The organism is Mesorhizobium sp. L48C026A00 (assembly GCF_000502375.1).
Lineage (GTDB): Bacteria > Pseudomonadota > Alphaproteobacteria > Rhizobiales > Rhizobiaceae > Mesorhizobium > Mesorhizobium muleiense.
The window spans coordinates 1-230686 of record NZ_AYWU01000013.1 but is presented as its reverse complement, the minus strand read 5'-3'; the positions used below and the strand labels follow the sequence as shown (position 1 = coordinate 230686).

Genomic DNA, 230686 nt, shown 5'->3' with positions numbered 1-230686 from the left:
CGTCGTGCCGAAAGCCGATCTCGATCCTCGCTTCACCACCGAGCATGCGGTCGGCAGCTTCTACTACTCCTTCGTTCTTGCCTGGAACAAAGGGGCGGTGTCGGCCGAGCCAACCGGCTGGGCCGACATGTTCGACCTGACGAAATTTCCCGGCAAACGCACTTTCTACAAATGGTCGGCGCCGGGCGTCATCGAGATTGCGCTGTTGGCCGACGGCGTGCCGGCAGACAAGCTCTATCCGCTCGACCTCGACCGGGCGTTCAAGAAACTCGACACGATCAAATCGGAAATCGTCTGGTGGGACAGCGGCGCGCAGTCGCAGCAGCTGATCGCCTCCGGTGAGGCAGCCTTCGGGCAGCTCTGGAACGGACGGGTCTTCGCCCTCGAGCAGGACGGCGCCGATGTCGGCGTATCCTGGAACCAGAACATGACCGCCGCCGACGTGCTCGTCATTCCCAAGGGTTCGAAGAACAAGGCGAGCGCCATGAAATTCCTGGCCGCTGCGACAAGCCCGAAAAGCCAGGCCATGTTTGCTGAAGCAAGCGGCTACGCACCCATCAACACGGCAGCCAAGGCCGAAATGCCGGCCGATGTCGTCAAGTCGCTGCCGGACGCCTATGTCGACGGGCAGATCAACCTCGACATGAACTACTGGGCTGAAAACCGCGATAAGATCGCCGAGCGCTGGTACGCCTGGCAGGCCAAATAGCCGCCGACCTCACCCATGAACCGGCGGGGCGTCGCTAGGCGTCCCGCCTGAGCTGCCGGGATTATCGCCATGTCGGGCAATTTGCTTCATCGACAGCCAATCCTCCGAAGGCCCGACGGTATCGGCGGCGCCTTGCCGGCGCTGACCCTCATCACCCTGTTCTTCGTGGTGCCGGTTGTTGCGCTGCTGTTGCGCAGCTTGACCGAACCCGTGCCGGGCCTGCAGAACTACGCCACCCTGTTTGGCGACGGCACCTATGCGCGGGTCTTCTTCAACACCTTTCTGGTCGCCACCGTCGTCACCGCCGTAACCGTGATCGTGGCGTTTCCAGTCGCCTGGATGCTGGCGATCATGCCGCCTGCCCTCGGCTCGATCGTCTTCGNCCGCCGTAACCGTGATCGTGGCGTTTCCAGTCGCCTGGATGCTGGCGATCATGCCGCCTGCCCTCGGCTCGATCGTCTTCGGCATCATCATCCTGTCGATGTGGACCAATCTGCTCACCCGCACCTATGCCTGGATGGTGCTGCTCCAACGCACCGGCGTCATCAATCGGACGCTGATGGATATCGGCCTGATCAGCGAGCCGCTGCCGCTGATCAACAACCTGACCGGCGTCACCATCGGCATGGTCTACATCATGCTGCCCTTCATGATACTGCCACTGGTCGGAACGCTGCGCGCCATCGATCCGATGACGCTGCGCGCCGCCGCTCTGTGCGGTGCGAGCCCCTTCGACGCCTTCCGCCGCATTCTGCTGCCCTTATCGCTTCCCGGAATCGCTGCAGGCGGCCTGATGGTTTTCGTCATGTCGCTCGGCTATTTCGTGACACCGACGCTGCTCGGCGGCACCTCCAACATGATGCTCGCCGCAATGATTGCCCAGATGATCCAGTCCTTGCTCAACTGGGGGCTCGGAAGCGCGGCGGCTTTCATCCTACTTTTGGTGACCATGGCGCTCTACGCGCTGCAGCTGCGCCTCGTCGGCGCCAAGCGCATGACAGGAGGCATCTGAGATGCTGCTCGACTACGACCGGCTGGGCTGGCTGCGCGCAGCACTTCTGGGTTTCACCGGCCTGGTTGCCGCGTTTCTGCTGCTGCCGGTGGTTTTCATCGTGCTTTTGTCGTTCGGGTCGTCGCGGTGGCTGGCTTTTCCGCCACCAAGCTGGACGTTGAAATGGTATGAGGAGCTCTTCGCCGATCCGGCCTGGCTCGAAGCGGCGCTGACCAGCGCGCGCATTGCCACCATGGCCGCGATTCTTGCCGTCGTCATCGGGCTGCTGGCTTCTTTCGCGCTGGTCAGGGGACAGTTTCGCGGGCGCAATACGCTTCGCGGCCTGCTGCTGACGCCAATGGTGCTGCCGGTTGTCGTCTTCGCCATCGCCATCTATGCATTCTTCCTGCGGATCGGGCTCGGCGGCACCACGGTAGGCTTCGTCATCGCCCATACGGTCCTGGCACTGCCCTTCGCCATCATTCCGATCACTGCGGCACTCGAAGGTTTCGACAAATCCATCGAGGATGCGGCGATCGTCTGCGGCGCGAGCCCCTTCGAGGCAAAACTCCGGGTCACCTTGCCGGCGATCAAGATCGGGATTTTTTCGGCGGCGATCTTTGCCTTCCTCGCCTCATGGGACGAGGTGGTGGTCGCAATCTTCATGGCAAGCCCCACCTTGCAGACCTTGCCGGTCAAGATCTGGGGCAGCCTGCGCCAGGATCTCAGCCCGGTCATCGCTGCGGCCTCCAGCCTTCTCGTTCTTCTGACGCTGAGCCTGATGATCGTAACCGCACTCATTCGGCGGAAATTGTCGAAATGACCGAACCGTTCCTCTCCATTCGCGACCTGCGCAAGGCGTTCGGCAGCTTCGTCGCCGTACACGATGTCACCATCGACATACCCAAGGGCGAGTTCCTGACCTTTCTCGGCCCTTCCGGTTCTGGCAAATCGACGACACTTTATGCGATCGCCGGCTTTCAGCACCCGACATCCGGCGACGTTCTTCTCGAAGGCAGGTCGCTGCTGTCGGTGCCGTCGCACAAGCGCAATATCGGCATGGTGTTCCAGCGCTACACGCTGTTCCAGCATCTCACCGTCGCCGAGAACGTTGCCTTTCCGTTGCGCGTGCGCCGCCGTCCGGACGCAGAGGTGAACCGAAAAGTCGCCGAGATGCTGTCGCTGGTACGGCTCGAGAGTTTCGGCGGCCGATATCCTGGCGCGCTTTCCGGCGGACAGCAGCAGCGCGTGGCGCTTGCCAGGGCGCTGGCCTACGATCCGCCGATCCTTTTGATGGACGAGCCGCTTTCGGCGCTCGACAAGAAGCTGCGCGAGGAAATCCAGGCCGAGATACGGCGCATCCATCGCGAAACCGGCGTAACGATCCTTTACGTCACCCACGATCAGGACGAGGCGCTGCATCTTTCGGATCGCATCGCCCTGTTTCGTGACGGGCGCATCGAGCAGATCGGCAGCGGTGAGGACCTCTATCTGAGACCTGCGAGCGAATTCGTCGCCAGCTTCATCGGAAATTCCAATTTCCTGCCGGCCGAGCATCTTGAAACCGTCGACGGCGCCGCCACGATCCGCCTCGCCGATGGCTCGGTCGTCTCCGGCGTCAGGAACGATCGGGAGTTCAGCCAAGGCCAGAAGACCCGGCTGATGGTGCGGCCGGAAGCGTTTCGGCTGAGACCCGGCGCGGCCACGGCCGGGCTTGCGGTCGAATTCATCGACACCGCCTTCTTCGGCGAGCGGCGGCGCGTCATCGCACGCACCGCCGCCGGCCAGGAGATCGACGTCAGGCCGACATCCGACATGGCGCGAGCACAGGAGGGCATCGCCTCGAGCAGACAGATTTATTTCGATCCCGCCGCCGCATTTCTGTTTCCGGCCTGACAGACGATCGTTCGACCTCAGTGCGGCGGATCAGCCGGCGCCTCGATGGTGACGCCGTATTTGGCGGTGATGGCCACGACCTTTGCCATCTCCGGCGTGCCGGCGGCAGTCGCGGCGTCCAATTCCGCGAACATCTGATCAAGGCCGCAACTCGGTGCGCAGAAGACGAGCACGCGAGCTGGCTTGTCGCCGACATTGCGGATGGCATGGCGCCGGCCGCGTGCGCCGAAGAAGAAGCCGCCGGGCGCAACGCGATGGGGCGCGGATTGGCCCTCGAATTCGATGACGAGTTCGCCGCTCAGCACATAAAAGCCTTCATCCTCTCGGGCATGGATGTGCGGTGGCACTCCCGCGCCCGGCGGAACCACGGACTCCCAGAGCGAGAAGGACCCGGCGGTCTCGGCGCCGGTGGCCTTGTAGATATGGGCGATGCCCAAAACGTTGAGCGTCGAGCCGGCCGCCGGCTCGCGCACGAACGCTTCAGCCGCTGTAGCTTTGGCATCCATCGTCGATCTCCTTCGTGGTTCAGGTCGTCCACCAGGAGATAGGCCGTTCTCGTCCGTCGATTAGCCGGAATTGTATGGACATGCTGTCCGGATTTCAGGACAATCCGATGATGGACCCGCTCAATGGCATCGCGGCGTTCGCTCGCGTCGTGGACAGCGGCAGTTTCTCGGCTGCGGCTCACCGGCTCGGACTCTCCAAATCGGCAGTCAGCGCCCATGTCCAGCGGCTCGAACAGCGCCTGGGCATTCGCCTCCTCAACCGCACCACGCGTCGGCTCACGATGACCGAAGCGGGCGCAGCCTACTACCGCCACTGCGCCCGGATTCTCGCCGAAGCTGAAGCGGCGGAACAAGAGGCGAGCGCGTTGCAGCGCGAACCGCGCGGCACGCTTCGCATATCGGCGCCCGACAGCTTCGGCTGGATGCATGTGGCGCCGGCCGTCCCGGAATTCCTGAGGCGCTATCCGGACCTTTCCGTCGACATCGCCTTGAGCCCAACGCATGTGAGCCTGGTCGATGAGGGGCTGGATCTGGCGATCCGTATCGGCGCGCTCGAGGATTCGCCGCTTGTCGTGCGCAAGCTCGCGCCATCCCGGCTCGTTGCCTGTGCTGCGCCCGCCTATCTCACCAAGCATGAAGCGCCGCGCGAGCCGGGCGACCTCGCCAAGCACAACTGCCTCTGCACCAGCCTTTTGCCTTGGGGCGATGAATGGCGCCTTACCGGCAAAATTGGCGAGGTGCGGGTGACCGTGGGCGGCAGCTTTCGCAGCAACAATGCGGAGATGCTGCGCGTTGCCGCACTCGACGGCATCGGCATCGCCCTATTGCCCACATGGGCGGTGGCGGAGCCGCTGCGTACCGGCGCGCTGCGCCGCGTGCTGGATGCCTGGGAGCATCCAGCCAGCACGATTTATGCCGTCTATCCCAGCAACAGGCTCATGTCGATGAAGGTCCGTGCCTTCGTCGACCACCTTGCTCGATGCATAGGACGCGCACCCTATTGGGATGAGGGCCTTTGAGAAGAGCGCCCCGTTTTGGCCGCGCATCGTCCTCTCTGAATGCGCTCAAAAACGGTCTCCCACCGGTCGGAAAACTTGCGATCCTGCCTTCAACAGGGAAGTTGGGCGGCGGCTTGAAATCTCCTCGCTTTCGCCCACGTACTGGGTTACGCCGGCTGCGAGGCGATTTTTTGGCTGCAAAAGCGTCGCTTATGGGGCCGTCAAACCGGCAGCAGCGCTCAGTAGCGGAAACCGCTGGCGTTGCGCCGGTTCTCACTCGCGATACCTGGGAGCACCTGATGCCGACCCGCCCCTATGCCATCCTTGAAGCGCCGTCCTCGCTGGGTCTGGCGACCGACGGCGTTGAAGCCTTGCCCGGTCGGCTGCTGGAACTGGGCCTCGCCGAACGCATCCATGCGCGCCGCGCCGGGCGGCTGGCCGTCCCGCCGAAAGACCCGAAGCCCGACCCTGCCACCCTGACGCTGAAATGCCAAGGCGATCGCGGCGTGGTCACCCAAGCTCGCCGACGCCGTGGAGGAGGTGCTGCACGCCCGCGAATTCCCGGTGGTGCTGGGCGGCGACTGTACGATCCTGCTGGGTCCGATGCTCGCGCTGCGCCGGCGCGGCCGCTACGGCCTGTTCTTCATCGACGGCCACGCCGATTTCTTCCAGCCGGAAGCGGAGCCCAACAGCGAAGGCGCGTCGATGGAGCTGGCCTTCGTCACCGGCTACGGGCCGGCGCTGCTGACCGACCTGGAGGGCCGCCGCCCGTTGGTGCGCTCCGGGGACGTCGTCGCCTTCGCATTTCGCGACCACGAGGACCAGGCCGAATTCGGCAGCCAGCCTTTGCCAGCCGAGTTCATGGCCTACGATCTGCACGCCATCCGCCGCTTGGGCGTCGAAGCCGCCGCCCGGGCCGCCGTTGGCCACCTGACGCGGGCGGAACTCGACGGCATCTTCATCCATCTCGACGCCGATTGTCTCGACGATGCGATCATGCCGGCGGTCGATTTCCGCATACCGGGCGGGCTGTCTTGGGACGAACTGTCGGCGGCGCTCCGCATCATCCTGGCGAGCGGCAAGGCGGTCGGGATCGAGGTCACCATCTACAATCCGCGCCTCGACGAGGACGGCAGCGCCGGCCGTGGCCTCGCTGATGTCCTGGCCGCAGCTCTCGGCACAGCCGCGCCCGCTTGAGGGAGCAATCTAGACCGTTGTGCTTCGACTTCGCCGCCACACGCAACCGCGCCTTACCCGCCGCCCGGATGATGGCAAGCAACCAGGCGACCGTCGCCCGTGCTCTGCAGCAGCGGACGTTCGTTGCGGCACATGGAAGTGGCAGCCGGGCAGCGGGTGTGAAACCGGCAGCCGGAGGGTGGGTTCATCGGGCTCGGCAAGTCACCCTTCAGGACAAGCCGCTCGCGTCGTGCCCGATCGATACTGGGTATCGGCACCGCGGAACGGAGTGCCGTGGTGTAGTGGTGCCTGGGCGCCGCAAAGACCAGATCGGTCGGCCCGCTCTCCACGACCGATCCCAGATACATGACGGCCACGCGCGTCGAAATCTGGCGCACCACGGATAGATCATGGGCGATGAATACATAGGTCAGGTTGAACTCCTCGCGCAGATCGGCCAGCAGATTGACGATCTGGGCCTGGATCGAAACGTCGAGCGCCGAGACCGGCTCGTCGGCCACGATCAGCCTTGGCCTGAGCGCCAGCGCGCGAGCAATGCCGATCCGCTGCCGCTGGCCGCCCGAGAATTCGTGGGGATAGCGCGACGCGTGCTCGGGGGACAATTCGACCCGGCGCAGAAGCTCGGCGACGCGGTCCGTCATTTCCGATGCCGAGATGCGCTCATGGATGCGGAACGGATCGGCCAGCAGATCGCCCACCCGCCGACGTGGATTGAGCGAGGCGCTCGGATCCTGAAAGACCATCTGCATCTGTCGCCGCAACGGACGGAGCTGACGCTGGGACGCGTCGGTAATGTCGCGGCCCTCGAACTCCAGAGAACCGGAGGTGATATCGGTCAGACGCACCAGGCATCGGCCAAGAGTGGATTTACCGCAACCTGACTCCCCGACGATGCCAAGCGTTTCCCCGGGCCAGATGTCGAGCGATACCGTGTCGACCGCCTGGACCGTCCGGCGCTGCGCCGGGAAAATCGAGCGGCCGACGTGATAATGCTTCGAAAGATCTCCGGCGCGAAGTAGCGGGCGCTCGCGTGGCGCAGCACTCATCGTTGCATTTCCACGCCGACAGCCTTGTGGATGTTGAATTGCTTGCGTCTGGCTTCCGGTAATACGCAGGCGGCGCGATGGCCGTCGCCACCCATTGTCGGGAGCTGGACCAGGCAGGCATCGTGGCGAAAGGCACAGCGCGGACCGAAGGCGCAGCCTTTCGGCAGGTCGGAGAGGGAAGGCGGAGCTCCCGGAATCGCGGCGAGGCGTACCGGACGCTCACCATCCATCGGCGGGATCGAGCCGAACAGTCCCCATGTGTAGGGATGCAGCGGCGTTCGGAACACGCTGCTCTTGCGGCCCTCCTCGACGAAGCGTCCGCCATACATGACCAAGACCCGATCCGCGACCTGGGCGACGACGCCAAGATCGTGTGTGACCAGGATCACCGCCGAGCCGAACTGATCGCGCAGCCGTCCGATCAGTTCGAGGATCTGCGCCTGCACGGTCACGTCCAGGGCCGTGGTCGGTTCATCCGCGACAAGCAGCGCCGGGTTGCACGAGAGCGCCATCGCAATCACCGCACGCTGGCGCATGCCGCCGGAGAGCTGGTGCGGATAGCCGTCGACGACCCGATCAGGATTGGCAATGCCGACCGCATCCAGCAACTGCACCGCCCTCGCCCGCGCCGCCCGCGCCGACACTTTCTCATGCGCACGCACCTGCTCGCCGATCTGGTTGCCGATCGTATGCACCGGGGTGAGCGCCGACATCGGATCCTGGAAGATCATCGCGACCTGGCGGCCGCGAATGGCATCGAGCGCACGCCGGTTGAGCCCGACGAGCTCCTGCCCCATGAAGCGGATTGAACCGGAGACGACGGCATTGGGGCTGTCGATCAGCCCCATGATGGCCAGCAAGGTCTGGCTTTTGCCGGAACCGGACTCACCGACGACACCGACGATCTCCCGCTGCTCGACGGCAAACGAGACGCCTGCCACAGCCCGCACCAGCCCCGCGTCGCTGCGCAAGGATACGGTGAGACCCTCGACGACGAGAAGGGGAGCGTTAACGGACATCGCGAGCCCTCGGGTCGATAAAGACGAAGACGACGTCGACGACGAAGTTTGCCATCACCACGAAAAACGAGGCGTAGATCACCGTGGCAAGGATCATCGGCAGGTCGAGGGTCTGCAGTGCCTCATAGGTCAATTTCCCGACGCCCTGCAGCCCGAAGACCACTTCGGTCAACAGCGCGCCGCCGCCGACCAAGGCACCGAAATCGAGACCGAACATGGTGACGAATGCCACCAGTGACGTCCTGAGGCCGTGATGCAGCAAAACCCGCCGCTCGCCGATCCCCTTGGCCCGCGCGGTGCGGATAAAATCCTCCTGCATCATCTCGATCAGACTTGCCCTCAGCACCCGTCCGTAAAGGCCGACATAAAGCGTCGCCAGCGCGAACCACGGAATGACGAGCGCCTTGAACCAGCCCCAGGGGTCCTGTGTCAGGGGGATGTAGCCGAGCGGAGGAACCCAAGAAAACAGCCAAGTGTCATGCCAGCGGCTCTGTGTCAGCAGATTGGCGACCTCGCCGAGCCAGAAGACCGGAACGGACACTCCAATCAGGCTCAGGATCATCAGCGCCCGGTCGATGAATGTGCCGCGCGTCGCGCCGGCGATCACCCCGACGATCAGTCCGCCGAGCACCCACAGCACCGCCGCGCCGCCGACCAGCGACAGCGTAACCGGAATGGCGCCTGTCACCGCAGGAATCACGCGCTGCCCGCGATTGACGAAGGAGGTGAGGTCGCGGCTGACGAAAAGCCGATTCATCATTAGCCCGTATTGCACCGGCAATGGCCGATCGAGACCGAAATCGTGGCGGACCTGGACCAATGTCTCCTGGGACGCGTTGCGGCCGGCAATGCGCGCCGAGGGATCGGCACCGGGCGTGGCGAAGAAGATCAGGAAAGCGACGACGCTGATGCCGAACATGACCAGCACCATCTGGCCGAGCCGAAAACTCATGGCGGCAAGCACTAGATGCCCCTCGGCGAGGATTTCGGATCGAGCGCATCGCGCACGCCGTCGCCGAGAATGTTGAGAGCCAGCACAGTGATGACAATGGCAAGCCCGGGCGCCAGCGCCACGATCGGCCTGGAATAGAGCAGGCCCTGACCGTCCTGGATGATCGTGCCCCAGCTGGCGTCCGGCGGTTGCACGCCGATCGACAGAAACGACAGCGAGGATTCGGTCATCATGTTGAGTGCCAGGATCAACGGCACGAAAACGATGATGCGCGTCACCACATTTGGCATGATGTCGCGCAGCAGGATGCGCCAGGGCGACGCGCCAAGCCCGATCGCCGCGGTGACGAATTCGGCCTGCATCAAGGTCAGGACATGGCCACGGATCGGCCGTGCCACATAGGGCACATAGACGATGCCGATGATGAAGATCGGCAGCCACAGGCTGCCGGAGCGGATTTCGAACGGACCGATCTGGATGCTCTGCGCGATCAGCACGATCGACAGGGAAATCGCCAGCAGGAAAACCGGGAACGCCCAGAGCACGTCGAGAATGCGCGACAGGCCGACATCGACAATGCCGCCGAAGAACCCGGAAACAACCCCCAGAAAGGTCGCCAGGACGAGGCACAGCACAGCTGCAGCGCCCGAGATCAGCAGCGAATCCCGCCCGCCATAAAGCAGTCGCGCCGCGACGTCACGGCCCTGATTGTCGGCGCCGAGCAGATACGGCCCGATCCGCCAGGTCGGCCCAATCGGCGTCATGCCGAGGCCAAGGCCTTCGGTGAAAGCCTGCAGTACCGGCTGGGTCACCCCATCGATGACGATCTCGCCGTTGAGATTGGTTACGAAAGGATCCGTGTGGGCGATGTATTGCGCATAAAGCGGCGCCGCCAGCGAAGCGATGACGATGACGACGAGCACACCGAACGCCGCTATTGCCGAACGATCGGCTTTAAGCTTGCGCCATGCCGTGCGCCATGGGCCAGCGGCGGCCTGGCGGACCGGGGCGGCAGGCTGGTCCGCAATGACATTGACCATGAACGGGGGACCATAAACGGGATTGCCTGGCAAAAATCTCGACCTGGAAGATGCGCTGATCCGGCGGAAAAGGAAATGCGACGGAGCGCCGGTGGCACTCCGTCGCATTGGCTCGAGGGGATCATTCGACCCAGGACTGGCTGACGATCCAGTAGAATTGCGGGCTGAAGGTGAAGTTCTTCAGCCTGGAAGAGACGACATCGACCCGCTTGGGTGTGAACAAAACAGCGACCGGGGCCTTGTCCGTCACCGCCTTGTCGATGGCCGTCCAGAGTGTTGCGCCCTTGGCTGGGTCGGCGATGGTGGCTGTCTCTGCTTCGGCCATCGACGCGTCGATCGATTTGTCGCAGAACCCGGAAATGTTGACCGAGGCGTCCGAGCCCGGCGTGAATGAGGCACAGCTGAACAGCACTTCCAGAAAATTGGATGGCGCCGGGTAATCCTGGAACCATTGCGAGACCGAGATCTGCACCTTGTTGTTGGTGTTCTGGATGTAGGTGAACTGGATGTTCTGCGAGATCGGCTTGACCGATGTCTTGTAGCCGAGCTGGTTGAGCACGTCCTGCAGATAGACCCCGATCGACTTCGAGACGCTGCTGTCCTCGGTGATGATCGTCACCTCCTGACCAGCAGTTCCCGATTCAGCAACCAGTTGTTTGGCCTTGTCCATATCCGGCGCCGACCACTTTTCGCCCGGATTGGCGGTGAATGGGCAATAAGGCGCGAATGACGGGAAGCCCGGCGGCAGGATCTGGCAAGCCGGCTGCGCCAGATTGCTGCCGCCAAAGAGCTTGATGATCGCGGCGCGGTCGATGGCGAGGTTCACCGCCTGGCGAACACGGATGTCGTTGAACGGCGCCAGATTGTTGTTCATCGGCGCATACCACATCGCCATCAGCGGATGCACCGTGACCTGCTTGGCATATTTTGTGCCGAGTTCGCCGAGACGGTCCGCCGGCGGCGGATCGAACATCCAGTCCGCCTGCCCGTTCTCGACCGCCGTCACCGCCGCTTCGTCGGTGAGGCCGAATTCATAGTCGATCTCGTCGGGATACCCTGCCGGCTGGGCTTCCTTGCTCCATTCCTTGAAGTGAGGATTGCGCACCATTTTCATCAGCTTGTTCGGGTCATAGCTCGCGATCATGTAGGGCCCAGTGCCCGGGATCGGATCAGTGCCGGCATCCTTGAGCGGCGCGCCCGCCGGCAGGATCGCCGCGTGCGGAATGGCGATCTTCTGCAGGAACTCGGCATCCGGCTGGACCAGGTTGAAGGTGATCGTTCCGGCTGCGTCGTCAACCGACAGGCCGCCATCGAGGGTGCATGTCGCCGGGGTTTTCAAACACGCATCGGCGCCGACGATGCCGTTGTAGAAGGTCCCGGCCGTCGGCCCGCTGATCTTGAAGATGCGCTGGAACGAAGCCACCACATCCTTGCTGGTGACGTCCGAGCCGTCGGCGAACTTGATGCCTTTGCGCAGCTTGAAGACGTAGGTCTTGCCGCTGTTTTCGACCTTCGGCAGGGTTTCGGCGAGGTCCGCGACCACCTCGAAGCCGGTCTTGTCCCCGGCCTTTTTGTAGGTCACCAGACCATCGTAGAGAATATAGTTCATCTGGAAAAACTGCAGCGTGTAATTGATATGCGGATCGGCGGTGCCGGCAGCGGCGTTGGCCAGCAAGCGGAGCGTGCCGCCAAGCTTGCCTTCCGCGGCCAAGGCACTGCTCGGCGGCGACACGATCGTCATGCCGAGCAGAGCCAGGCCGGGTATCAACGCTGCAAGTGCCTTTTGGGGTCGCATGGCTGTGTTTCCTCGTGGAAAGCGTGTCGACTGGCCACGCTATACGCAATCCACGACTGCGGCGTGGCTGGAAATGATCTGGGTCGCGGGTGGTCTCCGCACCTTCGCCCAATCGCAAAAGACTACGACCAGCGAAGCCGAGCAGGATAGCTATTAAGATAGATAGGTCGGAGAGGCCAGCCTTAAGCCTATTTATTGGGCACGCGGGTGACATGGCTATTTGACAAGCAATGGCCAGCGGGTAAGCTTGTCGCATGCAGGGCTTTTCAGGCGATCTAGAGAGCCGGTTCCGAACGGGAATGAGCATCGACGCCGCCATGGCGGTGGCGACCGATGTGCTGGAGCCCGTCGGTTTCACCTCATTCATCTATGACTATACGCCCGTGCCGGTCAGCCATGAGGGCGACCTGATCACCCCGTCGCTGATGGCTCTGCACAACGTGCCGCGCGACATGCAGGATCTCTGGTGCAAAGGCGGCTATTATCAGCTTGACCCGGTGCAGGAAGCCGCGCTCGCCGTATCGAGGCCGTTCCTCTGGTCGCACAAGGGCGTTCAGAGCACCGTCATGCAGCATGTGCTTCGGTCCAGGCATGATCCGGTGATCAGCTATCTGCTCGATACCAGGATGACCTGCGGCGTCACCGTGCCCATCCGTCTTGCCGGTGGGGATCTGGCCACCTTCACCGCGACCCGCGCCGACCCAGAGCCAGGGTTCGAGGCCGAAGCAAGGCAGTTAATCGCCGAAATCGGCGATCTGGGCCATCTCTTGCACGACTCCGTCTACGCCGGTTTCGATGCCGGCATCCGCACCTGCCCATACGTCCACCTGACGTCGCGCGAGCGCCAGTGCCTGCGCCTCGCCGCCGCCGGACTGACGGCCAAGCAGGTCGCGCGCGAGATTGGCCGCGCGGTGCCGACAGCAACGCTGCATCTCAACGCGGCGACACGCAAGCTTGGCGCGCGCAACCGCTTCCACGCCATCGCGCTGGCTGCCCACTACCGGCTGCTCGAGCCGGAGCATTGAGGCTCTCCGCCTGAGGGCTCCTCCCGCCAGGGCAAACCTATAAATAGTGCTAGCTGTAAATGCGCCGGGCCGCTTAGTACCGTCGGCCGCAAACAAGGCTTGGGAGGGTCCGTCACTTTGGTTCCTGCCAGCCAGGACCCGGAGCTTGGAACTGTGACGGCACATGCGACCACCGAAGGATTCAGCGACTACAGGGGCTACCGCACCTGGTATCGCGTGATCGGAGATCTTAACTCGGGCAAGCTGCCATTGGTCGTCGCTCACGGCGGGCCGGGCTGCACCCACGACTACGTCGATTCATTCAGGGAGCTTGCCGATACCGGGCGGGCCGTCATCCACTACGATCAGATCGGCAACGGCAAGTCGACCCATCTGCCCGACAAGGGCGGCGACTTCTGGACCGTCGATTTCTTTTTGGGCGAACTCGATGCGCTGCTCGCTCACATTGGCATTGCCGAGCGTTACGCCCTGCTCGGCCAGTCCTGGGGCGGCATACTTTCGGCCGAACATGCCGTGCGACGCCCTGCCGGGCTCAAGGCGTTGATCCTGGCCAATTCGCTGGCCTCAATGGCGCTATGGATGGAAGGCGCGCTGCAATTGCGGGCCGGGCTGCCGGCCGATGTGCAACTCGCGCTTGACCGGCACGAGGCAGCCGGGACCACCGATCACCCGGATTATGTTGCGGCAACCAAAGCCTTCTATGACCGCCACGTCTGCCGTGTCCTTCCAACGCCGCGGGAGGTCGCCCGGACATTCGCGGCAATCGACGCGGATCCGACGGTTTATCACACCATGAACGGACCCAATGAATTCCACGTCATCGGCACGATGCGGAACTGGACCATCGTCGAGCGCCTGCATCTGATCGAGGCGCCGACGCTGGCGTTCCGCGGATTTTACGACGAAGCGACCGAAGCCTGCGTCCAGCCCTTTCTCGATCATATTCCCGACGTCGAAGGCATGGTCTTCCCAAATTCCAGCCACATGCCGCATGTCGAGGAGAAGGACGATTGCCTCGCCGCCGTTGGACGCTTTGTGGCCAAATACGATTGAGGCCTGCCCCACAGCAGCCTGTCTTTGCACAAGCTTATCGTGCCGGGCTTAGCCAATCGAGTTGCGCGACGGAGCACAAAACTGCGCCGAAGGTCGGCTGGAATGAATCTTGCGTAGTTAGACCGGCCGCATCGGATCTGGCTCGAACATATGAACCTCATCAGCGTCGACATAAGAATGCTCCGATCGCTGCAGTGCGTCGCGGAAACCGGCAGCATTACTGAGACGGCGCGGCGCCTCAGCCGCTCGCAGCCCGCCATTACCCTGCAGCTACAGCGGCTCGACGTGATCTGCGGCTGCAATCTGTTCCGTCACGATGGGCGCAAAATGGTGCTCACTTCCGATGGCAGACTGGTGCTTTCTTATGCAAATTCGATCCTGCGTCTGCACGACGAACTGCTCTCGCGCCTCTCATCGCCCGATATCGAAGGTCAGGTGATCCTCGGCACCCCCGACCTCTACGCGGCCTATTTGTTGCCGTCGATCCTTGCGGTATTCCAGCGTGCCTTCCCGCGCGTCCAGGTCCAGCTTCACTGCTCGCTGTCGACGCCGCTGGTCGGACAGGTCCATCGCGGCGAAATCGACATCGCGCTGGTCACGCGGATGAACGACTTCATCGGCGGGCGAGTGGTGCGTCAGGAACAGCTCGTCTGGATCACCGGAGAACACTCGACGGCGCATACCGAGACACCTCTGCCTCTGGCGCTGCTTCCGCCGGGCAACATCTATCGCGATCATGCGATAGAGCACCTCGAAGTGGCGGGCCGCTCATGGCGGATCGCCTGCGTGAGCGAGAGTGTCAGCGGGCTCCAGGCGGCGGTGTTTTCAGGCATGGCCGTAACCGTGCTCGGCCGCAGCGCACTCGTTTCGGGCATGCGCGAGATCGTGGCTAGCGGCGACTTTCCCACGCTGCCCAAAGTTGACCTGCTGCTTTACAAGGCGCAGGGCACGACCAAGCCGGCGGCCAAGGCCCTCTATGACTACCTGTCGCACTACCTCGATATTAACCGGGAGATCGGCGCTGTGGTGATGCCGGACATGCGCGAACCCGAATCCGAAAGGCCGCTCAACGAAGGTTGAGCGGCGGCCATTCCTCCGTCCAAGGTCGCACTTCCTCAAAGGCTCCCGCGAGAGCGATGATGGAAGTCTCGCGCATCCATGGTGCGATCATCTGAACGCCGATCGGCAGGCCCGAAGAATCACGTCCGCACGGGACCGTCGCGGCCGGCAGGCCGCACAGATTGACCGGCCACGTGAAAGGCGACCAGCCCAGATGCGCGTCGACCGGATGCCCGTCGATGCAGGACGTGCCGAGCGTGCCGGCCGCGAAGGCGGTAACCGCAACTGTCGGCGTAAGCATCACGTCGACGGTGCGGAACAGTTCGACGAATTGGTTCCGGAGCCGGGAGCGCAGATGCGTCGCCTCCATGTAATCAGCGCCGCTGTAGGTGAGGCCTTTGTCAAGAACGGCGCGGAACTCCTCGTCCGAGTCGAGAAATGCTTCCGCGCCGCGATCACCAACCGATGCCGCTTGTTCAGTGAAGGCGATCGGATTGAGCACCCTGTCGAGAATATCCGGGTCGAGGGCGAAGGGAACCTCGACGAGGTTGGCGCCGGCGGAGGCCAGAATGTCGAGTGCGGTGGCGAACGCCGCACGCACTTGCGGATCGACCGGCGCATACCCGAAATCGACCGAAAAAGCGACGCGCAGACCCATGACCGATGGCGGAATCCTGGAGTACTCCTGCGGCTTCAGGGCGAGCGAGGCGGCGTCGCGCACATCATAGCCCGCTATTGTCTCGAGCAGCAGAGCAGCGTCCGCAACCGTGCGCGCTATTGGACCGGTGTGCGCGAGCGATCCCCATGATGGCGGAAAGAAGCCGGGCGCGCGCGAAACGAGGCCGTAAGTCGGTTTAAGGCCGAAGACCCCGCAGAAGGAAGCAGGTACGCGGATCGAGCCGACGCCATCGGTTCCAATTGCCAGCGGACCGCAGCCGGCGGCGACGCCCGCAGCAGCACCTCCGCTGGAGCCGCCGCTGGTTCGCTCCAGCGACCAGGGATTGCGGGTTATGCCGCTGACGGGACTGTCGGCAGTGAGCTTGTAACCGGATTCGCAGGTGGTCGTTTTGCAGGTTACGATGGCGCCGGCGTCGCGTAGACGGCGCACGACATGGGCATCGACTGGCGGCACGAAGCCGGCAAATGAGGGCGCGCCCGCCTTCGCCGGCTTGCCGGCGACGAAGATGAGATCCTTGACGGTGACGGGAACCCCTGCCAGCGGGCGGGTTTCGGCGCTTTTTCGGTAACGCTGCGCGATCACCTTGGCTGCGGAAACAGCCTCTTCGTAGAGATCAGTCACAACGATATTGCAGACCGCATCCGTGCGGCGGAGCGCACACACCGTGTCTTCGATCACATCAACGGGGTCGAAACGGCCCGCCCTGTAGCCGGCGACCATGTCGACGGCAGAGAGACGCGCAAGATCGCCCGGCGCACTGGCTACGCCGACATTGACTGGAATCATGGTCATGAGCCCTCCCGGGCCGGACTCGCGCGGCCGAACCACGCCGGCCGACCGCTATTTTGTTGCACTTTCGTCGGCATTCCGGAGCGCTGCGGCGACCGCGCGTCGCGCCATGACCATTATGAGATTGGCGCGATATTCCCGATCCGCATGGATGTCCGAATTCAATCCCGACGGATCCAATGACACGCGGCTCAGCGCATCCGGATCGAACCGCTCCTGCAGCGCCGTTTCGATGTCGGTTGCCCTGAACACCGACGAGGCTGCACCGGTGACCGCGACGCGCACCTTTCCGGCCGTTCGTGCGACGAACACGCCGACAATCGCATAGCGCGATGCAGGACTGCGGAATTTCGCATACGCCGCCATGTCGGGAACCGGGACGCGGAAACCGGTGACGATTTCGCCAGCTTCGAGCGCAGTCTCGAACATATCGACGAAGAACGCGTCGGCGGGGATCGTCCGTTCGATCGTGATCACAGTTGCATCAAGAGCGAGGATCGCCGCAGGATAGTCGGCGGCTGGATCGTTGTTGGCGGCCGAGCCGCCGATCGTGCCACGATGGCGGACTTGCGGATCGCCGATGTGCGCGGCGAGCGAAGCCAGTCCAGGTATATGTGTCCGCACCAGCGCTGAGGAGGCGACGTCGCAATGGCGAGCCATCGCGCCGATGACCAGAACGCCTTCATCGAACGCTATCTCGCGAAGTGCTGCGACCGCCGAAAGATCGATGATCGCGACGGGCGCGGCTAGGCTTTGCTTCATGGTGGGCAGCAAGGTCATGCCGCCAGCTAGGATCTTGGCGTCGTCATGCTCGGCAAGCAGGGCAGCCGCTGCCACGGTCGTTGCAGGCTTCAGATAGTCGAAGGATTTCATCGAAGCCCCCTTATTCGGCTGCGAGCGCGGCGCGCGAATTGCGGATGATGTTCCAAATCTTGTTTGGCGTCGCAAGCATGTCGACATGGGTGACGCCCAGGGGCTGCAGGGCGTCGACCACGGCGTTGATAACGGCAGCCGGCGAACCGATAGTGCCGCATTCGCCACATCCCTTCACGCCCATCGGCGTGTGGGTGCATGTCGTTGAATGCGGGGCAACGACTATCGCCGGAAAATTGTCGGCACGCGGCATACAGTAGTCCATGAAGGACCCGGAGAGCAGTTGTCCGGAGCTTTCATCGTAGACACCGTGCTCGAACAGCGCCTGGCCGACACCCTGTACGATACCGCCCTGCAACTGGCCCTCGACGATCATCGGATTGATGATCGTGCCGACATCATCGACGGCGGTGTAGCGCTCCAGCGTCACCATGCCGGTATCGGGATCGATTTCGACCTCGGCGAAATGCGCGCCACCAGGATAGGTGAAGTTGACCGGGTCGTAGTAGGACTGCTCCTCGAGGCCGGGCTCAAGGGTTTCCAGCGGATAGTCGAAGGGCACATAGGCCGCGCCGGCGATCTCCGTGAACGTTTTCTTGCGATCGGTTCCGGCGACCGAAAACTCTCCCGCGTCGAACATGATATCCTCAAGATCGGCCTCGAGTTGGTGCGCGGCGATCTTGCGCCCCTTCAGGACCACCTTGTCGGCGGCTTTCGAGAGCGCCGCTCCGCCGACCACAAGCGAGCGCGAGCCGTAGGTGCCCATCCCGAACTGCACCTTGGCGGTGTCGCCGCAGACGATGTCGATGTCTTCGAACGGCACGCCGAGACGATCCGAGACGATCTGCGCGAACGTCGTTTCGTGGCCCTGGCCATGATTGTGGGTGCCGATCAGCACAGTGACCGCGCCGGTCGGGTGCACGCGCACCGTCGCGCTTTCGTAAAGCCCGCCACGTGCGCCGAGGCTACCGGCCAATCGCGATGGCGCCAATCCGCAAGCCTCGACATAGGTGGACAGGCCGAGGCCGCGATATTTGCCGCGGCCCGCCGATTCCAGCCGCCTCTGCTCGAAGCCATCCGCATCGGCGAGCTTCTCGGCCCTGTCGAGGCAGCCCAGCGGATCGCCGCTGTCATATTCGACGATGACCGGCGTCTGGTAGGGATAGGCCTCGGTCGGGATCATGTTGCGGCGGCGGATCGCGCGCTTGTCGATGCCCATCTCGATCGCCGCGACGTCGACCAGTCGTTCCAGCACGAAGGTCGCCTCTGGCCGTCCGGCGCCGCGATAGGCATCCACAGGAACGGTGTTGGTGAAGACCACCTTCACCGAGCAATGTATAGCCGGCATACGATAGACGCCCGATAGCAGCGGTGCGTAAAGGTTGGTCGGGATGTTTGGTCCGAAGGTCGAGAGATAGCCACCCATGTTGGCGAGTGTGCGCACCCTGAGTCCGAGAAACTTGCCACTCTCGTCGAGTGCCAGCTCGGCCTCGGTGAAATGATCGCGGCCTTGGGCGTCTGAGACGAAGCCTTCCGATCTCTCGCAAACCCACTTGACGGGTTGCCCGAGCTTTGCGGCGGCCCAGGTGACGACGGCTTCCTCGGCATAGTGGAACTGCTTGACACCGAAGCCGCCGCCGACATCGGGCGCCACGACACGCAATTTGTGCTGAGGAATGTGGAGCACCAATTCACCCATCAGGAAGCGGACCACGTGCGGAAATTGGCTCGTCGTCCACAGCGTGTGCTGGCCGGTCGCGAAATCATATTCCCCGATCGCCGCACGCGGCTCCATCGGATTGCCGATTAGGCGGTTGTTGACGAGTTCGATGCTGGCGACATGTGCCGCGTCGGCGAACGCGACCTCCACGGCAGCGGCATCGCCCAGCTCCCAGTCGCAGCACAGATTGTCGGGAATCTCGTCGTAGACGGCGGGCGCACCCGGCTGCAACGCGTCGACCACGCCGACCACGGCAGGCAGGATCTCGTACTCGACCTCGATCGCCTCGACCGCGGCGCGCGCCTGCTCCAGTGATTGCGCCACGACGAAGGCGACGGCATCGCCGACGTGCCGCACCTTGCCATGAGCGATCGGCGGGTGCGGCGGCTCCTTCATCGGCATGCCGTCCTTGCCGTGGATGCCCCAGCCGACCGGCAGCCCGCCGACATTGTCGGCTTTCAGGTCTTCGCCGGTATAGATCGCCGCCACGCCCGGCATGGCGCGGGCGGCAGTTGCATCGATCTCTCCAAGCCGGGCGTGCGCATGCGGCGAGCGCAGGAACGCGCCAAAAAGCATGCCCGGCCGCTTGATATCGGCGACATAGTTTCCGCGCCCGGTGACGAAGCGCAGATCCTCCTTGCGCTTCGGCGCCGCGCCGATGCCAACCACTTTTGACATGTTCATGAGCCCCTCACTTTGCCCGCGCGCATGGCGGCGGCGCCGGCGATCACCGATTTGACGATGTTGTGGTAGCCCGTGCAGCGGCAGAGATTGCCCTCCAGCCAATCGCGCACCTCCGTTTCGGTTGGGTCGGGATTGCGTCCGACAAGGTCAACCGCGCTCATCAACATCCCCGGCGTGCAGAAGCCGCATTGCAGCCCGTGGTTTTCATGGAAGGCCTGCTGCATCGGATGCAGCTTCGCCTGTCCGGCGCCCGCCAGGCCTTCAACCGTCGCTACTGAACCGCCATCTGCCGAGACTGCCAGCATGGTACAGCTTTTCACCGACTCGCCGTTGAGATGCACCACGCAGGCACCGCATTGGCTGGTGTCGCAGCCAATGTGAGTTCCGGTGAGCGAGAGCTGCTCGCGCAGGAGATCGACCAGCAGCATCGCCGGATCGATCGATACGCTGACCGGGCGTGCATTGAGCGTGAGATTGATTTCCATGGTGTGCTCCGGGCTAGGCAAGCAAATGCGCGCGGTCGATCAGCCATGCGGCAAGGACGCTATCGCCGACGTCGAATGGATTCTCGAAAAAGCGGCGTTCCGGCACATAGGCGACGAATTCCTCCTCGCCCGCAGCGTCCAGCATCACCTTGACGAAATTGCCCTGGTATTCGATGCCGAGGATCGTCGCCGGCACCGAAGCCATGTCCTGCTCGGAGAGCGTTGTGCCCGTGCGGAACAGTTCGACGTCGTCGCGCCGCACCGCGATGTCGATCGCCTGGCCGGCCTCCAGCCGGACGCCGGCGCGCATCGGAATCGTAATGCCGTTGATTTCTTCAGGGCTCGCGATCATAGCGCGCGTGCCATTAATCCTGCCGACCTTGCCACTGAGCACATTCTGCCCACCAAGGAATTCCGCGACGTAGCGATCCTTCGGCGCAGCATAGATTTCACGCGCCGGACCAGACTGCTTGATCTTGCCGTTTTCCATGACGACGACCATGTCGGCGAGCGCGATGGCCTCGAGCTGCGTATGCGTGACATGGACGAAGGTGATGCCGAGTTCGCGCTGCATGCGTCTCAGCTCGGCGCGCATCCTGATGCGGAGATGCTCGTCGAGCGCCGAAAGCGGCTCATCGAGCAGCAACACCCGTGGTTCGGTAATGGCAGCGCGGGCGAGCGCCACGCGCTGCTGCTGACCGCCGGAAAGCTGCGCCGGGAGACGGTTGGCAAACTCGGCCAGCCGTACCTTCTCGATCATGGCGTCAGTCCTGGCGTAGCGCTCGGTCTTCGAGAGCCCACGGACCCTGGGCGCGAAGGCTATGTTGTCGCGAACCGTCAGATGCGGAAACAGCGCGTAGGACTGGAACATCATCGCCGTACGGCGCTCGACCGGTGGCAGGCCGACGACACTTTCGCCGCCAATCAGGATCTCGCCAACGGTCGGATCCTCGTGGCCGGCGATCATACGCAGGATCGTGGTCTTGCCGCAGCCCGAAGGGCCGAGAATGCAGCAATAGGCGCCGTCCGGAATTTTCAGATTGACGCCGTCGACCGCATAGCTGAAGCCGTCATAGCTCTTGGCGACGCCGGCGATCTCAATATGACCCATGCCGACCGTCATGCGCCGGCTCCCACGAGAACGGGCGGGCGGCTCCTGCGCCGCTTCTGGATGAAGGCGATCGTGCCCAGACTTGCCCCGATGACGAGAAAAGAGACGATCGTGGTGACGGTGCCAAGCGCATAGAGTGCCGGCGAAGTGATGTTCAGCGTCATGCTCCAGATCTCCAGGGGCAGTGTATTGAGCGAGCCGGCGGTCTGCAGCGTCCGGGCAAATTCGTCATAGGAGAGCGTGAAGCCGAACAGCGCGACGGCGACAAGGCCGGGCGCCAGCACCGGGATCACGACGAGCCGGATCGCCTGCCAGGGCGAGGCGCCAAGGTCGCGCGCCGCTTCTTCCCAGGCATGGTCGAAGCGCGACATGACGGCGAACATGACGAGCACGCCAAAAGGCAACGTCCATGAAAGCTGCGCACCAAGCGCCGAGGTGAACAGGCTTGCCTCGATACCGACCGCGTTGAAGATGAGTCCGACGCCGATGCCGAGCACCAGGCCGGGAGCGACCAGGCTGCCGATCATCAAATAGAAGACGGTCGTGTCACCGGCGAAGCGTTTGCGAAAGCCAAGTCCGGCCAGGAAGGATACGACCACGGTCAGCACCGTGACCACGATCGCAAGCTCGAACGAGCGCTCGAAGGAGCCCTTGACGTCGCCGGTGCGGACCTGCGTGAACAGGTCGACGAACCAGTGCAGCGAGAGACCCTTGATCGGGAAGACCAGCCCGCCGCGCAGATCCTGGAAGGAAAGAATATAGATGCAGGCCATCGGACCGTAGAGCGCCACCAGGTAGAGCGTGAACAGGGTGGCAAGCACATAGAAGGTCCACGGCCGGCGTCCACTGGCCGGGGCAATCGCCCGGCTCCTGTGCGCCGGCACGCTTGCGGCGATGGTCGGGGCCATGCTCATCGCGTGATCTCCTTGCGGATGTCGACGAAGCGCAGGATCAAGCCGACAGTCAGCACGAGAACGACGGTGAGCAGCACTGCACTGGCCGCGGCGGTCGGATATTGCAGCACCGAGATGTCCTCATAAAAGGCGCCGGCGACAGAGGCAGAGCCGCCGCCCGACATTACCTTGACCACGAAGAAGTCGCCCATGACGATCGAAATCACGAAGATCGAACCGAGCGCGATACCGTTCTTGGACAGCGGCACGATGATCAGCCGCATGATATCAAAGCGGCTGGCGCCAGCGTCGAGCGCCGCCTCGACGACGCGCTTGTCGATCCGGCCCATGGCGTTGAAAATCGGCACGATCATGAAGATGGTGAGTTGGTGGACATAGGCGACGACCACCGCGAAGCTGGAAAACAGCAGGAATTCGAGCGGTTGGTCTATCAGACCGATCTTGAGCAAGGCCTCATTGACCAGCCCCTCCTTGCCCAGCAAGGGGATCCAGGAAATCATCCGGATAATGTTGGAGGTCCAGAACGGCACTGTGCAGAGCAGGAACAGCCCGAGCGCAAGCAGCGGGTTCCTGACATGGAAGACAAGGAAATAAGCGACGAGGAAGCCGATCACCAGGCTGAAAAACCACGTCAGCACGGTGAACTTGATGGTCTCGTAATAGAGATTGAACGTCAGTTCCGAGGTCAGTATCTGCGTGTAGTTTTCGAGATTGAACGCCGGGAACAATCCGCCGAAGCCATCGGTTTCGAAGAAGCTCGCTGCCACCACTGCAACCAGCGGTAGCACGAAGAACGGGATCAGCACGACGACCAGCGGGGCAACATAGGCCCACCCGGCCAGATTTCGCTTGAACGCAACGCTTTGTGTCATCGCCGGACTCCGAGGATTTTCGGATGAAGGTGTGATCGGGCAAGGCGCCCGATCCGGTTGCGGCGACGCCGGTCACGCAACCTTGAAGTCGTTCCAGCGCTTGTTCATGTAGGCCGCCTCGTCCATCAGCGTGTTCCAGCACGAGATGTTCTTGACCCGCTCGAGGAAGGAGCCGCCATCGCGCACCGTACCCGTCTTCTCCATCGGAGTGCCGTAGGGGTCCTTGACTTCATCCGGCGCCGGCTTGCCGTCGTACCAGTAGTCCCATTCGGCGGCGGTGAGGAACGGCTTGGCGGTGGACGGCACCGGGCTGTAGTAGCCGTAGCGGGCGACGAAAGCGCCCTGCCAGCCGGTGTAGTACCAATTCATATACTCGTAGGCCGCTTCAAGCTTCTTGCCGGTGAGGTGCTTCATCAAGCCCATCCCGTTGCACCAGCCGCGATAGCCTTCCTTGTCGCCCTTTTTGTTGACCGGCGCGTAGACGCAAGGGATCTCCTTGACGCGAACCGCGGCAACCGCTGGCGACCACATCGACTGGATGATCACCTCGCCGGCCGCCATGAGCTGCACGGATTGGTCGAATGTGGTCCAGGTGGCGCGGAAATGCCCCGACTTCTTCAGCTCGATCAGCTTGTCGATAGTGAAGTCGATCTCTTCCTTGGTCATGTTTCCCTTGTTGCCGTACTTGATCAGGTCGGCACTCTCGAAACACAGGGCGGCGTCCATGATCCCGATCGCCGGCACGTCGAGGATCGCCGCCTTGCCCTTGAACTTCGGGTCGATCAGTTCCTTCCACTCGGTAACCGGATGGCCGATCAGATCAGGACGGTAGCCGATCGAATCCGCATTGTAGACTTGCGGCAGGAATGTCGCCCATTCGGTGACGCCGTCGTGGAGATCGGTCGCGTCGGGCGTCTCGATATACATCGCTTCGTACGGCGAAATGCCCTGGCGCGACACCACTGCGCCGTCGATCTCACCCTTGGTGAAGATCGGCAGGATATTATCGAACTCCTTGATCTTGTTGATTTCGATGCCTTGGATCACGCCGCGTTTGGCGGCGAGCTTGGCCTGCCAGCCTTCGAGGTCGGCGATATCGACCGAATTCGGCTGGGTGATGAAGCGGTTGATGGCAGCGGAGGTGTCGAGATTCTGCATCGTCACTTTCAAGCCGAGATCCTTGGCCGCCTGGTCGCCGATCGCCTTGACGACCGAGTACGAAACGCCGACGTGGCGCAGTTCGATGTCCTTGATCTCCTGGGCCCAGATCGTCGGAAAACCGCCGATCGCTCCGGACCCTACGGCGGCCCCGGCAGCAGCCGCGCTGCCTTTGAGAAACTTTCTTCTTGTCAGTGTATTCGTCGGCTCTTTCACCTGTTTCATGGTCAAACCCTTCCCCTGCATGCCGAGCCTGTTGTCGGCAATCCACATTCTTCGATGTCCGGCTTTATGCTGGAGGGTAGGATATATTTTTTGCGCAGCCCGCCAAATTAGAAGTGAAAATTCCAATTATAAGCAGGGCAAATCTGCCGCCGATATGCGCACCGGCAAGCGCCGTTCTCCCAAAACATATGCAAAAGCGCAGATTCCCTACTCTTTCCTGCCAGAATATTCAGCAAGTTGGCAATTCCCGTAGCGCGCAGACTCGCAGCCACCGGGCGAAAAATAATTTCAAGGCACGTTCACCGTGATCTGGACGAACGGAGGGGACCGTGAGGGAGCCGCAATATCAAAGAGAGGATGTCCGCTCAAGCGAGCTCTGCCGAAAAGGAGCCGCCCGATTGTGCCCCCAATCTCTCCGCGATTAGCCTCGATGGCCGCGCTCTATCGAGAAAAACCGTGTTGCGCGCCACTTGCCGGCTACGGCCGAGCCCCGCCGGCGCACCGGTGTTCGGATTGACGTCGAACTTCGGAAAATTGCTCGAAGAGATGTCCAGCCGCAGCCGATGGCCGGCACGGAACAGATTGGCGGTCGCAAACAGCTCGATGTGAAGCCGCATGATCTCGCCAGGTTTCACGAGCTCGGCTCTTTCGAATGAATGCCGGAAACGACAGCGGAAAATCCCGTCTGACAGGTTCAAGGCAAAGCCCGTCGGATAGTCGGCGCTCGGTGGATGGACGTCGATCAGTTTCGCTGTGAAGTCGGTGTCTGGCGCATCGGTCGTCGCCCAGAGATCCACCGCCACCCTTCCGAGCACGGTCAAATCGTCGGCAAGCGGCTCGGTCTCGAAGGAGAGGACATCGAGACGGGCGGAAATCGGCAGTCCGAAATTGCGGCAGCCGAAGAACCTCTCGTCCTCTCTCTGGTCGAAGCCGCCCCCTGTGAAGATCGGCTGACCGCTGGTCAGCGCCCCGCCAATGGTCGGGACCGGGTCGGCGGGATCGAAATCATAGCTTAGCGCGGCGGCGTCGGGCGCGGGAAAGGCCTCCGAAAGCCTGCCGTTGGGGTGCAGGTAGTAGGTTTGCTCGGTCATGTCCGGCAGCGGCCACCGCTTGGCTTTGATCCAGCGCCCGCCGTGATCGAGACGGCCCGTTTCAGTTTTCGTGCCCTTTCCCCCGCCCATGACAAAAAGGCGGATCGGCTCCTCGTCGAGATTGTCCTCCGGCCCGCTCCTCAGCCAGCGATCGAACCAGCGGCGACGAAACTCCAGCCAGCTCGCCGCCACATTGCCGCCGAGCGGAGCGTTCGGTCCGAAATCGACGTCGCCGGCAAAGGTCAGATTGCGATCGCCGTGCAGACCCGGACCCATGATCAAGGCGAGCGGCCGTTTGCCATTGCGTGCAAGGCCGGCGAAATTCTCGAACGTCGTCGGGACATAGACGTCGAACCAGCTCGAGATCAGGGCGATCGGAATGTGGGGAATGGCGTCGTAGAAGCCCGCTGCATGAATGCCGACCTGCTTCCAGAAGCCGTCGAAAGTCTCGTGCCGCCACTGCTCCAGCAGGTAAGCCTCGTAGTCCGGAGCCCAGCGGAGCGGGGAACGGCCCTCAGACCAGGGCATTTTGCCGAACCAGCGATGCAGGTTTTCCGCTTCGAGCGCCTTTCGGGCCAACTCGTCGCCGGCGGCGACGGCGCTCTCGCGGGCTTCCCGGTAGGCCCAGGTCGCCTGTTTCAGCTCGAACGCGCCGCCTTGGCGGATGCCGCAGGTGAAGGCGTTAGAGAATCCGCCGGAATCGAGGATCATGGTTGCAAGAGCCGGCGGCGCAAGGCACGCCGCCGCCATTTGGGTATGCGCAGCATAGGAAAGGCCCATGGTGCCGATCCGGCCACTGCACCAGGGCTGGGCTGCGATCCATGCAAGCGTGTCGTAGCCGTCCGGACCTTCGGAGCGATATTTGACGAACTCGCCTTCCGAGCCGTAGCGGCCGCGGCAATCCTGGTAGACGACGATGTAGCCATGGCGCACGAAATGCTCGGCGACCGTCGCGCGATCCATCGGTTCGGTCATGCTGACCTCGAGTTCGGCGCGCGATGCCATCGCCTTGCCATAAGGCGTCCGCTCAACGATGACGGGAGCTGGCCGGTCCAGCGCGCGGCCTCCCCTTGCCGGTCGGTAGACGTCGGTCGCCAGTCTTACCCCATCGCGCATCGTCACCATAATATCGCGGCAGAGGACCATGTCATCGGTCACGGACTGGAACGCCTGGAGGTCGGTCATCTCAAAAAATTCCAAGGCGTTCAGGCGGCGGCGTCATTGAGGTGGCATGCGCTCTTGTGTCCGGCAGCAACCACCTTCAGTCGGGGCGCTTCGGTGCGGCAACGAGGCATCGCGTGCGGGCAGCGCGGGTGGAAATGACATCCGCTCGGCGGCGAGAGCGGGCTCGGCAATTCACCCTTGATCGCGGCAAAGCCGCGTTTGGTGGTTTCGATCCGCGGCACCTCGGCGAGAAGCGCCTGCGTGTAGGGATGGTTGGCCCGTGCAAAGATCTCCTCGGCCGGAGCCTCTTCGACAATGCGGCCGAGATACATGATCGCCACCCGATCGGAGATGTGCTCGACCACTCCGAGATCGTGGCTGATGAACAAGTAAGTGAGGTTCAGCCTCTCGCGCAGGTCCATGAAGAGATTGAGGATTTGCGCCTGGATCGAGACGTCCAAAGCGGCAACGGCCTCATCGCAGACGAGAAATTCCGGCTGCACGGCGAGCGCGCGCGCAATGCCGATCCGCTGGCGCTGGCCGCCGCTGAACTGATGCGGAAAGCGGTGTTTTAGCGCCGGATCGAGACCGGCACGCCGGAACTGTTGATCGACAAAGGTACCGAGATCGCCCTCAACCAGCCCGTGTACGCGCGGCGCCTCGCTGACGATATCGGCCGCTTTGCGGCGCGGATTGAGCGAGGCGTAGGGATTCTGGAATATCATCTGCACGCGCAGCTTGGCCTCACGCCGTTCGAGCGCCGGAAGCGCCTTCAAGTCCTTGCCGCGCCATGATACCGATCCCTTGCTGGGCGCCACGATGCCGGCGACGATCCGGCCCAGTGTGGACTTGCCGCATCCCGACTCGCCAACGAGGCCCAGAACCTCGCCCCTGCGAACGGCGAGGCTGACACCGTCGATCGCCTGCACGCTTGCCGTCGGTTTGGCGAGTTTGAACGAGATCGCCAAACGGGCCGCGAGATCCGGCCGCGTGCCGAAGCTGTGAGAAGTCTCGTTCAGCTCGATCAGCGGCGCCATCCTGCTAGAACCGGCTGAGGAGCTTTGAATGTCTGCCGCAACCGGAGTGGAGGGGATCATACGCGGAACTCCGGCAAGGGATGAACGCAGCGGTGCTCGCGCGGGCCAGCAGTGAGCAGAGGCACCGCCTGGGCACACGCCGCGTCGGCGCGCGCGCAGCGCGGGGCGAAAGCGCATCCGGCCGGCAGCCGCGCAACACTGGGCGCCATTCCCGGGATCTGCCGAAGCCGCTCGCCACGCCGGTTGCGGCTGGGAACGGAGTCGATCAGACCGGCGGTATAAGGGTGCAACGGACGGGCGAGAACGTCCGACACCGGGCCGGATTCGATGATGCGGCCCGCATACATCACGGCGATCCGGTCGGCGAGCCGCGAGACGACGGCGAGATCATGCGTGATCCAGATCAGCGACGTGTTGTTCTGCGCCACGAGCTTTTGCATCTCGGCGAGAATCTGTGCCTGGATCGTCACATCGAGCGCGGTGGTCGGCTCGTCGGCGATGATGAAGTCCGGCCGGTGCAGCAGCGCAATAGCGATAACGACGCGCTGGCGCATGCCGCCGGAAAACTGATGCGGATAGGCCTGCAGCCGCTCATCCGGACTCGGGATCCCGACCATGCCGAGCGCGTCGCGCGCCCGCGCCCTGGCGTCCATGCGCGAGACGTTTTCATGCGCCTGCACCGCCTCGATCATCTGCGTGTCGATGCGCAGGACCGGGTTCAGCGTCATCATCGGATCCTGGAAGATCATCGCCATGCGGCGCCCGCGCAGCGCTCGCATCTCCTCGCGGCTGGAGCGGGTGATGTCGCGGCCGTCGAAGACGATCTGGCCGCCGACGATCGTGCCTGGCGGATCGACAAGGCCGATGATGGAAAAGCCGGTGACCGATTTGCCGGACCCGCTTTCACCGACGAGACCCAGAACCTCGCCGCGCGCGACGCTGAACGAGACGCCGTCGACGGCTTTTGCTTGTCCGAAATGGGTCCTGAGATCGCGGACTTCGAGCACGGTCGCATTCATTCGCGCCCCCGCGGGTTGAGCACGTCGCGGAGCCGATCACCTACGAGGTTGATCGCAACCACGGTAATCAGCAGCGCCACGCCGGGATAGAAACTGATCCACGTCATGCCGGAGAGCATGTACTGATAGCCGTTGGCGACCAGCAGGCCGAGACTGGGCTCGGTGATCGGCACACCGAGGCCAAGGAAGGACAAGGTCGCCTCCAGCGAGATGGCGCGCGCCACCTGCACCGTCGCGATCACGATCAGCGGCGGCAGGCAGTTGGGCAGAAGATGGACGAACAGGATGCGCCATCGCGGAATGGCGAGCGACTCTGCCGCCTCCATGTATTCCTTGCGCCGCTCCACCAGCGCCGTGCCGCGCGCGGCACGTGCATAAGTCGCCCATTCGACGATCACCAGAGCGAGTACGACGTTGAGGATTCCCTTGCCGAGAAAGGCGAGGATCATCAGTGCAACGAGAATGGAGGGGAAGGAGAGTTGCAGATCGACGATGCGCATGATCGCCGTCTCGGTCCGACCGCCGACATAGGCGGCGAGCAGGCCTAAAGAGGCGCCGAACAGCGCGGCGAAAAGCGCCGAGCTGGCGCCGACGCCGAGCGATATGCGCAGGCCGTAGATGATGCCGGAAAGCATGTCACGACCCTGGTCGTCGGTGCCGAGCCAGAAAATCATGCCCGTCATCGATTGCGAGCCGGGCGGCAGGCGGCTGTCCATGATGTCGAGCTGGTTGAGGTCGTAGGGATTTTGCGGCGCTATAAGCGGCGCGAGCAGCGCCAGCCCGATGATCGCGGTCAGCAGCACGAAACCGGCAATGACGGCAGGCGAGCGGAAGAATGCCCGCACGAGCACTCGAAACGGCGCCTCTTCACCCTTCTCGGCCTCGGTAGGCATCGGTGGCGGCAAGGTGTCGACGCTCATGTCACGGTCCCTCGCCCTGGAGCCGCACCCGCGGGTCGAGTGCCGTATAGGTCAGGTCGACGACGAGATTGATGATGACGAAGAAGGCGACGATCGCCATCAGGTATGCGGTGATGATCGGACGGTCGAGCACGTTGATGCTGTCGATGATCAACTTGCCCATGCCAGGCCAGCTGAACACGCTTTCGGTGACGACCGAGAAGGCGACGATAGAGCCGAATTCCAGGCCGATGATGGTCACCACCGGGATCATGATGTTCTTCGAGACGTGGACGCCGATCACGCGCGTTTCCCTGAGGCCCTTGGCCCGCGCGAACTTGACGAAATCGAGCGGCAGGACTTCGGCGACGCCGGCGCGCGTCAGGCGCAGAATGAGGCAGGCGTCAAACAAGGCGAGGTTCACCGCCGGCAGGATCAGGTGGGCAAGGCCGTCTTTGGTCAGGAACGCCCATTGGACGCCGAACAGTTCGGCGGTCTGGCCGCGCCCGCCGCTCGGCAACCAGCCGAGCTGCACGCCGAAAAACATGATCAGCACTAGCCCGACCCAGAAGGTCGGCAACGAGAAGCCGAGGATGCTGACGGTCATGATGACGCGGCTCAAGATGCCATCCGGCCGCAGTCCGGCATAAAGCCCGAGCGGCACGCCGACGACGATGGCAATGAGGATGGCAGAGACGGCCAGTTCGAGTGTTGCCGGCAGTCGCTGCAGGATCACCCTGATCGCCGGCTCGTTGTAGACGTAGCTCTCGCCAAGGTCGCCATGCAGCGCTGCCCAGAGGAAGCGGAGGTACTGCTGCCAAAGCGGCAGGTCGAGCCCGAGTGCCTGGACGACGCGCGCGCGCTCGATCTGATCGGCGTCGGGCGAGATCAAAATGTCGACGGGGTCGCCGATGACGTTGATCGCGATGAAGACGATAACCATCATGGCGAACATGACCATCACAGCCTGGAGCAGCCGGCGCGCGACGGCTGCGGTCATGGCATCGCTCCGCAGCCTGATTGCCGGAAAGGGTCGCCGGTCGTCTGTGCGCGGCACATCACGCCGGCACCGCCATCGCCATGCCGTCGCGCTGCGGATCGGCGCCGCCGCGGCAAATTCCGTCTTCGATCTGGATGCCGTGGAGGGCGGCAAAAGCGTAACTTTGCCAGGAGCGCTTCACCTCGTAGCCCCGGCCCTCGATTTCTTCAGTGACATAGCGCGGAATGCGATTGGAGACGTCGATTGTGTTCGACACCGCCACGATCCTCGGGGCGGCCACCGCTTCCGACATGCTCATATCGAAATCAATGAGATTCATCAGCCCCTGCGCCATGGACGGCGCGATATAGCTGCCGCCGGGCGCTCCCATGACGATCACCGGCCGGTCGTCCTTGAATACGATTGTGGGAGCCGCAGAGCTGGCCCGCCGCTTGCCGGGAGCCAGCGATCCGGCCCGGCCCGGCCTTGGGTCGAAGCGGCTCATCGTTCCGTTGTACATGAATCCCAGGCCATCGGTGATCGCCCCCGAGGGACTGCCCAGCGTGTGGGTCAAGGCGACGGCATTGCCCTCACGGTCGACCACCGAAATATGGGTCGTGTCGCGCGGCGACCGGTCATCGACGCGCTCGATCCTGGCGCGCAGCCCGGCCTTGATCTCGGCGGCGAGCCCGCTGCAATAGTCGCGGGACAGCAGCCGCGCGACCGGCACGTCGACATAGGCAGGATCGCCGAGATGGCGGTCCTTGTCGATGGTCATGCGCTTCATCGCCTCCGCCAGCAGGACGATGTGCTCGGCACCGTCATGCTCCATGGCTCCGACATCAAAATGCTCGAGGATGTGGAGCAATTGCAGCATGGATATGCCGCTGGCGGGCGGCGGGCTGGTCGCGATATCGTAGCCACGATACTCGCCCCAGAGCGGTTGCGCGGTGGATAGCTCATAGCGCGCCAGATCATCCTTCCCGATAAGGCCGCCGTTGGCGGCCATGTCGGCGGCGATTTCTTCGGCGATCTCGCCCTTGTAGAAAATGTCCGGACCGGCGGCCGCGATGCGCTCGAGCGTTTGGGCGAGGTCGGTGTTGACGACGACGTCGCCTGGCAGCTTGACCGCGCCGTCCGGGCGAAAATAGATGGCGCGCCCCGTGTTGCTGAAGCGCAGCTTGTCAAGGGTCCGCACTTCGCCGGTATCTACGCCGTCCTGGGCCCAGTACCAATGGACATGCGGGCGGACCATAAAGCCGCGCCTCGCCTGCTTGGCGGCGGGTGCGACGACGTCGGCCCATTCAAAAGTGCCGTATCTCGCCAGCGCCTCGGCATAGCCCTTGACACTGCCCGGCGTGCAGACGGCGAGATAGCCGATCTCGCTGATGCCGCCTTCCAGCAGAAAGGCGAAGCCGTCGCGCGACTGGCCGACCAGAAGGTCGCTCCACATTTCAGGCGACGCTTTGAGCGGCGCCCTGGCGTAGAATTCTAGCACCTCGTGCACGCCGCGTCGCGGCATATAGACCTGCATCGAGCCAAAGCCCCCGATGCCGGCCATTTGAGGGTCGACGACGCCTTGCATGAAAGCGCAGGCGATCGCCGCATCGACGGCGTTGCCGCCGCGTTTGAGCACCAGAGCGCCCGCCTCGACCGCCTCCGGCTGCGGCGCAACGATCATTGCATTCATCTTGATGCGTTCCGTCGTTCCTTGAGCGCCTGGGCCAGGAAATCCTTGACCGGATCGAGAACCGCGTCGCGTTCGTGGGCTACCCCGGGCAGCAAATCAAAGCGTACGCGCACACCCGCTTCCTCGAACGATCGACACAACGTCCTGAGGCGCTCCGGCCTCGTTTGTCCTGCATCGTTGGCGCCTGGCATCCAATGGGTGCTGCCCTGGGCGTGCGTGATTTCCCAGGTCTCCAGGTCGGCATCGCCGACGATCATCTGGACAGGCACTTTTGCCAGCGCGGCGGCGTCGAAGGTGATGCCGAACTTCTCCGGCAGGTCGCGAATGCCCACCCACCAGTCCCGCGTGCGATCGAGCAGGGTCACCGATCCCGGTGCGCCGATCGACGCCGCCCATAGCCTGTCGGGATGAAGGATGGCGAAGCGATGGGTGAAATGCCCGCCGCCGGAAAATCCGAACATAGCGAAGCGGGTCCAGTCCTGACGGTATTTCGCGACGACTTCTTCGACTATCGCGAGCAGCACCTGATCGTAGCGGATGTCGCCCTCGATCATGTATTTGTATCCGCTGCGGGCATCGTCGCCGAGAACGCCCATTGGAAACACCGGGCACAAAATGGCGCAGTCGTTCCAGCGTCCGAACTCGGCGAACGCATCACGGAAACCCAGGAACGAGGTGCGGCCGGTACCATGGACGGCCACCAGCAGGTCGACTTGGGTGCCTTCCCCAACCGCGGGCGGTACATACAGGCAATAGTGGAAACGTGGGTCCGATTTGGAAGCAAAGATGGCGGTCGCGCCAAGATCGTATGTAGCGCGACCGCGATCCGCAACAGATCCCGTGGCGATGCTCGTCAAGTCTACACCTCCTCAGACAATCTTGGCGTTCATGGCCAGCGTATACTGGTCGGCCCGCGTCGTGAACTGAAGGTCCTTTCGGGCAGCCACGACGAGAACCTCATGGTGCAGCGGAATCAGGGCGACGTCGTTGAAGACGATGTCGCTGAGCTCCGAGAGCATCATTTCGCGTTTGGTGTCGTCCAGCGTCCGCTTCGCCACAGCCAGTTTGGCATCGAGATCGGGATTGGAGTAGCGGCCCGAATTGGCGATGCCCATACCGGCGTCCGGATTCTGCGTCGCGACCAGAGCTGTCATTGGGTTCGAGGTTTCGCCTGTGTTGACGCCCCAGGAGTCCAGATTGACGCTGAACTCATGGGCATCCGCCTTGTCGGCATAAACCGACCAGGGCATGACCTCGACGCTGACTTCCAGGCCGATGCGAGAGAACATCTGGGCCACGGCCTGCACGATCTTCGAATCGTTGACGATACGATCATTGGGCCCGTGGATCGTCAGGCGGAAGCCATCGGGGTAGCCGGCCTCGGCAAGCAGGGCCGTGGCTTTTGCAGCGTCGAATGGAACGGGTTTGATAGCAGCCGAGGTGCCCGGGGCGCCGGCGGGCAGAAACTGTGAAGCGACAATGGCATTGCCCTGCATCAAGCGCTCGACAATGGCGCTGCGGTCGATCGCCATGGACAGCGCCTGCCGCACACGCAGATCCTTCAGCGGGTTGCGGTCGAGCGGCTTGCCATCCTTGCCGCTGATGAAGGGCGTCACGTCCCTGAACGTGTCCAGCGAGAAGAAGACCACCCGGCTCGATACGCCGCGGATGATGTGAAAGCGCTCGTCTTGTTCGACGCGGGCAACACCCTCGTAGGGCACCTGTTCGACGAGATCGAGATCGCCGGCGAGCAGGTTGGCAAGTCGCGCGCCGGCATCGGTGACGATGCGGAGCTCGACGTCCGGCAAAGCAGGCCTCGGTCCCCAGTAGTTGGGATTGGCGGAAAGCGCGACACCGTTGCCGGAAACATATTCCTTCAGCACATAGGGGCCAGTTCCGATCGCCGCGGTGCCGTTGTTGAACTGATCGCTCGGGGTATCCTTGAACTTGGCGCGGATGATGCGAATGCGACTGAGCGAATTGGGCAGAAGCGGCTCCGGCTGCTTGGTTTCGATGAGAAGCTTGCCGGTTTGGGGCGAGGTGATCGACTTGATGTTGCGCGTGTAGGTCCGGAACGACGCCGTGCTGTCGATGGTGTTGGCCCGGTCGAATGAAACGACGATGTCGTCTACGGTGAGCGGCTCACCGTCGCTGAAGCGCACGTCTGGGCGCAGGTCGAACTCCCAATGGGTGTCGTCGACCGCGCGCCAGGCCGTCGCCAGCCCCGGTCTGGAGATCGACTTTTCGTCGTTGGTGACAAGCGTGTCGTAGATATGGGTGGCAAGCGCGTTGTTCGGCGCATTGCTCTTCAGATGCGGGTCTAGCGTCGTCGGCGGAGCAGCCATGCCGATCCGCAATTGGCCGGTTGCCGCTGCCTGGGCCAGCCCCGTCCAGCTAATGCCTTGCAAGACGGCGGCACCGCCGAGCGCCCATTGCATCAGCGCACGGCGCGATATTGTCCGGTTCATCATTGGTTTTCTCCGTGTCCACTCTGGATAGTTCCATCGGAGGAGTTCTTTTCCGCTGCCGCTTGCCATGATCGAGCCCAGCTTGGGATCCGCTGATGGTGCCGGCCTCCTTCCTGACAGCGAGTGAAACGAAAGCTTCACTATTTGTCAACACAGATAAACCATCGTTTCACTAGACGATACAAATTTTCTCTTTTAACCTCCTGCACGAGACGCTTTGCCGAGGAAGTGAGAAATGACCGATCAAGCAGATACCCGGTACACGGTCGATTCCGTCGATCGCGCGATCAGTTTGTTGCAGACAGTGGCCGGCGAGGCAGATCTTGGCGTTTCCGAAATCGCGCGGCGTTCCGGCGACAGCAAGGCGCGCGCTTTCCGGCTTTTGCAGACGCTGGTGCGGCGCGGCTTGCTGGCGCGATCATCGGATGGAAAAGGCTATCGCCTCGGCCTCGCTGCATTGATGCTGGGCCACGCCGCCAGCGAACAGATGGACCTGATCCGCATAGCAAACCCTGTTCTGGAAGAACTCGGTCAGAAGATCGGCGAAACCACCCAGTTGCGGATCCGCGATGACCAGGAAAGCCTTTGCGTCGCCAAATGGGAGCCGAAGCGGGACCTTCGCGTCAATGCGATTGTCGGCCGGCGGCGTCCGCTACATGCCGGTTCGAGCAAGGCGTTCCTGGCCCATATGGGTGATGAGGAGCGCGAGGCCATTCTTTCCGGCTCGTTGAAGCGCTTCACCAAGAAAACGGTGACCGATCCTCGGCTTCTTAGGGGCGGGCTCGAGCAAATCCGCAAGGCGAAGTTTTTCGTCAGTCGCGGCGAGATCAACGACGATCTGATTTCGATCACCGCACCGGTGTTCGTGGCGCCGGGTAAGATAATCGCGGCGCTGAACATCGCTGCCCCGGAAAACCGGGTGCCGGAAGAGCGTATAAGCGAACTGGGCGACATGGTGGCCCGGGCCGCCCATCGTATTTCCGCCGCCCTTGGCTTCCGCTCGCCGGCTGCCAATGACATAGCGAGTTGAACTGGTGCCAAGCATCACACTGCCTCGGCAGATTGCGACGAGGGGTGTATCTCCGGAACGGTGAAAACCGACACCTCGCCCTTGAAGCCTTGCAGTTCAAACACGCCCGCCTGGACAACCGGCATCGACGCTCCCTCCGCAAATCCGGGACCAAGCACCAGAGGGATGCTCAGCTTTTTGGTCGTTGACTCGAGCCGTGCCGCCCGGTTCACCGGCGAGCCAATCGCGGTGTAATCGAAGCGCCGTTCGGAGCCGAAATTCCCTACGGAGCAGACGCCAGTCTCGATGGCGACGCCGATTTCGATGGAGGGATGCCCGCGCGCGACGAAACCGGCATTTTCGCGCTTCACCCGTTCGATCAGGGCAAGCCCCGCCTCGAGCGCGCGCTCGCGATGATCTGGCTGATCAAGCGGCGCGTTCCAGAAGGCTAGCACGGCATCGCCCATGAACTTGTCGATCGTCCCGTCGCGCTTGAGTATCTCATCGGTCGCAAGGCCGAGAAAGTGATTGACCACCTTTCCGATTTCCTGGGCACCGAGTTGTTCGCTCATCGTCGTGAAGCCGCGTATGTCACTCAGCAGGATTGTGATCTCGCGCTTCTCGCCGGACAGGATCGCTTCGGTGTCCGAATTTGCGAGGCGCTGCACCACGGAGGGCGACAGATATTGGGAAAACTGCCGTGCCAGGGTGGACCGGCGCTGCTCGCTGCGCCTGTAGAGGGCATAGCCTTCGAAGCCAGCTACGAGGATCGTCGCAAGCGCCGGCTGCAGTGGGTCATAGAGCTTACCCTGCAGGCTGTATTCGAGAGCGCCGAACGCGAAGGGCGTGGCAGCCAGGAGCGCCAGAGCGAGGGCGCCAAGCATGACACGCTGGGCGAGCACTCCGGAAAGCCCGATGAAAACGATGCCACTGAGGACCAACCACAGCCGCTCCAGCGTACGCGCTTGCGTTGGCTCTACAAGATGGCGCCCGGCAAGGATCTGGCCGATTGCATCAGCGTGGATGTCCACGCCTGGTCGCGCCGGACGCGCCGGGGTGGGCAGATACTGCGTCAATCCCACGGCTGACAGATCAACAATGGCGATCGCGTTCCGCAGCAGCGGATCGCCGCGACCCGAAAGGATATTACTGGCAGATATGCGCGGCGTATTGGTGTCGGTTTCCCAGAGGCGGATGCTGCCCTGCGGCTCAAGTGGCACAATGGTCCCGGCGATCCTGAGCGCGTCAAACCCGGCGACATTCATCCGGGCTACGTAGCCGTTCTCTCCGGCGTAGAGGCGCAGGAGTTCGAGCGCGAACGACGGCCAGAGCTGCACGCCTTGAGCCGTATTTCGGAGCCAGAGCAGCGGCACATGGCGTAGTACGCCGTCGGGATCGGGCAAAGTGCGAATTACGCCGAGGCCTGCAGCGGCGCTCGAGAAATCAGGAAGGGAGCCTGTCAGACCGGTGAAGCCAGGAAGCGTCTCGGGTACCTGCCCGACGATCGACCAGCCGGCTTTGGGCTCTGCGTCTGAAACCGTCACCTCGTTGCCCAGGCTGACGGCGAGCGCCGTTCGATTTTTCGCCAGTGCGCTGGCGAGGCGCTTGTCTCCGGCGATGCCATCAGGAGAGATATCAGCCTCGGGCAGCACCAGCGCAAGCCCGATCACCGCGGCACCGGACTCGGCGACACCATCGACCAGATCGGCCAAAAGGCCACGGTTCCAAGGCCATCGCCCGTATGCCTTAAGGCTCGCGTCGTCTATCGAGACTATGACAATAGGATTGCTCGTCGCCTCGCGCGGGGCGAGGAACTGGTAGAAGTCATACGTACGCTCGCGCAGGCGCGATAGCGGCCCGTCGAAAGCAAAATGGCAAGCGAGCAGCAAGAGTACGACCGCAAGACCCGGAATCTTGCGCCGGGCAGCCCGCCGCCAATCAGCCAAGGGGCTCATGCCGGTCGGCCGGGCCTACCGGCAGTCGGGAAAGCAGTCATCATGCTCATCATCCACCCCGCTGCCCGCTGGTGGCGTTGGGCTGTCAGGGAACTCCATGGCCACACCGGGCAATGCGCCGTCGGTGGACTTGCAGGCTTTGAGCGAATTGCCGAGTGCTGACGCACAAATCGCGCTTACGTCCAGCCCCGGACCCGGTTCGCCTGGCAGGCCGGTGCCGGCTATCCGCTCGATGCTGTCCAATATCGGGAAGGCGTCGATACCGCCGTAGCCGGTCAGCAGTTTGTCATTGTCCGACGTGCAGGCGTGGCCCGGGTTTGTGATCACGAGCTTGCGACCATTCATCATGCAGGTCATGCGGCCGGCGCGCAGTATGCCGACGGTCTGACCAGCTATCACAAGCACTTCAATGATGCCGCCTCTGGCTCCGAGCACCATGTGTGGCGTCGCAACTTGCATGTCGCCGCCCTTCGAAACCTGACCGCCGTAGAAACGGGCCAGGCCGCTGTTCATCCTGATGTCGATCTTTCCTGATCGGGACCCCGGATTGTAGACGAATTCATCGATCGTCAGGCTGGTGTTCGGACCAATCTTGGCGCTCGACTCGTCCCGAAACACGAGCATTCCGAGACCTGTGATATTGCTGCGCAGCTGGTCGCCGAGTTCGACGCCAGCGCCGACGTTCATCGCCTCGCCGTCATTGCGGATGATGTCGGTCTGGTAGGCCGTCATGGACCCGACCGTTTCAGCGACAGATGGTGCCGCAAAGGCAAGGCAGGCGATACAAGTGGCTATCTGACGATACAGGGTCCTCATCGCGGCCTCTTTCAGTTGAGCGTCAACGTGTAGCTCACGAGCAATTCGAATGAATTTCGGTCGCCGCTGGCGATCTCGAAGTCGGTTTCGCGATAGGCGAGGTCGACACTGACCTTCTGCCATTCAGTGAGCTGAAAATCGCTTTCCGAGGCAACGCGCCAGAAGTCGCTCTCTATGTTCGTGCCGATGCCGAAGGACAAGTCGGGAGTGTCGCTGTGGCCGGCCGAGACGGCGACCTGATGAGACCATACGAACAGGTCCGGTACTTCCATCAGCACGCCGCCGTAGCGGACCTCTCCCATATAGCTGCGGCCGATTTCGCCAGCTCCGGAGGCGAAATCAGTCGAGCCGACCAGGCGCAGTCCGAGCGCCTGGCCATTGCGGAAGCGGTAGCTGCCGCCTGCCTCATAGAAGACCCGGCTATCGGCGAAGATGCCTTTCGAGCCGCTTAGATCGATGTAGCCTGCACCTGCAAAAAGCGTCGTCTCGACGGTGGGGCGCACGAGGAAGCGCCCACTTAGACCGACGCCGGTCTCGTGGATATCGCTGTCGAAGCGATCTGTAACAGCGAACGCGGAAAGCAGCAGCCGTAGCGAATCGATCCCGCTGTTGGGCAGTCCCTTGTCCAAGGTAATCGCCGCGTCGCCGTGGATAAAAGTCTCCTCATCTCCGGGAACCGAGAGGTCTTCTGTGAAAAAGCGCTCTGTCGCTGCCAGCGAGCCCGAGAGGACAAGCGCGTCAGAACTTGGCGTGCCGAGGTCCCATCGGACAAAACCTTCCGCCCGCCCATAGGGCGAGACCAAGGTGCGGTCGTCTTCGGCCCCGCCCGGCTCAAAAACGGTGGATGCGCTGAACATGCCGCCAGTCAGAGCGATTTCCCAGGTGACGCCACGTAACGCGCGCTCGATGCGGGCGAGCAGGCGAACGGCTTCCTGCTGCTCATCCGCGGACAGGTCCCCGACCTCGAGGCCGTACTGCGCCTGCCGCCGGGCCAATTCATAGGAGCCGACATGATAATACAACCGGCTGGCCGAGAGCCGGGCGCGCGCATCGCGAGGATGTTTGATGAGATACTGCTCGATCGACGAGATCGCCTGATCGTACTGCCCTGCGTTGACGGCAACTGTGACGAATTGAGCTAGCGCTCCGTTGTCGGTCGGATTGGCAATGCGGGCCGAAAACGCATCGTCATAGGCCGGATAGAGACCTTGTGCGCCGGCCGGCAATATGCCGGTACAAAGCAGCGCCGCGGCGAAGCCGAGGATCATTGAAAACGAGGAATGCATGCCGAGAACCCACCCCAACCCGACTAGTGCAGCGGATCTAGCACGCCTGCACGAAAAAAAGCGACAGAACTGTCAGGAAACCTCCGAGTCTTCAGCAGCTGTTGCAGCGGCGCAACAAACTATCGCGTTCATTCGCATTTCGCCTACGCTGGTCGGTCAAACATCTTCTCAGCGTTGCTTGGCTTCCAGCAAGTATTCTCTACAAACGGCAACTAATCCAAATCATACTCAGCGGTGGATTGCGCAGCCGACAAGATCAATATTGTTTGCGCGATTCTCCACGTATCTGGTCGCCGCACGACGCATCAGCGTCACATGGAGCTCATCCGAAGGTCTTCCGCCGCGTTGCGCAAGCGCTCGGAGAGCTGGCGGGCGATGCTTCTCAGGACGGCCTGCGCGATGTGCGGCTTAGCCTTTGTTATCTTGTTGAACGCCGACGAGGTCACTTCATAGGCAACAACGTCCTCGTCCGCGATCACGTCCGTCGAGCGCGCCTACAGCACGAGCATGGTGGCCAGTCCCAGCATCAGGCCCATGCCTACAATATCGGTCACCGTCGTGAGGAAGATCGCGGAAGCCACGGCCGGATCGGCGCCGACCCGCCGCAGGCCCAACGGGATCAGCACGCCGGAGATCCCGGACATGAGGCACGATCCGGACATGGCAAGCAGGATCACAAGCGCCAGCATGGGGGCCTGGGATGCCGACTCCGGCTGCCGTGAAGCGTAGAACCACATGGCCGCAGCCGCCACCAGACCGACGAGCAAGCCGTTGGCGATCCCGAGCGCTCCCTCCCTCAGCACCAAGTGCAGCTTCGGTCGTTTGTCCACATCCCCTAAGGCGAGGCCACGCAGCGTAATAGCCAGCGCCTGACAGCCGGTGTTTCCGCTCTGTCCGGCCAACACCGGGAGGAACGCCGCCAACGCGACGATCTTCTCGATCGTGCCTGTGAACGAGCCGACCACGAAAGCGGCTATGAAGGCCGTCAGCAGGTTGAGCTGCAGCCACGGATGACGTTTCAAGAAGGCTGAAAACAGCGGAGTGAAAGAACGCTCCTCCTTCTGGACACCCACCATCTGGCCAGGCTGGGCAGAAATCTCGATGATTTGCTGCTCGAACAGCCGCCAGCCGCGAACCTGCCCGAGCAGCCGGTTCTCCGCGTCCACCACGGGATAGACAGGGTAGTGACGGCGTACCGCCGCCTTGCAGGCTTCGCTCAAAGGCATATCGACGTGAAGGGCGAACGGACTTGCCAGCATAATTTGATCCACCGTCGCGTCGGCCTCGCTCAGCATCAGATCGCGCAAGACCACTAGGCCAACCAGTCTATCGCCCTCGTCCGTGATATAGAGGTAAGTCAACTCGGTCGGCACCTGCGCGCGCCTGACGGCCTCGACCGCGGCGGCTACCGTGGTCCCGACAGCAACGCTGGCGGGGATCGGATCCATCAGCTCAACGATGGCCTCGGGGATCGCGAGATCCTTGCCGTCGGTATGAGATTTGATGGGCCTCCTTTGCGAGGGAAAATGCTCCGCCACCTTCCGGGCGTGCTTATCCGGTAACAACTTTAGTGCGTCGCGGATGAACTCGGGAGACTCTCGGGCTAGCAATTCAGCCGCGTCGTCAGGGGCTCGAGCACGCAGCGTGCGCACCAACTTCTGAATGTCGTTCTCTTCCCTCATCTGTTCCCCCAAACTCTAATGTTGCGCCTCTGAGCTTATAGACGGAACCGGTTCGCTCTGCCCAGGCGCACGGTGGCCTAAGCGCCTCGATCCGGAATCTTCGCCTTCGCAGGGCGCCGAGTAGACCGACCCAGACAAATCCGAGCCATTGCGTGGGTGCATATAGGCGGGCTGTAACGTCACCGTGTCGCCAAGAGAATTGACGTGTTGCCGAAACGTCACCGTCGATTTCCCGAGCTCTGCGAGCACGTCGCAACTCATCAACGAAGTAAGGTCGGCAAATGGGCCGTCGCGGCCCTGCTCATTGGGGTGCGCTCAGCTCGACAGTTCGCGTGCCGGCCGCGATTCAACCTGGGAAGATGGTGAAGCCGCCATCGACGCGAATGACCTGCCCGTTGATGAAACGCGCGCGCGGACCGGCGAGGAAGGCCACCGCTTCGGCGATCTCTTCAGGCTCGGCATAGCGGTTCAGCGATTTCTTGCTCGAATCCATGCGCTCCGGATCGACGACGCGGCTCGCCTGGAAGCGTGCCGTCTTGGTGGCGCCGGGGCTCACCGCATTGATGCGCACGCCATCGTCGATCAGTTCCTTGGCGAGGCAACGCGTATAATGCACGACGGCCGCCTTAAGCGTGGAGTAGACCACCTCCGGCGAGCATCCGATATGCGCTGCCGCCGAGGCAATGTTGATCACCGAGCCTGAGCCGCGCTTGACCATAGGCGGAATGAACGCCTGGCAGACCAGCATCGTGCCGATGAGATTGTTCTCGGTCAGCACCTTGATGTCTTCATAGTCGATGTCGAGCGCGTTGTTGGGACTGGGCTTTACCCCCTTGGCGCCGATGTCGCCGCCGGCGCAGTTGACCAGAACATGCACATCGCCGAGTTCCGCCTCGATCTTCCTCTTCATTTCGGCAACGGCTTGCCTGTCACCGATGTTGCCCGTAACCGCGGTTACCCGTGTCCCATGCTTTTCCAGACCCCTGGCGGATTCGCCGAGGTCTGCGAATTCGCCATATTGCGACGGCCGGGTCCAGTCGAGATCGTGGATGGCGACGTTTGCGCCAAGTTCGGCCAGGCGGTCGGCCATGACGCGACCAAGGCCGCGTCCCGAGCCGGTCACGAAGGCGGTCAGGCCGCTGAGTTCTCGGGCAGTCATGCTGGTTTCTCCATTGCAATGAAATCGAACTTCTTCATGTTGGCGGCGCTGCGCCGGATCATGTCGAGCTCATACGAAACCAGCGCGCCGTCATCGTCGCGCTCCCATGGCGTCCGGTAGTCGGCGTCGTCAGCAAGGCGGTTTACGCGCGCGGCACTCAGGCAGGCCGCGAACTCGCGCGCGGATTTCGGTGCATACTCGTTCCACCAGTCGTCGGTGAGACAGCGAACGTGGCGGGCTTCCAGCGCGCCTGGCTCAAGCACGGCCGTCAGCGTGTCGTGGTGCTTGGCGAGGATGGCTGCCAGTTCGGCGAAAGGCACGGCGCCGTCGCCGATCGCGCAGCGGACCAGACGATAGCCCTCATCGGTGAACTGCACGCGATAGTCCTTGAGGTGGACATGGCGGACGTGCGGTGCGATGCGCCGCGTGAAGGCAAGCGGCGCCTCGCCGACAGGGAAGGTGTTGCCGGTGTCGTAGGTGATGCCGACGCCCGGCCCACCGAGTTCGCAGAACGCGACCAGTTCGTCGCTGCCGAAGTCCTGATGGTTTTCGATGCCGAGCACCCGGCCCTCAGCCGCCGCACGCGGCCCCCATTCCGTCAAGGCAGCGCGGATCGTCGCGTCGAACTCGCTCCATTTCGGGCCCCACAGGTTGCGGTCGCCGCACAGGACGGGGGTCAGTGCGATACGGATCGTTGTCGCCTCGAGCAGGCGCGCCGCCCGAAACGCACTGTCCAACGGACCGGCCACCAGAAGTCCGCCACTGACCACCGGGACGATGTCGAGCGCGATCAGACGCTTGCGTAGGTCGACGATTTCGGGGTCCGGCAAGTCGGTCAACCACGGTTCGTAGATCTCGAGCGTGCGTGCGCCCAGTTCCTGCGCAAGCGCCATGAAGCCTTCCAGCCCGGTCCCGTCCGGATTGTGCCGCGGCGTACCGCGTCCCTGCAGGCCGAGAGTGTAGGTCAGTCCGTATGGGTTGAGGCCGAGACGAAACATCAGCTTGGCAGTTCCGTTGAAGGATTTGGAAGCGATCGCATCAGCGCAGACCGGCATCGACTGCGATGGACTGCTTGGTGATCATGCGGCTGTCATCGGCGGCAAGGAAGAGCACGGTCCGCGCGATCTCCTCGCCCAGCAGGACGCGGCGGATGAGTTGCCGCTGCACCGTTTGGTCGATTGCGTCCTGGGTCTTGAACCACAGCTGGCGCTGCCGCTCGGTGATGACGGCGCCGGGTTCGACTGCATTGACGCGGATGTTGTCGGATCCAAACGACCGCGCCAGTGCGCGCGTCAGCGCCACAACGGCACCCTTGGCGGTGGCATAGGCCACCATCTGGTCCGCGCCGAAACGCCAGGCGATGGAAGAGAAGTTTATGATCGAGCCGAAGCCGAGTTCCTTCATATGCGGATGCACCGCCTGCGCGGCGAAGAAGTGATGCCGGAGATTGACGTCGAAGCTGCGGTCCCAATATTCGGCTGTCACCGCGTCAACGGGATGGCGCTGATCATCGGCAGCGTTGTTTACCAGAACGGCGACCGGACCGAGCTTAGCGCGCACGTCTTCTACCGATGCCTGCAGCGCATCAACGTCGGTCACATCGCAATGGAGGTACAGGGGAGTTCGCCTGCCGGCACCGCTGAGTTCACGGACCAGCGCCTCTGCGGGCCCATCCTGCACATCGAGAAAGCATACGCGGGCGCCATTCGCCACGAAAGCGCGAACCATATCGGCCCCGATCCCGGAGGCGCCGCCGGAGATCAGCACGACGCGATCGGTCAAGCTCGGGTAAGTCGCGAATTGCATGGACATCAGATCACAGAAGCGCCCTGGTTGCTGGATCGAACAGACAGGCGCGCGACATGTCGATGCCGAGCGTTATCGTCTCGCCCATGACCGGAGCGTCATCCGGCTCGAAACGGCCGGTGATCTCCAGGTCGCCCAGCCTGAGGACGGCAAGCGTCTCGGCACCGGTCGGCTCGACCAGTTCGACCGGCGCCCGCAAGGACACGACAGCAGGTTTGCGCGACTTCAGGTCCGTCGTGAAGCGGTAGATGTGTTCGGGCCGAACACCGAGCACCACGTCCTTTGGCGCACCGGCGGACAGCGGCGCGGCAAGGGCAAGAGCAGCGTCGCTGCCGTCAGCGGCGCGCACCGCGATGCTGGTTGAGCCGGTAAGCCGGGCGGGGATGAAATTCATCGCCGGCGATCCCATGAAACCGGCCACGAACATGTTGGTCGGCCGGTCATAGATCCGCTTCGGCGTGTCGAACTGCTGCACCGAGCCCTGGTTCATCACCGCAATGCGGGACGCGAGCGTCATCGCCTCGACCTGATCGTGAGTGACGTACACCGTCGTCTTGCCGACGCGATGGTGCAGCTTCTTGATTTCGGTGCGCATGTCGACGCGCAGCTTGGCGTCGAGATTGGACAGCGGCTCGTCGAACAAAAACAATTTTGGGTCGCGTACCAGGGCGCGCCCCATCGCAACGCGCTGTCGCTGCCCACCCGACAATTGCCCGAGCTTGCGGTTGAGCAGCTGCTCGATCTGCAGCAGTGCGGCAACCCGCTTTACGGCTTCCGCCTGCTCCGCTTTGGGCACGCCTCGGCTCTCCATGCCGAAGGTGATGTTCTGGCGCACCGTCATGGTCGGATAGAGGGCATAGGACTGGAACACCATCGCTATGTCGCGGTCCTTGGGCTGCACGGAGTTCACCAGCCGATCGCCAATCCAGATCTCGCCCGACGTGACGGTTTCCAGGCCGGCGATCATGGCGAGCAAGGTTGACTTGCCGCATCCCGACGGGCCGACGAGGGCGACAAACTCCCCGGTTCGCGCCTCGAGATTGATGCCGGCCAGAATCTCGAGCCCGCCATAGCTCTTGTGAAGGTCGCGGATCATCAGCGCAGACATGGACGATGCCTCATTTGATGGCGCCTCACTTGATGGCGCCTTGTGTCAGGCCGCGCACGAAGTATTTTCCACCGAACAGGTAGATCAGCAGCGGCGGCAGCGCGCCGATCAGCACGGCTGCGCTCATCACATCGTAAGCACGGGCGGTCGTGCCGCCGGCAGTAAGCGCGACCAAAGCCGCCGTAATCGGCTGCTGCTGGCCCGAGGTGAAGACGACGCCGAACAGATACTCGTTCCAGATGCCGGTGAATTGCCAGATGACGGTGACGATCAAAATCGGCGGCGACAGCGGCAGGATGATTTTGCGGAAAATCCGCCAGAAGCCGGCGCCGTCGATGCGTGCCGCCTTGATAAGATCGTCGGGTATGCTGACGTAGAAGTTGCGGCAGAACAGGGTGGTGAACGAGATGCCCTGGACGACATGAATCAACACCAGCCCGTAGGTCGAATTGGTCAGGCCGAGTTTGCCGAGCAGGAACGCCCACGGCATCAGCGAGATCTGGCCGGGCATGAAGACGCCGAGCAGCATCAGATTGAACAGAATTTCCGAGCCCTTGAAACGCCATTTCGACAGCACATAGCCGTTCATGGCGCCGAGGAGCGTGGAAATGAGCGTTGCGGGGATCGTCATCCAGAGCGAATTGAAGAAATTGCGCTTCATGCCTTCGCAGGTGCCGCTGACGCAATAAGTGCCCCAAGCCTGTGCCCACGCGTCGAGGCGGAAGCTGCGCGGCAGCGAGATGAGGCCGTTGCGGGCAATGTCGGACTGCTCCCGCAACGAGTTGAAGACGACGACCAGCAGCGGTGCAAGGTAGATGACGGCGAAAAGCATCAGCGCCGCATAGACAAGGAAGCGACCCCAGAAATATCGCCGCGTAGCCGCGGCCGCTTCGGGATCATGCCGGGCGTTGGTGACAATTTCAGCCATTGCGGCCCTCCGCCCGCCTGCGCCAAACGATCCACAAGGAATAGGGCACCAGCACAACCGCGAGGGCCGCGAGCATCATCATCGCCGCGGCGGCACCCTCGCCGATCTGCCCACGCTGGAACATCAGGTCGTAGACATAGATCGCCGGGAAGGTAGTCGACACACCTGGCCCACCCCGCGTCAACGCCGCCACCAGGTCGAAGGTCTTGATGGCGAACTGGATCTGGATGACGGCCACCGCCAGAAAAATCGGGGCGATCGTCGGCAGGATGACCTTCCGATAGGTTCGGGAAACCGACGCACCGTCGATCTGCGCTGCTTTGATGAGATCCGGATCGACCGATCGCAGGCCAGCCAGGAAAAGCGCCATTGCGAAGCCGGACGACTGCCAGATACCGGTTATGATCACCGCATAGATTGCGGTGTTGCGGTTGGCCGTCAGGGCGAAGCTGAAGTCGGTCCAGCCGAGCCCCCGCACGAAGGCCTGGATGCCGTCGACGGGATTATAGAGCCAACTCCACACCGTGCCGGTGACGATGAAGGAGACTGCCAGCGGATAGAGGAAGATGGTGCGCCAGACCGCCTCGCCGCGAACGCGCTGGTCGATCAGGATCGCCAGAAGCAGTCCGATGGCCATCGAGCCGACGATATGGAAGCCGCTGAACAGAAAGAGGTTGGTGTACGCGATGTTCCAGCGCCGGTTCGCCCAGAGCGAAGCGTAATTGTCCAGACCGACGAACCCATAGGTCGGCATCAGCGACGAACTGGAGAGCGAGAGATAGAGCGTCCAGAGCGTGAAGACGAAGACGTAGATGAAACTCGCCGCAAGCGACGGCGCCAGCACCAGAATGGGCACCATCGTGCCCAGGCGCTGCCGCCACGGGGTTGCGGTAGCCGCAACCGGTACGGTCAGGTCACGCGTTGACATCTTCTGCTCCGGCGAAGTCGGGGCCGGGCGACGCGCGACAAGCCATCATCGGCAGCGTCTTCACATCTGCGCTTCGGCCGCATCGGCCATCGCGCTGGCTGCGTCCTGAGCGGTCATGTCCGGCGTCGCCACGAATTCGGTGACGGTATCCATGATCGCGCCGCGCACCTTCTGCGGGATCGTCATGTTGTGCGCCATCGAACGGACAAGCGTGCCGCCATCGATCGACGCCTGCAGGTCCTTCTGGGAAAGCTGCTGGCAGGGATTGAAGCCGTTCGAAAGGTCGACGTCGAGACGGGCCGGGATCGAGCCCTTGGTCTGATTGAAAATCGTCTGGAACTCGGGCGACAGGATGGTGCTGGCGAGCAGTTTCTGCCCCTCGACGTAGTCCGGATCCTTCTGTTGGAAGAACACCACCGAGTCGGAATTCAGGATGAAGCCCGGCTTGCCCCAATCAGTCGGCGCCTGGGCGCAGACATAGTCGGTGCCCTGCTTGAAGCCGCCGGCCGTGAGCAGGCCGAGCGTCCAGTCGCCCATGATGTGGAAGGCGGCCTCGCCGCGGCCGACCAGATGCGACATGCTATCCCAGTCGCGCCCGTTCATGCCGGGGTCCATATATTTCGTCGTCATGGTGCGGAACTGTTCGAAGGCCTTGACCATGCCGTCGCTGCGCATCGCCTCGACGTCACCCTCGACGAAGGCCTTCTTGAAGAGATCGAGATCCATGCCGTAGACCACCACCTCGAAGACCGTCGAATCGGTCCAGTCGGCGGTCGAGTGCGAGATGCAGATTTTGCCCGATGCCACGACCTTGTCGCAGGCGGCGTTGAAGTCTGCCCACGTCTTCGGCACCTCGGCCACGCCTGCTTCCTGCATGACCTTCGGCGATGCCCACAGCCAGTTGATGCGATGGATATTCATCGGCGCCGCCACCCAGCTGCCGGTCGGCTTCATCACCGGCAGCAATTCGGGAGCGACGACCTTCTCCCAATTTTCCGCTGTCGCCAGTTCGTCGAGATTGGCGGTCATGCCGGTCTCGTTCCATTCGGCGATCTCGGGTCCCTTGAGCTGCACCGCTGGCGGTGCATTGCCGGCGATCACGTCGGCGCGCAGTTTCGCCAGCGTGTTGGCCGTGTGGCCTGCGATGGAGGTCTGCTGCCAGGTGCCACCCTTGGCGGTGAACATCTCGCCGAGCTTGGCAATGGCCTGGGCGTCCGATCCGGTCGCCCATTGATGCAACAGGTTGGTCTTGGGCTCTGCGAGCGCAGCTCCCGCAACAAGGGTGTACGCCGTAGCGGCCGCAACGGCCGTCCTCAGGTATTCCATCGTTTCACTCCCATAAGTGATTTGCGGTTCGTATCGACCGCTTGTGGACGCAATTCGAGTTCGTCGCAGAGGGAGATGCAGTATCTCCGTTCTTTCCAAGATGACATATTTGAGCTATCAGTCAACGTCCTTTGTGCTCATCATGAACAAACCTTCGCTTAGAAATTGGCTGATCGACAAGCCCTCCGCATCACCGGAGAGCCTGATCGTGCGGTGCCTGCGGGAGCGCGGCGTGCTTTCTGCCTCGCAAATCGCGCACATCACCGGTTTGGCGCGATCGACAGTTTCAACCGCGCTCAATGGCTTGAGAAAGTCCGGAATGGTGATCGAATCCTCGGCCCACCATAACGGCGCCAGGGGCATTGGCAGGCCTGCCGCGACCTTGACGCTCAATCCCGCTGCGGGCACCTGTGTCGGAATCCACCTGGGCCTCGATGAGATGCGGTGCCTCATCGCCGACGTGTCGCATTCTGTCATCGCCGAACAAACTATCGCCATGGGCCTGGACTACCAGCCACAACAGGCGGCCGAGCTCGCCAAGTCAGCAATTGCCCAATGCTACGAAGAGAACGGTCTGCCGACGGCGGGGCTCCTGGGGGTTGGGGTTTCCGTCTCGGGCCCTGTCAGCCGCGAAGGCGTGGTGCAGCGTGCGAGTATTGTTCCGACCTGGGCTGGGGTCAACATCCGCGATGTGTTCGGGCCGGTTCTCGAACAGCCGATTTTCGCCGATAACGAGAGCAACTGCTCGGCCATTGCCGAGCTGATGTGGGGCGCGGCCGTCGGCCAAGACGATTTCGTGCTGTTCAAGATCGATCTCGGTGTCGGCGGGGCCATTGTTCAGCATGGCCGGCTGGTGACCGGCATCGCCGGCGGCGCCGGCGAATTCGGGCATATCAGCATCGATCCAGGCGGCGATCTTTGCCGGTGCGGCAATCGCGGATGCCTGGAGCTTTATGCGAGTTTTGCCCGGCCGCTCGAGCAGATTTCGCGCATCGTGCGGCGGCCGGTCACGATGGACGAGGTGATCATGATGGCTGAACAGGGCGACGTCGGCGCGCTGCGAATGATCGAGGACACCGCCGACTTCGCCGGCCGTGGTCTTGGTCTGATCGGCTCGGTGATCAATCCGCCGCTCGTCATCATCGGTGGCCGCATGGCTTTGGCAGGCGACATTCTCCTGGCACCGCTGATCGCGTCATATGAACGCCACACGCTCATCAAGTCCCGCGATATCGCACCCGCCCTGCGCACGCGGATAATCATTGGCAAGCACACGCAGAACGATGCATTGCTCGGCGCAGTCGGCCTGGTGCTGCGCCACAACAGCCGACTGCAATGATTTGACTCTGCGCGGAGCGGGCCCTTTTCCCCAGGGCGATCGCTCGCGGAAAAAGATCGCTGAACGCATGTCCGGCGAGCGGCCGCTCACGAAGCGCCCACCAAGCGGACGCAGTTGGCGTTGTTTACAAGAATGTCGACCCGCCATAGGGAGCGACCACCTTGTCCGCCGCCGCCTTGATCTGATCGGCATTGCTGATGTCGTAGACGACACCGAGCGCGGTGCCCCCGGTGGCCTCGATGTCGGCGACAACAGCGTCCACATTGGCGGGCATGAGCGAAAGAACAGCGCCTTCGCGCCTTCCGCCGCGAACAGCTTCGCCGTGGCGCGGCCGATGCCGCGACCGGCGCCTGTGACGATGGCCACTTTTCCGTTAAGTCGACCCATGTTCATCTCCATTCGATAGGGGTTGTTGGATGTTTCGCCGTGTCAAAGCAGCGCCGTCAGCACGTAGGGCGACGGCACTTCGCGAACTGCGTTTTGCGTGAGGAAGGAGGCTGCCAACAGCGCGAGACCTACGGCCGCCGGGAGGGCACCGCCGGGCTTGCGGACCCCGACGTGGGCCAAGCCGGACAGCAGCAGGTGATAGAACATCCCGGCGTAGGCGAGATCGCTGAGGTGAACGCTGAAGCGTGACAAGATGGCCGCCGCGCCCAGAACTTTTACGGCGATCATGACCGGCACAAGTTAGGCTGGATAGCCGAGGTCGGCAAGCGCCTGACGAACCCGGGCACCCTTGGTCAGGTACGCAATTGCGGAAGTCAGATACAGCAGACTCAGAAGTGCGGTGCTGATCCAATATGTATAAGTTGCGGCCATGTGATCTTCCTGTTTGCCGCCCAGCAGCGACACCTCTTTCATCGACTTTCGCGCTTCCGGGTCGCAGCTTCTTGCCTGCACACCTGCAGCACAGATCGAAAATGTCGTCCAAGATTGATATTCGCAAGTAGGATGAATAACTTGCTGTTAGTATGGAAGATCAGACTATGGCCGATAAAGAGATCAACATGCACGAGGAGATGCGGCGCGCATTCGCGCTGCTCTCGGGCAAGTGGAAGCTGCAAATCATGTGGCTGCTCAATCAGCGAGTCTATCGCTTCGGTGAGTTGCGAAAGGCGATCCCGGGCATCACCCAGCACATGCTGACGGCACAACTGCGCGAGCTTGAAGCGGATGGGCTGGTCTCGCGCACCGTGTTCGCGGAAGTGCCGCCCCGCGTCGAGTATGCGATCACGCCGAAGGCGCGAGGGCTTGGTCCGACGATGGAAGCGCTCACCGCCTGGTGGGACAAGTATGGAAAAAGCGTCCCGGCCAAGCCGAGCACGCGTGGTCGTAAAGCCAAAGGCGTCTGATTTCCTGGCCTCCCCAGACAGCCGCACCGGCAAACGAGCCGATGCGCCTACTCTCATAGGGATCGGGTCCGACATTTGTTGGAGCATTCGCTGGAAGTGTTAAGCGCAACACGCTATATGACCATCTACATGGTCAGGAGCGTGACATGAGTGTGATCAACCTGGCAGATGCCAAAGCCCATCTGAGCGAGCTAGTGGATCGGGTCGAGGCAGGAGATACGATCGACATCACCCGGCGGGGTAAACCGGTCGCACGGCTCACCGCCGTGGCGAGACCGCGGCGGCGGATCGACGTAAACCTCCTGCAATCCTTGACCGCGACCATGCCGCCTCAGGCCGAGAGTTCTGCCGATCTAGTGCGGTCGATGCGGGATGGCGACCGCTACTGATGCACTATCTCGACACGTCGCTGATCGTTGCCGCCCTTTCAAATGAAGCGATGACGCCGCGCGTTCAGGGCTGGCTGGCGGAGCAGGATCCGGCGCAGCTTCTGATCAGCGACTGGACCATCACCGAGATGTCGTCGGCCATGGCGATCAAGCTGCGAACCGGACAGATCAACCTGGAGCAGCGCGCAGCAGCGCTCGCGCTGTTCCACAACCTGGTCGCCGAGAGCTTCACCGTGCTGCCGGTCACCGGCCGGCATTTCCGCACGGCGGCAATGTTCGCCGATCAGCATAGTCTCGGGCTTCGCGCTGGCGACGCGCTGCATCTCGCCGCGGCATCGGAACATGGCGCCACGGTGCATACGCTCGACCAAAAGCTCGCCGAGGCTGGACCGTTGCTCGGCGTGGCGACGCAGTTTCTGGCATGATCCGAGCCCTCTCATCCCGCCCATCAGCATTCTCGGATAAGCGGAAGCCGAATGGCGCCGAACGGACCAAGCAACGCGCCCGAGCGGACTGCACGGCGTTTGGATTTGCTGAGGAAGCCAGGCGCGGAAGCCTACAGCACGACCAGCCAGGCAGCCCACCTTATCGTCTGAGCACTCAGTTATCACCGGCCCCGCGCTCGCATGCGGCCTCGGCGACGTCCAAAGCGGTCTCAACCGCGGTTAAGAAGACTGGTCGCCCGCCAATTCCGGAGTGTATTGGCGAAGCATATAGAGCCCGAGAAGGGCAACGTAGATCGCTTTGGCCAACCGCGGGGGCGCATTGGACATGGGACCACTGGGGGCCGCCAGTTGATCAGCGTCCCGGCCTGATCCTCAGCGGCTTCGCCTTCTGGTCGACGGTCGGCAGCTTTGCAATCCCATTGATCATCCTGGGCCTGCTCCTCCTCGGATGACGCGCAGGGGCATCGTCGTGCCACGGTTCGTCGGCTTGGCATTGTTGGGATGGGGAACGGTTGCTACGCTGATCATCCTGCCAAGCGGCTTTCCACTACTCGTGCTTGTTCTGATCGGCCTGTGTCTTGGCGTGCAGCGGGGAACCAAGGCCCAATGATGTGCATCGCCAGGCATCGCCCTCCCCGGCCGCAAGTTGTGGCGAAACCTTTTGCCAGGCCGTTTGCGCACGCTGACAGGCTTCTTCCCGGCGCAAACTTCGGCGACACTTATGCATTGGTTGTAACAGGTCTCGCCTTGGACGCGGTCGGCGTTTCGCAGCAGGTATTCGGGAGGCAGCCAAGTTGGATCAAGTGGCTGCTGGCGTTGCGAAATGGCATTGTGACGCCTTTTGGCTTGAAAACTGGACCGGAGCGGCGAAGTAAATCTGACCCCCATCTTGGCTTCTTGCCAGTTGTCAGGCAGTCCTCCAATTGTGTCGTGTTCGGTCTCGATGACTGGCATCTCAATTTCCGCGTGTTATTGGAAGTCAAGGAACGCACATCGACCCAGCATGAGATCTCGGTCTCGACCGTAGTCAAAACCCACAATTTGGTGGGCAGCAGCTATCTCGCGTTGGTGAAGCCATTTCATCGTATCGTCGTTCCTGCGATGCTAATGCAGGTGGTTTCCGACCACTAGCGTGGCCGAGCACGGGCTCGGCCGCGATCGGGTCAAGCGAAAGACGCGCCGACACCATTTCCATCAAGGGGCCGTCACCACCGAGAAGCCGCGCAGGTCCGCAAACAGGTACGCGCAATCGACGACGGGACTGTCAGGCCGACCCGCCATCGCGATGCATCACGAAATCAGCTGCTGACCTTTCGCCCATCGCGTGATCGCATCTCGGGATGTAGGGGCGGGTCCAAAGAAGTGCTCCTGTTTCGAAATATTCGAGATATAGACGCCCTTCTTGAAGAACAGGAACATCTGTATCAGGTCATAGCCAAGCTCGGAAAACAGCTTGACCGGGCGCGCTAGCGCGCGGAAAACCAGCCACGGCACAGCCCGGACACTAAGGCGTTTCTTTATGACCTCGGAGATGAGATCGGCGACCTCTTGCTGGCTCTTGGCGCCATCGCGCCAGCCGACATCGATCGTTTGGTGGTTGATTTCACTTCCAGGAAACGTCGCGGCTTTTGCAAGATATGAGGCAAGATCGTCTGTCAAAACATAGGACCATTTTGTCGTCTTATCGCCCATCGCAAGGAACCGGCCACCTTTCACACCCTTCGCAATACTCGATTGTCTACTGCCCTCATAGCTTATTGATTATGCAATAGAATTCTAATTGGCGTTCCTTCGAATACCGTCAACAATACCGTCACAAAATGGCTTAAATCCAAATCTGCGACGGAGCACCTCGCAGTATCCGAAACACCGCCGATCGCCGCACGGCCGTGCAGTGTCCTGAGATACCATCTTTCTGTTGGCCTCTGCTGTAGGGATGCCTGTTAGATCGTTAGCTCGGGATCGTGCTGCTTGCCAACCGGGTTTTTGTGCTCTGACGGATCGATGGGCTGTCGCGCGTCCCATCGCGGCTGAGGAAGCGGGTCGTCAGTCAGGAAATGACCGATAGCATTGACAATGCACCAAACCCTCCTCGCCTTTGGTCCGTTGGACCGATGACGCTGCCGAGATTTCCCCATTTCTCGTCTGCGTTGTCGGTCTCTTTTTTGGCCGGGCGGGCGGCAACTCGTTCGGATTGCCCTTTAGTGGGGGAGCGTCACCTGCACCGATTAAGCGGTTCAGTGCCCTGCGTTCTGGCCCTTAGGAATGTGTCTCGTGCCGAATGCCGTTGTTGAACGGTAAAAAGGGGGCTGTTTGTGGAGGCGTTCAGTATTAGGCGCTGGGGCCGTCTGGTCCCGTCATTGCGTGCCATTGCTCGATGTGCGGGCCCGTTTGAGCGCCAAGCGACACACACACCATGGCCAGCAACGGTAAGACTGTGATACCATTGCACAAGTTGCGTCGCCGCCGGCAGACTGCCGTTTCCGCGAAGCCGGACAAGCGCAGTGCTCAGTATCGTAACTCTCAACCCGATGAACAAGTAGCCGCGGATTATGGAACTTGTCGTCGCCCTTGGCCTGATCGCCTTCAAGGTCGCGTTGCTGATTGCGATCCTGCTGCTGCTGCCTTTGCCGCTGACCTGGGTGGAACGCAAGATCGCCGGGCACATCCAGCAGCGGATGGGGCCGATGCGCGTGGGGTGGCACGGGCTGCTGCAGCCGGTGGCGGACGGCATCAAGCTCTTGACCAAAGAGGACCACATCCCGGCCGAAGCCGACCGCTTCCTGTTCAAACTGGCGCCAATTCTGGCGCTCGCCCCGCCCTTTGTGGTGTTCGTCGCGATCCCCTTCGGCGAAAGCATCTCGGTCCTCGGTCACGAGATCACACTCTACGTCTCCAACATGAATGTGGCCCTCCTTTTCGTCTTCGCGGTGATCGGGATCGAGGTCTATGGCGTCATCTTCGGCGGCTGGGCCGCGAACAGCAAATACGCGGTCCTGGGCAGCCTCAGAACCTGCGCGCAGATGATCAGCTACGAGATCCCCATGGGGTTCGCGGTCATCGGCGTGGTCATGCTGGCGCAATCCATGAGCCTGCTCGATATCGTGCGGGCACAGGCCGATGTCTGGAACATCGTCTACCAACCGGTCGGATTTTTCGTATTCTTCGTCGCCGGGCTGGCCGAAGCTCAGCGCATTCCGTTCGACCTGGCGGAGGCGGAAGGCGATCTGGGGGCCGGGTTCCATACCGAATACAGCGGCATCCGCTTTGCGTTCTTCATGGTCAGCGAATACGCCGTCATGCTGCTGGTGTCGGTCCTGTCGGTCATCCTGTTCTTCGGCGGCTGGAACGGCGTGCTGATCCCGTTGCCGCCGCTCCTCTGGTTCGCGCTCAAGGTCGCGTTCTTTCTCTATGTGTTTATGTGGTTCCGCTTCACCTTCCCGCGCTATCGATACGACCAACTGATGGCGATCGGCTGGAAAGTCTTGCTTCCACTGTCACTGGCGAACATAATAGTAACAGGTGTTGCTTTCCTTTGAGGGCCACCCCAAGCGAGGCGGCGATGTCGCGCGCACTGCACATAAGTGGAACATGGATCGGCTGGGCATTCTTCGCCGATCTAGCGGGCGCCTTGGCGCTGACCTTCGGCTACATGTTCTCCAGATCCGTGACCATGCAGTATCCTGACAAGGAAAAATGGTTGCCCTATTCGCGTTACCGCGGGCATCACTTCCTGACGCGCGACGAAGAGGGCGAGATCAAGTGCGTGGCCTGCGAACTCTGCGCGCGGATTTGTCCCTGCGACTGTATCGAAGTCATTCCCTACGAGGACGAGAAGGGCAACCGGCATCCAGCTAAATTCGAGATCGACATGGCCCGCTGCCTGTTCTGCGGGCTGTGCGAGGACGCCTGCCCGGCCGACGCGATCGCGCTTGGCCAACAGTACGAATTCTCGAGTTTTTCCTCGCGTGACCTGGTGGTCGGGCGCGACGACCTGCTCGGCAAACCGGGCAAGGCGACGACCGGCGGCGGCGTGGTCGCCGCGCGCCTGAACACCGAACAGGACGTGCTGGTCGAGACGAGCGAGCCTCAGGGATACAACTGGTGGCGGAATATCCGCCGAACGTGAACGCGCGGCAGCCGTCAAGCCGGAGCACAGGAGGCTCAGATGCTTGTCCGCCAAATCTTGAAGACCAAATCTCCCGAGCTCATCTCGGTCACACCAGATCAGACGGTCGTAGAAGTCCTGCGGCTGTTTCGGGACAACAACATCGGATTCGTGGTCGTCAGCCGTTCGCCCGGGGAATGCCTGGGCACGCTGTCGGAGCGGGACTGCTGCTATGCGGTGGCTGAATACGGAATCGAGGCGCCCACAATGCGGGTCGCCGACATCATGAACCGCAGTGTGGTGACCTGTTCGACACAGGATTTGCTGCCCTTTGTGATGTCGCTCATGACCGACCGACGCACGCGCCATGTGTTGGTCATGGATGGCGACGCTTCTGTCGGCGTGGTGAGCATCGGCGACGTGGTCAAGCACCGGCTCGACGAATTGCTCCGTACCGAGCAAGCGTTGAGCGATTACATTGCCGGCACCCCTTATCACTGAGGATGCAAACCCGGGGGAGCCGATTAGGGTGAACTGCCCGGAAGCTCGGCAATGCCTTGGCCGCGATCTTCAGGGCGCGCCCCGACTCCGGTGGCGAAGGCAGCGTGCGCCTTTTGAACCTCCACCGGACAAGGGTATTCGCCCCGCCGCATAAGGCTGTTGAGACGCAGGTCTCTATAGTTTTCAGGCACGAACACGAGGCCCGGGGGAAAATGCCTGTTGACCTTGAGCTGCGCCCTCAGTTCGCCCTGGGCGGATCGCACGACCACCTGATCGCGATCCGCAAGGCAAAGCTGCGCGGCGTCCCACGCGCTCATCTCAACATATGGGTCATCCGCCACCGTATTCAGGATCTCCGAGCGTTCGGAAAGATATCCATTGTGGAACAGGCAGTTGCCGGTGACCAACATGAGCCGGTCGGCCGCATTCGGGTTAGGCGGAGGGGCGAAGAACTCGCCAGCCGGCGGCGTCGGGTCCGCCGTGGTGAATGCTCCGTCGGCTCCAAGCCCGTCCGTCAGCCCTTGGTAGGCCGGAACCAGCCGGGCAATCTCGCGGAAGATTTCGCCTTGCATCGACGGTTGCATTGCCTGGTTGCGGAGCGCTGCGACGAAGTCCAAGATCGCCAGATTGGCCCGCGCCTCGAAGGCGGGTTCGCGGAACTTGCGGACCGCCTGGATCCGGCCCTCGTTGTTGGTGAAGGTGCCGGATTCCTCTCCATAACCCGCCGCAGGCAGGACGACATCGGCCAGACCCACGGTATCGGTGAGGAAGGTGTCCTGCACGATCAGGAGATCGGTGGCATCAAGCGCCCGCTTGACGAATCCCCGGTCGGGATAGGTCATCAGAGGGTCGCTTCCGACGATATAAAGCGCGCCTACCCGCCCCTTGTCACAAAGCGCCAGCATTGCGTCGAGATCCGCGCCCGGCTCAGGCGGAATTTCGGCGCCCCAGGCCCGTATGAGAGCTGTGCGCGCCGTGTGATCGCCGACCGGGCGCAGTCCCGGCAGGGCCGCCGGCAGAACCCCCATGTCCCAGGCGCCCAGCTGGTTGGCTCGGTCGAAGAGGAACTGCATCGCCGGGCCCTTGCCGAGCACGCGGAGAACCCGCAGCAGGTTGGTGAGCTGCAGCGTTGCGCGCGCTTCGGAAAGCCTCAGGAGGTCGGCGCTGACAAGCACAGCGACGCTCCCGCCGTCCAGCAGCGCAGCGGCTAGACGGTCCGGCCCGTCGCTGCCGATGGTCGGTGGTGCCCAGCCGGTTGCCGCGCCGACGCCCGCAAGAACCTCGCTCGGCAAGGCTTGGCCGGCCGCCGCCACGAGACCGGCCACCACTGCGGCAAGGGCCGCAGCCTCAGCGCCCGGAGCAACGCGAACGACCGCTCGGGCATCGGCGTCCAGCCGGGATGGCCTCGCCGAGAGCATGAGCAACCTGGTCTGCCTCCGCCGCGCCGCGTCTCGCAGCAGGTATTCAGTGACCGGGTTCTCGTCGGTCACGTTGCCACCGACGACAAGCACGCAGTCGTTGCCGATCACCTCCTCCAGCGGCGCGCGGCTGTAAAAGCCCGCCACCAACGGGCCGAGCGTCTCGAAGGGCGTGGACCAGCGCGACGAGCAGTCGATGTTGTTGGTCCGGAATACCGTCCGCATCAGCTTCTGGAATTGATAAAGCACCTCGTTGGGCAGGCGCGGCGAGGCCAGCCCGCCCGCAGCTTTGCTCTCGACGGCCGACAGGCGCCGGCGCAAGTAGTCCCCGGCTTCGTCCCAGGAAACCGGAACCAGTGCGCCGTCACGACGGATCATCGGCCGCTTGATCCGGTCCCGGCTCCCGACGAAGTCGAGGCCGAAGCGCCCCCGCACGCAGAGCGTTTCGCGATTGACGCCATGCTCCCACTTCGAGCGGACCCGCATGAACTCGCCCTTGCGCGCGCCGACGGTGAGCTGGCAGCCGGTGCCGCAATGCGGGCAGACCGTGTCGGTCTCGACCAGATCCCAGGGCCGAGCCTTGTAGCGATAGGGGAAGCTCATCAGTGCGCCGACCGGGCAGACCTCGACGCAATTGCCGCACTGGTCGCAACTCGCGAGACTGCCCTCGAAGCCGGTGACGGCGGTATCCATGCCTTTTTCGATGGTGCCCAAGGCGACCGCTCCGACCACGTCCTCGCACATCCGGACGCAGCGCTGGCACTGGATGCAGCGGTTGACGTTCATGATGATGACGGGGCTGAGACGGATGTCCTCGGAGTGGAACACACGTTTGGCATCGCGGAATCGGCTTTCCCGGGGCCCGTATGCCATCACCATGTCCTGAAGCTCGCACTCGCCGCCCTTGTCACAGATCGGGCAGTCGAGCGGGTGGTTGGCAAGCAGCATGTCGAGCATGGAAGANATGGAAGAGCGCGTTTCGTCGATCAGCGGCGTGTTAGTCCGCACCACCATGCCGTCGGTGACCGCGGTGGCGCAGGAAGGCTGCAGCCGCCGCTGCCCTTCGATCTCCACTAGGCACATGCGGCAGGAGGCCAGAGCCGGCAGCCGCTTCAGATAGCAGAAGGTCGGGATTTCGATGCCCAAACGCTCGGCAGCCTGCAGCACCGTAGAGCCTGCCTCCACTTCCAGCGTTTGTTCATCGATCGTGACGCTAACCATGACTTCTTGCGGCCTTCTCCTGCGCGCTCCTTAGTGAAACGAGCACCTGCCCTCCTCGATATGGGCGACGAATTCATGCTCGAAATGCGCCAGTGCCGCCCGCAGCCCCATAGCCGCGCCGTCGCCCAGAGCGCAGAACGTGTTGCCGAAAATGCCCTTGCAGAGCGCTTCCAGCTGTTCCAGATCGTCCGGCGCGCCCTGCCCTGCCTCGACCCGGCGCAGCACTTTCACCACCCAGTTCAGCCCTTCGCGGCAAGGCGTGCATTTCCCGCAGGACTCGTGGTGGAAGAACTCGATGATCCGAGTGGCGACCTTGACCATGCAGGTCGAGTCGTCGATCACGATCACCCCGGCCGAGCCAAGCATCGAGCCGACCGCAGCCAGCGAGTCGAAGTCCATCCCGACATCCAGCCCGCGCTCCGGGATCAGCGGCGCCGAGACCCCGCCGGGGATCACCGCCTTGATCCTGCGCCCCGGCGGCGGCCCGCCGGCGCGGTCCTCGACCAGTTCACGCAGCGATATGCCCATCGGCAGTTCGTAAAGGCCCGGGTTCCGCACGTGCCCGCTGAGGCAATAAAGCTTCGGACCGGGGCTCTTGTCCGGGCCGATGCTGCGAAACCAGTCCGGCCCCCGCGCCACGATATGCGGCACGCAGACCAGCGTCTCGACATTGTTGATCACGGTCGGGCTGGCGTAGAGCCCCGCGACCGCCGGAAACGGCGGTTTCAGACGGGGCTGCGCCCGCTTGCCTTCGAGCGAGTCGAGCATCGCCGTCTCCTCGCCGCAGATATATGCGCCGGCGCCGCAATGGACGTGCACGACGAAATTAAAATCCGAGCCCAGAATCCGTGTTCCCAGATAACCCTTTGCATGGGCCTCGGCGATCGCCTGCTTCAGCCGGTGGATCGCCAGCACGTATTCCCCGCGGATGTAGACATAGGCGGTTTCCGCCCCGATCGCGTAGGCGCTGATCACCATGCCCTCGATCAGTTGGTGCGGATCACGCTCCATGATGATCCGGTCCTTGAACGTGCCGGGCTCGCCCTCATCGGCGTTGCAGCACAGGTATTTCGGCTTGTCGGCCCGTTTCGGCACGAAGCTCCATTTCAACCCGGTCGGGAATCCGGCGCCGCCGCGACCGCGCAGGTTCGCTTGCTTGACGAGGTCGATGATCTCGTCGGGCGTGTGCTCGCGCAGCGCCTTCGCCAGCGCCTGGTAGCCGCCGCCGGCCTCATAGCTCGAAAGCAGATGGCCATCCGGCTCGTCCATGTTTCTGAGAAGGACCGGTTCGAACATGGCGGCTACTCACCCGGCGGTCCTGCGGCGGCGAGTTCGGCGCCGGTCGTTTGCCCCGCCGCCGCGCGCAGCCTGTCCAAGAGCGCGTCGATCCGCGCAATGTCGAGGTCGCCGTGATAGTCGTCGCCGACCTGCATCACCGGGGCCATCTCGCAAGCGCCGAGGCATTCGACGGTCGAAAGCGTGAACAGCCCGTCCGGGGTTGTGCCGCCCTTTTCGATCCCCAGCACAGTCTCCAGATGCCTCAGCAGGTCCTCGGATCGGCGCAGCATACAGGATAGGTTGTCGCAGAGTTGCAAGTGGAACAGCCCCACCGGCTCGGTATGGAAGAGGGTGTAGAAGGTCGCCAATTCGTAGACCCAGACCCGCTCGACACCGAGGATGTCGGAGACCTCTTCCAACACCGGGCCGGGTAGATGGCCATGTTCCTTTTGCGCGATCAGAAGCGCGGGCATGATCGCCGAGCGCTGGTCGGGATACCGCGCCGCCGCCGCCTCGATCTGTTCACGCATGTTCATCGCGTCCAAAATCTCCTGCTACTTGTCCACCTCGGCCATCACAGGGTCGAGGCTGCCCAGCACGGCGATCATGTCCGCCAGGTAGCGGGCATTGCTGACCCCGAACAGTCCCTGAAGGTTGACGAATGACGGCGCCCGCACTTTCATCCGGAACGGTTTTTGCGACCCGTCGCTGATGATGTAGAACCCGAGCTCGCCCTTTGGCGCCTCGATCGCCGAATAGACCTCGCCCTTCGGCACCTTGAAGCCATAGGCCGAGAGGTCGAAATGCTGGATCAGCGCCTCCATCGAGCAGTGCACTTTGTCCTTGTTCACCGGGAAAGCGATTGTCGGCATATCGATCTGGAACGGCCCCTCGGGCATCTGGTCGAGGCACTGTTCGATGATCCGGACGCTCTCGCGCATCTCCTCGACGCGGCATCGCCAGCGCGCGTAGCAATCGCCCTCATCGCGGGTAATGACGTTGAAAGCCAGCCGGTCGTAAATCTCGTAAGGCTCGTCGCGGCGGATGTCCCAGTCAACGCCCGAGGCGCGCAGGTTCGGGCCACTCAGGCCAAGGTCGATACCGTCCTCGGCTGAGATCACGCCGATCCCCTGCGTGCGCTTCAGGAACACCCGGTTGTTCTCGACCAGCCGTTCATAGTCGCGGATCCGGTTCGGGAAGATGTCGCAGAACTCCCTGATCTTGGGGAAGAACCCGTCGGGCAGGTCCTCGCGCACACCGCCGACCCGGCAGAAGGAGGTGTGCATCCGCGCCCCGCTGATCATCTCCAACAGGTCCATGATCATTTCACGCTCGCGCATGGCGTAAACCAACGCGGTCATGGCGCCCAGGTCCATCGGCAACGCACCGGTGATCAGGAGGTGACCGGAGATCCGCGCGAGTTCGGCCATCAGCACGCGGATATATTGCGCGCGGATCGGCGCTTCGATGCCCAGGAGCTTCTCCACCGCTAGCGCGAAAGCGAGGTTGTTCGAGGGCGGGCAGAGGTAGTCGAGCCGGTCGGTTAGCGGAAAAATCTGGGTGTAAGTGAAGCTCTCGGCCAGCTTTTCGGTGCCGCGGTGGAGGTAGCCGATGTGTGGGTCCACGCGCGCGACATACTCGCCGTCCAGCTCAAGGACGAGCCGCAGCACCCCATGCGTGCTGGGATGCTGCGGGCCGAGGTTGAGAAGCACCTCCTTTGTGTCGAGCGCTTCACCTGCCGGCCTGCTCAGTTCCGTGACTTCGGTCATCTCACTTCCCGGCGTCGAACGGCCTCCCTTATGGAATGTCCTTGGTGGCGAGATCGGGCTGCGTCGGCGGCGGGCCTTCCGCGCCAAACGGGTTCAGCGTGTCCTTGTAGCCCCGGAGCGGAAAGTCCTTGCGCTGCGGAAAGCCCTCGAAGCCTTCCCACATGTAGATCCGGCGCAGGTCGGGATGGCCCTCGAACCGGATGCCATACATGTCCCAGGCCTCTCGCTCGTGCCAGTTGGCGGTCCGCCAGACCCCCGTCACCGACGGGACCCGCGGCGGATCGCCGAGGCGGCATTTGATCCGAACGCGCCATTTGTTCGGCAGCGAATAGAGGTGGTACACCGCCTCGTAGCGCAGCGTTTCGGGATAATGGTCGACCCCGCAGATGTCGGACAGGAAATCGAACCGCAGCGTCGGATGGCCCTTCAGGAATTGGCAAAGCTCGACGATCACGTCAGGCGGTGAGGCGAAAGCGTGAACCCCATGCGAGAAGCCAAGCTCCTCGATTTCCCCCCCGAAACGTTCCGCGATCAGGGTGCGGATGAGGGACGTCTCCACGCTCATGAGGCTGCAACCCGATCCAGAGGCGTCCCGGCCAGCGCGCGGGACCTCTTGATCTTCTCTTGGAGCAGAAGGATGCCATGCATCAGTGCCTCGGGCCGCGGCGGGCAGCCGGGCACATGCACGTCCACCGGCACGAAAGTCTCCGCCCCCTGCACCACGGCGTAAGTGTTGTAGACCCCGCCCGAGATCGCGCAGGTGCCCATGGCGATGACCCAGCGTGGCTCCGGCATCTGGTCGAAGAGCCGGCGCACGACCGGAGCGAACTTCCGCGTCACCGTGCCGGCGATGATCATCACGTCGGACTGGCGCGGCGAAGGTCGAAACACCACGCCGAAGCGGTCGAGATCGTAGCGGGCGCAGCCGGCCGAAATCATCTCTATGGCGCAGCAGGCAATCCCGAAGGTCTCGGGCCAGAGCGCCGACCGCCGGCTCCAACTGATGATGCTGTCGGCGGTGGTGAACAGCACGCTGTCGCGAATCGTTTCGCCTACTCCTCCCATTCCAGCGCTCCTTTCAGCCAGGCGTAGGCGAAGCCCACGATAAGCAGCAGCATGAAGACAAACATCTCGACATAGCCGACGAGCCCGATCTCCTTCAGCACGACCGCCCAGGGAAACAGGAACATCGCCTCGACGTCGAACACCACCAGCAGGATTGCGAGGATGAAGAACTGCACCCTGAAGCGGCCCCCGGCGGCCTCGCCGGCCGGGTCCATGCCGCACTCATAGGGCATGTTCTTCGCGGGATAGGGGTTGGACGGGCGCAGGAGCGAGGAGACGAACAGCGTCGCCACGGCCACCAGGACAATTCCGGCGACCATGAAGAGAACCGGCAGGAATTCCATTCCAGTCATGTCGCGCTGCCCTGGTCACCCACCGAGGGCTTGCTCAAGCTGCGACCGACCAATCTTCAGGCCGGCGGTGCTGGCCCTCGTGCAGCGACTAGGGCATCCTTTCGTACGCTCCAGAGTATTCCCTTGGCCGGTTCATTGCAAATCCAATCGTGGTCAACCGCCGAACACGGAACTCTGGGCAAGCCTCAGAAACCACGCCGGAAACAGTCCGATGCCGATGGTGCCGGCGGCGGTCAAGGCGAGCGTGGCGCGGACGGACGGCGTCAGGGCAGGCTCGAACGCGCGCTCCGGCTCGCGCATGTAGATCACCATGACGATGCGGATGTAGAAGTAGGCGGCGACGGCGCTCAGCAGCACCGCGATCACCGCCAGCGTGACGAAACCCCGCTCGACGAGCGCCACCAGCACGTAGAACTTGGCGAAGAACCCGGCTGTCGGCGGAATGCCGGCGAGCGAGAACAGGTAGAGCAGCATCAGAAGCGCCAACCCGCGATGCGACTTGGCGAAGCCGGCGTAGTCCTCGATGACCTCGCCGGAGAAATCGCCATTCCGCATCATGATGACGATGCCGAAGATACCGAGATTCATGAAGGCGTAGATCAGCAGGTAGAGCATCACCCCGGCAATCCCGTCGGCGCCACCCGCCACCACGCCGAAGAGCGCGAAGCCCGCATGGGCGATGCTGGAATAGGCGAGCAGGCGCTTGAAATTGTCCTGCACCAGCGCCACGAAGCTGCCGAGCGCCATCGTCACCACCGCGATCACTGCGACGATGATCCAGGCGTCGGAAGCGGCGACCAGCGGGTTGAGGAACACGCGCAGGATCACCGCGAATCCCGCCGCCTTGGGGGCGACCGACATGAAGGCCGTGATTGTCGTCGGCGCGCCTTCATAGACGTCCGGCACCCACATGTGGAACGGCACCGCGCCGACCTTGAAGACCAGCCCCGCGACGATGAAGACCACCGCCAGGAGCAATCCGGGATCGAGCGGGTCGCCGGTCACCGCCGCAGCCATCCCGTCCAGCTGCGTCGTGCCGGTGATCCCGTAGATCAGCGAGACGCCGTAGAGGAAGATTCCCGTCGAGACCCCGCCGAGAACCACGTATTTCAGCGCCGCCTCGTTCGACCGCCGCTCCTTCCTGAGGAAGCCGGTGAGCACATAGGTCGAGAGCGCCATCAGTTCGAGGCCGACATAGATCGACAGAAGATCGGTTGCCGAGGCCATGATCATCATGCCGGAAAGCGCAAAGAGCAGCAGGACATAGTATTCGCTCAACGCGATCTCCTCGATCTCGGCATATTTTCGCGACAGGAGGAACGTCAGGATGGTCGAAAGGTAGAACACCATCTTGAAGAAGACCGCGAAGCGGTCGGCGATAAACATGCCCGAATAGGCCGGCCGCACCTCGCCCGCCAGTAACAGTGTCGCCAGGGTCGCAACCAGCACGGTTGCAGCGGAAGCCCAGACGAGGAAATACCCCTGTCCCTTTGGCACAAGCTGTCCCAGAATCAGCAAGATGCAGGCCCCAGTGACCACCACGATCTCGGGCAGGCTCGCTAGGATCGACTGGAAAAGCGTGGCAGCGGTCATTGGCCGCCCCCGTTAGAATGCACCTGCGTGAGCAGATGCCTCACCGAAGGCCCGATGATGTTGAGAAAAGGTTTCGGATAGAGCCCGACCCAGAGCACGAAGACCGCCAGCGGCAGGATCGCCACCAGTTCGCGGGCGTTTACGTCGCGAATCTTGAACCGCACGCCGATGCTGGCTGGACCAAGCGCGACTTTCCTGTACATGCCAAGCAGATAGGCCGCGCCCAGCAGTGCCCCCAAAACGGCGGCCGCGCCGACGGCCAGATTGGCCGCAAACGCCCCCGACAGCACCAGCAGCTCGCCCACGAACGAATTCGTTCCCGGCAGCGCCATCGACGACAGGGTGAACAGCGCAAGAAACGCGGTATAGACCGGCGCCGCCTTCATCAGCCCGCCATAATCCGCGATGCTGCGGGTATGGGTCCGCTCGTAGATCAGGCCGACGAACAGGAACAACGCGCCCGTCGTTACGCCATGATTGAACATTTGCAGGATGCCGCCCTCGAGCCCGCGGAGGTTCAACGTGAAAATACCCAGCGTCACGAAACCCATGTGGCTGATGCTGGAATAGGCCACCAGCTTCTTGAGGTCGTCCTGCGCCAGCGCGAGTAACCCGCCATAGACGATTGCGAGCGCCGAAAGCGAAAGCATTAGCGTGGAATAATACAGCGACGCCTCCGGCAGCATCGGCAGCGAGAACCGCAGGAAGCCGTAGGCGCCCATCTTCAGGAGAACGCCGGCGAGGATGATGCTACCCGCCGTCGGCGCCTGCACATGGGCGTCCGGCAGCCAGGTATGGACCGGGACCATCGGCACCTTGACTGCGAAGGCGATCAGGAAGGCAAAGAACAGCCAGGACTGAACCCGGAACGGCAAATCCTGCGCCGTCAGGGCGAGGATGTCGAAAGTCTCGCCGCCGTGGAAATAGAGCACGATGACACCGATCAGGAACAGAAGGCTGCCCGCCAGCGTGTAGAGGAAGAATTTGAACGCCGCATAGACCCGGCCGTCGCCACCCCAGACGCCGATGATCACGTACATCGGGATCAGCATCGCCTCCCAGAAGACGTAGAACAGGAACAGGTCGAGCGCGCAGAACACCCCCAGCATCAGCGCCTGCATGGCCAGCAGGCTGACCATGAACTCCTTCACCTTGCGGTCGATCGCGACCCACGAGGCGAGCACGCAGATCCAGCCCAATAACGCAGTCAGGAATACAAAGAGCGCGCTAATTCCGTCGATGCCGAGCGCGTAAGTGATTCCGAGCGCGGGCACCCACGGGCGCGTCTCGGTGAACTGCATCTCGTGGGTAGTGGTGTCAAAGCCGGCCAGCATAGCGATGCAGAGAGCGAGGTCGAGGACGGTGACACCTAGCGCCGTCCACCGCACCGCATCGTCGCTGCGGAGAAGCATCAGAACCGCTGCCCCGGCGGCGGGCATGAACACGATGAGGCTAAGCAGCGGGAACGCCATCGCACCCCTACCGCCACACCACAGCGAAGACGGCGATGGCTGCGATCACACCGACGATCATCGCCAGCGCGTAATGGGTCACGACGCCGGTCTGCAGCTTGCGCAGCGCACCGCCACCGCGCAGGATTGAGCGGGCGACGCCGTTCACAACGGCGTCCACACCGTTGAGATCGATCCGCAGTCCGGCCCGTGCGGTTCCGTGCAGGAAGGGCAGCACCACGGTCTCGGACACGTCGCTCACCGCCTTCTCGTAGCGCGCCAGCGGTTTTTCGGCGAGCCACATGAAATGCCGCGCGCCTTTGCGGTAGAACCAGTCGGTGTCGATGCTGATCGTGTTCTCGGGGTCGAGCGCCCTGAGGAACAGCACGAAGCCCAATGCGGTGAACATCAGTATGCCGAGGCTCTCGGTGATATGGACGCCGGTGTAGGGTTCGAAGTCGACTGGATGGGGCAGCAGCGCGTAAAGTGGTTGGGGGAACACCCCGATCGCGATGCACAGCACCGCCGCCATTCCCATCGCAACAAGCATATTGCGGGGCGGCTCCCGCGCCTCCAGCTTCCGGTCCATGCCGAAGAACATGTAGTACGGGAGCTTGAGCCCAGTGTGCAGGAAGGTCCCAGATGATGCCATCGTCAGCGCCAGCACCACCAGCGCGCGGTGATCCTGTCCGGCGGCGGCCACCACCATCGATTTGGTCACGAAGCCCGAGAAGAACGGAAATGCCGAGATCGCGAAGGCGCCGACCATGTAGAGCGCCACGGTCAGCGGCATGGTCCTGTAGAGCCCACCGAGCTCGGTGAGCTTGCGCCGCCCGGTGACGTGGATCACCGCCCCCGCACCCATGAACAGGAGCGCCTTGTAGAGGATATGCGCGAAGGCATGGCTGGAGGCCCCGTTCACCGCCATCTCGGTACCGATGCCGACGCCCGCCACCATGTAGCCCACCTGGCTGACGATGTGATAGGCCAGGAGCCGACGGCAGTCGTTCTCCAGCACCGCGTAGATGACGCCGTAAAGCGCCATTGCCGTGCCGAGCCAAACGAGAAGCTCGGTGCCCGGAAACGCCCGAGCCAGCACATAGACGGCGGTCTTGGTGGTGAAGGCGCTCATGAACACCGCTCCGGTGACGGTCGCCTCCGGGTAGGCGTCTGTCAGCCAGGCGTTGAGAGGCGGCACCGCGGCGTTGAGCATGAACCCGGCAAGGATCAGGTAGGCGGCGACGCCCATCCCCCCCTCGATCGGGCCGAAGAGCAGCGAACCTGTGGCGAGCCCGTGGAGAATGACGCCACCCAGCAGGGCGACGCCGCCGGTGATATGGACCATGAGATACCGGAACCCCGCACGGATCGCCTGCTTGCCGCGCTGGGCAAAGACCAGATAGGCAGAGGCAAACGCCATACCTTCCCAGAACAGGAACAGGGTCAGGTAGTCGCCTGCAAACACCACGCCGAGCGCGCTGCCAACATAGACGAAAGCCGCCACATGCTCTCCGGCGCCCGTCAGGTGCAGCGCATAGACCATGCCGATCAGCGCCATAATGGTGAAAACGGTGGCGAAGACGATGCTCAGCCTGTCGACCTTCGCAATCAGGATTTCCTGCCCGATGAACTCCGCCGCGCCGTAGCTGCCCGGCTGCACGGTGAGCACGGCGAGGATCGCCAGCGCGGGAATCAACATCAGATAGGCCTTGCGGATTGATCCTTTCAGGAAAGGGATCGGCAGGGCGCCAAGAATGAACAGCAGGGCGGGATGGACGAAGTCAATCATAATAGTCCTCGCGCCGCATCAACCCGCCCTGATGGCCGAGGAACTTGGAGACGAAGATCAGCAGGACGCAGGACAAGAAGCCATAGACGGCCGACCAGCCCGGCAAGCGGTCCCACAGGAATTCAGCGTGTTCGCGGGGGACCAGAAAATCGGCGATGACGATCAGAACGAGCGCCAGATAAAACAGCCGGCGGCGTTGCTCCGCGTATCTCGCCTCACCAAAGAAATCGACGACACGCCTGATCATCTGACCACTCCTTCCGCCAGGGTGAGAAAATAGCCGGGGAAAATACCCATCGACACCGACAGGATCGCGGTCGCGACCAGTGGGATCGTCACCAACGGAATTTCACGGACCGTCGCCGGACTTTCCTGTGTCTCCGTCCCGAAAAAAGCGACATAGCTGACCGGCAGGAAGTAGGCGGCGTTCAGGACCGAGCTCACCAAGAGCACGACCAGGAACGCAATCTCCCCCGCCTCCACCGAGCCCAGCGCCAGATACCACTTGCTGACGAAGCCCGCGGTCGGCGGCACCCCGATCATGCTGAGCGAGGCCACGAAGAACGCGCCCATCGTCCAGGGCAGCCTGCGGCCGATGCCGGCCATGTCGCTGATGTTCCGCTTGCCGGACGCGCAATAGATCGACCCGGCGCAGAAAAAGAGCGTGATCTTGGAGAACGCATGCGCCGCAATGTGGATGATCCCGCCAACCATCGCGACCGGCGACAGCAGGACCGCGCCCAGCACGATGTAGGAGAGTTGGCTGACCGTCGAATAGGCGAGCCGCGCCTTCAGGTCGTCCCGCGTCAGGGCGTAGATGGACGCCATCAGGATGGTGAACGAGACCAGATAGGCCGTTGCGATGCCGAGCCCCAGCCCGTCCACCAGCCCCGTGCCGAAGACATGGAACACCACCCGCAGCACGCAGAACACGCCCATCTTGACCACGGCCACCGCATGCAAGAGTGCGCTGACTGGTGTCGGCGCGACCATCGCGGCAGGCAGCCAGGCGTGCATCGGCATCACCGCGGCCTTGGCGAAGCCGAACAGATAGCAGAAGTAGACCACGGTCAGCAGCGCCGGCGAGGCATCGACCCCGGCCAGCAGCCCGCCTGGCACGAAGTCGAGCGACCCCGCCAGATGGTAGGTCAGCGCCAGCGCGGCGAGAAGCACGCTTTTCGACGCCCCCATCAAATAGACGAGGTACTTGCGGCTACCCGTCCATCCCTCTTCGTCCTCGTGGTGATAGACGAGCGGATAGGTAACGAGGCTGAGCACCTCGTAGAAGATCACCAGCGTGAACAGATTGGCGGCGAAGGCGCCCCCGACGGCCGCCGCGAGACTGGCGGCGAAGCAGGCGAAGAACCGGGTCTGCGCGTGCTCGTTCAAGTGGCGCATGTAGCCGATGGAATAGATCGCCGCCACGATCCACAAGAGCGACGAGACGGTGGCAAACACCATGCCGAGCGCATCGACCCGGAAAGCGAAGTCGATCCCCGGCAGAATCTCGAACAGGCGCAAATCGACCGTCCCGCCGGCCAGCACCGTGGGTGCCATCGAAGCGACAATCGCGAACATGGCGATCGCGGCCAAGGGCGAGACGAGATCGCGGAGTTTCTCGCGGTTGTTCAGAACGAGAACTGCAAGGGCCGCCAGGCCTGCGACGGCGACGGCAAGCAGCGGCCGGATCGATATCACCGGGTCCAAGCCGCTATCCTTTCATCATGGTCACGTCGTCGACCTTGAGGGTGGACTTGTTCCTCACGAGGGCGACCAGAATCCCGAGGGCGACCGCAACCTCCGCCGCGGTGATTGCGATGACGAAGATCGCGAAGATCTGCCCGCGGAAATCGTCGTAGTAACGCCCGAAAGCGATGAAATTGATGTTGACCGAGTTGAGCAGCAACTCCAGCGACATCAGCACGACCAGGATATTGCGCCTGAGCAGCACGCCCGCCGCTCCGATCACGAACAGGACCACTCCGAGCAAAATATACCACCAGAGCGGAACCATCACCCCTGCTCCTTCCGCGCCAGCACGATGGCGCCGACCAGGGCCGCCAGCAGGATCACGGAGGCGGCTTCAAACGGTAGGAGATAGTCGGCGAAAAGTGTCATGCTGAGCTGCCTGATCTGATCGCCGCCGCGCATCGCGACGGGCTCCGTGACCGAAAAGCGGTCGCTCCAGAGCACCAGTACAAGCATCTCGACCCCAAGCAGGACGAGCAGCACCAGAGCCGGCAGATTGCCGCCCGGCAAGAACCGCTGCAATACCGCTTCGCGCACATCGATCATCATGATCACGAACAGGAACAGGACCATGATTGCGCCGACATAGACGAAGATCTGGATGACAGCGAGCAACGGTGCCTCGAGCAAGACGAAGATTGCCGAGATCTGCAGGAAACACGCCATCAGCGCCAATGCGCTGTGAACCGGATTCCGCGCCAGGACCACGGTCAGTGCCGTGATCACGGACGCCGCAGCGAACAGAAGAAAGAACGCCTGATCCATCGACGCCAACCCTCCGCCGCGATCTGTCACTCGGCGCAAGGCGGCCGGGTTTGAGATAGCTGCGCACTTCAGATGCGTCTACAAATTGTGCCCTAGTATCGAATTTTTCTCAAGATTACATGGTTTGGCGCTACGTTATGCCCAAGTCTCAGCATCTGATACGGTGTGCGATCCCGCAGCTGCCTATCCGTTACTCAGGCTGCCTAAGGAGGTTCGGCACGAGATCAGAAACCCTGAAAAAAGGACGTCGCGGCCAGACGGCGGGCCTTTGGCGAGCTTACCCCGCCCAGATGTAGTGAATAATCTCTTCGGCCTCGCGCTCGACCTCCTCGATGCGCTTCTTCACCACGTCGCCGATCGAGACGATGCCGTCGAGTTGGCCGTTCTTTACCACGGGCAGGTGGCGGAAGCGGCCTGTGGTCATGATCTCCATGACCTGGTTGATCGTGTGGTTCTCGGTGCAGAGGTTGACCTTGGCGGTCATTGCGTGACGGACACTCTGCTCCAGGGCCGCAGACCCATACTTGTTCATGGCGCAGACGATGTCGCGCTCGGACACGATGCCGATCACCTTGCGATCACCATTGGTAACGACCAGTGCGCCGATCCTGTGTTCGGCGAGCCTGTTGATCGCCACGGCGAGCGTCTCGTTCGGGCCAATCGTCTCGACGGCTCGACCCTTGTCCTCGAGAATCGCTTTGACGTTCATGGCTTCCTCCAAGCGCTGCTACGCTCCAGCCCTCCGCCCCGTCTCCCTCTCGGTGCATTTCTGCGCCATCGTGCGCCGCGCGCCTTGATATTTCAAGTCCGACTTGAAATCTCAGGCCACAGTGCTTTCTGGCGGTAGGCCTTCATGATTGGCTTACACAAATCGCCGCCTGCTACAGGGGTCGCCCTTGCCGGCGCCGATGCTCATCGATCAGCCGAGAGCGCCGCCACGGATTTCCAAGGGAAGCCGATTCCGTCGGGCTCATGGGCGGCATGCCTGGTTCCTCTAGATGCATGCCGCTTTCGTCTATTTTCGCAAGCGCCCCTGAAACCTCAGGCGGCGTGCAGGTGCCGTTCAGCGTCCGGCAGCGATTTTGGCAAGCGGCGCGAGGATCGAACTTTCGCCCTTCAGAGCGATATCACTCAGCGAGATGAGGCCCCGTCATTCGCTTCTGCCGGTTGAGCACTGGAAGGTGACGCACCCGGCGCGCCTGCGTTTGTTCAAGCGCCTGCTCCAGGCCTGGTCCTCGAAACAGAAGAATATGCCGGGCGACATCACAGCGTCGGACGCGAATCCTTCGTGGTAAAACATCCGGGTCGATCGAGTGAACGGTGGAACCACTATGGCGGGCGTTACTGTGACAAGACGATCAGGATCGTCATTGATCATGTGCGGCAGATGAACTCCCGGACCGCCGAAGATCCTACGCTAATCTACTCCAAAACAGCCGCTTCGCCGAATTTATTAGGTCTTTCCCCTACTCCCACTCGATTGTGCCCGGCGGCTTGCTCGTCACGTCGTAGACGACGCGGTTGATGCCGCGCACCTCGTTGATGATGCGGGTGGCGGCGGCGCCCAGGAACGCCATGTCGTAGTGGTAGAAATCCGCCGTCATGCCGTCGACCGAGGTGACGGCGCGCAGCGCGCAGACGAATTCATAGGTGCGGCCGTCGCCCATGACGCCGACGGTCTGCACCGGCAGCAGCACGGCGAAGGCCTGCCAGATGGCGTCATAGAGGCCGGCCTTGCGGATCTCGTCGAGATAGATGGCATCGGCCTCGCGCAGGATCTCCAGCTTTTCGCGGGTGATGCCGCCCGGGCAGCGGATGGCAAGACCGGGTCCGGGAAACGGGTGCCGGCCGACGAAGCTGTCGGGCAGGCCGAGCTCCTTGCCGAGCACCCTGACCTCGTCCTTGAACAGTTCGCGCAGCGGCTCGACCAGTTGCATGTTCATGCGCTCGGGCAGGCCGCCGACATTGTGGTGCGACTTGATCGTCACCGACGGGCCGCCGGTGAAGGAGACGCTTTCGATGACGTCGGGATAGAGCGTGCCTTGCGCCAGGAAATCGGCGCCGCCGAGTTTCTCGGCCTCTTCCTCGAACACCTCGATGAACAGCCGGCCAATGGTCTTGCGCTTCTTTTCCGGATCCGACTCGCCCTCGAGCGCGCCGATAAAGCGGTCCGAGGCGTCGACCAGGATGAGCGGCAGATTGTAGTGCTGGCGAAACATCTCCACCACGCCTGATGCCTCGTCCTTGCGCATCAGCCCGTGGTCGACAAGGATGCAGGTGAGCTGGTCGCCGACCGCCTCGTGGATCAGCAGTGCTGCGACCGAGGAATCGACGCCGCCCGAAAGCGCGCAGATGACCTTGCCCTTGCCGACCTGCTTGCGGATCGTCTCGACCGCGTGCTCGCGATAGGCGCGCATCGTCCAGTCGCCTTCGATGCCGGCGATCTTGTGGACGAAGTTTTGCAGCAGCCGGGCGCCGTCCGGCGTGTGCACCACTTCGGGGTGGAACATGATGCCGTACATCTTGCGCTCGACATTGCCGAAGATGGCGAAGGGCGAGCCTTCCGATTTGCCGAACACCTCGAATCCCTTGGGCAGCGAGATGACGCGGTCGCCATGGCTCATCCACACCTGATGGCGCTGGCCGGGCGCCCACAGGCCCTCGAACAGCGGGCTGTCCTTCTGGATCTCGACGAAGGCACGGCCGAATTCGCGATGGTCGGAGCTTTCGGCGACGCCGCCCATCTGCACGCACATGGCCATCTGGCCGTAGCAGATGCCGAGCACCGGCACGCCTGCGTCGAAGACAATCTGCGGCGCGCGCGGGCTGCCGATGTCGCCGGTCGAGGCCGGGCCGCCGGAGAGGATCACTGCCTTCGGATTGATGCGCCTGAACGCCGCTTCGGCCGACTGGAACGGCACGATCTCGGAAAAGACGCCGGCCTCGCGGATGCGCCTGGCGATGAGCTGCGTGAACTGGCTGCCGAAATCGACAATCAGGACGGTGTCGGGCAGGACGGTGTCGGGCAGGACGGTGTCGGGACGATTGGCTATCTTCATGGCGAGCGTTTAGAGAAAGAAACGAGTCGGCGCAATGGGTTGCGAAGGCGTCTCCCTCACTCCGTTTCCGCGTCATGCGATGGTCCAAACTGCAGCGCATCGGAGCCGATCGCCTGTTCCAGCCGCGTCACCGCATCCGCCAGCTTCTCGTCGATGACATGGAGATACTCCTTCCAGTCCCCGACATGCCTGAGATCGGCAGCCCCGTCGGAAATGCCGCGCAGGCCGACGAGCGGCACGCCGAACAGTTGGCAGGCTCGCAGGCAGGCGAAGGTCTCCATATCGACCATGTCCTCGGCAATCGCATCATAGGCGCTGCCGGAAATGATCGCCGCGCCGGTCGACAGCGTCGCCTCGCCTATGCCTGGAATCCTAAACGGCAGCGGCACCGTCACGGGCAGGTCGAGAAACGGCGTCGCGCCCTTCTCGAAGCCCAATGGCGAGGCGTCGATGTCGCGGTAGGCGACCGAAACGGCCTGGTAGATTTCCGTTTGTTCCAGTGTCCGGCTGCCGGCCGAACCGAGCGAGACGACGAGATCCGGCAGCGCCTTTTCAGATTTGAGCCATGACAGTTCCGCGCCCAGCCTGACACCCGCTTCGACCGGCCCCACCCCTGTCATGACAGGCGTGAACAGCCGCTGCAGATGCGGCCCGTATTCGGCCTGCGCCGCCATCACGAAGAGGACGTCCCTGCCGGCAATTCTGACGGCCTTGCGCATCGGATCAGCCTTCGATGCCATCGCGACCGACCACCGTCATCATCGTTCCAGTCATGGTGGCGATCAGTTTGGCCTCGCCGTCGACGGCGAAGGCATAGGCCTGGCCGTCGGCAACGATGATGGTGCGGCCGGGCTTGGTCACCGAGCCGCGGAACAGAAAACGCTCGCCCCGGCCCGGCGCCAGCAGATTGACCTTGAACTCGATGGTCAGCACACTGGAGCTTTCCGGCATCAGCGAGAACGCGGCATAGCCGCAGGCCGAGTCCAGCGCCGTCGAAATGACGCCGGCATGGAGGAAGCCATGCTGCTGAGTCAGCGCCGCCGAATAGGGCATCTCGATCTCGATGATGCCCGGCGTCACCAACGTCAGCTCGGCGCCGATCGTCATCATGGCGTTCTGGCGCGCGAAGGACGTCCTGACGCGATCCTCATAATTGGGGGCGGGTACGATCTCTGCTGCCATGGCTTGTCACGCTCCTGTCAGAAAAGCTTATTGCAGAGGCATGAGCGGCAGGCAATCGCTATTGCTGCACTGCAGCAATCAGGCCCGCCGGCAAGGTTCAGCCACCCCTGCGCAGCGCACAGACATAAAACCCATCGGTACCGCTCAGCGCCGGCGACAGCGAAATGCCGCCTGCTGCGCCGATACGGGGGGCCGCCTCGTGGCCCGGAAAGCGGCTGTCCCAAAGCTGGCGGTGATCGACCGGGACAAAGCCGCTGTTACGATCCCTGAAGGCAGCTACCTGCTCGCCATTCTCCTCATCGAACACCGAGCAGGTGATGTAGACTAGCAGCCCGCCCGGTTTGACGAAGGTTTTGGCGACATCGAGGATCGCCGATTGCTCGCCCTTGCGCGCATCGAGCTGCTTCTGCGTCAGCCGCCATTTGGCATCGGGCCGGCGCCGCCAGGTGCCGCTGCCGGTGCAGGGCGCGTCGACCACGACGATGTCGATGTGGCCCGCGAGGGGGGTGAGTTCCGTCGGCTTGGTGACGATTTGGACGTTGCGGTTTTCCGAGCGGCGGATGCGGTCGAAGATCGGCGCCAGCCGCGCTTTTTCGGAATCATGGGCAAACACCTGGCCGCGATTGTCCATCGCCGCCGACAGGGCCAGCGTCTTGCCGCCGGCTCCGGCGCAAAAGTCGAGAACCTGCATCCCGGCCTCGGCGCCAGCCAGCGTGGCGGCGATCTGCGAGCCTTCGTCCTGAACCTCGAACCAGCCTTTCTGGAAGGCCGGTTCGGCCTGCACGTTCGGGTGCCTGCCGTCGCCCGCGATCGGCGGGATGCGGATGCCGTGCGGCGCAATTCGTGCAGCCTTGGCGCCGGTCTCGGCCAGTTCGGCGAGCACCTTGTTGCGATCGGCCTTCAGCGTGTTGACCCTGAGGTCGAGCGGCGGGCGGGTCGCCAGCGCCGCACCTTCATCGACCCAGCAGGCGCCGAAGGCCTGCTCGAAAAGCGGTTCGCACCAATCCGGAATATCGGCGCGCACCGCCGGCGGCGCATCGTCGAGCCGGCGGTCAGCGATGGCCTTCAGTTCATCGTCGTTCAACAGCGGCGGCGCAAACTTGTCACCGTCGAGCGCTTCGTTCAACGACTGCGCCGTCTGGTTCCATTCGAGCAGCAGCGCGCCAAAACCGATGGCGCGCGGCGTATTTTCGCCCAACAGCCAGCCGGCCGAGCGCTTTCGCCGCAGCGCGTCGTAGACGATGTTGCCGATCGCGGCGCGATCGCCGCCGCCGGCGAAGCGGTGCGACAGGCCCCAATCCTTCAGCGCATCGGCGACCGGCCGGTGCCGCCGGCCGATATCCTCCAGCACTTCGATGGCTGCTGCCAGCCGTCCGCCCAGTCGCATCTTGTTATTCCGTTACTCAGCAAATCAATTCCGGGGTCTTGCTCTAAAGCGCGCGACCGGCGCACACAAGCGGGGAGAGTCCTGGAGGCAGAGGGCGCTCGCTTCAGGTTTGCGCTGCCCCTCACCCTGACCCTCTCCCCGTGAGAACGCCAGATCAAAGGCAGCTCTCTTGATATCAGCGACCCTCGCATTGCTATGCTTTTAAACTTTTGAAGTTGCGATAGTCTTCCGCTGCGTGATTCGCCAAGAACTGCAAGCGGATCGGCGGGAAATTACGTGGAGAGGGCAATGAAGACTTACCTGGCGGAAGTTCTAGGCACATTTCTACTGGTGTTCATCGGCACGGCTTCGGTGGTGACGGGCGGCTTCGGCGGCGCGCTGCCGCTCGGCCAGGAAGGCATCGGTCTGGCATTCGGCATCGGCCTGATCGCGGCGGCTTATGCGATCGGCCCGATCTCGGGTGCACATCTCAACCCGGCGGTGACGCTCGGCGTGTTCCTCGCCGGCCGAATGGAGGCCAAGAACGTCATCCCCTACTGGATCGCGCAGGTCATCGGCGCCATCATTGCGTCGCTGGCGCTGTGGATCATCGTCTCCGGGCAGGTCGGCGGCCATACCGGCGGCTTCGGCGCCAATGGCTGGGATGCGACGAAGTGGGGTCTCAGCTCGGCGTTCCTGTGGGAACTGATCGGAACCTTCACCTTTGTCACGGTCATCCTCGGCGTCACCAGCGGCAGCCACGCGACGGCCTTTGCCGGCCTCGTCATCGGCCTGACGCTGGCAGGACTGCACTTCGCCATCATTCCGGTGACCGGCACATCGCTCAATCCGGCCCGCTCGATCGGCCCGGCGCTGTTTTCGGGAGGTGCGGCGATCGGCCAGCTCTGGCTGTTCATCGTCGCACCGCTGATCGGCGGCGCCATCGCCGGCGTGGTCGCCAAGACCCGTATCTTCGAGAAGGACTGACAGGCTTTGGTCTGACAAAAAGGCGCGGGACCCGGCCCGCGCCTTTTTGTTTGAGGTTCGAAAAACTTATCCAGGCGGGACGCTACCCGCTCCGGGCCTTGGCCGATCAGGCAAGTTCGAAGCGATCGGCGTTCATCACCTTGTTCCACGCCGCCACGAAGTCGTTGGCAAATTTCTCCTCCGCGTCCGCGGTCGCATAGACTTCCGCCAACGCGCGCAGCTGGGCATGCGAACCGAAGATGAGGTCAACGCGGGTGCCGCTCCACTTGAGCTCGCCTGTCGTCCGATCGCGTCCTTCGAACAATTCCTTGGCCTCCGATGTCGACTTCCACACCGTTCCCATGTCGAGCAGGTTGACGAAGAAGTCGTTGGTCAGCGTCTCAGGCCGCTTGGTGAAGACGCCGTGCGTTGACTGCTCGGCATTTGCGCCGAGCACGCGCAGGCCGCCGACGAGGACTGCCATCTCCGGCGCCGTCAGCGTCAGCAATTGCGCCCGGTCGACCAGCGCCTCCTCGGGCGACAAACGCTGCGGGCCGCTGAGATAGTTGCGGAAACCGTCGGCGGTCGGTTCGAGCGGGGCGAAGGAGTCGACGTCGGTCTGCTCCTGGGAGGCATCCATGCGACCCGGCGTGAACGGAACCTTCACCTCGTTGCCGGCGTCCTTCGCGGCCTTTTCGATTGCGGCGCCGCCGCCAATGACGATCAGGTCGGCAAGCGAGACTTTCTTGTTGCCGGACTGCGAAGCATTGAACTCCTTGCGGATCGCTTCGAGCTTCTCCAGCACCTTCGCCAGCTGAGCCGGCTGGTTGACGTCCCAGTCCTTCTGCGGCGCCAGGCGAATGCGCGCGCCGTTGGCGCCACCGCGCTTGTCGGAACCACGGAAGGTCGAGGCGGACGCCCAGGCCGTCGAGACCAGCTGCGGCACCGAAAGGCCGGAGGCGAGGATTTTTGACTTCAGGGCGGCCACGTCCAGCTCATCGACCAGCACATGATCGACGGCAGGGATAGGATCCTGCCACGGCAGCTCTTCCTTGGGCACGAGCGGGCCGAGATAGCGCACGAGCGGGCCTATGTCGCGGTGGGTCAGCTTGTACCATGCGCGGGCGAAGGCATCGGCGAACTGGTCCGGATTCTGATGGAAGCGCCGCGAGATCTTTTCGTAGGCAGGATCGAACCGCAGAGCGAGGTCGGTGGTCAGCATCGAAGGCGCGTGACGCTTTGCCGGGTTGTGGGCATCGGGCACAGTGCCGGCGCCGGCGCCGCCCTTCGGCGTCCACTGGTGCGCGCCGGCCGGGCTCTTGATCAACTCCCATTCGAAGCCGAACAAATTGTCGAAGAAGTTGTTGCCCCATTTCGTCGGCGTCGTCGTCCACGTCACTTCCAGGCCGCTGCCGATCGCGTCACCGCCTTTGCCGGTGCCAAACGTGCTCGCCCAGCCGAGGCCCTGCTCTTCGATGCCGGCTGCTTCCGGCTCGGGGCCAACCAGCGTCGCATCGCCGGCGCCGTGGGTCTTGCCGAAGGTGTGGCCGCCGGCGATGAGCGCGACGGTCTCCTCATCGTTCATGGCCATGCGCGCAAAGGTCTCGCGGATATCGCGCGCCGCGGCCAACGGGTCCGGATTGCCGTTCGGCCCTTCCGGGTTGACGTAGATCAGACCCATCTGCACGGCGGCAAGAGGGTTCTGGAGATCGCGTTCGCCGCTGTAGCGCTCGTCGGCCAGCCACTTGCCTTCAGGGCCCCAGTAGATGTCCTGTTCGGGCTCCCAGACATCGGCGCGCCCGCCGGCAAAACCGAAGGTCTTGAAGCCCATCGATTCCAGGGCGACGTTGCCGGTGAGAATCATCAGGTCGGCCCAGGAGATCTTGCGGCCGTATTTCTGCTTGATCGGCCACAGCAGCCGGCGAGCCTTGTCGAGATTGACGTTGTCCGGCCAGCTGTTGAGCGGCGCGAAGCGCTGCTGGCCGGCTCCGGCGCCGCCACGGCCGTCGCCGATGCGGTAGGTGCCGGCGCTGTGCCAGGCCATGCGGATGAACAGCGGCCCGTAATGGCCAAAGTCGGCCGGCCACCACTCCTGCGAGTCCGTCATCAAGGCATGCAAGTCCTTGATCACGGCGTTCAGGTCGAGACTTTTGAACTCCTTGGCGTAATCGAATGCCTCGCCCATCGGATCGGACAGTGCGGACTGCTGGTGAAGTACCTGCACATTCAGCTGGTTCGGCCACCAGTCACGGTTGGCCCTGGCGATAGTTGTGTGCACGACCGGGCATTTTCCGGCGCTGGTGTCATCGGTCTTTGCGTCCATCGTTCTCTCCAATTTCTGAATTTTCCGGGATTTGTCGTTTTCCGGGATTGTCGATCTTCCGGGGATTTGATGATTTTCCGGACGGGCCCTGAGCCACGCCACTCTGGAACGGTTCCAGACTAGGCCGCATTGCCGATAAAAACAAATTGCCTTTCCAGTTTGTTGCGATAGGTTTTCCTTATGATTGGTCTCACCGTCCGGCAGATGCAATATTTCGAAGCACTGGCACAGACGCTGCATTTCGGCCGCGCCGCGAAACTGGCCGGCGTCAGCCAGCCGGCGCTGTCGTCGCAGATCGCGGAGATGGAGCTGCGGCTGAATTGCCGGCTGTTCGAGCGCGGCGGCAAATCGGTTCGGATGACCGACGAGGCACTGGCCATGCTGCCACGTATCGAGCGCATTCTTGCCGACATCCGCGAAATCGAGACCACGGCCCGGCGTGGCCGCCCCGCCATGGAAGGGCGCTTCCGGCTCGGCATCATCCCGACGGTGGCGCCCTATCTGCTGCCGCATGTGCTGCCGGAACTAAAACGGCATTTCCCGGCCTTGCAGCTCGAATTGCGTGAAGCGGTGACCGCCTCGCTGGTCGAGGACACCGCCCTGGGAAAGCTCGACGCCTTCATTGCGGCCCTTCCCCTCGATCAGCCCGGACTGATCACCGAGCCGCTTTTCTCCGACCGGTTCTTCCTTGCCGTGCCGGCCGGCGATCCAGCCTTCGCCTCGCCGCCGGTGCCGCCGGAAAGCCCGGCATTGGAAAGGCTGATGCTGCTGGAGGAAGGCCACTGCCTGCGTGAACAGGCGCTTGCCGTCTGCGGCAGCGTGCGGCCGGTGGCAATGGCGAGCTATGGCGCGACGAGCCTGACGACGCTGCTGCAGATGGTGGCGCACGGGCTCGGCGTCACCCTTATCCCGGAAATGGCGGCAGGGCCGGCCAGCGCCATGCGCGATTTGAAGATCGTGCCGTTCCAGGAGCCGATGCCGCAGCGCACGATCTGCCTCGCCTGGCGACGCAACAAGGTCCGGCATGACGAATGCGTCGAACTGGCCAAGATCATCCGCGGCCTGGACGAGGCGGTGTTGGCGGCGTGAGGGTGGGAATGTCGGCCAGAGGGTCCGACCGCCTTGGCATGCCGCGCAGCAGTGCTACATTCGTTATGGAGGCCAGAACAAGGATAAGCGCCGACAAAAAAATCGTCGAATGCGGAAACATATTGGCGCTTGTGCCCGACCGAGCGCCCGATGCCCCGATGTCACCGGCAGCGAAACTGGTTGCGCAAGGGGCGAGTTCGCATATTCTGGTTGTGGCAGAAGCGTTTACAACAATGGGAGGAGTAAATGTCCGACAATAAAATCTCGCGTCGCGGGTTCCTGGAAAAGTCCACCGCCATCACCGCCGGTGCGGCTGCAGCGACGACGCTCTCGGCCCCGGCCGTACTGGCGCAGGCGCCGGTGACCATCAAGATGCAGACCTCCTGGCCTGCTTCCGACATCTGGATGGATTTCGCGCGGCTATACATAGAGCGCGTCGAAAAAATGTCGGGCGGCCGGCTGAAGTTCGAGCTCCTGCCCGCGGGTGCGGTCGTCGGCGCGTTCCAGGTGCTGGATGGCGTCAATGACGGCGTCATCGACGCTGCGCACACCGTCCCCGTCTATTGGTACGGCAAGCACAAGGCCGCGTCGCTTTTCGGAACTGGCCCTGTGTTCGGCGGCAGCGCCACCACCATGCTTGCCTGGTTCCACCAGGGCGGCGGCAAGGATCTCTACCGCGAGCTGACGCAGGACATCATGGGCCTCAACGTGGTCGGCTTCTATGGCTTCCCGATGCCGGCGCAGCCGTTCGGCTGGTTCAAGAATCCTGTCACGACCCCCGCCGAACTGCAGGGATTCAAGTATCGGACGGTGGGTCTTGCCGCAGATCTCATGCAGAACCTCGGCCTCAGCGTGGCGCAGTTGCCCGGCGGTGAAATCGTGCCGGCCATGGAGCGCGGGGTTATCGACGCCTTCGAATTCAACAATCCGTCATCCGACCTTCGCTTCGGTTCGCAGGACGTCGCCAAGAACTATATCTTGTCGTCCTATCATCAGGCTAGCGAGTCATTCGAATTCCTGTTCAACAAGGACGTATTCGACGACCTCGACGACGATTTGAAGGCCATTCTCGAATATGGCGTGGAGGCGGCCAGCACCGCGACCACGGCAGTCGCCCTCGACAACTATTCGGCCGACCTGCAGAAACTGCAGACCGAGCACGGTGTCACCGTGCACCGCACCTCCAAGGAGATTCTCGACGCACAACTCCAGGCCTGGGACAAGATCATCCCGACGCTGGAGGCGGATGCGTTCATGAAGCGGGTGCTCGATAGCCAGCGCCAATGGGTCGAACGCGTCGTCTACTACGAGCTTATGAATTCAGCCGACCTGACACTGGCATACGAACATTACTTCCCCGGCAAGCTGAAGCTCTAATTCGCGTCTCCGCTTCGGCAAATCCGGCGGTTTTGCGGACCGCCGGATTGTATCTGACGGAACCCAGTAAATGCTCCGTTACATTGCGTTCGCCGATGAACTTTCGGCATGGTTTGGAAAGGTGTTCGCCTGGAGCGTCGTCGTTATGACGCTCGGCGTGAGCTATGAGGTCGTCGTGCGATACCTGTTCAGCGCGCCGACTGCGTGGGCATTCGACCTCAGCTACATGCTCTACGGCACCATGTTCATGATGGCCGGCGCTTACACCTTGTCGCGAGACGGGCATGTGCGCGGCGATTTCATCTACCGGCTGTGGCGGCCGCGCGTGCAAGCGGCGGTCGAACTTGTCCTCTACTTCATTTTCTTCTTCCCAGGCGTCACGGCGCTGATTCTGGCCGGCTGGAAGTATGCCGCACGCAGCTTTCGCTATCTCGAAGTAAGCTCGAACAGCCCGGCCGGGATTCCGATCTTTCAGTTCAAGGCCGTCATCGTGGCGGCAGGCATCCTGCTCTTCGTGCAGGGGATTGCTCAGGTGTTCCGCTGCGTCGTCTGTCTGCGAACCGGAACATGGCCGCGCGCGGCTGAAGACGTGGAAGAGACCGAGAAGGTGCTGATGGAAGCCAAGACGCTCGATGTTCTGCATCACGGTTCGGAGGCAGTCGACCTCCCGTTCCTCCATCCCGACAATCAACCCGACCGCGACGGAGAAGACAGATGAGCGATCCTCAGGTCGCCGTCGCGATGCTGCTCATTCTGCTTCTGGCGATCTTCCTTGGCTTCCCGGTTGCGTTCACTTTGATGGCGCTCGGGGTCGCCTTTGGCTACTACGCTTATTTAAATCCGGGACGGATGTGGCGCGCCTACGAACGGGCGGTTGAGGATGGCGCCGACGGCTGGACGCTTACGGAGCATTGGATCGGCGGCTTCTTCAACAACCGCATTTTCGATCTGTTCGTGAATCAGACCTATTCTGTGATCTCGAACGACGTGCTGACCGCCATCCCGCTTTTCCTGTTCATGGGCTACATCGTCGAGCGGTCCAATATCATCGAGCGTCTTTTCGGCACCCTCTATATCGCCACCCGGCGCGTTCCCGGCTCCATGGCGGTCGCCGCCCTCATCACCTGCACCCTTTTCGCAACGGCCACAGGCATTGTCGGCGCGGTCGTGACACTGATGGGTCTGCTGGCGTTTCCCGCCATGCTGAAGGCGCGTTACGACGTCAGCTATGCCTCGGGAGTGATCTGCGCCGGCGGAACCCTCGGCATCCTCATTCCGCCGTCGATTCTGCTCATCGTCTATGGCGCGACGGCGGGTGTGTCGGTGGTCCGCATGTATGCGGCAGCCCTGCTTCCGGGACTGCTGCTTGCCGGCCTTTATCTGATCTATGTGGTGGCGAAGGCGGTGCTGCAGCCGCAGCTGGCGCCGAAGCCGACCCGAGACGAGGTAGGCCACTATTCGGTCCTGCAAATCAGCTGGATGCTGCTGACCTCCTTCGTCCCTCTGGCGGTCCTGATCCTTGCGGTGCTCGGCGCTATCCTGTTCGGCCTTGCCACGCCTTCGGAGGCTGCCGCCATCGGCGCGCTCGGCGGCGTCGTGCTGGCCGCCGCCTACCGGGCGCTGACGTGGCAACGCCTGAAGGAGTCCGTCTATTTGACGGCGCGAACGACCGCGATGGTGTGCTGGCTGTTCGTCGGCTCCGCGACCTTCGCCTCGGTCTTTGCCTATCTGGGAGGCCAGCAACTGATCAGCGATTTCGTCACCGGCCTCGACATGTCGCCGCTGATGTTTTTGATCGTCGCCCAGATCATCATCTTCATCCTGGGCTGGCCGCTGGAATGGACGGAGATTATCGTGATCTTCGTTCCGATCTTCCTGCCGCTATTGGCGCATTTCGAGATCGATCCGCTGTTTTTCGGCGTGCTCGTCGCAGTCAACCTTCAGACGGCCTTTTTGTCGCCGCCCATGGCGATGTCGGCCTACTACCTCAAGGGCATTTCGCCGCCGCATGTTCAGCTTTCGGATATTTTCCGCGGAATGATGCCCTATATGCTGATCGTTATCCTGTGCATGGTCATCATCTACGTCTTCCCGCAGATCGTGTACGGGCTGCCCAACCTGATCTACGGGGGCTGAGGCGCGATGCCGCGGCGAGTGGAGGACAATAGATGAATTTGAGCCGCTTCCTGGCCGTCTTGGCGTTTGTTGTCTTTCTGGCGTTTTTTGGCGTCGTAATCCGGTTCGTCCCGCATCCCGATCTAGGCGTTGCGGTCGGCATTGGCGTCCTCCTTGCGGGCTACGATCTATGGAGCCAGTTGAGGTCTCGCGCGAGGTAACAGCCGGGCTTTGGGCGGTCGCGGGAAAGCTGCAAGGCTGCAGCTTCGATGCGGGCAATGAGCCGAACCGTCCGCTCGGCCTGAGAAACATCAATTCAATCAAATCCTCGTGAATTGTACCGGACGCCCGGAACCGCAGACGCGTTCCCGGCATTGATTTTGCGGAGGAATCCGCGTCCAGAACAGGGAGCAGTGTTATGGCTTACCGTGATTATATCCATACGCCGGTGACGCCACGTGACATCCGATGGGGACTCCAGCAGGGGGCCGTCGCGGGTATTGTCGCAGGCATCGTCTTTGCGGCGTTCGAAATGGCGGCGAGTGCGTTCATGATGGGGGCGGAAGCGTTCTTCATGCCCCTGCGCATGATCGGCGCCATCGCGCTTGGACCGGAAGCCCTCGATCCCGGCTACCCGCTCTTGACGGCCGGCATCGCCGGCGTGGTCGTGCATTTGATCCTGGCCATCGCCTATGGGATCGTGTTCGGGGAGATTGCCGCAATGCTGCGAGGGCGAGCAGCCTTCATCGGTCTCGGCAGCATCTTTGGACTCGCCTTGTGGCTCGTCAATTTCTATGTGATCGCGCCGATCGCATTCCCCTGGTTCCTGCAAGCAAGCCCGGTCGTGCAGTTCATTGCCCACACATTCTTCTTCGGTACCGTCCTCGGCTGGTACCTGTGGAAGTCGCACGAGAGAAGCGGGCTCGAAGGACCGGCGGTTTAGCCTTGCCAGCACCGACCTGGCACAGTCGGATTGAAGCGGAAAGACAGCGGTGATCACCGGCGCTTCTTGGCATCGGGCGTGCGCTTCGCACGAGTGTGCGGAGGTCGCTTTGATCGCCCGCGACCCGACGCTGCTGCAGATGGTGGCGCATGGGCTCGGGCGTCACGCTCATCCCGGAAATAGCGGCAGGACCAGCCAGCGCCATTGCGCGATCTGGAGATCGTGCCCACTCCAGGAACCGATGCCGCAGCGCCATCTGCCTCGTCTGGCGGCGCAAGAAGATGCGGCACGACGAATGCGTCGAAGTGGCAAGATCATCCGCGCAATGGCTGAGGTGGTGTGCAATTAATCAGGTAGAGTAGAAGAGAAACTGAGCAGTCAATCGACGATACGTCGCGGGCCGTCCGTGAGCAGACGCTCGGCTTGTCCGATCATGTCGTCGATCACGCGTCCAGCCGACTCCACGCTTCGGATCACTCCGGCCACTTCCCCCATCAAAACGCCGGTGTTCTCGGCATCGCCAGCGTAAAAGGCGTCCCAATAGTCGCTGCTCTGGATGGCCAGCGTCGGCGCTTCAGTCAGCTGACCTTCGCGGCCATGCCAGGCGGCGACAAATCGAGTCCTCAGCACGCGCGCGACGAATTCGTCTGTCGGCCAACGATAGTTGCGGGCGATGTCGACAGTTGTGGTCTTGATCGTCGCATCGCCATCAGCGGCGATGATAGCCTCCTGGAATCCGCGCGGCGCAGCGGACTCTGCAGTCGCCATGAACCGCGTGCCGACCAGGACGCCGTCGGCGCCGAGCATCAATGCCGCGGCAAGCGCTCGACCGTCGCCAACGCCACCCGCCGCCACGAGAAGCGTCTGAGGCGCCTGTTTCGCGAGAAGATCGGCAATCTCGGGAACGAGTGTGAAGGTCGAGCGGGGACCGCTGTGGGCCGCCGGCTTCATTGCCCTGCGCCACAATTGCATCTGCGCCGACGTCGAGCGCCTCGCGGGCGTGCAACATCGACTGGACTTGGCAGATGAAAGGCACTCGCTTCTCTGATATGCGCGGCGAAGGGTGCTGGCGAGCCGAATGAAAGCATCAGCGCCGCGGGTTGCCGCTCCAGCACGCGGTCGAGCAGATACGGCCTGGTTGCCAGCGACCATGTAATAAACCCACATCCGACACGGGCGTTGACTGCGGCGGCAAACTCCTTGTCCAGCCAGGCTTCGTCGCCGTAGCCGCCGCCGATCAAACCGAGCCCGCCGGCATGCGACACCGCTGCTGCAAGCCGTCCGCCTGCCATCACGCCCATAGGAGCGAGGAGGATGGGATTCCTGATCGCAAAACGTTCGGTCAGTCGGGTTTTGAGTGGCACGGTTCGCGCTCGCCAAATCATCGAAGGGATACCGAAGATGCAGCATACGCGACGCACTGTAGCAGGATAGTGGTCCCGATTGAGACTCGAACCGGGAAATCAGACCGTTTTTAGTGGTAAGTGACTGATGGTCGCCGCAACGCAAAGCTGGCGGCTGGACGGCCGCACTGGGTGGCGAGCTGACACACTCTGGCAGCAATTTGGCAGCAAGACGCGATTGAGCATCAACCGCGTCGCGCCGCCTCGATCGCGGCGACGTCGATTTTCTTCATAGTCATCATGGCATCAAACGCGCGCTTTGCCTCGTCGCCGCCAGCCGCCATCGCGTCAGTCAGCACGCGCGGCGTGATTTGCCAGGAAATCCCCCATTTGTCTTTGCACCAGCCGCACACGCTCTCCTGGCCGCCATTGCCGACGATGGCATTCCAATAGCGGTCGGTCTCCTCCTGATCGTCGGTGGCGATCTGGAACGAGAAGGCTTCGTTGTGCTTGAACTCGGGACCTCCGTTGAGGCCGATACAAGGAAGGCCCGCGACTGTGAATTCGACCGTCAACACGTCGCCCTCTTTGCCGGCCGGGTAGTCACTGGGTGCACGGTGCACGGCACTCACCACGCTGTCGGGAAAGATCTCGGAGTAGAAGCGGGCGGCAGCCTCGGCGTCCTTATCGTACCAGAGGCAAATCGTATTCTTTGCCATTTGCGGGTTCCTTTCGCTTGAGGCCAAGATTTCGGCCTTGTTTCCCCATCCGCTCTCTTCCGAGATAGGTAGCCAACCGCTTTTCTCCACCCCGGAAGCGTCCGTCTCGCCCGCGCGAACGCAAAGAGCAGCTTACCCTAATGTCGCTGTCGCTTTGGCACGGGTTCCGGACGATAAGCGAAGGCCCGCCCCTGAAATGCGTCGCGAATGTCTGGAAAATCCACAAAGCAGACCAACTTTCCGACCAGACGACAGGGCCACGATCCGGCACCCGCAGACCTCGCCCACCGGCGCTCCAGTCCGACACGTCATGTTCACCTGCGGCTCGGAAAGGCACAGTGGTGCTATCCAGGCGTGTTCGCCTTGACGACCTTTTGGCATTCGGGCGTCAGCTCACTCATGTGATCGGCCAGGCATTTGATGATGTGGCCGCCGCCCGGCAACACGCCCTCGCAGATCTTCTGGTAATCTGCCTGGCAGGCCTCACGCTCGGCCGCCGTCTGCGCCAGCGCCACGGTGGTTGCCATCTGAGTTGCCAAGAAAAGCACGCTCAACGCAATCCGCATGACAAACTCCCCTCAAACATGTAGATTAGCTCACTTTTATATAATGCGATATACACCGGGAAGTATATAGAGGGGGGAAATGCTTTTACTATCGGGTAGAATTGCGCAGGCGGCAGGCTTGTTCGCCGCGACACTAGTATTGTCCGCTTGTAGCGAGGAAAACACATACGTACCGCCCCCTCCGCCCAAGGTCGACGTGGCGCTTCCATTGAAGCAGAGCGTGACCCCATATCTCGAGGCTACCGGCAGTGCCGCGGCGGTGAACACGACGCCCCTGGTTGCGCGCGTCTCGGGCTTCATCCAGGAAATCGATTACAAGGACGGCGACGAGGTCAAGGCCGGCGCCCGGCTGTTCCTGATCGAGCCCGATTCCTACCAGCTGGCGCTCGAGCAATCCGAGGCCGGGCAGGGTTCATCCGATGCCGCCGCCAAGCAGTCCGGTGCTGACCTAAAGCGGCAGCAGGAGCTGCTGTCCCAGAAAATCATCTCGCAATCGACCGCCGACCAGGCCGCCGCGGCAGCAGACGTCGACATCGCCAAGCAGAAGCAGAGCGCGGTCGACGTCAAGCAGGCTCAACTCAATCTGAGCTACACCGAGGTCAAGGCGCCGTTCGCGGGCACCGTCACCTCCCGCCAGGTATCGATGGGGCAGCTTGTCGGCGCCGGCAGCGCCACCACCCTGGCGACCATCGTTCAGACCGCACCCATCTACGTCAATTTCAATATCTCGGAGCAGGATGTGCTGCGCATTCGCACCGCCATGGCGAAGCGTGGAATGACCGCGCAGGATCTCAAGAAAATACCGGTCGAGGTCGGCTTGCAGAGCGAGACGGGTTATCCCCACGCGGGAACGCTGGACTACGCCGCGCCAGAGATTACCGCTGCCACCGGCACGCTAGCGGTCCGCGCAGTGCTCCCCAATGAAGGCCGGGAACTGCTGCCTGGCTATTTCGTGCGTGTGCGCGTGCCGTTGGGCGTAGAGCCGGACATGCTGCTCGTTCCCGACCGGGCGATCGGTAGCGACCAGAAGGGTCGCTACGTGCTCGTCGCCGGAAAGGACGACGTGGTCGAACAGCGTCCGGTTGAGATCGGCCAACTGGTCGGCGCGTTGCGTGTGATCACCAAGGGTATCGGGGCGGACGACCGCGTCCTGGTCTCCGGCCTGTTGACGGCAGTCCCTGGCCAGAAGATCGAACCGCAAGAAAAGAAACTGGAAGCAGTCGCCACGGACGGCGCAGCGCAATGATCTCCAAATTCTTCATCGAGCGGCCGGTCCTGGCGAACGTAATCGCCATCCTCATGGTCGTCATAGGCGTCATCTCGCTCTTTGCCCTGCCGGTGGCGCAGTATCCCGACGTGGTGCCGCCTACCGTTTCGGTGACGACGCGCTATCCGGGAGCGAGCGCGCGTGCGGTGATCGACACGGTGGCGTTGCCGATCGAGCAGCAGGTTAACGGCGTCGAGGGCATGATCTACATGCAGTCCTATGCTGCATCGGATGGCACCTACAATCTCACCGTCACGTTCGCGATCGGCACCGATCTCGACCAGGCGCAAGTGCGTGTGCAGAACCGTGTGTCCTCAGCCTTGGCGACGCTGCCGCAAGCGGTGCAGGTGCAAGGCGTCACCGTTCAGCAGAAGTCGACCTCGATCCTCGAGATCGTCACGCTGACTTCACCGAACGGGGAATATGACAGCCTTTATCTCGCCAACTACGCGACCATCCGGCTCAAGGATGAGCTCTCCCGAATACCGGGGGTCGGCAATGTCAATGTGTTCGGCGCCGGCCAGTATTCCATGCGTGTCTGGCTTGATCCCGAGAAGATGCAGGCGCGCGGCCTTACCACGCAGGACGTCGTCCAGGCGCTGGGGCAGCAGAGCGAGCAGGTCACCGCAGGCCAGGTCGGCGCGCCGCCGGCGCCCGACGGCCAGTCCTTCCAGTACACGATCGAAGTGTCCAGCCGCCTTGACGATCCCGGCCAGTTCGGCACCGTGATCGTCAAGACCGGCGCCAATGGCGACATGACGCGCGTGCGCGACGTCGGCCGAGTCGAGCTCGGCGCCCAGACCTATGGGCAGTTCTTCAATCTCGACGGCCAGCCGGCTGCGGGCATGGCCGTTTTCCTGTCGCCGGGCGCCAATGCGCTCGATGTGGCCGGCAAGGTCGAGGCCAGGATGAAGGACCTGTCACGCGAGTTTCCGCAAGGCCTGGCATACTCGATCCCCTTCAACACCACGATTTTCGTCAGCCAGGCGATCCACGAGGTCTACAAGACGCTGATCGAAGCCGCCGTCCTGGTGCTCATCGTCATCCTGCTTTTCCTGCAGGACTGGCGGGCGATGCTGGTGCCGGCAACGACCGTTCCGGTGACGATCATCGGGGCGTTCGCGGCGATGGCCGCGCTCGGCTTTTCGGTCAACCTGTCGACCCTGTTCGCCATCGTGCTTGCCATCGGCATCGTCGTCGACGACGCCATCGTCGTGGTCGAGGGCGCCACTCACAATATGGAGCGCGGCATGTCGGGCCACGACGCGGCCATTGCCGCCATGAACGCCCTCTTCGGGCCGATCATCGGCATCACCTTGGTGCTGATGGCGGTGTTCCTCCCGGCTGCGTTCCTGCCCGGCCTCACGGGGCAAATGTATGCGCAATTCGCACTGGTGATTGCGGCAACTGCCATAATCAGCGCCATCAACGCGGCAACGCTCAAACCGACGCAGTGTGCGACATGGCTAAGGCGGCCGGTGCCGCCGGACCAGCGCAATGTCTTCTTTCGCGGCTTCAACGCGGTCTACCAGCGCCTGGAGAACCGTTATGCCGGCCTGATCGGTGCCATGGTGCGTCACAGCACGGTGATGGGCATCATCGCGCTGCTGATCATCGGGGCGGCAGGCTATGGCATATCGCGCGTGGCCACCGGCTTCATCCCGATCGAGGACCAGGGCTACCTGCTTGCTTCGGTTCAACTGCCCGACGGCGCCGCACTTGGCCGTACACAGGAGACGCTGCAACAGGTTTCGAAGCTCGCCAAGGCCACGCCGGGCGTCGATCAGGTCGTGACCATCGCGGGCATCTCGGCACTCGACAATAACTCGACGCTGGCAAACGCCGGCGTTGCCTACATCATCCTCAAGGACTGGAGCTTGCGCGGCAAGGGCGAGGATCTTGCCTCGCTCTACGCAACGCTCAACAAGAATCTGTCCGACATGGGTGACGGAACTGTACTGGTGCTGCCTCCACCGCCGATCCAGGGCATCGGCAACGCCGCCGGCTTCACCATGCAGGTCGAGCTGCGTGACGGCAGTTTCGACCTCGCCAAGCTGCAAGGAGCAGTCGAGGCAATAACCAGGACCGCTCAGACGCAGTCAGGTATCCAGCGCGTATCGGCGCCGTTCCGGGCCAACGTCCCGCAATACACGGTCGAAATCGACCGCGAGAAGGTGCAAACCCTGGGGCTGACCACGGACCAGGTCTTCCAGACGCTCGCCGGTTATCTGGGCTCGACTTATGTCAGTCAGTTCAACAAGTTCGGGCGGGTGTTCCAGATCTATGTGCAGGGCGATGCGCAATTTCGCCTGACGCCCGAGAATATCGCCCGCCTGAGCGTGCGCAACCAGAGCGGCGACATGATCCCGCTCGGGACATTGCTGACAGTCACGCCAAGCGTCGGCCCATCACTGATCAGCCTCTATAACCTCTATCCCTCGGCATCGATCATCGGTGTGCAGGCACATGGCTTCTCGTCGGGCGACGCGATCAAACTGATGGAAGGGGTTGCGGCCGACACATTGCCGCCCGGCACCGGCTTCGACTGGACGGCGCTGTCCTTCCAGGAAAAGCTTGTCGGCAGCCAGATCTATTTGGTGTTCGGCATGGCGCTGCTCTTGGTCTATCTGGTGCTGGCAGGCCAATATGAGAGCTGGCTGGCCCCGATCTCGATCTTGCTCGCCGCGCCGCTGTCGCTGGTGGGTCCGGTCCTGGTTCTCAACGGCCTCGGCATCGACAACAATCTCTACGTGCAGATTGGCCTGATCCTGCTGATCGCGCTATCCGCCAAGAACGCCATCCTGATCGTCGAGGTCGCGCGCGAATTGCGCGCCGCCGGCAGACCGATAGTCGAAGCGGCGATCGAGGCGGCACGAGCGCGCTTCCGGCCCATCCTGATGACGTCCTTCGCGTTTATCCTTGGTGTCGCGCCGCTGGTGTTGGCGACAGGCGCCGGGGCCAGCGCGCGCAAGTCGATCGGCATCACGGTCTTTTCCGGCATGATCGCCTCGACCTGTCTCGCCGTTCTCTTCGTACCGTCCTTCTTCGTCATCCTGCAACGGTTCGAGGAATGGCGCGCCGCGCGAAAGACGAGGCGTGAGTACACACCTACACTTCCCGGGTAGCAGTACGATCTTATCGCGGTCTGTCACTGGTGCTGGCTCGGGTCCGTCGTCGCAGATCTCAGCGGGGAGGCCGCGTTCGACCGGGTCATTGTGCCCGACATTGAGACAACGCCTCTGTTCTTCAAACGCGTAAGTACGAACGGGAGCCCGTTGCCCGCTCAGGCGGTCTTCGGCGTCACCAGCCCCAGTTCGTCAACCATCGCCTCGCGCATCAAAAACTTCTGCGGCTTGCCGGTCACCGTCATTGGCAATTCGGTGCGAAAGCGGATGTGGCGCGGGATCTTGTAATGGGCGATCTGGCCGGCGCAGAAGGCCTTGATCTCCTGCTCGGTGGCGATCTGGCTCGGCTTGAGCACAATCCAGGCGCAAAGCTCCTCGCCATATTTCGGGTCGGGAATGCCGAACACCTGCACTTCCTTGACCTTGGGATGGCGATAGAGGAACTCCTCGACCTCGCGCGGATAAACGTTCTCGCCGCCGCGGATGACCATATCCTTGACCCGGCCGACGATGTTGCAATAACCCTCGGCGTCGATGGTGGCGAGGTCGCCGGTGTGCATCCACCCGTCGGGATCGATCGCCTCGCGGGTTTTTTCCTCGTCGTCCCAATAGCCCTTCATCACCGAATAGCCGCGCGTGCAGAGTTCGCCCGGCGCGCCGACCGCAACGGTCGCGCCATCGGCATCGATCGCCTTGACCTCAACATGCGGGTGGACGCGGCCGACGGTCGAGACGCGCTTTTCCAGCGGGTCGGCGACGCTGCTCTGGAACGACACCGGGCTGGTCTCGGTCATGCCATAGGCGATTGTCACCTCCGCCATGTGCATCAGTGACACTACCTTCTTCATCACCTCGATCGGGCACGGCGAGCCGGCCATGATGCCGGTGCGCAGGCTGGTGAGATCGAAGGTGTCGAAATCCGGATGGTCGAGCAGGCCGACGAACATGGTCGGCACGCCATAGAGGCCGGTGCAGTGCTCGCCCGCCACCGCTCTCAGCGTGGCGCCGGCATCAAACCCCTCGCCCGGGAAAACCATTGTCGCGCCCTTGGTGACGCAGCCGATCGTGCCCATCGACATGCCGAAGCAGTGATAGAGCGGCACCGGGATGCACAGCCGGTCCTCGACGGTGAGCCTGATCGCCAAGGTGACGAAATTGCCGTTGTTGACGATGTTGTTGTGGGTCAGCGTCGCGCCCTTGGGCGCGCCTGTCGTGCCTGAGGTGAACTGGATGTTGATGGCATCGCCGGGTTTCAGCCCCTCGGAGATCCGGTCGAGGCTATCATGCTCGTCGCGCCCGCCCATCGCCAGCACGTCGGTGAAATTGAGCATGCCGGGGGAATGCTCCTCGCCCATGCGGATGACGATTTTTAGCGCCGGCAATTTTTTCGCATCGAGCTCGCCCGGTGTCGCCGTCGCGATCTCCGGCGCCAGCGTCTCGATCATGCCGAGATAGTCGGAGCTCTTGAATTTGACGGCCGTGACCAGCGCTCGGCAAGCGACCTTGTTCAGCGCATAGTCGAGTTCGGCCAGCCGATAAGCCGGGTTGATGTTGACCAGGATCAGGCCGATGCGGGCGGTGGCGAATTGCGTCACCAGCCACTCCCAGCGGTTCGGCGACCAGATGCCGACGCGGTCGCCTTTTGCCAGGCCGAGAGCCAGGAAGCCTGCGGCCAGCGCGTCCACCGTGTCTGAAAGTTCGCTCCAGGTGAAGCGCTTGTCCTGGTCGACGAAGACGGCGGCATCGAGCGTGCCGTATTTGCTGACTGTGTCCGAAAGCAGCGCCGGGATCGTTTGCTGCAGCAGCGGCACGGTGCGCTCGCCCGACACATGCGCCCTGCCGTCGACCGGCGCGACAAACGTGGCCCCATTGCCCGGGCGACGGCCGCGCAGGCTGGTGGCATTCTTCAACTCGTCGAGATTGATCGGCATCGCCGTCTCCTCCGCAGGCGACCCGAGTCTATCAGCCTGCCGGGGTGGTGGAAATCCCGTTGAGGGTACTGGAGCGCAATGCCTCCCCCTTGAGGGCAGAGTGCCTCGCGAAGCGAGGCGGGTGGGGTCGTCTCGCGTCGAGCACTGCCGCAACGACCCCACCCGTCCATCCGCCTTCGGCGGCTGTCCACCCTCCCCTCAAGGGGGAGGGAAGGCACCCATCTTCGCCGCGATGCCGCGCATGACAGCCTCGTCGGCCGCCGCACGCGGCTTCCGCGATGCAACCAGGCAGGCCTGCGAGCGCAGGATGACGCCGTCCGCCAAAATCTTCAGGTGATTGGCGCGCAGCGTCGAGCCTGACGTGGTGATGTCGACGACGACATCGGCCAAACCCGCCGCCGGCGCGCCTTCGGTGGCGCCGAGGCTCTCGACGATGCGATAGACCTGGATGCCGTGCTTTTGCGAAAAAAACTGCTGCGTCAGCCGCCAGTATTTTGTGGCTATCCTGAGCCGCCTGCCGTGGCGCTGGCGGAAATCGGCGGCGACATCGTCGAGGTCGGCCATCGTATCGACGTCGAGCCAGATGTCGGGCACCGCCACCACGACATCGGCATTGCCGAAACCGAGGCGGGCGACGATCTCAGCGCGCGCCGCCCAATCGGCGAGGCTTTCGCGCAACAGATCCTCGCCGGTGATGCCGAGGTCGACCGAGCCCTGGCCGATTTCGCCTGCGATTTCCGAGGCCGACAGGAACGCCACCTCGACCGCTTCCACGCCTTCGATGCGGGCGCGATACTTGCGCTCGTCGCCGGGCAGGCTGACGGCAAGCCCGGCCTTGGCCAGCACCTCCAGCGCCTGCTGCTTGAGCCGGCCCTTCGATGGAATCGCCAGCGTGATCATTGCGCCTTCTCCCGCAACGCTTCGATGCGGTCGAGCCAGACGGAAAAGCCGACGCCGGGGATCGGCGTTTTCGCGCCGAGCAACGTCAGCAGCCGGTCATAGCGGCCGCCGCCGGCCAGCGGCCGGTCACCGTTTTCCGCCGCGATCTCGAAGACCAGGCCCGTGTAGTAATCGAGCGGACGGCCAAAGGCGGCGTCGTAGCGGATTTTTGCCGTGGACAGGCCAAGCGCTTCGATCGCCTTGGCGCGAGCTGAAAAATTCTCCAGCGCCGCGCCCAGCGAAACGCCGGCGCCGGCTGCGAAGGTTTCGAGCGCTTTTGCCGCGCCGTCGAGCGTCACATCGATCGCCAGAAAATCCTTAAGCGCCGAAAATGCCTCGTTCGACAGCCTGACGCTGCGCAGCTCGGCCTTTTCGATCAAGCGCCGCGCAATCTCGGTCGGCGACCGTCCGGCCGACGCCGACAGACCCGCCTGTTCCATGCCGCCGGCGATGTGCGAGGAAAGCGCTTCCAGATTGCCGTCGAGGACAAGGGCTGCGACCGCGCCGGCAAGCTGGCCGTTGCGCGGCGGATTGGCGAGGTCGGCCAGCGCTGCCTCCAGCATCGCCGCCGAACCGAAGGCGCGGGCCAGCCGCATGCGCCAGCCGCGCGGCAGGCCGAGTGCGGCGAGCACCGCCTCGAAAACAGTCTGGTCGCCGAGCGTGATCGTTGGTTCCTGGCCCGGCAGCACCAGCGAAAGCAGCGCATGCGCATCGGCCAGCGATCGGGCATCGGCCTGTGCGATGTCGCCGTCGCCGAGATCCTCGATGCCGGCCTGGAAAAACTCGTTTCCGCCCTCGCGGCGCTGGCGAAACACCTCGCCGAGATAGGAATAGCGGCGCGGCGTGCCGGCTTGACTGGCAATGTGGTCGAGGCAGACCGGGATGGTGAACTCCGGCCGCAGGCAAAGCGTCTGTCCGGTCTCGCTTTCGGTGAGGAAAATACGCCGGCGCAAATCCTCGCCGGCCATATCGAGGAACGGGTCGGCCGGCTGCAGCACCGCCACCTCGACCGCATGCGTGTTGCGCGCGGCGAAGAGTTTTGTGATGTCTGATGCGATGGCGGGGTAGCGGGAGGTCATTGATCGGTTGGGTGCGAGGCACCCCCCTCTGGCCTGCCGGCCATCTCCCCCTCAAGGGGGGAGATTAGTCTCGTCGCAGCCTTCGCCCTATTTTCAAGGTTGAAAGGTAAGTGCCGGCGGTACGGCTGCCAATCTCCCCCCTTGAGGGGGAGATGGCCGGCAGGCCAGAGGGGGGTGTTCACGCGCCGCCCTTCGCACGGTCGGCCGCCTGTGCCGCCAGTATCTTTCTTACCTCGCCAACCAGATCGCTTTCCGCCACCGTCACCTGCGCCGGACGCGCGGAGCGCCATTCGGCGTTGTCCACAATCTCCGCCGACATCCGGGCGCCCTCGATCAGGTCCTTGATCTGCACCTCGCCTTTCGCCCGCTCGTCGCCGCCCTGGATGATGGCGACCGGGCTGCCGCGGCGGTCGGCATATTTGAGCTGCGCCTTCATGCCGGCGCCGCCGAGATACATTTCGGAGCGGATGCCGGCGGCGCGCAGCTCGGCCACCATTTTCTGGTAGCGGCCGAGACTTTCGGTGTCCTTGTCCATGGTGAGCACGACGACCGGCGCGATCACGTCTGATGTATCGAGCTTGCCGAGGTTCTTCAGCGCCGTCATCAGCCTGGAAACGCCGATGGAAAAGCCGGTCGCCGGCACCGGCTCGCCGCGAAAGCGCGAGACGAGGCCATCATAGCGCCCGCCACCGCCGACCGAGCCGAAGCGGACGATTTTTCCCTCTTCGTTGGGAATTTCGGCCAGCAGTTCGGCTTCATAGACCGGGCCGGTGTAATATTCGAGGCCGCGGACGACGGAGGGGTCTATGCGAATGCGGTCTGGACCATAGCCGGCAGCCAGGACAAGCGCTTCAATCTCTTTGAGTTCAGCAAATCCCGCTTCGGCGGTGGGGTTGGCCTCAAGTACCCTGTTCCATTTTCCTACATCGTTTTTGAGCCCAGCCTCGACGTGTTGGTTGTGAAGAACGACGGCGACAATGAACGCTGCTTGAACTTCGTCTAGCCCAGCCCCCTTTGTAAAATCCCCCTCGCCCTCTTTACCGCCGTCCCAGCGACCTTTGCCCAGCAAAAGCTTGACGCCTTCCGGTCCAAACTTGTCCAGCTTGTCGATCGCGCGCAGCACCTGCAACCGGCGCCCAGCATTCTCGTCGCCGCCAAGGCCGATCGCCTCCAGCACGCCGTCGAGCACCTTGCGATTGTTGACCCTAATGACGTAGTCGCCGCGCTTGATGCCGAGCGCTTCCATCACGTCGGCCATCATCATCGCCATTTCGGCGTCGGCCGCGACACCTGGCGTGCCGACCGTGTCGGCGTCGAACTGCATGAACTGGCGGAAGCGGCCAGGGCCGGGCTTTTCGTTGCGGAACACCCAGCCGGAGCGGTAGCTGCGATAGGGTTTCGGCAGGCGCTCAAAGTTTTCAGCGACAAAACGGGCCATCGGCGCGGTCAAATCGTAGCGCAGCGACAGCCACTGGTCGTCGTCGTCCTGGAAGGAGAACACACCCTCGTTCGGCCGATCCTGATCGGGCAGGAATTTGCCCAGCGCATCGGTGTATTCGATCAGCGGCTGGTCGACCGGCTCGAAGCCGTACAGCTCATAGACCGAGCGGATCGTCGCCATCATCTTCTCGACGGCACGGATATCCTCAGCGCCGCGATCGACAAGCCCGCGCGGCAGCCGCGCTTTCATCTTTTCCGATTTGTCGGCCATGGCATGGGTCTTTTCGCTAGGTAAAGCTGACTTGTTTCGAGTGGGCGTGTCCTAACCGATGGGGCTTGGCGCGGCAAGGGTTTGCTCCCTGCCTTCTCCCCGTGCGGGAGAAGGCAAGAAGCTGAAACAATTTCGCCATAAGCGCGGCATCGTGCCGACACAATCGCAGCCGATAAAGCGCGCCGAAACAAGGGGTTCGGGCCATGACCTTGGCGCGGAAATTCGACATCATCGACAGCAGCACCCGCGAACTGCCCGCCCAGTTGCGCCCGGCCGATCATCATGCACCGGGACCTGCAGCCCAAATGGCGGGACCGTTCGAGGTTGCCGCAGACAAGCGTACGGGGCCGACCATGCGCGATGCGCTGCTGACCAGCCTGCTCGTGATCTATCCGGCTTTTGCCACGATAGCGGCTATCGTTGCCGGGCTCTTTCTGGCGGGCGCCGGCGGCGCTTGAGTTTTTAAGCTCCCCCTTGCCTTCTCCCCGTGTGGGAGAAGGAAAAAGAAGGGAGCTACTTCGGCCTTTTGAACGCCTTGCGCTCCACCTCGACCTGCTCGCGGCAGACACAGCCTTCGAGATGGTCGTTGACCAGCCCCATGGCCTGCATGAAGGCGTAGACGGTCGTCGGGCCGACAAAGCTCCAGCCGCGTTTCTTCAGCTCCTTCGAAATCCGCACCGAGACTACCGTGGTCGGATTGGCGCGCAGATGGGCGAGATCGACGATTTCGGGCCGTTCGTCCGGGCCGGGTTCGAACTTCCAGAACCAGGCCGCCAGCGAGCCGGCCTCGTCGGCCAATTCACGCGCGCGCCTGGCGTTGTTGATGGTCGAGACGATCTTGCCGCGGTGGCGAATGATGCCGGCATTGCCGAGCAGGCGCTCGACATCCTGTTCGGTGAAGGCGGCGATCCTGTCGATATCGAAGCCGGCGAACGCCTCGCGAAAATTCTCGCGCTTGCGCAATATGGTCAGCCAGGACAGGCCCGACTGAAAGCCTTCGAGGCAGATCTTTTCGAACAGCCTGCGGTCGTCGTCGACCGGCCGGGCCCATTCGTGATCGTGGTAGTGCAAATAGTCCGGCAGATTGCCGTGCCAGAAGCAGCGCGCGATACCATCGGGTCCAGCGAGCAGGCCTGTCTTCTCATCCATGGCGGAATTCCATTTGTTAATGCGCCTCAGCGCTGCCTTTACCGCGGCTTTACCAGATTCCTGAACCGGCCGGTAACCACACCGAAAGCTTTACTGACAATGCAGCATTTTACGCATTCCGATTCACATTTCGGTTGCTGCTCCGCGCCCAATGTTCGCGACATCGGGGACGCTTGAGCGCCCCAGCATGTTCGACGATCAGGGTGCGTTCCGATGAAGACATTTTTGTTCCCGCTGCTCGGCGCCGCAGCTGTGCTGGCCACTGCCGCTACATCCTCCAGCGCCAACGACCGCTATGCCGACAGGCCGCCGGTGATGGTGAGCCCCGACCTTTCGGCGCCCTGGGTGCTGCAGCTTGGCCGCGCGCCAGGCATCGTCCGCCAGAACCGGCAAGAGATGCAAAAGCCGCAGCGCCGTTCTCAGCGGCAGGCGCAACCGGCTCAGCTGCACACAGCGGCGGTGCAGGCGCCGTCAAAGAAGCGCATTATCGCGCGCCCGCAGATCAACCCGATCTATCTGCCGCAGGAAGTCGCCTATGACGGCCCGGAGAAGCCGGGCACGATCGTTATCGATACGCGGGAGAATTTCCTCTATCTGGTCGAGAACAACGGCAAGGCGCGGCGCTATGGCGTCGGCACCGGCAAGCCGGGCTTCGAATGGGCCGGCAAGCACAAGATCTCGCAGAAGAAGGTCTGGCCCGAATGGCGACCGCCGGCGCAGATGATCTCGCGCGAGGCCGCCAACGGCCGTTATCTGCCGACCTATGTCGCCGGTGGCGTCGAGAACCCGCTCGGCGCGCGCGCGCTTTATCTCGGCTCGACGCTCTACCGCATCCATGGCACCAACCAGCCATGGACGATCGGCGGCGCGGTGTCGTCGGGCTGCATTCGCATGCGCAACGAGGACGTCGTCGATCTCTATGAGCGGGTCGATGTTGGCACGACGGTTGTGGTGATGTAATCTGCGGTTGATTTTGTTGCCGAGTCTGTCAAGAAGTCTCGGGATCATCAGAATACGGGGGACGGGCCGTGTGGGGATACGGTCGGTCACGAAAGGGCAGTGCGGCAATCCGCGCTGCCCTTTCTGTTTCCGGGACGCCATAGGATAGTTTGGCAGGGTCGGGTGGTACGTCGCGCCCGCGGCATGGCGGTTCGCATTCTCGCTGCCATTCTCCTCGGTATTTTGCTATGTCGGCTGCAACGCTTCCAGACAAAGGCCTAGCACAATGTCCCTGTCCGATGACAGCCGCTATCTCCGGGGCGGTCCGGTCGCCCGACGCATCATCGCCTCGGTGCGCGAGGATGCAGCGATCGCCACCGCCGAAGGCTTTCCGGCCAAACTGATATCGATCACCGTCGGCGACACGGCTGCAGTCGATGTCTATGTGCGCAACCAGCGCGCCAAGGCGGCACTGGCCGGTATCGGCTTCGAGGAAAGGCGGTTTGCCGCCGACATCACCGCCGGCGAACTCGAAGCGGCGATCCATGGCCTGAACGCCGATCCGCGCGTCACCGGCATCATCATCCAGCGGCCGGTGCCGGTGCATATCCCGATCAAGACGCTGCAAGCGGCGGTGCATCCGCTCAAGGACGTCGAGGGCATGCATCCGGCCTCGATCGGCAACATCGTCTACAACCAGCTCGACCTCGCACCCTGCACGGCCGCCGCTTCGGTCGAACTGCTCAGGGAAACCGGTCTCGATCTCAAGGGGCTCGAGGTCGTCATCGTCGGTCACTCCGAGATCGTCGGCAAGCCGATCGCCTTCCTGCTGATGAGCGAGGGCGCGACGGTGACGGTGTGCCACCACATGACGCGCTCGGTGGCCGCGCATGCGCGGCGTGCCGATGCTCTGTTCGTCGCCGTCGGCAAGCCGCGGCTGATCAAGGCCGACATGGTCAAGCCCGGTGCGGCCGTCATCGACATCGGCATCAATTCCGAGATCGGACCGGACGGGGAGAGCCGCATCGTCGGTGACGTCGACGCCGAGAGCGTCAAGCATGTGGCGTCCTGGATCACGCCGGTGCCGGGCGGCGTCGGCCCGATCACCGTGGCGATTCTTTTGCGCAACACGATGGTGGCGCTCAGCCGGCAGCGCGCGCGCTACCATGCGACCTATGGCGTGGTGGACAAGCTCGCAGCGGAATAAGCCGGCAGCGCCGGTGGATCACTCCGGCGCAACGGCTGCTCTGCTGTCCGGAACGCCCTTCGGCTGCGGCCCGCCATAGGCCCAGTCGAGCAGCTTTATCGTGTGCACCACCGGCAGTTTCGCGGCGGACGCAATCTGGGTGATGCAGCCGATGTTGCCGGTGGCGACGATTTCAGCACCGGTCGCCTCGATATTTCTCACCTTGCGGTCACGCAGTTGAGCCGAAATCTCCGATTGCAAAATGTTGTAAGTGCCGGCCGAGCCACAGCACAAATGCCCCTCGCGCGGCTCGCGCACGACGAAGCCGGCTTTGGCCAGAAGCTCCTTCGGCTGGCGGGTGATTTTCTGGCCGTGCTGCATCGAGCAGGCGGAGTGATAGGCGACGATGGTGCCGGGCTTGCGCACCGGCTCGGGCAGATCGATGCTTGCCAGATATTCGGTGATGTCCCTGGCCAGCGCCGACACCCGCGCCGCCTTGTCGGCATAGGCGGGATCGAGGCGCAGCATAAAACCATAATCCTTGATGGTGGTGCCGCAGCCCGACGCAGTGATGACGATGGCATCCAGCCCGCCTTGGTCGATGGCGCGCGTCCAGGCGTCGATATTGCGCCTGGCCGAGGCAAGGGCTGCCGCCTCGCGGCCCATGTGATGCACCAGCGCGCCGCAGCAGCCCTCGCCCTCGGGAACCACGACCTCGACGCCGAGCCGCGTCAGCAGCGCGATCGTCGTGTCGTTGATGGCGGGATCGAGCACGGACTGCGCGCAGCCGGTAAGGATGGCGACGCGGCCATTTTTGCTCGTGCCCTGCCCGGCATGAATGCCTGGTGAAGCCATTGGCGAGGCCGCAGCAACCGACGCCGGGGCGAGCTTGAGCATCGCACCCAGCGCCTTCAGCGCCGGGAGCTTTTCTAGCAATCCGGCGAATGGCTGGCCGAGCTTTGCCAGCTTGAGCGCAGCGCGAAACCGCGAGGGATAAGGCAGGACCAAGGCCAGCATGGCGAGCGTCAGCCGATCGGGCAGCGGCCGCTTGTAGGTTTCCTCGATATGGACGCGGGCGTGGTCGACCAGATGCATGTAGTTGACGCCCGACGGGCAGGTTGTCATGCAGGCGAGGCAGGACAGGCAACGGTCGATATGGGTGACGATCTGCTTGTCGGCCGGTCGGCCGTTCTCCAGCATGTCTTTGATCAGGTAGATCCGCCCGCGCGGCGAATCCAGTTCGTTGCCAAGCGTCACATAGGTCGGGCAGGTGGCCGTGCAGAAGCCGCAATGCACGCATTTGCGCAGGATCTTTTCCGATTCCGCGACATGCGGATCGGCAAGCTGGGCAGCTGAGAAATTGGTCTGCATCTCGTACCTCCTAAGCCATGCGGCCGGGGTTGAGGATCGCCTTCGGATCGAATTCGGCTTTGAGCCGCGCCGACAATGCTGCCAGGTGCGGCGCCTGCGGCTCGAACACCGGCACAGCGGCGCGATGCGAAGGGGCGGCGCGCACCAGCGTCGCATGGCCGCCGCCATACTGTCTCACCACTGCTCGCAGAAGATCGGCTTCGGGATCGCCATGCTCCATGCGCAGCCAGATCAGTCCGCCCTGCCAGTCATAAAAGGCATCGACGGCCGCCTGCATGCGCAGCGCCAGCACCATCTGGTGGCCTTGCGCCGGCGCCATCGACACGCGCCACACCGGCTTTTCCAGGCCGTCGGCAAACGGCGCACAATCGCGGATATCGCGCCAGACCGAATGCGAAGTCTCGCCCGAGATTTCCTCGAGCGGGCCGGCATTTCCGAGCAGATCTTTCAGCGCTGCGATGCGGTAGGCGACCGACGGGCCGAACCCCTCGACGCGCAGCAATGTCGCAGCGGTGCTGCCGAGACCGCCGCCAGCGACCCGTGCGGCAACGCGTTCGGGAAGATGGGCAGCACTCGACACTTCGGCGCTGGAACCGAGCGCCAGCGCCATAGCGGCCGCGGCATGATCGTCGAGCAGGCCGCGCACAGCCAGCGTGACTTCGGTCTCGGCAGCGGGCAGCACCTTGAAGGTGACGTCGGTAAGAACGGCAAGCGTGCCCCAGCTGTTGGCCATGAGCTTGGACAGGTCATAGCCGGTGACGTTCTTGACCACGCGGCCGCCCGATTTGAACGCCTCGCCACGCCCCGAAACCGCTGCAATGCCAAGAATATGGTCGCGCGCCGCCCCCGCCTTCAGCCGGCGCGGACCGCAAAGGTTCGCGGCCAGTACGCCGCCGATCGTGCCTTTTCCCTTTTCGCCGCCGAGCAGCGGGCCATAATCCAGTGGTTCGAAAGCGAGTTGCTGGCCGTTTTCGGCAAGTAATTTTTCGATCTCGGCGAGCGGCGTGCCGGCCTTTCCTGACAGCACCAGTTCAGCCGGCTCGTAGAGCGTCACGCCTGACAGTTTCGACAGGTCGAGCGTGTGCTCGGTCTGCAGCGGACGGCCGATGCCACGCTTGGAGCCATGGCCGAGGATTTCGAGCGGCGTTTCTTCCGCCGCCGCCCAGGCGACAGTGGCGAGAGTTTCGGCGGTGGTGGCGGCGGTGAAGGTGGTCATCGCTGTCCTGGGCGCACATCGGCCGCAGACCCCCTCTCCGTCTCGGGCTTTGCCCGAGCCGCCTCTGCCCCGCTTTGCGGGGTCGAGGAACCGCCATTCCGCGACGCTACCATCAAAACCTCGGAATATCCGGAAACGCCGTCTGGCCGCGATGCACGTGCATGCGTCCGAGTTCAGCGCAGCGGCGAAGCTGCGGAAACACCTTGCCCGGGTTGAGCAGATGGTTGGGGTCGAATGCGCATTTGACCCGCATCTGCTGGTCGAGGTCGATCTGGTTGAACATTTCCGGCATCAGGTCGCGCTTCTCGACGCCGACGCCGTGCTCGCCGGTCAGCACGCCGCCGACCTTGACGCAAAGCCGCAGGATGTCGGCGCCGAAACTTTCCGCCTTGTCGAGCTCGCCCGGCACGTTGGCGTCGTAGAGGATCAGCGGATGCAGATTGCCGTCGCCGGCATGGAATACATTGGCGACGCCGAGCCCGTATTTTTCGGAGAGTTCCCGCATGCCGTGCAGGACGCGCGGCAGTTCCTTGCGCGGGATGGTGCCGTCCATGCAGTAATAGTCCGGCGAGATGCGGCCGACCGCCGGAAAGGCCGCCTTGCGGCCGGCCCAGAAACTCAGCCGCTCCTGCTCCGATTGCGAGATGCGGCATGTGGTCGAGCCGTTCCTATAGGCGATTGCCTCAACCAGGCCGATCAGATGATCGACCTCGACGCCCGGCCCGTCGAGTTCGACGATCAGCAGCGCCTCGACATCCAGGGGATAGCCGGCATGGACGAAATCCTCGGCAGCATGGATCGCCGGGCGGTCCATCATCTCCATGCCGCCCGGGATGATGCCGGCGCCGATGATGTCGGCGACGCATTGGCCGCCCTGCTCGCTGGTCGGGAAGCCGATCAGCAGCGCGCGCGCCGTCTCCGGCTTCTTCAGGATGCGCACGGTAACCTCGGTGACGACGCCGAGCAGCCCTTCGGAACCGGTCATCACCCCGAGCAGGTCGTAGCCTTCCGCGTCGAGATGCTTGCCACCGAGCCGCACCACCTCGCCGTTCATCAGCACCATCTCGATCCCGAGCACATTGTTGGCGGTGAGGCCGTATTTGAGGCAATGCACGCCGCCGGAATTCTCCGCGACATTGCCGCCAATCGAGCAGGCGATCTGGGAAGATGGATCGGGGGCGTAATAAAAGCCCTCCTGCTCGACGGCGGTGGTGATCCCGAGATTGGTGACGCCCGGCTGGGCGACGACGGTGCGGTTGGGAAAATCGATCTCGAGGATGCGGTTGAAGCGGCTCATCACCAACAGCACGGCGTCTTCCAGCGGCAGCGCGCCGCCTGACAGCGAGGTGCCGGAACCGCGCGGCACGACGCGGATGTTGCGGTCGTTGCAATATTTCAGCACGCGCGAGACCTGCGCCACCGTTTCTGGCAGCACCACGACCAGCGGCAACTGCCGATAGGCGGTGAGGCCGTCGCTCTCGAAGGCGCGCATCGAATTGGCCGCGTCGACGACGCCCTCGCCGGGCACGATGATGCGCATATCGGCGACGATCTCGTCGCGCCGGCGCATCGTGGCGTCGTCTGGCTTCGGCATCAGCAGGCCGGACATCGACAGTTCCTTCGATCGACTGGTAAAAATCTTTTACCAGCGGCAGGCGCTTGTTGCAAATCCTGCTTTGGCCGAAAGGGAAGCCGATACCGGGACGATCTTGCGCGGGTCGGCGAGAGGGAAGCGCTGACTTTCTCCCCCCTCGAGGGGGAGATGGCGGCCAGAGGGGGCGTCTCACGTAAATCGCCGACGTCGTGTCCGGCCGCGAAACGGGGTTGGCGCTCCATGCGAGACGACCCCTCTGTCGCCTTCGGCGACATCTCCCCTCAAGGTGGGAGATTGCCTGCCTACTCGCCTGCCGGCTTGGCGGGTTCGGAGTGCAGGCGGCGCACTCGGCGCACGCCCCACCAGACCAGCAGGATGGCGAGCGGCACCGAGGCGGCGGTGACGACCTCGGGCGCGACGGCATGGCCGAAGATCGAGGCGCCCTTGGCGAGATAGCCGATGAGCCCGACGACGTAGTAGGAGACGGCGGCGACCGAGAGACCCTCCACCGTCTGCTGCAGCCGCAATTGCAGGCGGGCGCGGTTGTTCATCGACGCCAGCAGGTCGCGGTTCTGCTTCTCGACCTCGACGTCGACCCAGGTGCGCAGCAGCGTGGTGGCGCGGGTGAGCTTGGTCGACAGATTGGCCTGACGCTCTTCGACCGAACGGCAGGTGCGCATGGCTGGGGCGACGCGGCGCTGCAGGAAGCCGCCCCAGGTGTCGTAGCCGGGCACCGCCTCTTCCTCCAGCGCCTCCAGCCGTTCGCGGACGATGCCGTCATAGGCGCGGCTGGCGCCGAAGCGATAGAGGCTTGAGGCTGCATCGGCCTCCAGTTCGGCGGCAAGCTCGGTCAGATCGGCAAGCAGCGTCTGGTTGTCGCGGGTTTCGGCGACCTTCATTTCCAGTGTGGTCTGCGCCAGCCTGTCTTCGATGCGGCGGGCGCGACCGGACAGCATCAGCGCCAGCGGCAGGCCAAGCATGGCCAGCGTGCGGTAGGTTTCGAGATCCTCAGCCGCTGCGCCAGCGCGCCGGTCCGTGCCGGCGTCAGGCCGCGGTCGAGCACCAGCATGCGGGTCATGCCGTCACCGTCCTGGCGGAAATCGGTGACAATGGCGGCGTTGCCGCGCTCGACCAGCGAATAGCACAGGCTGGTCGGGTCGAAGCCGGCGATCAGCCTTTCGCTCGCCTGCGTCCATTTGCGGATTTCGAGCCTGATGCCGGAAATCACCGTTCCCGGCGGCGAAAAGCCGTTGCCGAAAGGCGAACCTTCCTGGCGCTGGCCGCTCTCGGAGAGCGGTCCTTCCCACAGATAGGTGGAGAATTCCGTATGCCGCTCCCAGCGCAGCGAGCCCTTGCCCCACTTCATCGCGTGGTGGCGGGCATGAGGGTCAGGCGCAGCGATGCCGAGGCGCCGCGACAGTTCGGAAAGCACCGCCTGGTCGACGCCGGAGCCGGCTTCGGTCATGAACGAAAGCTGCACCAGCACGCGCGGTTTCTCGACCAGCGGATGCGGACGAGCGTGAACCTCGCCGAGCGCGCCAGGCCGTCCCTCATGCGCGGGAAAGCCCATGACGCTGCCTTCGACGCGCGGCTGGAATTCGAGATTGGACGGGTCATCTGCCACGGCTGGTCCCCCGGGCCTGGTGCACTCGCGTCCCTCTAGAGCCAATTGCCGGGGCACGCAAACGACAAATTAGCCGAAAGCGATAGGCCGGGACGACGTCGGACCCGGCCAAGTGGGCGAACTGGATAAATAATTTGACCAGTTGCCGACACAGGCTTTATCCTGCGCGACACCGGTACAATCCCCCAGGCCATCCCCGTTGAGCGACATTTTCTCCAGGATCGAGCATTCCCGCACCGCCGACGAGGTGGTGCAGCAGATCGAGAGTCTGATACTCGAAGGTGTTCTGCGCACCGGCGACAGGCTGCCGGGCGAGCGCGAGCTGGCGCGCCGGTTCGAGGTGTCGCGGCCGATCCTGCGCGATGCGCTGAAGGCGCTGGAGGGGCGCGGGCTTTTGACGACCCGGCCCGGCGGCGGCACCCATGTCGCCGATGTCATCGGCCAGCTGTTCACCAAGCCGGTGACGGACCTGATCTCCATGCATCGCAAGGCGGCGACCGACTATCTGGAATACCGCCGCGAGATCGAGGCGGTGGCGGCCGAGTACGCGGCGCGGCGCGCCACGTCAGACGACCTGGCGCTGCTCGACCGCATCATGGCGCGCATGGACGAGGCGCACCGGACCGGCAATTTCGACGACGAGGCGGAAATCGACGTCGAGTTCCACCACGCGATCTGCGAATGCGCGCACAACATCATCCTGTTGCACACGCTGCGCTCGTGCTACCGGCTGCTGTCGGAGGGCGTGTTCCAGAACCGGCTCCTGGTGTTCAACGTGCCGGGCGCGCGCGAAGCGCTGCTTTCGCAGCACCGGGCGATCTACGCGGCGGTCAAGGCCGGCGATCCGGCGGCCGCACGGCAGGCGGCGATGGACCACATCAGCCATGTCGAACGCACCATGGCCGAGGCCGAGCGCAGCGGCGACTGGCAACGCGTGTCGCGGCTGAGGCTGATGCAGCGCTCCGAAGCCGGCGACAGCGAGCCGGCACGGAAACGCTCGTGAGCGCCGGCAAGAATTGCGACGAATTAGCGAACCATCAGCGGGAAGCCCATGAGCATGATCCTCACCATCGCCGATCTCAAGGACCTGGCGCGCCGCCGCGTGCCGAAGATGTTCTTCGACTATGCCGATTCCGGTGGATGGACCGAAAGCACCTACCGGGCCAATGAGGAGGATTTCCAAAAGATCAAGTTCCGCCAGCGCGTGCTGGTCGACATGAGCAACCGCTCGCTGGAATCGACCATGATCGGCGATAAGGTGGCGATGCCGGTGGCGCTGGCGCCGACCGGCATGACCGGCATGCAGCACCCCGACGGCGAGATGCTGGCGGCGCAGGCGGCGGAGGAATTCGGCGTGCCGTTCACGCTGTCGACGATGAGCATCTGCTCGATCGAGGATGTCGCGTCGGTGACCAGGAAGCCGTTCTGGTTCCAGCTCTATGTGCTGCGCGACAAGGATTTCGTCCTCAGTCTCATCGACAGGGCGAAGGCGGCGAAGTGCTCGGCGCTGGTGCTGACGCTCGACCTGCAGATCCTCGGCCAGCGCCACAAGGACATCCGCAACGGGCTGTCGGCGCCGCCGCGCTTCACGCCGAAGCATGTCTGGCAGGTGGCGACCAGGCCGGGCTGGTGCCTTGGCATGGCCGGCACCAAGCGCCGGACTTTTCGCAACATCGTCGGCCACGCCAAGGGCGTCGGCGACCTCACCTCGCTGTCGTCGTGGACGACGGAGCAATTCGATCCGCATCTGTCGTGGAAGGACGTCGCCTGGATCAAAGAGCGCTGGGGCGGCAAGCTGATCCTGAAGGGCATCCTCGACAAGGAGGACGCGCTGATGGCGGCCAAGACCGGCGCGGACGCGATCATCGTCTCCAATCATGGCGGACGCCAGCTCGACGGCGCGCCGTCGTCGATTTCGGTGCTGGAAGAAATCGCCGACGCGGTCGGCGACACGATCGAAGTGCATATGGATGGCGGCATCCGCTCTGGCCAGGACGTGTTGAAGGCGCTGTGTCTCGGCGCCAAGGGCACCTATATCGGCCGGCCTTTCCTCTACGGCCTCGGCGCGCTCGGCAAGGATGGTGTCACCAAAGCCTTGGAAATCATCCGCAAGGAGATGGACATAACGCTGGCACTGTGCGGAAAGCGTCTGGTGACTGACATGGGCAAGGATCAGCTTCGGCGTTAGACTCCCGTGGCGGCATGATCACGGAGATGGAAGCATTGACTGCCCTCGGCATCCACTTTCTCGACGCGCGCGGACCGGAAGGCATGCGCATCTATGCGGTCGGCGACGTGCATGGCCGGCTCGACCTGCTCGCCGCCATGTACCGCCGGATTGCGGCCGAGATCAGCCAGGCGCGGCCGGTCGACTGGCGTGTCGTCCATCTCGGCGACTATGTCGACCGCGGCCCGGACTCCAAGGGCGTCATCGATTTCCTGATCGAAGTGCGAAAACGCGACCCGCGCCACCTGATGCTCGCCGGCAACCACGACATCGGCTTCCTCGACTTCCTCGACACTCCCGATGCGGACGGGCTTTTCATGCGCTACGGCGGCATCCAGACCGCGCAATCCTATGGCGTAGCGCTCAATGAAGGTGGCGGCGCGTGGTTCGGCAGGTCCGAGGCGGCACTGCGGCAAGGCCATGCAGCACTTGTCGAGGCCGTGCCGAAAAGCCATGTCGAGTTCCTGCAGTCGCTGCCGTTCTCACTGACCTTCGGCGACTTCTTCTTCTGCCATGCCGGCATCCGGCCGGGCATTGCGCTGGAAAGTCAGAGTGCGCAGGACCTGATCTGGATTCGCGATGTCTTCCACACTCATTCCGGCCTGCATCCAAAAATCGTGGTGCATGGCCACACGCCGGTGCCGGAGGCCGAGGTGATGGTCAACCGCGTCAATATCGACACGCTCGCCTACCAGACGGGAAACCTCAGCGCGCTCGTCGTCGACGGAGCCGACAAGCGTATCCTGGTGGTGTCAGGCGAGAGGGGTTAAAGCGCTTAGCGAAGCGCGGCGGTGACGCCGTAGCCGTCGACGGCGTTGTGGTTGTTGGCTGCGTCGCCGGCATAGGTGCCGAGGCCGCACAAGAAGATGGCCGACAACATGACAAAGGACAGAAGCGCTGCTTTCACGGACGTCATCTCTTGTTGAGCTTCCTGCACCTGTGCACGGGGTGGGTTACGAATGGGTTGAAACGGAAAAGCGTCTCAAAGTTTCGACGATTTCGCTGCTTTTAGGCATGTTCTGTATCGGCGATGTGTCGCGCGGGTGACCCAAAAGGTTCATCGCGTTGCACGGATGATGCAGAGCGCGTGCCTTCTAGGGTGGCGGGCGGTCACAAGCCAAGCACGAAACATGCTGTCCACAGCGGATTTTTGCCGGCGTGCCAAATATGCAACGTCGGTACTGACTGATCAGATCGTCGCCACCCAGGCGCGGGCGATGGCCAGCCCGGCGGCGTCGGCAGCCGCTCCGTGGCGGGCCATTTCGTACTCGAGCCGATCGCTCCAGTCCGGGTGCCGCTCGGCAATGAGCGATGCGAAGGATGCGCTCCAGTCGCGGACCATCGGCCCGTCCGCCTCGAAATGGAACTGAAAGCCATAGACGGCACGGCCGATGCGAAACGCCTGGTTCTCGGCGACTTCGTTGCCGGCGAGCCGCACGGCATTTTCGGGCAAGACAAAGGTGTCGTCGTGCCATTCGAAGATCGGGAAATTTTCGGGCAGCGCTGCGAGCACCGGATCGGCCGTCGCCGCCGGCGTGAGCGAGACCTTGTGCCAGCCGAATTCCGAGGCGCCGCCGATCCGGTTCTCGCCGCCGAAGGCGCGCGCCACCAGTTGGCTGCCAAGGCAGATACCGAGCACGGCGCGATCCTTGCCGGCGAAATCGCGCGTCAGGTCGAGCAATTCAGGAAAATACGGGCAGATCTCGTCGTCCAGCGCATTCTGGGCGCCGCCGAGCACGACCATGGCGTCGTGCGCAGCGCTGTCCTGCGGCAGCATCTCGCCACCATAGGGCCGGCGCAGATCGATATCGGCGCCTGCCTCGACAAGCGCTGCGCCGATCTGGCCAAGGCCCTCGCTGTCGAAATTCTGGACCACCAGCACCCGCATCGAAAACCTGCTGACATGAAAACGATGCGACGAGCGATATCATGCCGCCGTCATTCCGGCCAAGATACGTATTCGGGGAGAAAGCTATGCCACTGCAGAATCGGGTCGACCCGTTCGGCGTCATCCACGCCGTGCCGGAGCGCGGCCTGTTCATGGGCAATCGCGGCATCATCCATGACCCCGAAACGAAGACGCTGCTGAAAAAGCGCTGGGCGCTGCAGGCCTGGATCATCTGCGTATGCGGATTCCGCGATGTGCGGCGCGAGCCGATGGGCCGCAACAGGCAAAGCGACGACCAATCGGTGGGCAAGGCCGGCTGGACCGAATTGTTTTTCCTGGACGAGGTGACCGCACTCTCGGCCGGGCATCGGCCCTGCTTCTTCTGCCGGCGCGAGCGGGCCAGGGACTTCGTCCGGCGCTTCGGCATGGCCTTCGGCATTGCCGCGCCGCGCGCACCGCAGGTCGACAAGCGGCTGCATAGGGAGCGGCCGGCGTCGGGTGGGCAGGCACCGGTCGTATCCGTAGAAGAGCTTGCCGGGTTGCCGGACGGCGCCATGGTTGCGGACGGCGGCAATGCCTATGCGATGCGCGGCGGCAAGGCGCTGCGCTGGTCGTTCGCAGGCTATGGTGATCGTGTGGGGGGCGATCCGGTGGACGGCGATCCCGTGGGGTTCGGCGGTTTTGCCGACCGTCCAATCCGCCTGCTCACGCCGGCGACCACCGTTGCCGTGCTGAGGCAAGGCTATTTGCCAGTGTGGCATCCGTCGGCCGAGACTTGACGCCAAGAGCCGGCTCGCCCATTCCTCGGCGATGCGCGCCAATTACAAGATGCAGCGGCTGTTCGTGCCGGACGACCTCGGACCGGATATCGAGTTCGAGGCGAGCCCGCAGCAGGGCCATTACCTGATGCATGTGCTGCGGCTCGGCGAGGGCGCCGAAATCCTGTTGTTCAACGGCCGCGACGGCGAATGGTCGGCTTCTATCGCCGCCAGGTCCAAAAAGACGGTGCGGCTGAAGGTGCTGGCATTGCAGCGGCCGCAGCCGCCGCTGCCCGATCTCGTCTACTGCTTTGCGCCGCTTAAGCAGGGTCGGCTCGACTATCTGGTGCAGAAGGCGGTCGAGATGGGCGCCGGCGTCCTGCAGCCGGTCATTACCCAGCACACGCAGGTGGCAAAGCCCGGCATCGAACGGCTGCGCGCCAATGTCGTCGAGGCCGCCGAACAATGCGGCATCCTTGCGGTGCCGGAAGTGCGCGAAGCGGAAAAAATCGAGCGCCTGCTGGCCGGCTGGGACAAAGAGCGGCGGTTGATCTTCTGCGACGAGGATGCTTCCACCAACAATCCGCTGCCGGCGCTGCAGGCGGTGCGGGAGAAGAAGCTCGGGCTGCTGGTCGGCCCCGAGGGCGGATTTTCCGACGAGGAACGAAGGATGCTGCGGGAGCTGCCTTTCGTAACCGCGATTCCTCTCGGTCCGCGCATCCTGCGCGCCGATACGGCTGCTGTGGCGGCGCTGGCGGTGATACAGGCGACAATCGGAGACTGGTGAGGCACTTCCCTTCTCCCCTTGTGGGCCTTGTGGGAGAAGGAAGAAGCAGCCAATCAATTCCAGTTACCCTGTGGCTCAGGATTTTTCGCTTGATCGCCTACTGACATTTCGTCCATCTAGCGCCGGCGGTCGTCCGACCACCTACAGCGCCGCGCGTCCTTTCGGACGCGCAAAGGACGCTGTAGCACTTGATTGGGCACATGATCCTTTCCGAAAATCGAAGCCGATTTTCGGGGTCATGTGCTAGAGGACTTGTAATGGCGCGCGACACAACCGATTTCCGGCCGATCGAAGGCGTCGACGAGCTTGTCGAGCACCTGGCTGAAGGCAACAAGCCGCGCGACAAATGGCGCATCGGCACCGAACACGAGAAATTTCCATTCTATGTCGACGGCAATGCGCCGGTGCCCTATGGCGGCGAGCACGGCATCCGCGCCATTCTTGAGGGCATGCAGGAAAAACTCGGCTGGGATCCGATCATGGATGCCGGCCGCATCATCGGCCTGGTCGAGCCGACCGGCCGGGGCGCGATTTCGCTGGAGCCCGGCGGCCAATTCGAACTGTCCGGCGCGCCGCTGGAAACGATCCACCAGACCTGCCGCGAGGGCAATGCGCATCTGGCGCAGGTGCGCGAGATCGCCGAGCCGATGGGCATCCGCTTCCTCGGGCTCGGCGGCAGCCCGAAATGGTCGCTGGCCGAGACGCCAAAAATGCCAAAGTCGCGCTACGAGATCATGACCCGCTACATGCCCAAGGTCGGCACCAAGGGCCTCGACATGATGTACCGCACCTGCACCATCCAGGTGAATCTCGACTTCGAGAGCGAGGCCGACATGCGCCGCAAGATGCAGGTGTCGCTGAAGCTGCAGCCGCTGTCGACGGCGCTGTTCGCCAACTCGCCGTTCACTGAGGGCCGGCCCAACGGATTTCAGAGCTGGCGCGGCGACATCTGGCGCGACACCGACAATCAGCGCTCGGGACTGCTCGACTTCTGCTTCTCGCCCGATTTCGGCTTCGCCGACTATGTCGAATGGGCGCTCGACGTGCCGATGTACTTCGTCATCCGCGACGGCCACTACCACGACATGACGCACGTCTCCTTCCGCCAGTTCATGGCAGGTGCGGCCCGCAACGAGATTTCTGACGGGCTGCCGACGATGGGCGATTGGGCGAACCATTTGTCGACGCTGTTCCCCGACGTGCGACTAAAGCGTTTCCTTGAAATGCGCGGCGCCGATGGCGGACCATGGCGGCGCATCTGCGCGCTGCCGGCTTTTTGGGTCGGGCTGCTCTACGACGCGGCGGCGCTCGACGCGGCCGAGGCGCTGACCTCAAGCTGGAGCTATGAAGAGGTGCTGGCGATGCGCAACGCCGTGCCGGAACAGGGCATTTCGGCGCCGTTCCGCAATACGACACTGCGCGAGATCGCCCGCGACGTGCTCGTCATCTCGCGCATGGGGCTGAAGAACCGCGGCCGCAAGAACCGCGACGGCTACGACGAAACGTCGTTCCTCAGCACCCTGGACGAAGTCATCGCGCGCGGCACCACCAGCGCCGAGGAACTGCTCTCCGCCTATCATACGCGCTGGGGCGGCTCGATCGAGCCGGTGTTCATGGAGTATGCGTATTAGCCGTTTGCTATCGGCTTGGCTGACAGTTCGGGAAACGCGCTTTCCGAAATCGATTCCGATTTTCGGGCCGATGCGGTAGGCTCTTCTACGAGGATTTTCCCGAGGAGAAAACCAATGGCTTCCTTGTTCGACATTCTGGCGCAGGCGCAGAACGGTAACGGCATGCAGGCCCTGGCCCAACAGTTCGGCCTTTCGCAGCAGCAAGCGCAATCGGCGGTCGAGGCGCTGCTGCCGGCCTTTTCACAGGGGCTGAAGCGCAGCACCTCCGACCCGTACGGGCTCGGCGCGTTCATGACGGCAATGGCCAGCGGCCAGCACGCCAAATATTTCGAGGACGCAGGCCGGGCCTTCTCGCCGCAGGGCGTCGATGAAGGCAACGGCATTCTTGGCCATCTGTTCGGCTCGAAAGACCTGTCCCGCGCCGTTGCCAGCCAGGCAGCGCAGGCGAGCGGCGTCAGCCAGCAGATCTTGCAGCAGATGTTGCCGGTCGTGGCTTCGATGATGATGGGTGGCCTGTTCAAGCAGACCACAAATCAGATGCAGGCAGCAGGCGGATTCGGCGGCGGCAGCAATCCGCTCGGCGAGATCATCGAGCAGATGATGCGGCAGGCCGGTGGCGGCGCACCGGCACCGCAACAGCGCCAGGCGCCGCAGCCCGGCCCGATGGACAATCCGTTCGGCAAGGTGCTGCAGGACATGTTCGGTGGTGCGCAGCAGCCGCAGGGTCAGCCGCGGCAGGCGCCCAATCCCTACGGCGACAATCCGCTCGGCAAGGTGCTGCAGGACATGTTCGGCGGCGGCGCGCAGCAGCCGCAGCCGCGTCAGGCGCCGCAGCAGCGCGAAACGCCGCAGCCGCAGACCAATCCGAGCGGCAGGCCACGCAATCCGTTCGACGATTTGTTCGGCAAGATGTTCGAGGCAGGTGCGCAGCAGCGTGACGACTACCAGAAGGGCATGGAGTCGATCTTCGATCAGTTCAAGCGAGGCATGGACCGGCGGTAGCGTGAAGCTGGCCTTCGGCTGATTTCAAAAAGAAAAATGCCCGATCCTTGGGAGGACCGGGCAGTGCGCAGGCGGGCCGGCGGGGAAACCGGCAGGGAGTGGGAGCCTGCGAAATCCAAGCACCGCGCGCCCTAAGGGCACGCAACCATCGATCAGGTCACTTTGCGGGCAATATCCTCGATCGTGTCTGTGCGATCGGCTGCGATAATGCGAAGCCTCTCGGTTGGATCGCGGCCAAACGGCACGTCGATGGCGACGTGGAGATCGGCTCGCGTCAAGCCGATGTCGGCAAGTTCGGCGTCCGACATCTCGCCAAGGCGATAGAAGGCGCGGCGGTTTTTCCAGGCGCGATAGACGCTGGAGATGGTGTTGACCACGCGCGTCGCAATAGCCGGACGCGACGTGATGCGCGAAGTCTCGGTGGCGAAATCAAACGTAGCCATGTCAGTCTCCTTCATTCGAACGGACGAGGACGCGCGATCGGCGCTGGCAACAGCGGCCGTTCCGGTCCCGATTCACATGCTGTCATGTGGACAGTCGTAAATTTGCCATCGTTCGATTGATTAATCCAACGAATGTTTCTAATCTTTAACATCAACACTAGTGATGGATGGGACCGATGAAAGCGCCACTCGATCTCGATCAATTGCAGACCTTCGTCTCGATCGTCGACACCGGCAGCTTCACCCGCGCGGCGGAAGCGGTGCATCGGACCCAGTCGGCGGTGTCCATGCAGATGCGCCGGCTGGAGGAGCGGATCGGCAAGCCGCTGTTCGAAAAGGACGGGCGCACCAACAGGCTGACCGAGGAAGGCGACAGGCTGCTCTCCTACGCAAGACGGTTGCTGTTCCTCAATCGGGAAACGCTGGCCGCCTTCGACGACCGGCGGCTCGAAGGCACGATCCGAATCGGCACGCCGGACGACTATGCCGATCGCTTCCTGCCCGAGATCATGGCCCGCTTCGCCCGTTCCAACCCACGTGTCGAACTGACCGTGATCTGCGAGCCGACGCCGGGGCTGGTCGAGCATATCAAGCGTGGCAATCTCGATCTGGCACTGGTGACGCATAGTGACGCGCACGGCCAGTCGGAAGTGGTGCGGCGCGAACCGCTGCTGTGGGTGACTTCGGCCAACCATGCGACGCATGAACAGGACGTTCTGCCGATGGCCTTCGGCCGGCCGAACTGCATCTGGCGGCGGGCCGCGGTCGACGTGCTCGACCGGCAGAACCGCGACTACCGCATCCTGTTCACCAGCTTCTCGGCGACCGTCATCACCGCCGCGGTGCTTTCCGGCCTGGCGATATCGGTGCTGCCGGAATGCGCGCTGCGCCCCGGCATGCGGGTGCTGGGCGACGCCGACGGATTCGGCGCCCTGCCCGATTGCCGCATCGGCATCATGCGCGGCCAGACGTCGCGGCCGGAGATCGTCGACGCGCTGGCCCGTCACATTTCGGAAAGCCTCGACAATATTTCCGTGCCGCTCGGCGAAGAGACGGGAAGCTTCGACTTCGCAGCCTTTTCGAAGATGAAGCGGGGCAAGCCGAACCAGATCGTGCCGGGCTGGTAAGGATCAGGCGGAAACTGCTGCCGGCGTGCTGTCCTTGCCAGGCAAAAGGCCGGCCAGCCGCAGCAATTGCGCCGGCTCCAGCGGCAGCGACAGCAGATGGCCCTGAAACTCTCGGCAGCCCATGGCGACGAGCAGCGCCTTTTGCTCCTCGGTCTCCACGCCTTCCGCGGTGACGCCGACGTTAAGAGCGTCGGCAAGATCGACAAGCGCCCTGACGATCGCCGCTGAACTCTCGTCGCGGCCGAGGAGGTTCACGAAGGAGCGGTCGATCTTGAGCTTGTCGATAGCGTGGCGGCGCAGATAGTTCAGCGACGAATAGCCGGTGCCGAAATCGTCGAGCACTATGGCGATCCCCGACCGGCGCAAGGCAGCCAGAGCCGTCCTGGTCGTATCGTTGTTGTCCAACAGCACGCCCTCGGTGATCTCGAGCTGCAGGCGCCCTGGCGCCAATCCGGTCTCGGCGAGAACCGCCGCAAGCTGCTCGGCGAAACCGGCGTCGCGCAGTTGCAGCGGCGACACGTTGACGGCCACCCAAGGCAATTCGGTGCCGACAGCGAAGCGGCAAGCCTCTTGCAGCACCCATTTGCCAAGCTGGCCGATCATGCCACGTTCTTCGGCGATGGCGATGAATTGTGCCGGCGGCAAGCCACCGTGGACCTCATGTCCCCAGCGGATCAGCGCCTCGGCACCGAGGATCGTGCTGCCGTCCGCCGCAAAGATCGGCTGATACGCCAGCTTGATCCCGGTTCCGCCATTCAGGGCATGGCGAAGCTCGCTCTCAACCTGGCGCTTGCGCAACAGCAGGTCGTCCATGTCGCCGGCAAAGACCTGGTAGCGGCCGCGGCCGTTCTTCTTGGCTTCATAAAGCGCGATATCGGCCTTGCGCAGCAAGTCGTCCGCATCGGCATCCGGACCGGTCGACAATGCTATGCCGATGCTGGCGCTGACAAAAACCTGGTCGTCGGCCAGCTTGAACGGCTCCTGCAGCTTTTGAAGCAGACCCTCCGAAACATCCTCGGCGCCTCGGATGTCGTCAACATCAATCAGGATCATGGCGAACTCATCACCGCCGAGCCGTGCCACCGTGTCGACCTCCCGGATTGCCTGCTGGAGCCTCGCGGCGGTCTGGCGGACAAGCTCGTCGCCGGCAGGATGGCCAAGCGTGTCGTTGACATGCTTGAAACGGTCGAGGTCGAGATAAAGAAGCGCCACTTTGGCTGTTTCGTGACTGGCCGTGAGCAAAGCGCGCCGGAGCCGGTCCTCGAACAGCGCCCGGTTGGGAAGGCCGGTGAGCGTGTCGTGGAAGGCGAGATACTGCGCCTCGGCCTGACTGGTCTGCAGCGCCGACGATGCACGGCGGAGGCGGCGCAGCAGGAATGCCAGGACACCTGCCGCGAGCAGCGCGCCACCGATCAGGGCCGGCCCTGCCTCGCGCACAAGCGCGCTGCCGGGCCGCTCCTGATCCCAGCCGGCATAAGCCAGGATGACGCCGTGTGAGTCGACCAGCGGAATGGCAGCCCCGCCGACCGGCTGCGACAACGGCAGCAGGCGGGCGCCCNCCCGCCAACAGATATTGCCCGGCGATCTTGGCCAGCAGCGCGTCGGTGATGAAGTCCACCGAGATATGAAGGTATTCGCTGCCAGGCGTCTGGATGACGCGGTCGGAACTCGGCACCAGCGGCATGATGCTGAGGATGGCAGGTTTTCCGTCAAGCTCCACCAGATCCCCTGCGGCCAATTTGACCGGACCGCCGGCCAGGTCTTCTTTCGCCGGCTCGCGGATCAACCGGCGCACCCTTTCGACCGTGGGCAACAGAACCGGTTCATCCTCGCTGTAACGCGCCGGCGCCAGCACGTTTCCATCACGCATCGCATGGACCGGACGATCGGCGGCATCCAGTACATAGACCCGATCATGCCCATAGTAGGAATACATCCAGACGCTGATGTTATCGATCATCCAGTCCACGTTGCCGGCCTTGGCATTGATGACGGAATCGTCCCAGACTGCGATGCTTTCCTGCTCGCGATCCACCGCCGCCATCCGGTCCCGCATGCCGTTGGCGAAAAGGATTTTCTGCCGCTCGAGGGAGACGCTATCCGCCTGCACAGTGGCGTAAAAGCCAAAGCCGACGACCATGGCAAGCGCGAAAATGGCAAGCGCCATCACCGTCAGCGTGACCTGGAACGTTAATGGGCTGCGTTGAAGACAACGGCTCATGCGTCCTGGCCACTCTCTTTTCCGCACAGTCATCAGATCGGGTTAAGATCGAGTTATGACATCGGCTACGAGCGACGGCCTTGACGCCGGCCAACAACCGCCCCCCAATCGGCCAATGAGCGACGCTGCATCCGAATCACGTACCAACGCCACCGAATACACGGTCAGCGAGATTTCCGGCGCGCTGAAGCGCACGGTCGAGGACGTCTTCGGCAATGTGCGGGTGCGCGGCGAAATATCAGGCTATCGCGGACCGCATTCCTCGGGCCATGCCTATTTCTGCCTCAAGGACGACCGCGCACGGCTCGACGCCGTGGTCTGGAAGACCACGATGGGCCGGCTGAAGTTCCGCCCGGAAGAAGGCATGGAGGTGATCGCCACCGGCCGGCTCACCACCTATCCCGGAAAATCCACCTACCAGATCGTCATCGACAATCTGGAGCCCGCCGGCGCCGGGGCGCTGATGGCACTGCTGGAAGAGCGCAAGCGCCGGCTGCAGTCCGAAGGCCTGTTCGATGCCGGCCGCAAGCGCTTGCTGCCGTTCATGCCGCGCGTCATCGGCGTCGTCACCTCGCCGACAGGCTCTGTCATTCGCGACATCATCCACCGGATCAAGGACCGGTTTCCGCTGCATGTGCTGGTCTGGCCGGTGCGAGTGCAGGGCGAAACGGCCGGCGCCGAAGTGACCGCCGCCGTCAACGGCTTCAACGGACTGGCGCAGGATGGCGTCATCCCGCAGCCCGACCTGCTGATCGTGGCGCGCGGCGGCGGCAGCCTCGAGGATCTTTGGGGGTTCAATGACGAGGCGCTGGCCCGCGCCGTCGCCGCCTCGCGCATTCCGGTGATTTCCGCCGTCGGCCATGAAACGGACTGGACGCTGATCGACTTGGCGGCGGATGTGCGGGCGCCGACACCGACGGGTGCCGCCGAAATCGCCGTGCCCGTACGCGCCGACCTCGAAGTGACGCTTGCCGGCCTTGGTGCGCGGCTCAAGGCCGCGGTGTCGCGCAATTTCGAGCGCAAGCGCCAGGCGGTGCGTGCCGCCACCCGGGCGCTGCCCTCGCCCGACCAGTTGCTGGCATTGCCGCGCCGGCGTTTCGACGAGGCGACGAGCCGGCTTGGCCGAGCGCTGTCCGTCAGCGTCCAGCGCAAGCGAGCCAGGCTTCAGGCGCAGCGGCTGACGCCGGCCACCCTGTCGCGACGCATGAACGAGGCCCGCACACTNGCATGAACGAGGCCCGCACACTGGCCGGCCGCGACCTTGGCCGCGCGCAAGCGGCGTTCTTCGCCATCGTGCGCGAGCGGCGAACGCGGTTTTCGCGCACCGCGGCGCGGCTGTCGCCGGCGCCGCTCGCAAGGCGGCAGAAATTGCAGGCAGATGCCCTGACGGCGCTGTCGCGGCGGCAGGACCGGGTGATTTCGGTGCGGCTCGAGCGTTTGCGCGGGAAACTGACCCAGGCCGACCGGCTGCTGGCGACGCTGTCGCACAAGGCGGTGCTGGCGCGCGGCTTCGCCCTGGTGAAAGATGCCGACGGCGCAGTGATCAATCAAGCGGCGGAAGTGGCGCCGGGGATGGCACTTTCGCTGGAGTTCGCCGACGGAACCGCCGATGCGGTTGCGACCAGCGGCGCGGCACGGCCGAAAACTGTTGCAAAGCCGGCCGCCAAAGCCAAGGAGCCTGGCAGCCAAGGCTCGCTGTTTTGAGTGCCGATGATTTCCGGCAATCCACATCACCAGACGACGCCTTCCGGCAGGCCGCGTGCGCGAGCCTTCGGCATTCGTTTTGACGGAACGCCCGGACCGTTCAACGCCATCACCGATGTGGCTGGCGTTGCGGTCGGTTATTCGACGCTGATTTCGGGCGAAGGTGCGCTGGTGGTCGGCGAGGGGCCGGTGCGCACCGGCGTGACCGCCATCCTGCCCAGACCGCGCGCCGAACTGGCCACGCCGGTGTTTGCCGGCATTTTCGGCCAGAACGGCAATGGCGAATTGACCGGCTCGCACATCATCGAGGAAACCGGTGCCTTCAATTTTCCGATCACCATCACCAACACGCATTCCTGCGGCGTTTCACGCGACGGCACGCTGCGCTGGATGCAGCGCGTGCTGCCGGCCGCGCTCGACAGCGGCTGGGGCCTGCCGGTGGCGGCGGAGACCTATGACGGCTTCCTGAACGACATCAATGGCCACCATCTCGGGTTTGAGCATGTCGCCGCGGCCCTCGATGGCGCGACCAGCGGATCGATCGAGGAAGGCAGCGTCGGCGGCGGCACCGGCATGATCGCCTTCGGTTTCAAGGCAGGCTCCGGCACGGCATCGCGCCTCGTCGAATGGTACGGCCGGCGCTACACGGTCGGCGCGTTCGTGCAGGCGAATTTCGGCACGCGGAGCAATTTTACCATTCGCGGCCTGCGCGCCGGGCCCGATCTCGTGGCACCGGCGATCCACGAAAGCACGCCGCGCGCCGAGAAGGGCTCGATCATCGGGATCGTCGCCACCGATGCGCCGTTGCTGCCGCATCAGATGAAGCGCTTGGCACGCCGGGTGCCGCTCGGCGTCGCCATGACCGGCGGCTTCGGCTATCACAGCTCGGGCGATATTTTCCTGGCCTTTTCGACCGCCAACCGCGAGGCGGCGATGGCGCCGTCAGGCCGCATCGCCAGCGCCGACTTTATCCCGGATACCGACATCGACCCGTTCTTCGACGCCGTGATCGGGAGTGTGGAGGAAGCTATCCTCAATGCGCTGGCCGCCAATGACGACATGACCGGGCGCGACGGCAATTTCGCGCCGGCGCTGCCAAAGGCATGGCTCAAGAGCAAATTCGGGGCTAGGCAGAGAAAGTAGAACTGTGTGGCGTGTCACGCATCGCACAGGTGAATAGACGCCTTTTGCCGGGTCGGTCGGCAGGTCACTCGGCAGGCCTGTCCGAATTCTTTTCGTCCTGGTCGGCCTCAGCCGCCTCTTCCAGCCTCGACGCGATAAGTTCCTGAATGTCGCCGACCTCTTCCTGGATATCCTCCAGCGGTATGCCGGCCTCAGCAGCCTTCGCCGCGCATTCCTTGGCGAGGGTCTCGGCCTGCTCCTCGATCCTGTCCAGCGAGGACTGGCAGTGGACCTTTTCGCCGATCCACTCCTGCAAGAACTCGATCGCGTGTTCGCTCATGCTGCTGTTCCCTGGCGGCTGCGCCGGTTGGTAATCATAAACGCCGGCATCCCCGAAAAGATGCACGCTCCTATTCCAACCGAGTCGCCGTCACCCGGCAAGCCGATCTTGCCCAAGCTCCACAGGGCTGACGGAAATCGAAGGTTCAAGGAGCACATTCTAATTCTGAAGGAGATTCTATTTTCCTGAGCAGACTGGCACCGTTGGCTGGGATCAGGTCCCGGATCGCGCCATTGTTTCTACTTGTTATTTTCCGGCAAACCAGTCAATTTGTATGACAATAGGTATCACATTACGCGGCACGTTTGCGGCGCCATTCGCTGCGCAACCCTAGGATACGCGGCCAAAGCCGCCGCTATATAGTGACATCCTCAGGAAATGTCGACTCTGCTCGCCGACCTGCTTCTTTCCGCCGCGCCGAGCGTATCTGGATGGCATTTTGTCATCGTTGGGGCGAGCATGTTTCGCCGGAAATCGGGCGGGCGCATTGAGATGCTGAGCAGCTTGGCGCGGTAGCCGTGCCGGCGATCCTGCCGCAGTCGCTTCTCGCCGGAGAATTGCCGGCTTGGCCGGCTCGCCACTCGGGAAGCTCATTCCCTCGGGACGTGCATTGCTTCAGCAATCGAAAGTATCGGCCTAAAGCGCGTCGCGTCTGAAGGGTTTTCATGCGACACGCTTTAGGTTCTTGTTTTTATGCATGTCGTTGTCCCAAAACCGCTGCGCACCCTCGGTCAAGCCCGAGGGCAAGCTTTTGGGCGACATGCATTAGCCGCCAACCATGAGCTTGACGACTTCGTCATGATTAGTCTCCGAAATCTTGCGCTCGCCGGCCTGGATGCCGCGGCGCAGCACGACGATACGGTCGGAAACGGCGAAAATGTCCTGCAGATTGTGCGAGATGAAGATCACTCCCCGGCCTTGCGCCTTGAGCTGGTGGATGAGCGAGATGACCTTGCGCTGCTCCGGCACCCCGAGGGCCGCGGTCGGTTCGTCCATGATCAGGATCTGCGCATCCCAGTAGACGGCCCGGCCGATGGCAACGGCCTGCCGTTGACCGCCGGAGAAATTGCTGACCGGGGCGTCGAGCCGGCTGACATGGAAGTCCAGCCGCCCCATCGTCTGCTTGGCGGCGACGGCCATCGCCTTGCGGTCGAGCACCGGCAAGAAACCGAAAGCCTTGCGCATGGGTTCACGGCCGAGGAAGATATTGGCGCCGATGGATAAATTGTCGGCGAGAGCGAGATCCTGGTAAATGGTCTCGATGCCTTTTTCGCGCGCCTCCTGCGGCGTCGCGAAGGTGACCGGCTGCCCCCTCAGCAGAATTTCACCGCCGGTCGGCTGAAAGACGCCCGATATCGCCTTGATCAGCGTCGTCTTGCCGGCGCCGTTGTCGCCGGCCAGCGCCACCACTTCGCCCGGCCGCACGGCCATGGAGAAATCGTTCAGCGCCTGCACCGCACCGAAATGCTTGGAAAGGTGTCGGACTTCGAGAAGGGGGGTGGTTGGTTCGGAACTATTCATCCTGGCGAGCTCCACTGAACCGGCGCTGCGCCTGGTCGATAAGGACGGAGATAATGATGACGAGGCCGACGGAACTGCCAGAACGGCTCGACATTGACGAAAACCAGCCCGTATTGAATGACCGCGATGACCAAGGCGCCGGCGACCGTCCCGAAGATGGTGCCTGAGCCACCGAACAGGCTGGCGCCGCCGATTACCACGGCTGCCACGCTGTCCAGCAGCAAGGGCTCGCCGGCCTGGGCGGCGCCCGCGGTGAAGCGCGCTGCATAGAGCGCGCCCCGGAGGCCGGCGCACATCGCCGAAAGCACGTAGAGGCGCAGGATGTGGCCCCTGATGTCGATGCCGGCGCGGCGCGCCGCCTGCACATTGGCGCCGATGGCGTAGTTATGCTGGCCGAACCGGGTCTGGCTCAGGATGTAGTGCATCACCACGACAAAGACGGCGGCAATGATGACGAGATAAGGCACCCCGTAGAACCTGCCGTTGCCAAGCAGCGCGAACCAGGAATTCTGGACCGGCACCGTCGTGCCGCCGGCCAGCAGGAACGCAGCGCCGCGCGCCACGCCAAACATGCCAAGCGTGCCGATAAAAGGGGGAATTCTGAGGCGCGAGATCAGCAAGCCATTGATGACGCCAGGCACGCCGGCGACGATCACGGCCGCCAGAATGCCCAACATCATGGCCAGAGGCACCGGCATGGCGACGCCAGCCATATTCGTAGCGTGGGCGGCGACGACGGCCGCGAGACCCATGATGAAACCCAGCGAGAGGTCGATGCCTCCCGAAATGATGACGAAGGTCTGCCCGGTCGCCAGCAGCAACGGCGCCACGGCGAATATCGCAATGGACTGCACGTTGAACGGGTTGAGCACGAAGGTCGCGCCGAAGGAGAGCCTCGACCAGACCTCGAAACAGATGATCAGGCCCGCAAGGAACAGCCAGGCGCGCCCTTCGGCGATGCGTGCGAGCCAGCTCCTGGCCGGATCACCGTGATCCGCCTGAGGAGCGACATGCGTTTCGGTTGGTGATGTTGAAGTCATGGATGGTTCCGATCCGCAGAGCGGCCTCCGACAAACAGGGTCAAAGCGACCCGGCGCAGGTGTCCTTCCGGCAGGCCGGAAGGAGACTGGCTGGACTTATTCGGAATAGAGGTATTTCGAGATGTTCGGGTCGGCGATGTTGGCCTTGTCCATGATCGTAAAGCCGGTGCCGATCGCAACCGGGATCGACTGGCCGGTCAGATGGGCATAGGCCGACACGACGCCGAAATAGCCGATTTCCGCGGGATGCTGGGCAATCGCGACGTCGACAAGGCCAGAGTTGATGTTGTCGGCAATGCTGGTCGGCGCGTCGAACGCCACGACCTTGACGGTGCCGGTCTGCCCGGCCTGCTGGACGCCATTCGCCGCGCCAAGCGCCGAGAACAGGTTTGCGCCGAACACCCCGACGAGATCGGGATTGCGCGCGAACACAGCCTGCAGCTGCGAGGCGGCCTTGTTGGCGTCATTGTCGTTGAACTGGGTTTCGAGAACGGTGATGCCGGGATGGTTGGCCGCCATCTCCTTCTTGAAGCCCTCTTCACGCTGGTCGGTGGTCGAAATGCCGGGCTTGACGTTCGAAACGTAGACCTTGCCCTTGTCGCCTATGGCCTTGGCCAATGCCCGCGCGGCGATCTCGCCGCCCAGAATGTTGTCGGAGGCAATATAGGACAGTGGGAAATCCGCCTCGCCGGCGCCGGTCTGGTAGACGCCGCTGCCGATGAAGGTGTCGACGGTGATCACCGGAATGCCGGCGTCATGGGCCTTGCGCAGGGGTTCGACCAATTGAACCTTGTCGGTCGGCGCGATCAGGATGGCATCCGGCTTCTTGGCGATGACCGCGTCAAGCACGGGGACTTGCGTTACCGGATTGAAATCCGGGGCGCCCTGGAAAACCAGGGTCACACCAAGGGCATCGGCTGCCGCCTGGGCTCCCTTGCGCATGGTGATGTAAAAGCCGTCGGTGGTAAGACCCGGAATGAGCGCAATGGTGTATTTTTTGTCCTGCGCCAATGCGGGCGTGACCAGCGCCGCTGCGCAGATGGCGAGAGCCGCCAGAGCGGCAACAATCTTCTTCATAACATCCTCCTCCTAATGTTGGCAGATTTTGCCGTTGCGAGTCGTCCCGGCTCTGTGAAGTGCTGGCGGCGAGAAGCGGGTTTCGCCTGCTTGCTGTTATGGGGCAGCCTCCTCCCAAGCGCCCCAGTCATTAAATCGACCGTCGAAACCGACCACCCTGCTGCGCAGTCCCGTTACGAGCCTCCGCAAGGTGCAGGAAACTGCGCCGCTCGGCGCGCATGCTTGCCTAGCTGCTATGTTGTAACACTTTGCTGAAAGTAATTGCAACCGCACATTTCCGGGTCGAAACGCTTTCAAACCGGACACCATCTGTCTGCTCCGCAGAGCCCCTCCCGCAGACTATTGGCCCAACGCCTTGACGACACAACTGATGATTTCGCGGCGATGATTTCGCGGCTGCGGGTTGGGTGTCGATCGGTCTGGAATCGATCAGCCGTGCCGATGTCACGTATCGGCGTGCCCAGCATTATCGGGGCAAGAGAGCCTCGAGAATGGCCTGGGCCGTCTTCGTGTCCGTCACCAGAGCATTGATGAGCCTGGCGCGGACGGCACCTATGATCGCCTTCGCCTTCTCCGGCGAGGCGGCAACGCCGATCACCAGCGGGACGGCTCGAAGCTGGGCCGGCGACATTGCGATCATCCGGCCCTCCCCCTCCCACGGGATGAGCTTGCCTTCGGCGTCGAAGTAGTGGCGGATGACGTCTCCCGCCGCATGAAACAAGGCCTGTTCGCTCAGCGTGGCCGCGCTCGCCTCGGGCGGATTGATGGCATGGGGCAGGCCGATGCCGACGATCGCAACGTCGGTCCGGTCCCAAAGCGCGACGCTGTCGCGGATGGCCGCATCGCCGAGGAAGACCTCACGCAATTCGGACGACGGCAGATAGGGCGCATGGATGAAATGCGGCGTCCCGCCCAGCTCTTCTGCGGCCAGCCGCACAAACTCGTTGATCTGAAAATGCGCCGCCTGCTGCTGCATGCCGCCGGTGGCAGCGACGGTAAGAACGCCGGGAATGCGCGGCAGGCCTGCCTGGATCACCTCGCGAATGGCTCGCCCCCAGCCGATGGCGACGACCTTGCCGGCAGTCAGTCCCGCTTGCTTGAGCAAGGCGCCGAGCGGCGCAGCGAGCGCCGCCAGCGCACCGGCTGACGGCGTTTCGATGACCGCCGCGTCACGCAGCCCGAGTGCCTCAACCAGTTGCGTGGTGATGCCTTCGGGGGTTGCAAGATCGAGAACTTCGATCCGCACGATGCCCTCCGCTCTCGCCCGCTGCAGGAGGCGCGATATTGTCGCGGTGGAGACGCCAAGCCGCCGCGCGATATCGACCTGCGACATGTCCGCCTCATAGTGCAGTTTGGCGACCGTATGCAGCATCGTCCGCGATGCGGCTGCATCTTGTGCGGGAGGTGCAGACAGCTTGCAATTCCTTTCAGCAATGTGTTACAGACCCATCGACCGATGGGAGTTATCGCGCAAATCCGGCTGACTCGCAACGTGGGCTGGTTTCCACGGCAGATTGCGGCCAAGGCCGAATTTCTCGGTCCGATAGCGCAGCAAAGCGGCAAAACCTCCTGTCGGGAGGCAGGTAAAACTGAACCTTTCTTGTTTCCACTGATCTGCGCCCCGGTGAATGGGCGCCAACATCGGACAGAAGACCCATGACAAAGATGACGACCGCAGAGTTGCGCGGCTACCAGCAGATATGCGGCAAGGACGGGGCGATGATGGCCATCGCCTGTGACCAGCGCGGCGGCATGCGAAGCTTGCTTGCGGCGGACCCTGAAGAACAGGCCAAGATCACCGACGACATGCTGGGCGACACCAAGTCGGACATCACGCGATACCTCGCCAGCCAGGCATCCTGCGTGCTGCTCGACCCGCTCTGCGCGGTGCCGCGGGTTGTCGATGACGGGGTGCTGAGCCGCGATACGGCTCTGCTCATCGGCCTCGACGCTTCGGGCTTCGACGTCTCGCCTGCCGGCTACCGCCTGTCGCGTCTCGTTCCCGGCATCGGCGCGCGCCGCGTGCGCGAGCTCGGCGGCACCGGCGGCAAGATCATGGTCTATCTCAGGCCCGACAGGCCTGAGGCGAACGAGCATAATGTCGCCATTCTGCGCCAATGCATCGCCGATTTCGCGCAAGAGGACCTCCTGCTCGTCGTCGAGTTCCTGACCTATCAGCTCGAAGCGGAAAGCCTTGAAGAGTATACGGCCAAGATCCCCTGGCTCGTCGAAGAGGGCACCCGTATTTCGCTGGAATGCGGGGCAAAGGTGCTCAAGCTTCCTTATCCCGGAACGCCGGAAGCCTGCGCCAGGATCAGCAGCATGGCCGGCGAGGTGCCTTGGGCGGTCCTCTCCGCCGGCGTCAACCACACAACCTTCCTGGGCCAGGTCGAGATCGCGATGCGGAACGGCGCGTCAGGCGTCATCGCCGGCCGGTCGCTGTGGAAGGACTGCATCTCGCTCGACCGTGACATTCAGCGTGAAAGGCTCAGGACTATCGCGGTGTCGAGATTGCGCGAGCTTCAGGCGGTGATCGGAAACTACCGGCAGCAAGCCGCTTAGCAGATGACCCCGAACCGAAGGTCCGCGGATGCAAAATCGAAGTCGATCTTCGAAAAGGATCATACGCAAATCAAAGTACTATAGCGTCCTGTGCGCACCAGGATGCGCGGCGCTGTAGCTATCCGACGTTCACACCAGGCACGCACGGGACGTCATGCCTCTGACCATGATCCCGAAAAGTGGGGACCGGTTTTCGGAGAAGATCATGGTCAAACAGCAAGATAGAGCCCCATTTCGATTTAGTCGAAATGGAACAGGCTCTGGTTCGATGGCCATAGGAATCGATATCGGCGGCACCAATCTGCGCGCCGCCCGTGTTTCCGGCACGGGCGAAATCCTCGAGCGCATTTCCGAGAAAAGCGCGCCGGACCCCGAGCTCGTGCTCTCCCGGATCGCCGAAATGGTGCGCCGGCTCGATTGTCCCGAAGTTGCGGCCATCGGCATCGGCGTCCCCGGCCGCGTCGATGCGCGGCTTGGCGCGGTCTTGTCAGGGGGCTATGTCAACCTCGCCTCGGTCTCCCCTGCGCAACGACTGGAAAGCCTGGCGGGCAAGCCCGTGGTGATCGACAATGACTGCAACATGGCACTGGTCGCGGAAATGGCCCTCGGCGCTGCCAGAGGCCATGAAAGCATCGTCATGTTCACGATCGGGACCGGCATTGGCGGTGCCGTGGTCCAGGACCGGCGGATCGTCCGCGGCAAAGGGACGGCGGGGCAGCTCGGCCATATCACCGTCGACCTATCAGGCGAAGCGTGCATCTGCGGCCGGCGCGGCTGCGTTGAAACCACCAGCTCAGGCACGGCGCTTGGCCGTCACATCGCGCGGGCAGGCCTCGGTCCGGACGTTTCGGTCGATCAGCTTTCTGCCCGGGATGCGGGCGGCGATCCCTTGGCGCGCGGTATACTGGAAGCCTGGGCCGGGCCGCTGCGTGCGGCAATCGATACGACCGTGGCCATGTTCGACCCCGACCTGGTGCTGCTCGGCGGCGGACTTGGCCTGGCGGCCCATCGGGCGCTTGCCAGGGCTCCTGCCCTGGCGCCCTGGTACCAATGCCCGGTGGAAGCGGCGCAACTGGGTGACGACGCCGGGGTCATCGGCGCCGGTCTGCAAGCGCTCGCCGAGCAACCGGCAGTTGCACAATCAGAAGTTGGAGAAGCCTCGCCAGTATCCTTGCCGACCGCCCGGCTCGATCGCACCAGGCGCGCCGTGTCCGGCCGGCGCGCCGTGCTCGTCAACGGCATCCCCGCCAGCGGCAAAAGCACGGTCTCGCGCGGCATCGCCGCGCACATGGGCTGGCCATTGCTGGCACTCGATACGATCAAGAACCCGTTCCTGGAAGTGCTCGGCGGCGGCGATCGCGAATTCAACCGTATACTCGGCCGCGCCAGTTACCAGGCCATCTGGTCGGTCGTCGGCGAGGCCCCGGCGGGCGCCATATTTGTCATCGACGCCTGGTTCGGCTTCCAACCGCGCCAGGTGCTCGAGGATCACCTGCGCAGCGCCGGCGTCGAGCAGACCGCCGAGATCTGGTGCCATGCGCCCGGCGAGGTTCTGGCCGAGCGCTATCGCGCACGGCTCGACCAGCGTCCCGCCGGCCATCCCGGCGCGGCCTACATCCCCGAACTGATCGAACTGGCCAAGCGCGCCGAGCCGCTGCGGCGCGGACCGCTGCTTGACGTCGACACGACCAGACCGATCGCTTTCGACGCCATCACGCAATGGCTGCAGGCGACGATTGCGGCTGACAGGTAGGCAGCGCGGCCCCTAAGCACGTCGCGTGAACGGATGCATGCGACGCGCCTTAAGTTATTCCCGAGCGTCAGGATGCTGCCGATCCATGTTCTCTATCACCGCACAAATGAGGAGGATTCATACAAAGGCCTCGCAGAAGGCTGATACAAGCTGAGTAGTTAACCCGTCCTTCAGTGGGCTTGCATAAGCTTACGTTGCGAATCGGCATGGGAAGCGAACCGACTGGTCTATGGCCCTAAAGAAAGAAAACGCGCTGGAGGCCAGAATCCTTCAGGATCAGCTTGCTGATCTGAAGGCCGGTCTCTTCGTATCGATGCCGATAAGCACTATGCTATCAGGCCTGATTTTGACGGTGCAGGCCTTTTCTGGCGGAGGCTTTGCCGCCGCAATCTGGTTCCTGGTTATCAATGCGATAAATGCCGCCCGCCTCGGACTCGCCCGTTATCAGCTAAACGAGACGGGGGATCAGGGCGATTTAACAGGGATTTCGCAGCGGCTTCGCTGGTTTGGCATCCTTGCTCTTCTGTCAGGGTTTGCCTGGTCCTTTCTTGCCGTCCTTACCGTTGGCTACACAACGCCGCAAGCGCCGCTGCATCTGATTATTCTGGCGGGCATCTCAGCTGGTGCGGTTACATACGGCAGTTCATATGCCGCGGCCGCGATCAACTTCATTACGCCGCCGCTTGTGATCGCGATGGGTTGCCTGTTGGCGAAAGGCAACTTTGAAGATTACATTCTGGCCTTTGCCGTTCTGCTCTTCGTGGGCGGCTTGGTTCGAGGCTCGTTTGTAGGGCAAGCCCGCTTCCGCGAAGCAAGCCGCCTGAGACATGAGGCCGAGCGGCTTGCGGCGGAAATGGAGCGCAATTCCAGGGAGGACCACCTAACGGCCCTTCTCAACAGACGGGGCCTCGAACACGCGATCAATCAGCTCGAGAATACGGACGGCCCGTTCGTTGCAATGCTGATTGATCTGGACGGCTTCAAATCTGTCAACGATACCTACGGTCACAGGACCGGTGATGAACTGCTCATCATGATCGCCCGCCGCATCGAGCAGGCAGCGCCGGCAGGCTCAACGCTCGCCCGTATCGGCGGCGATGAGTTCGTGCTGTTTTTTCCCTCATTCAGGAGTTCGCTTTCTCCCAGTACCCTCGCATCCAATATCATAGCCAAAGTCGCCAGCCCCTATCGTGAGGTCGCGTCCGTCCGGATCGGTGCATCGATCGGAATATACCTGGCTGAAAGGCCGGGGCTGACGGAAATGTTGCTGCGGGCGGATGTCGCCCTCTACACGGCCAAGCGTCGTGGCAGGAACGAATTTCGCCTGTTCGATGCCGAACTCGACAGGGAATTGCAACGTCGCNTACACGGCCAAGCGTCGTGGCAGGAACGAATTTCGCCTGTTCGATGCCGAACTCGACAGGGAATTGCAACGTCGCCAGTCCATCGAACGCGACCTTCATTCAGCGATAGAGGCGAGAAGGGTGGCACCTTGGTTCCAGCCCATCGTGAGACTCGATACCGAGGCCGTGATCGGTTTTGAAGCCTTGCTGAGGTGGTCCCATCCGATCCATGGTTCCATCTCTCCACCCGAAATCATGACAGCCGCACGCGAAACCGGAATGCTTCAACTGTTAACGCAAACGGTATTCTCCGACTGTTGTGCTCTTATCGACGGCTTGGTGAAAGCTGACCGTCGAGATGTTCGTGTGGCAATGAATGTTTCACCGCGCGAATTGGAAGCCGGCGATATCGACGACATGGTTCTGAATGGTCTGGCGGCAAAAGACCTTCCGGCAACGATGTTCGAAATCGAGATTACCGAAGAATCTCCAGTGGACCCGGAAAGACTGGATGAAAAGCTCGGACGGCTTTCACATGCCGGAATTTCCATCGCGCTCGATGACTTCGGCACCGGCTTTTCCACGTTGGCGTCGCTCAAGGACAGTCGGATACGCAAGGTGAAAATAGACCAAGGCTTCATCCGCGGCTTGGCCAAGTCTCGGGAGGACCGGCTGCTTGTCAAAACGGTGATCGATCTTGGTCGGGCGCTCGGGATCGATGTCATGGCCGAGGGCGTCGAAACAGAGGCGGACCGGCAAATTCTGTACAAGCTCGGCTGCAGAACTGCTCAGGGCTTCCTATTCTCCAAGGCGGTGCCGCTAAGCCAGGCGCTTGAGGTGACACTAAAAGAGCACGCCACGGAGTTGTGAGGGCACACGCCACCAATGAAACCGCTGCGTGATCTCTGATCATGGGTGGTCAGGGGCGAGCGGTACGCTGGCTGTGCTGTCGCTCGCCGAACACGGCCTTGGTGATCGTGGCGTGCACGCCAAAATTTCCGTCGGCGACTTGCGTAATGCCGAAGTCGGCGGCAAGCGACATGATGCTCAACACCTCGTCCTCCGTGAGATCGTATGTCTGCATGATGAATCGGCGCGTCTGGCGTAAGGCGTTGCGCAGCGCCAACTCGATGGTGGATGTCTTGTAGACGTCCGACTGCGCGTTGCTGCCGAGGTCCCTGAGGTAGTTGGGATGGCTAAAACTCTGTATCACCCAGCTGTGCTCGGTTTCGATGAGCGGCGAGTTGAGACCGCGCAGGAAAGCCGGGCACACTTCGCCCGCCTTGTGCAGCTTGATGATGATGTCGCCGGTCAGCGAACACTCAAGACCCGTGCCGTTGATCTCGCCGTCCGCCTGCGCGAAATGCCCATCGCCGAGCGAGAGCAGTGCGCCCTGAACCGCAACGGGCAAATAAAGCTTCGCGCCGGCTCCGATCCTCCAATTGTCGATATTGCCGCCGAAATAGCCCGGCGGGATGGAATCGACCAGGTCGGCCTCGCGCGGAGCCACCGCGATGCACCCGAAATGCAGGCGCGCCGGTATGCGCACGCCGCTACCACTCAAGTCGCGATGCGAAACCTTGCTGTGGTCGACGGGTATGCCAGGATAGTCGATCGTCGCGTGGACAACGCCGAAGGGGTCGGTCTGCGGCTGCCATTCGTAGCTGTACAGCGGCCGCGCTGCGGCCGGGCACCGCATGTCGATCTCGAAGATAGTCACCGTTTCGCGTTTGGCATCCCGGTCCAGAAGGTCGTGATACTGATACCCCCACCACGCCGATACGTTCGATGCGAAGGCCTTGCCGGGAAAGGCAGCGCTCGGCCGTGGCCGAATTTCGACGAACTCGATCTCGAGCACGTCGCCGGGCTCGGCGCCGCGCACATAGATCGGGCCAGTCATGATGTGAACGCCGAACCCCTCGCCAGCGCCGCGCCCGAAGATGGAAGCGTTTGCCGGACCGGCCCCGCGACGGTCGACGCGCTTGTGTTCGGGTGACCAATCGAACACGCTTTCAGCCCCGCTGTCACCCGCCACCATCCGCTGCCAGTCGTCGCCCGCGTGCTGAGTGAGTGTCTCAACGGTGACTGAATCGCCCGGATCGACGCGCAACACCGGCGGCAGCGAGCGGCTGAAAAAGCCCCAATGCACGGTCTCCGCTGTTGCTGGCAAATGTCAATGGTCCGTGCGTTCGCGGGCTCTTGCCGTTGGTGGGCGATCCACAGCGGCCCGCAGCATCGGGGCCGGCCGCGCCGCCGCCGACTTGCGGCCGTCCGGTTTGCCGCGCAGCGGATAAGCTTCCTCCGTCTGCGACCTAGCGCGCCTCACCTGCCTGGGACTCATTCCAAACGTCGCGCCGAAAGTGCGGCTGAAATGCGATTGATCGCGAAAGCCCCAGCGCTGTCCGATCGCGGCCACGCTTTCATGTGCATGGTTGGGATCCGCCAGGTCGATGCGGCAATGTTCGAGGCGCTGCTGGCGCACATATTCGGAGAAGCTTTCGCCGCGCCCCTCGAACAGTTTTTGCGCGTAGCGTATGGAAAGCCCTTCCAGTCTCGCGATCAGGGCCAAGGCCAGATCCGGGTCCGACAGCCGGGCGTCAATCGTCGCCGCGACGCGCCTGAAATGCGCCGTTTGCACCCCGGTCAGGCTGCCAGCGGGCTCGCGTACCTCGCCAAGCAGGGCGCTTGCCACGAGTTCCGTCAAAGCCACTTCGGCGGCTGTCAGATCGGCCGCACCGGAAGTCTCGAGATTGGAGCCCAGCGTTCGCAATGCGGATTTCGCAACCGCAGCGACGACGGTGCTGCCTAGCACCTTCGGCAAGCGGATGCCGCTGCGGCCCAGCCGTGCTCCCAGCGGACCGGCGGCCGCCTGAAGTATGAACGCGCGGAAGTCACTGCGAAAGGTCATAGACCAGTCGTCGGCCGTGCCGAGCACCATCATGTCGCCGTCAGCGAGATCGAACGCCTGGTGCGGGGCGACAAGACGCCCGCGCCCAGCAACGATGAGAGCGAATAGAATCCCGTGGTCCCGGCGCATCGGCACGATGCGCTGGGGTGTACCAGAGACGTCGGCGAGGCGCGTGGTGGCGTTCGCTGCCCGCAGGTGCATGGTGCCTCTCGGGATCGGCTGGTCGTCGACAGACGCGGAAAGCGAAAGCTCCTCAAACCAGTCGAGCCACGCCTTGTCGCGGTGTTCGAGGGGCAGATGGTCGATCGATCGCAGAGCCGCAACCATAAGAGAAGAGGGTCCTTGTTGCATACTGCAGCGGCCTTTCCGGGGCGCGTTACGTCCATCAGGCGACCCGCCCGCCGAGATTCACTTTAGCGCGACGCCGGCGACAGTATTTGTGCGCATGCGAACAATCTCTTGACTTTACCCTGTCACCAGGCGGAGCTCAAGCTCGCCGGTCTTGCCGGCGTGAGCGTAAGCCATTGAATTGACCCGTATTTATTAAGGCAACAGCGCGATGCATTGATTTCGCGGCCGGCTGGCTGGATTGCGGATGGCGCGCGTGATGCATAAAATCGCGCACATTCCTTCCAACAAAAACAAGGAGACTGTTCATGTGCAAAGGCGATGATATCAGCTGTCCGCATTTCGAGCTTCACTATAACAAGTTGAAGCAAGATCTAAATGCCGAGCGACGCGGCTTTCTGAAGGGGGGCCTGTTCGCGGCCAGCGGTCTGGCCACGCTGGGCGCCGGTGGCATCTCGCTGGTCACACCCGCACTGGCGCAGGCCACGTCATCGAAGCTGCCTGCACAACGCGCCTATCATTATTTGCCGGCCAACGCCGAGACCGTGCATTGGGGCTACTTCAGCAAATCACTGAAGCCGCGCATCGAGGTCAATTCCGGCGACATCGTCACGATCGAGTCGCTCACCCACCATGCGGGCGATGACCTGGAGCGCATGGTTGACGGCGACGAGGGTGCAGAGAGCGTCTATCTCTGGACGAAAGAGAAGAAGGGCGTCGACCGCCGCGGTGCCGGCCCTACCGACCCGGCCAAGTACAAGAAAGGTTCTGGTGAGGGGCAGGGCGTGCACATCATGACCGGCCCGGTCTATGTCCGCAACGCGGAGCCGGGCGACATATTAGAGGTGCGGATTCTCGATTGCGGGCCGCGTCCCTCTGGCAATCCCAAGTTCAGCGGCAAATCATATGGCTCCAACGCGGCGGCCAATTGGGGCTTCCACTACAATGACCTGCTTGACGGCACCAAGCGCGAGGTCGTCACCATCTACGAGGTCGACGTTGCCGGCGGCAAAAGCTGGGCCGAAGCGGTCTACAATTTCCAATGGGTGCCGCAGACTGACCCGTTTGGCGTCAGGCATGACACGATCGACTATCCCGGGGTTCCGGTCGACCACAGCCTGACCAAACGAAACTACGATGTGCTGAAGGGCGTGAGACTGCCCATTCGCCCGCATTTTGGCACGATCGGACTGGCACCGAAAGAAGCGGACGTCGTAGACACCATCCCGCCGAGCTACACCGGCGGCAACATCGATAACTGGCGCATCGGCAAGGGCGCCACGATGTATTATCCGGTCTCCGTCGACGGCGCGCTGCTCTCGGTCGGTGATCCCCATGCCAGCCAAGGCGACAGCGAATTATGCGGGACGGCGATCGAATGCTCGCTCACCGGCACGTTCCAGCTCATCTTGCACAAGAAAGCGGACCTAGCCGGCACACCGCTCGAGGAGCTCAATTACCCCATGCTCGAGACGCAAACGGACTGGCTGGTGCATGGGTTTTCCTACGCCAACTATCTTGAGGAACTGGGACCGAGCGCTCAGAGCGACATCTATTCGAAGTCGTCTGTCGACAGAGCGCTGCGCGATGCGTTCCGGAAGATGCGCCACTTCCTCATGACAACCAAAGGATTGACAGAGGACGAGGCGATTTCCCTGATGTCGATCGGAGTAGACTTCGGCATCACCCAGGTCGTCGATGGAAACTGGGGGGTGCATGCGGTGGTGAAGAAGGACATCTTCGCCGCACGTGTCGCCTGAGATGGTGGGTAACTAAATCTCGCATCACTTCGCCGTTACTCGGAAGCTCGACAAAGGCTAAAGCGCGTCGCGTTTGAAGGAATTCATGCGACGCGCTTTACGCTGCGCACCCTCGGGTCAGGCCCGAGGGCATGCTTTTGCGCAACATGTATCAGGAATCCGAACCAAGCGGGGCACCGACCGGTCCCTCCGTAAGAACGGACATCTGTAGCCAAGAGAAGCGGCCGAAACCGAAGAAGGCGACCGTGCACCAATGGTACCGTTGGCTGGGATCGAACCAGCGACCTCCGGATCCACAATCCGGCGCTCTAACCATCTGAGCTACAACGGCACGTTCGCCTGAGCGGGATGGAACGTTCATCCTCTGAGACCCGCTCTGTCGTTCGGCGATGCGTCCATACGGGCTATCGGAGTTTAATTCAAGGCTTTTGGCCGCGCATGGCCCGGAAAATCAGAATCGATTTCGCTGGGGATCATGCGCAAAATCCCAGGGTTCCGCAGCGTGCTTTGCGCGTCCAGGAAGGCGCCCGGCGCTGTAGGCAAAGGGTGCTCCGGCACCGACATCATATTCGCCGGGCAAAGAAAAAGGCCGGCGGGAGGAGGTGCCGGCCTTTTCCTGTTCCGAGCCAGCGGGAGGAGGTGCTGGCTGGTCATCCCGGAGAGCAGAGGGAGGAGGTTCCACCCGCCGGGTATTCGCTTGGACCACTATATCTCACATAATCCTGTTCGAAGAAATGCGACCTTTTGTTGCATCTTCGAACTATGCGCAAATATTAGGCGATCTTAACTTCCTTCATCGCCTTCTCGAAGGCGGTCTTGAGCGGCTTGGAGACGTCCTCGGCCGCCTTGGAGGCGACGGTCTGGAAATCTTTTGCCTGCTCGACAGTCATCTCGACCTGCTTGCGCAGGAATGCGGTCTGCAGTTCGACGACTTCCGACAGCGACTTGGCGCCGATCAGAGCTTCGAAATGCGACAAGCCGGCTTCAGTATTGGCGCGCAGAGCGGCAATGGTCTTGAGCGACAGGTCGTTGGAAACGGTCTTGGCGGTCTCAAAGGTGGACTCAAGGGCCTTCTGGGTCTCTTCGGCGCCGGTCTTCAGCTTGGCATAGGCCTCTTTCGACTGCTCGACGCCCTTTTCGGCGAAAGCACGGATCTGGTCGGTGGCCTTGGAAGCGTCGAAGCTCGGGAATTCAACGTTTTCGATAGTATCAGCGGTCTTGGTCCTGGACAATTTTCCATCCTTTGCAGGGGTAGCGGCTTCGATAGGAAAGCCGTCTCGTTCATGTATGATGGCAATATAAAGGCAAATCTTGTGCATTGCAATATCTTTGTTGCAGCGCACCATAAATTTTCTCTCCCAGCGTTAACCACGCGCCCAGAGATTCCGGCGGTTGCACGCTATGGCTTGTGGACCTTCGCCCCGTCGGCTTTTATTAACAAAGCGTTAACTGCAAACTGCCCGCTTCGTAAGGGTTCCCAAAGCGCATGCCGTCTGAAAACTACTCCTTCCTCGACGTCGCCGTGCTCGACGCGGTCCGCCAGCGCTTTGCCGCCGGCGACGCGATCGCTCTTTTGTCGGCAGACCTCGAACAGGTGATCTGGGCCAACGGACCAGGGGCAGCGGTGTTCGGCTACCCCGACATCGAGGCGATCATCGGCGCCTCGGCCGGCTTGCCGCCGATCGCCAGGCGCCAGATCATGGCGACAAGCGGTTTTCCACAGATCGGCCGCGACCGCGCCATCACGGTGCGGCTGGCAACCGGGCTGACCAGCCGCGCGGTTGGCTTTCTGGCCAGCGCGGTGACAATGCCTGACGGCGAAAACGCCATCATGCTGGCGGTGCCGGCGACGCAGACCGGCTCGCGCAGCGCCGCCGAGCTTGCCGCTCGGGCCATCGGCGGCTTTACCGAAGACGGTCATTTCATCGCCTTCGTCGATGCCAACGGCAACATAGAGGCCGCTTCCGATGGTTTTTCGGCACTCGGCATCCTGCCCGAAACGCTGACAGCGCTTGTCGCCGATGTTGCGAACGAGAGCGGTCGCGTCGTCAAACGCCTCGTTCCTGGCGGCACCGCTTCCTACCCGGCCGGCCTTGCCCGGCTGACTGACGAGCGGCACCTGCTGGTGGTGATCGACGAGAACCAGCTGGACTCCGAAGCAGCCCCTGCTGGCGTGCTCAGCGCAGGGGCGGCGGCCGATGCCGCAGTCCCGCCAAAAGCACAACAGGACAACCCGCCGGCAACAGTCGCGAAAACGGCTGCGGCAGTGCAGACAGTTGCGGCAGCCGACGAAGACACTTCGCTGTCGGCGGAGCATGATGTTCCCGATTCCAGTGGGCCCGATTCCACTGGGCTCGATTCGACCGGATCTCATTCAACTGCGCCTGATTCAACCGAGCAGGGTCCGGAAGCGGCCGGCGGGATACCTCCACAGCATGACCATTGGTATTTCAGCGCCAGCGAGGAGGAGGCGCAAAAGCCGGGACCGGATGCATCCGGTCCTGTCGAGGCGGATGCTTCGGCGGAAAGCTTCGCACAAAATGCCGTCAGGGCCGCCTCCCCGGTCAAAAATGCCATCCCCTCGATCGACCGCGCGGCGGCGCCCCTGCGTTTCGTCTGGCGCACCGACGCCGAGGGCAGATTCAGTGCGCTGTCGCCGGAATTCGCGGAACTCGTCGGCAAGCCTGCCGCCGATGTGATCGGCCGGCGCTTCAGGGACGTCGCGGCCACCTTCGACCTCGATGCGAGCGGCGACATCGCCGGCCTGCTCGACCGACGCGATACCTGGTCCGGCCGCTCGGTGCTGTGGCCGGTCGCCGGCACCGATTTCAAGATACCCGTCGACCTGGCGGCGCTGCCCGTCTACGGCCGCAGCCGTGCCTTCGAAGGCTTTCGCGGTTTCGGCGTTGCTCGCACCGGCGATGCGGTGGTCGATCCGGAAGCGATCGGCATGGCGCTTGTCGCCAATGCCGACGTCCCCGTGGCCGTCGAGCCGGAAGTCGCCAAAACGCCTGACGAAACCGACCCGTTCCAAGGCGAGGTGCCGGCGCTGACCATCGTGCCGAAGCCGGAGCGGCGCTTAGCCGACAAGGTGATCCGGTTGGCGGAGCACAGGCAGCCGGCCAACGACAAAGGCCTGTCGACGCTGGAACGCAGTGCATTCCGTGAGATCGGCGAGCGGCTCAAGAAGGACAATCCCCCGACCGAACAGCCCGCTGCCGCAATTGCGGCAGAGCCGGCTGCGGCGGAACCGACCGAAACCGATGTCGAAGACGAGAAGGATGTCGCAAGGCTCGACGGTGAGGAGCCGCAAGCAACCGTGTCCGACCTCTCAGGCTCGCTGCTCGACTATGCCGACCGGGACCATGTCGCCGACGATGGCGACGGTGCGCCGGTCTCCGAGCCGGGCAAACCGGCGCAGGAGATCGCTGAGCCCACCGACGCCGCCAGTCGATCGATCGCCGAAGACGCCGACAGCATGACGGCCGCCGATTTCCGCGATGCAGAAGACAGCGAGGACTGGGCGCGGCCTGATGACGGCGAAACCGGTTCGCCAACCGATGGCATCGGCGATGCCGGCGACGTCGAGCCGGCGACGGTCGAGCGGCCGCGCCTGCCGGTGCCGCCGCTCAAGCTCGAAGGGTTCGTGCCGTCGGCTTTTTCGACCGCGGACGACAACAAGGCTCCGGACATTTCGATCCTCGGCAAGCTGCCGGTGCCGCTGCTGATCCATTCCGGCGACGATCTTCACTATGCGAACGAGGAATTCCTCAGCCTGACCGGCTATGACACGCTCGACCAGTTGGAGGATGCCGGTGGCCTCGACGCGCTGTTTGCCGATCCTTACGACGGCAGCGCCTCCGATGGAACCGACCACGCGCTGCGGTTGAAGACGCGTGACAGTCAGGAGTTCCCGATCGAGGCCATTTTGAGCTCGGTGCCATGGCGTGGCGGCAAGGCGCTGATGCTGGTCGTGCGCCGTTCCGGCGACGACGAGGCAGCAGGTGCCGCCGACGACCAGACGCAGCCGGACACTTCGGAGCTCAAGGCGCGCATTGCCGAGATGCGCACCATCATCGACACCGCGACCGACGGCGTCGTGCTGATCGGCCGAGACGGAACGATCCGCTCGATCAGCCGACCGGCGGAGGCGCTGTTCGGTTTCGACAGCGACGAGGTGACCGGAAAAGCCTTCGTCTCGCTGTTCGCGATCGAAAGCCAGCGCGCCGCGCGAGACTATCTCGACGGATTGTCCGAGCCCGGCGTGGCGAGCGTGCTCAACGACGGCCGCGAGGTGATCGGACGCGAGGCGCAGGGGCGCTTCATTCCGCTGTTCATGACCATCGGCAGGCTGCCCAACGACAGCGGTTTCTGCGCGGTGGTGCGCGACATCACCCAGTGGAAGCGGGCCGAAGAGGATCTGACCCAGGCGCGCGCCGTGGCCGAGCGCGCTTCCTCGCAGAAGACCGACTTCCTCGCCCGCATCAGCCACGAAATCCGCACGCCGCTCAACGCCATCATCGGCTTCTCCGAACTGATGGTCGACGAGAAATTCGGACCGGTCGCCAATGACCGCTACCGCGACTATCTGCGCGACATCAACCGGTCGGGCAACCATGTGCTCGACCTGGTCAACGATCTGCTCGATATTTCGAAAATCGAGGCCGGCCAGCAGGAGATGGCCTATGAGGCAGTGTCGCTCAACGACACGCTGGCCGAGACGGTGGCGATGATGCAGCCGCAAGCCAACCGCGAACGCGTCATCATCCGCTCCAGCTTCGCCTCCCGGCTGCCGGAAGTGGTGGCCGATCTGCGCAGCGTGCGCCAGATCGCGCTGAACATCCTGTCGAATGCCATCCGCTACACGCAGGCCGGCGGCCAGGTGATCGTATCGACAGCCTACGAGAACTCCGGCGACGTGGTGATGCGCGTGCGCGACACCGGAATCGGCATGAGCCAGTCCGAGATCGAGCAGGCGCTCAAGCCGTTCAAGCAGCTCAACGCGCTTAAGCGCGGGCGCGGCGACGGCACCGGTCTCGGGCTGCCGCTGACCAAGGCCATGGTCGAGGCGAACCGGGCCCGGTTCACCATCAACTCGACACCCGGCGAGGGCACCCTGGTCGAAGTCGCCTTCCCGTCGACCCGCGTGCTGGCGGATTAGGGCAGCGGATCTTCAGTCGTCCGTGTCGCCGCGCTATCTCTTTGTTTGCATCGGATTTTCCCAAACCGGTGTCCACTTTGGCTCATGCTCGGCACACAAAAGAAAGGCGTCCAACAGGACGCCTTGAATGATCGATTGCTGTACATCGGGGGCTTGAGCGAATTCAGATCCTCTTGGGATTTAGAGGAACGGGATTTCTCCCTCAAGTTACGCACGACTATCGATGTCGGCCCTTAACAAAACCTTACCGGCACCGCGAAAAATTTACCGATGTGTACCACTCATGAAATCTAGGTAAATTCGAGCGAGATATTTCGTTAACCATGCTCGGCTCCGTTTGAACGCGTGACGGATCGCATGTCCTGGACCTCGAGAAACTAATCGGCCAGCTGCGGCAGGTCGCGGAACAGCTCGAGCGCTTCGGGATTGGCCAGCGCCTCCTTGTTCTTGACGGCGCGGCCATGCACCACGTCGCGCACCGCAAGCTCGGTGATCTTGCCCGATTTGGTGCGTGGAATGTCGGCGACGGCGACGATTTTAGCCGGCACGTGGCGCGGGCTCGCGCCGCTGCGGATTTTCGCGCGGATGCGTTTTTCCAGCTCGGCGTCGAGTTCAACGCCGGCCGCCAGCCGCACGAACAGCACGACCCGCACATCATTGTCGAAATCCTGGCCGATGCACAGCGCTTCCAGGATTTCCGGCATTTGCTCGACCTGATTGTAGATTTCCGCCGTGCCGATCCGCACACCGCCCGGGTTGAGCGTCGCGTCGGAACGGCCGTGGATGATCAGGCCGCCATGGGCGGTCCATTCGGCGAAGTCGCCGTGGCACCAGACATTGTCGAAGCGCTCGAAATAGGCGGCGTGGTATTTCTTGCCTTCGGGATCGTTCCAGAAGCCGATCGGCATCGCCGGGAACGCCTTGGTGCAGACGAGCTCACCCTTTTCCTGCCTGAGCGGCTGGCCGTCGTCGTCCCAGACATCGACGGCGAGGCCGAGGCCGGGTCCCTGGATCTCTCCGATCCATACCGGTTGGGTCGGCACGCCGAGCACGAAGCAGGAGACGATGTCGGTGCCGCCAGAGATGGAGGCGAGATGCACGTCTTTCTTGATGCCGTCATAGACGAAGCGGAAATCTTCCGGCGACAGTGGTGAGCCGGTGGAGGAGATCGTGCGCACGCTGGAAAGATCGTGCGTGTTGATCGGCCTGAGGCCGGCCTTGCGCGCGGAATCGATGAATTTGGCCGAGGTGCCGAAATAGGTCATCTTCTCTGCGTCGGCGAAGTCGAACAGCACGTTGCCGTCAGGGTAAAAGGGCGACCCGTCATAAAGCAGAAGGGTTGCGCCCGACGCCAGGCCGGAGACCAGCCAGTTCCACATCATCCAGCCGCAGGTGGTGAAATAAAAGAAGCGGTCGCCGTCGAGCAGGCCGGCGTGGAGCCGTTCTTCCTTGACATGCTGGATCAGCGTTCCGCCGGCCGAATGGACAATGCATTTGGGAATGCCGGTCGTTCCGGAAGAAAACAGGATGTAGAGCGGATGCGCGAACGGCAACCGTTCGAAGGTGACCGACTTGGCAGCGAAGGATGAGAACGCCTCGTCCAGCGCAGTCGCCTTCTCGATGATCGCCGCCACATCGATCGACGTGCCGAGATAGTCGACGATCAGGATCTTGCGGACGGTGACGAGCTTTGCCGCAACGGCGGCGATCTTGTCGGCAACCTCGATCGCCTTGCCATTGTACCAGTAACCGTCAGGCGCGATGAAGACGACAGGCTCGATCTGCCCGAACCGGTCCAGAACGCCCTGCTCGCCGAAATCGGGAGAGCAGGACGACCACACGGCCCCGATCGAGGCTGCCGCCAGCATTGCCGCGACCGTCTCCGGCATATTGGGCATCATGGCAGCGATGCGGTCGCCCTTTTTCACCCCGAGCGACAGGAAAAGCTGCTGCAGCCGCGAGGTCAGCGCATGCAACTCGTTCCAGGAGAGCCGGCGCTCGACCTTGTCCTCGCCGCGAAAGACGATGGCGTCACCGAGCCCGGTTTTTTTCAACAGGTTCTCGGCGAAGTTAAGCTTGGCGTCGGGAAAGAAGGCGGCGCCGGGCATCTTCTCGCCATCGACGAGCACGTGCTCGCCGCCACTGATTCCCCCGCTGGCGCCCTTGTCGCCAACGATGCCGCAAAAGTCCCAGACCAGGCTCCAGAACGCCTCGCGATCGTCGATCGACCAACGATGAAGATCGCCGTAGGAGGGAAAAAACCCGCCGGTTGCGGCCGCCGCGGCCTGCATGAAGGCGGTCATCGGCGCCGCGTCGATCTGGTCTTTGGTCGGTATCCAGAGCGGTGCGTCGCCAGCCATGATCGTTCCTCCTTAAAGCACGTTACGCTTGAAGAGATTCACGCGACGCGCTTTAGACTTTTGTTATTATCATGTCGTTATCCAAAAACGTTGCGCATTTTGGCGACATGCATTGGCATCGCTTATGCATATCGCAGCGCAGCAGAGCAAGATTTTGTTCGGCCGGGCGGCGCGGATGTGCGCAAATGCCATCGCTGGGCCATAAAGACTTGAAATGCGTCAGCCCTAAGTCGTAGGTAAACGACTGGGGTTACACCCGTCGGGCGATTTTTTGTCGGAACGGAAGCATACGGGGCGACATGCCATCACCTTTGATCCGGCGCGGAATATGGGCGATCGGCGCTGCCGTGCTCGTCATCGCGCTGGCCGTTGCCGCCCTGCCGCTCGTCGCCTCGACCCGTATCGTGCGCGACCGCATCGCCTGGGAAATGAGTGCGTGGAGCGGTTTCAGGGTCACCATCGACGGCGCGCCACGGATCGAAGTCTGGCCGAATTTCCGTGCCATCCTGGCCGACGTGACGCTTTCGCAATGGACAGAGACCGACGCGCCGCCGGTGATCGAGGCTGAACGGGTCGAGGTCAATCTCTCCGCCATGGCGGCGTTGCGTGGCAATGTGGTGTTCTCGACGGCGCGGCTGATCCGGCCGACGATCAGGGTTCAACGCGCAGCACATGGACTTTTCCTGCCCGCCCTGCCTTCGGGCGGGCGCATCACCCGTTCCATCGACGTCGCTCGCGCCGTTGTCAGCGCCAATCCAGCCAAGCCGGACCTCAGCAAGCTGCCGGCTGATCCGTTCGGCACCGTGGAGTTCAGGAACGGCCGCGTGGTGACTTCCGTCGATGGCAAGGACGCTGAGATACTGAGCAGCCTGAGCGGCCAGGCGAACTGGGCCGCAATGAACAGCAATGCGACGCTGTCGGCGACCGGGATCTGGCGCGGCGAAAGCGTCGCCGTGGATGCCGCATCGTCAAACCCGCTGGTGCTGTTTGGCGGAGGTGCGGCGCCGATGACGCTTTCCTTCAAGGCGGCCCCTGCCAGTTTTTCGTTCGACGGCGTGGCCAGCATGTCCGAGAACGCCTATTTCGACGGCCAGGCAAAATTTGCCGCACCCTCGCTCAGGCGCGCGCTCGAATGGTCGCGGGCCGGCATCGCGCCGGGCGCAGCAATTGGCTCGGTTTCCGTTTCCAGCAAGCTCACGGCGACCTCCGGCCGCATTAAATTCGAAAACACCGAGATCGCCCTGGACGACAATCCGGGAATGGGTGCGCTGGATTTCTCCTTTGGCGAGGCGCGCCCGGTGATCGCCGGTACGCTCGCCTTCGAGACGCTCGACCTGCGGTCGTTTCTCTCCGCCTTCGCACCCCTGGCGCCCGCGAACGGCGCTGGCCCCGGCGAAATCGACATAAGCGTCGCCGACCGCATCGATCTCGATCTCAGACTGTCGGCAGCGCAGGCCACCGCAGGCGCCATCCAGCTTGCCGACGTCGCCGCCGCTGCCCAGGTCAAGAACGGTCTTGCCGTCTTCGATATTTCCGATGCATCGGCCTTTGGCGGCAACATCCAGAGCAGCCTTCGTTTTGACCGCAAGCCGGAAGGCACGCAGGTCGAGATCAGGCTGCTCGCCTCCGACATCGACGGCGGGGCTTTTGGCACCGCAGCCGGAATGACGCGACTGGTGCCGATCGGCACGGGAACCGTTTCGGTCATCCTCAAGGGGCCGGGCAGAACCTGGGATTCCATTTTCGAAAATGCCGACGGCTCGGTTTCGGCGAAATTCGGCCAAGGCGCGTTGAGCCGGTTCAACCTGCCGGCGTTTCTCAAACACAATGAACAGGGCGGGTTCTTCGCGCTCGACGATGTCTCTGACGGAACACTGCCGATCGACGGGGCCGAACTCAAGGCGAGCATTTCAAACGGTGTGGCGAAGATCGACAAGGCCGAAGCGAATTCGGCGAAGTACAAGATCTGGCTTTCCGGCATCGCCTCCTATGCCGGGCGCGGACTGGCGCTGTCCGGCGGCATCATTCAGGCGGACCAGCCAGCCACGCAGACAAATAGCCAAGGTCCCAACCAGTCTTCATTCTTCATCGGCGGAACGTGGAGCACACCGTTCATTTCGCCGATAAGCCGCGGGGTATCCGGCGAGTAAGCAACGAAGCTGCTGCGGTCGTCGTCAGAAGTACTTCCTGCCGGCTTTGCTGGCGCCGCCCCTTTCGTCACCCCCGCTGAGCGGCCTGCTCATCGCGTTGGCGCTGGACCGCGCGCCGCTTGTTGGCGAGCGAAGCGATGATGACGCCAACCGCCACAACCGCGATCAGGATGGTGCAGGCGGCGTTGATCTCCGGCGTCACACCGAGACGAACCTGGCTGTAGATCTTCATCGGCAGCGTGGTGGCGCCAGGCCCTGAAGTGAAGCTGGCAATGACCAGATCGTCGAGCGACAGTGTGAACGCCAGCATCCAGCCGGACACGATCGCCGGCATGATGACCGGCAGCGTGATCTGGAAGAAGGTCTTCACCGGCGGCGCGCCAAGATCCATCGCGGCTTCTTCCAGCGAGCGGTCGAACGTGATCAGGCGCGACTGCACGACGACGGCGACGAAGCACATGGTCAGGGTGATGTGGGCAAGCGTGACGGTGACAAAACCGCGGTCGAGACCGACGGCGACAAAGAGCAGCAGCAGCGACAGGCCGGTAATGACTTCCGGCATGACCAGCGGCGCAAAGACCATGCCGGAAAACAGTGTCCGGCCCTTGAAGCGTGTGTAGCGCGTCAAGGTGAGAGCCGCCAGCGTGCCGAGCACGGTCGCCACGGTGGCCGAGATGACGGCGACGCGGGCCGTTACCCAAGTGGCGTCCATGAGGCCCTGGTTGTGGAACAGCGAGACGTACCATTTGGTCGAGAAGCCGCCCCAGACGGTGACCAGTTTCGATTCGTTGAATGAGAAGACGACGAGCAGGACGATCGGCAGGTAAAGAAATGCAAAGCCGAGCACGATCGAAGTGATGTTGAAGCGGCTCCAGGTCGGGTTCATCTGTCCTGCTCCTGGGCGCGGGCCTGGGCCCGCTGGAAGAGCATGATCGGCACGATCAGCAGCAACAGCAGGATGACGGCGACGGCCGAAGACACCGGCCAGTCGCGATTGGCGAAGAACTCGTTCCACAGCGTCTTGCCGATCATCAGCGTCTGTGAGCCGCCGAGCAGGTCGGGAATGACGAACTCGCCGACCGCGGGGATGAACACCAGCAGGCAGCCGGCGATGACGCCGGGCAGCGACAGCGGAAAGGTGATCTTCCAGAAGGCACTGGTCGGTGGGCAGCCGAGATCCTTGGCTGCCTCGATCAGCGAATAATCCATCTTTTCCAGCGACGAATAGAGCGGCAGCACCATGAACGGCAGGTAGGAATAGACGATGCCGATGAAGATCGCCGTATAGGTGTTGAGGATGATCAGCGGCTGGCTGATGACGCCGGTGGCGAGCAGCAGCTGATTGAGCAGCCCCTCAGGCTTGAGGATGCCGATCCAGGCGTAGACCCGGATCAGGAACGAGGTCCAGAACGGCAGGATCACCAGCATCAGCAAAGTCGGGCGCAGCATCGCCGGGGCGCGCGCCATGCCGTAGGCGATCGGGTAGCCGACAAGCAATGTCAGCACCGTCGAGATGGCGGCGACGATGACGCTGGTCACATAGGCGTTGACGTAGAGCGCGTCCTGGGTCAGCCACGTGTAGTTGTCGATGCTGAGCTCATTCAGCTGGGCGAAGAAAACGGCAAGGCCGTCGCCGAAGCCGAGCACCGGCGTGTAGGGCGGTATGGCGATCGCGGTCTGCGACAGCGAGATCTTGAAGACGATGACGAACGGAATGAGGAAGAAGAAGACCAGCCAGAGATACGGAATGAGGATGACAAGACGGCCAACGAAGGCCTCTCCCGTTCTGGCCAGGGCGGATTTTCCGGCAGCGGTGGCTCGAGAGCTTGTTGCGGCGGTGACAGCGGCATTCGACATGGCCGCCCCCCTATCGCGTCAGCACGACGCCGGCATCCGGCCGGAAAGACACCCAGGCACGGTCGTTCCAACTCAGCGGATCCTCGGTGATGCGGGCCGCGTTCATCGTGCTCGCTCGCACCACCTGGCCATCGTCCAGCCTGACGTGATAGACGGTCATGTCGCCGAGATAGGCGATATCGTAGACCTCACCCTCGATGGCGTTGACAGCGCCGGCCGGTCTCGTCGACGATATCTTTATCTTCTCCGGCCTGATGGCGAAGGCGACGGCCGCGCCAGTTGCGGCATCGCCGGCATTCTCGGTCCGGATGGTGATGCCGTTGCCGGCATCGATGCTTGCAGCACCCGCCTCGCCATGCGCAATCTTGCCTTCGAACATGTTGACGTTGCCGACAAAGCCGGCGACGAAACGGGAACCCGGCGCCTCGTATACTTCGGCCGGCGTTGCCACCTGCATCACCTCGCCCTTGTCGATGATGGCGATGCGGTCGGCCATGGTCATCGCCTCTTCCTGGTCGTGGGTGACGACAACGAAGGTGAGGCCGAGTGACTGCTGCAGATCCATCAGCTCGAACTGTGTTTCCTCGCGCAGCTTCTTGTCCAGCGCGCCCAGCGGCTCGTCGAGCAGCAGCACTTTCGGCCGCTTGGCGACCGAACGGGCAAGCGCGACGCGCTGGCGCTGGCCGCCGGACAATTGGTGCGGCTTGCGCTTGGCGAACTGCTCGAGCTTGACCAGCTTCAGCATCTCTCCAACGCGCGCCGCGATCCCGGGCTTCGGCATGCCGTCCTGCTTGAGGCCGAAGGCGATGTTGTTTTCGACCGTCATATGCGGGAACAGCGCATAGGACTGGAACATCATGTTGACCGGCCGCCGGTACGGCGGGATGCCGTGCAGATCCTGGCCGTCAAGCAGGATGCGGCCGGCGGTCGGCTCCTCGAAGCCGGCGAGCATCCGCAAAAGCGTCGATTTTCCACAGCCCGACGCTCCGAGCAGGGCAAAGAACTCGCGCTCGAAGATCGTCAGCGACAAATTGTTGACGGCGGTGAAGTCACCAAACTTCTTGGTCACTTTGTCGAACTGGATATATGGCTTGGCGTTAGGATCGTTCCACGGCGCGAAATCCCTGCGGATGCTGCCAAGCGATTTCATGTCCACTCCGTCCTGCGTTCTATCCCCAAAAGGACTTGACCCCGGCAGCACCTGCCGGGGTCGTTGATGTCGCTTACTGCCCGGTGACGATCCTGGTCCAGGTGCGGGTGACGACGCGCTGGGTCTTGGAATCGTAGGGAGCGATGGTGAACAACTTCGCCAGCGTCGCCTCGTCCGGGTAGATCGCCGGATCCTCAAGTATCTCCTTGTTGATGAACTGCTGCGACGCCTTGTTGCCGTTGGCGTAGAAGACGTAGTTGCTCGCCTTGGCGATGACTTCCGGCTTCATTATGTAGTTCAGGAATTCATGAGCTTCGGCGAGATGCGGCGCGTCGGCCGGGATCGCCATCTGGTCGAACCACATTTCGGCGCCTTCCTTCGGCACGGAATAGGCGATCTCAACGCCCTGGTTTGCTTCCGTCGCACGGTCGCGCGCCTGGAACACGTCGCCCGACCAGCCGACGGCCAGGCAGATGTCGCCATTGGCCAGCGCGTTGATATATTCCGACGAGTGGAACTTGCGGATGTAAGGCCTGATCTTCAGCATCACTTCTTCGGCCTTGGCGAAATCGTCCAGCGACGTGGTCTCAGGATCGATGCCCAGATATTTGAACGCGTTCGGCAGGATGTCGCTCGGAGAATCGAGGACATAGACGCCGCAATCCTTCAGCTTGGCCAGCTTTTCCGGGTTGAAGAACACGTCCCAGCTGTCGATCTTGTCGGTGCCGAGCGCTTCCTGCGCTTTCTTGACGTTATAGCCGAGGCCGACCGTGCCCCACATGTAGTTGATCGAATATTCGTTGCCGGGATCGTACTTGGTCGTGCGCTCCGAAACGACGTCCCACATGTTGGAAATGTTGGGCAGCTTCGACTTGTCGAGCTTCTGGAACACCCCTGCCTGGATCTGGCGTGCGAGGAAATTGGCGGTCGGCACGACAACGTCGTAGCCGCTGCCGCCGGCAAGCAGTTTCGTCTCAAGCAGCTCGTTGGAATCGAACGTGTCGTAGGTGACCTTGATGCCCGTTTCCTTGGTGAAGTCTTCGATGATCGAGCTGTCGATGTAATCCGACCAGTTATAAACGTTGACGACGCGGTCCTGGGCATGAGCGCCGAGGGTGAAAAGCGCCAGAAATGCCGAGGTCGCCGAAAGCCAGAATGCTTTGCGGATCATGCGTCTCTCCTTTGATGAGTGTTCCATCGCCAGCACGTCGCGGGGCTGCGCGGCTGGGCGTTTGCTTCAGATTATTGAGCTTTCCGACAAGCGACAAGCGCGAACCGCCAACACGACAGCAGTTCGATGCGCAACGGCCGAGCCCCCGGTTCCTTTGTCGTGATCCAGGTGGCATGCCGGCGCCGTCAAAGGCTCTCGCCACGGCGCGGGCAGGAATACGACGATGTTGTCCGGTCTCGGTCGGGCCGGAGGGGAGACTTGGCAAGATGAGCCTGTCTTGTTGTTGCCGTATTTGCAGCCTGCCCGCGCGGCCGCGCCATTGTCAATGGCTCATCTCGCTTTGGCGCGTGCGCTGCATCAATTAGGCGACGGCATGCCGGTGACACCCGGCCGCACGGGTCGCGCCTGACGCTTGAATTCGAGCCCGATATGGACCAGCAGCGCCGTGACCACGACCGTGCCGCCAAGGATGGTGCGTCCCGACGGCACCTCGGAATGGATGAGCCAGACCCAGATCGGGCCGAGGATCGGCTCGAAAGTGCCGAGCAGTGCTGCGACAGCAGCCGGAACGAGCCGGGCGCCGGTGGCGAAAAAGGCAAGGCCGAGACCGAGATTGACCACGCCGAATGCAAACAGGAAACCCATGTCGCTGCTGGAAACGCCGAATTGCGATGCCTGCGACGCCGCGAATGCGGCGGCAATCATCGTGCCGAGGCAGGTCGCCGGCGTCATGCGCACATGGGCAAAGCGTCGCGTGATGACCGTGGCGATCGAAAACATCACGGCGATAAGCAGCGCCAGGCCGTCACCGATGGGCGACACCGCGCCATCGAGCGATTCCGATACCATGATGGCAACGCCGGCAATGACGGCGGCAATCGCCACCCAGGTCGCCAACGCCACCCGTTCGCGAAACAGCACCCAGGCAAACAGCGCCGCCAGGAGCGGCACGCCGGCCTGCATCAAAAGGATGTTGGCGACAGTGGTGTAGGCAAGCGCCACGACGAATGAGGTCGATGCGGTGGCGAAGCAGAACGCCACGGCAAGGCCGGGCAGGCCCATGCCGCGGAACAACCTCACCGTGCCGTGCCAGCCGTCGCGCCAGACCATGAAGCAGATCAGGAAGGCGGCGGCCCAGACCGAGCGCCAGAACACCACCGTCCAGCTGTCTCCGGCGTCGATGAAACGGGCGATGGCGCCACCGAAACTCCACATCAGCGCCGACAGGAAAATCAGCAGGAAGCCGACACGCTCGTCACGCGGCGAGACGACAGGCGAAACGGCTAACGGTGATGATGATATATCGCTCATGATTGCGACTGTCGGCGATTTCGAGGCAACACGATGCACAGCGGACGACAGAAACGTGCCACATTCGCCTAGCGCAAAGGCAGCGGCGGAGCGTGGTCCACCGGGCAGCGATGGTTGTGGCAAAGACGGCAGTCGCCTGCCGGGACCTCACTGGAAATCGAAGGCGCTTAGTCCGGTCACCATCTCGTCGAGGCCGAGCGGGCGCGTCACCGGCGGCTCGGCGCGCGCGAGGCAGCCGATGCGTTCGCACAGCCGGCAAGCCGGGCCAACCGGCGTGGCCGGACTTGTGCCCTGTCCGGCTTTTCCGGCCGCAGCGGCAGCCGGCCCCGGCAGTGCCGCGCCGTAGACGATCTCGTCACGAAAGCCGATGTCGCAGCCGAGCAGAAGTGCGGTACGGCGCGGGCGCTCCGCAAACGAGCCTTGCGGCCCCTCGAGCGTGCGGGCGACGCAGAGGAATTCGGCGCCGTCGGGCATTTCCACCGCCTCGACGAAGATCTGGCCGGGCTGGGTAAAGGCGGCATGCACGGGAAGCTTTGGACAGCCGCCGCCGAAGCGGCTCTGCGGAAAACCCTGGCTGCCAGCCTTGCGGAAGCGGTTGCCGGCGTTGTCGACCTCGAGCATGAAGAAGGGCACGCCCGGCGTGCCCGGCCGCTGCAGCGTGGTCAACCGGTTCGCCGCCTGCTCGAAGGAGACGCCGAAGCGCGAGCGCAGCACGTCGATGTCGTAACGCGCGCGTGTGGCGGCTGCGTGAAAGGATTGATAGGGCATCATCAGCGCGTGGGCAGCGTAGCGGCCAAGCTCGAAGCGGGCGAGCCGGCGGGCCTCATCCGTGGTCAGCTTCAGCGCCTGGATCTCGCTTGCCACGGCGACCGTCATGCGGATCAGGCAGGCCTCCATCGCCACCTCGCGCAACTGGTCGAACGGCGACAGGCGCTCGGACAGGAACAGACGCTGCGAATGGCGGTCGTAGCGGCGGCGCCAGTTCGGCATGGTGGCGACCGGCAGCACCTTGACGACGATGCCGTATTCGCGCTTCAGCCAGGCCTTCAGCGCAGCGAGCAGGTCGTCGCCGGGATCGAGCACCGAAATGAATGCCTCGGCCTCCTCTTCCAGCGCGGCAAAATGGTTCGGACGGCGCTCGAAAATCTCGTGCACCTCGTCGATCGGCAGGCGGGCGCCGGACAGCGCCGTCGCTTTGCCCTCACGCGCCAGGAGTTCGTTGAGGTCGGAAAGGCGCTCGGCCTGCTCGCGATAAGCGCGAAACAGTTTTATCACCGCGGCGGAAGCGTTGGGCGCCGCCTCGGCAAGCTCGATCAGCTCCTGGTCGCCAGGCAATTCGCCGACCAGCAGCGGATCTGAAAACACTTCCTTCAAGGCGGTGACCGACCCCCTCGCCTCGCCCTGCAATTCATGCGGGTCGACCTTGTAGACAGATGCCAGCTTGAGGATCAGCTGAACCGTCAGCGGCCGCTGGTTGCGCTCGATGAGATTGAGGTAGGACGGCGAGATGCCAAGACCTTCGGCCATCGCCGTCTGGGTCAGGCCCTTGGCGCTGCGGATGCGGCGGATGCGCGGCCCGGCGAAGATCTTTTGATCGGCCACTCGGCTGTCCTTGACAGAATTTACATGACTCCCGCGCGGCGCTGCCATGCCGGCCTTTTACAATCATGACAGATTTACAGCGCCTGACTGTCAAACGCAACACAGGTTTTCCCTTATTTTCCAGCCAATCCTCTGGTTTTCCTCGCCTGGCCCGCGCCAAAATGTAAATGCTGTCATACCAAAACGGCGCAGAAATTTTCATGAGGCGGCGTTTCTATCCCAACAACGATCTGTCGGAGCGAACAATGACTGATTTTTACAACCTCGTCCCCTCGGCGCCGGAAGGCCGCTTCGACGGCATCGAGCGGCCCTACTCGCCGGACGACGTGAAGCGGCTGCGCGGTTCGGTCCAGATCCGGCAGAGCCTCGCCGAAATGGGCGCCAACCGGCTCTGGAAGCTCATCCACGAAGAGGATTTCGTCAACGCGCTCGGCGCCATGTCGGGCAACCAGGCGATGCAGCAGGTCCGGGCCGGGCTGAAGGCGATCTACCTGTCCGGATGGCAGGTCGCGGCCGACGCCAACACCGCATCCGCCATGTATCCGGACCAGTCGCTTTATCCCGCCAATGCGGCGCCCGAACTGGTCAAGCGCATCAACCGCACCCTGCAGCGCGCCGACCAGATCGAGACCTCTGAAGGCAAGGGGCTTTCGGTTGACACCTGGTTCGCGCCTGTTGTCGCCGATGCGGAAGCCGGCTTCGGCGGACCGCTCAATGCCTTCGAGATCATGAAGGCCTTCATCGAGGCGGGTGCCGCCGGCGTCCACTACGAGGACCAACTGGCGTCGGAGAAGAAGTGCGGCCATCTCGGCGGCAAGGTGCTGATCCCGACCGCCGCACACATCCGCAACCTCAACGCCGCGCGGCTTGCCGCCGATGTCATGGGCACGCCGACGCTGGTCGTCGCGCGCACCGACGCGGAAGCGGCAAAGCTGCTCACCTCCGACATCGACGAGCGCGACCAGCCCTTCGTCGACTATGGCGCCGGCCGTACGGTGGAGGGCTTCTATCAAGTGAGGAACGGCATCGAGCCCTGCATCGCACGGGCCGTTGCCTACGCGCCCCACGCCGACCTGATCTGGTGCGAAACCTCCAAGCCCGATCTGGCTCAGGCCAAGAAGTTCGCCGAGGGCGTTCACAGGCACCATCCTGGCAAGCTTCTCGCCTATAATTGCTCGCCGTCGTTCAACTGGAAGAAGAACCTCGACGATGCCACCATCGCCAGGTTCCAGAAGGAACTCGGCGCCATGGGCTACAAGTTCCAGTTCATCACGCTGGCCGGTTTTCACCAGCTCAATTTCGGCATGTTCGAACTCGCCCGCGGCTACAAGGCGCGTCAGATGGCGGCTTATTCCGAACTGCAGGAGGCTGAATTCGCGGCGGAAGCCCACGGCTACACCGCGACCAAGCACCAGCGCGAAGTCGGCACCGGCTATTTCGACGCCGTGTCGATGGCGATCAGCGGTGGCCGGTCTTCGACCACGGCCATGCATGAATCGACCGAGCACGCCCAGTTCAAACCGGCGGCGGAATAGCACGAACGCAACAAAATAGAGGCAACGCCCCAAAAGGGGTAAAAAATACGCAAGGAGAAGACCAATGGCATCGATAAGCCGCGTCAAGGAACGGGCCGAAGAACAGGCCACCACCATGACCGTCGACCAGCAGGCGACCATCCGCATGCTGGCAAACGACCTGCACAGGCTCAACCAGTCGGTGATGAAGGCGGTCGAGGCCGGTGTGTCGGTAGAACTCGTGCGCTCGGCACGGCACCATGGCGGCGACGGCAACTGGGGCGACCTGCTGATCCCGGTCATCGTCACGCAGCGGAGCGGCGGCTGATCGCAATCCGACGAAATCCTGCTGGCGGATTCGGCATCACCTGCGCAGTTCTCTGCGCAGGTGATTTGCACTTGCACAACCAGTTTGCATGCACGGCCAGAAAAGAACTTGCTTTAAATTTTAACCTTTCTTGCGATGTTCTCGACGCCGGCCATTTCAGCTTGACATAGGCAGCGATCTCACGGCAATTGTTTCGAAAGTACAACCCTGCATTGAAACAACGAGTGCCCGCCCTGCTCATGCGCCCCTTGAATCGCACTGTGAACCAGTTGAGTTTGATGAGCCGGAATGTGGACCCCGAAATGCTCACCGACTTCACCCGCGTGCTCGTCGTCGGAAAATCGCCGGTCAACCGGGTGGTGGTTTCGAAAATCGTCGAACGGTCCGGGCTCAAACCGATCTCGGAATCGCCCGAAACGGCAGCAACGACGCTGCGCTCGCTCATTCCCGGAGCGATCGTCCTCGATGGCGGAGCCGACAACAAGGACTGCGACGCACTGATGTCTGATATCGATGCGCTGCGACGCATCTCGGGCAGGTCGCGTCCCTCGGTGATCCTGCTCTCGACCAAAAGCGGCACACCGGAGAGCCTCGGCCTGTCGAGCGTCGTCGATGCGGTGGTCGTCAAGCCGATCACGACCGAACGGCTGCAGCCGGTGATCGACCATTTGATCGGGCTCGGACGCAGCTAGCCGGCGTCCGATCCGGCTCCTTCCTCGCTTCTTGCGATCGGATCTGAATCTCTTATGTCAGGATGTGACCGCCTGACAGCGAACCCAGTCCGATGTCCTTTTGCAATTGCGACGCATCTGGGATAGCACCTTCGAACAAATCCGCAGGCATGTTCCGACTTCGCGACATGGCTGTCGATATTGGCGGATCATGACATGTCCTCAGAACAGACCATCGCCGCGCTTTGCAGGGAACTCGGACTGCGCATCACCGGTCCGCGCCGCGTCATCATGCGCGTTCTATCCGAATCCAGCGACCATCCGGATGTGGTGGAACTCCATCGCCGTGTTGTCGCCATCGAGCCGACGATCGCGCTCGCCACTGTCTATCGCACCGTCAGCCTTCTGCGCGAAAAGGGCATTCTGGAGCGGCACACCTTTGGCGACCGGCGCGCCAGATACGAAACCGTCCCCCGCGAGCATCACGATCATCTCATCAACATCGAGACGGGAGATGTCATCGAGTTCCAGTCGGCGGAGATCGAGCGGCTCCAGGAGGAAATCGCTCGACAGCACGGATTCACGATCATCAGCCACAGACTGGAGATCTACGTGAAGCCGATCCAGAAACAGCGTCGCTCTCGTCAAACCAGAGAATGACCGCCAGTTCTAAAGCGCGTCGCGTCCGAAGGGATTCACGCGACGCGCTTAAGTTCTTGTTTTATGCATGTCGTTATCCCAAAACCGCTGCGCACTCCCGGGTCAGGCCCGAGGGCATGCTTTTGGGCGACATGCATTAGCCCTCCTCGCCGAGCTCCATTCGGCCCGCTTTGAGTGTGGTGACGACGAAGGCAGCAATGAAGGCGGCAGACAGCATGAGAACGATGGTCGGCGCCGGTGCGCTGTCGATGAAGAAGGACAGATAGACGCCTAGGAACGATGCGGCGACCGCAATCGCCACCGACAGGATCAGCATGGCGCTGAACTTCCTTGTCAGCAGGAAGGCGATGGCGCCAGGCGCGATCAGCATGGCGATGGCCATGATAATGCCGACCGCCTTCAGCGCGCCGACGATGGTGAGCGAGATCAGGCAAAGCAGGCCGTAATGGAGCAGGTTGACCCGAAGACCAACCGCGCGAGCCTGAGCCGGGTCGAAGGCGTGCAGCAGGAAGTCGCGCCACTTGATGCCGATGATGCCGGCCGTGATCGCAGCAATGAGCCCCGTTTCGACGATGTCGCGCAGGCCGATGCCCAGAACGTCGCCGAACAATATGTGGTCGAGATGCACGTCGGACTGAATTTTTACGTAGAGCACCAGGCCGAAGCCGAACATGCCGGAGAAGACGATACCCATTACCGTGTCCTGCTTGATGCGGCTGTTGTCCTTGAGGAAGCCGGTGGCGAGAGCGCAGACCATCCCGGCGGCGAAGGCGCCGATCGAATAGGGGAATCCGAGGATGTAAGCGATGACCACGCCGGGAAAGACGGCGTGGCTGATGGCGTCGCCCATCAGCGACCAGCCCTTGAGAACGAGAAAGCAGGAGAGCAGCGCCGTCGGCACAGCGACCAGCACCGAAGCAATCAGCGCATTGACCATGAAGCCGAACTGGAAGGGGGCAAGCAGTGTATCGAGGATGCTCATAGGCTGGCCTCCAAGGCGCTCGCCGCGCGGCGGCGGGCTGCCAGCATTCCATGCTTGGGAGCGAAGAAGAAGGCGGCGAGAAAGATCAGCGTCTGCAACACGACGATGATGCCCCCGGTGGCGCCGTCGAGGAAATAGCTGGCATAGGCGCCGGTGAAACTCGTGACCGCGCCGATGACAACCGCGATGACCAGCAGGCGCGGAAAGCGGTCCGTCAGAAGATAAGCGGTCGCGCCGGGCGTCACCACCATGCAGATGACGAGAAAGGCGCCGACGGTCTGGAGCGCGGCGACCGTGGAGGCCGAAAGCAGCATGAAGAACATGATCTTGAGCGAGCTCGGGTTGAGGCCGATCGAGCGGGCATGGCTCTCGTCGAAGAAGACCACCATCAGATCCTTCCATTTCACCAGCAGGACGGCGAGCGAGACGAAGCCTATGATGGCGAGTTGAAGCGTGTCTTCCGGCGTGATGGCCAGGATGTTGCCGAGCACGATCGTCTGGATATTCACCGAGGTCGGCGACAGCGACACCATGAACAAGCCGAGGCCGAAGAAGGAGGAGAAGATCAGGCCGATGATGGCGTCTTCCTTCAGCTTGGTGCGCTGGTTGAGGAAGAGCATCGCCGCAGCGGCGAGCCCGCCGGAGAAGAAGGCGCCGATCGAGAAGGGAAGGCCCAGCATATAGGCGCCGGCGACGCCCGGCACGATCGAATGCGAGAGCGCGTCACCGATCAGCGACCAGCCTTTCAGCATCAGATAGCAGGACAGGAAGGCGCAGACACCTCCGACCAGGGCGGACACCCACATGGCATTGAGCATATATTCGTAGCCGAACGGCTCGAGCAGGACACTCATTCGTCCGGTTCCCGCATCTTGTGCTGCATGGCTCCGTTCTCTCCGTAGAAGACCAGTGGCTGCTCGTCGTCGGTGATGACGGCAAGGCGGCGCCTGTCGTCGTCCTCATGCAGCCCGGCGCCGCCCAGCACGAAATGACGCAAGACGCCGCCGAAAGCCTTTTCCAGGTTCGCCTGCGTGAAGGTCTGGCCTGTCGGCCCGTAGGCAAGGACCGTGTTCCGGAGCAGCACGGCACGGTCGCAGAACTCCGGCACGCTACCCAGATTATGCGTCGAGACCAGCATCACCCGGCCTTCGTCCCGGAGCGCGCGCAGCAGTTCGATGATAGCGTCCTCGGTCCTGACGTCGACGCCAGTGAAGGGCTCGTCGAGCAGGATGACGCGCCCGTCCTGCGCCAGCGCCCGAGCGAGAAAGACGCGCTTCTTCTGCCCGCCCGAAAGCTCGCCGATCTGGCGCTTGCGGAAATCGCTCATGCCGACACGCGCAAGCGCCGATGTAACCGCCTCGCGATCAGCAGCCTTCGGAATGCGCATCATGCCCATATGGCCGTAACGCCCCATCATGACGACGTCCTCGACCAGTACTGGAAAGTCCCAGTCGACCTCCTCGGCCTGCGGCACATAGGCGACGACGTTCTTCCTCAGCGCGGCCGCGGCCGGCCGTCCGAGAACAAGAATCTCTCCCTTTGCCAGCCGCACGAAGCCCATGATGGCTTTGAACAGCGTCGACTTGCCCGAGCCGTTGACACCGACAAGTGCCGTGATCGTGCCTGTCGGAATTTCAAAGCTCGCATCGCGCAGCGCCGTGAGGCCGTTGCGGTAGGTGACGGTCGCGCCGCGCACGGCGAGACCGCCTCCCGCATCCTCGGACGCGGCGGCAAGAGGCGGAACGGCTTCGTTCATTGCGACAGCCCTGCGGCGAGGCCTTTCTGAATTGTATCCGATGTCACACGCAGCAGGTCGATATAGGTCGGCACCGGGCCGTCCGCCTCGCTGAGGGAATCGACGTAGAGCACGCCACCGTAATGGACCCCCGTCTCGCGCGCGACCTGCCGGGCCGGCTTGTCCGACACGGTGCTTTCACTGAAGACGGCGACGATCTTGTTGTCCCTGACGGCGTCGATCACCTTGCGAACCTGCTGCGGGGTGCCTTGCTGGTCAGCGTTGATCGGCCACAAATAAAGCTCCTTCAGCGCGAAATCGCGTGCGAGGTAGGAGAAAGCGCCTTCGCTCGACACCAGCCAGCGCCTGTCCTGCGGGATCGAGGCAAGCTTATCGCGGATCGGCGCGACGGCCGCCTCTATCTTTGCCTTGTAGGCTTCCGCATTGGCCTTGTAGGTCTCGGCATGCGCCGGATCGTGCTCGACGAAGGCGTCGCGGATGTTGTCGACGTAGATCAGCGCGTTTGTCGGCGACATCCAGGCATGCGGATTCGGTTTGCCGGTATAGGGTCCCTCGGCGATGCTCATCGGTTGGACGCCCTCGGAGACGATGGCGCCGGGCACGTCGCTGAGGTTCTGGAAGAATTTTTCGAACCAGACTTCGAGGTTGAGCCCGTTCCACAGAATGAGCTTTGCGCCCTGAGCCCGCTGAATGTCGCCCGGCGTCGGCGCGTAATTGTGGATCTCCGCCCCCGGCTTGGTGATCGATTCCACGATCGCTGCGTCGCCCGCCACGTTCTTCGCCATGTCGGCGATGACGGTGAAGGTCGTCACGGCCTTGAATTTTTCCTGCGCTTTCGCTGGGCTTGAAGCCACTGCCGCAGCGAAAACCGCAGCCATCAACCCGACGGCAACCCATCGCCCGTATCTCTCGATCATCAAAATCTCCTGTCGCGATTACTCGCATGCCGCGCGGGCGCTGTAACGCCGCGCTTGTCGCATATTCTGCAATTGCGACTGATTTGCAAGTAGAAAACGATTTTACAGCATCGATTGTTCAAGAGCCGCGCGATGGAGGGGGGCCGCGCGATGGAGGGTCAGCGACAGCACGGCTCTTTGGCGGAGCGAACAACAAGGATTGCGACGCGCTATGTCCGGCATCGATACGCCTGCCGCGCACGTCCGGTTCGACGCCGAGACATGCGATCAGCCGGCTTTCCCGATGCTTTCGACCAGCCGGGGCAATTCCGAGAGATCGGCTATCTGGCGGAAGCGAGGCGCGGTGACCGGCGGCTCGACATGTTCCAGCGCCCAGGTCAGCTCATGCGGCACGTGGATGCCCCAACTGCCGGCCTCGATGGCCGGCACCACGTCCGACTTGAGCGAATTGCCGACCATCATGCTTTTTTCGGCTCCATCACCGTGGCGGCTGAAGATGCTGGTATAAGTGGCGGGGCTCTTGTCGCTGACGATCTCGACGGCATCGAACAGGTCACCGAGGCCCGATTGAGCCAGCTTGCGTTCCTGGTCGAAAAGGTCGCCCTTGGTGATCAGCACCAGGCGATAGGCATCCGCCAGTTTTTCAACGGTTTCGCGCGCATGAGGCAGCGCCTCGATCGGATGGCCAAGCATCTCGCGGCCCGCGGCGAGAATTTCGGCGATGACCGAGGCCGGCGCGCGGCCGTCGGTAATCTCGATCGCCGTTTCGATCATAGACAGCGTAAACCCCTTGATGCCGAAGCCGTAAACGGCGAGATTGCGCTTCTCGGCCTCCAGCAATCTTGCCGAGATGTGCTCCTCCTCGGCATGATCGGCGAGCAGCGCGGCAAAGTGCCTTTCGGTGATGCGGAAGAACTGCTCGTTCTGCCAGAGCGTGTCGTCGGCATCGAAGCCGATCGTGGTCAATTCATGATTGTTCCGCATTCGACGCCTTCAAACGAGATCATTGAGCTTGCGTCGAACCTAAGCTGCCCGGAGCGATTTTCAACTGGCGGGCGAAGGCAGGGCCGCTCCCCTTCCCTTCCATCACCGGCCCCGGCTATACTCCCAAATCCGCAACCCAATCTGGTGAATGATGCCGCCTGCAAAAAAGGAAGTCCGTCCGTCGAACCGCGGAGGACGTATCCGCACGCCTGCCTTCGTGAAAAATCAACGTGGTGTGAAAAACTGGAAGGAAGTCGGCGCCTGGCTGGCGTGGCGCGGCATCGAGGATATCGAATGCATCACGCCCGACCAGGCCGGCGTTGCGCGCGGCAAGATGATGCCGTCGAAGAAATTCACCTCCAACACCTCGCTGGCGCTGCCTTCGGCGGTGTTCATGACGACGATCTCCGGCGGCTACCCCGAGAACGGCAACGGCTTCAACTATCCGGAAGACGACGGCGACCTCAAGCTGATGCCGGACCTTTCGACGCTGACCGTGGTGCCGTGGGAAGAGGACCCGACGGCGGCGGTCATCTGCGACCTCGTCCACCAGGACGGCCGCTCGGTCGAGTTCACGCCGCGCAACGTGCTGAAGCGTGTGCTTGCCGCTTACGACAAGCGCGGGCTGAAGCCGGTGGTAGCGCCCGAGATCGAGTTCTACCTGGTGCGCAAGAATCCCGATCCGGACTACCCACTGACCCCGCCGGTCGGGCGTTCGGGACGGGCGATCGGCGGTGGCGCCGGCTATTCGATCGCCGGCGTCAACGAGTTCGACGAACTGATCGACGACATCTACCATTTCTCCGAAAGCCAGGGCCTGGAAATCGACACGCTGATCCACGAGGAAGGCGCCGGCCAGCTCGAGATCAATCTGCGCCACGGCGATCCGATCGAACTGGCCGACCAGGTGTTCATGTTCAAGCGCACCATCCGCGAGGCGGCGCTGAAGCATGAGATCTATGCCACCTTCATGGCCAAGCCGATCCAGGGGCAGCCCGGGTCGGCCATGCATATCCACCAATCGATCATCGACAAGAAGACCGGCAGGAACGTCTTTTCTGCCGAGGACGGCTCGGAAACCGAAGCCTTTTTCCATTTCCTCGGCGGCATGCAGAAACATGTGCCGAACGCGCTGGTGATGTTTGCGCCCTACGTCAATTCCTATCGCCGGCTGACGCAGTCGGCTTCGGCGCCGGTCAACAACAAATGGGGCTACGACAACCGCACCACCGCCTTCCGCGTCCCGCGCTCCGACCCGGCAGCCAGGCGCGTCGAGAACCGCATCCCCTCCTCCGACGCCAATCCCTATCTGGCGATGGCCGCATCGCTCGCCTGCGGGCTGATCGGCATGACCAACAAGATCAAGGCCGAACCGCCGGTTCTCACCACCGCCAACGCGGCCGAGATCGACCTGCCGCGCAGCCTGCTCGAGGCGGTCGACCTGTTCGAAGCCGACGAGGAACTCTGCGCGCTGCTCGGCAAGTCGTTTGCCGCCACCTATGCGGCGATCAAGCGAGCGGAATTCGAGACCTTCATGGAAGTGATCAGCCCGTGGGAGCGGGAGTATCTGTTGTTGAATGTGTGAGTGGCTACTGCGTCGAGTTGAATGGTGAATGGTGAATGGTGAATGGTGAATGGTTGAACTGAACGACATCGTCGCCGATGGCAAGCGAGCCGCTTTGTCGTCCATTCACCATTTACCATTCACTATTCACCACCGCCGAAAGGCGGTGCAATCCTGACTGACCAATCCCCAATCTCCCCCGGCCGCTCCTGGTATGAGGACACGGCCGAGCCGCGGCCCGAATACAAGGCGCTCGACGGTGACCTGAGGTGCGAGGTCGTCGTCGTTGGCGGCGGTTTTACCGGCCTGTCGGCGGCGGTGCACCTCGCCAGGGCCGGCAGCAATGTCGTGCTGATCGACGCGCATCGTTTCGGCGACGGCGCATCGGGCCGCAATGGCGGCCAGCTCGGCACCGGTCAGCGCGCCTGGGCCGAGGAGCTCGAATCGGAATACGGCTTTTCCCGGGCCAAGGCGCTGTTCGACCTCGCCGAAGAGGCCAAGGCGCATCTCCTCGAATTCGCCGCTGTCAACAAGATCGAGATCGACTACATGCCCGGCCAGATGTCGGTGGCGCACAAGCAGCGCTATGTCGACGACTACAAGGCGCATGCCGAGATCATGGCGAACCGCTTCGGCTATCCGCACATCAGCTTCATGGACGCCAGGGAGACGGCGGAGCGGTTGGGCTCGGCGCGCTATTTCGGCGGCACCCGCGACACCGGCACCGGGCACATCCATCCGCTGAAGCTGGTGATCGGCACGGCAAAAGTGGCGGCGCAGGCGGGCGCGCAGCTGTTCGAGCAGACGCCGGCGACCGCCATCGCGTCCGTTGGCGGCAAGGTCAGGGTCACGACGCCGAAAGGCACGATATCAGCCGAGAAATGTCTGATTGGCGTCAACGCCCATGGCGGCACGCTCGAGCCGATCAGCGCCGCGCATATCATGCCGATCGGCTCCTTCATCGGCGCGACGGTGCCGCTTGGGGCTTCAAACGTGTTGCCGGGCGGTGAGGCGGTCGACGATTCCCGCTTCGTCGTCCGCTATTTCCGCAAATCGACGGATGGGCGGCTGCTGTTCGGCGGGCGCGAGATCTACGCGGTCAACGATCCGAAAGACATCCATGTCCACATCCGCCGGCAGATCGCCGAGCTTTACCCTGATCTCAGGGATGTCGAGATCACCCATGGCTGGGGCGGCTATGTCGGCATCACGATGCCGAGAAAACCGTTCGTCCGCGAGGTGATGCCCAATGTGATCTCGGTCGGCGGCTATTCCGGCCACGGCGTCATGCTGTCCAACTTTTTCGGCAAGCTCTATGCCGAAACCGTCGCCGGCAACCGGGACCGGCTGAGGCTGATCGAGGACCTGAACATCCCGGCCTTTCCCGGTGGCCGGCGCTTGCGCGCGCCTCTGCTGTTTCTTGCGCTCAACTGGTATGCCTTGAGGGACCGCATATAACCACAGGTTGTAAAATCCCTTGCAAGTTGCAGAATCGATGGTAAACGTGCAGAATCCGCCCGGCAAGGGCGCAGTGATGCCACAATCGCCGGCAAAGGATGCCGGTTCTGGGCAGTCGAAGGGGGATTTTGCGGGCCTGCCCGCGTTGGATTGGGACCGATGCCGACCAGATGCCGGTTTCCCGGCACAGGTCGTAAGAACGTTGGCCCGCAAATGGAGGTTGTAAGAGTGAGAGAGCCCTTCAGTTTCGGCGCGCCGGAACGACGGCGCTTTGCGATGCAGTTTGGCTACGACATGCAGCCCAGGTTCTGGCGGCAAATCCGGTCGAACCTGCATCTGGTCATCGCCGCGTTTGGCACAGCAGCGCTGCTTGGCGTGGCAGCGGTGGCGCTATGGCTGGCATTGCCGGCCACCGAGAGACAAGCGGTCGCCAGTCCCGAGCAGATCGTTTCCAGCATTCCGGTGAAAACGACAAGGATCGTGCCGGCCGCGGCCGTGGCCGCGAGGGTAGCCGCGGCGCAGCAGGCTGCGAGCAAGACCGATGCGATTTCGTCGGCGGTGGTTGCAGCGAAGGCCGAGATAGCGGCGCTGGCGCCCAATGATCCTCGCTGGACAGGATCGGGACCGAAGACCACATCCGGCCAGACGGCGGGCGGCCAGATGGCGGGCCAGGCTGAAAAAGCAGACAAGCCGTCCGCTGCGGCGGCATTCGCCGATCCGGCAGCGAAAACCAAAGTGGCAGCATTGATTGCCAAAGTCGCTGCTCCCGCCAAGGCGGCGACGGACGGTGCGCCAACCGCCGCCATCTCGACCCCGAAGCCGCTGCCGGCCGCGACACAGAAGGATGGCACCCAGGCCAAAGTCGAGGCCAAGCAAGCAAGCGCGGCAGATACCGGACGCATCCTCAGGGGCGTCACCATGCGCACCGGTCCGAAGAACAGTGCGGCCGCCATCGTCACCATTCCCGCCAAGACCTCGGTTCAGGTGATGGGCTGCAAGAAATGGTGCCAGATCGTCTACAACGGCAAACGCGGCTGGATCTACAAGAGCTTCGTCAAGACCGGCGCCTGATGCATGTCGCGCAAAAGCATGCCCTCGGGCTTGAACCGAGGGTGCGCAGCGGTTTTGCGACAACGACATGCATAAAAACAAGAGCCCAAAGCGCATCGCATGAGTCCATTCAAGGCGACGCGCCTTAGGGGCCGGTCAGGCCATTCCTTGACGTTGCCCACGGCTCATTTGGCTGCTGCCAATCAGCCGCCCGGGTGCGAGGGCCGAACGGCTCAGATGCACCGTCCGCCGTCGACCTCCAGCGCCACGCCAGTGACGAAGGCCGCCTCGTCCGAAGCCAGCCACAGCGCCGCGTTGGCTATGTCGAGCGGCGTCGAAAGCCGGCCAAGCGGGATCGACGCGCGGAATTTCTCGCGGATTTCGGGTGTGTCGGCGCCCATGAATTTTTCGAGCATGCCGGTCTCGCCGGCGACCGGGCACAGGCAGTTGACGCGGATGTTCTTCGGCGCGAGTTCCACCGCCATGGATTTGGTCGCGGTGATCGCCCAGCCCTTCGACGCATTGTACCAGGTGAGGCCTGGCCGCGGCCTGATGCCGGCGGTCGATGCCGTGGTCAGGATGACGCCGCCGCCTTGCCTATCCATCACCGGCACGACCGCCAGAGCGGCGTGGTAGATCGCCTTCATGTTGACGGCCGTGATCAGATCGAAGGTCGTCTCGTCGACCTCGAGCATATCGCCGTTGCGATGGGTGTAGCCGGCATTATTGACCATGATGTCGATGCGGCCAAAGGCACTCTTTGCGGCATAGACCATCTGGTCGAACTCGGAACGGGTCGAGACGTCCGTCTGGGTCCAGATCGCCGCCCGGCCGATCTCGTTGGCGACGCGCTCGGCGCCCTTGGCGTTGAGGTCGGCGACAACGATTTTGGCGCCCTCCTCGGCAAAACGCTTGGCCATGCCCTCGCCAAAGCCTGACGCGGCACCGGTGATGATGGCAACTTTGTTTTCCAGGCGCATGGCTTTCTCACTCATGATTGAAGACTCCCCGCTCCGCCAGCCACCGGCAATGGCCGCCGAAAGATCAAGATACTCTCGATTTCTCCTTTGGCTTTCGCCTCGATCCCGCTCTATGCTGCATCTGCGAAGGCCTCCCGGAACCACCTCGCCGACAAGCGTCCGGGTTGCGCCAGTGTCAAGGGCACACCTCAGAACAATCGGCAACACCCGATTGGCCCTGGGATGTGACGCCGTGTCACTGGAAAATCTAAATCGATTAGATTATATCCACCCGTACACCAGCGAGCGGCGTCAGAGCGGACAGACCATGACCAGCCAGATCATTCCCGTCGACCCTTTCGACTTCATCATTTTCGGCGGCACCGGCGATCTGTCGGAACGCAAGCTTTTGCCGTCACTCTATCATCGCCAGCGCGGCCATCAGTTTTCCGAACCGACGCGCATCATCGGCACGTCGCGCTCGAAAATGACCGACGAGGAATTCCAGGCTTTCGCCAGGCAGGCGATTTCCGACCATGTGAAACCGGCCGATATCGACGCCGCGGAATTGGAGACGTTCCTTGCCCGGCTTTCCTACGTCTCGGCTGACGCGACGACCGGCGCGGGCTTCGACAAACTGAAGACGGCGATCGGCGACAGCGAATGCATCCGCGCCTTCTATCTGGCGGTTGCGCCGGCGCTGTTCGGCGACATCTCACACAAGCTGAAAGAGAACGGGCTGATCACGCCGAACTCGCGCATCGTGCTGGAGAAGCCGATCGGGCGCGATCTCGCCTCGGCGCGCCAGCTCAACGATGTGGTCGGCGACGATTTCCATGAAAGCCAGATTTTCCGCATCGATCACTATCTCGGCAAGGAAACGGTGCAGAACCTGATGGCGCTGCGCTTTGCCAATGCGCTCTACGAGCCGCTGTGGAATTCCGCCAATGTCGATCATGTGCAGATCACCGTGGCCGAGACCGTCGGCCTCGAAGACCGCGTCACCTATTACGACAAGGCGGGCGCGTTGCGCGACATGGTGCAGAACCACATGCTGCAGCTCCTCTGCCTCGTCGCCATGGAGGCGCCGTCGTCGATGGACGCCGACGCCGTGCGCGACGAAAAGCTGAAGGTTCTGCGCGCGCTGAAACGCATCAACGGCAATGAAGCGCCCAAGCACACGGTACGCGGCCAGTACCGTGCCGGGGCCTCGGCCGGCGGGCCGGTGAAAGGCTATGTCGAGGAGCTCGGCAAGAACAGCAACACCGAGACCTTCGTTGCGCTCAAGGCCGAAATCGGCAACTGGCGCTGGGCGGGCGTGCCGTTCTACCTCAGGACGGGCAAGCGGCTGGCGACGCGCGTCTCGGAGATCGTCATCGAATTCAAGCCGATCCCGCATTCGATTTTCGGCGACAGCGCCGGGCCGATCTCGGCCAACCAGCTGGTCATCCGGCTGCAGCCCGACGAAGGCGTCAAGCAGTTCATCATGATCAAGGATCCGGGGCCTGGCGGCATGCGGCTGCGCCAGATCCCGCTCGATATGAGCTTCGCGCAATCTTTCGACGGCCGCGCCCCCGACGCCTATGAGCGACTGATCATGGACGTCATCCGTGGCAACCAGACGCTGTTCATGCGCCGCGACGAGGTCGAGGCGGCGTGGAAATGGATCGACCCGATCCAGGACGCATGGGAAGGCGCCAGGCAGGAGGCGCAGGGCTATACCGCCGGCACATGGGGCCCCTCCGCCTCGATTGCGCTGATCGAACGCGACGGGCGGACATGGCACGAGAGCAATTGAACGGCGCCGCCTACAGCTGGCACGCATTTGCCGAACGCCAGGACCTGGCGGCAGCACTTGCCGGCCATGTCGCAGGCCGCCTGACCAATGCGATCGCTGAGCGCGGCACGGCATTGCTCGCCGTTTCCGGCGGCACGACGCCGGCGAAATTTTTCGCATCGCTTTCGAGCATCCCGATCGCCTGGAACAAGGTCACGGTGACGCTGGTCGACGAGCGTTGCGTGCCGGCGTCCTCGCCGCGCTCCAACGCCGGGCTGGTCGCCGCCAATCTTTTGCAACACGCCGCTGCAGCCGCACGTTTCGTGCCGCTCTACCATGAGGCAGCAAGTATCGAGGATACGTCGGAGGCCGATAGCAGGATGTTGCGGTCGCTGCCCTGGCCGCTCGATGTGGTCGTACTTGGCATGGGAACCGATGGCCATACCGCGTCGTTTTTTCCTGACGCCGACAATCTGGAAACACTGCTCGACCCGTCCTCGGAAAGGGTCGTGCTCCCGGTTCACGCGACAAGCGCCGGCGAGCCGCGGCTGACGCTGTCGCTGGCGCGGATCGTCAGGGCCGGCTTCGTCGCGCTGCACATCGAGGGCGAGGACAAGCGCAAGGCATTCGAAAGCGCGATGGCATCGGAAACGCGAAAGCCCATTCGCGCCGTGCTCGACGCAGCCGAGAGACCCGTACAGGTTTTCTGGGCATCCTGATTTCAACTTGCCAAGGGGTCCCGCACGGACCGTGTTTGCGGGACCTCGCCTGAAAGGACCGACGCCATGACCGCGAGACGCGACATCGAAGCCATCACCGAGCGCATCCGCCAACGCTCCAGACCGGGGCGCGAGGCCTATCTCGGCCGCATCGCCGAGGCATCGAACCGCACCGCCAACCGGGCCGTGCTGTCCTGCGGCAACCTCGCCCACGGCTTTGCCGTGTGCAGCCCTTCGGAAAAGCTGGCATTGGGCGGCGACCGCGTGCCGAACCTCGGCATCATCACCTCCTATAACGACATGCTGTCGGCGCATCAGCCTTTCGAGACATTTCCGGCGCTGATCAAGGACGCGGCCCGCGAGGCCGGCGGCATTGCCCAGGTCGCCGGCGGCGTGCCGGCGATGTGCGACGGCGTCACCCAGGGCCAGCCCGGCATGGAGCTGTCGCTGTTCTCGCGCGACGTGATCGCCATGGCGGCGGCGATCGGCCTGTCCCACAACATGTTCGACGCCGCCGTCCATCTCGGCGTCTGCGACAAGATCGTGCCGGGGCTGGTGATCGCGGCGCTGACCTTCGGCCATCTGCCGGCGGTGTTCATCCCGGCCGGGCCGATGACGACGGGCCTGCCCAATGACGAGAAAGCCAAGGTCCGCCAGCTCTATGCCGAAGGCAAGGCAGGACGGGCCGAGCTGCTCGAGGCCGAGTCCAAATCCTATCACGGGCCGGGAACCTGCACCTTCTACGGCACGGCGAACTCCAACCAGATGCTGATGGAGATCATGGGCCTGCACACGCCGGGCGCCTCCTTCGTCAACCCCGGCACGCCGTTGCGCGACGCGCTGACCCGGGAGGCGACGAAGCGGGCGCTGGCGATCACCGCGCTCGGCAACGCCTACACGCCGGTCGGCCGGATGATCGACGAGCGCTCGTTCGTCAACGGCATCGTCGGCCTGCACGCCACCGGCGGATCGACCAATCACACCATCCACCTGATCGCCATGGCCGCCGCGGCCGGCATCGCCATTACCTGGCAGGATATTTCCGATCTTTCGGAAGCCGTGCCGCTGCTGGCGCGGGTCTATCCGAACGGCCTTGCCGACGTGAACCATTTCCACGCAGCCGGCGGGCTCGGCTTCCTGATCCGCGAACTGCTCGACGAGGGAATATTGCACGAGGACGTCCAGACGGTCTGGGGCGAAGGGCTGCGGCCTTATGCGGTCGAGGCCAAGCTCGGCGCCGATGGCGGCGTGGTGCGCGAGGCCTCGCCCCGCGAAAGCGGCGACGAAAAAGTGCTGGCGCCGTTCAAGAAGGCGTTCCAGCCAACGGGCGGGCTGAAAATGCTCTCAGGCAATCTCGGCCACGCCGTCATCAAGACCTCGGCGGTGAAACCGGAACGGCGCATCATCGAGGCGCCGGCCAAGGTTTTCGACAGCCAGCAAGGGCTCAACGAGGCGTTCAAGGCCGGCACGTTGACCGGCGATTTCATCGCCGTCATCCGCTTCCAGGGCCCGAAAGCCAACGGCATGCCGGAGCTGCACAAGCTGACCACCGTGCTCGGCGTGCTGCAGGATCGCGGCCAGCATGTGGCGCTGGTCACCGACGGGCGCATGTCGGGCGCCAGCGGCAAGGTGCCGGCGGCGATCCATGTGACGCCGGAGGCGGTCGAGGACGGGCCGATCGCCAGGATTCATGACGGCGACATCATCAGGCTCGACGCCGACGCCGGAACGCTGGAAGTCTTGGTGCCGGCAGGCGATTTCGCGCTGCGCCGGGCGGCGGACAGCGATCTTGTCGGCAATGAATTCGGCTTCGGCCGCGAGCTTTTCGCCGGGTTGCGGCAAATGGTCGGCCGTGCCGACCACGGCGCCAGCGCATTCGGAAACAACGTGGCGGAATTCGCACTGCAGTGAAAAGGGCGGCTCGTGGCCGCCCTTTTGGCGGTTGTCGATTGCCACGCTATTTTGCCCTTTTGGCCACTACGCTGCCTTCAGGGCAGACATGCTGTCCTATCTCCTTAAGAAGGGCATTAAACACATCGAGGGATGCAGTGTTGAGTGGTTCTGCGTCGTTAGGGAACGGCAAAGGTCGACCCGTTCCAGTCGTCCAGATTCGCTCGCGCTACGGAATAAGTTGACCCTTTCGAGACCTTCCGGAGTCGAATTCTCGTCTTGGAAGCCGACATTGGCCGGAACCAGCATTCGTGACCCAAAGACGACTGACATCTGCCGCGACGTGGACGGCAGCTTTGCGCCCAAAATCGGACGTTGAGATCAGCATTGCCCCTTCCTGAAAGCCGACATCCCAAGAACCTCGCTTAGGGTCGTGGTTGCGCCATTTCGCGACGTTCATGGCGCATCTACAAACCTGACGTTCGCGCTATGACTTGATGGGGACCCAAAGCGGCCGTCCGATGCTGCGAGCCTGATGACATGGGCCGACCCTTCGCAGAGAACGGACTGAAGAATAGCCGCGCTGCCGCAGCAAGGGGTTTGCGAGATCGACCGCTCCCCAAAACCACAACCGCGCCTATTGGCGGAGTACCGAATCGGCCGGCTGAGCCGTCATTATCGGATCGGCATGACGATGCACAATCTTCCAGAGACCATCTTCTGGGCGAAAGACGCTCGTCACGCGTAACGATAGAGGTGTGACATCGCTCCGACCGCCAACCTTGGACCTGAGCTGCTCTACTTCGACGAGGTATGCCAGCTCAGACGTCACACACTTCGCTATGCTCTCGAAGCCGGTAGCGTCGCCGTCCCTGTAATTCGATGCCGCTTGCTCCATCGTCTCAGCGACCTGCTTCCATCCATGCGCGAAAGGGCCAAAGGGATTGCCCAGTGTTACATCGTCTCGTTGGGAAAAGAGCTTCTTCGCAGGCGCGGGGTTTCCTTTCATGAACTCATCCAGGGCTAGGTGATATTTTTCAACTGCTTGATCGAAATCATTGGCGTCGAGAGACACGTCATCCTCCCTGTCGTTTTATTTCTGATCCGGACTGGCGACTCCTGCAGGTTCAACATTCTGTGTGTCCGCAGCGGTGAGGCATTTCACTAACTGCGGCGCAGCGCGGGTTGGCTTGGTCAGTATAGCAGGGCCAAGACAAGTTTCGCGACAGCGCTTTGAGACGGCTCGGCAAATGGCCGGTTTCCACCCGACCGCGATGTAGAACGCTCCGCGGCTGTACGGCAGATCGAATCCTTCGGCTGGCTCGGTCGCGCCATTTGCTGACCTTCATGGCGCTGCTCCAAACCTGCCGTTCGCGCTACGACCTGATCCGACCCTTCCATGCCCTTCCTTCTGGGCAGCGCTACGACAATCCGTGACCCAATCACGACAGCCGAAATCACAGCGGCAGAGCATCGAAAGACCGCTCCTGGCGCGACCTTCCCGTTCGGAATGATCCGAGGCGGTCATGCCCCAGTGGCAAATTCCAACGTCTCCGGGACCAGCTTTCTTAATATCGCCAATGGGCCACGATTTTTGGCAGAAGGAGAGAGAGGGAGCCTGAGCTGCCGAGCTCCGCTTCCGTTGATGCGGTTTGCATTTATCCGCGTGAGGTAAAGCTCGCGCTTCTATTCCGGGCAACAAGGGTGTGCGAGGTGCAAAGTAGCCGGCTGAGCCGCATTTCACTTCTTGCGCGGATCGTCAGCCGGGTTGATGTAAGTAATACGAAACGGTCCGACGAAATGAACCTCGATGATAGTCTCTTCGCCTCCCGTCCAGACGTAATGCGCTTGATTTGCTGGCAGCGCGTGGAAGGCTCCGGGTTTTAGCAGGTCGCCAGTCTTTTCGCCCTTTTCGCCGACTCCAAAGCCAATGCTGCCGCTGACCAGGGTGATGGTCTCGGCATACGGGTGAGTGTGGGGCGGAATCTGATAGTTGGGCGGAAACTTGGAGCGTGTGACAACCACTTCGCCAGTCTTTGTCGGATCGCCCGTCAAGACAGCGACTTTAGCCCCTTTTGGCAGGCTAGGATTATCCTTCCATACCAGCTTGTCAGGCGTAAGCAGGGTCACATCCATATCGTCCGCGAATGCCGAACCTCCACATACGGTCAAAACTGCTGCAACTGTAATACCGAAGGCAAGTGTGGATCTGCGATTCATAGATTTCATCGCTTCCTCCATTTAGCATGTGCGTGGTGCGCACGAACAAATCATCCAGAGCCCGACCCGACCAATTGTCAAATCAACTGATCGGTGGTCGCCATCCCAGCCAACCCCACCGTCGGGAATCGGGGCGTGAGGCGACCTTACCTGTTCCCGCTGTGTAGGTCAGGATATGGCGCGATCAAGGCGATGCGCGCTTCAGCCGCTCAGCATGTCCAGGGCGGCATTAAAGGACCGGGTCGGGTGGAATCTTGCTGTCTGAGCCGACTGCCGGAACGCACAGGCAGCGCCAGGAGCTGACGTCCGGCCGACGCCCGCCGAATGGCTCAATCCCAACGATTTTGTGCCCTTCGTTCGCAGCAATCCTCCAGCGACCCGAAAACACCATTTCCACCGTTAGGGCAAGGACTCGCATGAGCGATGGGCTGTCATTCTTGGCCTACCGCTTGCATCTAAACAGCGGTTGCAGATTCCGAGCGCACAGTCGCTTGCATATCGCGGTGACCTCTCCAGCGATTTCAGCGGATGCATCATTCGGGCCCCAGGTGCAGGTTCATTGTCTCGGACCGATTGGTCTTGCCAGCGGCTGCAATTGCGATCAATTTCATAGACTGGAGATATACATCTCCTCGCACAGCCAACTGTCTGAAAGGGAGCTGCGGCCGCAGGATCACAGGGGCAGGGAGGAAGGGATGCGAGCGTCTCGGAGCCGAGAGGGTGTATCGTTGGCCCGCATCAATGCTATTTGCAGGTTATTGCTGCTCATGGTCGCGGCGCTCGTTGTCGGTTTGCCCCAACCCGCACAGCCGACCGAGCTGGATGGTGATCCGTTGAGATTGTTGCTGTGGCAAGCGCCAAGCACACTGAACCCACACCAAGCGCCGGGCATCAAGGATCAAACGGCAAGCCGTATCGTCTACGAGCCACTGGCCAGCTTCGACGCAGAGGGCCGGCTGGTGCACTTTCTCGCAGCCGAGATTCCATCGCTTGAGAATGGCCAGGTCGCGCCCGATGGCAGATCGGTCACATGGAAGCTTAGGCCGGGCATCAAGTGGTCCGACGGCGTGCCGTTCACCGCGAAGGATGTCCTTTTCACCTACCAATACATAGTGAACGAGGACGTGGGCTCGTCGAGCGCGGGCTCGTACAAATCAGTCGCGAAGGTGGAGGCGCTCGACAACTTAACGGTCAAGGTCACCTTCAAGGACGTCAATCCCGCCTGGTCGCTGCCCTTCGTCGGCGTGCAGGGAATGATTATTCCGGAACACGTATTCGGCCAGTACAATAACAAAGATGCCGCCAGCGCTCCGGCAAACCTCGCCCCGGTGGGCACCGGTCCTTACCGACTCAAGGAGTTCCGGACGGAGGACGTCCTTCTCATCGGCGAAGACGTCGTCAACACGGTCAAGATCATCTTCGAGCCAAATCCCGAGTATCGTGATCGTGACAGCCTGGCGTTCAAGCAGGTCACGCTTCAGGGCGGTGGCGACGCCAGAACCGCTGCAAACGCCGTGAGCGAAGGCATCGTCGACTACGCGTGGAACCTTCAGGTCGGCGAGGCTGACCTTCGAAGCCTTGAAACCAAGGGCGTTGGTAGGGTCGAGTTGTATTGGGGATCCTATGTCGAACGCATCATGCTCAATTTCACCGATCCCAGACGGGAAACCGCCGACGGCGAACGCGCGAGCGTGGAGTTCCCGCATCCAATCCTGACCGACAGGCGCGTCCGGCAGGCGCTGGCCGCCGCCGTTGACCGGCGGAAAGCTGCCGAACTGCACGGCAGGAGTGGCCGCGCCACCGCCAATCTCCTAGTCGCACCGGCCGCCTTCGCCTCGCCGAACACGAAATGGGAGTTCAATCTCGATAAGGCGCGCGCTCTGCTGGACGAAGCCGGATGGCGCGACACCGATGGCGACGGCGTCCGCGACAAGGACGGCGTCCCGCTGGCGCTGGTGTTTCAGACCAGCATCAACCCGGTGCGGGAGGCGACCCAGGACTTCATAAAGGCGGACTTCGGCTCGATCGGAGTCCGGGTGGAAAACAAGCTGATCGATTCCAGCATCTTCCTGGGGTCGTCGCCCGACAATACGAACACCAGACGGCACTTCTATGCGGACCTCGAGGAGTTCGCTTACGGCAACAAGGGCCCCGATCCCGGCAGCTACATGATCGGCTGGACCTGCGCCGAAGCAGCACAGAAGAAAAACAACTGGTCGGGAACGAATTGGGCCCGCTATTGCAATCCCGAGTATGATGCGCTGTTCCAGGCGTCGGCGACCGAAGTCGATCCGGAGAAACGGGGCGCGCTGTTCATGGCGATGAACGATCTCCTGATCGCCGATGCCGCGGTCATTCCGCTCATCGAATGGGCTTATACTTCGGGCCTGCGCAATGACATAGGCGGCTACGATCCTACCCCTTGGGACGCTGAAACCTGGGACATAGCGAAGTGGCATCGCAAGAAATGATCGGAGGCGGCCGGGACGCAGAAGGCATCCAAGCGGATGGGAAGTCGGGGCAAATTCGGCAGTTGTACACCGCTCCCTTGGGGAAACTGACCGCTTGGGTCGCGGCGGCGCTGCGCAAGCTCAACATTGGCGGCAAGCTTACGGTCGGCTTTGGCATCCTGGTCGCTTTAATGCTGCTTGTCGTCGGGTTGAACTACCTGGGAAGCATAGCGGCCGTTCGCAACATCAACAGAACCACCGATCTCAGCGCGCCAAGCGCGGTTGCATCGGCTCGGGCTCAAGCGAATCTGCTCCGCATGCTGGGCGAGGTCCGAGGTTATCTGGCACTTGGCGACGAATCCTATCGGGATGACTATCGGCTGGCCAACGAGGCCTTCCTTGGCGACATGCGCGAGCTCGAGGGTCTCCTGCGCGCAAAGGGGGAGTCGCCAGCCGGGCGCAGCAATGCCGAGCTCGGCATGCAAGAAATCGGTCAACTGTTGGCTGAATGGAAACCACTGTCCGAGCAGCTATTCGAACTGCGTAACGACCAGCTGCGCAGGGAACCCGCGCTCAAGATCCTTGTGAGCGACGCCAACCCGCTCATAGCGACGGTGGTGGCGTCGGCCAAAGCCATGATGCTGGCCCAGCAGAACCGTGATCCGACGGCTGCCAATACGGCGCTCCTGGCCGACCTGGCCTCGTTCCAGAGCTCCTTCTACGCGATGGTCGCTGGGCTGCGCGGCTATGTCACCACTGGACGGGAGAGCTTCAAATATGAGTATCAGGCCAACCTTAATATCAATGAAGGGGCCTGGTCCAACATCGCGAAAGAGGGCACCACGCTTGCGGCTAACCAGACTGTATTGATCGATAGAATGGCCAAGAGCCGGACTGCATTCCTCGAGCTGCCCGCGCGGATGTTCGAGGCGGTGGAGGGCGAACACGCACGCGAGGACCTTTATCTGTTCCGCACGAAGGCAGTGCCGATCGCAGAGCGCATGCTCGCGCTCCTGGACGCTGTCGCCACTCAAGAGCAGCAGCGGCTTCAAGTCGACCTCGCGGGCGGCCGGGACCAGCTCGAACGTGCGCAACAAATAATCCTGACCGTCGGGGCAGCAGCCGTTTTGTCGGGCTTACTGCTTGGCCTGATATTCCGGGACAGTATCGCCGGACCGATCCAGCGACTGACCGGTGTCGCCGATCGCGTGCGCAGAGGCGACCTCGCGGCCCGCGCGAAGGTCGAGTCAGGCGATGAAATCGGCAAGCTCGCTGCCAGCTTCAACAGCATGACCGTGCAACTGGCTTCGAACATTGGAGACCTCGAGAACCGCCGCAGAGAGCAGGAGAACCTCGCCAGACGGTTTCGCCGCCAGAGCGAATATCTGGGCGCCTTGCATGACACGTCGCTCGGGTTGATCGCGAGGCTCGATCTTGCCGAGCTTCTGTCGGATCTCACGAGTCGAGCAGCGCAGTTGCTGGGTACCGAGCACGGCTACGTCTACTTGGTTGACGAGGCCGGTGAATCTCTCGAGCGCAAGGTCGGAGTCGGGGTCTACGCCACGCATATCGGCCAGAGGCTGGTGATAAACGAAGGGGTAGCCGGCACGGTGTGGAATACTGGCGAGCCCCTCGTGATCACCGACTATCAGAACTGGCCGGGACGGGCCGCTGCCGCAGCCCAAATGGACATCACTATTCGGGCGATCATGGGGGTGCCGCTCAAGTCCGGCGACACGGTCGTTGGCGTGCTCGGCATTGCTTACGACGACGCCTCGGCGCTCGACTTGTCGCTGGTCGTTCTGTTCGTGCTGCAGGCGCTGCNTCGGCATTGCTTACGACGACGCCTCGGCGCTCGACTTCGGCGAGGAAGAGGTCGAGTTGTTGAAGCGCTTTGGACAGCTCGCCTCGATCGCGCTGGAAAACGCTCAACTTCACACTGCAACGGCGGCTGCCAGGCGCGAGGCGGAGGAAGCGAGCAATCGCGTCGGCGAACAGAACCGCATGCTCGAATCGCTTTCCAGCAAGCTGTCCAAGTATCTCTCGCCGCAGGTTTATTCATCGATCTTCTCGGGCAAACGGAACGTCGAGATTTCTTCATCGAGAAAGAAACTCACCGTGTTCTTTTCCGACATTGCCGACTTTACCGCGACGACGGACAAACTCGAGTCCGAGGAATTGACAGAACTGCTCAATCAGTACCTGACCGAGATGGCGAAGATCGCCTTGGAGCACGGCGCAACCATCGACAAGTATGTTGGGGACGCCATCCTCGCCTTCTTCGGCGACCCCGAGACCAAAGGCACCAGAGAGGATGCGCTCGCCTGCGTCAGCATGGCGATCGCGATGCAGAGGCGCATGAAGGAGCTGCAGAGAGAGTGGGTGGACGCAGGCTATAAACTGCCCTTCCATCTGCGTATCGGAATCAACACCGGCTACTGCACAGTCGGCAATTTCGGCAGTGAGGACCGGATGGACTACACCATCATTGGCGGAGAGGTGAATCTCGCCTCGCGTCTTCAGGCACATGCCGACCTTGGCGGCATCCTGCTGGCGCATGAGACCTGGGCGCTTGTCAAGGACGACATCGAGTCAGAGGAGCTGACGCCGCTGACCATCAAAGGCTTTTCGGAACCGGTTCGGTCATATCGGGTGCTTGGAATTCGGGGCGATCAACCGACTCCCGCGCCGGTGCTCCGCCACATCCAGGAAGGATTGCGGGTCGAGATCGACGTGCCCTTCCTGAAAGGCGCTAGCCGAGCCGAAGCCATCAAGGTGCTTGAAGAATTTATTACGCAACTACGGAACTGAACGCTCGAGACGAACGCTGAATGCCTTGGTCGCTCGCGAAAAAAAGCTGCCGTTCGCGCAACGGATCGAGTCGACCCGCTCCAGTCGTTGGGATTCGAGCACGCAAACGGCACAAGTTGACTCAAAGCGGTCATGCACGCGGCCGTTATCGTCGCCCGCCAGCCAACCTGTATTCGACATCTACCTCGATGATGCCGCCAGTATCCCCGAGGTCGCTCCGTACTTCCTCGCGCACGGCTTTGCGCGCCTCCGCGGAAAGCGAGACAAATGCTTGCCCAGCCGAGCCCGCACCTTTCTCGAAGGGTTCGAAGTATGCATCAAAGGAAGGCAGCACGAAGCGATGCATCTCGGTGGTGATCTCCACGTCCCGGAAATCCGCGACCTCGAGCAGCGACCTCAATTTCATTTCGTCGCCAAGCGAAAATACGCGGGCGGCGGCGGCCGCTAACGATGGCACGTGCCGTGCAATGGCGAGGTTCATGCGAGTGTTATAGGACCGTCCTGGCACTGTGTTGACTGAAACCGCGACGCGCCCACCGGGACGAAGTACGCGACGAAACTCTGCAAGTCCGCGCAGCGGGTCGGGGAAGAACATCAGTCCGAGGCTGCACACGACCGCATCGAAGCTTTCGTCGGGAAATGAAAGTGCCTGGCCATCCTCGACCGCCACCGAAGCGTTTTTTGCGTGGCCAAGGCGTCCGCGCGACTTCTCGACCATTGCGGGCGACAAGTCGGCGGCAATGACGTGGCCGGTTGGGCCAACGATATTTAGGGCCGCTTCGGCTGCGAGACCTGTGCCCGCGGCGATGTCGAGGACGCGCATACCCGGCGCGATGTGAGCCGCGCGAAGTAGGTAGGGTGCGAAGTGTGTCGTGACGCGCGCGAAGGCACCGTCGTAACCGGCCGCAGCTTCATCCCTGTATGTCAGTTCCTCTGCCACTCGGGCGAGTCCATTTGATCGACGCTACAACAACTAGGCTAGGACAATGCCGAAGGCTACTCTTTGGATTTGAATGTCCGTCCTTGGGACACTCCTTTACCGTTCGGATCGGCGGCAAGTAACGTGAACTTCCCACCCGATCCGGTCCTTTAATGCCGCTCTGGACATACTGAGCGACTGAAGCGTGCATCGCCTTGATCACGCCATCTTTGGGCATTCACGATACGAACGCGAAACGCCGCATTCGTCACCCACTCCGCGCGTAGCCTACGGCCGGGGCAAGAGGCGCGGTGTTCCGCAACCTCAAAGGACGAACTATCGTTTGCGACCGTGAAGCCATCCGCATGCGTTCCGGTGAACTCGTCGCGTGGTGTAAATTTTCAATGTCCCATTGGCGGCCTACTTACTCCGGCAATCCGGCGTTCCGCAGGCCATCGAGCAGAGGTTTGAGCGCATCTCGGTGAGCATAAGGATTCACAGCGATCAGTTCCCGCGATGAGATGCTGGGTCTAAGTTCGCGAGCCTTCGCCAGCGCATGCGCAGCGAGAGCGGCATGGCCGAGATGGTCATGGGCGGCCGCCAGTGTGAGCCAAGCGGGATGATCCTTTTTTGGCATGTTGTCCAAGGCCGCTACGACTTCGCCATATCTCCTCAGTTCCAACAAGATTTTGGCGCGAATTACCCAGAACCAGTGTGGTGGAAACGGGGTTCTCTTCAGCGCGTCGTCGATTGAAGCCAGAGCCTCCTCCGGCCGGCCGGCGTATCGCAACCAATTCGCTCGGTCCGCGCGAATTTGCGCATCGGCCGGATTGAGAGCGACGGCGCGGTCGAAATGGACGCCGGCCCGTTTGTATTCGCGGAGCCACACCATGACCATGCCGTTGGCGTGGTGGACCCTCGGATCGTTGCTGTCCAACTCCATGGCTCTTTGTGCGGCAAGTGACGCTTCGTGCAGCGTTCGTGGATCGGTGTCGAACCAGTAGCGGCCGAGGAGAGCGATCGCCAGCCAGGCGTGGGCGTGCGCAAAATCGGGATCGATCGCCGTCGCGCGGGAAAAAAGCGGAACGGCCTCCTTCTCCATGTTGGCGTCGGCCAGCTCCCGGCCCTGCAGGAAAAAGTCATAGGCCGTCCAGCTCGACGTTGGCCGCTTGCGCACCTGAAGAGCAGCAGCGGCCACCATTCGCCCCTCGAGCGTCGTCACGATTGCCACGACTTCGTCCTGCACAGCAAAAATGTCGTGGCATTCGCGATCATACCGCTCCGCCCAGACGTGGTTGCCTGTCCTTGCGTCGATCAACTGTGCAGTAATGCGAATCCGCTCGCCCGCCTTCCTCACACTACCTTCGATGACGTAGTTCGCGCCCAGATCGCGGGCGGCCTGCATTGGGTTGATGCCCATCCTGGCAAGATGGAACGAAGCGTGACGCGCCGCGACGGTAAGATTTCTGAACCGCGACAACTCGGTGGTGATGTCCTCCGTGATGCCGTCCGAAAGGTATTGTTGACTGGGATCGCCGCTCAGATTGTCGAATGGCAAAACGGCAATGGAGGGCCTGGCAGCAGACGTCGTTGCGGCCCGCCCGCCCACTTGACCAGTACTCGTTTCCACACGGTAAACCCGCACCGGTCTGACGATATTCTTGAGCGCCACCTCGCCCATGTCCTCGAAGGCAGCGTTGCCTTTGCCTCGCAATTCCTCATGAACCTTGGCCGAGACGCAGACCCCGCCTGGCTCTGCCAAGGCTTCGAGGCGAGCCGCAACGTTCACACCGTCGCCATAGATGTCCGAGCCCTCACCGATCACGTCGCCCAGATTGATGCCGATACGCAGCAATATGCGGCGGTGCTCGGTGACGGATTGGTTGGCCTCCGCCATTTTGGCCTGTAGTTCGACTGCAGCCTCGACCGCGTTCACCGCGCTGGTGAACTCCATCAGCACGCCGTCGCCCATAAGCTTGACGACCCGCCCGCCGCGATCGCGAACGATCGGCTCCAGGATCGCCTTGCGCCGCTCCTTCAGTGCCGCCAGCGTACCCGCCTCATCCGCCTCCATCATTCGGCTGTAGCCGACCACGTCGGCCACAGCGATGGCGGCAAGACGGCGTCTGACGCGTTCATCAGCCATTAAGTGATCGCCTCACTGGTCGGATCGATGATATTTGCGCCGCACGGAGGAGTCCATCGTGGCCAGCAACGAGAACGGCTACCTGGGTGGAATGATGGTCTCCTACCCCTTCGGGACATTGAGCCTTCAACAGTCAATGACTGCTTCGGGTCATCAGTGCTGGTGGCCGCGAATGTCGGCTATCGGGCAGAAAAACGGGTTGATGAAGGTCGGCTTGGGGTCAGGTCACGACGATGCCCACACCAACCTGAATGTCCGATCTTGAATATTCGCAGCCCAAAGCTGCCGGTCTGCTCTCGGCCCATAGCAGTCGGTCCGCAATGCGCCTCATGTCGGCCGTTGAGGNAGGGTCAGGTCACGACGATGCCCACACCAACCTGAATGTCCGATCTTGAATATTCGCAGCCCAAAGCTGCCGGTCTGCTCTCGGCCCCATTGCGGTCATTCAAGGGCTTGCTACGGAGTGACCGCTTCTGGCGCGACCTGCTCGTTCTGGCAGATGAGCCGAACAGCAGCGTCGCCGCGTGACGTTCGCGACATTCGCATCGCGGCCGCTTCAACGGCTTGATGTCGCCTTATTTGGTGTTGGAGCAAGCTATCGTGCTAAGATCGCTGGTCGGCACCGTGCTACCTCTAAGGCAACGCGGCTGCAAGTGCCGGCTCGTACGCATGAGTATACTGCCAAGGCTGACCGCAGAAGACAATGCATAGATTTTCTTGCCGCAGATTTTCGCAAAAGCAAGGAGACGTTCATGAGCGCAAGTGGCCGATATCTCCGGAGCCTGATGGCATGCATGCTTGCCTGTGTCTTCTGGGTGGATACCGCTTCAGCGCAGTCGAATAACGCCGGCTGTACGTTCCGACTGGTAGCAGGTACGTCCCGACAAATTCTGAGATGCCGGGAAGGCCTTACCATCATTGCGGAAGATGGCGCTCGTTTTACACTGGTGGACCGTGATCGAAATGGTAGTGCCGATGCGGTCAGATTACGGCGCAAGGCGCTGTTGCTCGATGCTCCAGCCGGCAGGGTCCGGGGTAGCTTCGCTGTCGTCACCCCGCAGGCGATCGCCGCGGTGCGAGGTACAAAATGGGCAGTCGACGTTGCCCGAGGCAAGACGTCTGTCTTCGTCGTCAAAGGTCGCGTCGCCGTGCAAAGGCCGGCGTCCAATGCTGGCGTAGTCCTCGGGCCGGGCGAAGGCGTCGATGTGGAAGCCGGAACAGGCGCACTGACGGTCAAGCGCTGGCCCGCCGCACGTGTTTCGGCTTTGATGGCCCGTTTCGGTCAGTAAGCTAAATGAGCGGGCGAGCGCTTCAGACGCTGATCGCGCTCGTCCTGGCGGGTCTTTGGGGGGCCGGGCTTGGCTTTGCGCACTGGCGCGGCAACATGTGGTCCCTCGATCGCGTCGAAGCAACGATGACGGACCTTCGAACGCTTGTTCGGGGAACGGCAAAGCCGCCGGAGCTGATTACCATTGTCGCAATAGACGACGAAGCGGTCCGAAACGACGGCCGCTATCCCCTCAGCCGCGCCACGCTTGCCCGGATTGTCGATACGATAGCTCGCTTTGGACCGAAAGCCATTGCGGTCGACCTGCTGCTGGTCGATCCCGGGACGAAAGATGATGATGAGGCGCTCGCGCGTTCGCTGCGTGGAACTTCAAGCGTAATCGCTGCTGCAGCGGTCTACTCGGGAGGTAAACAATCGATTGCAGTCGAGGGCGATGGCCCTCTCGCCCGAGTGCCGAATGCCGAGCGGTTTTTGTGGCCCCTGAAAGCGTTCTCGGATATCGCCGCTGTCGGCGTCGTGAACGTGGTTACCGACTGGACGGGAACGCCTCGGTTCGTCCCGTTGCTGTTTCGGGCCGGAGATCGGACTGAAGCGTCTTTCTCCCTGCGCGTTGCCACCATGGCGGTGGGAGAGGATCCGGGAATAGCGCCCGACTATCTATCTCTGGGCGGACAGCGGATTCGGACGGACATTGGTCACATACTCCCTCTGACATTCTATGGCCCCCGCGGCACGATCCGCACGATAAGCGCCACGACGGTGCTGGGCGGCCAAGTCGATGGCGGCATTATTCGGGATCGAATTGTTGTGATCGGAGCAACTGCAACCGGCGCCGGCGATGTTTTCCCGACACCGTTTGATCCCGTGCTCCCAGGCGTCGAGGTCATGTCGACGGCCATTGCCCATCTGATGACCGGCGATGGCATAGTGCGAGATAAGTACGTTCGCCTTGCAGATGCCGGCTTTGCAGTGGTGCTGCCAGTGGTTCTTGTGTGGCTGTTGGCATGGCGTCGCAACGCCATCGGCCTTGCAGCGATCGTTGGCGTGGTTGTGATCTGGTTCGTGGTCAATATGACCGCATTCTCACACCATATCTGGCTGAGCGCGGCGTTGCCGATGGCCGCCGCCGTTCCGCCGGCTATTTTGTTCGGGGCCGCGCAGCTTTGGTTGGGCAGGAACCAGGCCCAGTATTTCGCCACGCAGAGCGAATTGCTTCAACGAGTTGAGGCCCCGGGCTTTGCGGGGTGGCTCGCTAAGCATGGCGACTTTCTCCTGGAACCTGTCCGGAGGGACGCCGCCATCATATTCATTGACCTGTCCGGTTTCACCGGACTGAGCGAAACATTGGGGCCGAACGCCACACGCGAACTTTTGAACACGTTCCATGCGTTGGTGGACGAAGAGGTGACAAGCTGCGGTGGCGTCGTCACGAATTTCATGGGTGACGGAGCCATGATCCTGTTCGGTCTACCGGAAGCAGCGACAGATGATGCCTTCAATGCTGCCCGCTGCTGCGCAGCGCTCTCCAGCCGTACCAGCAACTGGCTCGTCTCGTTGCCCGCATCAACTGCATCTAGGCTCGGCTTCAAGATCGGAGCGCATTACGGAACAATCGTTGCGTCGCGACTCGGTGGCAAAGGCCGTCAGCACATCGCGACGACGGGTGACACGGTTAACGTCGCCAGTCGCTTGATGGAGATCGCGGCCGACCAAAATGCCGAAGTCGCAGTGAGCGACGAAATGCTGCAAGTCGCCGGCCGCGACTGCGAGTTGTTCAAATCTGGTGCTCTAAGAGGACCTGTGGAAGCACAGGTCCGCGGGCGTTCAGGCTCGCTCGCAATCTGGCTGTGGCAGAGTTCGCAGACGCTGCAGGATACCAGGCCCCGTGAACAATGATGGTACCGGAATGTCTGAATGGCGCCCGTTTGGCCGCGACACTTCGAATCCTGCCTGAGGCCTCGGCCAACCCGAACGGGAGATTCTGAAAAAATCCGCATTGACGGAAGGCAGCTTCGGGTCATGGGCGTGAATTCGGCCGGGGCGAACGAGCTTCCGCTTAAGGTCGTATCAGGCTGTAGCGCGAACGGCAGGTTTGGAGAAACGCAATGAAGGTCGGCAAATGGCGCTCCTAAGCCGTTCGGCCGATCCCCGCCGAATGGCGATCTCCCCACCCGCAGCCGTCGTTCTTCCGAATCCTTTCCGCAACGTCAAGGCTGAACCGAAAGGGGGATTTCGATGCATCGCCTTCTCATCGGCGTGGTCTGTAGTCAGGCAGGAACGTAGGTCAACCTGATGACTTCCCCGCCGATTCGCTCACTGGCCGCAAGGCGGAGCGGTGGCCGAGAGCCGGCGAAGAAGGGCTTGCCGCGACCAAGCACCACGGGGTGAAGGTAGAGGCGGTATTCGTCGATCAGATCCATTTCGGTCAGGCTTTGCGCCAACTCTGGTCCGGAAGCGGAAATCTCTCCTGTTAGCTTGGCCTTTAGCCTGCGTATCACTACCTCGACGTCATCCGCGATAAGCGTGGCATTGGGACCGACCGACTTCATCGAGCGCGATACAACCCATTTCGGCTGGCGCCGCCACGCCGCCGCGAACTCGTGTTGCTCCGTACTCCACTCAGGACGGTCTTCGTCCCAATAGCGCATGGCCTCGTACATGCGGCGACCGTACACACTGCCGGTCAGGTCGCGCACGTGCTCTATCCAGTGACGAAAGAGCGCGGGACTTGGCGCAGGCAATTCCTGGTGGTCGACATAGCCGTCGAGGGACTGGTTCATTCCGAATACGATCTTCGCCATGCTGCAAAATCTCCCCGTCGTGTCAGGTATACAAGACGAACGACAGCCAAGCGCCCCGACACATGCCCCAAATTTTTTCTTGTGGGGTCGTTACCCGGTTCTTGTCGCAAAACTCCCGAGTTTTTGAATCGGTTTCGCGACTGATATTTGCGACGTCGCAAAAGCGGATGTTCTGCGACGATCAGGCGAACAGAATGCTTTGCGAAATTTTATAGCAAGCTAAACCGCGCGAAACGTCTGCGCCGCAGGCGAATATTGCTCTGCAAGATACTTGGGTTCCACATTGGGTCAGGGGCTGGGCTTCGCGCCCCCCCTTTTAGACGTCGAATGTCCCTACTGCACCGTCAGCTCGGCTCGCTCGCCGGCTGTGATGGTCACCGTACTTTCCTTTGAGCTGTTGTCCAACTTTTCGGAGACGACGGCGTAGTCGCCGGCCGGCAGCGCCGCCTGATATTTCTCGTCATAGGCGTAGCCGAGCGATTTGCGGTTGCCGTTGATGTCCTTCTTCGGATCGAAAATCTCGATCTTCGAAGCTCCTGGCGCGGTGATCGCCAGCACGCCGGCATTGATGGCGATCTTCAGATCCTGATGCTCACCGGCCTTGACGCTGAACGGCTGCTCGACGACGGCAAGGTCGACCGTCGCCGTCAGCACATAGTCGTCTGGCGGCAGATCGAACTTGCTGTCGGGGCCATAGGCATAAGCCACCTCTTGCCTCGTTCCGTCGATCTTCTTTTTTGCCTTGAACACCTTGAAACCAATGCCCGAGCCGTCGGCCTTGTCGCCGCCGGCAATGTAGTAGGCGTTGGCAACGACATGGCCGACGCCGACGACGATATCCTTGTCGACGACCTTGCCGGCAGTGAGCGGGATGGTTTCGGTAACCTCGCCCTGCCCGATCCTGACCGTGACTTTCTGATCGCCGGCCGGCAACACCACCTTGGTGTCGCCATAATAGGTCGCGGGCATTTCAACGCCCGGATAGGCGATCACGACAGCCGCACCATCGGCCACATCCGCTCCCTCACTTGGCCGCGGATGAATGATGAGCGTGCCGGCATCGAGCACAAAGAGGGGTTTGTAGACCTGGCCCGCCTCGACCGTGATCTTCTGTTGGGTGCTGGCCTCGCCATGGCGCGCCACGACTGTGTAATCGCCCGGCTCCAAATTGCCTTTATAGGCTCCGTATTCGGTGGCGACGTAATCGCCGCGCGTGCCGTCGGACTTTGCCTTGAAGATCTCCCAGGAATTGCCGTCGGTGACGGGATCGCCGCCATCGGCGAGCACCACGGCGGGGATGAAGTTGAACTCCGGTATTTCCGGCACGGCGGCCGGCGGCGGCGCTGGCGCTGGTTCGGGCGCCGGTGCAGGTGCGGCGGCGATGGTCTCGACCAGCGCGTCCTGCAGCGCCTTCTCATCCGACGCCTGGATGTATTTGCCGCCGGTGTTGTCGGCGAGGCAGGCAACCTGCTTGCCCTCTTCCGCGGTCAGGCCGAAGCCGACGACGTTTACGGTGAAGTCGACACCGGCAGCCCTCAGTTCCTTGCCGAGCGCGCAGGGGTCGCCTTTGCAGGTCTCGAGCCCGTCGGTGATCAGGATGACGGTGGCCTTGTCCTCGGTGTATTTCAGCGCCTCGGCCGCCTGCCTGACGGCTGATGTCAGCGGCGTCTTGCCGATGAATTTCAGGCTGTCGGCGGCAGTGGAAACAGCACCTGCCGAGCCGGCCTGCGGCGGCACGATGAGCTCGATGTCCTCGCAACTGCCCTTCTCGCGATGGCCATAGGCCATGAAGCCGATTTCCTTGTCGGCGGGGACCGATTGCAGCACCGTTCGCAGCGATTCGCGGGCGATTTCGAGCTTCGGCTTGCCGTCGATCTGCGCCCACATCGAACCGGAGGCGTCGAGAACGATGACGACACGGTCGGCGGCAAGGCCGAGCGTCGTCATCCACAACAGGAGCGCCGCCGCAACGATGCTCGGTGCAAGTCCCGCCATGAAATCTCCCCCCAGTCAGTGGTCGCCAGTTCGTCGCAGCCAGTCAGCTTCTGCCAGCCAGTCCGTGCCGCCGGGGGAAGCTATTTGACGCCGCGTCAGGATACAAGCCCGGGCGCCGGGGCACGTGGCGGGGCTGACTGCGCCAAACCCCTCAATATGTCGTGCGCCGCTCTTCGGAAGGCGGCCGGCCAAACTGCAGCCGGTAGCTCTGGGCAAAATAGGAGTGCGAGGTGAAGCCGGTGGCGATCGCCACGTCGAGGATCGGCATGTTGGTCTGGCGCAGCAATTCGCGCGCCCGCTCAAGCCTGAGCCGCATGTAATAGCGGCCGGGCGTCACACTGAGGTGGCGCAGGAACAGCCGCTCGACCTGGCGCACCGACAGGCCCGCCGACTTGGCGAGCTGCACCGCCGACAGCGGCTCGTCGAGATGGTCGGCCATCAGTTCGACGATGCGCCGCAGCTTTTCCGATTTGCCGGTCAGGTCGCGCTCAGGGCCGACGCGCTGGCGGTCGCCGGCGGAGCGGATGCGCTCGTGCTGGAACTGGTTGGCGACGCCGTTGGCGAGGCTCGAGCCGAAATCGCCGCGCACGATCTCCAGCATCAGGTCGATCGAGGTGGTGCCGCCGGCGCAGGTGTAACGCTTGCGATCGATCTCGAAGACGTTGCCGGTGCAGTTGATGTCGGGAAACCGTTCGACGAAGCCGGCGCGGTTTTCCCAGTGGATGGTGCAGCGATAGCCTTCGAGCTGGCCTGCCTCGGCGAGCAGATAGGAGCCGACCGACAGTGCGCCGAGCGCGTTGCCGCGCCGGCCCCAGCTGCGCAGCGCCGCCAGCACCTTGCTCTTGCCGGGAAACTCGGTGGTCAGCCCGACCGAGACGAAAAGAATATCGACCGGCGGCAGATCGGCGACAGCGTAGTCGATCTTGAGCGGCAGGCCGTTGGAGGCCATGACGGCATCGCCGTCGGCCGACACCGTCGTCCAGCCATAGAAGTCGTGGCCGAGCAGCCGATTGGCCGACCGGAACGTGTCGATTGCGGCGGCCAGCGAGAACATGGAAAACTTGTCGACCAGCAGGAACCCGAACTGCCGGCCGCCGTGAATGGGATCATTGGTGACCGGCCGCTCTGGGGGAACAGTGAGGTTCGGCAAAGCTTTGGGCTTTCCAGGTTCAGAAAGACGGCCGTTTCAATCCGGCCGCGAGATAGGCGGAAGCTAGCGTGTTGGCCATCAGCATGGCAATGGTCATCGGGCCGACGCCGCCGGGCACCGGCGTGATGGCGCCGGCCGTCCTGGCCGCATCCGCAAAGGCGACGTCACCGACGAGACGGGTCTTGCCTTCGCCCTTTTCTGGCGCCGCGATGCGGTTGATGCCGACGTCGATGACGGTGGCGCCCGGTTTGACCCAGTCACCCCTGACCATTTCAGCTCTGCCGACAGCGGCAACGAGAATGTCGGCGGTGCGCGCCAGTGCAGCCAGGTCCTTCGTGCGGCTGTGCGCGACAGTGACGGTGCAGTTGGCGGCAAGCAGAAGATTGGCCATCGGTTTGCCGACGATATTGGAGCGGCCGACGACCACCGCATTGAGCCCGGAAAGATCCTTGCCGCGCACACGCTCGATGAGCAGCATCGAGCCGGCCGGCGTGCAAGGCACGAACGCCGTCTCCAGTTCGCCGGTGCCGAGCTTGCCGACATTGATGAAGTGGAAGCCGTCGACATCCTTTTGCGGCGCTATTGCCTGGATGACCTTGCCAGCATCGATATGGCCAGGCAGCGGAAGCTGCACCAGGATGCCGTTGATGCCGGGATCGGCGTTGAGTTCGCCGATGATAGCAAGCAGTTCCAGTTCGGACATTTCGGCCGGCAGCGTGTGCTGGACCGAATGAAAGCCGCATTCCTTGGCGGTGCGGGATTTGGAGGCGACATAAACCTGGCTCGCCGGATCCTCGCCGACGATGACCACGGCGAGACCGGGTTTGTGCGCGCCCTTTTCCATCAGTTCGATCGTCAGGGCCTTGACGCGCCGCACCACGCCTTCGGCAACGCTTTTTCCGTCAATCAACTCGGCCATCAACCATCCTCAACATCGCTCTGCTTCGGGCGGCATTCTCACGAAAATCCGACCGGGCAATCCCGTCAAAGCGCCGTCTTATGCCGCTAACTCGAAACCGATGGCTTTTATTCTATTCGGCGCTCAGAAATAGCGCCGCGATCGGCTTTCGGTGAGTTCGCGAACCGCTTCGCGGAATTCGCGCAAGCTGGCTCGGATTTCCTCGATGGAGGCTTGCTGTTCAGCGGCTTTCGAAGCCTGATCTGCCTCGTCCGACGATGCTCGCGGATACTGCTGCTGCGGATGAGGCACTTGCCCGGCATGGGGCGGAACGGGCGGCTGGTATGCTTTGTCTTCAATGGGTGTCCGGCGCTCTTCTGTCCGGCGGCGCGGCCGCGAATCGGCAGTTTCGCGCAGGCTCGCATAAGCGCCGCGCATGGCGCCGAGGCCGACACCGGAAGCAAGCCCTGCCAGCAGGCCGGCAAGCACCGTCATGGCGCGCGACGGTCCGTTTGGCTCGAGCGGGGCGAAGGCCTTGGAGATCACGTTGATGTTGGCGGTGTTGATGTCCTTCTGCTCGCCGGTCTCCCTGGCGCGGAGAAGATATTGCTCATAGACGGAGCGTTTGGCGGCGGCCTCGCGCTCCAGTTCGCGCAGCGTGACCAGGTCGCTGTTGACGTCGCCGCTGCGGACCTTCAACTGTGCCAGCCGGGAGGCCAGATCCTGTTCGAGCTGCACGGCGCGCCTCAAGTCGACCTGCAGCGACGAGGCGATGCGGCGCAGTTCCCCGGCGATACGCTCGCGCGATCCGGCAAGCTGGGCATTGAGCGCCTGGAGCTCGGGATGGCGCGGGCCGAGCCGGATCGCGGCGCGGTCGGCCTCCTGCTTGAGCGTCGCATATTGCGAGCGCAGCTCGCTCATGGTGTTGGAGTTGATCTCCTCCGGCAAGGTGCCGCTCAGAACCGAATTCACGTCGATCGAGCGCGCCGACGCCGCGCGGGCGTTAAGTTCCAGCGTGCGCGCGCGGGCGATGGCCAGCTGCTGGTTGAGCTTGAGCATCTCGTCGTCGCTGATCAAATGGCCTTGCGCGTCGACGAGGTCGTGCGCGGCCCTGAAATCCTCGACCTTGCGCTCGGCCACTTCGACGCCCTTGCGCAGCTCGTCGAGCCTGCCCGTCAGCTCGTTGGTCGCGCGGCCAGCGGTGTCGGACTGGATCTGACCGAAGGTCTGCAGAAAAACATCCGTCATCGTGTTGGCGATGAGCGCCGACTTCTCGCCATTTTGCGTGGTGGCGCTGACGGAGATGACAAAGGTCTTGCCGCCGCGCTCGACCGCAAGGCTCTCGGCCAGATTGGCGACGGCCAGCGCACGGCGGCGACCTTCACCGGCAGCCGGCCCGTCATTGCGCGACAGGATCGACCGGATGACCGCCATCATCCCCAGCCCATCGGAACCTTGCCCGTTGAACTCCGGATCATTGACGAGATTGAGCTTGTCGACGACCTTGTTGAGAACGGTGCCGGAGGTGAGCACGCGAACCTGGTTCTCGACGATGGCCAGCGTCGCGTCGGACGCAACCACCGATTGCGTAAGGTCGCGGTCGGTGAGCTTCAGGTCGCGCGGGTCGACGATCAGTTCTGCGGTGGCTTCGTATTTCTTCGGCGTCGACAGCGCGATGGCGACGCCAAGCGTGGCGCCCAGTATCGTCATGGCGACGATCAGCAGCTTCGACCGGGCAATGCCGCGGACGACCTGCATCGGGTCGATCAACGGCTTCCATTCTTGTCTGTCGTCATCCTGACGGGAAGACCGCCGCTCGTCATCTGCATATCCGGGTTCGGGTGCGGCATATCGAGGTTCGGGTGCGGCGTATCGAGGCTCGAACGCGGCGTATCGAGGTTCGAACGCGGCGTATCGAGGTTCGGCATTGGAACGCCGGTCCTCGGAAACACCGGCAGCAACCGGCTTCTCCCGCGGCCTGGCTTCCGCATGGTCCGCTTCAACGGGCTCGTCGGTCTCAGGCGGCATCCGGGCGGCCGAGGCCGATGCATCCTCGGCTTGAAACCGGCTTGTTTCATCGTTTGCCGATAACTCCGGAGTCACCCAGCGTTCCGGGGTCGCCGAGGGCTCCGGGTTTGCAGAGAGTTCCGGATGCGCCCGCCCCTCGCGGCGTAAGCGCGCGAGACGATGGCGCGTTGCGGCATCCTCGCGCCAAGACGGGTCTGCGCGGTCCCCGATCGCAACCAGCGATGGTTCTTCTTCGCCGCGCAACGCCTGGCCGAGCGCCAGCAAGGACCGCTCGCGCTTCCAATCTTCACGGTTTTGCCTGTCGACCATTGTCGTGGAGCTTGCCCTTTGCGGCTTGGACGCGCGGTCAGCCATTCGTTAAGCCACGCTAAACAAGCATAGGAAACAAAAAGTTAATTTCCCTGCCTTGAAGACAGGGTTTCCCTCTTGGGTTGTGCCCTTCCTGCAAGCATCGAAAGCGCACAGAACCGCGCGTTAAACTTTCCGGCCTATGCTGTCTCGACACATGACTCAGGCTGGCAACATCCCGCAAAAACGGCCTCTCGCCCGGATCGGCGCTTTCGTCGCCGAGCGACGGCGGCTGGTTCGCGACTATCTTTCGGCGATCAGCGGCGCGGGCGGGCGGCTGGTGTTTTCGCTCGCCTATTTCATCGCGCTGGCCAACACGCTGTCGATCGCCGAATTCGGCATGTTCGCCACCGCTTCAGCGGCCGGCGTGATGCTGTCGCGCATCCTGGCATTCGGCTTCATCTCGGCGCTTTACCGAACCGCCACCATCCGCCCCAATCTGATCGGCACCTTCACGGCCGGCTTCCTGCTGTTTGGCGCGATATCGCTGCCATTGCTGGCGGCCGCCTCCTACGGCGTCTACCTGGTCTTCTTTGCCGGCACCGTGCCGCTATCGGTCTTTGCGGCGATCGTGTTTGCCGAGGCGTTGCTGTGGCGGCCGGTCGAGGTGGCGCTGATCGTCAACAACGGCCTCGGCAAATTCGGCCGCGCCGCCCTGCTGACGATCCTGGCGACGGCCTTGCGGGCGCTCGGTGCCGTGCTGTTCATGTTCGCGGCGCAGCCGACCATAGGAGCCTGGTCCTGGTATTACATCGGCACCAACGCCGCCTCGCTGCTCATCGCCTTCGGATTTTTCTATCCGCGCCAGCGGCTGCGGCTGCGGCTGGCGCTCTATCTGCGGCGGCTCGCCGATTCCATCTACGTGGCCGGCGCAGAGGTGCTGTTCTACCTGCAGATGGAATTCGACAAGCTGCTGGTGCTGGCGATCGGCGGTCCGCACCTCGCCGGCATCTATGCCATCATCATGCGGCTGGTCGACCTGACGGCGATCCCGATCCGCACCTTCTCGATGATGCTGGTTCAGCGCATGATGCGGGCGCCGGAACTTTTGTCGCGCCTTTCGGTCAAGAGCGGTATCGAAGGCGGCGTATTCGCGGTCTCGACGCTGGCGCTGGCGACACTCGCCATCGTGCTGCATTTCTTCCCCAACGCGCTGGGCAGGAATGTTGCGGAGGCCGCCCCTTTGGTGGCGCTGGCGATCTGCGTGCCGGGCCTGCGCAATCTCATCGAATACCAGGCCGAGCTTCTGTTCGCGCGCGGCCAGACGCTGGTGCGGGCGATCAACCTGGCGCTGCTTGCCGGGCTGAAGGCGGTGCTGCTGACCTATGTGCTGACCCATATCCTGGACACACCCGATCTGGTGCTCTCGCTCAATCTCGTCTTCCTGCTGCTCTATCTCGCCTCGGCGCTGCTCACCTATTCGGCGATGCGCAGGCCGGCGAAGCCGGTCTAGGTCGACCAGCTGGCTGCCGTCGATGCCGAGATGGGATGGACACTTCGATCCGTTGGCAGTAGTCGCTGGCGATGGGACGCCACAAATGATCACGCGTAGTTTACAGGTGAAGCCCGTTATAGCAATCAAGCTCCAAAATGGGGGGAGTTCTACGAAGTGATCGGCGACGGCGGAGCAGTCGAGGAGCCCGATTGGGGGGTTCTGTCACCGGACAGTCCGACATCACGGCATTTCTTGTTCTATTTTCGAGATGAGACCATCGAAATTGTCGCCCGAGACTGGTCGTTCACTCGAAAAATGCCGGGTGTCGGGTAGCGGCGAGCCTTGCCGCCGCTTCTCCAGAGCAACGTTCGCGCCACGACTGCTACCGGTTCGTTGCGGCCGTTTATCGTTCAGCCCGCGTCAGTTAGGCATCGCGCAGCAGTGTGCTATCGGGCAGATGAGCCGGGCCAACACAGAGTGATGAGATGCGTCTGAGGAATTGCCACAACTTCCATGACTTCCGCAGCATGGCCAAACAGCGCCTTCCCCGACCGATCTTCAACTACATTGACGGTGCGGCCGATGACGAAGTCACTTATCGGCGCAACAGGGCTGCCTTCGATGACTGCGACCTGGTGCCGAATGTTCTGCGCGGCGTGACCAATGTGGACATGTCGGTGACCGTCATGGGCCAGAAGCTAGCGATGCCGGCCTACTGCTCGCCAACAGCGCTCCAGCGCCTGTTCCACCATCAGGGCGAACGTGCGGTGGCGGCAGCGGCGGCGAAATATGGCACGATGTTCGGCGTCTCCTCGCTCGGCACCGTCAGCCTCGAAGAGGCGCGCCAGATCAGCAATGGGCCGCAAGTCTACCAATTCTACTTCCACAAGGACCGCGGATTGAACCGCGAGATGATGGCCCGGGCCAAGCAGGCGGGAGTAGAGGTGATGATGCTGACGGTGGACAGCATCACCGGCGGCAACCGCGAGCGTGACAAGAGAACGGGGTTCGCCATCCCCTTCAAGCTCAATCTCGCTGGCATCGCGCAGTTCGCGGTCAAACCGTCATGGGCGATCAACTACTATATGCATGAGCGGTTCCGGCTGCCACAGCTCGATGGCCATGTCGACATGGGCGGCGGCGCGATGTCGATCAGCCGCTACTTCACGGAGATGTTGGACCCCTCCATGTCGTGGGGCGACGTTGCCGAGATGGTGCAGCACTGGGGCGGACAGTTCTGCCTGAAAGGCATCATGTCGGTCGAGGATGCCAGGCGTGCGGTCGAGATTGGTTGCACCGGAATTGTCCTCTCGAATCACGGCGGTCGCCAACTCGACGGCTCGCGTACCGCGTTCGACCAGCTTGCCGAGATCGTCGATGCGGTGGGAGACAGAATCGATGTTATGATGGATGGTGGCGTGCAGCGCGGCACCCACGTGCTCAAGGCCCTGTCGCTGGGCGCAAAGGCCGTCGGATTGGGCCGCTACTACCTTTTCCCACTGGCGGCCGCCGGGCAGGCCGGCGTCGAACGCGCGCTGGAATTGATGCACATCGAGATTGAGCGGGGCATGAAGCTGATGGGCTGCACCTCGGTCAACGAGCTCACGCTACGGAACCTGCGCTTCCGTCAGTAACAGGCGACTTCCCACCCTTTCATCACCTCCTACCGGGGTAAATGGGAAGGTCGGGGGCCTAAGCCCGGTCGTTAAAGGGCGATGAGTTTTGATCCTCGGACTAATCCAGTCCGATCAGGCGGCGGATGCGGCCGACGTCGGTGCCGATGAACGACTGCATGCCGATGGCCACCTGTTGCGGCGCCATGGCGGCGACGAAACGGCGGAACTCGTCATCCGACAGCGCCTCGCCCGTCCAGTGGACGCGGCAGAACTCCTCCGAGCCATGGAAATGGCCGGCGCCGTCGAGCACGTCGTCGACATAGCGGCCGTAGATCATGCATTCGGAGAATTTGCGCGCCGCACCGACGATTTCGACCCAGTTGCGGCCATGGATCGTCTCGATCCGCGCGCACAGCGCCGTCACGGTTTGGCGGCGCCAGGCAATCAGCGTCGAAATGTAGTCGTGGGTCGAAACCTCCGATGGCTCGATGCCGAGCGCCGAACCGGCATTGCGCGACCAGATGCGATGCTCCTCATGACCGTCACCGGACAGCACGCCGTCGCGGCGGAACAGCCGCACCTTGCCATCGCGCCAGAAGGCGCTGCAGTCGAAAGGTTTTAGGAACGCCACGTCGGAATCGCAGAAGACCAGCACGTCTTCGCCGGCATGCGCCGATATCGCGATGCGGCGAAGCTGCTGCACATGCCAGCCGCGCAGCGGCTTGGTCTTCAGGCTGAGCCAGATGCGCCGGCGGAACAGGCTGAGCGGATCGTCGAAGGCATGCAGCCAGCGCGGCAACAGGTCCCGCTCGTCGACGATGGTGCGGCGATTGTTCTCCAACTGACGAAACAGCGCCACGTCACGATGCTCGACAAGAATATAGTGGTGCGCCACGCCGGAAACGTAACGGTCGATTGTGTCGCACAGCAGGCGGCAGCGCTCCAAATCCGGCGCATAGCTTGCCGTCACGACCGCCGCCGTCGGCACCCGGGGAAGGAAATCAGCCTCGGGATCAGGGCTCGGCACGAACCGGTTGTTCAATGATCTGCTCCGGGGCCCGCTCCGGGGCTTGCTCTGGGCCGAGTTTTGGCAGGAGCGGGCCTGCGCAAGAACTTCTGGCCGATGACGCGCCACAGGAACAGGGGATTGCCGACCACATAGCGGCGCCAGAGACGGCCCGGTTCGATCCACAACCGAAACAGCCATTCGAGCCTGAGCCGACGCATCCACAGCGGCGCCCGCGGCACCGTGCCGCTCAGGAAATCGAGCAGCGCGCCGACGGCGATCGGCAGCGTGCAGTGGCGCGCGTCGATGTGACGCGCGATCCATAATTCCTGGCGTGGCACGCCCATGGCGACAAGCAGCACGTCCGGCCGCAATCTGGCGATGCGATCGACGATTGCCGACTCCTCGGCGGGAGAGAAATAACCGTCATGGATGACCACGAACCGGTGCTGCAACGCGAGCGCTGCCAGCTTCTTCGACGCCGCCTCGGCGTTGACCTGGGTCGCGCCGAGCAGCCCCACGGTCATCGGCCTGGCGGACGCCTGCAGGAAGGCGGGGATGAAATCGGTGCCGTTGAGATTGTCCGGAAACGACGCCCCATAAAGCAGTTTCGCCGCCAGATCGACGCCGACACCGTCCGGCAGGATGAGAAAATCGTCGAGCGCCTCGGCAACGACCGGGTCCGTATAGGCGACATTGGCGTTGTGCGCGTTGAGAAAGGTGACCTTGGTGAAGCGCCGCTCTGCAATCAACCGGGCCAGCAGCGCGACCGCATCGTCCCAGCGGATGGCAAGGACCGGGATGCCCAGGATCGATTTCAAGCTGTCGGCCCCGAAAACGGCGCGGGCGTTGTGCATATTCATGCAAACATCTCCTGGCCGACGGGCCCGAGCTTGTCCAGGCCGAGCCTGATTGCGGCATCGAGCGCCTTCAGCTGCCGGCGGTGGAAAGCGCTGCCGTCGACGTCCCCGACATCGGCCACTGCTGCTTCAAGGGCGCCGGCGAAGGCGACGGGATCATCGGTCACCACGCAATTGACCGGGCGATGGTCGATGCCGCGCAGCGAATGGCTGGTGGCGACGGAGGGCAGGCCGAGTTCGAAGGTTTCGATGGTCTTGAGCTGCACGCCGCTGCCGGAGGTGCTGATCAGCGGGATGACGGCGGCGCTGCGCACGAAAGCCTGCGCGTCCGGCACGCGGCCGACGAATTCGACGCCGGGATGCGCGGACGCGAGGCCCGACGGCATGCCGCCGGCAATCCTGACCCGGAAATCGGGCCTGAGATGCGGCACCACCTTTTCCAGGAACCAGTCGAGGCCGATGCGGTTCGGCTGCCAGGTCCAGGTGCCGATCAGCGCCGCGTCGCAGTCGATGCGGCGCGGGGTTTTTTGCACCGGCGGCTCGGCGCAGGTCACCAGCGGCAGCACCGCCGAACGGTCGTCGGAGGCGACGCCGAGCGCTGAGCGATCTTCCTCGGCCAGCGTGAAGACGAAGCGTGCCCGGCGGCAGAGCCGTTCTTCCACAGTCTTGAGCAGCCTTGCCTCACGGCGAAACAGCAGGCGCTGGAAAAGGCCGCCGGCGGCAGCGGCGTTCTCACGCGCCGAACGATGCTCGACATTGTGGGCGACGAAGATCGACGGCCGGTCGCCGAAAAGCCTTTCGAAGGCGCCGGCGAACTGCACGGAATTCAAGACGTAGCCGTCGAAAGGGCCGGTGCGTTCGACGGCGGCGCGGACCTCGCTGTCGTTGACCACCCGCAGCTTGACCGACGCGAAAGTGAGGCCGTAGAGCATCGCCCTTGCAACCCAGGCGAGCTTTTGCAGCGATGAGGCGGTTTCGGTGCGCACATCGACGGCGCCGAGCACGATGGTGTTCCGCTGATCGCTCGCAGGCTTGCCCGGCCAGGTGAAGCCGATCACCGTGACCCGCGCGCCGGCGCGCCGCAACGCGGCGATGATCGCGGCATTGGCGATCTCGTAGCCCGAGGCAAGAGCCCCGTCGGGCACGATCGATGTGGCGAACAGCAGATGCATCTCACCTATCCTAAGCGGACACAGCTAACAAAGCGCGGGTGAAGCCTTGATTAAGTGAAGATATTTGGTGGCCCGGCGTTGCCGATTTGCGGGCTTGTCCACGAAGGTGATAAACGAAACGTTATCATCACGGATGCTATCGAGAGCCGAACTCACCAATCCCGGGCTGGACACGGATGATCCCTTTGCCATCTGACGGTTCGGTATCGATCGCAGGGCGGTCGCCGGGACTTGTCGCCGCTGCCGTCGAGGCGGTCGTTACGCTGCCGACCTTCAAACGGCCCGAGCAACTGCTGGCGACGCTGGCATCGCTCAAGGCCCAGGAAACCGGCAGACGTTTCGCAATCATCGTCATCGAGAACGAAGCCGAGGCGCGCGCCGGCGCCAGGGCGGCACTGCCGCTGTTCGAGCGCGGCGACATTCCGGGCATGGTGATCGTCGCGCATGAGCGCGGCAATTGCAGCGCCTACAATGCCGGCTGGCAGACGGCTATCCTGCACTTTCCTGACTTCAGCCACCTGCTGGTCATCGACGACGACGAGATCGCCGATCCGCAGTGGCTCGAGCGCATGTGCCAGGCGGCCGAGACGATCGGTGCCGACATTGTCGGTGGCCCGCAAATGCCTGTGTTTGCCGACGCGGCCCATGCCAGTTGGGCCGAGCACCCGGTCTTTGCGCCACCTTATCGGCAGACCGGGCGGGTACCCGCGCTGTATTCCTCCGGCAATTTGCTGGTCGGCCGCAACGTGCTCACCGCCATGGGGCCGCCCTTCCTCGACCTGAAATTCAACTTCATGGGCGGCGGCGATTCCGATTTCCTGAGCCGGGCGGCACAAACAGGTTTTGTGCTTGGCTGGTGCGCCGAAGCGCAAGTGCTTGAAACAGTTCCGGCCCGGCGCATCGAGGCCGACTGGATCCGTGCCCGCAGCCTGCGCAACGGCGTCATCTCGACACTGGTCGAGAAGAAGAAGCGGGCCGGCACGCCGTTCGGCGGCACCAGGGTTTTCTTGAAGAGCCTGGCGCTGCTTGCCGTCTCGCCGTTTCGCGGCGCGGCCAGGCTGGCGCGGACGGGGTCGTTGGCGACGGCCTTATACCCAATCCATGTAGCTGTCGGCCGCGTGCTTGCCGAATTCGGATACGCCAATGAGCAATACCGGCAGCCTGAGAAGAACTGAACGCGCGCCGCTTAGAGCGGCCTTCACACGCGACGGTGTCGCGACCGCGGTCGCCGCGCTGCTGTTCACCGTCATCCTGGTGTCGTTCCGTCCGTTCCAGCCGGCCGGCGCCGCAACGACCGGCGATGGCGGCGACATCGTCAACCAGCTCGGCTTCGGCTCGCTTGGCGCGGTCTCGGTCTTCTCGCTCATGGCTTTTGCCGACCCGCGCGTGGTGCGCTCGCTGCTCAGCCCGTCCTGGCTGCTGATGCTGGCTTTCCTGATGTTCTCGGTGGTGATGGCAACCGATCCGCCGTCTGCCATGCGCGCCGCCTTCTTCACGCTGATCGGCATTTTGACGATGGTGACGATCCTGGCGCTGCCGCGCGACGCCGAAGCTTTCTCGAAAGTCATCATCTTCACCATCGTCGTCGTGATGGGCCTGTCCTATATCGGGCTCATCGTCTTTCCAAACGAGGCGCTGCACACCGCCGCGTCGCTGGAGCCGGAACATGCCGGCCTGTGGCGCGGCGTGTTCACCCACAAGAACATCGCCGGGCCAGTCACGGCCTGCTTCAGCTTCGCCGGGCTGTACCTCTACCGGCGCGGACAGCGGCTCTGGGGCGCATCGATCTTTTGCGCGGCGATGATCTTCATGCTGCACACCGGTTCCAAGACGACGGCCGGACTGGTGCCGTTTTCGATCCTGATCGTCGTGCTGCCAAGCCTGATCGGCATGCGGCTTGGCACGCCGATCCTGTTCGCGCTGGCCATCATCGCCGCAGCGATCGGCACGCTGGGCATCGTCTTCCTGCCGCCGGTGAAGCATCTGGCGGCACTCTATTTCCCCGACCTGACCTACACCGGGCGCACGACTCTTTGGGAGTTCGCCGGCGAGATGCTGGCGAAGCGGCCGTGGACCGGCCATGGCTTCGAGAGCTTCTGGGGCACGCCGCTGCTGTTGAACGAGGACCAGCCTTTCGACCGGGCCTGGGACATCCGGACCATCGTGCACGGCCATAACGGCTACCTCGACATCGCGGTGCTGATGGGCATCCCGGCGCTGTGCGTAGCGGTCTACACCTTCCTGATTGCGCCGTTGCGCGATTACATGCGCATTCCCTTGTGCAAGGAGAACATCTATCTCGGCGACTTCTTCATGATGGTGGTGCTGTTCGCAGCGCTGAACGCCTTCCTCGAAAGCTTCTTCTTCCATCGCGCCGACCCGGTCTGGCTGCTCTTCGTGTTCGGCATGTTCGGCCTGAGGCAAGTGTCGCTGCGGCCGATGGCGGTTCGTGGTCCGTCCTGATCCTCCGTCCAACAGGGCTTCCCCGCCCCGCCACGAACGTCTATGGGAAGCCATCTTTTGGTTTGAGCATCGGATTTTGCGAAAACCGGTACCCACTTTTGGGTCCGATGCTCTGCGGAGGCTCCAATGACGATCAAGCTTGTCCTCGCCGGCTGCGGCAATATGGGCTACGCCATGCTTTCCGGCTGGCTGAAATCGGGCAAGCTCCCCCCGGCGGCGGTTTTCGTTGTCGAGCCCAATGCCGATCTGCGCAAGCGCGCCGAAGCGCTGGGCTGCAGTGCTGGGGCGGACGCCGGCGGCATTCCGGCGGACGCGGTGCCGGCCCTCGCCGTCATTGCGGTGAAGCCGCAAGTGATCCGCGACGTGACCGCCGCCTACAAGCGCTTCAATGATGGCCGCACCGCCTTCCTCAGCATCGCCGCCGGAACGCCGGTCGCCACTTTCGAGGCCATTCTGGGCGATCGCGCGCCGGTCGTGCGCTGCATGCCCAACACGCCGGCGGCGATCGGCAAGGGCATGATGGTGGTGTTTTCCAACCGGCTGGTTTCCATCGATACGAAACGTCTCGTTGCCGATCTGCTCTCGGCGAGCGGCGAAGTGACAGATATCGACGACGAGGGCCTGATGGACGCGGTGACGGCGGTGTCAGGGTCTGGCCCGGCCTATGTCTTCCATTTCATCGAAGCACTGGCGGTGGCTGCCGAGACGGCCGGGTTGCCAGCCAAAACCGCCAGGCTGCTGGCCGTGCAGACGGTCTATGGCGCCGCCTCGCTCGCCGCCGAAAGCGGCGAAGATGCGGGCGTGCTGCGCCAGCAGGTGACCAGCCCCAACGGCACAACGGCCGCCGCACTTGCCGTGCTGATGGGCGAGGACCGGCTGATCCACCTGCTCACCGAAGCGGTGGAGGCGGCACGGCTGCGGTCGATCGAACTGGGAAAATAGCGGCGGCTTTGCGAGTCGCCGGCGGCGAAGGTCGACGATCAGTTGCAATAACAAACGTTCCGTAGCGATCCTTCGCGCCCCCCTCTGTCCTGCCGGACATCTCCCCCACTTGGGGGGAGATCGGACGTCACGCCGGCTTTCGCCTATCTCCAACATCGCAGTGGTGAGTGGCCGCCAGAAGCTGCCAATCTCCCCCCAAGTGGGGGAGATCCCAAGTTTTGGCAAAGAGGGCAGGACAGAGGGGCGCGCTGTCCCGCCGGCATCAAAATTCTGCGCACTACCCCGCCCCGTACAGCATCTCGTCCTGCAGCCGGCGCAAGGCGAACAGCCTGGTGGTCGGGTCGGGCGCGGCATTGGCTGATGTCAGCGGCTCGCCCTTGCTGACCGGTCTCAGCACCTTGCCGCCTTCGAGCAGGCCGACCGGCACGGCGCGGTTGGCGCGGGCCTCTTCGACAGTCATCGTCCAGGAGCGGTAGCAGGTCTCGCCGATCGCGTCGAATGTCTCTCCCGTCGCCAGATCGCGCTTGGCCACGGCGCAGACCTCGGCAACTGGCCTCGGCAGCGGCACCATGTCCGGCTTGCCATAGAGCGCGATGCGCGCGGCGGTGAGCGGCACTTCCAGCGAGGTCAGATGATAGGGCCGGAAGAAGCTGTAATAGGGTCCATGGCCGATATGCAGATCGTCCATGCGCTCGATGATGCGCGGATGCGTGGCCTCGACGATGACGAAGACGCCGGGCGCCACGCCCTTGCCGATGGTGTAGTCGACGACGCCTTTTCTCGACAGGATGCCGCCATCGGCGCGCGGGATGAGCACCTTGGCCAATTCATCGCGGTTGGCCTTGGGCCCATGCATGCCGGCGATGTCGGGCACCAGCCCGGTGGCGTTGGCGATGGCGCACATCTCCACCATGGTCTTCGAGCCGTCGACGAACTCGACCAGCATGCGCGGGTTCATGTTGCGGCGCAGCGCTTCCGCGCGATAGTCGTCAGGGACGGCGTCATGGTTGAGCGGGTTGTTCTTGCCCTTGCCGGCTGAGACGATGGTGTAGCCGAGCGCGGAGGTGAACTCGATCAGTTCCATGCAACTCGACGGCTCGTCGCCGGCGCCGACCGAATAGACGACGCCGAGCCGGTCGGCCTGCTGCTTCAGATAACAGCCGATGGTGACGTCGGCCTCGACATTCATCATCACCAGATGCTTGCCGTGCTGCATCGCCATCAGGTCGAAATCGGCGGCGACGCCGGGCTTGCCGGTGGCGTCGATGACGACGTCGATCAGCGGATTGGTGACCAGCATCTCGTTCGAGGTGATGGCTATTTTTCCGCTCTCGATCGCCTCGCTGAGCTTCGACGGCGTATCGGCCTCGCGTGCCATCGCCTCATCGCCATAGGCGATGCGAACGGCGTCGCGGGCGGTCTGCGGGCGGCGGGTCGAGACGGCGCACACCGAAATGCCCGGCATCAGCATGCCTTGCGTCACCAGGTCGGTGCCCATCTCGCCGGAGCCGATGACGCCGATGCGCACCGGTCGGCCTTCCTCGGCGCGCCTGGCGAGATCGCGGGCAAGCCCGGTTAAGGCGACATTGGTCATGCGCAAGTCCACTGCTTTTGGTTTGAAGGGGAATAGCAGGGAACGGCAGCCTTTTGCCAACGAAACCGGCCGCCGTCGATAATTTCTTGCGCATGCCCCCGGGAACTGGAAAGAGCTGGTTCAACGTCGGCGGATGGCGCAGCTAACAAATCGAGTGAAAATCTTAGTCATTCCTTTATGCATCGCTGCTTGAATAGGCAAATGGGATGGGGTGGCGATACCTTCAGGCGTTTTTTCAGCTGTCCGCGACGAATCAGCGAGAGCGGCAACGTTGCTATTATTTTTGCCCTGTCTTTGCCGATTGTTGTCGGCGGGGCGGGACTCGGTGTCGAGACTTCCTACTGGTATTACAGCAGCCTGAAGCTACAGGCGGTGGCAGATGCGGCAGCCTATGCTGGCGCTTTGGAAAAAATTTCGGGATCCGACAAGCCAACGATTGTCTCGGCCGCGACACTGTCAGCGATCACGAACGGCTGGAGACCATCGACAGGCACAATCGAGGTCTTCACGCCTCCATCGTCCGGACCGAATGTCGCAAAAAAGGCTGTTGAAGTAGTCGTCCATCAGACGCTCGATCGATTTTTCACATCGATCTTCAGTCAAAGCGCGGTCGGCGCACAGGCAAGGGCAGTGGCTCTTATCACGGACGCGTCAAAAGCCTGCGTTCTGGCGCTCAATCCTTCCGCTTCGAGAGCGGCGCTATTTTCCGGCAGTTCGAACCTCAAGCTGACCGGCTGCTCCGTCATGTCGGATTCAATCGCCGCGGACGCCCTCAAGCTTCAAGGGTCGGCATATCTGGAGGCCGATTGCCTGATATCGGCAGGCGGTGTTTCATTGAGCAACGTTGTAAAAACCGTTTGCGCGAACCCGCTAACCCAGGCGCTGCCCGCTGCAGATCCTTTTGCCGACTTGCCGGCGCCGCCAGCCACGAATCCTTGTCAAAACGACAATCAGTCGACCTTGCAACCTGGAAGATACTGCAAGGGTCTCAGCTTGAGCGGCAGTGTAACGCTCTCGCCTGGGGTATATGTCGTTGAGGGGGGCGATTTCAAAGCAAGCGCGAACGCAAATATTTCCGGCGACGGAGTCATCATCTATCTGGCCGGCAGCTCCGGCGTCAGCATGAACGGCACGGCCACCGTCAAGCTTAGCGCCCCGACGTCAGGCACCTATTCGGGTGTGCTGTTTTACGGCGACAGAGCAAACCTGGCGGGATCGAACTCGTTTAATGGCACGGCGGATTCGCTTTTGACAGGCGTTCTGTATTTTCCAACGCAGGAGGTTAAATATCTCGGCAATTTCTCGGGCCAAGGTGGTTGCACACAGGTCGTCGCCGACACGATAGAGTGGTCCGGCGCTACAAGCATCAAGCAGGATTGCACGAGCCTCGGAATGCGAGATATTCCGGCCGCGCAATCCGTTCAGCTTGTCGAGTAACCGTCATGGAACGGCGGTCACGTCGGATTGTCCGGAACGATTCGGGTGTTGCTGCGGTGGAGTTTGCCCTGATTGTGCCGATTCTTTGCCTGGTGCTTTTCGGCATCATTGACGGCTGGTCTTTCGTATCAAGCTCGCTGTCGATGCGCGCAAGCGTCAAGACGGCGGCAAATCTTGTGATGGAGGGAGCAACCGACGACGCGGCCACCCAAGCCGTCGCCCTTTCGAGTTGGGAAAACCATCCCGAAGGCGCACAGCTTACACTGGGCCGGAAATACATGTGCGGAAGCACCGTGGTCGATGCATCGAGCCTGTGCAACGGGGGGACGAAAGCTCCGTCGGTCTTCGTGGAAATAAAAGCGACGGCGACCTGGTCCCCGCCCTTCATTTTTGGCCCGTTTTCTCTTTCTCGCGAGATCGGACATCAAGAGGTGATCCGTGTCCGCTAAGCGGATCGCGAGAGCGTTCAGCCGTGATGCATCCGGCGGGACTGGGCTGGAATTCGCGCTGATCGCACCTTTTCTGATAATGCTTTTGTTCGGTATCTTCGCATTCGGCTGGGCTCTGAATGCCATGTCCAGCGTTCGCTATACGCTGGAAACGTCCTCACGTGCGCTGCATTTGAAGAACTCGCTGACCGAGGCCGAAATAGAGGCCATAGCCACAGAAAAATTGCTGGGTTTGGGATTGAAAGATGTCGATGTGACGATAGCAATCGACCCTCCCAGCGGCGGCTTCCGCATGGCGCATCTCACGGCCAGATATGCTTTCGTGATCGAGTTCCCGTACTTCGACCAATATCCGATCAATTATGCGACAACTGTCACAGTTCCGTTGGTTGGATCGTGAGAGCGTCCAACAGCGCCTCTACGCAACAGGCGGTGGGGTGTCGATCGATTAACACCGCCGCAGGGTTGATGGCGGCGATCGGTGGCGTGAGCGAACGGGTCGTCGTCGCTACAAAGGCACGTTTCTGGACAGGACAGCCATCACCGCGCTAGGCCGGACCAGGCTCGTCACGCTTGCGCAGTCATGCCGTCAGAGCGCCGGCAAGCGGCCGGGCATCGGGCGCGGCATGCGGAGCGGCAACTTGACAAAGGCCCAATCTTTCAAATTGAGTGAAATCACGATCAACAGAGAGTCGGTGCGACAGACATGGGCGAGACAGACATGGCATGGAGCGAAAGAAAGACCGGTTACGGCAAGGACCATTATTTCATTCAAATGGGCCTTGCGCTGCTGGTGCTCGTCTTTCTCATCGCCCTGCCGCTCGCCTTTCTTCCCGAAGACATACGGAAGTTCTACCTCAGCGAGGGCGGTCCCATCGAAGTCTTCTCGGCCGCCGGTTACCTGATCGTCGTGGCGACGCTTGTGCGGGAAATGTCCTATCGGGAGCTGCTCAAGCGCTGGTATCTCGTTGCCATCTCGATCGCGATGTGCCTGCGCGAGCTGGATTTCCATGCGCATTTCACCACCCACAACATCACCAAGACCACCCTCTACATTTCGCCTGACGTTCCGCTGTTGGAAAAGCTGATCGGCGCGACGGTCGTTATCGCCCTCGCCGTTGCCTTCTATTTTCTCCTCAAAGACGGCCTCCGTAGCTTTGTGCACGGGCTTCGCCACGGCGAGGCGACTGCCGTTGCCATTGCCGCCGCTATCGGTTGCGCCGTCCTTTCGAAGGTCATCGACGGGGCGCCGTCAAATCTCACATTTCTCGGCATCCATCTTGCCCGGAACGATACCTCGACAGTGTTCGAGGAAATCCTCGAATTGGGGATTCCGATCTATCTGGCCATCGCGGCATTCGCGGCCTTCCCGACGCAGGATGGTCTCACAAGAAGAGCCGCGGGGCAGGTCGCGCCAAACAAGCCGGGATCCGTCACCTGATTGCTCTGCACAGAGGATTTGGTTCTTCGACTGAGCCTGAAAGGGACTGTGAGCGGTCGCTGCCGAGCGACCTCCAGCTCCCAATCCTATAGAGGTTTGCGACCTGCCACGGTCTGGTCCCCCGCGGCACTGCCTCTATTTGCTTGAGAAGCAGGCGAGGCAAACATGTGGGATGTGGCGAAAGAGGGCTGGACGCTCCTTAAGGAGAGCATTGTCGGCTTCATCAATGACAATGCCTTGAGCCACGGCGCAGCGATGGCGTTTTATGCCACGACCTCGCTTGCGCCGATCCTGCTCATCGTTGTCGCCATCGCAGGCATGGCCTTCGGAAACGATGCCGCACAACTGGCGCTTTCGGCCCAGCTGGCGGGCCTAATGGGTCCGCAGAGCGCCGAGCTTTTGCAAGCGACAATCGAGAACGCGTCACAAAAAGAGGCGGGAACTCTTGCCAGCATTTTGGGGCTCGTCACGCTGTTGGTTGCCGCATCCGGCGTCTTCGGCGAAATGCAGGTTGCCCTGAACGAGATCTGGAAAGTCAAACCGGTTGGCACATCGATTTCACGGCTCGTCCGGGCGCGCGCTGCCAGCCTGGGTCTCGTCGCGGCGCTTGGCTTTCTGCTGCTGGTATCCCTCGTCGTAAGCGCTGCAATTTCGGCGCTTGGCGATATCATCAACGCATATCTGCCCTTTGGCACCCTCATCCTGAGCGCAATCAACGGGATCGTGTCGTTTGCCATGATCGCCCTGTTGTTTGCGGCAATCTACAAGATACTGCCCGACCGCGCGCTGCAATGGCGCGACGTTGGCGTCGGCGCCGTAGCGACGGCGTTTCTCTTCACGATCGGCAAGTCACTGATCGGCTGGTATATCGGGACCAGCGCCATCGCTTCGTCATACGGGGCAGCCGGTGCACTGCTCGTCGTGCTGCTGTGGGTCTTCTATTCGTCCGAGATCTTTCTGTTGGGCGCCGAATTTACACGAGCCTACTCGGTTCGATATGGCAGCCGGTCCGACCTGGAGGCGACCATTGAAGCAAGTAAATCGCAAACAGAAGCCGGCGACGGCGGCCAGGATCGAAAAGTCTAAAACGAAGTCGTCGGCTAGATTGTTTTCCGCAGTCCGCTCACTGCGTCCCTAAGCCATTTCCAGCATCAACACTGGCGCTGAGACGCCCGGCGCGGCGCCCCGAGGCGAGCATGGCCTTGGGGACATCCGGTCGGAGCGACGCGCGAAGCTCCTTCGCCGCAGCCACCAGCCTGGCGCGGTTGCTTCCATATCTCTTGATCAACTGATGGACTTGCGCTGGGGTGATGCCGTTCTGTCGGGCAAAATGCCTTACCATATAAGCTTCGCTGCCGGAGATCCGATCCCGGTGGCGGGGATAGAGCTTCGCCGCGTCGGCTGTCATGCTTACTCTCCTTTGGTCACGTTTGCTCACGATGTACGATTGGCCAACGCAAAACGGGCGAATTCGTTGCCGCATGCGACACCAATGCAGTTCGCTTTTTCGCCGCAGGCCCGAGCGCCCGGCCAAAGCAATCGGGTCGAAGCACGTATCTGGTTAAGTCCATACGTCGATTTGTCGAGACTCAGCCCCCAGGCACGCGCATGATAGGGGCAGGGAGGAAAAGCCATGCGCGAATTGCCAAAGAGCATTGACGCAGACGTTGTCATCGAAATCAGCAGGTTGCTCGACGACCGTGCGAAGTCGGCACCAGTGCCAGTCCACAAGTTTGCCTCGATGATCTCGAATAGTCTCGAGACCGATCTGCCGACAGCTTCCATCGAAGAGTTGATCGTTGAAATGGCCATGACCCGCCAACTTCCGATGCTGTTCGATCTGCCGGGGGCGGATGCAGACAACGTCATATCGATAGCCTTGGCGCGCGCCAGCTGATCCGGCTGAGGGACCTTTCCGGCGAGTGTGATTTCAAGACGCGGATCGTTCCCGTCCTGCTCCAATTCGCCCCGCTGGCTCCGGCCGGCGGCGTGTTTGCCGCGTCGCCAATGACAATCGTCATCGGCAATAATCGTCATGGCGATCCGCTGTTTGGGAACATGTGGTGTCCAGTTGCATTTCCTCTAGACAACAAAGGAGGAATTCATGAACTGGGATCAAATCAAGGGAAAATGGATGCAGTTCAAAGGCCAGGCCAAGGAGCAATGGGGCGACCTTACCGATGATGACCTTGATCGCATCGAGGGCAATCGTGACCAACTCGCAGGACGCATTCAGGAGCGGTATGGAATCGCCAAGGAAGAGGCAGAGCGCCAGGTAGACGACTGGTCCAGAAGCCTCACCTGAGTCTTCAATATCCAGGCTGCGCCGTCGATCGGCGCGCCTTCGTCGTCCTAGCTAGGGCGAAGCAAAGAGCGAAGCGACGCGGCGCAGACCCTAGGATCCATGCCGTTACCTCAGAGCGTCACGACGGTGCAGAACCGTTGATGGCGGAGGGAGGCGCCCCCCTCTGTCCTGCCGGACATCTCCCCCACTTGGGGGGAAATCGGATGTCGGGACCGCTTTCGCCAATCTCCGACGTCGCAAAGAGGGCGCCCACAGTGACATTGCCAATCTCCCCCCTTGTGGGGGAGATGTCCGGCAGGACAGAGGGGCGCTGTCCCGCCAGCATCAAAAATACGATCGCCGCGACGCCCCGATGTCACGATCGGCTAGCGCGCCGATTGTCTCTTGGCTTGCACGGCGACGGCGGTGAGGAAAGCCGTTGCGGCAGTATCGCACGCCGCTCGGGACGGGCTATAGGCGAAAAGGATCAGCTCGGCAGCCCTTGTCGTAAGGCCGTGCTTTTTAGCGAAAGCAGTTATTTCGTAAGGCTTGTCGTGGTCTATGGCCAGTTCGTAGTCTTTATTCATTGCTTCCTCCCGTTTGCGACGTTCCTCGCCTTGGCCCCTCCGCGGCGCAAGGATTAACTTCCCCGGTCTTGAGAGAGTCTACCAATTAGAGATTGCAAAAGGCCTGCGGCGCAAGTCCGCTGCTTTTTTCGCGGCCATGCTGCCGACAGAACCAAGAACAGCGGGCCAGCATGGATGATCAATTCGGCGCTAGCCGCGCCGATCTGTTCATCAGTCCGCCTGATACGGCCGTCTTGAGGGGCAGCCCCATTTTGTCCGCTGCACATCAAAAAAGATTATATGATGGCGCTGATATCGCAGGTGGTCGACGCAAGCCAATGCCGATCTTTTCAGTCAAGCACACGACCGTCTATCGCTATACGCAGCCGGTGACGTTCGGCGAGCACCGGCTGATGTTCAGGCCGCGCGACAGTTTCGATCAGCGACTTCTGGATCACGCCCTGTTAGTCGACCCCGAGCCGAAAGAGATTGGCTGGATCCATGACGTTTTCGGANAGTTTCGATCAGCGACTTCTGGATCACGCCCTGTTAGTCGACCCCGAGCCGAAAGAGATTGGCTGGATCCATGACGTTTTCGGAAACTGCGTTGCCGTAATCGATTTCAACGGCTCGGGCGACGAACTGCGTTTCGTGACAGACATTCGGCTCGATCACACGCCGCAGCATGCGCCCGATTTCCGTATCGATGACACAGCACTCAGCTATCCATTTTCCTATGATCCCGACGAGGCAACCGACCTCAGCCAAACCATCGAGCGCCATCACCTCGATGATGGCGACGAGATCGGCAAATGGGCACGACAGTTCGTGAGCGCCAAAGGGCGCACCGAGACCGGCAAATTGCTGATGACGCTTTGCTACGCCATCCACGAGAGCTTTGTTTATTCGCGTCGAACTGAATCAGGGACGCAACCGCCTCTGATGACCTTGCACCTGCGTCGAGGCACATGCCGAGACTTTGCGCTGTTCATGATGGAAGCGGTTCGTTCGCTCGGTTTTGCCGCCCGGTTTGTCACCGGTTACGTCTATGTGCCGAACCGCGACAGCGGTTCTGTCGTCGGCGGCGGGTCGACGCATGCCTGGTGCCAGGTCTATTTGCCCGGCGCGGGTTGGGTCGAGTTCGATCCGACCAACGGCATTGTCGGCAACCGGGATCTGATCCGGGTGGCTGTGGCCAGGCATCCCGGGCAAGCCATCCCACTTTCGGGAAGCTACTGCGGCAGCGCGTCGAGCTTTCTCGGCATGACGGTGGAGGTCAAGGTGGTGAGGGAAGCCGGCAATCACCAGCATCGATAAAAATCAGCATCTTCCAATATATTCGGAACTGTTCGCGGGAGTTTGCTCGCCGGTGTCTGTCGGGATTTTACGCATTTCGCAATTCACGCCGTTGCATGACTGTTCCAGCGCGATATTGCACCTTCTATCTCTGCCATCGGCATATCGGGAAGGCGCCAGCCCGCCGCGCCTTTCGGCACGACGGGCTTCAGCGTGGGGTCACGTCAGTCGTAGACTTTCACAATCTTGCGGGTACCTGGATCGACCAGGACAGTTCGGCCATCGATGACGACGTAGCGGTACTGAACGTCCGGCACCTCGTAAAGCTCGACTGTTTCGGGCAAAGCTGTGCCGATGTTGAGTTCGACGCCAGGAAGGCTGAGTGATGCCACCGGTTTCTTTTTCACGTATTCGCGGATCACGGTGTCATGCTCGGGTTGAATAATGACGTCCTGAGCGGCAGCGGCGCTGACACCGACGAGCAGAAGCATGCCTGCCGCAGCCAATGTAAGTTGCTTTCCCATAATAGCCTCCAAGCAACCTTCAGCTGCGGTGCTTGATTGCCGCCGCGGCGGGTTGCCTAGCCATCTCAACGATGCGGAGCAATTCTTGTTCCACCGGCGGTGCGCGAACCGGCTGCCACGGCCTATCGACGCCGATGTTTGGCGACGCCCGCCAACGCCCGCTCAAGGCCTGGTTTCTTCTTGGGGCGGCGCGTTTGGGACTGGACAATCAGGCTGTGGCCATTTTTCACACGCAGTCGGCTTGTCGCCAGCGTCGCCATAACGTTCCACGAGTTTTGCGAAGCCGTAGGCGAAGGCGGAAAGCAGCGCCAGGATAACCACTATGCGAGCGGCCATACGGGATTATAGCAGGCTCCCGCTCAGGATTGATCCAGAATCGGCCGCGCTCGACAGGCCGGCGACGCGCAAGTCCGCTCGGGAAACCTGCGACCCCGGAAAAATGTGCGCTACCAGCCTGGTCCGCGGCGAGATCGAGGCGAATGCGGAACGCCACTATGCTGCTACCCAGACGCGTCTAGGGGACCGCATCGAAATCGACCACAAATCCCGCGTCGATGGCGCTTCGCGCAATGAGATCGCCAATTTGCCAATCCGTGAGTTCGCAGTGTGGAAACATCTCCCTCACGGCGATGGTCACCTCGAAGATCGAAACGCTCGGATTGTCAACGTGATCGATCAGGTAGCCGACAATCGCTTGCCGAACATCCAATGGTTTTGGCTTCTGCAGCGGCGCGGACATTTCCGGCCTACGAATGGAGCCGTGGTTCTGGGCTATCAGCTGTTTTGGCGTCGAAAGCGACGGGCACGCCGTGAACCACGCATGCTGCCGCCAGCATCTCCTCCAATTCATGGTTGGTGGCCCTGCAGGCAGGCATGAGTGTTCGAATGGCGCGGATCGCCTGCGCGATCGAGAGATACCGAGCCTTGCCTCTGGAAAGGACATAGGCCTCTGTTGCGCCTTCAACGGTGACTGTGTGAAAAGTGTGGCTCATCAACAGTTCCTCCCTGCCAAGAATACGACTTTCGTCTAACACGCGGCGGCCTTCAAGCATATGTCCGATATCGGACAATCAGGCGGAGCGCGTCGCGTTTGACCGGCCTCATGCGACGCGCTTCAGGTTGTTGTTTCATGCATGTCGCAAAACCGCTGCACACCCTCGGGTAAGGCACTGGGTCAGGCCCGAGGGGCATGCTTGTGCGCGACATGCATCAGCCGAAGTGACGCTGCTCCTCGTCGCCATAGGCGCCATGTGTTAGCTTTATCATTCCGGAACGGTCGACGATCGTGATCTCGCCGCGCCTGGCGTGAACCAGCCCCCGATATTCCAGCATTTGCAGGGCGGTGGTAACGCCGGGGCGCCGAGAGCCGAGCATAGTCGCCAGAAATTCATGCGTCAGCTGGATCTTGTTTCCCTCGGTTCGGTCGTGGACCATCAGCAACCAGCGGGCCAGCCGTTCCTCGATCTTGGAATGGCCATTGACCAGTGCCGTTCGCGACGACTGGACAAGGAAGGCGTGGGCATAGGCAAGCAGCGACGCGCCAAGCGACTGGCTCTTTGCCATCTCAGACTGAAGATTCTCAACCGGCAGGCACCAGCCATTGCCTGCGACCTGGATGTAGGTCTCATTGGGAGAGCTGTCTTGGCCGAGAATGACGGCAACGCCTGTCATGCCATCAAAGCCAATGATCCCGACTTCACTCTGCCGCCCTCCAGTCATGGTGGCGACCACCGAAGCGATACCCGCTTCTGGAAAATACACATGCTCGATCGGCTGATACGGGACCTCCAGCTGGGCTTTGAGGTCGAGTTGGACATGATGCATTGACGGCAGCAGCAGCGCGAAATCCTCTGCGGAGAGGGCTTTCAGCAGATGATTGCGAGGAAGGGACTGGGACACGGCTCTCTCCCGGACGGGCAAGAGCACGTACCCTCTTACTGTCGGCTGCATCCGCAGCACCGGCGGCCGATATCGAAGCATAGGCTGCAATCACGCGATTGGCAAAACCTTCGCCACCCGCGGCCGAACTCCAACTGAGACAAGGTGGCGGCGGTCGATCCGGCGCACTCGCGCATCCCCGCGCCGGCCCCGCGCAGCTGCGCACAGGGCGGCATAGAAGCCCTTCCAGAAAGCCTTGAAACTGGTGCTGCGAGAGAGGATTGAACTCTGAGTAGCTGTAATGGAATCAACAGCTTACGAGGTTTTTGTAACACTGTGACGTTCATCAAATGACCCAGGCATCAGATCGAACGCTGAGCGGCGCGAACCAAACCGAGGCGGTATGAGCATCTGCCACCCCTTACAAGAACCTTTTGATGGCGGCCGAAATTTCGGCGGCTTTGTCTTCATATGTCCTGCCCCGGGGCGCTTGGATGACAAGATACAAGTGGCTTGAGGCCATGCCTCCGGCATGCATTTGCGGCAGCTCCGCCGGGCGCAATCACTCTCCGGCCGGCCAGTTCATGTTTCGTCACTGCATCGAAGCAGACATCCACGTCTGATGCTAGGATGTTGCTCGAGCGGCTCGCCGGCAACAAATGAAAAGCCTGCGTCACGTAAAGATCGGATCTCCTCAACTGCAACTTGGCGAGAACGATTTCAAAGACTTTGTTGAATGGCATTTCGGGAAGGTAACCGAGCGGTCCGAGCTGGCGCTGCTTGGCCGAGTGTTCAATCGCTTGAGGATTGACGGTCAATCGGAACAACAACGCGAAACGCTCGCGTCCCGAATTATTGCCAATTACATGGCCGGAGTGGTGGACGAGGAAGAACTTCTGTCGGCTTNTGTGTTCAATCGCTTGAGGATTGACGGTCAATCGGAACAACAACGCGAAACGCTCGCGTCCCGAATTATTGCCAATTACATGGCCGGAGTGGTGGACGAGGAAGAACTTCTGTCGGCTTTGAAACAAGCGCTGGGGCGGTAAGCGACTGGCATGGTCCGGAAATGAGAGCCGGTCAGAGAACTCGATCGAGCCGCCGCTGTGATCTCGCCTCTACCAAACAAGTGAGCATCCCCTAATTTATTCATCATGAGACTCCTCTGGTTCTCTCCCTCCGTCTACGTGAAGGCGAAACGTGTCAAGGGAGCCGCTCAGGAACTCATGGCGTGGGACACAAAGGCTCGAAATGGACGAAGGCGGTCCAATCATGCGTTGACGCGTTCGAGGGCAGAGTGTCCCCCCAAGAGGTCCGTGAAGCCTTGAGGCGGCGGCCAAGGAAGCGACCGTATATCTCTCGCCTGAGTAGGAGGTATCATGGCAACCCTTTGGTTCGTCCCTCCGGTGTTCGTGAAGACTGAAACGGAAGGCGCCAGGCATGGCTGCAACAATGCGAGGGCAGCCCTTGAGCAGCTCAAGACGTGGACCCGGAGAGGACCTCACTGGCACAAGGCGTGGACCCTCTGCCTGTCAGCACTGGAGGGCGATCCGATTGACCCTCACGTGATCCGAAAGGTTTCGTGGCTGCCGCTAAGGAGGCGGANAGGACCTCACTGGCACAAGGCGTGGACCCTCTGCCTGTCAGCACTGGAGGGCGATCCGATTGACCCTCACGTGATTCGAAAGGCTTTCGTGGCTGCCGCTAAAGAGGCGGAGATGTATCTCTCGCCTGAGTAGGAGGTATCATGGCCATCCATTGGTTTCACCCTCCCGTCAACATCGAGACCGACCGACCTGGGCTCACCTACGGCTGCAACAATGTCGAGGGAGCCGCTGCTGAATTCATGAAGTGGACCAAGCGGGGACTATGTGGAGGCAGTTAAGGCCTGCATGGCCGTCCATGATGGCGAGCGCACGCCCGACGACGTAAGGAAGGCCTTCGAGGTTGCTGTCAAGGAGGAGGGGCTGCTACGCTCCTCCTCTAATTAGGCTCGCTTTCCGTGGGCGCTGTTGAACACCGGATGCCGCACAGTGAGCTGCGCTATTTGCGTGCGAGCACGACGTGAGCCTCTTGGGCGAACATCAGCTCCCCTCCAGTTGAATAGATTGCCAGCGAAGAACTTACATCACCCATAATCGCTGCGATGACTGCGTCGCGGTGTCCGGCATCCATTCCGCTAACCAGCCCTGCCTGCGGAGTCGCTGCCAGCTGTAGTCGCACATATTCCTTTGACGAGGGGAATCGGATGTTCTGTGTCGTCGTGTNAATAGCGCTGAAAACGCTTAAGGCCAGTCGGCCGTCAGGCACCAGCACCCGGAACATCTCACGTAGCGCACTCGACCGGTCCGGGAAAAACTGCAGTCCGAGCTGGCAAAGAACCAGATCGAAGGTGGCGTCAGGGAACGGCATTTCGAGCGCGCTTCCCTCGTGCCAGTCGATACGCGGTCCAGCGCCTGTCGGGAGGGATCGAGCAACGGCAAGCATGCCCGTGTTGATGTCGAGGCCGACGACCTGCCCACTTCCCATACGCTCGGCCGCCNGTTGGCAAAGAACCAGATCGAAGGTGGCGTCAGGGAACGGCATTTCGAGCGCGCTTCCCTCGTGCCAGTCGATGGGCGGTCCAGCGCCTGTCGGGAGGGATCGAGCAACGGCAAGCATGCCCGTGTTGATGTCGAGGCCGACGACCTGCCCACTTCCCATACGCTCGGCCGCCNCCACCAGGTCGGCAGCCCACAGGGCTGTGATTGCCGGGACCAGGTAGCGCTCGTAGAGTTCCGCGGCGCTGCCTTCCAGCTGCCACTGCTCCTGCTGGGCCATAGCGTCCCTCCCGCACAACGAGCCGCTCGGCAAAAGGCCCAATCGGCGCTTCAAGCAGCCATCATAAGCGCGTGTCTGTCAAACAAGCAACCGGACCAACCGCCGGTTAGTAGACGCGACGCAGCCGGCCGCCTAGGATTTTTCCACGATCCGCGAACCGGGCAAATCCCGACCCACCCGCGCTCGGTGACCGCTTGATCGCCCCGTCGCTCTCCTGTGCGGCGGGTTTTTTTGTTTCCTATGGAACACCGGCATGGACNGACCAGGTAGCGCTCGTAGAGTTCCGCGGCGCTGCCTTGCAGCTGCCACTGCTCCTGCTCGGCCATAGCGTTCCTTTCCGCACAACGAGCCGCTCGGCAAAAGGCTCGATCGGCGCTTTTAAGCAGTTATCATAGGCGCGCGTCTGTCAAACAAGCAACCGCGCCAACCGGCGGTTGGTAGACGTGCCGCAGCCGGCGCGCGTAGGATTTTTCCACGATCCGCGAACCGGGCAAATCCCGACCCACCCGAGCTCGGTGACCGCTTGATCGCCCCGTCGCTCTCCTGTGCGGCGGGTTTTTTTGTTTCCTATGGAACACCGGCATGGGCAGGACGTTCGCCTCCTGCAGCATCTTCTGTGCTGCGAGATCGGTGTCCCCTCCCGATCAGCCCGCGTCCTTCCCCTCCGTGGGGCGCGGGGAACTTCAGATGGACTCTCTCCTGATTGGAGTAGTCACGTCATGCCGTCGACCTCGATACACAAAACGGAATACGATTCGGAGCGCAAAGTCCTCTCGGTGTGGTTCGTGGCCAGCGGTAAATGCTACCAGTTTGAGGACGTGCCGCCGGAGACCTTCGCCGAGTTCCAAGCCGCCTTNCGGTGACCGCTTGATCGCCCCGTCGCTCTCCTGTGCGGCGGGTTTTTTTGTTTCCTATGGAACACCGGCATGGACAGGACGTTCGCCTCCTGCAGCATCTTCTGTGCTGCGAGATCGGTGTCCCCTCCCGATCGGCCCGCGTCCTTCCCCTACGTGGGCGCGGGCAACTTCAGATGGACTCTCTCCCTGATTGGAGTAGTCACGTCATGCCGTCGACCTCGATACACAAAACGGAATACGATCCGGAGCGCAAAGTCCTCCCGGTGTGGCTCGTGGCCAGCGGTAAATGCTACCAGTTTGAGGACGTGCCGCCGGAGACCTTCGCCGAGTTCCAAGCCGCCTTCGCCAAGGGNCAGCGGTAAATGCTACCAGTTTGAGGACGTGCCGCCGGAGACCTTCGCCGAGTTCCAAGCCGCCTTCGCCAAGGGCCGCTTCTTCAACGGCCATATCCGAAATCACTTCCGCTACCGTCTAGTTGGACCCGCGGTCGACTGAGCAGCATCAGCGGACGATCTCTCTTTTGGCAGGGATGCGGCTCATTCGTCGCGGCCGTCCGGCCAGCTTTTGCGAGGGTAAGGTCGGACATCGGAACGAAAGGCGGATTCGCGAATTTCTACTGCTAGATAATCGGAATCGTCGCCCATGAGGCTCGCGACCCTCCACCTTGAAACTGCGAGATACGGCGATGTATATCGCGCGGAAAGGCTCGCTCGGTTGAGGCAGCAAATGATCCGGCACATCAAGCGCACTGACGCCTCGGCTCAAAAAGTCGAGCAAGCGCTGGCTAGTTTGGCCGAAGCAAACGCACCCATGGACCGGCTCGCGCGGCATCAGTAGGGCCGCGCTCATGCGCGCCTCCGCATCGGCACGATGTACGGCGGGTTGTTCGGTTGCTGCATGTGGCGTTCTCACCACATCCGTTTCGTGATGCCTGTCCTTAGCCACCTGGGGCCGCAGAATTGTAGACATGTGGACACGACCGCACGTCCATATGTCATCATCTATCGGTGTTGGGGCCACTCAAGCGTCCGCTGTTAGACTAGGCGACACCCTGTAGATTGGAACGACACCCTGGAGATTCGAAACATGGCGCTCAAGCGGATGGACAACGTAGGAATCGTCGTCGAAGATCTCGGAGGCACGATCGATTTCTTTCGCGAACTCGGCCTCGAGCTCGAAGGGCGGTCCACGATCGAAGGAGAATGGGCCGGACGTGTCACTGGACTGGGCGATCAGCGTGTCGAGATTGCCATGCTGCGCACACCGGACGGCCACAGCCGGCTCGAGCTCTCCCGCTTCCTCACGCCGCCTGTCGTCGCAGATCACCGGAACGCCCCGGTCAACGCCNGGCTACCTCCGCGTCATGTTCGCCGTGGACGACATCGACGAGACGCTTGAAAGGCTCCGCACGCGCGGCGCGCAGCTCGAAGGCGAAGTAGTCCAGTATAAAGACGCGTATCGGCTCTGCTACATCCGTGGGCCTGAAGGGCTCCTCATCGGACTAGCCCAAGAACTCAGCTGAGCGCAATACGAAGACAAATGGCGAAGAGTGACCAATGCCAGCGAGCGCGTCCGAGGCCGACCCGCCTGTTCGACGTCCATCCCTCCACGGTCGGCCGCGCTACACGCATGCAATTATCGANCATCGGACTCGCCCAAGAACTCAGCTGAGCGCAATACGAAGACAAATGGCGAAGAGTGACCAATGCCAGCGAGCGCGTCCGAGGCCGACCCGCCTGTTCGACGTCCATCCCTCCACGGTCGGCCGCGCTACACGCATGCAATTATCGAAACGTGGGCATGCTGCCACGAAACGGCGCCTCGCGCCTTTGCTCGACCGCATCGACGTCCTGGATCTTGGCGGCGGTTAAGGCCTGCATGGCCGTTCGCGTCGGGCAGCGGCGCCCTGAATTCACGACGATGATGCAACCACCGCCACGTCTTCGCGTTTAACCGCCTTCACTCCTGGGGAGCGACGAAAATGACGGCGTTTGTCCCGATTACAATCTACCTGAATCACAGGCCGATGGTGGTCGCGTCGATAGCCGACGCTGCGAAAGCGCTTCAGCAACCATGGCCATTCATGGACAAGCCGTCCCGGCTTGAAGCAATCCGAATGATCGAGGAATGCCTGGCCGGACATTGCAGTCACCAAGCTGCGTTCGCCGCCTTCGAGGCGGCTGCAACGGAACAGGGACTTCATAAGCAGAAGCCCCCAAGCGAAGGCCTCAAGAAATTCGACGGGGTTGCTGAAGATCTGATGTGAGATGATGCCCGCCCTCGCCACCTTGGAACCGCTGACAGGCCTCGCCCGGGCGGACTTGGTCAGCCGGGATTGCGGACCACCCGCCAAATCGAGGAATGGCGTTGGTCTCTTGCTGCGCATTCCCTAGCTAACGACCATTCCAATTGCCAGGAACGCGATGGAGACGGCGAAGACCGGAGCGAGTAACCAGCGGGCTCGGTGGACGCTATTTCCATGGGCTCTTCCAGTGAACTCACAGTGAGCAACGACTAGGGGCAGCCGCGGTTCCGGATGGTGCGATGTCCAGTCTGTTACGCGAACAGGTGAGACTTGGGTCCTGTCTGGGATCGGCCCGAAGCTCCAGCCAAAGGAACTTTTGCAGCTGCCGCGGGTTCGGTGAGTAGCGCAAAGACGATGCTGTTCGGCGCGACAGGACTCACATAGGAGGCAAATATGAAAATGCGACTTTCCACTGCAGCCGCGGGATTTCTGCTGCTGGCAGGTATCGGCGCTGCCGCCGCTCAGGACGTAGTCATCGAGCCTGAACAGGAGACCGTCATCAGGGAATATGTGAAGAAGCAGCCGCTCGCATCGGTGAAGGTCCCTGGTATAGAGCTCAATATCGGCTCAACGCTGCCCGAGACGGTCGAGCTTCATGAAGTTCCCGACACCAAATACCGTTACGTGGTGGTCGACAACCGGACCGTTGTCGTTGATCCAGGCACACGCAAGATCATCAAAGTCATCGAGTGACCTAAGCGACTGGGAGCACAGCCCGCCGTGCCGAAAGGTATAGCAGGACACTAAATCTGGAAGTCGCTCTTCCAACAGACCATTGCCTGTCCTCTCCCGTAGGCAATGGTCTGTCGGCTCATGGGGTAACTTGCGGCCAACCCAACGCATTGGGGCTGCAACGGTTTCGCGTGGCAATGCCGGGTCTCGTTATCGGTCAATCTCATTGCTGCTTTCGCTCTCGTTCTCTTTCAATCTCTTCAGGTTCCTCTTTGTCGAACTTGACCGTCTCGCTATCAGCCTTGCCGACGGCGCAAAGCAGTTCGTCCGTCTTGGCGTGAAGGGCCTGAGTATAGGGATGTTCGGCGCGCTGGATGAAAAGAGTCATGGCCCGTGTCGCTAGCGTCGCAATCGAATGCCAATCGAGGCTGCGTGCGTCATAGACAAGCCAAAGCCCGGCATAGGCCAGGAAAATTTAAAAAACGCCTGCGGGCGCGACGTCAGCGTGCCAATGTGTGTGATGGTGCCCCGAACTGGGTGGTTTGCCATGTGCAAGACCTCCTACGCATCTTCATAGGACAGCAGCTCATGCTCTGGCTCGTAGTGATGAAGCGCCTGGCCCAAGATCGCGCATATCGAAATCTTGCCGGCGAATAGGACAGCGCTCGAGATGCTCCGCTTCGGGCTTGATCGGCCGGTCGTGATCTTTACCCTGTAGCTGGTGGCCTCGCTGTTTCTCATTTCCGCTCACGCAGCGCCCTCGCGGCTTCTGTCAGAGCGGCCCGGTTGTTGCCGTTGCTTTGATAAGTAGGCGGACTTGGTCTGCCGAAATGCCATTCTGCTGGGCAAAATGCTCGATCTCGTAGTCGTCACCGGCGGACACGCGGTCGCGGAAATCTCGCTTGCTCATGTCATCGCCCATATCGTCCTCCTGTGAGCTTCGAATCAATTGCAACGCCGGCAAACCGATTTCGTTGCCGCGGGCCTGCGGGATCAAGTTCTGTTCACACGGGAGAATGCCAGCACTGCCGGACCTCACTTTGTTTCGGAACCGATTGGAAACGGGGATATTGATTCAAATCGAAGCGTCTGGAGTCCAAGTGCATGCTTCCCGAGCCTGGCATTGGCCGGCTGTCGTTTATTGAATTCCAAATGCCCACGCTGGTCGAGATGCCGCCCAAGGGCGATGGATGGATTCACGAAATCAAATACGATGGTTATCGGACCCAGCTGATCATCCAGCGGGGCAAGGCGCAGGCCTTCACCCGAAGGGGCTTCGACTGGACCGACCGATACGGCCCGATTGTCGGTGCCGCGGCTGAGCTGAAAGCAAAGCGCGCAATCATCGATGGCGAGGCGACTGTATTAGGCGCTACCGGCCTTCCTGACTTTCAGGCACTACGCCGCGAGCTTGGAAAAGCTGAGTCAACGAAGCTGATCTTCCACGCTTTCGATCTGCTTCACCTCAACGGCAAGAATCTGCGGGACGCTCCGCTGCTGGAACGCAAGCGCGCCTTGCAACGTCTCTTGAGAGGCGCGCCGCCGGCGCTGGTCTATGTCGATCATTATGAGGGCGACGGCCCGACAGTGTTCGAGCACGCCTGCGAAATGGGCCTGGAGGGGATCGTGTCGAAGCGTGCAGATTCCCGCTACCGCTCCGGCCGGCAGGAGAGTTGGCTCAAGCTCAAATGCATCAAGAGCGACAACTTTCCGATCGTTGCCTTCGTCGAGAAGCTGGGGGCGAAGCCGCGCAGGATTGCCTCGCTTTATCTCGGCCGCCGCGAAGGGAATCGCGTCCACTATGCCGGCAAGGCGCAAAGCGGCTACAGCCTGCGCGATGCACGCGAAGTGCGCGAACGATTGGACCCACTGATTGTGGCGAAATCTCCACTCTCGGAACCGATAGACAAGCCCAAGGCAACTTGGGTGCACCCAGCAGTCGAGGCCGAAATCCAATATAGCGGGATCACCGATGACGGACTGCTGCGTGAGGCGGTGTTCAAGGGGCTGCGCGATGATCTGAGCCCACCAGCCCGCGCGCCGCCTTTAGGCCGCAAGCGGCCGCCGTCCGATGAAAGTTTCGGCGTGCCGCCCGAAAACATTCTGCAATTGCTGCCCGACGCCGTCGTGCCCTCGAAAGAGGATCTGATCGGATATTGGACGAAGGTAGCGAGGAAGGCGCTCGTCCACCTTGGCCGACGCCCGCTCAAGCTGGTTCGCCACTCCCACGGCGTCACGTTCTATCACAAGGGCAGATTGCCCAAAGTTCCGGATGCCGTGCATCAGCTGCGAGTTCAGAAACGCGAAGGTGGCGAAGGTGTGAGGCTGTGGGTCGATGACCTTGATGGGCTTCTTGGCTTGGTGGAAATGGGCGTTGTCGAATTGCACCCATGGAACGCCACCATTGATGATATCGAGCATGCCGACCACCTCGTAATAGATCTGGATCCTGGCGAAGGAGTCGAATGGGGGCTAGTTGCCGGCACGGCTTTGGCGCTCCGCGATATGCTGCGTTCAGCAGGACTCGACAGCTGGCCGAAGGTGACTGGCGGCAAAGGCGTGCATGTGATGGCGCCGCTGAACGCTGCGATCACCCACGATGCGGCCAGGCAGTATGCACGCAGGCTGTCGCAGCAGCTGGTCAACAACTATCCCGATCGCTACCTGTTGGCGGCTGCGCCGTCCGCCCGCGTAGGGCGGATCTTCCTGGATTATCTCCGAAATGGGCGAGGAAACACGGCGGTCGGTGCGTATTCGCCAAGGGCCGGACCACACTTTCCGATAGCAGCTCCCGTAACCTGGAGCCAGGTCGAAAAGGGAATTCTGCCAGACGCGTTCACGCTGCAAAGCCCATTTCGACCGACGCCGCAGACAAGCCTGCGGAAAGCGGGTCGCGCTCGTGCCAATTTTTCAGATCGCCCGACGTGAAGGAAGACCAGAGACTCTATAATCAGTCGGCGGATCTGGAGATCGTGGCTCGACCAACGCCAATCTTCCGCACGCGTCAAAGTGGATTGGAATAGGGTCACAGATTGTCCCCGAAAACCGCTCCTCCGGACCCGAAATGAAGGCAAGTAGATAGTCCTGGTCACCATGTGTAAGAAGGCGCCCGGCATATATCTCGCAGTCGGATGTGCCGTATAGGAATGGACCGTCCGCCGGTTTCCATGGCCCCAAGGGATGATCGGCAGCAAGATAGTGGATGCCCGCTACCGGCTCTCCCGGATAGTTGCGTTTGAATTCTTCCGACCAACATTGTGAATGTGTGCAGAAGAGGGAGAACCATTTGTCGCCCCGCTGGAAGACTTGGGGGACCTCGATTTCCCCGAAAGATCCGACATAAACCGGAGGCTGAAGCTGCCAATTTACAAGATCGTGCGAATGGGCAACGCCAATTGCACCAGAGGCATTGGTATCCGATGGCATCGGCGATCGGGCCGTGAAATACATCAGCCAGCCAGAGCCCTCGGGGTCACGTATCACCCAAGGATCCCGCAGCGAGCAGTCCTTCCAGCGCCGCGGAACGCAACCCTCGTAATACTCGGCATTCTCACCGGTGCGCTCGAGCGCAAGGCCCCGCCTTCTCCAATGGACTAGATCGGCGCTACTCGCGCGTCCGATTCGTTGTATCTTGCCCTCTTCAGCGCGTGATGTCCCGGTATAGAAGAGGGTCCATGAATTCCTGTCGTTCCGCACAATGCAGCCGGTCCAGATCGTCAGATCATCAAAAGACGGAGTTTTGCTCGGCCGGAAAACCGTTCCCCGATACGTCCATTTGCGCAGGTCAGGACTTGTGGCAAGGCCCCAGGTGACATTCCAGTGTCGCAGTTCGGGATTCCCTAGCGAGCGATCGGCCTGCAGAAAGAAGGCATGCCAGAGTCCCTGATCATCCCGGCAATACCAGCTGTCCCATATCCATTTTCCTTCGACGGTCAACATTGGATGCCTCTGACGTCGCATTGCCAACCACTGCTGAAAGAAAACCATCAGCGCGCGCTAACGTTCCGCTTCAAGGCTTACGGCCGGGGAGGCAACCCGACTAATCTTGATTCCAAATATCGTGCGAACTTGGTTTCGGACTTGGTTGCCCAACGCGCGGTTCAGGTTGACCTTGTCGGCGGCCTGTCTGCCGGCCTTTAGGCGTCGGTCGCTACGCCGGCCGATGCCCGACACACCAGCCGTATTTCGGGATGGGTTCGAGCTCTTCCAGGCGGTCGTTCAGGCACCGGACCAGGCCGACCTGGAACGATCGGGTCAGGTGCCGACGGCGAAGCGATCCCCGATAGGCGCGCCTCTGCTTGAAGCGCCGGCTTTCGACGTCGCGGTAGCGGGGTCGGTCCACCTTCACGCGGTGGACCGGGACGCAAGTTTAGGTCGTTGCAGACCCGCGTTCAGGACGATCTGGCGATTTTCTAACTACCGTCATAGGACCCAAAAGGGGAGAAACCTAGCAGGCCCGCGCCGAACCAAGGTGTGAGCGTTATGGCGTTCACCTCGATACGCAAACGGAATACGATCCGGAACGCAGAACCCTCTCGGCGTGGTTCGTGGCCAGCGGTAAATGTTAGCAGTCTGAGGACGTGCCGCCGGAGACCTTCGCCGCGTTCAAAGCCGCCATTGTGAATGCCGCTACTTCAAGACCACATCCGCAATCCCTTCCGATCCGGTGTGGTTACGACCGGCGACGGTGCCGGATGACATCGTATGGACCAAGCGCGTCATTCAGGCTGGTGGCGACGCTATGTGGTGGTAGAAGACTCGTCCGACGACCCCGGCAAACGATCGCGAATGGCTTCCTCAGTTCTGTTTGCGGTCGATTCCACAACTTTGCCGACCTTGCCTGCTAGGGTGCCTGCATCTCCACCCGAGCCTTGCCGGTCGGTCTCTTCCTTGACCGTTTCGTAGGCCTCGGCGGCAACTTGCTTTGCTTGCTCCAGGCCCGTTTCGAAAACCTCCTCCGCACTGTCGCGAATTTTGTCGCGGTAGGCGCCAAGTTGCTCGTCCTCTGTGGCTGTGTGGGGCAGCATCACCCCGATGGCAGTGCCCAGCGCAAGGCCGACTGCGGCGATAGCCAGCGGTTCGCGCTCGAAGAGGTCTTGTGCCGATTGGCGCGTCCGAGCCGCTATCTCGCTGGCGCTTGAGCCGAGCTGTCCGGCGGTTTTTGTCATCCTCTCCTTGGCGCCCGTTGCAGCGTTTGCTGCAGCTTCGGCCGCGTCGCTTGCTGCTGATGTAACCGAACCGGCGGTATCGGAGAGCATCGCCCCGATTCCGGACCCTTCGTTGCCCTGGCTGAAATCATCGCCGCGCAAGTTAGAGAAAGCGTCACGAGCCGTGCCTGTCCGATAGGCGGCGGCAGCTGAGTTGGTTGCCGACGTGCCGTTGCCGAGCATCAGCCAGGCCAGGCCGGCTCCAATCAACGTCAATGGCAACGGGTTGTCCCTGACTTGCGACTTGAAATTGCCAAGCATGGCAGATCCCTCGCCACCGGCGAACATCCCGGTAAATTCGTCGATCAATTGACCCGGTGTCATCTTGCTGCGGATCGAATCGGCGGTGTCTGCTATTTTGGCACGNGGTAAATTCGTCGATCAATTGACCCGGTGTCATCTTGCTGCGGATCGAATCGGCGGTGTCTGCTATTTTGGCACGGGCGATGTCGGCATCGCGCTCGAGCTCGGCTGCGGATTTTTCGCTCATCTTATTTGATCCTTGATCACGCGCGCGTCGCGCTTGAGTTGGTCTTGTGTGCGATCAGGCGTCAGCTCGGAAGGAGCCATGCTTTTCGTGCCGGAGCGCAAGAGAATGATCCCCAGTATCGCGACGACGATCCCGACCAGCAGCGAGGACCATCCCGCTCCCAGGCCGGCACTCGCCAGGGCGATTACGAGTGCTTGCAAAAGCACCATCAAGGCCGCGAGAAGGCATATGGCGCCGGCCAGAACCTCGGCTGCGCCTGCGCCGGCCTTGCTGATTTTCTCCGACATTTCGGCCCGCAACAGCCTACTTTCGGTTTGAAGCAGGCTTGTGACCTGCTGTGCCAGATCGCTGACGAGGGTTGCGAGGCCGCGACTTTCCTGATTGTTGGTCATGGGTTCTGCTCCAGGCTTGCGCCTGCCAAATCCCTGTCGTCTCTGGGCTGATCGAAGGGGGGCGGCGTAGTGTCAGGTGCCTCTGCCGATCGCGTAGCGGACTGATCCGAGTTCGAAACCGTTTCTGGACCCCCGTCTGTTTGCGATCGACTCGGTGTCTCGGTGCGGGCAGATGGCGGCGTGCTCTTGATAAACCGCCCCAGCGCCAAGCCTGCCAATACTGAGCCGGCTATCAGCGCCCCTGAGTTTTCGCGGCCGAAAGACCGCATCTCGCCAAGAACATCTTCGAATGGTTTGTCCTTCAACGAAGATGAAAGGCGTTCAAGCGAGCCGGCGGCATCGAGGGTGAACTTCGAAGCGGTCCGTTGATTGTTATTGGCCAGATGCTCGCTTGCTGCTCGCAAGGCTCCGCTAAAGGCCTTCAGGTTGGAGCTGATATCGCGCTGTGTTCCCTCGGCTTTGTCGAACAACGCCTGCTTCGCTTCAGCAGCGTAGTCGCCCGCCTTCCTGGCGAGTTCGTCGCGAGCGTCGTGTAGCGCCTCTGTCGCGGTCTGCGTTTCCTGCTGGAACCGTTCGGACAGTTCGCTTTTGGCTGTTTCGAAATCGGCCGGCTTACGGCCCTGATCGTCTTCGCGCTGCATGGTATCTCCTAATGGAATCCGAGGAAGGAGAGGATCGCAAGCACGACGACGACAAGGCCGATGAGATAAATGACACTGTTCATGGTGGCAATCTCCTCCATTGCCTAACGAACTTGGCGGGGGCAAACAGGTTCCATCACTTCCAGCTAAATTAGCAGTAAGAATTCGGTGCCATAACCGGCGTGCCTCGCATGGACTTTTAGCGACAGCGCGCCCATGGCGTGGGTCCAAGGGAACATCCAAATGAACCAGGGCATCAATAGGCCCCTCCGAAAGCTGATCTGTTCAAGATGGCTGCCGGGAACCAGCCTCCGCAAGACACGTTGCTGAGTCACCGAACTTCTCAAAAAGGATGCTTGCTATGGCGAAAGAGATACCTCGCGAGGAAGAGCAACGCGGGACAGGAAGGGTCCTCATGTGGGGCGCCGTGATCACCGCTGTGCTTTTTGTTGCCCTACTGGCCACATTCGTCCTCGGGCCACTCTGATCTGAGATACTCACCGCCCTAACCTCTGGAGCTTGTTCCTGCGGCGGACCAAAGCTGCCGGCCGGCGCCTACCAGGCAACGCCCGCTGCTCACAGAGCATTATTAGCTGACGCTAATGTTGCGCTTCAAGGGGCTTTTGGCCGGGGAGGCAGCGACCTGCGGGACGGGGTGTCGTGGTCACCGCCGGGTATCGACTGTGCTTTGCAGGCGATCGGAACTAACGGTCTGTGGCGGCGTTGCGATGGCAGTAAGACAATGCTGACCAACGGAGACAGACATGACAGACTCCAAGGAACGTCTGGTGCAGTGGCTTCGCGACGCTCACGCCATGGAAGAACAAGCCGAGACCATGTTGAGCGGCCAAATCGAGCGTCTCGAAAACTATCCCGAGATTCGCGACCGGATGAACATGCATCTCGAAGAAACGAGGCAACAGGCAAAACGTCTTGAACAATGCCTCGATCGGATCGGCGACGGATCTTCGACGCTGAAGGACGCCGGCGGTAAGCTAATCGCCATCGGACAGAACATCAGCGGCATGTTTGCAGGCGACGAGGTGATGAAAGGATCACTGGCTAGCTACACATTCGAACATATGGAAATCGCCAGCTACAAAATGCTCATTGCCGCAGCCGGCGAGGTCGGCGACTCCGAGACCCAAAGAGCGTGTAAAGAAAACCTCCGCGAAGAAGAGGCGATGGCAGATTGGCTGGAAAACCAACTCGGCACGGTCACCAGCGAGTTCCTCAGACGCGACGAGCGGGATGCTGACATCGCGAAACGGTGACATGCTTAAAGTCTTGCCATCGCGTTGTAGAAATCCTTCGGCGGCACGAGGCTGATCGACGTCAACCCGGTAGGGCATCAGACGCGAAGGGATGGCGGATTGGTTGACGTTCTAAAAGAAACCGCTCCCTCTCGGCGCGATGTTCGAAGCAGAACCTGCGCGAGGCTTGCCAGGCCTCGCGAAAATCCCAGCCGAATGGTTTGTGCAGCCAGGATGTTCGCACGCATGGCTGATTCCCGGGCGCTATGACCTGTTCTGGCCGTGGGAGCCTGAATCTCGTCGCACATCACCTTCATCGTATGGGAATGGATACGCGTCGATGTCAAGGGCTGCGCTTGTCGATCTGTGCCAACCAATTCCGTTGAAGGAATCTGCAGCGATCACGAGAGCCTTGCGTGTCAAGTGGTTGAACGATTTCAATGGGATAAACTGGTGCTGCGAGAGAGGATTGAACTCTCGACCTCTCCCTTACCAAGGGAGTGCTCTACCACTGAGCTACCGCAGCCGCTGATGGCGGGGCTTCTGCCATATCGAACCGGCAAGCGCAAGGCCAAGTGCAAGCCATCTGTGAAAGCCCGCTCCGACGGCTTTTGCGGACATGGCAGCGCCACAATGTTGGCTATCCCTGAATAGCGGGTCAGCCGGGACGGAACCATGAACGACAAGGCAATTCCATCTGACAAGGAGGGTCCACCCGACAAGGAGGGCCCATCTGACAAGGGCGGGCCGTCGACAAAAGCTGACCGCAAGACCCGGCTCGCCGAGCAATTGCGCGCCAATCTGCAGAAGCGCAAGGCGCAGTCGCGCTCGCGACGCACTGGCGGGGCAGACAAGCGGCCGGACGGGCTCGAAAGGCAAAAGGAATGACCTATTATCGACAGCCACGGCGCGGGAATCCTGTTTCTTGAACCAAGCCGGCCAATGGTTTAGACGGGCCGGGGTCTAGACCGGCCACAACAGACTCAACCGATTAAACCGGCCTTTCGGCCGAGGGGACGCTCTTCCATGGATCGCATCAGAATTGTCGGCGGCAACAAGCTTGCCGGAAGCATCCCGATCTCGGGCGCGAAGAACGCCGCGCTGCCGCTGATGATCGCTTCGCTGCTCACCGACGACACGCTGACGCTGGAAAACGTGCCGCATCTGGCCGATGTCGAGCAGTTGATCCGCATCCTCGGCAATCATGGCGTCGACTACTCGGTCAACGGACGCCGCGAAAAGCAGCAGGAGGGCTATTCGCGCACCGTCACTTTCTCCGCCCGCAACATCGTCGATACAACGGCCCCCTACGAACTGGTGTCGAAGATGCGCGCCTCGTTCTGGGTGATCGGCCCGCTGCTTGCCCGCATGGGCGAGGCCAAGGTGTCGCTGCCCGGCGGCTGCGCCATCGGCACGCGGCCGGTCGATCTTTTCCTGGAAGGCCTCCAGGCGCTGGGCGCCGATATCGACGTCGACACCGGCTATGTCATCGCCAAGACCAGGAACGGCCGTCTTGTCGGCAATCGCTACGTCTTCCCGAAAGTGTCGGTCGGCGCCACCCATGTGCTGATGATGGCGGCGTCCCTGGCCAAGGGCGAGACGGTGCTCGAAAACGCCGCCCGCGAGCCCGAGATCGTCAACCTCGCCGAATGCCTCAACGCCATGGGCGCCAGGATTTCCGGCGCCGGCACCGCGACCATCACCATCGACGGCGTCGAGGCGCTGTCGGGCGCGCGCGTCCGGGTGATACCCGACCGCATCGAGACCGGCACCTATGCGATGGCCGTCGCCATGACCGGCGGCGACGTCGTGCTCGAAGGCGCGCGGGCGGACCTGCTGCAGACCGCGCTCGACGTGATTTCCCAAACCGGCGCCGAGATCACGCAGACCAATTCCGGTATCCGAGTCAGGCGCAATGGCGCCGGCATTGCGCCGGTTGACGTGACGACAGCGCCCTTCCCGGCGTTCCCGACCGACCTGCAGGCGCAGTTCATGGGCCTGATGACGATGGCCAAGGGCAAGTCGCGCATCACCGAGACGATCTTCGAAAACCGCTTCATGCACGTCCAGGAACTTGCCCGGCTCGGCGCCCACATAACACTGTCCGGCCAGACGGCGATCGTCGACGGCGTGCCGAAGCTGAAGGGCGCCCCGGTGATGGCGACCGATCTTCGCGCTTCGGTGTCGCTGGTCATCGCCGGCCTGGCGGCCGAAGGCGAGACCACGGTCAACCGGGTCTATCATCTCGACCGCGGTTTTGAGCGGCTGGAAGAAAAGCTGTCCGGCTGCGGCGCGGAGATCGAGCGGATTTCGGGGTAGAGGTAACGGCCTGAGGTCGGCGCTGCCCCTCATCTGCCTGCCGGCATCTTCTCCCCGTATAGTGACGGGGAGAAGGGGCTGGCCGCGACCTCGGCGCCCTTTCTGCAACGCCGGATATTGGCGAAATCCTTGCGAAGGCGTCCCTCTCCCCGCCACTATGCGGGGAGAGGATGGCGGTGTCCGAACCGGATAGATAGGTAACAGAATGGACTGATTGCATGGGTGACAGTTTTCTCCTTCGCCGGGAGG

At 62.4% G+C, this 230686-nt stretch carries 197 protein-coding genes, 2 tRNA genes and 11 pseudogenes (1 of these 210 cut by a window edge); 86 read left to right on the top strand and 124 right to left on the bottom strand.

The window, feature by feature from the left end; genetic code table 11:
* The 4 genes and pseudogenes from X738_RS63530 to X738_RS63515 all read left to right on the top strand — a co-directional run.
* On the top strand, positions 1–709 hold the 3' portion of the coding sequence (locus X738_RS63530; RefSeq protein WP_023800443.1) for an ABC transporter substrate-binding protein. 296 nt of this gene lie to the left of the window's left edge; the window shows 709 of its 1005 coding nt (coding positions 297–1005); the start codon falls outside the window, past its left edge; the stop codon is at positions 707–709.
* 69 nt (positions 710–778) lie between these two features.
* A pseudogene (locus X738_RS63525) lies at positions 779–1721 on the top strand (ABC transporter permease).
* 1 nt (position 1722) lies between these two features.
* Positions 1723–2523 carry an ABC transporter permease gene (locus X738_RS63520; protein WP_023800442.1) on the top strand — a complete coding sequence of 267 codons (801 nt, stop codon included), beginning with the start codon at positions 1723–1725 and terminating at the stop codon, positions 2521–2523.
* Entirely contained in the window at positions 2520–3596 is a 1077-nt protein-coding gene (locus X738_RS63515; protein WP_023800441.1) for an ABC transporter ATP-binding protein, read from the top strand. Before X738_RS63520 ends, X738_RS63515 begins: the two co-directional genes overlap by 4 nt.
* Positions 3597–3613: 17 nt before the next feature.
* Here X738_RS63515 and X738_RS63510 read toward each other — a convergent pair whose 3' ends face one another.
* Positions 3614–4102 carry a cupin domain-containing protein gene (locus tag X738_RS63510; protein ID WP_023800440.1) on the bottom strand — a complete coding sequence of 163 codons (489 nt, stop codon included), beginning with the start codon at positions 4100–4102 and terminating at the stop codon, positions 3614–3616.
* Positions 4103–4182: 80 nt separating this feature from the next.
* Here X738_RS63510 and X738_RS63505 point away from each other — a divergent pair, with 80 nt between their 5' ends.
* A complete protein-coding gene (locus X738_RS63505; RefSeq protein ID WP_198032840.1) occupies positions 4183–5121 on the top strand; it encodes a LysR family transcriptional regulator in 939 nt (312 codons plus the stop codon).
* A 278-nt stretch (positions 5122–5399) separates the two neighbouring features.
* Positions 5400–6297 (top strand): annotated as a pseudogene (locus X738_RS63500) (arginase family protein).
* Positions 6298–6350: 53 nt separating this feature from the next.
* On the opposite strand, the gene X738_RS63495 reads toward X738_RS63500, so the two are convergent.
* The 5 genes from X738_RS63495 to X738_RS63475 form a co-directional block, all read right to left on the bottom strand.
* Positions 6351–7343, bottom strand: coding sequence for an ABC transporter ATP-binding protein (locus X738_RS63495; RefSeq protein WP_023800438.1), 993 nt, complete (start codon positions 7341–7343; stop codon positions 6351–6353).
* Positions 7340–8362, bottom strand: a complete 1023-nt coding sequence (locus X738_RS63490; RefSeq protein ID WP_023800437.1) for an ABC transporter ATP-binding protein — start codon at positions 8360–8362, stop codon at positions 7340–7342. Before X738_RS63490 ends, X738_RS63495 begins: the two co-directional genes overlap by 4 nt.
* Complete coding sequence (locus X738_RS63485) at positions 8352–9314, bottom strand: ABC transporter permease (RefSeq protein ID WP_245277716.1); 963 nt, start codon at positions 9312–9314, stop codon at positions 8352–8354. The genes X738_RS63490 and X738_RS63485 overlap by 11 nt, the downstream gene beginning before the upstream one ends.
* Before the next feature lie 11 nt (positions 9315–9325).
* Entirely contained in the window at positions 9326–10354 is a 1029-nt protein-coding gene (locus tag X738_RS63480) for an ABC transporter permease (protein WP_031255458.1), read from the bottom strand.
* A 121-nt stretch (positions 10355–10475) separates the two neighbouring features.
* Positions 10476–12149: an ABC transporter substrate-binding protein gene (locus tag X738_RS63475; protein WP_023800434.1), complete on the bottom strand. Its 1674-nt coding sequence runs from the start codon at positions 12147–12149 to the stop codon at positions 10476–10478.
* 299 nt (positions 12150–12448) lie between these two features.
* Here X738_RS63475 and X738_RS63470 point away from each other — a divergent pair, with 299 nt between their 5' ends.
* The 3 genes from X738_RS63470 (at position 12449) to X738_RS63460 (ending at position 15307) form a co-directional block, all read left to right on the top strand.
* Positions 12449–13174, top strand: a complete 726-nt coding sequence (locus tag X738_RS63470) for a LuxR family transcriptional regulator (protein ID WP_245277715.1) — start codon at positions 12449–12451, stop codon at positions 13172–13174.
* A gap of 153 nt (positions 13175–13327) precedes the next feature.
* Positions 13328–14227 (top strand): proline iminopeptidase-family hydrolase, encoded by a 900-nt coding sequence (locus X738_RS63465; RefSeq protein ID WP_023800432.1) that lies wholly within the window; start codon positions 13328–13330, stop codon positions 14225–14227.
* 150 nt (positions 14228–14377) lie between these two features.
* Complete coding sequence (locus X738_RS63460; protein ID WP_023800431.1) at positions 14378–15307, top strand: LysR substrate-binding domain-containing protein; 930 nt, start codon at positions 14378–14380, stop codon at positions 15305–15307.
* On the opposite strand, the gene X738_RS63455 is transcribed toward X738_RS63460, so the two are convergent.
* The 16 genes from X738_RS63455 to X738_RS63380 all read right to left on the bottom strand — a co-directional run bounded on the left by X738_RS63455 (position 15294) and on the right by X738_RS63380 (position 35146).
* The gene (locus X738_RS63455; protein ID WP_023800430.1) at positions 15294–16757 is read right to left on the bottom strand and encodes an amidase; all 1464 of its coding nucleotides are present in this window, start codon (positions 16755–16757) and stop codon (positions 15294–15296) included. The genes X738_RS63460 and X738_RS63455 overlap by 14 nt on opposite strands.
* 48 nt (positions 16758–16805) lie before the next feature.
* Positions 16806–17627: an FAD binding domain-containing protein gene (locus X738_RS63450; protein ID WP_023800429.1), complete on the bottom strand. Its 822-nt coding sequence runs from the start codon at positions 17625–17627 to the stop codon at positions 16806–16808.
* A 10-nt stretch (positions 17628–17637) separates the two neighbouring features.
* Positions 17638–20025: a xanthine dehydrogenase family protein molybdopterin-binding subunit gene (locus tag X738_RS63445; RefSeq protein ID WP_023800428.1), complete on the bottom strand. Its 2388-nt coding sequence runs from the start codon at positions 20023–20025 to the stop codon at positions 17638–17640.
* Positions 20026–20027: 2 nt separating this feature from the next.
* Complete coding sequence (locus tag X738_RS63440) at positions 20028–20516, bottom strand: (2Fe-2S)-binding protein (protein WP_023800427.1); 489 nt, start codon at positions 20514–20516, stop codon at positions 20028–20030.
* A 13-nt stretch (positions 20517–20529) separates the two neighbouring features.
* Complete coding sequence (locus tag X738_RS63435; protein ID WP_023800426.1) at positions 20530–21639, bottom strand: ABC transporter ATP-binding protein; 1110 nt, start codon at positions 21637–21639, stop codon at positions 20530–20532.
* Positions 21636–22535, bottom strand: coding sequence for an ABC transporter permease (locus X738_RS63430; protein ID WP_023800425.1), 900 nt, complete (start codon positions 22533–22535; stop codon positions 21636–21638). Before X738_RS63430 ends, X738_RS63435 begins: the two co-directional genes overlap by 4 nt.
* A gap of 2 nt (positions 22536–22537) precedes the next feature.
* The gene (locus X738_RS63425; RefSeq protein ID WP_023800424.1) at positions 22538–23413 is read right to left on the bottom strand and encodes an ABC transporter permease; all 876 of its coding nucleotides are present in this window, start codon (positions 23411–23413) and stop codon (positions 22538–22540) included.
* A gap of 72 nt (positions 23414–23485) precedes the next feature.
* Positions 23486–24796, bottom strand: a complete 1311-nt coding sequence (locus X738_RS63420; RefSeq protein ID WP_023800423.1) for an ABC transporter substrate-binding protein — start codon at positions 24794–24796, stop codon at positions 23486–23488.
* Between the two features lie 365 nt (positions 24797–25161).
* Positions 25162–27072 (bottom strand): CocE/NonD family hydrolase, encoded by a 1911-nt coding sequence (locus tag X738_RS63415; RefSeq protein WP_063830551.1) that lies wholly within the window; start codon positions 27070–27072, stop codon positions 25162–25164.
* 20 nt (positions 27073–27092) lie between these two features.
* Positions 27093–28088 carry an ABC transporter ATP-binding protein gene (locus X738_RS63410; RefSeq protein WP_023800421.1) on the bottom strand — a complete coding sequence of 332 codons (996 nt, stop codon included), beginning with the start codon at positions 28086–28088 and terminating at the stop codon, positions 27093–27095.
* Positions 28089–28144: 56 nt separating this feature from the next.
* Positions 28145–29107, bottom strand: coding sequence for an ABC transporter ATP-binding protein (locus X738_RS63405; protein ID WP_023800420.1), 963 nt, complete (start codon positions 29105–29107; stop codon positions 28145–28147).
* Positions 29104–30027, bottom strand: coding sequence for an ABC transporter permease (locus X738_RS63400; RefSeq protein WP_023800419.1), 924 nt, complete (start codon positions 30025–30027; stop codon positions 29104–29106). The genes X738_RS63405 and X738_RS63400 overlap by 4 nt, the downstream gene beginning before the upstream one ends.
* Before the next feature lies 1 nt (position 30028).
* The gene (locus X738_RS63395) at positions 30029–31006 is read right to left on the bottom strand and encodes an ABC transporter permease (RefSeq protein ID WP_023800418.1); all 978 of its coding nucleotides are present in this window, start codon (positions 31004–31006) and stop codon (positions 30029–30031) included.
* Between the two features lie 58 nt (positions 31007–31064).
* Positions 31065–32675, bottom strand: coding sequence for a gamma-glutamyltransferase (gene ggt, locus X738_RS63390; protein WP_023800417.1), 1611 nt, complete (start codon positions 32673–32675; stop codon positions 31065–31067).
* Positions 32672–33532, bottom strand: a complete 861-nt coding sequence (locus tag X738_RS63385) for a hydrolase (RefSeq protein ID WP_023800416.1) — start codon at positions 33530–33532, stop codon at positions 32672–32674. Before X738_RS63385 ends, ggt begins: the two co-directional genes overlap by 4 nt.
* A 12-nt stretch (positions 33533–33544) precedes the next feature.
* The gene (locus X738_RS63380; RefSeq protein ID WP_023800415.1) at positions 33545–35146 is read right to left on the bottom strand and encodes an ABC transporter substrate-binding protein; all 1602 of its coding nucleotides are present in this window, start codon (positions 35144–35146) and stop codon (positions 33545–33547) included.
* Between the two features lie 232 nt (positions 35147–35378).
* On the opposite strand from X738_RS63380, the gene X738_RS63375 reads away from it, so the two are divergent.
* A complete protein-coding gene (locus X738_RS63375; RefSeq protein WP_023800414.1) occupies positions 35379–36173 on the top strand; it encodes an IclR family transcriptional regulator in 795 nt (264 codons plus the stop codon).
* A 14-nt stretch (positions 36174–36187) separates the two neighbouring features.
* Here the strand turns inward: X738_RS63375 and X738_RS63370 are convergent, their stop codons facing one another.
* From X738_RS63370 to X738_RS63320, 12 genes are all read right to left on the bottom strand, one after another.
* Positions 36188–38098, bottom strand: a complete 1911-nt coding sequence (locus X738_RS63370; protein WP_198032839.1) for a CHASE2 domain-containing protein — start codon at positions 38096–38098, stop codon at positions 36188–36190.
* 24 nt (positions 38099–38122) lie between these two features.
* Complete coding sequence (locus tag X738_RS63365; protein WP_023800412.1) at positions 38123–38839, bottom strand: FecR domain-containing protein; 717 nt, start codon at positions 38837–38839, stop codon at positions 38123–38125.
* Between the two features lie 95 nt (positions 38840–38934).
* Entirely contained in the window at positions 38935–40209 is a 1275-nt protein-coding gene (locus X738_RS84900; protein ID WP_023800411.1) for a tetratricopeptide repeat protein, read from the bottom strand.
* Positions 40210–40520: 311 nt separating this feature from the next.
* Complete coding sequence (locus tag X738_RS84895; protein WP_023800410.1) at positions 40521–40688, bottom strand: hypothetical protein; 168 nt, start codon at positions 40686–40688, stop codon at positions 40521–40523.
* Positions 40689–40703: 15 nt separating this feature from the next.
* Entirely contained in the window at positions 40704–41891 is a 1188-nt protein-coding gene (locus X738_RS63355) for a magnesium transporter (protein WP_023800409.1), read from the bottom strand.
* A gap of 346 nt (positions 41892–42237) precedes the next feature.
* On the bottom strand, positions 42238–43050 hold the full coding sequence (locus tag X738_RS63350; protein WP_023800408.1) for an SDR family NAD(P)-dependent oxidoreductase: 813 nt from the start codon (positions 43048–43050) through the stop codon (positions 42238–42240).
* Entirely contained in the window at positions 43047–44105 is a 1059-nt protein-coding gene (locus tag X738_RS63345; protein WP_023800407.1) for a sugar phosphate isomerase/epimerase family protein, read from the bottom strand. Before X738_RS63345 ends, X738_RS63350 begins: the two co-directional genes overlap by 4 nt.
* Positions 44089–44856 carry an SDR family NAD(P)-dependent oxidoreductase gene (locus tag X738_RS63340; protein ID WP_023800406.1) on the bottom strand — a complete coding sequence of 256 codons (768 nt, stop codon included), beginning with the start codon at positions 44854–44856 and terminating at the stop codon, positions 44089–44091. Before X738_RS63340 ends, X738_RS63345 begins: the two co-directional genes overlap by 17 nt.
* 10 nt (positions 44857–44866) lie before the next feature.
* On the bottom strand, positions 44867–45964 hold the full coding sequence (locus X738_RS63335; protein WP_023800405.1) for an ABC transporter ATP-binding protein: 1098 nt from the start codon (positions 45962–45964) through the stop codon (positions 44867–44869).
* A 25-nt stretch (positions 45965–45989) separates the two neighbouring features.
* Entirely contained in the window at positions 45990–46892 is a 903-nt protein-coding gene (locus tag X738_RS63330) for a carbohydrate ABC transporter permease (protein WP_023800404.1), read from the bottom strand.
* Positions 46885–47820, bottom strand: a complete 936-nt coding sequence (locus tag X738_RS63325) for a carbohydrate ABC transporter permease (RefSeq protein WP_023800403.1) — start codon at positions 47818–47820, stop codon at positions 46885–46887. Before X738_RS63325 ends, X738_RS63330 begins: the two co-directional genes overlap by 8 nt.
* Before the next feature lie 60 nt (positions 47821–47880).
* Positions 47881–49146 carry an ABC transporter substrate-binding protein gene (locus X738_RS63320; protein WP_023800402.1) on the bottom strand — a complete coding sequence of 422 codons (1266 nt, stop codon included), beginning with the start codon at positions 49144–49146 and terminating at the stop codon, positions 47881–47883.
* A 100-nt stretch (positions 49147–49246) separates the two neighbouring features.
* On the opposite strand from X738_RS63320, the gene X738_RS63315 reads away from it, so the two are divergent.
* Positions 49247–50485, top strand: coding sequence for an ROK family transcriptional regulator (locus tag X738_RS63315; RefSeq protein WP_023800401.1), 1239 nt, complete (start codon positions 49247–49249; stop codon positions 50483–50485).
* Between the two features lie 116 nt (positions 50486–50601).
* Here X738_RS63315 and X738_RS88410 read toward each other — a convergent pair.
* Positions 50602–50872, bottom strand: a pseudogene (locus tag X738_RS88410) (SDR family NAD(P)-dependent oxidoreductase); the annotation flags it as partial.
* Positions 50873–50914: 42 nt separating this feature from the next.
* Positions 50915–51304 (bottom strand): annotated as a pseudogene (locus X738_RS63305) (DoxX family protein).
* 152 nt (positions 51305–51456) lie between these two features.
* Between X738_RS63305 and X738_RS63300 the strand changes: the two are divergent.
* The 4 genes from X738_RS63300 to X738_RS63285 all read left to right on the top strand — a co-directional run bounded on the left by X738_RS63300 (position 51457) and on the right by X738_RS63285 (position 53803).
* Positions 51457–51837: a winged helix-turn-helix transcriptional regulator gene (locus X738_RS63300; protein WP_031255434.1), complete on the top strand. Its 381-nt coding sequence runs from the start codon at positions 51457–51459 to the stop codon at positions 51835–51837.
* A 146-nt stretch (positions 51838–51983) separates the two neighbouring features.
* Positions 51984–52226 (top strand): type II toxin-antitoxin system Phd/YefM family antitoxin, encoded by a 243-nt coding sequence (locus X738_RS63295; protein ID WP_023800398.1) that lies wholly within the window; start codon positions 51984–51986, stop codon positions 52224–52226.
* Complete coding sequence (locus X738_RS63290; protein ID WP_023800397.1) at positions 52226–52651, top strand: type II toxin-antitoxin system VapC family toxin; 426 nt, start codon at positions 52226–52228, stop codon at positions 52649–52651. The genes X738_RS63295 and X738_RS63290 overlap by 1 nt, the downstream gene beginning before the upstream one ends.
* Before the next feature lie 627 nt (positions 52652–53278).
* On the top strand, positions 53279–53803 hold the full coding sequence (locus tag X738_RS63285; protein WP_023800395.1) for a DUF2867 domain-containing protein: 525 nt from the start codon (positions 53279–53281) through the stop codon (positions 53801–53803).
* A 159-nt stretch (positions 53804–53962) separates the two neighbouring features.
* Here X738_RS63285 and X738_RS63280 read toward each other — a convergent pair whose 3' ends face one another.
* Positions 53963–54364: a hypothetical protein gene (locus X738_RS63280; protein ID WP_245277713.1), complete on the bottom strand. Its 402-nt coding sequence runs from the start codon at positions 54362–54364 to the stop codon at positions 53963–53965.
* A gap of 860 nt (positions 54365–55224) precedes the next feature.
* On the opposite strand from X738_RS63280, the gene nuoH reads away from it, so the two are divergent.
* Genes nuoH through X738_RS63265 form a run of 3 tightly spaced genes read left to right on the top strand, consistent with a single transcriptional unit; the run spans position 55225 to position 57281 of the window.
* Positions 55225–56211, top strand: coding sequence for an NADH-quinone oxidoreductase subunit NuoH (nuoH, locus tag X738_RS63275; protein ID WP_023800393.1), 987 nt, complete (start codon positions 55225–55227; stop codon positions 56209–56211).
* Positions 56212–56234: 23 nt separating this feature from the next.
* Positions 56235–56801 (top strand): NADH-quinone oxidoreductase subunit I, encoded by a 567-nt coding sequence (locus X738_RS63270; RefSeq protein WP_023800392.1) that lies wholly within the window; start codon positions 56235–56237, stop codon positions 56799–56801.
* A gap of 39 nt (positions 56802–56840) precedes the next feature.
* Positions 56841–57281, top strand: coding sequence for a CBS domain-containing protein (locus X738_RS63265; protein ID WP_023800391.1), 441 nt, complete (start codon positions 56841–56843; stop codon positions 57279–57281).
* A 23-nt stretch (positions 57282–57304) separates the two neighbouring features.
* On the opposite strand, the gene nuoG is transcribed toward X738_RS63265, so the two are convergent.
* The 19 genes from nuoG to X738_RS63170 form a co-directional block, all read right to left on the bottom strand.
* Complete coding sequence (gene nuoG / locus X738_RS63260) at positions 57305–59920, bottom strand: NADH-quinone oxidoreductase subunit NuoG (RefSeq protein WP_023800390.1); 2616 nt, start codon at positions 59918–59920, stop codon at positions 57305–57307.
* A 30-nt stretch (positions 59921–59950) separates the two neighbouring features.
* Positions 59951–61216 carry an NADH-quinone oxidoreductase subunit NuoF gene (gene nuoF / locus X738_RS63255; protein WP_023800389.1) on the bottom strand — a complete coding sequence of 422 codons (1266 nt, stop codon included), beginning with the start codon at positions 61214–61216 and terminating at the stop codon, positions 59951–59953.
* 5 nt (positions 61217–61221) lie between these two features.
* Entirely contained in the window at positions 61222–61734 is a 513-nt protein-coding gene (locus tag X738_RS63250) for an NADH-quinone oxidoreductase subunit NuoE (RefSeq protein ID WP_023800388.1), read from the bottom strand.
* 18 nt (positions 61735–61752) lie between these two features.
* A complete protein-coding gene (nuoD, locus tag X738_RS63245; protein WP_023800387.1) occupies positions 61753–62967 on the bottom strand; it encodes an NADH dehydrogenase (quinone) subunit D in 1215 nt (404 codons plus the stop codon).
* 28 nt (positions 62968–62995) lie between these two features.
* Positions 62996–63532 (bottom strand): NADH-quinone oxidoreductase subunit C, encoded by a 537-nt coding sequence (locus X738_RS63240; protein ID WP_023800386.1) that lies wholly within the window; start codon positions 63530–63532, stop codon positions 62996–62998.
* On the bottom strand, positions 63529–64032 hold the full coding sequence (locus X738_RS63235; RefSeq protein WP_023800385.1) for a NuoB/complex I 20 kDa subunit family protein: 504 nt from the start codon (positions 64030–64032) through the stop codon (positions 63529–63531). The genes X738_RS63240 and X738_RS63235 overlap by 4 nt, the downstream gene beginning before the upstream one ends.
* Positions 64020–64385, bottom strand: a complete 366-nt coding sequence (locus tag X738_RS63230) for an NADH-quinone oxidoreductase subunit A (protein ID WP_023800384.1) — start codon at positions 64383–64385, stop codon at positions 64020–64022. The genes X738_RS63235 and X738_RS63230 overlap by 13 nt, the downstream gene beginning before the upstream one ends.
* Before the next feature lie 153 nt (positions 64386–64538).
* Positions 64539–65978 (bottom strand): NADH-quinone oxidoreductase subunit N, encoded by a 1440-nt coding sequence (locus X738_RS63225; RefSeq protein WP_023800383.1) that lies wholly within the window; start codon positions 65976–65978, stop codon positions 64539–64541.
* A complete protein-coding gene (locus tag X738_RS63220; RefSeq protein WP_023800382.1) occupies positions 65975–67450 on the bottom strand; it encodes an NADH-quinone oxidoreductase subunit M in 1476 nt (491 codons plus the stop codon). Before X738_RS63220 ends, X738_RS63225 begins: the two co-directional genes overlap by 4 nt.
* A gap of 7 nt (positions 67451–67457) precedes the next feature.
* Entirely contained in the window at positions 67458–69218 is a 1761-nt protein-coding gene (locus tag X738_RS63215) for a Na(+)/H(+) antiporter subunit D (RefSeq protein ID WP_023800381.1), read from the bottom strand.
* A complete protein-coding gene (locus X738_RS63210; protein ID WP_023800380.1) occupies positions 69211–69465 on the bottom strand; it encodes a hypothetical protein in 255 nt (84 codons plus the stop codon). Before X738_RS63210 ends, X738_RS63215 begins: the two co-directional genes overlap by 8 nt.
* Entirely contained in the window at positions 69462–70925 is a 1464-nt protein-coding gene (locus tag X738_RS63205; protein ID WP_023800379.1) for a monovalent cation/H+ antiporter subunit D family protein, read from the bottom strand. The genes X738_RS63210 and X738_RS63205 overlap by 4 nt, the downstream gene beginning before the upstream one ends.
* A gap of 4 nt (positions 70926–70929) precedes the next feature.
* Positions 70930–71232 (bottom strand): NADH-quinone oxidoreductase subunit NuoK, encoded by a 303-nt coding sequence (gene nuoK / locus X738_RS63200; protein WP_023800378.1) that lies wholly within the window; start codon positions 71230–71232, stop codon positions 70930–70932.
* Entirely contained in the window at positions 71232–71732 is a 501-nt protein-coding gene (locus tag X738_RS63195) for an NADH-quinone oxidoreductase subunit J (protein WP_023800377.1), read from the bottom strand. The genes nuoK and X738_RS63195 overlap by 1 nt, the downstream gene beginning before the upstream one ends.
* Positions 71733–72009: 277 nt before the next feature.
* The gene (locus X738_RS63190) at positions 72010–72441 is read right to left on the bottom strand and encodes a CBS domain-containing protein (protein ID WP_023800376.1); all 432 of its coding nucleotides are present in this window, start codon (positions 72439–72441) and stop codon (positions 72010–72012) included.
* A 757-nt stretch (positions 72442–73198) separates the two neighbouring features.
* Positions 73199–74791: a glutamine-hydrolyzing GMP synthase gene (gene guaA / locus X738_RS63185; protein WP_023800374.1), complete on the bottom strand. Its 1593-nt coding sequence runs from the start codon at positions 74789–74791 to the stop codon at positions 73199–73201.
* Positions 74792–74847: 56 nt separating this feature from the next.
* Complete coding sequence (locus X738_RS63180; protein ID WP_023800373.1) at positions 74848–75510, bottom strand: 5'-methylthioadenosine/S-adenosylhomocysteine nucleosidase; 663 nt, start codon at positions 75508–75510, stop codon at positions 74848–74850.
* A gap of 4 nt (positions 75511–75514) precedes the next feature.
* Positions 75515–75973, bottom strand: a complete 459-nt coding sequence (locus X738_RS63175; protein ID WP_023800372.1) for a PaaI family thioesterase — start codon at positions 75971–75973, stop codon at positions 75515–75517.
* 97 nt (positions 75974–76070) lie between these two features.
* Entirely contained in the window at positions 76071–77360 is a 1290-nt protein-coding gene (locus tag X738_RS63170) for an RsmB/NOP family class I SAM-dependent RNA methyltransferase (protein ID WP_023800371.1), read from the bottom strand.
* Positions 77361–77648: 288 nt separating this feature from the next.
* Between X738_RS63170 and X738_RS63165 the strand changes: the two genes are divergently transcribed.
* On the top strand, positions 77649–78326 hold the full coding sequence (locus X738_RS63165) for an aquaporin (protein ID WP_023800370.1): 678 nt from the start codon (positions 77649–77651) through the stop codon (positions 78324–78326).
* A 106-nt stretch (positions 78327–78432) separates the two neighbouring features.
* Here X738_RS63165 and katG read toward each other — a convergent pair whose 3' ends face one another.
* Positions 78433–80628, bottom strand: coding sequence for a catalase/peroxidase HPI (gene katG, locus X738_RS63160; protein WP_023800369.1), 2196 nt, complete (start codon positions 80626–80628; stop codon positions 78433–78435).
* A 180-nt stretch (positions 80629–80808) separates the two neighbouring features.
* Here katG and X738_RS63155 point away from each other — a divergent pair, with 180 nt between their 5' ends.
* The 6 genes from X738_RS63155 (at position 80809) to X738_RS86670 (ending at position 86501) form a co-directional block, all read left to right on the top strand.
* The gene (locus X738_RS63155) at positions 80809–81717 is read left to right on the top strand and encodes a hydrogen peroxide-inducible genes activator (protein ID WP_023800368.1); all 909 of its coding nucleotides are present in this window, start codon (positions 80809–80811) and stop codon (positions 81715–81717) included.
* Between the two features lie 246 nt (positions 81718–81963).
* A complete protein-coding gene (locus tag X738_RS63150) occupies positions 81964–83094 on the top strand; it encodes a TRAP transporter substrate-binding protein (protein ID WP_023800367.1) in 1131 nt (376 codons plus the stop codon).
* A 70-nt stretch (positions 83095–83164) separates the two neighbouring features.
* A complete protein-coding gene (locus X738_RS63145) occupies positions 83165–83812 on the top strand; it encodes a TRAP transporter small permease subunit (RefSeq protein ID WP_023800366.1) in 648 nt (215 codons plus the stop codon).
* Positions 83809–85230 carry a TRAP transporter large permease gene (locus tag X738_RS63140; RefSeq protein ID WP_023800365.1) on the top strand — a complete coding sequence of 474 codons (1422 nt, stop codon included), beginning with the start codon at positions 83809–83811 and terminating at the stop codon, positions 85228–85230. The genes X738_RS63145 and X738_RS63140 overlap by 4 nt, the downstream gene beginning before the upstream one ends.
* A gap of 397 nt (positions 85231–85627) precedes the next feature.
* Positions 85628–86152, top strand: coding sequence for a hypothetical protein (locus tag X738_RS63135; RefSeq protein WP_023800363.1), 525 nt, complete (start codon positions 85628–85630; stop codon positions 86150–86152).
* A 109-nt stretch (positions 86153–86261) separates the two neighbouring features.
* The gene (locus X738_RS86670) at positions 86262–86501 is read left to right on the top strand and encodes a hypothetical protein (RefSeq protein WP_210163891.1); all 240 of its coding nucleotides are present in this window, start codon (positions 86262–86264) and stop codon (positions 86499–86501) included.
* 29 nt (positions 86502–86530) lie between these two features.
* Here X738_RS86670 and X738_RS87190 read toward each other — a convergent pair whose 3' ends face one another.
* From X738_RS87190 to X738_RS63120, 4 genes are all read right to left on the bottom strand, one after another.
* Positions 86531–87103 carry an NAD(P)H-dependent flavin oxidoreductase gene (locus tag X738_RS87190; RefSeq protein WP_245277712.1) on the bottom strand — a complete coding sequence of 191 codons (573 nt, stop codon included), beginning with the start codon at positions 87101–87103 and terminating at the stop codon, positions 86531–86533.
* On the bottom strand, positions 87100–87516 hold the full coding sequence (locus tag X738_RS87185) for a nitronate monooxygenase (protein ID WP_245277711.1): 417 nt from the start codon (positions 87514–87516) through the stop codon (positions 87100–87102). The genes X738_RS87190 and X738_RS87185 overlap by 4 nt, the downstream gene beginning before the upstream one ends.
* A 224-nt stretch (positions 87517–87740) precedes the next feature.
* Complete coding sequence (locus X738_RS63125) at positions 87741–88214, bottom strand: VOC family protein (RefSeq protein ID WP_023800362.1); 474 nt, start codon at positions 88212–88214, stop codon at positions 87741–87743.
* Positions 88215–88558: 344 nt separating this feature from the next.
* Positions 88559–88780: a hypothetical protein gene (locus X738_RS63120; RefSeq protein ID WP_023800361.1), complete on the bottom strand. Its 222-nt coding sequence runs from the start codon at positions 88778–88780 to the stop codon at positions 88559–88561.
* A 79-nt stretch (positions 88781–88859) separates the two neighbouring features.
* Here X738_RS63120 and X738_RS63115 point away from each other — a divergent pair, with 79 nt between their 5' ends.
* Entirely contained in the window at positions 88860–90026 is a 1167-nt protein-coding gene (locus X738_RS63115; protein ID WP_031255424.1) for an efflux RND transporter periplasmic adaptor subunit, read from the top strand.
* The gene (locus tag X738_RS63110; protein WP_023800359.1) at positions 90023–93172 is read left to right on the top strand and encodes an efflux RND transporter permease subunit; all 3150 of its coding nucleotides are present in this window, start codon (positions 90023–90025) and stop codon (positions 93170–93172) included. Before X738_RS63115 ends, X738_RS63110 begins: the two co-directional genes overlap by 4 nt.
* 158 nt (positions 93173–93330) lie before the next feature.
* Here the strand turns inward: X738_RS63110 and X738_RS63105 are convergent, their stop codons facing one another.
* From X738_RS63105 to hisS, 4 genes are all read right to left on the bottom strand, one after another.
* Positions 93331–95103: an AMP-binding protein gene (locus X738_RS63105; protein ID WP_023800358.1), complete on the bottom strand. Its 1773-nt coding sequence runs from the start codon at positions 95101–95103 to the stop codon at positions 93331–93333.
* A 198-nt stretch (positions 95104–95301) separates the two neighbouring features.
* Positions 95302–96003: an ATP phosphoribosyltransferase gene (hisG, locus tag X738_RS63100; protein WP_023800357.1), complete on the bottom strand. Its 702-nt coding sequence runs from the start codon at positions 96001–96003 to the stop codon at positions 95302–95304.
* Positions 96000–97121, bottom strand: coding sequence for an ATP phosphoribosyltransferase regulatory subunit (locus tag X738_RS63095; protein ID WP_023800356.1), 1122 nt, complete (start codon positions 97119–97121; stop codon positions 96000–96002). Before X738_RS63095 ends, hisG begins: the two co-directional genes overlap by 4 nt.
* A 178-nt stretch (positions 97122–97299) precedes the next feature.
* On the bottom strand, positions 97300–98832 hold the full coding sequence (gene hisS / locus X738_RS63090) for a histidine--tRNA ligase (RefSeq protein WP_023800355.1): 1533 nt from the start codon (positions 98830–98832) through the stop codon (positions 97300–97302).
* Between the two features lie 203 nt (positions 98833–99035).
* Between hisS and X738_RS63085 the strand changes: the two genes are divergently transcribed.
* Positions 99036–99290, top strand: coding sequence for a hypothetical protein (locus X738_RS63085; protein WP_023800354.1), 255 nt, complete (start codon positions 99036–99038; stop codon positions 99288–99290).
* Positions 99291–99345: 55 nt separating this feature from the next.
* Here the strand turns inward: X738_RS63085 and X738_RS63080 are convergent, their stop codons facing one another.
* Positions 99346–99981 (bottom strand): DNA-3-methyladenine glycosylase I, encoded by a 636-nt coding sequence (locus tag X738_RS63080; RefSeq protein WP_023800353.1) that lies wholly within the window; start codon positions 99979–99981, stop codon positions 99346–99348.
* A 213-nt stretch (positions 99982–100194) separates the two neighbouring features.
* Here X738_RS63080 and X738_RS63075 point away from each other — a divergent pair, with 213 nt between their 5' ends.
* A complete protein-coding gene (locus tag X738_RS63075) occupies positions 100195–100941 on the top strand; it encodes a L,D-transpeptidase (protein WP_023800352.1) in 747 nt (248 codons plus the stop codon).
* Positions 100942–101206: 265 nt separating this feature from the next.
* Entirely contained in the window at positions 101207–102127 is a 921-nt protein-coding gene (locus X738_RS63070) for a bifunctional 5,10-methylenetetrahydrofolate dehydrogenase/5,10-methenyltetrahydrofolate cyclohydrolase (RefSeq protein ID WP_023800351.1), read from the top strand.
* An 18-nt stretch (positions 102128–102145) separates the two neighbouring features.
* Here X738_RS63070 and glcF read toward each other — a convergent pair whose 3' ends face one another.
* The 4 genes and pseudogenes from glcF to X738_RS63050 form a co-directional block, all read right to left on the bottom strand.
* Complete coding sequence (gene glcF / locus X738_RS63065; protein WP_023800350.1) at positions 102146–103477, bottom strand: glycolate oxidase subunit GlcF; 1332 nt, start codon at positions 103475–103477, stop codon at positions 102146–102148.
* Positions 103478–103487: 10 nt separating this feature from the next.
* Complete coding sequence (locus tag X738_RS63060) at positions 103488–104693, bottom strand: FAD-binding protein (protein ID WP_023800349.1); 1206 nt, start codon at positions 104691–104693, stop codon at positions 103488–103490.
* A gap of 112 nt (positions 104694–104805) precedes the next feature.
* Positions 104806–106302 (bottom strand): FAD-linked oxidase C-terminal domain-containing protein, encoded by a 1497-nt coding sequence (locus X738_RS63055; RefSeq protein ID WP_023800348.1) that lies wholly within the window; start codon positions 106300–106302, stop codon positions 104806–104808.
* 287 nt (positions 106303–106589) lie between these two features.
* Positions 106590–107911: pseudogene (locus tag X738_RS63050) on the bottom strand (DUF3422 family protein).
* A 199-nt stretch (positions 107912–108110) separates the two neighbouring features.
* On the opposite strand from X738_RS63050, the gene X738_RS63045 reads away from it, so the two are divergent.
* From X738_RS63045 to X738_RS63035, 3 genes are read left to right on the top strand one after another with little or no spacing between them, the layout of a single operon-like run.
* On the top strand, positions 108111–108914 hold the full coding sequence (locus tag X738_RS63045) for a FadR/GntR family transcriptional regulator (protein WP_023800347.1): 804 nt from the start codon (positions 108111–108113) through the stop codon (positions 108912–108914).
* Between the two features lie 48 nt (positions 108915–108962).
* Positions 108963–110099 carry an alpha-hydroxy acid oxidase gene (locus X738_RS63040; protein ID WP_023800346.1) on the top strand — a complete coding sequence of 379 codons (1137 nt, stop codon included), beginning with the start codon at positions 108963–108965 and terminating at the stop codon, positions 110097–110099.
* A 26-nt stretch (positions 110100–110125) separates the two neighbouring features.
* Positions 110126–110908 carry a metallophosphoesterase gene (locus tag X738_RS63035; RefSeq protein ID WP_051407863.1) on the top strand — a complete coding sequence of 261 codons (783 nt, stop codon included), beginning with the start codon at positions 110126–110128 and terminating at the stop codon, positions 110906–110908.
* A 5-nt stretch (positions 110909–110913) separates the two neighbouring features.
* Here the strand turns inward: X738_RS63035 and X738_RS82825 are convergent, their stop codons facing one another.
* Together X738_RS82825 and X738_RS63030 are read right to left on the bottom strand one after the other, a co-directional pair.
* On the bottom strand, positions 110914–111054 hold the full coding sequence (locus X738_RS82825; protein ID WP_023800344.1) for a hypothetical protein: 141 nt from the start codon (positions 111052–111054) through the stop codon (positions 110914–110916).
* 273 nt (positions 111055–111327) lie between these two features.
* Positions 111328–112026, bottom strand: coding sequence for a type 1 glutamine amidotransferase (locus X738_RS63030; protein WP_023800343.1), 699 nt, complete (start codon positions 112024–112026; stop codon positions 111328–111330).
* 86 nt (positions 112027–112112) lie between these two features.
* On the opposite strand from X738_RS63030, the gene X738_RS63025 reads away from it, so the two are divergent.
* The 4 genes from X738_RS63025 to X738_RS63010 all read left to right on the top strand — a co-directional run bounded on the left by X738_RS63025 (position 112113) and on the right by X738_RS63010 (position 116204).
* A complete protein-coding gene (locus tag X738_RS63025; RefSeq protein WP_023800342.1) occupies positions 112113–112805 on the top strand; it encodes a hypothetical protein in 693 nt (230 codons plus the stop codon).
* A 31-nt stretch (positions 112806–112836) separates the two neighbouring features.
* Positions 112837–113571, top strand: a complete 735-nt coding sequence (locus tag X738_RS63020; RefSeq protein WP_023800341.1) for a 16S rRNA (uracil(1498)-N(3))-methyltransferase — start codon at positions 112837–112839, stop codon at positions 113569–113571.
* A 257-nt stretch (positions 113572–113828) separates the two neighbouring features.
* Complete coding sequence (locus tag X738_RS63015; RefSeq protein ID WP_023800340.1) at positions 113829–115202, top strand: glutamate--cysteine ligase; 1374 nt, start codon at positions 113829–113831, stop codon at positions 115200–115202.
* A gap of 114 nt (positions 115203–115316) precedes the next feature.
* Positions 115317–116204 (top strand): DUF937 domain-containing protein, encoded by an 888-nt coding sequence (locus X738_RS63010; RefSeq protein ID WP_023800339.1) that lies wholly within the window; start codon positions 115317–115319, stop codon positions 116202–116204.
* A gap of 152 nt (positions 116205–116356) precedes the next feature.
* On the opposite strand, the gene X738_RS63005 is transcribed toward X738_RS63010, so the two are convergent.
* Positions 116357–116647 carry a DUF1127 domain-containing protein gene (locus tag X738_RS63005; RefSeq protein WP_023800338.1) on the bottom strand — a complete coding sequence of 97 codons (291 nt, stop codon included), beginning with the start codon at positions 116645–116647 and terminating at the stop codon, positions 116357–116359.
* Positions 116648–116823: 176 nt separating this feature from the next.
* Here X738_RS63005 and X738_RS63000 point away from each other — a divergent pair, with 176 nt between their 5' ends.
* The gene (locus X738_RS63000; RefSeq protein WP_023800337.1) at positions 116824–117774 is read left to right on the top strand and encodes a LysR substrate-binding domain-containing protein; all 951 of its coding nucleotides are present in this window, start codon (positions 116824–116826) and stop codon (positions 117772–117774) included.
* Between the two features lie 3 nt (positions 117775–117777).
* Here the strand turns inward: X738_RS63000 and X738_RS62995 are convergent, their stop codons facing one another.
* Together X738_RS62995 and X738_RS87180 are read right to left on the bottom strand one after the other, a co-directional pair.
* Positions 117778–119313, bottom strand: coding sequence for a putative bifunctional diguanylate cyclase/phosphodiesterase (locus tag X738_RS62995; protein ID WP_051407860.1), 1536 nt, complete (start codon positions 119311–119313; stop codon positions 117778–117780).
* A gap of 85 nt (positions 119314–119398) precedes the next feature.
* A pseudogene (locus X738_RS87180) lies at positions 119399–119818 on the bottom strand (CHASE4 domain-containing protein); the annotation flags it as partial.
* Between the two features lie 292 nt (positions 119819–120110).
* On the opposite strand from X738_RS87180, the pseudogene xseA reads away from it, so the two are divergent.
* Positions 120111–121699: pseudogene (xseA, locus tag X738_RS62990) on the top strand (exodeoxyribonuclease VII large subunit).
* Between the two features lie 9 nt (positions 121700–121708).
* Positions 121709–122842, top strand: a complete 1134-nt coding sequence (locus X738_RS62985; RefSeq protein ID WP_023800334.1) for a DmpA family aminopeptidase — start codon at positions 121709–121711, stop codon at positions 122840–122842.
* A 64-nt stretch (positions 122843–122906) separates the two neighbouring features.
* On the opposite strand, the gene X738_RS62980 is transcribed toward X738_RS62985, so the two are convergent.
* The 5 genes and pseudogenes from X738_RS62980 to X738_RS62960 all read right to left on the bottom strand — a co-directional run bounded on the left by X738_RS62980 (position 122907) and on the right by X738_RS62960 (position 128171).
* Entirely contained in the window at positions 122907–123161 is a 255-nt protein-coding gene (locus X738_RS62980; protein ID WP_023800333.1) for a DUF768 domain-containing protein, read from the bottom strand.
* 765 nt (positions 123162–123926) lie between these two features.
* Positions 123927–124682 (bottom strand): ATP-binding cassette domain-containing protein, encoded by a 756-nt coding sequence (locus X738_RS62975; RefSeq protein ID WP_023800331.1) that lies wholly within the window; start codon positions 124680–124682, stop codon positions 123927–123929.
* Positions 124675–125722, bottom strand: a pseudogene (locus X738_RS62970) (ABC transporter permease subunit). The gene X738_RS62975 and the pseudogene X738_RS62970 overlap by 8 nt, the downstream one beginning before the upstream one ends.
* A gap of 96 nt (positions 125723–125818) precedes the next feature.
* Positions 125819–126799: an ABC transporter substrate-binding protein gene (locus tag X738_RS62965; protein ID WP_023800330.1), complete on the bottom strand. Its 981-nt coding sequence runs from the start codon at positions 126797–126799 to the stop codon at positions 125819–125821.
* A gap of 466 nt (positions 126800–127265) precedes the next feature.
* Positions 127266–128171 (bottom strand): sugar-binding transcriptional regulator, encoded by a 906-nt coding sequence (locus tag X738_RS62960; protein WP_023800329.1) that lies wholly within the window; start codon positions 128169–128171, stop codon positions 127266–127268.
* Between the two features lie 284 nt (positions 128172–128455).
* On the opposite strand from X738_RS62960, the gene X738_RS62955 reads away from it, so the two are divergent.
* From X738_RS62955 to X738_RS87175, 4 genes are all read left to right on the top strand, one after another.
* Positions 128456–129361, top strand: a complete 906-nt coding sequence (locus X738_RS62955; RefSeq protein ID WP_023800328.1) for a tagatose-bisphosphate aldolase — start codon at positions 128456–128458, stop codon at positions 129359–129361.
* A 268-nt stretch (positions 129362–129629) separates the two neighbouring features.
* Positions 129630–131114, top strand: a complete 1485-nt coding sequence (locus X738_RS62950) for an ROK family protein (protein WP_023800327.1) — start codon at positions 129630–129632, stop codon at positions 131112–131114.
* 229 nt (positions 131115–131343) lie between these two features.
* Positions 131344–132657, top strand: coding sequence for a GGDEF domain-containing protein (locus X738_RS62945; RefSeq protein WP_245277709.1), 1314 nt, complete (start codon positions 131344–131346; stop codon positions 132655–132657).
* A complete protein-coding gene (locus X738_RS87175) occupies positions 132599–133327 on the top strand; it encodes an EAL domain-containing protein (RefSeq protein ID WP_245277708.1) in 729 nt (242 codons plus the stop codon). Before X738_RS62945 ends, X738_RS87175 begins: the two co-directional genes overlap by 59 nt.
* Positions 133328–133376: 49 nt before the next feature.
* Here the strand turns inward: X738_RS87175 and X738_RS86135 are convergent, their stop codons facing one another.
* Both X738_RS86135 and X738_RS86130 read right to left on the bottom strand, forming a co-directional pair.
* Positions 133377–134627 (bottom strand): acetamidase/formamidase family protein, encoded by a 1251-nt coding sequence (locus X738_RS86135; protein ID WP_198032837.1) that lies wholly within the window; start codon positions 134625–134627, stop codon positions 133377–133379.
* A gap of 3 nt (positions 134628–134630) precedes the next feature.
* Positions 134631–135692, bottom strand: coding sequence for a helix-turn-helix domain-containing protein (locus tag X738_RS86130; RefSeq protein WP_198032836.1), 1062 nt, complete (start codon positions 135690–135692; stop codon positions 134631–134633).
* Positions 135693–136021: 329 nt separating this feature from the next.
* Between X738_RS86130 and X738_RS62935 the strand changes: the two genes are divergently transcribed.
* Positions 136022–137473: an acetamidase/formamidase family protein gene (locus tag X738_RS62935; RefSeq protein ID WP_023800326.1), complete on the top strand. Its 1452-nt coding sequence runs from the start codon at positions 136022–136024 to the stop codon at positions 137471–137473.
* A 254-nt stretch (positions 137474–137727) separates the two neighbouring features.
* Here X738_RS62935 and X738_RS62930 read toward each other — a convergent pair.
* A tRNA-His gene (locus tag X738_RS62930) sits at positions 137728–137804 on the bottom strand.
* Positions 137805–138246: 442 nt separating this feature from the next.
* Positions 138247–138705 carry a phasin gene (locus tag X738_RS62925; RefSeq protein ID WP_023800324.1) on the bottom strand — a complete coding sequence of 153 codons (459 nt, stop codon included), beginning with the start codon at positions 138703–138705 and terminating at the stop codon, positions 138247–138249.
* A gap of 254 nt (positions 138706–138959) precedes the next feature.
* On the opposite strand from X738_RS62925, the gene X738_RS62920 reads away from it, so the two are divergent.
* Positions 138960–142634, top strand: coding sequence for a PAS domain S-box protein (locus tag X738_RS62920; protein ID WP_023800323.1), 3675 nt, complete (start codon positions 138960–138962; stop codon positions 142632–142634).
* Positions 142635–143011: 377 nt separating this feature from the next.
* Here the strand turns inward: X738_RS62920 and X738_RS62915 are convergent, their stop codons facing one another.
* Positions 143012–144994: an acetoacetate--CoA ligase gene (locus X738_RS62915; protein WP_023800322.1), complete on the bottom strand. Its 1983-nt coding sequence runs from the start codon at positions 144992–144994 to the stop codon at positions 143012–143014.
* A gap of 299 nt (positions 144995–145293) precedes the next feature.
* On the opposite strand from X738_RS62915, the gene X738_RS62910 reads away from it, so the two are divergent.
* Positions 145294–147144, top strand: a complete 1851-nt coding sequence (locus X738_RS62910) for an AsmA family protein (protein WP_023800321.1) — start codon at positions 145294–145296, stop codon at positions 147142–147144.
* 67 nt (positions 147145–147211) lie between these two features.
* Here X738_RS62910 and X738_RS62905 read toward each other — a convergent pair whose 3' ends face one another.
* From X738_RS62905 to X738_RS62880, 6 genes are all read right to left on the bottom strand, one after another.
* Positions 147212–148030, bottom strand: a complete 819-nt coding sequence (locus tag X738_RS62905) for an ABC transporter permease (RefSeq protein ID WP_023800320.1) — start codon at positions 148028–148030, stop codon at positions 147212–147214.
* Positions 148027–149001, bottom strand: coding sequence for an ABC transporter permease subunit (locus X738_RS62900; RefSeq protein ID WP_023800319.1), 975 nt, complete (start codon positions 148999–149001; stop codon positions 148027–148029). Before X738_RS62900 ends, X738_RS62905 begins: the two co-directional genes overlap by 4 nt.
* Before the next feature lie 10 nt (positions 149002–149011).
* Positions 149012–150151 (bottom strand): ABC transporter ATP-binding protein, encoded by a 1140-nt coding sequence (locus tag X738_RS62895; RefSeq protein WP_023800318.1) that lies wholly within the window; start codon positions 150149–150151, stop codon positions 149012–149014.
* Between the two features lie 73 nt (positions 150152–150224).
* Entirely contained in the window at positions 150225–151322 is a 1098-nt protein-coding gene (locus X738_RS62890; RefSeq protein WP_023800317.1) for a polyamine ABC transporter substrate-binding protein, read from the bottom strand.
* Positions 151323–151679: 357 nt separating this feature from the next.
* Positions 151680–152633 carry a DMT family transporter gene (locus X738_RS62885; protein WP_023800316.1) on the bottom strand — a complete coding sequence of 318 codons (954 nt, stop codon included), beginning with the start codon at positions 152631–152633 and terminating at the stop codon, positions 151680–151682.
* Positions 152634–152780: 147 nt separating this feature from the next.
* Positions 152781–154235 carry a helix-turn-helix domain-containing protein gene (locus X738_RS62880; RefSeq protein ID WP_023800315.1) on the bottom strand — a complete coding sequence of 485 codons (1455 nt, stop codon included), beginning with the start codon at positions 154233–154235 and terminating at the stop codon, positions 152781–152783.
* 245 nt (positions 154236–154480) lie between these two features.
* Here X738_RS62880 and aceA point away from each other — a divergent pair, with 245 nt between their 5' ends.
* The 4 genes from aceA to X738_RS62860 all read left to right on the top strand — a co-directional run bounded on the left by aceA (position 154481) and on the right by X738_RS62860 (position 157408).
* Positions 154481–155770 (top strand): isocitrate lyase, encoded by a 1290-nt coding sequence (gene aceA / locus X738_RS62875; RefSeq protein ID WP_023800314.1) that lies wholly within the window; start codon positions 154481–154483, stop codon positions 155768–155770.
* A gap of 64 nt (positions 155771–155834) precedes the next feature.
* Entirely contained in the window at positions 155835–156077 is a 243-nt protein-coding gene (locus X738_RS62870) for an SMc00767 family acetate metabolism repressor (protein ID WP_023800313.1), read from the top strand.
* 278 nt (positions 156078–156355) lie between these two features.
* A complete protein-coding gene (locus X738_RS62865) occupies positions 156356–156769 on the top strand; it encodes a response regulator (protein WP_084833765.1) in 414 nt (137 codons plus the stop codon).
* A 195-nt stretch (positions 156770–156964) separates the two neighbouring features.
* The gene (locus tag X738_RS62860; protein WP_023800311.1) at positions 156965–157408 is read left to right on the top strand and encodes a Fur family transcriptional regulator; all 444 of its coding nucleotides are present in this window, start codon (positions 156965–156967) and stop codon (positions 157406–157408) included.
* A 136-nt stretch (positions 157409–157544) separates the two neighbouring features.
* Here the strand turns inward: X738_RS62860 and X738_RS62855 are convergent, their stop codons facing one another.
* The 5 genes from X738_RS62855 to X738_RS62835 form a co-directional block, all read right to left on the bottom strand.
* Entirely contained in the window at positions 157545–158390 is an 846-nt protein-coding gene (locus X738_RS62855) for a metal ABC transporter permease (RefSeq protein ID WP_023800310.1), read from the bottom strand.
* A complete protein-coding gene (sitC, locus tag X738_RS62850) occupies positions 158387–159244 on the bottom strand; it encodes an iron/manganese ABC transporter permease subunit SitC (RefSeq protein WP_023800309.1) in 858 nt (285 codons plus the stop codon). The genes X738_RS62855 and sitC overlap by 4 nt, the downstream gene beginning before the upstream one ends.
* Positions 159241–160146, bottom strand: a complete 906-nt coding sequence (locus X738_RS62845) for a manganese/iron ABC transporter ATP-binding protein (RefSeq protein ID WP_023800308.1) — start codon at positions 160144–160146, stop codon at positions 159241–159243. Before X738_RS62845 ends, sitC begins: the two co-directional genes overlap by 4 nt.
* Positions 160143–161024, bottom strand: coding sequence for a metal ABC transporter substrate-binding protein (locus X738_RS62840; protein WP_198032843.1), 882 nt, complete (start codon positions 161022–161024; stop codon positions 160143–160145). The genes X738_RS62845 and X738_RS62840 overlap by 4 nt, the downstream gene beginning before the upstream one ends.
* Before the next feature lie 306 nt (positions 161025–161330).
* A complete protein-coding gene (locus X738_RS62835) occupies positions 161331–162047 on the bottom strand; it encodes an HAD family hydrolase (RefSeq protein ID WP_023800306.1) in 717 nt (238 codons plus the stop codon).
* 148 nt (positions 162048–162195) lie between these two features.
* Between X738_RS62835 and X738_RS62830 the strand changes: the two genes are divergently transcribed.
* The 3 genes from X738_RS62830 (at position 162196) to X738_RS62820 (ending at position 166140) form a co-directional block, all read left to right on the top strand.
* Complete coding sequence (locus X738_RS62830) at positions 162196–163632, top strand: glutamine synthetase family protein (protein ID WP_023800305.1); 1437 nt, start codon at positions 162196–162198, stop codon at positions 163630–163632.
* 153 nt (positions 163633–163785) lie between these two features.
* The gene (locus X738_RS62825) at positions 163786–165069 is read left to right on the top strand and encodes an NAD(P)/FAD-dependent oxidoreductase (RefSeq protein WP_023800304.1); all 1284 of its coding nucleotides are present in this window, start codon (positions 163786–163788) and stop codon (positions 165067–165069) included.
* A gap of 228 nt (positions 165070–165297) precedes the next feature.
* Positions 165298–166140, top strand: a complete 843-nt coding sequence (locus X738_RS62820; RefSeq protein WP_023800303.1) for an SH3 domain-containing protein — start codon at positions 165298–165300, stop codon at positions 166138–166140.
* Positions 166141–166352: 212 nt separating this feature from the next.
* Here the strand turns inward: X738_RS62820 and X738_RS62815 are convergent, their stop codons facing one another.
* Positions 166353–167099 carry an SDR family oxidoreductase gene (locus X738_RS62815; RefSeq protein ID WP_023800302.1) on the bottom strand — a complete coding sequence of 249 codons (747 nt, stop codon included), beginning with the start codon at positions 167097–167099 and terminating at the stop codon, positions 166353–166355.
* A 307-nt stretch (positions 167100–167406) separates the two neighbouring features.
* Here X738_RS62815 and zwf point away from each other — a divergent pair, with 307 nt between their 5' ends.
* From zwf to edd, 3 genes are all read left to right on the top strand, one after another.
* Positions 167407–168876: a glucose-6-phosphate dehydrogenase gene (gene zwf, locus X738_RS62810; RefSeq protein WP_023800301.1), complete on the top strand. Its 1470-nt coding sequence runs from the start codon at positions 167407–167409 to the stop codon at positions 168874–168876.
* Positions 168858–169574 (top strand): 6-phosphogluconolactonase, encoded by a 717-nt coding sequence (pgl, locus tag X738_RS62805; RefSeq protein WP_023800300.1) that lies wholly within the window; start codon positions 168858–168860, stop codon positions 169572–169574. The genes zwf and pgl overlap by 19 nt, the downstream gene beginning before the upstream one ends.
* A 66-nt stretch (positions 169575–169640) precedes the next feature.
* Positions 169641–171485, top strand: a complete 1845-nt coding sequence (edd, locus tag X738_RS62800; protein ID WP_023800299.1) for a phosphogluconate dehydratase — start codon at positions 169641–169643, stop codon at positions 171483–171485.
* Between the two features lie 616 nt (positions 171486–172101).
* On the opposite strand, the gene X738_RS62795 is transcribed toward edd, so the two are convergent.
* Positions 172102–172539 carry a YybH family protein gene (locus X738_RS62795; protein WP_023800298.1) on the bottom strand — a complete coding sequence of 146 codons (438 nt, stop codon included), beginning with the start codon at positions 172537–172539 and terminating at the stop codon, positions 172102–172104.
* A 665-nt stretch (positions 172540–173204) separates the two neighbouring features.
* Complete coding sequence (locus X738_RS62790) at positions 173205–173693, bottom strand: cupin domain-containing protein (protein ID WP_245277707.1); 489 nt, start codon at positions 173691–173693, stop codon at positions 173205–173207.
* Positions 173694–174175: 482 nt separating this feature from the next.
* Here X738_RS62790 and X738_RS62785 point away from each other — a divergent pair, with 482 nt between their 5' ends.
* The gene (locus tag X738_RS62785; protein ID WP_245277706.1) at positions 174176–176155 is read left to right on the top strand and encodes a peptide ABC transporter substrate-binding protein; all 1980 of its coding nucleotides are present in this window, start codon (positions 174176–174178) and stop codon (positions 176153–176155) included.
* A 479-nt stretch (positions 176156–176634) separates the two neighbouring features.
* Positions 176635–178945 (top strand): annotated as a pseudogene (locus tag X738_RS89720) (adenylate/guanylate cyclase domain-containing protein); the annotation flags it as partial.
* A 145-nt stretch (positions 178946–179090) separates the two neighbouring features.
* On the opposite strand, the gene X738_RS62775 reads toward X738_RS89720, so the two are convergent.
* A complete protein-coding gene (locus X738_RS62775; protein WP_023800294.1) occupies positions 179091–179885 on the bottom strand; it encodes a class I SAM-dependent methyltransferase in 795 nt (264 codons plus the stop codon).
* Between the two features lie 403 nt (positions 179886–180288).
* The gene (locus tag X738_RS62770; RefSeq protein WP_023800293.1) at positions 180289–182010 is read right to left on the bottom strand and encodes an adenylate/guanylate cyclase domain-containing protein; all 1722 of its coding nucleotides are present in this window, start codon (positions 182008–182010) and stop codon (positions 180289–180291) included.
* A 58-nt stretch (positions 182011–182068) separates the two neighbouring features.
* Between X738_RS62770 and X738_RS84890 the strand changes: the two genes are divergently transcribed.
* From X738_RS84890 to X738_RS62760, 3 genes are all read left to right on the top strand, one after another.
* A complete protein-coding gene (locus tag X738_RS84890; RefSeq protein ID WP_023800292.1) occupies positions 182069–182275 on the top strand; it encodes a hypothetical protein in 207 nt (68 codons plus the stop codon).
* A gap of 487 nt (positions 182276–182762) precedes the next feature.
* Positions 182763–183299, top strand: a complete 537-nt coding sequence (locus X738_RS62765) for a FecR domain-containing protein (RefSeq protein ID WP_023800290.1) — start codon at positions 182763–182765, stop codon at positions 183297–183299.
* 5 nt (positions 183300–183304) lie between these two features.
* Complete coding sequence (locus X738_RS62760; RefSeq protein ID WP_023800289.1) at positions 183305–185194, top strand: CHASE2 domain-containing protein; 1890 nt, start codon at positions 183305–183307, stop codon at positions 185192–185194.
* 371 nt (positions 185195–185565) lie between these two features.
* Here X738_RS62760 and X738_RS62755 read toward each other — a convergent pair whose 3' ends face one another.
* From X738_RS62755 to X738_RS62735, 5 genes are all read right to left on the bottom strand, one after another.
* Positions 185566–186099: a dihydrofolate reductase family protein gene (locus X738_RS62755; RefSeq protein ID WP_023800288.1), complete on the bottom strand. Its 534-nt coding sequence runs from the start codon at positions 186097–186099 to the stop codon at positions 185566–185568.
* Positions 186100–186432: 333 nt separating this feature from the next.
* Positions 186433–188094: a vWA domain-containing protein gene (locus X738_RS62750; protein ID WP_023800287.1), complete on the bottom strand. Its 1662-nt coding sequence runs from the start codon at positions 188092–188094 to the stop codon at positions 186433–186435.
* 151 nt (positions 188095–188245) lie between these two features.
* Entirely contained in the window at positions 188246–189244 is a 999-nt protein-coding gene (locus X738_RS62745) for a GlxA family transcriptional regulator (protein ID WP_023800286.1), read from the bottom strand.
* A 19-nt stretch (positions 189245–189263) separates the two neighbouring features.
* Positions 189264–190163: a bifunctional methylenetetrahydrofolate dehydrogenase/methenyltetrahydrofolate cyclohydrolase gene (locus X738_RS62740; RefSeq protein ID WP_023800285.1), complete on the bottom strand. Its 900-nt coding sequence runs from the start codon at positions 190161–190163 to the stop codon at positions 189264–189266.
* A gap of 123 nt (positions 190164–190286) precedes the next feature.
* Positions 190287–192479: a GumC family protein gene (locus X738_RS62735; protein WP_023800284.1), complete on the bottom strand. Its 2193-nt coding sequence runs from the start codon at positions 192477–192479 to the stop codon at positions 190287–190289.
* Positions 192480–192675: 196 nt separating this feature from the next.
* On the opposite strand from X738_RS62735, the gene X738_RS62730 reads away from it, so the two are divergent.
* Positions 192676–193971: a lipopolysaccharide biosynthesis protein gene (locus X738_RS62730; protein WP_023800283.1), complete on the top strand. Its 1296-nt coding sequence runs from the start codon at positions 192676–192678 to the stop codon at positions 193969–193971.
* A 467-nt stretch (positions 193972–194438) separates the two neighbouring features.
* Positions 194439–195587 carry an alpha-hydroxy acid oxidase gene (locus X738_RS62725; protein ID WP_023800282.1) on the top strand — a complete coding sequence of 383 codons (1149 nt, stop codon included), beginning with the start codon at positions 194439–194441 and terminating at the stop codon, positions 195585–195587.
* Between the two features lie 100 nt (positions 195588–195687).
* Here the strand turns inward: X738_RS62725 and X738_RS62720 are convergent, their stop codons facing one another.
* Genes X738_RS62720 through X738_RS62710 form a run of 3 tightly spaced genes read right to left on the bottom strand, consistent with a single transcriptional unit; the run spans position 195688 to position 198607 of the window.
* Positions 195688–196611 carry a DUF6492 family protein gene (locus X738_RS62720; RefSeq protein ID WP_023800281.1) on the bottom strand — a complete coding sequence of 308 codons (924 nt, stop codon included), beginning with the start codon at positions 196609–196611 and terminating at the stop codon, positions 195688–195690.
* Positions 196608–197438, bottom strand: a complete 831-nt coding sequence (locus X738_RS62715; protein WP_023800280.1) for a WecB/TagA/CpsF family glycosyltransferase — start codon at positions 197436–197438, stop codon at positions 196608–196610. The genes X738_RS62720 and X738_RS62715 overlap by 4 nt, the downstream gene beginning before the upstream one ends.
* A complete protein-coding gene (locus X738_RS62710; protein WP_023800279.1) occupies positions 197435–198607 on the bottom strand; it encodes a glycosyltransferase in 1173 nt (390 codons plus the stop codon). Before X738_RS62710 ends, X738_RS62715 begins: the two co-directional genes overlap by 4 nt.
* 176 nt (positions 198608–198783) lie before the next feature.
* Between X738_RS62710 and X738_RS62705 the strand changes: the two genes are divergently transcribed.
* From X738_RS62705 to proC, 3 genes are all read left to right on the top strand, one after another.
* A complete protein-coding gene (locus tag X738_RS62705) occupies positions 198784–199782 on the top strand; it encodes a glycosyltransferase family 2 protein (protein WP_023800278.1) in 999 nt (332 codons plus the stop codon).
* The gene (locus X738_RS62700) at positions 199751–201070 is read left to right on the top strand and encodes an O-antigen ligase family protein (RefSeq protein ID WP_023800277.1); all 1320 of its coding nucleotides are present in this window, start codon (positions 199751–199753) and stop codon (positions 201068–201070) included. The genes X738_RS62705 and X738_RS62700 overlap by 32 nt, the downstream gene beginning before the upstream one ends.
* 126 nt (positions 201071–201196) lie before the next feature.
* Entirely contained in the window at positions 201197–202012 is an 816-nt protein-coding gene (proC, locus tag X738_RS62695; RefSeq protein ID WP_023800276.1) for a pyrroline-5-carboxylate reductase, read from the top strand.
* Between the two features lie 277 nt (positions 202013–202289).
* Here the strand turns inward: proC and X738_RS62690 are convergent, their stop codons facing one another.
* Positions 202290–203606, bottom strand: a complete 1317-nt coding sequence (locus tag X738_RS62690) for an NAD(P)H-dependent oxidoreductase (protein WP_023800275.1) — start codon at positions 203604–203606, stop codon at positions 202290–202292.
* Between the two features lie 201 nt (positions 203607–203807).
* Between X738_RS62690 and X738_RS62685 the strand changes: the two genes are divergently transcribed.
* The 5 genes from X738_RS62685 to X738_RS62665 all read left to right on the top strand — a co-directional run bounded on the left by X738_RS62685 (position 203808) and on the right by X738_RS62665 (position 208019).
* Positions 203808–205043, top strand: coding sequence for a TadE/TadG family type IV pilus assembly protein (locus X738_RS62685; protein WP_023800274.1), 1236 nt, complete (start codon positions 203808–203810; stop codon positions 205041–205043).
* Between the two features lie 56 nt (positions 205044–205099).
* The gene (locus X738_RS62680) at positions 205100–205492 is read left to right on the top strand and encodes a TadE/TadG family type IV pilus assembly protein (RefSeq protein ID WP_245277705.1); all 393 of its coding nucleotides are present in this window, start codon (positions 205100–205102) and stop codon (positions 205490–205492) included.
* Positions 205482–205892 carry a TadE/TadG family type IV pilus assembly protein gene (locus X738_RS62675; protein ID WP_023800272.1) on the top strand — a complete coding sequence of 137 codons (411 nt, stop codon included), beginning with the start codon at positions 205482–205484 and terminating at the stop codon, positions 205890–205892. The genes X738_RS62680 and X738_RS62675 overlap by 11 nt, the downstream gene beginning before the upstream one ends.
* 321 nt (positions 205893–206213) lie before the next feature.
* The gene (locus tag X738_RS62670) at positions 206214–206933 is read left to right on the top strand and encodes a hypothetical protein (RefSeq protein WP_156942612.1); all 720 of its coding nucleotides are present in this window, start codon (positions 206214–206216) and stop codon (positions 206931–206933) included.
* Positions 206934–207098: 165 nt separating this feature from the next.
* Complete coding sequence (locus X738_RS62665) at positions 207099–208019, top strand: YihY/virulence factor BrkB family protein (protein WP_023800270.1); 921 nt, start codon at positions 207099–207101, stop codon at positions 208017–208019.
* A 37-nt stretch (positions 208020–208056) separates the two neighbouring features.
* On the opposite strand, the gene X738_RS80960 is transcribed toward X738_RS62665, so the two are convergent.
* The gene (locus X738_RS80960; protein WP_023800269.1) at positions 208057–208341 is read right to left on the bottom strand and encodes a DUF3606 domain-containing protein; all 285 of its coding nucleotides are present in this window, start codon (positions 208339–208341) and stop codon (positions 208057–208059) included.
* A 225-nt stretch (positions 208342–208566) separates the two neighbouring features.
* Here X738_RS80960 and X738_RS62660 point away from each other — a divergent pair, with 225 nt between their 5' ends.
* Both X738_RS62660 and X738_RS62655 read left to right on the top strand, forming a co-directional pair.
* Positions 208567–208830, top strand: coding sequence for a hypothetical protein (locus X738_RS62660; RefSeq protein WP_023800268.1), 264 nt, complete (start codon positions 208567–208569; stop codon positions 208828–208830).
* 207 nt (positions 208831–209037) lie between these two features.
* Entirely contained in the window at positions 209038–209238 is a 201-nt protein-coding gene (locus X738_RS62655; RefSeq protein ID WP_023800267.1) for a CsbD family protein, read from the top strand.
* Positions 209239–209603: 365 nt separating this feature from the next.
* On the opposite strand, the gene X738_RS62650 is transcribed toward X738_RS62655, so the two are convergent.
* Complete coding sequence (locus tag X738_RS62650; protein ID WP_023800266.1) at positions 209604–209804, bottom strand: hypothetical protein; 201 nt, start codon at positions 209802–209804, stop codon at positions 209604–209606.
* Between the two features lie 317 nt (positions 209805–210121).
* On the opposite strand from X738_RS62650, the pseudogene X738_RS0142085 reads away from it, so the two are divergent.
* A pseudogene (locus X738_RS0142085) lies at positions 210122–211100 on the top strand (transglutaminase family protein).
* Positions 211101–211303: 203 nt separating this feature from the next.
* On the opposite strand, the gene X738_RS62645 reads toward X738_RS0142085, so the two are convergent.
* The 4 genes from X738_RS62645 to X738_RS0142080 all read right to left on the bottom strand — a co-directional run bounded on the left by X738_RS62645 (position 211304) and on the right by X738_RS0142080 (position 213553).
* Complete coding sequence (locus X738_RS62645) at positions 211304–211603, bottom strand: DUF1236 domain-containing protein (RefSeq protein ID WP_023800265.1); 300 nt, start codon at positions 211601–211603, stop codon at positions 211304–211306.
* A 514-nt stretch (positions 211604–212117) separates the two neighbouring features.
* Positions 212118–212342, bottom strand: a complete 225-nt coding sequence (locus X738_RS62640; RefSeq protein ID WP_023800264.1) for a hypothetical protein — start codon at positions 212340–212342, stop codon at positions 212118–212120.
* Between the two features lie 7 nt (positions 212343–212349).
* A complete protein-coding gene (locus X738_RS62635) occupies positions 212350–212655 on the bottom strand; it encodes a hypothetical protein (protein ID WP_245277704.1) in 306 nt (101 codons plus the stop codon).
* A gap of 157 nt (positions 212656–212812) precedes the next feature.
* Positions 212813–213553 (bottom strand): Crp/Fnr family transcriptional regulator, encoded by a 741-nt coding sequence (locus X738_RS0142080; protein WP_245277703.1) that lies wholly within the window; start codon positions 213551–213553, stop codon positions 212813–212815.
* 1820 nt (positions 213554–215373) lie between these two features.
* Here X738_RS0142080 and X738_RS89105 point away from each other — a divergent pair.
* Entirely contained in the window at positions 215374–215472 is a 99-nt protein-coding gene (locus tag X738_RS89105; RefSeq protein WP_023800259.1) for a hypothetical protein, read from the top strand.
* A 52-nt stretch (positions 215473–215524) separates the two neighbouring features.
* Here X738_RS89105 and X738_RS62630 read toward each other — a convergent pair whose 3' ends face one another.
* A complete protein-coding gene (locus tag X738_RS62630; protein ID WP_023800258.1) occupies positions 215525–216301 on the bottom strand; it encodes a class I SAM-dependent methyltransferase in 777 nt (258 codons plus the stop codon).
* A 569-nt stretch (positions 216302–216870) separates the two neighbouring features.
* Between X738_RS62630 and X738_RS88755 the strand changes: the two genes are divergently transcribed.
* The 6 genes and pseudogenes from X738_RS88755 (at position 216871) to X738_RS62610 (ending at position 220156) form a co-directional block, all read left to right on the top strand.
* A complete protein-coding gene (locus X738_RS88755; protein ID WP_023800257.1) occupies positions 216871–217164 on the top strand; it encodes a KTSC domain-containing protein in 294 nt (97 codons plus the stop codon).
* 50 nt (positions 217165–217214) lie between these two features.
* The gene (locus X738_RS89715) at positions 217215–217520 is read left to right on the top strand and encodes a KTSC domain-containing protein (protein WP_036269956.1); all 306 of its coding nucleotides are present in this window, start codon (positions 217215–217217) and stop codon (positions 217518–217520) included.
* Positions 217521–217539: 19 nt separating this feature from the next.
* A complete protein-coding gene (locus X738_RS87160) occupies positions 217540–217653 on the top strand; it encodes a KTSC domain-containing protein (RefSeq protein ID WP_245277702.1) in 114 nt (37 codons plus the stop codon).
* Positions 217654–218244: 591 nt separating this feature from the next.
* Positions 218245–218680: pseudogene (locus tag X738_RS62615) on the top strand (VOC family protein).
* A gap of 459 nt (positions 218681–219139) precedes the next feature.
* Complete coding sequence (locus tag X738_RS0142045) at positions 219140–219424, top strand: DUF982 domain-containing protein (RefSeq protein ID WP_051407857.1); 285 nt, start codon at positions 219140–219142, stop codon at positions 219422–219424.
* Between the two features lie 432 nt (positions 219425–219856).
* A complete protein-coding gene (locus tag X738_RS62610) occupies positions 219857–220156 on the top strand; it encodes a DUF1236 domain-containing protein (RefSeq protein ID WP_023800251.1) in 300 nt (99 codons plus the stop codon).
* Between the two features lie 202 nt (positions 220157–220358).
* Here the strand turns inward: X738_RS62610 and X738_RS88750 are convergent, their stop codons facing one another.
* Both X738_RS88750 and X738_RS0142035 read right to left on the bottom strand, forming a co-directional pair.
* A complete protein-coding gene (locus X738_RS88750; protein WP_306454965.1) occupies positions 220359–220523 on the bottom strand; it encodes a hypothetical protein in 165 nt (54 codons plus the stop codon).
* Positions 220524–220907: 384 nt separating this feature from the next.
* Complete coding sequence (locus X738_RS0142035) at positions 220908–221132, bottom strand: DUF3606 domain-containing protein (protein ID WP_031255395.1); 225 nt, start codon at positions 221130–221132, stop codon at positions 220908–220910.
* 107 nt (positions 221133–221239) lie between these two features.
* On the opposite strand from X738_RS0142035, the gene ligD reads away from it, so the two are divergent.
* Complete coding sequence (gene ligD, locus X738_RS62595) at positions 221240–223063, top strand: DNA ligase D (RefSeq protein ID WP_023800249.1); 1824 nt, start codon at positions 221240–221242, stop codon at positions 223061–223063.
* Here the strand turns inward: ligD and X738_RS82790 are convergent.
* From X738_RS82790 to X738_RS62575, 4 genes are all read right to left on the bottom strand, one after another.
* Positions 223046–224074, bottom strand: coding sequence for a glycoside hydrolase family 68 protein (locus tag X738_RS82790; protein WP_084833761.1), 1029 nt, complete (start codon positions 224072–224074; stop codon positions 223046–223048). The genes ligD and X738_RS82790 overlap by 18 nt on opposite strands.
* A gap of 800 nt (positions 224075–224874) precedes the next feature.
* Positions 224875–225651 (bottom strand): hypothetical protein, encoded by a 777-nt coding sequence (locus X738_RS62585; RefSeq protein ID WP_023800247.1) that lies wholly within the window; start codon positions 225649–225651, stop codon positions 224875–224877.
* A gap of 177 nt (positions 225652–225828) precedes the next feature.
* Positions 225829–226224: a phage holin family protein gene (locus tag X738_RS62580; RefSeq protein WP_023800246.1), complete on the bottom strand. Its 396-nt coding sequence runs from the start codon at positions 226222–226224 to the stop codon at positions 225829–225831.
* Positions 226221–226865: a hypothetical protein gene (locus X738_RS62575; RefSeq protein ID WP_023800245.1), complete on the bottom strand. Its 645-nt coding sequence runs from the start codon at positions 226863–226865 to the stop codon at positions 226221–226223. The genes X738_RS62580 and X738_RS62575 overlap by 4 nt, the downstream gene beginning before the upstream one ends.
* A gap of 764 nt (positions 226866–227629) precedes the next feature.
* On the opposite strand from X738_RS62575, the gene X738_RS62565 reads away from it, so the two are divergent.
* Positions 227630–228139, top strand: a complete 510-nt coding sequence (locus X738_RS62565; protein WP_023800241.1) for a ferritin-like domain-containing protein — start codon at positions 227630–227632, stop codon at positions 228137–228139.
* 430 nt (positions 228140–228569) lie between these two features.
* On the opposite strand, the gene X738_RS62560 is transcribed toward X738_RS62565, so the two are convergent.
* Positions 228570–228644 (bottom strand) — tRNA-Thr (locus X738_RS62560).
* Between the two features lie 149 nt (positions 228645–228793).
* Here X738_RS62560 and X738_RS0142020 point away from each other — a divergent pair.
* Both X738_RS0142020 and murA read left to right on the top strand, forming a co-directional pair.
* A complete protein-coding gene (locus tag X738_RS0142020; protein WP_031255389.1) occupies positions 228794–229006 on the top strand; it encodes a hypothetical protein in 213 nt (70 codons plus the stop codon).
* Between the two features lie 138 nt (positions 229007–229144).
* Positions 229145–230437 (top strand): UDP-N-acetylglucosamine 1-carboxyvinyltransferase, encoded by a 1293-nt coding sequence (murA, locus tag X738_RS62555; RefSeq protein WP_023800240.1) that lies wholly within the window; start codon positions 229145–229147, stop codon positions 230435–230437.
* Positions 230438–230686: the final 249 nt, after the last annotated feature.

Coding starts and splice junctions, on each gene's coding strand:
- X738_RS63520 (WP_023800442.1), top strand. CDS start 1,723: ATGCTGCTCGACTACGACCGGCTGGGCTGGCTGCGCGCAGCACTTCTG.
- X738_RS63515 (WP_023800441.1), top strand. CDS start 2,520: ATGACCGAACCGTTCCTCTCCATTCGCGACCTGCGCAAGGCGTTCGGC.
- X738_RS63510 (WP_023800440.1), bottom strand. CDS start 4,102: ATGGATGCCAAAGCTACAGCGGCTGAAGCGTTCGTGCGCGAGCCGGCG.
- X738_RS63505 (WP_198032840.1), top strand. CDS start 4,183: ATGCTGTCCGGATTTCAGGACAATCCGATGATGGACCCGCTCAATGGC.
- X738_RS63495 (WP_023800438.1), bottom strand. CDS start 7,343: ATGAGTGCTGCGCCACGCGAGCGCCCGCTACTTCGCGCCGGAGATCTT.
- X738_RS63490 (WP_023800437.1), bottom strand. CDS start 8,362: ATGTCCGTTAACGCTCCCCTTCTCGTCGTCGAGGGTCTCACCGTATCC.
- X738_RS63485 (WP_245277716.1), bottom strand. CDS start 9,314: ATGAGTTTTCGGCTCGGCCAGATGGTGCTGGTCATGTTCGGCATCAGC.
- X738_RS63480 (WP_031255458.1), bottom strand. CDS start 10,354: ATGGTCAATGTCATTGCGGACCAGCCTGCCGCCCCGGTCCGCCAGGCC.
- X738_RS63475 (WP_023800434.1), bottom strand. CDS start 12,149: ATGCGACCCCAAAAGGCACTTGCAGCGTTGATACCCGGCCTGGCTCTG.
- X738_RS63470 (WP_245277715.1), top strand. CDS start 12,449: ATGAGCATCGACGCCGCCATGGCGGTGGCGACCGATGTGCTGGAGCCC.
- X738_RS63460 (WP_023800431.1), top strand. CDS start 14,378: ATGAACCTCATCAGCGTCGACATAAGAATGCTCCGATCGCTGCAGTGC.
- X738_RS63455 (WP_023800430.1), bottom strand. CDS start 16,757: ATGACCATGATTCCAGTCAATGTCGGCGTAGCCAGTGCGCCGGGCGAT.
- X738_RS63450 (WP_023800429.1), bottom strand. CDS start 17,627: ATGAAATCCTTCGACTATCTGAAGCCTGCAACGACCGTGGCAGCGGCT.
- X738_RS63445 (WP_023800428.1), bottom strand. CDS start 20,025: ATGTCAAAAGTGGTTGGCATCGGCGCGGCGCCGAAGCGCAAGGAGGAT.
- X738_RS63440 (WP_023800427.1), bottom strand. CDS start 20,516: ATGGAAATCAATCTCACGCTCAATGCACGCCCGGTCAGCGTATCGATC.
- X738_RS63435 (WP_023800426.1), bottom strand. CDS start 21,639: ATGACGGTCGGCATGGGTCATATTGAGATCGCCGGCGTCGCCAAGAGC.
- X738_RS63430 (WP_023800425.1), bottom strand. CDS start 22,535: ATGGCCCCGACCATCGCCGCAAGCGTGCCGGCGCACAGGAGCCGGGCG.
- X738_RS63425 (WP_023800424.1), bottom strand. CDS start 23,413: ATGACACAAAGCGTTGCGTTCAAGCGAAATCTGGCCGGGTGGGCCTAT.
- X738_RS63420 (WP_023800423.1), bottom strand. CDS start 24,796: ATGAAACAGGTGAAAGAGCCGACGAATACACTGACAAGAAGAAAGTTT.
- X738_RS63415 (WP_063830551.1), bottom strand. CDS start 27,072: ATGACCGACCTCCAGGCGTTCCAGTCCGTGACCGATGACATGGTCCTC.
- X738_RS63410 (WP_023800421.1), bottom strand. CDS start 28,088: ATGGCGCCGCTGATCGAGCTGAACGAGACTTCTCACAGCTTCGGCACG.
- X738_RS63405 (WP_023800420.1), bottom strand. CDS start 29,107: ATGAATGCGACCGTGCTCGAAGTCCGCGATCTCAGGACCCATTTCGGA.
- X738_RS63400 (WP_023800419.1), bottom strand. CDS start 30,027: ATGAGCGTCGACACCTTGCCGCCACCGATGCCTACCGAGGCCGAGAAG.
- X738_RS63395 (WP_023800418.1), bottom strand. CDS start 31,006: ATGACCGCAGCCGTCGCGCGCCGGCTGCTCCAGGCTGTGATGGTCATG.
- ggt (WP_023800417.1), bottom strand. CDS start 32,675: ATGAATGCAATGATCGTTGCGCCGCAGCCGGAGGCGGTCGAGGCGGGC.
- X738_RS63380 (WP_023800415.1), bottom strand. CDS start 35,146: ATGATGAACCGGACAATATCGCGCCGTGCGCTGATGCAATGGGCGCTC.
- X738_RS63375 (WP_023800414.1), top strand. CDS start 35,379: ATGACCGATCAAGCAGATACCCGGTACACGGTCGATTCCGTCGATCGC.
- X738_RS63365 (WP_023800412.1), bottom strand. CDS start 38,839: ATGACGGCCTACCAGACCGACATCATCCGCAATGACGGCGAGGCGATG.
- X738_RS84900 (WP_023800411.1), bottom strand. CDS start 40,209: ATGCATTCCTCGTTTTCAATGATCCTCGGCTTCGCCGCGGCGCTGCTT.
- X738_RS63355 (WP_023800409.1), bottom strand. CDS start 41,891: ATGAGGGAAGAGAACGACATTCAGAAGTTGGTGCGCACGCTGCGTGCT.
- X738_RS63350 (WP_023800408.1), bottom strand. CDS start 43,050: ATGACTGCCCGAGAACTCAGCGGCCTGACCGCCTTCGTGACCGGCTCG.
- X738_RS63345 (WP_023800407.1), bottom strand. CDS start 44,105: ATGCCGGTCTGCGCTGATGCGATCGCTTCCAAATCCTTCAACGGAACT.
- X738_RS63340 (WP_023800406.1), bottom strand. CDS start 44,856: ATGCAATTCGCGACTTACCCGAGCTTGACCGATCGCGTCGTGCTGATC.
- X738_RS63335 (WP_023800405.1), bottom strand. CDS start 45,964: ATGTCTGCGCTGATGATCCGCGACCTTCACAAGAGCTATGGCGGGCTC.
- X738_RS63330 (WP_023800404.1), bottom strand. CDS start 46,892: ATGGCTGAAATTGTCACCAACGCCCGGCATGATCCCGAAGCGGCCGCG.
- X738_RS63325 (WP_023800403.1), bottom strand. CDS start 47,820: ATGTCAACGCGTGACCTGACCGTACCGGTTGCGGCTACCGCAACCCCG.
- X738_RS63320 (WP_023800402.1), bottom strand. CDS start 49,146: ATGGAATACCTGAGGACGGCCGTTGCGGCCGCTACGGCGTACACCCTT.
- X738_RS63315 (WP_023800401.1), top strand. CDS start 49,247: ATGACATATTTGAGCTATCAGTCAACGTCCTTTGTGCTCATCATGAAC.
- X738_RS63300 (WP_031255434.1), top strand. CDS start 51,457: ATGGAAGATCAGACTATGGCCGATAAAGAGATCAACATGCACGAGGAG.
- X738_RS63295 (WP_023800398.1), top strand. CDS start 51,984: ATGAGTGTGATCAACCTGGCAGATGCCAAAGCCCATCTGAGCGAGCTA.
- X738_RS63290 (WP_023800397.1), top strand. CDS start 52,226: ATGCACTATCTCGACACGTCGCTGATCGTTGCCGCCCTTTCAAATGAA.
- X738_RS63285 (WP_023800395.1), top strand. CDS start 53,279: ATGATGTGCATCGCCAGGCATCGCCCTCCCCGGCCGCAAGTTGTGGCG.
- X738_RS63280 (WP_245277713.1), bottom strand. CDS start 54,364: ATGGGCGATAAGACGACAAAATGGTCCTATGTTTTGACAGACGATCTT.
- nuoH (WP_023800393.1), top strand. CDS start 55,225: ATGGAACTTGTCGTCGCCCTTGGCCTGATCGCCTTCAAGGTCGCGTTG.
- X738_RS63270 (WP_023800392.1), top strand. CDS start 56,235: ATGTCGCGCGCACTGCACATAAGTGGAACATGGATCGGCTGGGCATTC.
- X738_RS63265 (WP_023800391.1), top strand. CDS start 56,841: ATGCTTGTCCGCCAAATCTTGAAGACCAAATCTCCCGAGCTCATCTCG.
- nuoF (WP_023800389.1), bottom strand. CDS start 61,216: ATGTTCGAACCGGTCCTTCTCAGAAACATGGACGAGCCGGATGGCCAT.
- X738_RS63250 (WP_023800388.1), bottom strand. CDS start 61,734: ATGAACATGCGTGAACAGATCGAGGCGGCGGCGGCGCGGTATCCCGAC.
- nuoD (WP_023800387.1), bottom strand. CDS start 62,967: ATGACCGAAGTCACGGAACTGAGCAGGCCGGCAGGTGAAGCGCTCGAC.
- X738_RS63240 (WP_023800386.1), bottom strand. CDS start 63,532: ATGAGCGTGGAGACGTCCCTCATCCGCACCCTGATCGCGGAACGTTTC.
- X738_RS63235 (WP_023800385.1), bottom strand. CDS start 64,032: ATGGGAGGAGTAGGCGAAACGATTCGCGACAGCGTGCTGTTCACCACC.
- X738_RS63230 (WP_023800384.1), bottom strand. CDS start 64,385: ATGACTGGAATGGAATTCCTGCCGGTTCTCTTCATGGTCGCCGGAATT.
- X738_RS63225 (WP_023800383.1), bottom strand. CDS start 65,978: ATGACCGCTGCCACGCTTTTCCAGTCGATCCTAGCGAGCCTGCCCGAG.
- X738_RS63220 (WP_023800382.1), bottom strand. CDS start 67,450: ATGGCGTTCCCGCTGCTTAGCCTCATCGTGTTCATGCCCGCCGCCGGG.
- X738_RS63215 (WP_023800381.1), bottom strand. CDS start 69,218: ATGATTGACTTCGTCCATCCCGCCCTGCTGTTCATTCTTGGCGCCCTG.
- X738_RS63210 (WP_023800380.1), bottom strand. CDS start 69,465: ATGATCAGGCGTGTCGTCGATTTCTTTGGTGAGGCGAGATACGCGGAG.
- nuoK (WP_023800378.1), bottom strand. CDS start 71,232: ATGGTTCCGCTCTGGTGGTATATTTTGCTCGGAGTGGTCCTGTTCGTG.
- X738_RS63195 (WP_023800377.1), bottom strand. CDS start 71,732: ATGGATCAGGCGTTCTTTCTTCTGTTCGCTGCGGCGTCCGTGATCACG.
- X738_RS63190 (WP_023800376.1), bottom strand. CDS start 72,441: ATGAACGTCAAAGCGATTCTCGAGGACAAGGGTCGAGCCGTCGAGACG.
- guaA (WP_023800374.1), bottom strand. CDS start 74,791: ATGAAGATAGCCAATCGTCCCGACACCGTCCTGCCCGACACCGTCCTG.
- X738_RS63180 (WP_023800373.1), bottom strand. CDS start 75,510: ATGCGCAAGGCCGTCAGAATTGCCGGCAGGGACGTCCTCTTCGTGATG.
- X738_RS63175 (WP_023800372.1), bottom strand. CDS start 75,973: ATGGCAGCAGAGATCGTACCCGCCCCCAATTATGAGGATCGCGTCAGG.
- X738_RS63170 (WP_023800371.1), bottom strand. CDS start 77,360: ATGCGACTGGGCGGACGGCTGGCAGCAGCCATCGAAGTGCTGGAGGAT.
- X738_RS63165 (WP_023800370.1), top strand. CDS start 77,649: ATGAAGACTTACCTGGCGGAAGTTCTAGGCACATTTCTACTGGTGTTC.
- katG (WP_023800369.1), bottom strand. CDS start 80,628: ATGGACGCAAAGACCGATGACACCAGCGCCGGAAAATGCCCGGTCGTG.
- X738_RS63155 (WP_023800368.1), top strand. CDS start 80,809: ATGATTGGTCTCACCGTCCGGCAGATGCAATATTTCGAAGCACTGGCA.
- X738_RS63150 (WP_023800367.1), top strand. CDS start 81,964: ATGTCCGACAATAAAATCTCGCGTCGCGGGTTCCTGGAAAAGTCCACC.
- X738_RS63145 (WP_023800366.1), top strand. CDS start 83,165: ATGCTCCGTTACATTGCGTTCGCCGATGAACTTTCGGCATGGTTTGGA.
- X738_RS63140 (WP_023800365.1), top strand. CDS start 83,809: ATGAGCGATCCTCAGGTCGCCGTCGCGATGCTGCTCATTCTGCTTCTG.
- X738_RS63135 (WP_023800363.1), top strand. CDS start 85,628: ATGGCTTACCGTGATTATATCCATACGCCGGTGACGCCACGTGACATC.
- X738_RS87190 (WP_245277712.1), bottom strand. CDS start 87,103: ATGAAGCCGGCGGCCCACAGCGGTCCCCGCTCGACCTTCACACTCGTT.
- X738_RS63125 (WP_023800362.1), bottom strand. CDS start 88,214: ATGGCAAAGAATACGATTTGCCTCTGGTACGATAAGGACGCCGAGGCT.
- X738_RS63120 (WP_023800361.1), bottom strand. CDS start 88,780: ATGCGGATTGCGTTGAGCGTGCTTTTCTTGGCAACTCAGATGGCAACC.
- X738_RS63115 (WP_031255424.1), top strand. CDS start 88,860: ATGCTTTTACTATCGGGTAGAATTGCGCAGGCGGCAGGCTTGTTCGCC.
- X738_RS63110 (WP_023800359.1), top strand. CDS start 90,023: ATGATCTCCAAATTCTTCATCGAGCGGCCGGTCCTGGCGAACGTAATC.
- X738_RS63105 (WP_023800358.1), bottom strand. CDS start 95,103: ATGCCGATCAATCTCGACGAGTTGAAGAATGCCACCAGCCTGCGCGGC.
- hisG (WP_023800357.1), bottom strand. CDS start 96,003: ATGATCACGCTGGCGATTCCATCGAAGGGCCGGCTCAAGCAGCAGGCG.
- X738_RS63095 (WP_023800356.1), bottom strand. CDS start 97,121: ATGACCTCCCGCTACCCCGCCATCGCATCAGACATCACAAAACTCTTC.
- hisS (WP_023800355.1), bottom strand. CDS start 98,832: ATGGCCGACAAATCGGAAAAGATGAAAGCGCGGCTGCCGCGCGGGCTT.
- X738_RS63085 (WP_023800354.1), top strand. CDS start 99,036: ATGACCTTGGCGCGGAAATTCGACATCATCGACAGCAGCACCCGCGAA.
- X738_RS63080 (WP_023800353.1), bottom strand. CDS start 99,981: ATGGATGAGAAGACAGGCCTGCTCGCTGGACCCGATGGTATCGCGCGC.
- X738_RS63075 (WP_023800352.1), top strand. CDS start 100,195: ATGAAGACATTTTTGTTCCCGCTGCTCGGCGCCGCAGCTGTGCTGGCC.
- X738_RS63070 (WP_023800351.1), top strand. CDS start 101,207: ATGTCCCTGTCCGATGACAGCCGCTATCTCCGGGGCGGTCCGGTCGCC.
- glcF (WP_023800350.1), bottom strand. CDS start 103,477: ATGCAGACCAATTTCTCAGCTGCCCAGCTTGCCGATCCGCATGTCGCG.
- X738_RS63060 (WP_023800349.1), bottom strand. CDS start 104,693: ATGACCACCTTCACCGCCGCCACCACCGCCGAAACTCTCGCCACTGTC.
- X738_RS63055 (WP_023800348.1), bottom strand. CDS start 106,302: ATGTCCGGCCTGCTGATGCCGAAGCCAGACGACGCCACGATGCGCCGG.
- X738_RS63040 (WP_023800346.1), top strand. CDS start 108,963: ATGAGCATGATCCTCACCATCGCCGATCTCAAGGACCTGGCGCGCCGC.
- X738_RS63035 (WP_051407863.1), top strand. CDS start 110,126: ATGGAAGCATTGACTGCCCTCGGCATCCACTTTCTCGACGCGCGCGGA.
- X738_RS82825 (WP_023800344.1), bottom strand. CDS start 111,054: ATGACGTCCGTGAAAGCAGCGCTTCTGTCCTTTGTCATGTTGTCGGCC.
- X738_RS63030 (WP_023800343.1), bottom strand. CDS start 112,026: ATGCGGGTGCTGGTGGTCCAGAATTTCGACAGCGAGGGCCTTGGCCAG.
- X738_RS63025 (WP_023800342.1), top strand. CDS start 112,113: ATGCCACTGCAGAATCGGGTCGACCCGTTCGGCGTCATCCACGCCGTG.
- X738_RS63020 (WP_023800341.1), top strand. CDS start 112,837: ATGCGCGCCAATTACAAGATGCAGCGGCTGTTCGTGCCGGACGACCTC.
- X738_RS63015 (WP_023800340.1), top strand. CDS start 113,829: ATGGCGCGCGACACAACCGATTTCCGGCCGATCGAAGGCGTCGACGAG.
- X738_RS63010 (WP_023800339.1), top strand. CDS start 115,317: ATGGCTTCCTTGTTCGACATTCTGGCGCAGGCGCAGAACGGTAACGGC.
- X738_RS63005 (WP_023800338.1), bottom strand. CDS start 116,647: ATGGCTACGTTTGATTTCGCCACCGAGACTTCGCGCATCACGTCGCGT.
- X738_RS63000 (WP_023800337.1), top strand. CDS start 116,824: ATGAAAGCGCCACTCGATCTCGATCAATTGCAGACCTTCGTCTCGATC.
- X738_RS62980 (WP_023800333.1), bottom strand. CDS start 123,161: ATGAGCGAACACGCGATCGAGTTCTTGCAGGAGTGGATCGGCGAAAAG.
- X738_RS62975 (WP_023800331.1), bottom strand. CDS start 124,682: ATGAATAGTTCCGAACCAACCACCCCCCTTCTCGAAGTCCGACACCTT.
- X738_RS62965 (WP_023800330.1), bottom strand. CDS start 126,799: ATGAAGAAGATTGTTGCCGCTCTGGCGGCTCTCGCCATCTGCGCAGCG.
- X738_RS62960 (WP_023800329.1), bottom strand. CDS start 128,171: ATGCTGCATACGGTCGCCAAACTGCACTATGAGGCGGACATGTCGCAG.
- X738_RS62955 (WP_023800328.1), top strand. CDS start 128,456: ATGACAAAGATGACGACCGCAGAGTTGCGCGGCTACCAGCAGATATGC.
- X738_RS62950 (WP_023800327.1), top strand. CDS start 129,630: ATGGCCATAGGAATCGATATCGGCGGCACCAATCTGCGCGCCGCCCGT.
- X738_RS86130 (WP_198032836.1), bottom strand. CDS start 135,692: ATGGTTGCGGCTCTGCGATCGATCGACCATCTGCCCCTCGAACACCGC.
- X738_RS62935 (WP_023800326.1), top strand. CDS start 136,022: ATGTGCAAAGGCGATGATATCAGCTGTCCGCATTTCGAGCTTCACTAT.
- X738_RS62920 (WP_023800323.1), top strand. CDS start 138,960: ATGCCGTCTGAAAACTACTCCTTCCTCGACGTCGCCGTGCTCGACGCG.
- X738_RS62915 (WP_023800322.1), bottom strand. CDS start 144,994: ATGGCTGGCGACGCACCGCTCTGGATACCGACCAAAGACCAGATCGAC.
- X738_RS62910 (WP_023800321.1), top strand. CDS start 145,294: ATGCCATCACCTTTGATCCGGCGCGGAATATGGGCGATCGGCGCTGCC.
- X738_RS62905 (WP_023800320.1), bottom strand. CDS start 148,030: ATGAACCCGACCTGGAGCCGCTTCAACATCACTTCGATCGTGCTCGGC.
- X738_RS62900 (WP_023800319.1), bottom strand. CDS start 149,001: ATGTCGAATGCCGCTGTCACCGCCGCAACAAGCTCTCGAGCCACCGCT.
- X738_RS62895 (WP_023800318.1), bottom strand. CDS start 150,151: ATGAAATCGCTTGGCAGCATCCGCAGGGATTTCGCGCCGTGGAACGAT.
- X738_RS62890 (WP_023800317.1), bottom strand. CDS start 151,322: ATGATCCGCAAAGCATTCTGGCTTTCGGCGACCTCGGCATTTCTGGCG.
- X738_RS62885 (WP_023800316.1), bottom strand. CDS start 152,633: ATGAGCGATATATCATCATCACCGTTAGCCGTTTCGCCTGTCGTCTCG.
- aceA (WP_023800314.1), top strand. CDS start 154,481: ATGACTGATTTTTACAACCTCGTCCCCTCGGCGCCGGAAGGCCGCTTC.
- X738_RS62870 (WP_023800313.1), top strand. CDS start 155,835: ATGGCATCGATAAGCCGCGTCAAGGAACGGGCCGAAGAACAGGCCACC.
- X738_RS62865 (WP_084833765.1), top strand. CDS start 156,356: ATGAGCCGGAATGTGGACCCCGAAATGCTCACCGACTTCACCCGCGTG.
- X738_RS62860 (WP_023800311.1), top strand. CDS start 156,965: ATGTCCTCAGAACAGACCATCGCCGCGCTTTGCAGGGAACTCGGACTG.
- X738_RS62855 (WP_023800310.1), bottom strand. CDS start 158,390: ATGAGCATCCTCGATACACTGCTTGCCCCCTTCCAGTTCGGCTTCATG.
- sitC (WP_023800309.1), bottom strand. CDS start 159,244: ATGAGTGTCCTGCTCGAGCCGTTCGGCTACGAATATATGCTCAATGCC.
- X738_RS62845 (WP_023800308.1), bottom strand. CDS start 160,146: ATGAACGAAGCCGTTCCGCCTCTTGCCGCCGCGTCCGAGGATGCGGGA.
- X738_RS62840 (WP_198032843.1), bottom strand. CDS start 161,024: ATGGCTGCGGTTTTCGCTGCGGCAGTGGCTTCAAGCCCAGCGAAAGCG.
- X738_RS62835 (WP_023800306.1), bottom strand. CDS start 162,047: ATGCGGAACAATCATGAATTGACCACGATCGGCTTCGATGCCGACGAC.
- X738_RS62830 (WP_023800305.1), top strand. CDS start 162,196: ATGATGCCGCCTGCAAAAAAGGAAGTCCGTCCGTCGAACCGCGGAGGA.
- X738_RS62815 (WP_023800302.1), bottom strand. CDS start 167,099: ATGCGCCTGGAAAACAAAGTTGCCATCATCACCGGTGCCGCGTCAGGC.
- zwf (WP_023800301.1), top strand. CDS start 167,407: ATGACCAGCCAGATCATTCCCGTCGACCCTTTCGACTTCATCATTTTC.
- pgl (WP_023800300.1), top strand. CDS start 168,858: ATGGCACGAGAGCAATTGAACGGCGCCGCCTACAGCTGGCACGCATTT.
- edd (WP_023800299.1), top strand. CDS start 169,641: ATGACCGCGAGACGCGACATCGAAGCCATCACCGAGCGCATCCGCCAA.
- X738_RS62790 (WP_245277707.1), bottom strand. CDS start 173,693: ATGAAATCTATGAATCGCAGATCCACACTTGCCTTCGGTATTACAGTT.
- X738_RS62770 (WP_023800293.1), bottom strand. CDS start 182,010: ATGGCTGATGAACGCGTCAGACGCCGTCTTGCCGCCATCGCTGTGGCC.
- X738_RS62765 (WP_023800290.1), top strand. CDS start 182,763: ATGAGCGCAAGTGGCCGATATCTCCGGAGCCTGATGGCATGCATGCTT.
- X738_RS62760 (WP_023800289.1), top strand. CDS start 183,305: ATGAGCGGGCGAGCGCTTCAGACGCTGATCGCGCTCGTCCTGGCGGGT.
- X738_RS62755 (WP_023800288.1), bottom strand. CDS start 186,099: ATGGCGAAGATCGTATTCGGAATGAACCAGTCCCTCGACGGCTATGTC.
- X738_RS62750 (WP_023800287.1), bottom strand. CDS start 188,094: ATGGCGGGACTTGCACCGAGCATCGTTGCGGCGGCGCTCCTGTTGTGG.
- X738_RS62740 (WP_023800285.1), bottom strand. CDS start 190,163: ATGGCCGAGTTGATTGACGGAAAAAGCGTTGCCGAAGGCGTGGTGCGG.
- X738_RS62735 (WP_023800284.1), bottom strand. CDS start 192,479: ATGGTCGACAGGCAAAACCGTGAAGATTGGAAGCGCGAGCGGTCCTTG.
- X738_RS62730 (WP_023800283.1), top strand. CDS start 192,676: ATGACTCAGGCTGGCAACATCCCGCAAAAACGGCCTCTCGCCCGGATC.
- X738_RS62725 (WP_023800282.1), top strand. CDS start 194,439: ATGCGTCTGAGGAATTGCCACAACTTCCATGACTTCCGCAGCATGGCC.
- X738_RS62715 (WP_023800280.1), bottom strand. CDS start 197,438: ATGAATATGCACAACGCCCGCGCCGTTTTCGGGGCCGACAGCTTGAAA.
- X738_RS62710 (WP_023800279.1), bottom strand. CDS start 198,607: ATGCATCTGCTGTTCGCCACATCGATCGTGCCCGACGGGGCTCTTGCC.
- X738_RS62705 (WP_023800278.1), top strand. CDS start 198,784: ATGATCCCTTTGCCATCTGACGGTTCGGTATCGATCGCAGGGCGGTCG.
- X738_RS62700 (WP_023800277.1), top strand. CDS start 199,751: ATGAGCAATACCGGCAGCCTGAGAAGAACTGAACGCGCGCCGCTTAGA.
- proC (WP_023800276.1), top strand. CDS start 201,197: ATGACGATCAAGCTTGTCCTCGCCGGCTGCGGCAATATGGGCTACGCC.
- X738_RS62690 (WP_023800275.1), bottom strand. CDS start 203,606: ATGACCAATGTCGCCTTAACCGGGCTTGCCCGCGATCTCGCCAGGCGC.
- X738_RS62685 (WP_023800274.1), top strand. CDS start 203,808: ATGGGATGGGGTGGCGATACCTTCAGGCGTTTTTTCAGCTGTCCGCGA.
- X738_RS62670 (WP_156942612.1), top strand. CDS start 206,214: ATGGCATGGAGCGAAAGAAAGACCGGTTACGGCAAGGACCATTATTTC.
- X738_RS62665 (WP_023800270.1), top strand. CDS start 207,099: ATGTGGGATGTGGCGAAAGAGGGCTGGACGCTCCTTAAGGAGAGCATT.
- X738_RS80960 (WP_023800269.1), bottom strand. CDS start 208,341: ATGACAGCCGACGCGGCGAAGCTCTATCCCCGCCACCGGGATCGGATC.
- X738_RS62660 (WP_023800268.1), top strand. CDS start 208,567: ATGCGCGAATTGCCAAAGAGCATTGACGCAGACGTTGTCATCGAAATC.
- X738_RS62655 (WP_023800267.1), top strand. CDS start 209,038: ATGAACTGGGATCAAATCAAGGGAAAATGGATGCAGTTCAAAGGCCAG.
- X738_RS62650 (WP_023800266.1), bottom strand. CDS start 209,804: ATGAATAAAGACTACGAACTGGCCATAGACCACGACAAGCCTTACGAA.
- X738_RS62645 (WP_023800265.1), bottom strand. CDS start 211,603: ATGGGAAAGCAACTTACATTGGCTGCGGCAGGCATGCTTCTGCTCGTC.
- X738_RS62640 (WP_023800264.1), bottom strand. CDS start 212,342: ATGTCCGCGCCGCTGCAGAAGCCAAAACCATTGGATGTTCGGCAAGCG.
- X738_RS62635 (WP_245277704.1), bottom strand. CDS start 212,655: ATGCTTGAAGGCCGCCGCGTGTTAGACGAAAGTCGTATTCTTGGCAGG.
- X738_RS0142080 (WP_245277703.1), bottom strand. CDS start 213,553: ATGCAGCCGACAGTAAGAGGGTACGTGCTCTTGCCCGTCCGGGAGAGA.
- X738_RS89105 (WP_023800259.1), top strand. CDS start 215,374: ATGGCCGTCCATGATGGCGAGCGCACGCCCGACGACGTAAGGAAGGCC.
- X738_RS0142045 (WP_051407857.1), top strand. CDS start 219,140: ATGACGGCGTTTGTCCCGATTACAATCTACCTGAATCACAGGCCGATG.
- X738_RS62610 (WP_023800251.1), top strand. CDS start 219,857: ATGAAAATGCGACTTTCCACTGCAGCCGCGGGATTTCTGCTGCTGGCA.
- X738_RS88750 (WP_306454965.1), bottom strand. CDS start 220,523: ATGACTCTTTTCATCCAGCGCGCCGAACATCCCTATACTCAGGCCCTT.
- ligD (WP_023800249.1), top strand. CDS start 221,240: ATGCTTCCCGAGCCTGGCATTGGCCGGCTGTCGTTTATTGAATTCCAA.
- X738_RS82790 (WP_084833761.1), bottom strand. CDS start 224,074: ATGTTGACCGTCGAAGGAAAATGGATATGGGACAGCTGGTATTGCCGG.
- X738_RS62580 (WP_023800246.1), bottom strand. CDS start 226,224: ATGACCAACAATCAGGAAAGTCGCGGCCTCGCAACCCTCGTCAGCGAT.
- X738_RS62575 (WP_023800245.1), bottom strand. CDS start 226,865: ATGCAGCGCGAAGACGATCAGGGCCGTAAGCCGGCCGATTTCGAAACA.
- X738_RS62565 (WP_023800241.1), top strand. CDS start 227,630: ATGACAGACTCCAAGGAACGTCTGGTGCAGTGGCTTCGCGACGCTCAC.
- X738_RS0142020 (WP_031255389.1), top strand. CDS start 228,794: ATGAACGACAAGGCAATTCCATCTGACAAGGAGGGTCCACCCGACAAG.
- murA (WP_023800240.1), top strand. CDS start 229,145: ATGGATCGCATCAGAATTGTCGGCGGCAACAAGCTTGCCGGAAGCATC.